Source organism: Metabacillus halosaccharovorans, assembly GCF_002019635.1.
GTDB lineage: Bacteria > Bacillota > Bacilli > Bacillales > Bacillaceae > Metabacillus > Metabacillus halosaccharovorans.
In genome coordinates, this window is the sequence record NZ_KV917371.1 from 2,390,042 (window position 1) to 2,593,106 (window position 203,065).

The 203,065-nt window shown below is 37.9% G+C and carries 192 protein-coding genes, 9 tRNA genes, 12 rRNA genes, 1 other RNA gene, 1 pseudogene, 1 riboswitch and 3 other annotated features (1 of these 219 only partly in view); of the genes and pseudogenes, 194 read left to right on the plus strand and 21 right to left on the minus strand.

The window, feature by feature from the left end:
- The 13 genes from BK577_RS11425 to BK577_RS11485 form a co-directional block, all read left to right on the plus strand.
- Nucleotides 1–326, plus strand: partial view of a glycoside hydrolase family 127 protein gene (locus BK577_RS11425; protein WP_078432988.1) — the 3' portion only. 1,966 nt of this gene lie to the left of the window's left edge; the window shows 326 of its 2,292 coding nt (coding positions 1,967–2,292); its start codon lies beyond the left edge, outside the window; its stop codon occupies nucleotides 324–326.
- Between the two features lie 619 nt (nucleotides 327–945).
- Nucleotides 946–2,556 (plus strand): extracellular solute-binding protein, encoded by a 1,611-nt coding sequence (locus BK577_RS11430; protein WP_078432989.1) that lies wholly within the window; start codon nucleotides 946–948, stop codon nucleotides 2,554–2,556.
- A gap of 183 nt (nucleotides 2,557–2,739) precedes the next feature.
- Nucleotides 2,740–3,597, plus strand: coding sequence for an ABC transporter permease (locus BK577_RS11435; RefSeq protein WP_245823506.1), 858 nt, complete (start codon nucleotides 2,740–2,742; stop codon nucleotides 3,595–3,597).
- 41 nt (nucleotides 3,598–3,638) lie between these two features.
- Nucleotides 3,639–4,541, plus strand: a complete 903-nt coding sequence (locus tag BK577_RS11440; RefSeq protein WP_078432991.1) for a carbohydrate ABC transporter permease — start codon at nucleotides 3,639–3,641, stop codon at nucleotides 4,539–4,541.
- 57 nt (nucleotides 4,542–4,598) lie between these two features.
- The gene (locus tag BK577_RS11445) at nucleotides 4,599–5,240 is read left to right on the plus strand and encodes a YesL family protein (RefSeq protein ID WP_078432992.1); all 642 of its coding nucleotides are present in this window, start codon (nucleotides 4,599–4,601) and stop codon (nucleotides 5,238–5,240) included.
- A gap of 138 nt (nucleotides 5,241–5,378) precedes the next feature.
- Entirely contained in the window at nucleotides 5,379–7,259 is a 1,881-nt protein-coding gene (gene htpG / locus BK577_RS11450) for a molecular chaperone HtpG (protein ID WP_078432993.1), read from the plus strand.
- 331 nt (nucleotides 7,260–7,590) lie between these two features.
- Complete coding sequence (locus tag BK577_RS11455) at nucleotides 7,591–8,415, plus strand: creatininase family protein (RefSeq protein ID WP_078432994.1); 825 nt, start codon at nucleotides 7,591–7,593, stop codon at nucleotides 8,413–8,415.
- 26 nt (nucleotides 8,416–8,441) lie between these two features.
- Nucleotides 8,442–9,233: an ABC transporter ATP-binding protein gene (locus tag BK577_RS11460; RefSeq protein ID WP_078433550.1), complete on the plus strand. Its 792-nt coding sequence runs from the start codon at nucleotides 8,442–8,444 to the stop codon at nucleotides 9,231–9,233.
- 15 nt (nucleotides 9,234–9,248) lie between these two features.
- Entirely contained in the window at nucleotides 9,249–10,583 is a 1,335-nt protein-coding gene (locus tag BK577_RS11465; RefSeq protein ID WP_078432995.1) for an FAD-binding oxidoreductase, read from the plus strand.
- Between the two features lie 53 nt (nucleotides 10,584–10,636).
- Entirely contained in the window at nucleotides 10,637–11,443 is an 807-nt protein-coding gene (locus BK577_RS11470) for an ABC transporter permease (protein WP_245823507.1), read from the plus strand.
- Between the two features lie 24 nt (nucleotides 11,444–11,467).
- On the plus strand, nucleotides 11,468–12,490 hold the full coding sequence (locus BK577_RS11475) for an ABC transporter substrate-binding protein (RefSeq protein ID WP_078432997.1): 1,023 nt from the start codon (nucleotides 11,468–11,470) through the stop codon (nucleotides 12,488–12,490).
- A gap of 1 nt (nucleotide 12,491) precedes the next feature.
- Nucleotides 12,492–13,826: an amidohydrolase family protein gene (locus tag BK577_RS11480; protein WP_169908225.1), complete on the plus strand. Its 1,335-nt coding sequence runs from the start codon at nucleotides 12,492–12,494 to the stop codon at nucleotides 13,824–13,826.
- Nucleotides 13,816–15,078 (plus strand): amidohydrolase family protein, encoded by a 1,263-nt coding sequence (locus BK577_RS11485; RefSeq protein WP_078432999.1) that lies wholly within the window; start codon nucleotides 13,816–13,818, stop codon nucleotides 15,076–15,078. Before BK577_RS11480 ends, BK577_RS11485 begins: the two co-directional genes overlap by 11 nt.
- Nucleotides 15,079–15,172: 94 nt before the next feature.
- Here the strand turns inward: BK577_RS11485 and BK577_RS11490 are convergent, their stop codons facing one another.
- Complete coding sequence (locus tag BK577_RS11490; protein ID WP_139367300.1) at nucleotides 15,173–16,582, minus strand: aminotransferase-like domain-containing protein; 1,410 nt, start codon at nucleotides 16,580–16,582, stop codon at nucleotides 15,173–15,175.
- A 107-nt stretch (nucleotides 16,583–16,689) separates the two neighbouring features.
- On the opposite strand from BK577_RS11490, the gene BK577_RS11495 reads away from it, so the two are divergent.
- Nucleotides 16,690–17,610: a DMT family transporter gene (locus tag BK577_RS11495; protein WP_078433001.1), complete on the plus strand. Its 921-nt coding sequence runs from the start codon at nucleotides 16,690–16,692 to the stop codon at nucleotides 17,608–17,610.
- Nucleotides 17,611–17,666: 56 nt separating this feature from the next.
- Here the strand turns inward: BK577_RS11495 and BK577_RS11500 are convergent, their stop codons facing one another.
- Nucleotides 17,667–18,233: a cysteine hydrolase family protein gene (locus tag BK577_RS11500; protein WP_078433002.1), complete on the minus strand. Its 567-nt coding sequence runs from the start codon at nucleotides 18,231–18,233 to the stop codon at nucleotides 17,667–17,669.
- 115 nt (nucleotides 18,234–18,348) lie between these two features.
- Nucleotides 18,349–19,098 (minus strand): YqcI/YcgG family protein, encoded by a 750-nt coding sequence (locus BK577_RS11505; RefSeq protein ID WP_078433003.1) that lies wholly within the window; start codon nucleotides 19,096–19,098, stop codon nucleotides 18,349–18,351.
- Nucleotides 19,099–19,254: 156 nt separating this feature from the next.
- Here BK577_RS11505 and BK577_RS11510 point away from each other — a divergent pair, with 156 nt between their 5' ends.
- From BK577_RS11510 to BK577_RS11550, 9 genes are all read left to right on the plus strand, one after another.
- Nucleotides 19,255–20,274 carry an STAS domain-containing protein gene (locus BK577_RS11510; protein ID WP_139367301.1) on the plus strand — a complete coding sequence of 340 codons (1,020 nt, stop codon included), beginning with the start codon at nucleotides 19,255–19,257 and terminating at the stop codon, nucleotides 20,272–20,274.
- 162 nt (nucleotides 20,275–20,436) lie between these two features.
- Entirely contained in the window at nucleotides 20,437–22,494 is a 2,058-nt protein-coding gene (locus BK577_RS11515) for a bifunctional diguanylate cyclase/phosphodiesterase (protein WP_078433004.1), read from the plus strand.
- Between the two features lie 237 nt (nucleotides 22,495–22,731).
- Nucleotides 22,732–24,465: an ABC transporter ATP-binding protein gene (locus tag BK577_RS11520; RefSeq protein ID WP_078433005.1), complete on the plus strand. Its 1,734-nt coding sequence runs from the start codon at nucleotides 22,732–22,734 to the stop codon at nucleotides 24,463–24,465.
- 86 nt (nucleotides 24,466–24,551) lie between these two features.
- Complete coding sequence (locus BK577_RS11525) at nucleotides 24,552–25,214, plus strand: hypothetical protein (protein WP_078433006.1); 663 nt, start codon at nucleotides 24,552–24,554, stop codon at nucleotides 25,212–25,214.
- An 86-nt stretch (nucleotides 25,215–25,300) separates the two neighbouring features.
- Nucleotides 25,301–26,401: a hypothetical protein gene (locus tag BK577_RS11530; protein WP_078433007.1), complete on the plus strand. Its 1,101-nt coding sequence runs from the start codon at nucleotides 25,301–25,303 to the stop codon at nucleotides 26,399–26,401.
- Complete coding sequence (locus BK577_RS11535) at nucleotides 26,398–26,823, plus strand: ASCH domain-containing protein (RefSeq protein WP_078433008.1); 426 nt, start codon at nucleotides 26,398–26,400, stop codon at nucleotides 26,821–26,823. The genes BK577_RS11530 and BK577_RS11535 overlap by 4 nt, the downstream gene beginning before the upstream one ends.
- 224 nt (nucleotides 26,824–27,047) lie before the next feature.
- Nucleotides 27,048–28,337, plus strand: a complete 1,290-nt coding sequence (locus BK577_RS11540) for a Gfo/Idh/MocA family protein (RefSeq protein WP_078433009.1) — start codon at nucleotides 27,048–27,050, stop codon at nucleotides 28,335–28,337.
- A gap of 191 nt (nucleotides 28,338–28,528) precedes the next feature.
- Nucleotides 28,529–29,833, plus strand: a complete 1,305-nt coding sequence (locus BK577_RS11545) for an ABC transporter substrate-binding protein (protein WP_139367302.1) — start codon at nucleotides 28,529–28,531, stop codon at nucleotides 29,831–29,833.
- Between the two features lie 157 nt (nucleotides 29,834–29,990).
- Entirely contained in the window at nucleotides 29,991–31,232 is a 1,242-nt protein-coding gene (locus BK577_RS11550; RefSeq protein ID WP_078433010.1) for a dicarboxylate/amino acid:cation symporter, read from the plus strand.
- 291 nt (nucleotides 31,233–31,523) lie between these two features.
- Here BK577_RS11550 and BK577_RS11555 read toward each other — a convergent pair whose 3' ends face one another.
- Nucleotides 31,524–31,724 (minus strand): cold-shock protein, encoded by a 201-nt coding sequence (locus BK577_RS11555; protein WP_026562009.1) that lies wholly within the window; start codon nucleotides 31,722–31,724, stop codon nucleotides 31,524–31,526.
- Nucleotides 31,725–32,024: 300 nt separating this feature from the next.
- Here BK577_RS11555 and BK577_RS11560 point away from each other — a divergent pair.
- From BK577_RS11560 to BK577_RS11570, 3 genes and pseudogenes are all read left to right on the plus strand, one after another.
- Nucleotides 32,025–32,410: pseudogene (locus tag BK577_RS11560) on the plus strand (PH domain-containing protein).
- A 569-nt stretch (nucleotides 32,411–32,979) separates the two neighbouring features.
- Nucleotides 32,980–34,167: a DUF4062 domain-containing protein gene (locus tag BK577_RS11565; protein ID WP_169908227.1), complete on the plus strand. Its 1,188-nt coding sequence runs from the start codon at nucleotides 32,980–32,982 to the stop codon at nucleotides 34,165–34,167.
- Complete coding sequence (locus BK577_RS11570) at nucleotides 34,151–34,348, plus strand: hypothetical protein (protein WP_078433012.1); 198 nt, start codon at nucleotides 34,151–34,153, stop codon at nucleotides 34,346–34,348. Before BK577_RS11565 ends, BK577_RS11570 begins: the two co-directional genes overlap by 17 nt.
- Nucleotides 34,349–34,746: 398 nt before the next feature.
- Here the strand turns inward: BK577_RS11570 and BK577_RS11575 are convergent.
- Nucleotides 34,747–34,819: transfer RNA gene (locus tag BK577_RS11575), tRNA-Ala, on the minus strand.
- A gap of 99 nt (nucleotides 34,820–34,918) precedes the next feature.
- Nucleotides 34,919–35,284: a DUF2188 domain-containing protein gene (locus BK577_RS11580; RefSeq protein WP_078433553.1), complete on the minus strand. Its 366-nt coding sequence runs from the start codon at nucleotides 35,282–35,284 to the stop codon at nucleotides 34,919–34,921.
- A gap of 170 nt (nucleotides 35,285–35,454) precedes the next feature.
- Here BK577_RS11580 and BK577_RS11585 point away from each other — a divergent pair, with 170 nt between their 5' ends.
- The 3 genes from BK577_RS11585 (at nucleotide 35,455) to BK577_RS11595 (ending at nucleotide 39,974) form a co-directional block, all read left to right on the plus strand.
- A complete protein-coding gene (locus BK577_RS11585) occupies nucleotides 35,455–37,182 on the plus strand; it encodes an ABC transporter ATP-binding protein (protein ID WP_078433013.1) in 1,728 nt (575 codons plus the stop codon).
- Nucleotides 37,179–39,029 carry an ABC transporter ATP-binding protein gene (locus tag BK577_RS11590; protein WP_078433014.1) on the plus strand — a complete coding sequence of 617 codons (1,851 nt, stop codon included), beginning with the start codon at nucleotides 37,179–37,181 and terminating at the stop codon, nucleotides 39,027–39,029. The genes BK577_RS11585 and BK577_RS11590 overlap by 4 nt, the downstream gene beginning before the upstream one ends.
- Before the next feature lie 66 nt (nucleotides 39,030–39,095).
- Complete coding sequence (locus tag BK577_RS11595) at nucleotides 39,096–39,974, plus strand: SMP-30/gluconolactonase/LRE family protein (protein WP_078433015.1); 879 nt, start codon at nucleotides 39,096–39,098, stop codon at nucleotides 39,972–39,974.
- Between the two features lie 40 nt (nucleotides 39,975–40,014).
- Here the strand turns inward: BK577_RS11595 and BK577_RS11600 are convergent, their stop codons facing one another.
- Nucleotides 40,015–41,400, minus strand: a complete 1,386-nt coding sequence (locus tag BK577_RS11600) for a protoporphyrinogen oxidase (RefSeq protein ID WP_078433016.1) — start codon at nucleotides 41,398–41,400, stop codon at nucleotides 40,015–40,017.
- Between the two features lie 219 nt (nucleotides 41,401–41,619).
- Between BK577_RS11600 and BK577_RS11605 the strand changes: the two genes are divergently transcribed.
- Both BK577_RS11605 and BK577_RS11610 read left to right on the plus strand, forming a co-directional pair.
- Complete coding sequence (locus BK577_RS11605) at nucleotides 41,620–42,405, plus strand: hypothetical protein (RefSeq protein ID WP_078433017.1); 786 nt, start codon at nucleotides 41,620–41,622, stop codon at nucleotides 42,403–42,405.
- 134 nt (nucleotides 42,406–42,539) lie between these two features.
- On the plus strand, nucleotides 42,540–43,451 hold the full coding sequence (locus BK577_RS11610; RefSeq protein ID WP_078433018.1) for a DMT family transporter: 912 nt from the start codon (nucleotides 42,540–42,542) through the stop codon (nucleotides 43,449–43,451).
- 13 nt (nucleotides 43,452–43,464) lie between these two features.
- Here BK577_RS11610 and BK577_RS11615 read toward each other — a convergent pair whose 3' ends face one another.
- The 3 genes from BK577_RS11615 to thiT all read right to left on the minus strand — a co-directional run bounded on the left by BK577_RS11615 (nucleotide 43,465) and on the right by thiT (nucleotide 45,612).
- Entirely contained in the window at nucleotides 43,465–44,583 is a 1,119-nt protein-coding gene (locus BK577_RS11615) for a hypothetical protein (RefSeq protein ID WP_078433019.1), read from the minus strand.
- 132 nt (nucleotides 44,584–44,715) lie between these two features.
- Nucleotides 44,716–44,901, minus strand: a complete 186-nt coding sequence (locus BK577_RS11620; protein ID WP_078433020.1) for a hypothetical protein — start codon at nucleotides 44,899–44,901, stop codon at nucleotides 44,716–44,718.
- A 141-nt stretch (nucleotides 44,902–45,042) separates the two neighbouring features.
- Nucleotides 45,043–45,612, minus strand: coding sequence for an energy-coupled thiamine transporter ThiT (gene thiT, locus BK577_RS11625; RefSeq protein ID WP_078433021.1), 570 nt, complete (start codon nucleotides 45,610–45,612; stop codon nucleotides 45,043–45,045).
- A gap of 108 nt (nucleotides 45,613–45,720) precedes the next feature.
- A riboswitch (TPP riboswitch) is annotated at nucleotides 45,721–45,826 on the minus strand.
- Nucleotides 45,827–45,974: 148 nt separating this feature from the next.
- Here thiT and BK577_RS11630 point away from each other — a divergent pair.
- From BK577_RS11630 to rrf (BK577_RS11645), 4 genes are all read left to right on the plus strand, one after another.
- Nucleotides 45,975–46,610, plus strand: coding sequence for a hypothetical protein (locus tag BK577_RS11630; RefSeq protein ID WP_078433022.1), 636 nt, complete (start codon nucleotides 45,975–45,977; stop codon nucleotides 46,608–46,610).
- A gap of 409 nt (nucleotides 46,611–47,019) precedes the next feature.
- Nucleotides 47,020–48,570: ribosomal RNA gene (locus BK577_RS11635) — 16S ribosomal RNA — on the plus strand.
- Between the two features lie 226 nt (nucleotides 48,571–48,796).
- A 23S ribosomal RNA gene (locus BK577_RS11640) occupies nucleotides 48,797–51,726 on the plus strand.
- Between the two features lie 79 nt (nucleotides 51,727–51,805).
- Nucleotides 51,806–51,921 (plus strand): 5S ribosomal RNA (gene rrf, locus BK577_RS11645).
- Together the 16S, 23S and 5S rRNA genes form the textbook arrangement of a ribosomal RNA operon.
- A gap of 243 nt (nucleotides 51,922–52,164) precedes the next feature.
- Here rrf (BK577_RS11645) and BK577_RS11650 read toward each other — a convergent pair.
- Nucleotides 52,165–53,121 carry a YaaC family protein gene (locus BK577_RS11650; protein ID WP_169908229.1) on the minus strand — a complete coding sequence of 319 codons (957 nt, stop codon included), beginning with the start codon at nucleotides 53,119–53,121 and terminating at the stop codon, nucleotides 52,165–52,167.
- 121 nt (nucleotides 53,122–53,242) lie between these two features.
- Between BK577_RS11650 and guaB the strand changes: the two genes are divergently transcribed.
- From guaB to BK577_RS11680, 6 genes are all read left to right on the plus strand, one after another.
- The gene (guaB, locus tag BK577_RS11655; protein WP_078433024.1) at nucleotides 53,243–54,706 is read left to right on the plus strand and encodes an IMP dehydrogenase; all 1,464 of its coding nucleotides are present in this window, start codon (nucleotides 53,243–53,245) and stop codon (nucleotides 54,704–54,706) included.
- Nucleotides 54,707–54,904: 198 nt separating this feature from the next.
- Nucleotides 54,905–56,230, plus strand: a complete 1,326-nt coding sequence (locus tag BK577_RS11660; protein WP_078433025.1) for a D-alanyl-D-alanine carboxypeptidase family protein — start codon at nucleotides 54,905–54,907, stop codon at nucleotides 56,228–56,230.
- 291 nt (nucleotides 56,231–56,521) lie between these two features.
- Complete coding sequence (gene pdxS / locus BK577_RS11665) at nucleotides 56,522–57,409, plus strand: pyridoxal 5'-phosphate synthase lyase subunit PdxS (protein WP_026562781.1); 888 nt, start codon at nucleotides 56,522–56,524, stop codon at nucleotides 57,407–57,409.
- A gap of 77 nt (nucleotides 57,410–57,486) precedes the next feature.
- Entirely contained in the window at nucleotides 57,487–58,062 is a 576-nt protein-coding gene (gene pdxT / locus BK577_RS11670) for a pyridoxal 5'-phosphate synthase glutaminase subunit PdxT (protein WP_078433026.1), read from the plus strand.
- Between the two features lie 64 nt (nucleotides 58,063–58,126).
- Nucleotides 58,127–58,345, plus strand: a binding site (T-box leader).
- Nucleotides 58,346–58,419: 74 nt separating this feature from the next.
- Nucleotides 58,420–59,703 carry a serine--tRNA ligase gene (gene serS, locus BK577_RS11675; RefSeq protein WP_078433027.1) on the plus strand — a complete coding sequence of 428 codons (1,284 nt, stop codon included), beginning with the start codon at nucleotides 58,420–58,422 and terminating at the stop codon, nucleotides 59,701–59,703.
- Nucleotides 59,704–59,846: 143 nt separating this feature from the next.
- Nucleotides 59,847–59,939 (plus strand) — tRNA-Ser (locus tag BK577_RS11680).
- Nucleotides 59,940–60,152: 213 nt separating this feature from the next.
- Here BK577_RS11680 and BK577_RS11685 read toward each other — a convergent pair.
- The 4 genes from BK577_RS11685 to BK577_RS11700 form a co-directional block, all read right to left on the minus strand.
- Nucleotides 60,153–60,821: a deoxynucleoside kinase gene (locus BK577_RS11685; protein ID WP_078433028.1), complete on the minus strand. Its 669-nt coding sequence runs from the start codon at nucleotides 60,819–60,821 to the stop codon at nucleotides 60,153–60,155.
- Entirely contained in the window at nucleotides 60,799–61,455 is a 657-nt protein-coding gene (locus tag BK577_RS11690) for a deoxynucleoside kinase (protein ID WP_078433029.1), read from the minus strand. The genes BK577_RS11685 and BK577_RS11690 overlap by 23 nt, the downstream gene beginning before the upstream one ends.
- A gap of 169 nt (nucleotides 61,456–61,624) precedes the next feature.
- A complete protein-coding gene (locus tag BK577_RS11695) occupies nucleotides 61,625–62,914 on the minus strand; it encodes a glycoside hydrolase family 18 protein (RefSeq protein WP_078433030.1) in 1,290 nt (429 codons plus the stop codon).
- A 63-nt stretch (nucleotides 62,915–62,977) separates the two neighbouring features.
- The gene (locus BK577_RS11700) at nucleotides 62,978–63,514 is read right to left on the minus strand and encodes a cysteine hydrolase family protein (protein WP_078433031.1); all 537 of its coding nucleotides are present in this window, start codon (nucleotides 63,512–63,514) and stop codon (nucleotides 62,978–62,980) included.
- A 94-nt stretch (nucleotides 63,515–63,608) separates the two neighbouring features.
- On the opposite strand from BK577_RS11700, the gene tadA reads away from it, so the two are divergent.
- The 21 genes from tadA to rsmI all read left to right on the plus strand — a co-directional run bounded on the left by tadA (nucleotide 63,609) and on the right by rsmI (nucleotide 81,577).
- Nucleotides 63,609–64,073, plus strand: coding sequence for a tRNA adenosine(34) deaminase TadA (gene tadA, locus BK577_RS11705; RefSeq protein ID WP_281252575.1), 465 nt, complete (start codon nucleotides 63,609–63,611; stop codon nucleotides 64,071–64,073).
- Between the two features lie 109 nt (nucleotides 64,074–64,182).
- Nucleotides 64,183–64,446: signal recognition particle sRNA large type (gene ffs / locus BK577_RS11710), an RNA gene on the plus strand.
- A gap of 332 nt (nucleotides 64,447–64,778) precedes the next feature.
- On the plus strand, nucleotides 64,779–66,470 hold the full coding sequence (gene dnaX / locus BK577_RS11715; RefSeq protein WP_078433032.1) for a DNA polymerase III subunit gamma/tau: 1,692 nt from the start codon (nucleotides 64,779–64,781) through the stop codon (nucleotides 66,468–66,470).
- Nucleotides 66,471–66,490: 20 nt separating this feature from the next.
- A complete protein-coding gene (locus BK577_RS11720; protein WP_078433555.1) occupies nucleotides 66,491–66,814 on the plus strand; it encodes a YbaB/EbfC family nucleoid-associated protein in 324 nt (107 codons plus the stop codon).
- A gap of 10 nt (nucleotides 66,815–66,824) precedes the next feature.
- On the plus strand, nucleotides 66,825–67,421 hold the full coding sequence (gene recR, locus BK577_RS11725; protein WP_078433033.1) for a recombination protein RecR: 597 nt from the start codon (nucleotides 66,825–66,827) through the stop codon (nucleotides 67,419–67,421).
- 13 nt (nucleotides 67,422–67,434) lie between these two features.
- Entirely contained in the window at nucleotides 67,435–67,656 is a 222-nt protein-coding gene (locus BK577_RS11730; RefSeq protein WP_078433034.1) for a YaaL family protein, read from the plus strand.
- Nucleotides 67,657–67,731: 75 nt separating this feature from the next.
- Complete coding sequence (locus BK577_RS11735) at nucleotides 67,732–67,998, plus strand: pro-sigmaK processing inhibitor BofA family protein (protein WP_078433035.1); 267 nt, start codon at nucleotides 67,732–67,734, stop codon at nucleotides 67,996–67,998.
- Nucleotides 67,999–68,316: 318 nt separating this feature from the next.
- A 16S ribosomal RNA gene (locus BK577_RS11740) occupies nucleotides 68,317–69,866 on the plus strand.
- A gap of 226 nt (nucleotides 69,867–70,092) precedes the next feature.
- Nucleotides 70,093–73,022, plus strand: a 23S ribosomal RNA gene (locus BK577_RS11745).
- Between the two features lie 78 nt (nucleotides 73,023–73,100).
- Nucleotides 73,101–73,216 (plus strand): 5S ribosomal RNA (gene rrf / locus BK577_RS11750).
- A gap of 712 nt (nucleotides 73,217–73,928) precedes the next feature.
- The gene (locus tag BK577_RS11755; protein ID WP_404810018.1) at nucleotides 73,929–74,141 is read left to right on the plus strand and encodes a sigma factor G inhibitor Gin; all 213 of its coding nucleotides are present in this window, start codon (nucleotides 73,929–73,931) and stop codon (nucleotides 74,139–74,141) included.
- A gap of 144 nt (nucleotides 74,142–74,285) precedes the next feature.
- Nucleotides 74,286–75,722 (plus strand): aminotransferase class I/II-fold pyridoxal phosphate-dependent enzyme, encoded by a 1,437-nt coding sequence (locus tag BK577_RS11760; RefSeq protein ID WP_078433556.1) that lies wholly within the window; start codon nucleotides 74,286–74,288, stop codon nucleotides 75,720–75,722.
- A gap of 6 nt (nucleotides 75,723–75,728) precedes the next feature.
- The gene (gene tmk / locus BK577_RS11765) at nucleotides 75,729–76,358 is read left to right on the plus strand and encodes a dTMP kinase (RefSeq protein ID WP_078433037.1); all 630 of its coding nucleotides are present in this window, start codon (nucleotides 75,729–75,731) and stop codon (nucleotides 76,356–76,358) included.
- 149 nt (nucleotides 76,359–76,507) lie between these two features.
- Complete coding sequence (locus tag BK577_RS11770) at nucleotides 76,508–76,837, plus strand: cyclic-di-AMP receptor (RefSeq protein ID WP_026562442.1); 330 nt, start codon at nucleotides 76,508–76,510, stop codon at nucleotides 76,835–76,837.
- A gap of 38 nt (nucleotides 76,838–76,875) precedes the next feature.
- Nucleotides 76,876–77,316, plus strand: a complete 441-nt coding sequence (locus BK577_RS11775; RefSeq protein WP_078433038.1) for a YaaR family protein — start codon at nucleotides 76,876–76,878, stop codon at nucleotides 77,314–77,316.
- 12 nt (nucleotides 77,317–77,328) lie between these two features.
- Entirely contained in the window at nucleotides 77,329–78,321 is a 993-nt protein-coding gene (gene holB / locus BK577_RS11780; protein ID WP_078433039.1) for a DNA polymerase III subunit delta', read from the plus strand.
- A gap of 2 nt (nucleotides 78,322–78,323) precedes the next feature.
- Nucleotides 78,324–79,151: a competence/sporulation regulator complex protein RicT gene (ricT, locus tag BK577_RS11785; RefSeq protein WP_078433040.1), complete on the plus strand. Its 828-nt coding sequence runs from the start codon at nucleotides 78,324–78,326 to the stop codon at nucleotides 79,149–79,151.
- 13 nt (nucleotides 79,152–79,164) lie between these two features.
- Nucleotides 79,165–79,536, plus strand: coding sequence for a DNA replication initiation control protein YabA (gene yabA / locus BK577_RS11790; protein WP_078433041.1), 372 nt, complete (start codon nucleotides 79,165–79,167; stop codon nucleotides 79,534–79,536).
- A 108-nt stretch (nucleotides 79,537–79,644) separates the two neighbouring features.
- Nucleotides 79,645–80,397 carry a tRNA1(Val) (adenine(37)-N6)-methyltransferase gene (locus BK577_RS11795; RefSeq protein WP_078433042.1) on the plus strand — a complete coding sequence of 251 codons (753 nt, stop codon included), beginning with the start codon at nucleotides 79,645–79,647 and terminating at the stop codon, nucleotides 80,395–80,397.
- A 36-nt stretch (nucleotides 80,398–80,433) separates the two neighbouring features.
- Nucleotides 80,434–80,691, plus strand: a complete 258-nt coding sequence (locus BK577_RS11800; protein WP_078433043.1) for a GIY-YIG nuclease family protein — start codon at nucleotides 80,434–80,436, stop codon at nucleotides 80,689–80,691.
- 7 nt (nucleotides 80,692–80,698) lie between these two features.
- Entirely contained in the window at nucleotides 80,699–81,577 is an 879-nt protein-coding gene (gene rsmI / locus BK577_RS11805) for a 16S rRNA (cytidine(1402)-2'-O)-methyltransferase (protein WP_078433044.1), read from the plus strand.
- A gap of 36 nt (nucleotides 81,578–81,613) precedes the next feature.
- On the opposite strand, the gene BK577_RS11810 is transcribed toward rsmI, so the two are convergent.
- On the minus strand, nucleotides 81,614–81,895 hold the full coding sequence (locus BK577_RS11810) for a transition state genes transcriptional regulator AbrB (protein WP_026562434.1): 282 nt from the start codon (nucleotides 81,893–81,895) through the stop codon (nucleotides 81,614–81,616).
- Between the two features lie 616 nt (nucleotides 81,896–82,511).
- On the opposite strand from BK577_RS11810, the gene metG reads away from it, so the two are divergent.
- The 119 genes from metG (at nucleotide 82,512) to asnA (ending at nucleotide 190,717) form a co-directional block, all read left to right on the plus strand.
- Nucleotides 82,512–84,500 carry a methionine--tRNA ligase gene (metG, locus tag BK577_RS11815; RefSeq protein WP_078433045.1) on the plus strand — a complete coding sequence of 663 codons (1,989 nt, stop codon included), beginning with the start codon at nucleotides 82,512–82,514 and terminating at the stop codon, nucleotides 84,498–84,500.
- Between the two features lie 207 nt (nucleotides 84,501–84,707).
- A complete protein-coding gene (locus BK577_RS11820) occupies nucleotides 84,708–85,478 on the plus strand; it encodes a TatD family hydrolase (protein ID WP_078433046.1) in 771 nt (256 codons plus the stop codon).
- 241 nt (nucleotides 85,479–85,719) lie between these two features.
- On the plus strand, nucleotides 85,720–86,913 hold the full coding sequence (locus tag BK577_RS26610) for a ubiquitin-like domain-containing protein (protein ID WP_078433047.1): 1,194 nt from the start codon (nucleotides 85,720–85,722) through the stop codon (nucleotides 86,911–86,913).
- Nucleotides 86,914–87,105: 192 nt separating this feature from the next.
- Nucleotides 87,106–87,663, plus strand: a complete 558-nt coding sequence (rnmV, locus tag BK577_RS11830) for a ribonuclease M5 (protein WP_078433048.1) — start codon at nucleotides 87,106–87,108, stop codon at nucleotides 87,661–87,663.
- Nucleotides 87,663–88,544: a 16S rRNA (adenine(1518)-N(6)/adenine(1519)-N(6))-dimethyltransferase RsmA gene (gene rsmA / locus BK577_RS11835; protein ID WP_078433049.1), complete on the plus strand. Its 882-nt coding sequence runs from the start codon at nucleotides 87,663–87,665 to the stop codon at nucleotides 88,542–88,544. Before rnmV ends, rsmA begins: the two co-directional genes overlap by 1 nt.
- 292 nt (nucleotides 88,545–88,836) lie before the next feature.
- Complete coding sequence (yabG, locus tag BK577_RS11840) at nucleotides 88,837–89,718, plus strand: sporulation peptidase YabG (RefSeq protein WP_078433050.1); 882 nt, start codon at nucleotides 88,837–88,839, stop codon at nucleotides 89,716–89,718.
- Nucleotides 89,719–90,135: 417 nt separating this feature from the next.
- Nucleotides 90,136–90,405 (plus strand): biofilm formation stimulator Veg, encoded by a 270-nt coding sequence (gene veg, locus BK577_RS11845; protein WP_026562427.1) that lies wholly within the window; start codon nucleotides 90,136–90,138, stop codon nucleotides 90,403–90,405.
- Between the two features lie 141 nt (nucleotides 90,406–90,546).
- Complete coding sequence (locus BK577_RS11850) at nucleotides 90,547–90,729, plus strand: small, acid-soluble spore protein, alpha/beta type (protein ID WP_078433051.1); 183 nt, start codon at nucleotides 90,547–90,549, stop codon at nucleotides 90,727–90,729.
- 332 nt (nucleotides 90,730–91,061) lie between these two features.
- Nucleotides 91,062–91,931, plus strand: coding sequence for a 4-(cytidine 5'-diphospho)-2-C-methyl-D-erythritol kinase (ispE, locus tag BK577_RS11855; protein WP_078433052.1), 870 nt, complete (start codon nucleotides 91,062–91,064; stop codon nucleotides 91,929–91,931).
- A 59-nt stretch (nucleotides 91,932–91,990) separates the two neighbouring features.
- Nucleotides 91,991–92,851 (plus strand): pur operon repressor, encoded by an 861-nt coding sequence (purR, locus tag BK577_RS11860; protein WP_078433053.1) that lies wholly within the window; start codon nucleotides 91,991–91,993, stop codon nucleotides 92,849–92,851.
- Nucleotides 92,838–93,212 (plus strand): 2-iminobutanoate/2-iminopropanoate deaminase, encoded by a 375-nt coding sequence (ridA, locus tag BK577_RS11865; RefSeq protein ID WP_078433054.1) that lies wholly within the window; start codon nucleotides 92,838–92,840, stop codon nucleotides 93,210–93,212. The genes purR and ridA overlap by 14 nt, the downstream gene beginning before the upstream one ends.
- Before the next feature lie 182 nt (nucleotides 93,213–93,394).
- Nucleotides 93,395–93,685 carry a septation regulator SpoVG gene (gene spoVG / locus BK577_RS11870; RefSeq protein ID WP_078433055.1) on the plus strand — a complete coding sequence of 97 codons (291 nt, stop codon included), beginning with the start codon at nucleotides 93,395–93,397 and terminating at the stop codon, nucleotides 93,683–93,685.
- A 359-nt stretch (nucleotides 93,686–94,044) separates the two neighbouring features.
- Nucleotides 94,045–95,421, plus strand: a complete 1,377-nt coding sequence (gene glmU, locus BK577_RS11875; RefSeq protein ID WP_078433056.1) for a bifunctional UDP-N-acetylglucosamine diphosphorylase/glucosamine-1-phosphate N-acetyltransferase GlmU — start codon at nucleotides 94,045–94,047, stop codon at nucleotides 95,419–95,421.
- An 18-nt stretch (nucleotides 95,422–95,439) separates the two neighbouring features.
- The gene (locus tag BK577_RS11880; protein WP_078433057.1) at nucleotides 95,440–96,393 is read left to right on the plus strand and encodes a ribose-phosphate diphosphokinase; all 954 of its coding nucleotides are present in this window, start codon (nucleotides 95,440–95,442) and stop codon (nucleotides 96,391–96,393) included.
- Nucleotides 96,394–96,562: 169 nt separating this feature from the next.
- A complete protein-coding gene (locus tag BK577_RS11885; RefSeq protein WP_078433058.1) occupies nucleotides 96,563–97,189 on the plus strand; it encodes a 50S ribosomal protein L25/general stress protein Ctc in 627 nt (208 codons plus the stop codon).
- Between the two features lie 209 nt (nucleotides 97,190–97,398).
- Nucleotides 97,399–97,956: an aminoacyl-tRNA hydrolase gene (gene pth, locus BK577_RS11890; protein ID WP_078433557.1), complete on the plus strand. Its 558-nt coding sequence runs from the start codon at nucleotides 97,399–97,401 to the stop codon at nucleotides 97,954–97,956.
- 92 nt (nucleotides 97,957–98,048) lie between these two features.
- A complete protein-coding gene (gene fin, locus BK577_RS11895) occupies nucleotides 98,049–98,279 on the plus strand; it encodes an anti-sigma-F factor Fin (RefSeq protein WP_026562417.1) in 231 nt (76 codons plus the stop codon).
- A gap of 149 nt (nucleotides 98,280–98,428) precedes the next feature.
- A complete protein-coding gene (gene mfd, locus BK577_RS11900; protein WP_078433059.1) occupies nucleotides 98,429–101,959 on the plus strand; it encodes a transcription-repair coupling factor in 3,531 nt (1,176 codons plus the stop codon).
- Between the two features lie 232 nt (nucleotides 101,960–102,191).
- Complete coding sequence (gene spoVT, locus BK577_RS11905) at nucleotides 102,192–102,728, plus strand: stage V sporulation protein T (RefSeq protein ID WP_078433060.1); 537 nt, start codon at nucleotides 102,192–102,194, stop codon at nucleotides 102,726–102,728.
- A gap of 129 nt (nucleotides 102,729–102,857) precedes the next feature.
- The gene (locus BK577_RS11910) at nucleotides 102,858–104,426 is read left to right on the plus strand and encodes a putative polysaccharide biosynthesis protein (RefSeq protein ID WP_169908231.1); all 1,569 of its coding nucleotides are present in this window, start codon (nucleotides 102,858–102,860) and stop codon (nucleotides 104,424–104,426) included.
- 15 nt (nucleotides 104,427–104,441) lie between these two features.
- Entirely contained in the window at nucleotides 104,442–105,908 is a 1,467-nt protein-coding gene (yabN, locus tag BK577_RS11915) for a bifunctional methyltransferase/pyrophosphohydrolase YabN (RefSeq protein ID WP_078433062.1), read from the plus strand.
- Between the two features lie 10 nt (nucleotides 105,909–105,918).
- Complete coding sequence (locus BK577_RS11920) at nucleotides 105,919–106,188, plus strand: RNA-binding S4 domain-containing protein (RefSeq protein ID WP_078433063.1); 270 nt, start codon at nucleotides 105,919–105,921, stop codon at nucleotides 106,186–106,188.
- A 129-nt stretch (nucleotides 106,189–106,317) separates the two neighbouring features.
- The gene (gene yabP / locus BK577_RS11925; RefSeq protein ID WP_078433064.1) at nucleotides 106,318–106,629 is read left to right on the plus strand and encodes a sporulation protein YabP; all 312 of its coding nucleotides are present in this window, start codon (nucleotides 106,318–106,320) and stop codon (nucleotides 106,627–106,629) included.
- Entirely contained in the window at nucleotides 106,626–107,261 is a 636-nt protein-coding gene (yabQ, locus tag BK577_RS11930) for a spore cortex biosynthesis protein YabQ (RefSeq protein WP_078433065.1), read from the plus strand. Before yabP ends, yabQ begins: the two co-directional genes overlap by 4 nt.
- An 11-nt stretch (nucleotides 107,262–107,272) precedes the next feature.
- Nucleotides 107,273–107,641, plus strand: coding sequence for an FtsB family cell division protein (locus BK577_RS11935; RefSeq protein ID WP_026562658.1), 369 nt, complete (start codon nucleotides 107,273–107,275; stop codon nucleotides 107,639–107,641).
- Between the two features lie 87 nt (nucleotides 107,642–107,728).
- Nucleotides 107,729–108,169, plus strand: coding sequence for a S1 domain-containing RNA-binding protein (locus BK577_RS11940; RefSeq protein ID WP_026562659.1), 441 nt, complete (start codon nucleotides 107,729–107,731; stop codon nucleotides 108,167–108,169).
- 286 nt (nucleotides 108,170–108,455) lie between these two features.
- Nucleotides 108,456–108,532, plus strand: a tRNA-Met gene (locus tag BK577_RS11945).
- A 21-nt stretch (nucleotides 108,533–108,553) separates the two neighbouring features.
- A tRNA-Glu gene (locus tag BK577_RS11950) sits at nucleotides 108,554–108,625 on the plus strand.
- A 447-nt stretch (nucleotides 108,626–109,072) separates the two neighbouring features.
- The gene (gene spoIIE, locus BK577_RS11955; RefSeq protein WP_078433066.1) at nucleotides 109,073–111,547 is read left to right on the plus strand and encodes a stage II sporulation protein E; all 2,475 of its coding nucleotides are present in this window, start codon (nucleotides 109,073–109,075) and stop codon (nucleotides 111,545–111,547) included.
- Nucleotides 111,548–111,640: 93 nt separating this feature from the next.
- Nucleotides 111,641–112,405 carry a VWA domain-containing protein gene (locus tag BK577_RS11960; protein WP_342743291.1) on the plus strand — a complete coding sequence of 255 codons (765 nt, stop codon included), beginning with the start codon at nucleotides 111,641–111,643 and terminating at the stop codon, nucleotides 112,403–112,405.
- A complete protein-coding gene (locus BK577_RS11965; protein ID WP_245823465.1) occupies nucleotides 112,389–113,399 on the plus strand; it encodes a protein kinase domain-containing protein in 1,011 nt (336 codons plus the stop codon). Before BK577_RS11960 ends, BK577_RS11965 begins: the two co-directional genes overlap by 17 nt.
- A gap of 140 nt (nucleotides 113,400–113,539) precedes the next feature.
- The gene (tilS, locus tag BK577_RS11970; RefSeq protein ID WP_078433069.1) at nucleotides 113,540–114,922 is read left to right on the plus strand and encodes a tRNA lysidine(34) synthetase TilS; all 1,383 of its coding nucleotides are present in this window, start codon (nucleotides 113,540–113,542) and stop codon (nucleotides 114,920–114,922) included.
- Nucleotides 114,923–114,941: 19 nt separating this feature from the next.
- Nucleotides 114,942–115,481 carry a hypoxanthine phosphoribosyltransferase gene (gene hpt, locus BK577_RS11975; protein ID WP_026562664.1) on the plus strand — a complete coding sequence of 180 codons (540 nt, stop codon included), beginning with the start codon at nucleotides 114,942–114,944 and terminating at the stop codon, nucleotides 115,479–115,481.
- An 83-nt stretch (nucleotides 115,482–115,564) separates the two neighbouring features.
- Nucleotides 115,565–117,496, plus strand: coding sequence for an ATP-dependent zinc metalloprotease FtsH (ftsH, locus tag BK577_RS11980; RefSeq protein WP_078433070.1), 1,932 nt, complete (start codon nucleotides 115,565–115,567; stop codon nucleotides 117,494–117,496).
- A 165-nt stretch (nucleotides 117,497–117,661) separates the two neighbouring features.
- Entirely contained in the window at nucleotides 117,662–118,432 is a 771-nt protein-coding gene (locus tag BK577_RS11985; RefSeq protein WP_078433071.1) for a type III pantothenate kinase, read from the plus strand.
- Nucleotides 118,433–118,476: 44 nt separating this feature from the next.
- On the plus strand, nucleotides 118,477–119,358 hold the full coding sequence (gene hslO, locus BK577_RS11990; RefSeq protein WP_078433072.1) for an Hsp33 family molecular chaperone HslO: 882 nt from the start codon (nucleotides 118,477–118,479) through the stop codon (nucleotides 119,356–119,358).
- Between the two features lie 36 nt (nucleotides 119,359–119,394).
- Nucleotides 119,395–120,291: a peptidyl-prolyl cis-trans isomerase gene (locus BK577_RS11995; RefSeq protein WP_078433073.1), complete on the plus strand. Its 897-nt coding sequence runs from the start codon at nucleotides 119,395–119,397 to the stop codon at nucleotides 120,289–120,291.
- 103 nt (nucleotides 120,292–120,394) lie between these two features.
- Nucleotides 120,395–121,318 (plus strand): cysteine synthase A, encoded by a 924-nt coding sequence (gene cysK / locus BK577_RS12000; protein WP_026562669.1) that lies wholly within the window; start codon nucleotides 120,395–120,397, stop codon nucleotides 121,316–121,318.
- A gap of 202 nt (nucleotides 121,319–121,520) precedes the next feature.
- The gene (locus tag BK577_RS12005) at nucleotides 121,521–122,933 is read left to right on the plus strand and encodes an anthranilate synthase component I family protein (protein ID WP_078433074.1); all 1,413 of its coding nucleotides are present in this window, start codon (nucleotides 121,521–121,523) and stop codon (nucleotides 122,931–122,933) included.
- Nucleotides 122,934–122,943: 10 nt separating this feature from the next.
- Entirely contained in the window at nucleotides 122,944–123,528 is a 585-nt protein-coding gene (pabA, locus tag BK577_RS12010) for an aminodeoxychorismate/anthranilate synthase component II (protein ID WP_078433075.1), read from the plus strand.
- Nucleotides 123,529–123,533: 5 nt separating this feature from the next.
- Nucleotides 123,534–124,442: an aminodeoxychorismate lyase gene (gene pabC, locus BK577_RS12015; RefSeq protein WP_078433076.1), complete on the plus strand. Its 909-nt coding sequence runs from the start codon at nucleotides 123,534–123,536 to the stop codon at nucleotides 124,440–124,442.
- Complete coding sequence (gene folP, locus BK577_RS12020) at nucleotides 124,408–125,262, plus strand: dihydropteroate synthase (RefSeq protein WP_078433077.1); 855 nt, start codon at nucleotides 124,408–124,410, stop codon at nucleotides 125,260–125,262. Before pabC ends, folP begins: the two co-directional genes overlap by 35 nt.
- The gene (gene folB, locus BK577_RS12025; protein WP_078433558.1) at nucleotides 125,255–125,617 is read left to right on the plus strand and encodes a dihydroneopterin aldolase; all 363 of its coding nucleotides are present in this window, start codon (nucleotides 125,255–125,257) and stop codon (nucleotides 125,615–125,617) included. Before folP ends, folB begins: the two co-directional genes overlap by 8 nt.
- The gene (gene folK / locus BK577_RS12030; protein ID WP_078433078.1) at nucleotides 125,614–126,141 is read left to right on the plus strand and encodes a 2-amino-4-hydroxy-6-hydroxymethyldihydropteridine diphosphokinase; all 528 of its coding nucleotides are present in this window, start codon (nucleotides 125,614–125,616) and stop codon (nucleotides 126,139–126,141) included. The genes folB and folK overlap by 4 nt, the downstream gene beginning before the upstream one ends.
- On the plus strand, nucleotides 126,093–126,308 hold the full coding sequence (locus BK577_RS12035) for a helix-turn-helix domain-containing protein (protein WP_026562675.1): 216 nt from the start codon (nucleotides 126,093–126,095) through the stop codon (nucleotides 126,306–126,308). The genes folK and BK577_RS12035 overlap by 49 nt, the downstream gene beginning before the upstream one ends.
- Before the next feature lie 14 nt (nucleotides 126,309–126,322).
- Nucleotides 126,323–127,324, plus strand: a complete 1,002-nt coding sequence (gene dusB, locus BK577_RS12040; protein ID WP_078433079.1) for a tRNA dihydrouridine synthase DusB — start codon at nucleotides 126,323–126,325, stop codon at nucleotides 127,322–127,324.
- A 74-nt stretch (nucleotides 127,325–127,398) separates the two neighbouring features.
- Nucleotides 127,399–128,898, plus strand: a complete 1,500-nt coding sequence (gene lysS, locus BK577_RS12045; protein ID WP_169908233.1) for a lysine--tRNA ligase — start codon at nucleotides 127,399–127,401, stop codon at nucleotides 128,896–128,898.
- Nucleotides 128,899–129,190: 292 nt separating this feature from the next.
- A 16S ribosomal RNA gene (locus tag BK577_RS12050) occupies nucleotides 129,191–130,740 on the plus strand.
- A 226-nt stretch (nucleotides 130,741–130,966) separates the two neighbouring features.
- Nucleotides 130,967–133,896, plus strand: a 23S ribosomal RNA gene (locus BK577_RS12055).
- A gap of 219 nt (nucleotides 133,897–134,115) precedes the next feature.
- A 5S ribosomal RNA gene (gene rrf, locus BK577_RS12060) occupies nucleotides 134,116–134,231 on the plus strand.
- A gap of 659 nt (nucleotides 134,232–134,890) precedes the next feature.
- Nucleotides 134,891–135,589, plus strand: coding sequence for an MgtC/SapB family protein (locus BK577_RS12065; protein WP_078433080.1), 699 nt, complete (start codon nucleotides 134,891–134,893; stop codon nucleotides 135,587–135,589).
- A gap of 125 nt (nucleotides 135,590–135,714) precedes the next feature.
- A complete protein-coding gene (locus BK577_RS12070) occupies nucleotides 135,715–136,176 on the plus strand; it encodes a CtsR family transcriptional regulator (protein ID WP_078433081.1) in 462 nt (153 codons plus the stop codon).
- A 15-nt stretch (nucleotides 136,177–136,191) separates the two neighbouring features.
- Complete coding sequence (gene mcsA / locus BK577_RS12075) at nucleotides 136,192–136,743, plus strand: protein-arginine kinase activator protein McsA (RefSeq protein ID WP_078433082.1); 552 nt, start codon at nucleotides 136,192–136,194, stop codon at nucleotides 136,741–136,743.
- A gap of 2 nt (nucleotides 136,744–136,745) precedes the next feature.
- The gene (gene mcsB / locus BK577_RS12080) at nucleotides 136,746–137,843 is read left to right on the plus strand and encodes a protein-arginine kinase McsB (protein ID WP_078433083.1); all 1,098 of its coding nucleotides are present in this window, start codon (nucleotides 136,746–136,748) and stop codon (nucleotides 137,841–137,843) included.
- Complete coding sequence (clpC, locus tag BK577_RS12085; RefSeq protein ID WP_026561193.1) at nucleotides 137,840–140,287, plus strand: ATP-dependent protease ATP-binding subunit ClpC; 2,448 nt, start codon at nucleotides 137,840–137,842, stop codon at nucleotides 140,285–140,287. The genes mcsB and clpC overlap by 4 nt, the downstream gene beginning before the upstream one ends.
- 191 nt (nucleotides 140,288–140,478) lie before the next feature.
- Complete coding sequence (radA, locus tag BK577_RS12090) at nucleotides 140,479–141,855, plus strand: DNA repair protein RadA (RefSeq protein WP_026561194.1); 1,377 nt, start codon at nucleotides 140,479–140,481, stop codon at nucleotides 141,853–141,855.
- Complete coding sequence (gene disA / locus BK577_RS12095; protein ID WP_078433084.1) at nucleotides 141,856–142,935, plus strand: DNA integrity scanning diadenylate cyclase DisA; 1,080 nt, start codon at nucleotides 141,856–141,858, stop codon at nucleotides 142,933–142,935.
- 189 nt (nucleotides 142,936–143,124) lie between these two features.
- A complete protein-coding gene (locus BK577_RS12100) occupies nucleotides 143,125–144,222 on the plus strand; it encodes a PIN/TRAM domain-containing protein (protein ID WP_078433085.1) in 1,098 nt (365 codons plus the stop codon).
- Between the two features lie 174 nt (nucleotides 144,223–144,396).
- Nucleotides 144,397–145,086, plus strand: a complete 690-nt coding sequence (ispD, locus tag BK577_RS12105) for a 2-C-methyl-D-erythritol 4-phosphate cytidylyltransferase (RefSeq protein ID WP_078433086.1) — start codon at nucleotides 144,397–144,399, stop codon at nucleotides 145,084–145,086.
- Nucleotides 145,083–145,562, plus strand: a complete 480-nt coding sequence (ispF, locus tag BK577_RS12110) for a 2-C-methyl-D-erythritol 2,4-cyclodiphosphate synthase (protein WP_078433087.1) — start codon at nucleotides 145,083–145,085, stop codon at nucleotides 145,560–145,562. The genes ispD and ispF overlap by 4 nt, the downstream gene beginning before the upstream one ends.
- A 124-nt stretch (nucleotides 145,563–145,686) precedes the next feature.
- Nucleotides 145,687–147,144, plus strand: coding sequence for a glutamate--tRNA ligase (gene gltX, locus BK577_RS12115; protein ID WP_078433088.1), 1,458 nt, complete (start codon nucleotides 145,687–145,689; stop codon nucleotides 147,142–147,144).
- A gap of 38 nt (nucleotides 147,145–147,182) precedes the next feature.
- Nucleotides 147,183–147,422 (plus strand) — a binding site (T-box leader).
- An 83-nt stretch (nucleotides 147,423–147,505) separates the two neighbouring features.
- Nucleotides 147,506–148,192, plus strand: a complete 687-nt coding sequence (cysE, locus tag BK577_RS12120) for a serine O-acetyltransferase (RefSeq protein WP_169908268.1) — start codon at nucleotides 147,506–147,508, stop codon at nucleotides 148,190–148,192.
- Entirely contained in the window at nucleotides 148,143–149,540 is a 1,398-nt protein-coding gene (cysS, locus tag BK577_RS12125; RefSeq protein ID WP_078433089.1) for a cysteine--tRNA ligase, read from the plus strand. Before cysE ends, cysS begins: the two co-directional genes overlap by 50 nt.
- A gap of 116 nt (nucleotides 149,541–149,656) precedes the next feature.
- Nucleotides 149,657–150,082 (plus strand): Mini-ribonuclease 3, encoded by a 426-nt coding sequence (locus BK577_RS12130; RefSeq protein WP_078433090.1) that lies wholly within the window; start codon nucleotides 149,657–149,659, stop codon nucleotides 150,080–150,082.
- Entirely contained in the window at nucleotides 150,079–150,822 is a 744-nt protein-coding gene (gene rlmB, locus BK577_RS12135) for a 23S rRNA (guanosine(2251)-2'-O)-methyltransferase RlmB (RefSeq protein ID WP_078433091.1), read from the plus strand. Before BK577_RS12130 ends, rlmB begins: the two co-directional genes overlap by 4 nt.
- A 6-nt stretch (nucleotides 150,823–150,828) precedes the next feature.
- Nucleotides 150,829–151,338 (plus strand): NYN domain-containing protein, encoded by a 510-nt coding sequence (locus BK577_RS12140; RefSeq protein WP_078433092.1) that lies wholly within the window; start codon nucleotides 150,829–150,831, stop codon nucleotides 151,336–151,338.
- A gap of 194 nt (nucleotides 151,339–151,532) precedes the next feature.
- Complete coding sequence (gene sigH, locus BK577_RS12145; RefSeq protein ID WP_026561204.1) at nucleotides 151,533–152,189, plus strand: RNA polymerase sporulation sigma factor SigH; 657 nt, start codon at nucleotides 151,533–151,535, stop codon at nucleotides 152,187–152,189.
- A gap of 90 nt (nucleotides 152,190–152,279) precedes the next feature.
- On the plus strand, nucleotides 152,280–152,429 hold the full coding sequence (gene rpmG / locus BK577_RS12150) for a 50S ribosomal protein L33 (protein WP_078433093.1): 150 nt from the start codon (nucleotides 152,280–152,282) through the stop codon (nucleotides 152,427–152,429).
- A 53-nt stretch (nucleotides 152,430–152,482) separates the two neighbouring features.
- Nucleotides 152,483–152,665, plus strand: a complete 183-nt coding sequence (gene secE, locus BK577_RS12155) for a preprotein translocase subunit SecE (protein ID WP_026561205.1) — start codon at nucleotides 152,483–152,485, stop codon at nucleotides 152,663–152,665.
- 196 nt (nucleotides 152,666–152,861) lie between these two features.
- On the plus strand, nucleotides 152,862–153,395 hold the full coding sequence (gene nusG, locus BK577_RS12160; protein WP_026561206.1) for a transcription termination/antitermination protein NusG: 534 nt from the start codon (nucleotides 152,862–152,864) through the stop codon (nucleotides 153,393–153,395).
- Between the two features lie 230 nt (nucleotides 153,396–153,625).
- Nucleotides 153,626–154,051, plus strand: coding sequence for a 50S ribosomal protein L11 (gene rplK, locus BK577_RS12165; RefSeq protein ID WP_026561207.1), 426 nt, complete (start codon nucleotides 153,626–153,628; stop codon nucleotides 154,049–154,051).
- Nucleotides 154,052–154,162: 111 nt separating this feature from the next.
- Complete coding sequence (gene rplA, locus BK577_RS12170; protein WP_026561208.1) at nucleotides 154,163–154,861, plus strand: 50S ribosomal protein L1; 699 nt, start codon at nucleotides 154,163–154,165, stop codon at nucleotides 154,859–154,861.
- Nucleotides 154,862–154,909: 48 nt separating this feature from the next.
- Nucleotides 154,910–155,049: a sequence feature (ribosomal protein L10 leader region), on the plus strand.
- A 45-nt stretch (nucleotides 155,050–155,094) separates the two neighbouring features.
- Entirely contained in the window at nucleotides 155,095–155,595 is a 501-nt protein-coding gene (rplJ, locus tag BK577_RS12175; protein ID WP_078433095.1) for a 50S ribosomal protein L10, read from the plus strand.
- A 66-nt stretch (nucleotides 155,596–155,661) separates the two neighbouring features.
- Entirely contained in the window at nucleotides 155,662–156,021 is a 360-nt protein-coding gene (gene rplL / locus BK577_RS12180; protein ID WP_078433096.1) for a 50S ribosomal protein L7/L12, read from the plus strand.
- Nucleotides 156,022–156,140: 119 nt separating this feature from the next.
- Entirely contained in the window at nucleotides 156,141–156,743 is a 603-nt protein-coding gene (locus BK577_RS12185; RefSeq protein ID WP_078433097.1) for a class I SAM-dependent methyltransferase, read from the plus strand.
- Between the two features lie 355 nt (nucleotides 156,744–157,098).
- Nucleotides 157,099–160,677 (plus strand): DNA-directed RNA polymerase subunit beta, encoded by a 3,579-nt coding sequence (gene rpoB, locus BK577_RS12190; protein ID WP_078433098.1) that lies wholly within the window; start codon nucleotides 157,099–157,101, stop codon nucleotides 160,675–160,677.
- A gap of 175 nt (nucleotides 160,678–160,852) precedes the next feature.
- The gene (rpoC, locus tag BK577_RS12195) at nucleotides 160,853–164,452 is read left to right on the plus strand and encodes a DNA-directed RNA polymerase subunit beta' (RefSeq protein ID WP_078433099.1); all 3,600 of its coding nucleotides are present in this window, start codon (nucleotides 160,853–160,855) and stop codon (nucleotides 164,450–164,452) included.
- Nucleotides 164,453–164,635: 183 nt separating this feature from the next.
- Complete coding sequence (locus BK577_RS12200) at nucleotides 164,636–164,884, plus strand: 50S ribosomal protein L7ae-like protein (RefSeq protein WP_078433100.1); 249 nt, start codon at nucleotides 164,636–164,638, stop codon at nucleotides 164,882–164,884.
- Between the two features lie 101 nt (nucleotides 164,885–164,985).
- On the plus strand, nucleotides 164,986–165,408 hold the full coding sequence (gene rpsL, locus BK577_RS12205) for a 30S ribosomal protein S12 (protein ID WP_026561215.1): 423 nt from the start codon (nucleotides 164,986–164,988) through the stop codon (nucleotides 165,406–165,408).
- A 43-nt stretch (nucleotides 165,409–165,451) separates the two neighbouring features.
- Entirely contained in the window at nucleotides 165,452–165,922 is a 471-nt protein-coding gene (gene rpsG, locus BK577_RS12210; RefSeq protein WP_026561216.1) for a 30S ribosomal protein S7, read from the plus strand.
- A 52-nt stretch (nucleotides 165,923–165,974) separates the two neighbouring features.
- Nucleotides 165,975–168,053, plus strand: a complete 2,079-nt coding sequence (fusA, locus tag BK577_RS12215; RefSeq protein WP_078433101.1) for an elongation factor G — start codon at nucleotides 165,975–165,977, stop codon at nucleotides 168,051–168,053.
- A 117-nt stretch (nucleotides 168,054–168,170) separates the two neighbouring features.
- Nucleotides 168,171–169,361 (plus strand): elongation factor Tu, encoded by a 1,191-nt coding sequence (tuf, locus tag BK577_RS12220; RefSeq protein WP_026561218.1) that lies wholly within the window; start codon nucleotides 168,171–168,173, stop codon nucleotides 169,359–169,361.
- Nucleotides 169,362–169,880: 519 nt separating this feature from the next.
- A complete protein-coding gene (rpsJ, locus tag BK577_RS12225; RefSeq protein WP_026561219.1) occupies nucleotides 169,881–170,189 on the plus strand; it encodes a 30S ribosomal protein S10 in 309 nt (102 codons plus the stop codon).
- Between the two features lie 42 nt (nucleotides 170,190–170,231).
- Complete coding sequence (gene rplC / locus BK577_RS12230) at nucleotides 170,232–170,861, plus strand: 50S ribosomal protein L3 (RefSeq protein WP_078433102.1); 630 nt, start codon at nucleotides 170,232–170,234, stop codon at nucleotides 170,859–170,861.
- A 27-nt stretch (nucleotides 170,862–170,888) separates the two neighbouring features.
- Nucleotides 170,889–171,512 carry a 50S ribosomal protein L4 gene (rplD, locus tag BK577_RS12235; protein ID WP_078433103.1) on the plus strand — a complete coding sequence of 208 codons (624 nt, stop codon included), beginning with the start codon at nucleotides 170,889–170,891 and terminating at the stop codon, nucleotides 171,510–171,512.
- Entirely contained in the window at nucleotides 171,512–171,799 is a 288-nt protein-coding gene (gene rplW, locus BK577_RS12240; RefSeq protein WP_026561222.1) for a 50S ribosomal protein L23, read from the plus strand. Before rplD ends, rplW begins: the two co-directional genes overlap by 1 nt.
- 27 nt (nucleotides 171,800–171,826) lie before the next feature.
- On the plus strand, nucleotides 171,827–172,657 hold the full coding sequence (gene rplB, locus BK577_RS12245) for a 50S ribosomal protein L2 (protein WP_026561223.1): 831 nt from the start codon (nucleotides 171,827–171,829) through the stop codon (nucleotides 172,655–172,657).
- A 57-nt stretch (nucleotides 172,658–172,714) separates the two neighbouring features.
- Nucleotides 172,715–172,993 carry a 30S ribosomal protein S19 gene (gene rpsS, locus BK577_RS12250; RefSeq protein ID WP_026561224.1) on the plus strand — a complete coding sequence of 93 codons (279 nt, stop codon included), beginning with the start codon at nucleotides 172,715–172,717 and terminating at the stop codon, nucleotides 172,991–172,993.
- Nucleotides 172,994–173,010: 17 nt separating this feature from the next.
- Nucleotides 173,011–173,355, plus strand: coding sequence for a 50S ribosomal protein L22 (rplV, locus tag BK577_RS12255; RefSeq protein ID WP_072581456.1), 345 nt, complete (start codon nucleotides 173,011–173,013; stop codon nucleotides 173,353–173,355).
- A gap of 3 nt (nucleotides 173,356–173,358) precedes the next feature.
- A complete protein-coding gene (gene rpsC / locus BK577_RS12260) occupies nucleotides 173,359–174,015 on the plus strand; it encodes a 30S ribosomal protein S3 (RefSeq protein ID WP_078433104.1) in 657 nt (218 codons plus the stop codon).
- Nucleotides 174,016–174,017: 2 nt separating this feature from the next.
- On the plus strand, nucleotides 174,018–174,452 hold the full coding sequence (rplP, locus tag BK577_RS12265; RefSeq protein WP_026561227.1) for a 50S ribosomal protein L16: 435 nt from the start codon (nucleotides 174,018–174,020) through the stop codon (nucleotides 174,450–174,452).
- Entirely contained in the window at nucleotides 174,442–174,645 is a 204-nt protein-coding gene (gene rpmC / locus BK577_RS12270; protein ID WP_078433105.1) for a 50S ribosomal protein L29, read from the plus strand. The genes rplP and rpmC overlap by 11 nt, the downstream gene beginning before the upstream one ends.
- 20 nt (nucleotides 174,646–174,665) lie before the next feature.
- Nucleotides 174,666–174,929: a 30S ribosomal protein S17 gene (rpsQ, locus tag BK577_RS12275; RefSeq protein ID WP_026561229.1), complete on the plus strand. Its 264-nt coding sequence runs from the start codon at nucleotides 174,666–174,668 to the stop codon at nucleotides 174,927–174,929.
- A 39-nt stretch (nucleotides 174,930–174,968) separates the two neighbouring features.
- Nucleotides 174,969–175,337, plus strand: coding sequence for a 50S ribosomal protein L14 (gene rplN / locus BK577_RS12280; protein ID WP_026561230.1), 369 nt, complete (start codon nucleotides 174,969–174,971; stop codon nucleotides 175,335–175,337).
- Nucleotides 175,338–175,374: 37 nt separating this feature from the next.
- On the plus strand, nucleotides 175,375–175,686 hold the full coding sequence (rplX, locus tag BK577_RS12285) for a 50S ribosomal protein L24 (RefSeq protein WP_078433106.1): 312 nt from the start codon (nucleotides 175,375–175,377) through the stop codon (nucleotides 175,684–175,686).
- A gap of 24 nt (nucleotides 175,687–175,710) precedes the next feature.
- Nucleotides 175,711–176,250, plus strand: a complete 540-nt coding sequence (gene rplE, locus BK577_RS12290) for a 50S ribosomal protein L5 (protein ID WP_078433107.1) — start codon at nucleotides 175,711–175,713, stop codon at nucleotides 176,248–176,250.
- A 24-nt stretch (nucleotides 176,251–176,274) separates the two neighbouring features.
- Nucleotides 176,275–176,460 (plus strand): type Z 30S ribosomal protein S14, encoded by a 186-nt coding sequence (locus BK577_RS12295; RefSeq protein ID WP_069716795.1) that lies wholly within the window; start codon nucleotides 176,275–176,277, stop codon nucleotides 176,458–176,460.
- Nucleotides 176,461–176,491: 31 nt separating this feature from the next.
- Nucleotides 176,492–176,890 (plus strand): 30S ribosomal protein S8, encoded by a 399-nt coding sequence (gene rpsH / locus BK577_RS12300; protein ID WP_026561233.1) that lies wholly within the window; start codon nucleotides 176,492–176,494, stop codon nucleotides 176,888–176,890.
- Nucleotides 176,891–176,920: 30 nt separating this feature from the next.
- On the plus strand, nucleotides 176,921–177,460 hold the full coding sequence (gene rplF, locus BK577_RS12305) for a 50S ribosomal protein L6 (RefSeq protein WP_078433108.1): 540 nt from the start codon (nucleotides 176,921–176,923) through the stop codon (nucleotides 177,458–177,460).
- Nucleotides 177,461–177,493: 33 nt separating this feature from the next.
- A complete protein-coding gene (gene rplR / locus BK577_RS12310; RefSeq protein WP_026561235.1) occupies nucleotides 177,494–177,856 on the plus strand; it encodes a 50S ribosomal protein L18 in 363 nt (120 codons plus the stop codon).
- A 23-nt stretch (nucleotides 177,857–177,879) separates the two neighbouring features.
- Nucleotides 177,880–178,380, plus strand: a complete 501-nt coding sequence (rpsE, locus tag BK577_RS12315) for a 30S ribosomal protein S5 (protein ID WP_078433109.1) — start codon at nucleotides 177,880–177,882, stop codon at nucleotides 178,378–178,380.
- Between the two features lie 12 nt (nucleotides 178,381–178,392).
- Nucleotides 178,393–178,575 carry a 50S ribosomal protein L30 gene (rpmD, locus tag BK577_RS12320; RefSeq protein WP_026561237.1) on the plus strand — a complete coding sequence of 61 codons (183 nt, stop codon included), beginning with the start codon at nucleotides 178,393–178,395 and terminating at the stop codon, nucleotides 178,573–178,575.
- Between the two features lie 31 nt (nucleotides 178,576–178,606).
- Entirely contained in the window at nucleotides 178,607–179,047 is a 441-nt protein-coding gene (gene rplO, locus BK577_RS12325; RefSeq protein ID WP_078433110.1) for a 50S ribosomal protein L15, read from the plus strand.
- Nucleotides 179,047–180,339, plus strand: a complete 1,293-nt coding sequence (gene secY, locus BK577_RS12330) for a preprotein translocase subunit SecY (RefSeq protein WP_078433111.1) — start codon at nucleotides 179,047–179,049, stop codon at nucleotides 180,337–180,339. The genes rplO and secY overlap by 1 nt, the downstream gene beginning before the upstream one ends.
- 58 nt (nucleotides 180,340–180,397) lie before the next feature.
- On the plus strand, nucleotides 180,398–181,051 hold the full coding sequence (locus tag BK577_RS12335; protein WP_078433112.1) for an adenylate kinase: 654 nt from the start codon (nucleotides 180,398–180,400) through the stop codon (nucleotides 181,049–181,051).
- Entirely contained in the window at nucleotides 181,048–181,794 is a 747-nt protein-coding gene (gene map / locus BK577_RS12340) for a type I methionyl aminopeptidase (protein WP_078433113.1), read from the plus strand. Before BK577_RS12335 ends, map begins: the two co-directional genes overlap by 4 nt.
- Before the next feature lie 288 nt (nucleotides 181,795–182,082).
- The gene (gene infA, locus BK577_RS12345; protein WP_003348578.1) at nucleotides 182,083–182,301 is read left to right on the plus strand and encodes a translation initiation factor IF-1; all 219 of its coding nucleotides are present in this window, start codon (nucleotides 182,083–182,085) and stop codon (nucleotides 182,299–182,301) included.
- Nucleotides 182,302–182,337: 36 nt separating this feature from the next.
- Nucleotides 182,338–182,451, plus strand: coding sequence for a 50S ribosomal protein L36 (gene rpmJ / locus BK577_RS12350; RefSeq protein ID WP_003156543.1), 114 nt, complete (start codon nucleotides 182,338–182,340; stop codon nucleotides 182,449–182,451).
- Between the two features lie 22 nt (nucleotides 182,452–182,473).
- Nucleotides 182,474–182,839 carry a 30S ribosomal protein S13 gene (rpsM, locus tag BK577_RS12355; protein ID WP_026561242.1) on the plus strand — a complete coding sequence of 122 codons (366 nt, stop codon included), beginning with the start codon at nucleotides 182,474–182,476 and terminating at the stop codon, nucleotides 182,837–182,839.
- Between the two features lie 22 nt (nucleotides 182,840–182,861).
- Nucleotides 182,862–183,251: a 30S ribosomal protein S11 gene (gene rpsK, locus BK577_RS12360; protein ID WP_078433114.1), complete on the plus strand. Its 390-nt coding sequence runs from the start codon at nucleotides 182,862–182,864 to the stop codon at nucleotides 183,249–183,251.
- 180 nt (nucleotides 183,252–183,431) lie between these two features.
- Nucleotides 183,432–184,376 (plus strand): DNA-directed RNA polymerase subunit alpha, encoded by a 945-nt coding sequence (locus tag BK577_RS12365; protein WP_026561244.1) that lies wholly within the window; start codon nucleotides 183,432–183,434, stop codon nucleotides 184,374–184,376.
- A gap of 110 nt (nucleotides 184,377–184,486) precedes the next feature.
- Nucleotides 184,487–184,882 (plus strand): 50S ribosomal protein L17, encoded by a 396-nt coding sequence (rplQ, locus tag BK577_RS12370; protein WP_026561245.1) that lies wholly within the window; start codon nucleotides 184,487–184,489, stop codon nucleotides 184,880–184,882.
- Nucleotides 184,883–185,255: 373 nt separating this feature from the next.
- Nucleotides 185,256–186,095: an energy-coupling factor ABC transporter ATP-binding protein gene (locus tag BK577_RS12375; protein WP_078433115.1), complete on the plus strand. Its 840-nt coding sequence runs from the start codon at nucleotides 185,256–185,258 to the stop codon at nucleotides 186,093–186,095.
- Nucleotides 186,071–186,937 (plus strand): energy-coupling factor ABC transporter ATP-binding protein, encoded by an 867-nt coding sequence (locus tag BK577_RS12380; RefSeq protein ID WP_078433116.1) that lies wholly within the window; start codon nucleotides 186,071–186,073, stop codon nucleotides 186,935–186,937. Before BK577_RS12375 ends, BK577_RS12380 begins: the two co-directional genes overlap by 25 nt.
- Nucleotides 186,934–187,731, plus strand: coding sequence for an energy-coupling factor transporter transmembrane component T family protein (locus BK577_RS12385; RefSeq protein ID WP_078433117.1), 798 nt, complete (start codon nucleotides 186,934–186,936; stop codon nucleotides 187,729–187,731). Before BK577_RS12380 ends, BK577_RS12385 begins: the two co-directional genes overlap by 4 nt.
- A 10-nt stretch (nucleotides 187,732–187,741) precedes the next feature.
- Nucleotides 187,742–188,482 carry a tRNA pseudouridine(38-40) synthase TruA gene (gene truA, locus BK577_RS12390; RefSeq protein ID WP_078433118.1) on the plus strand — a complete coding sequence of 247 codons (741 nt, stop codon included), beginning with the start codon at nucleotides 187,742–187,744 and terminating at the stop codon, nucleotides 188,480–188,482.
- A gap of 153 nt (nucleotides 188,483–188,635) precedes the next feature.
- Nucleotides 188,636–189,073: a 50S ribosomal protein L13 gene (gene rplM / locus BK577_RS12395; RefSeq protein WP_078433119.1), complete on the plus strand. Its 438-nt coding sequence runs from the start codon at nucleotides 188,636–188,638 to the stop codon at nucleotides 189,071–189,073.
- Between the two features lie 21 nt (nucleotides 189,074–189,094).
- On the plus strand, nucleotides 189,095–189,487 hold the full coding sequence (gene rpsI, locus BK577_RS12400; protein WP_078433120.1) for a 30S ribosomal protein S9: 393 nt from the start codon (nucleotides 189,095–189,097) through the stop codon (nucleotides 189,485–189,487).
- A 216-nt stretch (nucleotides 189,488–189,703) separates the two neighbouring features.
- Nucleotides 189,704–190,717 (plus strand): aspartate--ammonia ligase, encoded by a 1,014-nt coding sequence (gene asnA, locus BK577_RS12405; RefSeq protein ID WP_078433121.1) that lies wholly within the window; start codon nucleotides 189,704–189,706, stop codon nucleotides 190,715–190,717.
- Nucleotides 190,718–190,770: 53 nt separating this feature from the next.
- Here the strand turns inward: asnA and BK577_RS12410 are convergent, their stop codons facing one another.
- From BK577_RS12410 to BK577_RS12420, 3 genes are all read right to left on the minus strand, one after another.
- Nucleotides 190,771–191,073 carry a hypothetical protein gene (locus tag BK577_RS12410; RefSeq protein ID WP_078433122.1) on the minus strand — a complete coding sequence of 101 codons (303 nt, stop codon included), beginning with the start codon at nucleotides 191,071–191,073 and terminating at the stop codon, nucleotides 190,771–190,773.
- 50 nt (nucleotides 191,074–191,123) lie between these two features.
- Nucleotides 191,124–191,426, minus strand: a complete 303-nt coding sequence (locus tag BK577_RS12415; protein ID WP_078433123.1) for a DUF5634 family protein — start codon at nucleotides 191,424–191,426, stop codon at nucleotides 191,124–191,126.
- A gap of 85 nt (nucleotides 191,427–191,511) precedes the next feature.
- Nucleotides 191,512–191,850, minus strand: coding sequence for a hypothetical protein (locus BK577_RS12420; RefSeq protein ID WP_078433124.1), 339 nt, complete (start codon nucleotides 191,848–191,850; stop codon nucleotides 191,512–191,514).
- A 214-nt stretch (nucleotides 191,851–192,064) separates the two neighbouring features.
- On the opposite strand from BK577_RS12420, the gene BK577_RS12425 reads away from it, so the two are divergent.
- The 3 genes from BK577_RS12425 (at nucleotide 192,065) to BK577_RS12435 (ending at nucleotide 194,439) form a co-directional block, all read left to right on the plus strand.
- The gene (locus tag BK577_RS12425) at nucleotides 192,065–192,502 is read left to right on the plus strand and encodes a DUF2521 family protein (RefSeq protein WP_078433125.1); all 438 of its coding nucleotides are present in this window, start codon (nucleotides 192,065–192,067) and stop codon (nucleotides 192,500–192,502) included.
- A gap of 83 nt (nucleotides 192,503–192,585) precedes the next feature.
- On the plus strand, nucleotides 192,586–193,299 hold the full coding sequence (gene cwlD / locus BK577_RS12430; RefSeq protein ID WP_078433126.1) for an N-acetylmuramoyl-L-alanine amidase CwlD: 714 nt from the start codon (nucleotides 192,586–192,588) through the stop codon (nucleotides 193,297–193,299).
- 78 nt (nucleotides 193,300–193,377) lie between these two features.
- Nucleotides 193,378–194,439 (plus strand): Mrp/NBP35 family ATP-binding protein, encoded by a 1,062-nt coding sequence (locus BK577_RS12435; RefSeq protein ID WP_078433127.1) that lies wholly within the window; start codon nucleotides 193,378–193,380, stop codon nucleotides 194,437–194,439.
- Nucleotides 194,440–194,482: 43 nt separating this feature from the next.
- Here the strand turns inward: BK577_RS12435 and gerD are convergent, their stop codons facing one another.
- A complete protein-coding gene (gene gerD, locus BK577_RS12440) occupies nucleotides 194,483–195,115 on the minus strand; it encodes a spore germination lipoprotein GerD (protein ID WP_078433128.1) in 633 nt (210 codons plus the stop codon).
- Nucleotides 195,116–195,262: 147 nt separating this feature from the next.
- On the opposite strand from gerD, the gene BK577_RS12445 reads away from it, so the two are divergent.
- The gene (locus BK577_RS12445) at nucleotides 195,263–195,868 is read left to right on the plus strand and encodes a KinB-signaling pathway activation protein (RefSeq protein ID WP_078433560.1); all 606 of its coding nucleotides are present in this window, start codon (nucleotides 195,263–195,265) and stop codon (nucleotides 195,866–195,868) included.
- 97 nt (nucleotides 195,869–195,965) lie between these two features.
- Here BK577_RS12445 and pdaB read toward each other — a convergent pair whose 3' ends face one another.
- The gene (gene pdaB / locus BK577_RS12450) at nucleotides 195,966–196,730 is read right to left on the minus strand and encodes a polysaccharide deacetylase family sporulation protein PdaB (protein WP_078433129.1); all 765 of its coding nucleotides are present in this window, start codon (nucleotides 196,728–196,730) and stop codon (nucleotides 195,966–195,968) included.
- Between the two features lie 109 nt (nucleotides 196,731–196,839).
- Between pdaB and BK577_RS12455 the strand changes: the two genes are divergently transcribed.
- The 9 genes from BK577_RS12455 to BK577_RS12495 all read left to right on the plus strand — a co-directional run bounded on the left by BK577_RS12455 (nucleotide 196,840) and on the right by BK577_RS12495 (nucleotide 203,018).
- The gene (locus BK577_RS12455) at nucleotides 196,840–197,019 is read left to right on the plus strand and encodes a hypothetical protein (RefSeq protein ID WP_078433130.1); all 180 of its coding nucleotides are present in this window, start codon (nucleotides 196,840–196,842) and stop codon (nucleotides 197,017–197,019) included.
- Between the two features lie 252 nt (nucleotides 197,020–197,271).
- Nucleotides 197,272–198,822, plus strand: a 16S ribosomal RNA gene (locus BK577_RS12460).
- A gap of 358 nt (nucleotides 198,823–199,180) precedes the next feature.
- Nucleotides 199,181–202,110: ribosomal RNA gene (locus BK577_RS12465) — 23S ribosomal RNA — on the plus strand.
- A 255-nt stretch (nucleotides 202,111–202,365) separates the two neighbouring features.
- A 5S ribosomal RNA gene (gene rrf / locus BK577_RS12470) occupies nucleotides 202,366–202,481 on the plus strand.
- A gap of 84 nt (nucleotides 202,482–202,565) precedes the next feature.
- Nucleotides 202,566–202,641 (plus strand) — tRNA-Val (locus BK577_RS12475).
- Between the two features lie 23 nt (nucleotides 202,642–202,664).
- Nucleotides 202,665–202,740 (plus strand) — tRNA-Thr (locus tag BK577_RS12480).
- Nucleotides 202,741–202,759: 19 nt separating this feature from the next.
- A tRNA-Lys gene (locus BK577_RS12485) sits at nucleotides 202,760–202,835 on the plus strand.
- Nucleotides 202,836–202,847: 12 nt separating this feature from the next.
- Nucleotides 202,848–202,933, plus strand: a tRNA-Leu gene (locus BK577_RS12490).
- Nucleotides 202,934–202,943: 10 nt separating this feature from the next.
- A tRNA-Gly gene (locus BK577_RS12495) sits at nucleotides 202,944–203,018 on the plus strand.
- Nucleotides 203,019–203,065: the final 47 nt, after the last annotated feature.

The window sequence follows — 203,065 nt, forward strand, 5'->3', positions numbered from 1 at the left end:
TTTTTAGTTATGAAATGAAGGTTTCAACCGATACACAAATGTACTTATTCGTGACTTATAATGGTGATGATACAGACCGGCATATGGATGGAAAGATGTACGTGCGCGAATTTGATATTTTCATAGATGGTACAGCGATTGCTCACCAAGTTCTTAAAAAGAATAAACCAGGAGCATTGTTTTCCGTTTGCTACGAGATTCCGATGTCGTTCACGGAAGGAAAAGAAAAAGTAGAGGTGAAATTCGCATCGGAAGAAGGCAAAATTGCAGGGGGTGTATATGAGATAAGAATTGTGAATACGAATACTATTTTCCAAGAGAATTAGAGCTGATTGCTGTTGAAAAGAAGACTAATCGACATAGTCTTCTTTTTGATTTTTTACGGATCTAATAGAGCACTTTTCCAAATAAATCGACCACTTTTCCTATTAATTCAACCACTACCCAAGATTATTCAATCACTCACTCGATTTTTTCAACCACACCCATTTTCCACACCTCAATTTAGAACACTTTTCCAAATAAATCGACCACTTTTCCTATTAATTCAACCACTAGCCAAGATTATTCAATCACTTACTCAATATTTTTCAACCACACCCATTTTCCACATCTCAATTTAGAGCACTTTTTCAAATAAATCGACCACTTTTTCTATTAATTCAACCACTAGCCAAGATTATTCAATCACTTACTCAATTTTTTCAACCACACCCATTTTCCAAGCTCAAAATAGAGCAACACTCCAATTAATTCATTTTATAAATTCCAAAGAAAAGATATGTTTTCTGAGGAATTGTGAATTCTCATCAATTCATAAATCTTTCATAATGAAATCAATAAGGCAGCTAGCTATAAAAAAAGAAATGGATTTATGCTCACGAACAGAATTGTAAGGGGTTGCATAAGATCTGTTTCGAAATAAAAAACAAAGGGGATACTAGGATGAAAAAAATGACGGTCTTTCTTTTAGTTATTTTTTTATGTTTAACATCGGTGTTAGTAGGTTGTAGTAATGCTGAAAAAGTGGAACAAACAGAAGATGGTAGAGTAGTCCTTACTGCACTAATTACGAAACATGCATTAACACAGGAATTATCGAAAATGAAATGGCTGCAGGAAGCAGAAGAAAGAGCAGGTGTTGAAATTAAGTGGGAGGAAGTATCAGCTGATTGGTCTCAAAAAAAGGGGGCCATGCTGGCAGCAGGTGATATACCTGATTTAATCGTTGGTCCAAACGCTATTACTGATGCAGAATTTGCTAAATTTAATGGTTTGTTTGAAGATTTAACTCCATTGATTGAAGAGCATGCCCCGAACGTTCAAACGATGTTTGAAGAAAAACCTGAATTAAAAGCACTATCAACACAAAGAGAAGGTGAAATATTCGGTCTGCCAAAATATCAAAGGTTTTGGCCGGAAACAGCAACTAGACAATTTATTAACAAGCAATGGTTAGAAAATCTTGGCTTGGAAATGCCAACAAACTGGGATGAACTTTATGAAGTGTTAGTCGCATTTAAAGAGAAAGACGCAAATGGAAATGGTGATCCAAAAGATGAAATTCCTATGGACTTTTCGCCAACTGGGACAACTGGTTTTGGGTATTTTCAACCAACAGTTCTATTAGGTAGTATGGGGATCACAATAGGAGATGGAAGTGGAACAGGGATATTTGTGGAAGATGGAGAAGTGAAAAACTTCCTGGTTGATGAACGGTATAAAGAGCTTGTGTCGTTTCTGAATAAATGCTGGGAAGCAGGCTTAATCAATAAAGAAGTATTTACTCAAGACTATACAAAATACCAGTCAGTTGCACGTGGAGATGGAGACACAGCAAAGGTAGGTTATACATTTGGGTGGGAAGTAACTGACAGATTCGGTATTACACTTGCCCCACAATATGAATCAATGGCACCCTTAAAAGTTTCAACTGACTCAACAGAAGAGCTTTCCTGGAGTTATGATTATAACAACTTAAACTACGGTGTTAATCTTATTCAAATGTCGTCTCAAAGTAAAAACAAAGAAGCAGCGATGAAATTTATAAATGAATTATATGATCCGAAAGTTAGTATGCAGGTGTTATTTGGTTCCCTTGGAACAAACATTTCGGACAATGGTGATGGATCTTACTCTGTTCTGCCTCCTGAAGATAAAGAAATGGATCCTGGAACTTGGAAATGGACAACAACCTGGGCTGATAATGGACCAATGTATATTTCAGACTCGTTAGAGCTAACACTTGGAAGCGATATGCAATCAGTAGGAAAGCAAACAGAGCCATTACAACAAGTCTTTGAATCTTTAGATAAAGAGAAAGACGTTTTCCCTGGAACCTTTATTAAATACAGTGATGAAGACAACAATACATTAAGTCTGGCAAACACAGAAATTATGAATTTGGCAATGGCTAAATATTCTGAATGGATCACAAAAGGCGGTATTGATTCACAGTGGGATAATTATGTAAAAGAACTAGATAAGATTGGGATCAATAAAAACACTGAGATTATCCAAGGCTACTATGATGAATACATGAGCAATATGGAGTAACGATTACCTAAGGAGGCAGGGCTGCAACGTTTTTTGAGTCAGCCCGTTCTTCCTCAGTAAAGGAGAATGTATATGGCCTTTATAAGCACAAGAACAGCTAAAACTACCAGTGCACCTAATATAAAACTGGAAAAGAAGCCTACCGTTTTTAATACATTTAAACGTGACTATCAATTATGGATCATGATCCTGCCGGCAATTATCATTGTGTTTGTCTTTAACTATATCCCGATGTACGGAATTCAGCTGGCCTTTCGAGAGTTTGATTTTACAAAAGGACTGACCGGGGGAGATTGGGTAGGCTTAAAGTACTTTACTCAATTTATTGAAAGCCATATGTTTACAGATTTATTAAGAAATACAGTTGTTTTAAGCTTAACAACCATTATTGTAGGCTTTCCTGCTCCGATTATTTTGGCTTTGCTCATTAACCAGATTAAATGGAAAAGAGGGAAAAAGGTTCTCCAAACAACCGTATATTTGCCTCACTTTATTTCCATTGTGGTACTTGTCGGATTATTAAATGTCTTATTGTCTCCTAATACAGGAATCGTTGGACATATCATGAATGCATTTGGATTTCATGATGTAAATCTATTAGCTTCTACCAATACATTTGTTCCTGTATATGTGTTATCTGATGTTTGGCAACATGTTGGGTGGAATAGCATCATTTATTTAGCGGCATTATCCAGTGTAGATCCGCAGTTATATGATTCAGCGAAAATGGATGGAGCAAATCGCTGGCAAATAATTAGAAATGTTGAAATACCAGCGATTATCCCAACAATTATTATTCTATTGATATTAAATATGGGTTCCATTATCAGTACGGGCTTTGAAAAAATCTTTTTAATGCAAAATCCATTAAACCTGCCAGTTTCTGAGGTCATTGAAACATATGTCTATAAAATTGGGATTATCTCAAATCAATTTAGCTACGCAGCAGCCATTGGGTTGTTTAATACATTAATTAATTTTGCCTTACTGTTAACGATGAATTATATAGCAAAAAGATTCTCGAATATTAGCTTATGGTAATGCTTTCAAGATAGAGTCCTATTATGGAGGGAGGAGCTGCTATGGCACTACTCACAAAAAAGGGAAAAAATATAAATGACATAATCTTTGATCTGTGTATCTATGTGATATGTGCGATTGTTTTTTTAATCATTGCCTATCCGCTTTATTTTGTTGTAATCGCTTCTGTGAGTGATTCAACTCTTGTTTCTACAGGGAAAGTACTGTTATTTCCAAAAGGGTTTAGTCTATTTGGATATCAAGAAATTTTTCAGGATTCAAGGATATGGGTTGGTTACAAAAATACAATGATTTACTCTCTTTTAGGTACATTTGTTAATTTGTTGCTAACACTGCCAGCTGCCTATGTATTATCGAGAAAAGAATTTCGGGCAAGACGAATTTTAATGTTCTTCTTTGTCTTTACAATGTTTTTTAATGGAGGGTTAATCCCGACATACTTATTAATGAAAGATTTACAGTTAATAGACACAATGTGGGTGTTTATTATTCCTTTCTCAGTCAATGTTTTTAATTTAATTATCACCAGAACGTTTTTTGAGACAAGTATACCCAACGAATTGTTTGAAGCCGCATCAATTGATGGGTGTAATCACTTTACATTTTTTCTTAAAGTTGTATTACCTCTCTCGAAAGCGGTTGTATCTGTTATTGGACTTTATTACTTAGTGTGGCATTGGAATGATTTTTTTACAGGTTTAATTTATATAAGAGACTATAATCTGCAGCCACTGCAAATTGTATTGAGAGATATTCTGCTTTCTAATCAGGTGTTTGCAGAAGGAGCTGGAAGTGGTGGTGCATCTGGTGGATACGCTCAAAGATATGCGGATCAAATAAAGTATGGAGTTATTATTATTTCAACCCTTCCGATCTTAATTGTCTATCCATTTATTCAAAAGTATTTTGAAAAAGGAGTGATGATTGGATCAGTAAAGGGATAAAAAAGAGAAAAAAGCTATTGATAATCTATCGATAGCTTTTTATATGGAGGGCAGGAGATGAAAGTATTAGGAAATAAGTATCTTCAATTAGGAGAATGGTGTTTGCATTTGTTTCTATTAAACTGTTTGTGGTTTATGTTTTCACTAATTGGCGGTTTTTTCTTAGGGGTTTTTCCTGCAACTGTGGCCCTTTTTGCAGTTCTAAGGAAATTAACGATGGAACCCGAAGTAGAAGTGAGGATCTTTCACCTCTTCTGGACAACATATAAATCAGAGTTTATTAAAGGAAATTTACTCGGTTATGTTTGGGCGGTTATAGGGGGAGCGATTTTAATTGATGTGAGAGTTTTGCATCAGGTTGAGACAACTTTTATTCATCAGGCTTTAACCATTGCGCTCTATTTACTCCTTGTTCTATACGTGTTCATCACATTCTATCTATTTCCTATTTTTGTGCACTATAATTTAAGATTTCTAGAGTATTATAAGTATGCCTTTGTTCTTGTAATAGGAAGACCAATCAAATCAATCCTCTTATTTGCTTCAATGTTACTTATCTATTTTTTATTTTCGCTTATTCCGGGGCTAATACCTGTCTTTGGAGTTAGCTTTATCGGGTTTGTCATGATGAAGATGACATCTTCGTCATTGATGAAAAACAACCATTCTCATATCGAAGAGGTAGAATCCTTTAGCTAGTACAAAAATTTGCCCTATTCCTTTCATGTTATTGACAGAAAAAGTATGATATGATATTAAAATGTATATATGTTAGCACTCTGGTGTTTAGAGTGCTAATTGTTGTGAATACATAAAACTTTGGAAGGAGAGGTTAAATTGACGAAAAAACAATTTAAAGCAGAATCCAAACGACTTTTAGAAATGATGATTAACTCTATTTACTCTCAACGTGAGGTATTTTTAAGGGAGTTGATTTCAAATGCCAGTGATGCGATCGATAAAATTTATTACAAAGCATTAACTGATGATTCACTAACTTTTAATAAAGATAGCTATTATATTAAAATTTCAGCTAATAAAGAAAATCGCACATTAACGATTACTGATACTGGAATCGGTATGACGAAAGATGAACTGGAAAATAATTTGGGTGTTATTGCAAAAAGCGGCTCTTTAGCATTTAAAAAGGAAAACGAATCAAAGGATGGCCACGATATTATCGGACAATTCGGGGTTGGTTTTTATGCTGCTTTTATGGTAGCCGATGTTGTTACAGTGATTAGTAAAGCACTTGGAAGTGATGAAGCGTATAAATGGGAATCTGAAGGTGCAGAAGGTTATACTATTGAACCGTGTGAAAAAGAGACTGTCGGCACAGAGATTATTCTAAAAATCAAAGAAAATGCTGAAGAAGAAAGCTATGATGAATTTTTAGAAGAATATACATTAAAAACGATTATTAAAAAATACTCTGACTTTATTCGTTATCCAATCAAGATGGATGTATCAGGACAACGTCCAAAAGAGGGAGCAGAAGATGAATTAGAAGAGTACATGGAAGAGCAAGTTATTAATAGTATGGTGCCGATCTGGAGAAAAAATAAGAGTGAATTAACGGATGAAGACTATGAGTCATTCTATCATGAAAAGCACTACGGGTTTGACAAGCCAATTAAACATATTCATATTAACGTTGATGGGACAGTCCGTTATAATGCGATTCTTTATATTCCTGGTCAAACACCTTTTGACTTTTATTCAAAGGAATATGAAAAAGGGCTTGAGCTTTATTCAAATGGTGTCCTAATTATGAATAAATGTGCAGAGCTTTTACCGGATTACTTCAGCTTTGTGAAAGGTATGGTAGACTCTGAGGATCTATCTCTAAATATTTCAAGGGAAATTTTGCAACAGGATCGCCAAGTCAAGTTTATTGCGAAAAACCTAAGTAAAAAAATTAAAAATGAATTAAAAAGCCTCATGAAAAATGATCGTGAAAAATATGAGGAATTTTATAAATCCTTTGGTAGACAGCTGAAATTTGGAGTATATAATGACTTTGGAAGTAACAAAGAAATTCTTCAGGACTTATTGATGTTCTACTCTTCAAAAGAGAAAAAGCTTGTTTCACTTGATGACTATGTATCAAGAATGCCTGAGGACCAAAAATATATTTATTATGCTACAGGTGAATCAATCGAGAGAATTGAAAAACTTCCTCAAACAGAGATGGTGTCTGAAAAAGGCTATGAAATTCTTTACTTTACAGAGGATATTGATGAATTCGCGATCAAAATGCTTATGACCTATAATGAGAAAGAATTCAAATCTGTTTCAAGCGGTGACTTGGGAATTGAATCAGAAGAAGATCAAAAGCAAACAGAAACGGAACAAACTGAAAATAAAGATCTCTTTGATTTAATGAAAGAAGTATTAGCAGGAAAAGTATCCGATGTAAAGCTTTCAAAACGATTAAAATCTCATCCGGTATGCTTATCAACTGTTGGTGAAGTAACAATTGAGATGGAAAAGGTTCTAAGTGCAATGCCTGATAATCAAAATGTAAAGGCTGAGAAAGTGTTGGAAATTAACAGCAATCACGAAGTATTCCAATCTTTGAAAAACGCCTTTGATCAGGATAAAGAAAAAGTGAAATTATATACGAACCTTCTATATAATCAAGCCCTTTTAATTGAAGGCTTACCAATTCAGGACCCAGTTGAATTTACAAATGATATGTGTAAAGTGATGGTGTAAAAAACAACAGCCTCTTTCTTCGAGAAAGAGGCTGTTGTTTTTGTTCTGCATTCAATTTATGAATAAATATCGTTGTTCAATGTAATATAATCTAACAATAAGTCTGAATTTTTAGTTAATTTAAACAAAAGGATTTCTTCTTTTTAATAGATACGTCAATGATTATTAGAAAATTTTATATTAGAATGGGGACAGATGTTACATTTGTTAACGTTTAATAGGTCGATTTTTAGAATTTTCGATAAATGCATTAAAATATTTGTTAGAAAATATAACAATAAGTCAAAAAAGATTTCCCGTATTGAAAATCCTAATTGAAAGGTTGATGGCGATGCTGAATGAAAGGTATAAGGGGATTGCATTTGAAAAGAGGTTTCTCCCTCGTTTAACAACAGAGGAAGTGAAAGAATTGAGTAAGGAAGATGCATTGATCATATTACCTATTGGAGCAATTGAACAGCATGGCCCACATTTACCCATTTACACGGATACATTGATTGGAGAAGGGTTGTTAAATCAGGCATTTGAATTGCTGAATGAGGAAGATAATATCTGGGTATTGCCACCTTTGCCTTATGGAAAGAGTACGGAGCACCTAGGTATGCCTGGTACGATGACATTATCTGCTGCTACCTTACAAGCTGTTGTCACAGATATAGCTAAAAGTGTTCATGCAAGTGGATTTAAAAGACTTCTCTTATTTAATACACACGGCGGAAATCATGATTTATTAAATATGATCTCTAGAGAAATTAGAATTGAGACAGGAATGATGGTGTTCCGATTAAATCCAGGGTCATCGAAAACAAATGACCTCATCACTGAGCGTGAACAAAAATTTGGCATTCATGGGGGAGATGTGGAGACTTCTATGGTCCTGGACTTTAAAAATAACTGGGTTCATCCTGATAAATCTCCTACTGAGTTTGTAACATTGCCAGAGAATACAAAGCATCTTTATTTAAAAGGAACCAGCTATTTTGCTTGGGTGATCAATGATATCTCTACTACTGGAGTTGCAGGAGATGCAACACAAGCTACGATAGAGAAAGGGATGGAGATTAATCAATATGTTTCTGAATCAATTGCTGAAGCATTAAGAGAAATGCGTAACTTTGATATTGATATGTTAACAAATAAAATGGTGAAACAGTAGAGGAGGCGATGGTGTTGAAGCAGGAAATGCCTACATTAACAAAACCAGAGGAACATAATAGAAAACGTCCGGTTGTTTTTATGGAAAATGTGAGCAAAATATACCCAAATGGAAAAACAGCTGTTCAAAACGTTAGCTTAGAGATTGAGGAAGGGGAATTTATATCATTTGTTGGTCCTTCTGGTTGTGGAAAATCTACAATATTTAATATGATTTCCGGGATTATTGAGCATTCTGTAGGAAAACTGGAGATCCTTGGGACAACACCAACATTAGCAAGACAACAAAGTACAGATGTGTCATTTGTTTTTCAAGAGCCTACTCTTTTACCATGGCGCTCTGTATTAGATAATGTCATGCTTCCTTTAGAATTTAGAAATGTAACAAAGCAGGAAAAGCTTGAGAAAGCTCACCACGTCCTTAAAATGGTTGGATTATCAGAATATACAAAGGCGCTACCTCGAGAACTTTCGGGTGGAATGAAAATGCGTGTTTCAATTGCAAGGGCGCTTGTTTCAAAGCCGAAATTATTATTAATGGACGAACCATTCGGGGCCCTGGATGAGATTACAAGGCAAAACTTACAATCAGAACTCCTAAGAATTTGGGAGACCGAAAAGATGACAGTCTTATTTATTACTCATAATGTGTTTGAAGCCGTATATTTATCAACAAAAATTGCGGTTATGACGCCTAGTCCTGGAAAAGTTGAATCGGTTGTAGAGGTGCCCCTCCCATTTCCGCGGAATGAAGACTTTAGAACATCACATCAATTTAGTGATATTGCAGCAAAAGTATCACAAGACTTAAAGTTTTAAAAGGAGGGAAAACGTATGTGGATTAAACAGTTAATGGAGTTATTAGGAGAAGAAAAGGTATTAATCTCAGAAGCTGTTAAAGAACGATTATCAAAAGACTATTATTGGTATTCCCCAGTACTCTATCAACAATTAAAAGAAAAACGAGCAGATTGTGCCGTCCAGCCTGAATCAATTCATGAAGTAAGAAAGATTGTTGCCTTTGCCGTGAAGAATCGTGTTCCTATTACAGTAAGGGGAGCTGGAACTGGTAATTACGGTCAGGCCATACCATTGGAGGGGGGAATTGTTTTAGATGTAACAAAGCTTGATCATATCATAGAGATAAGAGAAGCAACTGCACATGTTCAAGCAGGAGTGAAGCTTGGTGTATTAGAAAAAAACCTGCGACAACAAGGAAAGGAACTAAGAATCTACCCTAGTACCTATATGAAAGCGACAGTAGGAGGATTTTTATGTGGAGGTTCAGGAGGTATTGGGTCTATTAGATGGGGTAATTTATGGGATGGTAATATACAATCTATTACTGTTATGACAATTGAAGTAGAGCCTCAACTACTAACAGTAAGTGGCGAGGAAATGGAGACATATATCCATAACTACGGAACAACAGGCATTGTTGTAGAGGCGACTTTATTTATTGAACCGAAAACAGATTGGGCTCAGTATATTGTTTCATTTGATGAATTTCAAAAGGCTGTTGAGTTTAGTGATGCCCTTGCACATAATGAAGCGATTATTAAACGATTAGTGTCAGTTTGTGAATGGCCAATTCCGTCACATTTCCCAGGTTTAAAGAAATTCCTTCAAGATGGGAAATCGATCGTTATGTTGGAAATTGCTGAAGGGGCAGAAGAGAAATTAGAGCAGATTGCTAAAGAATATCATGGAGAAATAACGTTTAAAATACCTGTTGAAAACTATCAAAAAGGGTTGAAACTTTCCGATTTCACTTGGAACCATGCCACATTATGGGCACATAAACATGGTGAGAATATCACCTACTTGCAAGCTAGGTTTGATAAGAATAGGATATTTGAACAAATGAATGCTATTCGTATGAAGTATGGCTTTGAAGTACAATTTCATTTTGAATTTATTAAAATTAAGGGTGAGATTACTCCTGCCTCTCTTCCGGTTCTCATTTATCAATCAGAGGATAGATTAAATGAAATTATAAACTACTTCGAAAGTGTAGGGGTTCAAATTAATAATCCCCATACTTATCTGCTGGGATTTGGAGGATATAATTTAAGAATGAAGGAAATAGAAAATATGAAGAAGAAAAATGATCCTTTCAATTTATTGAATCCCGGAAAAATTCCAAGTAATAAAGAAATAGTTCAATAGAAAAGGAGGTTTTTTTCATGGAACATACTCAACTAGAGGTTTCTAGTGTACCGATGAAGAAAGGTAAGGATAAAAAACTGAATATTCCGAATAATATTATACCTCCAGTCGTTGTATTTGTTTTATTTCTCTCTTTTTGGCAATTTGGAGCACAAATCCTTCAAATTCCTAACTATTTATTACCAAAGCCAACCGATATCGTTCAAGCTGCAGTGAATAATTGGGAAAACCTAAGTACAGCTGTCATAACGACGATTACAGAAGCTGTTGTTGGATTTGTGTTTAGTGTAATAGGTGGTGTTTTAGGAGCTATTATTATGGCGAGTTCTAAGTTATTGGAGAAAAGCTTATATCCTTATGCCATTCTATTACAAACTATTCCTATTGTGGCGATTGCTCCGATTATTGTCATTTGGTTTGGTTCAGGTATGAATGCGATCGTTATTATAGCATTTACGATTGGATTTTTTCCAATGCTATCTAATACATTAATTGGCCTGAATTCTACTAACAGCGGAATGATACACTTGCTCAAACTCTATCAAGCTTCTAAATGGCAAATAATGTGGAAGGTTCGTATACCAGCGGCATTACCTTATATAATGGCCGGGTTGAAGATATCTTGTACATTAGCGGTTATTGGGGCAATTGTTGGAGAATATATCGCCGGTATTGGAGGCGGTGCTGGTGGAATCGGTTATGCAATCACTGTTGCATCCTCCAGGTTAGAGACAGCCTATCTCTTTGCCTGTGGAATTTCAGCTGCCATCTTGGGTATCGTCTTTTTCCTCATTGTGAACTTGATTTCAAAGCTGTTACTAGGGTCTTGGCATGAATCAGAAATGAAAAAACAAAACTAAATCGATTATGCAGGGGGTTATACGATGAAAAGTAAAGTAATGGCTAAGTTTGGTGTGTTGATTAGTATTTTGTCTCTATTACTTCTAGCAGCCTGTGGCAGCACAGAATCTTCTAGTTCTAGTACTAATTCTGATGGTGAAGAGAAAGCGGGTGAAACTAAAGAATTGGGTGAGGCAAAACTCGTAACAAATTGGTTTGCCCAACCTGAGCATGGAGGAAACTACGCTGCATTACAGCAAGGTTTTTATAAGGAAGAAGGATTGGAGATGACGATAGAGCCTGGTGGTCCCCAAGTTTCAGCTACCCAAATTGTTGCATCTGGTGAAGCTCAATTTGGATATACTCAAGCGGAAGATCTATTAATTGCTCGTGATAAAGGAATCCCTCTTGTAGCAATCGGGGCTATCTTTCAAAAAAGCCCTCAAGTATTAATTACTCATGAAGGAACCGTGGCTGATTTTGGAGATCTTGATGGTAAAACGGTTTATACAGCTCCGGGAAGCGGATATTGGGAATATATCAAATCCGCATATGATCTCACTGAAGTAAAGGAAATGTCATATACTGGTTCTCTAGCAACTTTTATTGAAGATGAGAATGCTGTTACACAAGGTTATGTAACATCTGAGCCATATTCATTAGATGAGCAAGGAGTTAATAATGATTATCTTTTTATTCATGATTCAGGATTTGAAACGTATGCAAACATTATTTTTACTACAGAAAAAGTAATAAAAGAAAACCCGGAGCTTGTGCAAGCGTTTATGGATGCAACTGTTAAGGGGTGGGAATTCTATCGAGATAACTGGACAGATGTGAATCCATATATTAAGGAAGCGAACCCTGAATTAACATTAGAAAAAATGGAATATGGAGCGAAAGCAGAGGAAGAACTAATCTTTGGCGGAGACGCTGAAGAGCATGGATTTGGATATATGTCAGAAGAGCGTTGGAGCATGCTTCAGGAGGAGTTGTTAAAATTAGGTATTATAAAAAATGAAGATGATGTTTCAAAAGCCTTTACAACGGAATTCCTGGAGCAATAACATGAGAGATAACCAAGAAGAAGTACACCTGTATAATGTACGTTTACCACAGGATTCAATAGGTCAATTATTTTCTATAACGATTAAAAATGGTGTATATGAAACAATTCAAAAGCAAACTGATTCAGCTATGCTACATGGTGCAAAAATATCGAAATTAAGCATAAGTGATTTAACTGAACAAAATGTTATTGATGTTGAAGGAAGATATCTTCTTCCTTCTTTTATTGATATCCACACACATCTGGATAAGGCATTTTCATTAACTTCTGTACCTAATAGGTCAGGCACCCTGCAGGAGGCGATAAGAAATTATAGTGAAAAGGCAGTATCTTTTTCAGAACATGAGATAAAAGAGAGAGTAAGAAAGGCTGCGCTTCAATCTTTATCTTATGGAACGACTCATATTAGAACCCATGTGAATTTTGAATTGGATATTAATGAGAATTTAGCACTTAGTCACTTACAGGCTGTTTTAGAGGTGAGGGAAGAGTTGCGTTCAAATATGTCAATACAAGTTGTTCCTATGTTTTCTTATTTATCTTCCCGTTCTAAAAAGCAGATTGAAGTGATTGAAGAAGCGGTATCCTATGGGGTGGATGGAATTGGTGGAGCACCACATTTATCCCCAACTTCAAAGGAAGACATTGATTTCATCTTTCAATTGGCAGAGAAGTTCGGTAAATTAATTGACCTGCATGTTGATGAACAGGATGATCCTACTATATGTACGATCGAACATATCATACAAAAAACAAAGGAATACAATTATCAAGGAAAAGTGGTTGCAGGTCATCTATGTTCATTATCAGCAATGGATGAAAAACGAGCTGCAACTATAATAGAAGAGATGGCTGGTACTAAAATAGGAGCTGTTACATTACCGGGGGCAAATATGTATCTGCAAGGAAGAGATGACAGAGGTATTATACGTAGAGGCATTACGAGAGTAAAGGAATTCCTAAACAGTGGGGTTGAAATCGCAACTGCCTCAGACAATGTAAATGATCCATTTCATCCTTTTGGAAGATGTGATTTACTACAAATTGGGCTATTAACAGCCTATACTGCTCATTTAGGAAGTGAAAGTGAACTTCAGCATTTGATCAAAATGATGACGGAGACCCCTGCAGGATTTTATGGACTGAAAAATCATCGGGTGGAAGAAAAGGTGAATGCGAGCTTTGTGCTTTTAGAAGGTAGAGACATTTATCAATTATTTGCAAATCTTTCTCCATCTCGTTTTGTTTATCATAAGGGAAGATGGGTGAGCGGAACAACATCAGTTATGTCAGAAAAAGCTGTTGGTGTTGGAGGGAGAGAAGATGGTATATGAAACTGTAATTAAGAATGTAAGATTACTAGAACAAAGTTCACTGTTTCATATTGGTATTATAAATGGAAAGATTGCAAGAATGACAGAGGATGTCATTCATGGAGAAATAGAGTGGGAGGCAGGTGGAGGAATTGCTCTCCCGCCGTTTGTTGAAATGCATACCCATTTAGATACTGTGCTAACATCAGGAAAAGATTTGAAAAATCTTTCAGGAACATTGATGGAAGGGATCGAGCTTTGGCAGGAGCGTAAAGCTAAGCTGACTTATGAGGATGTGCTTGAACGAGCAGAAAAAGCGATTAAACTACTAATTCAACATGGGATTCTTTATGTGCGTGCAGCGGTTGATATATCTGATCCTGAATTAACAGCTCTAAAAGCAATCATTTCACTTCGAGCAAAATTGCAGCATATAATTGATATCCAGATAATTGCCTTTCCACAAGAAGGAATTATTTCATCCCCTAAGAATAAAGATCGTTTGGTTGAAGCTGTTCATCTAGGAGCAGATGCGGTTAGTGCTGTCCCTCATCTTGAACATACCCGTGAAAATGGTATTAAGTCAATACAAGAGTGTTTTACAATTGCGGAACATCATGGTTCATTTGTCCACATTTTTTCAGATGAAGTGGATGATGAGCACTCACGGTTTTTAGAAGTCATAGCAGATTTGGCGATAAGTAAAGGAATGGGAGAAAGAGTGACAGTAAGCCATGCAAATGCACTGGCTTACTATTCTGACAGCTATGCAGCAAAAGTAATTTCACTTGTGAAAAAAGCAGGTATTACGGTTGTATCATGTCCTCTAATAAATTGTACGATGCAGGGACGTTTCGATTCATATCCTAAGGGAAGAGGAATTACGAGAATAAAAGAATTAAATGAAGTGGATGTGAATGTATGTATTGCCCACGATGATATACAAACACCTTTTTATCCATTCGGTAACGGAAATATTCTACAAGCAGCACATATGGGAGCACATTTAGCTCATATGTCAGGTGAGACTGAAAGAGTTGACATAATCAATATGATTACGAAAAATGGAGCAAAAGCATTTGGAATAAAGGATCACTATGGGATTGAAGTTGGTAATAGGGCAAACATAATTATACTCCCGGTTGATAACGTCGTTGATATGCTGAGTAAACAGCCTGCTTGTCGCTATGTGATTCGAGATGGCCAAATAATTGTGGAAACAAAACCGTCTGAACCAGCTTGGTATAAGGATTCTCTAATTTCTTTGACATGATAATATTACGTCGTCTAAAAAGAGGCCTTTTCTGTTTAAAAGGCCTCTTTTTTTGATGAGGTTACCTTTTTCGCTTTTAGTTACTTATTTAACTTCATTTCGTTATATCCACTAATCTTCTAATCCCTTCTCGAATCTGTTTTTCATTTACATAGGAATAACTCAACCGGACAAATGATGTTGACTCTTCCAAGGGATCAAAAACCATACCAGGTACAAAGGATATACCATCTTCAATTGCCTTTGTATACAATTCCTGCGTGGAAACTCCATTAGGCAGTTCAATCCATAAATTTAATCCACCCTCTGGGCTTTGCCATTTCCAATTCGTTGCGGCCAACTCTTCTTCCATGATTTCCTTGCGAATTTGTAAAGCTATTCTTAACTTTTCTAAATGTTGTTGTAGTCGCAATGATGAAAAATAGTGCAGAAAAATTTTCTGGTTTAAAAGTGGTGAACCGTTATCTGTTAGAGATTTAGATGATAATAAAGATTTCATTGTAGCCTGAGATTGACAAATGATTGATGCAACCCGCAACCCGGGAGAGATATATTTACAAAAGCTTCGAACATAAATGACGATGCCAGCTGTATCGTAGGTATATATTGGTAGTGGGGGAGGTTGATCAAAGTAAGTATCATAGTATGCATCATCTTCAACAAGTAGGCATTTATATTTTTCAGCTAAATCTACCAGTTGTTTTCGTTGCTCTGGAGGAATTGTTATACCAGTTGGATTATGAAAGGTAGGATTCAGATAAAAGAGGCGAGGCTTAAAAAGTTTCATCTGCCTTTCAACCTGATCTAAATCATAGCCATTCTGAGCAATATCAATCGTAGCTATATTTGCCCCTCGAGCTTTGAATACATCAATTGCTGCACTATAGCTTGGTCTTTCAAGTAAAACTGTGTCTCTAGGTTTAACAAAAGCTTCAGAGATTAAGTGAATTGCTTGCTGAGAACCAGATGTAATTAATAAATCATCCTTATGAAGAGGAGTTTTATATTGCTTTCCAAAGTAAAGAGACAATAATTCTCTAAGTTCCGCGTCACCGTGTACAGTTGAATATGTTGCTAGTACTTTAGGGTGTAAATCAAATACTTTTTTTACATAGTCTGATAGAAATTGATTTGGTAATAAGTTGGGATCAATAAGTGCTTGAGAAAAATTATATTCTACTTGATGCTGATGAATATCAGACAAGTGATTTTTTTGATTATAGGCTGAAATAATTGGTAGATCGGTATTATTAGGATCAACCGACTGTTCTGAGCTAACGAAATATCCTGATTTATCTTTTACATACACTTTGTTATGTTGTTTCAGTAGCTGATATGCCCTTAAGACGGTTAGGCGATGAACATTCAGCTGATCTGCTAAGCTCCTAACAGAAGGGAGTTTATCATCCTTTTTCCATTCTTTACGTTCAATGTGGTTTAAGACATATTCATATACTTGTTTAAATAAATAATCCTGTTTATCCTTTGTTTTTTTCACATTCATTCCCTCCCTCATATTAAGATTTTACCATTTTATATCCCTATCTGTTCTATTCAAAATAAACTGTTCTATTCCTCCTCTATTAAGATGAAGCAGAGGAGGAGAATGAAATGATCTTTATTAATTTCTGTTTTATGTGCTTCATATTTGGAACAACTTTTTTAGCAATTAAGATTGGCATTGATTCAGGTTTAACACCGTTTTTTTCAGGAGGAGTCCGGTTTTTTCTGGCTGGTTTTCTCATCTTTAGTTTTATGTCTGTGAGAAATAAACACTTATTTCAATTATTATTTCGAAAAGAACTGTTTTTCTCAGGTGTTGGTTTGACTTTTGGGACTTTTTCTACATTATATTGGGCTGAGCAATATGTAACCTCCGGAATTGCAGCGGTTTTATCAGCTACAGGGCCAATGATGATTATTTTTATTCAAAGTTTTCTGTTAAGACAAAAAGCAACAATACATTCCGTGTTCGGGTGTGCTATAGGGATCATAGGGGTATTATTGCTTGTGCAAGAAACCCTCTCAATGGATATGAGCACTTTTTGGCTAGCTGGTTGTGTGGCTATTTTAATTGGAGAAGTTTTTTATGCTGCAGGTACAATTTATACAAGAAAAGTGACGGAAATATATAAAGAAGCTTCGCCAATTGCGTTAAATGCTGTCCAAATGATGTATGGAGGGTTTCTTTTACTTGTAGTAGCAAGTTTTACAGAGGATATTCAAATTAGTGCATTTTTTCAACCAGAATCTGCTGGATCTCTTATCTATTTAATTATTGCAGGATCAATGATAGGACATAGCTTATACTATTGGCTCGTTTCAAAAACAAACCCGGTATTTCCATCAACATGGCTTTATATATCGCCGATCATTGCATTGGCTCTAGGGGTTTTATTATATGGAGAATATTTTACAATTTTCACTGGATTAGGAGCTGTAACGATTATCTTTGGTATTATTTTGATCAACTATCAGACTTTACGTAACATTTTTTCAGCGAGGAGATCTTTGATAAGAAATCATATGTAGCATTGTATATAGTCCGCTCACTCATTAAGTGATCGGACTATTTTTTACATTTTATTTTAGCTAAGTTGCGTGATCACTTCATCTGTATTTAAAATCGTTGCAAATTCTTTATGTAACGCAGCAAGCTCAAATTGATGAATATCGTCAGGAGTATGACGTTTCCCAGTGTGGTCTGTTATTTCAAATGCTGCAGTGGCATCAGAGACAAGGAATGTTTGGAACCCCAGGTTGCTGCTCATTCTTGTTGTCGTTGAGACACAATGCTGTGTGGATAATCCTGTAATAACAACAGATTTGATTTGATTGCTTTTTAAATAGCTTTCTAATTGTGTTCCTATAAAAGCACTATTTACATTCTTTTGCATAATCACTTCACCTGGAAGTGGACTTACAATGTCCATAAAATCTGTTTGGTTAGCATTTTTATAATAAAGTGGAGATTGTGGATCAAGTGATAAATGCTGTGAATAAATGATTGTCCAGTCTCGTTTCCTCCATTCAGTTAATAAAGTTTGAATATTGTTTTCTGCTTGTAAATTATTTCGCTTCCCCCAATAGGGATCATTAAACCCCTTTTGAACATCTAAGACCAATAATGCAGGTTGTGAAAATAATTGACTCAATTTTATTGCCTTCCTTTCAGCTACTAATTAAGAGTAGTTTGGGTCTAAATAAATCATTTCATCCTGGAAAAATAAAAACTTCCCACTTAATGATAAGATTGGGAAGTTCAACTTTTTATCGATATTTTTTGACCTCATTTATTAACTTATGGAAAGGGCATTTAGTTAAAGTCGAGTCATCATCATGCAGAAAATATTGCTTCCATTCAAAATTGTCCGAATTCCCATAGGTATTTAGATCAGTATGGACGGAAATGGAGTCGTATTTACTTAATCGTTTCCGGATGTTTTCTTTTATTTTCTTTGAGTAAGACGGGGAAGAATTAAATAATTCAAGCACCCATCTGGGAGTGATTGCAAGCATAAAATATGGAAACGACCTGCTCGATCTATTTTTATGAGCCGGACTGGCGCAATACATAAAATATTGTTCTCCATGGAAACAAAACTCCCAAGCAGGTTGAGTTGGATCAGAAGGGATGTGATTTGGCCATTCAACTGAATCTAACTCAGTTAACTTGTTAAGCTGCTTCCAAAATAGCTGTTCGAACTTTTCTACATTATAGGTGTCAGATAAGTTAGGTGGGGTGTCGAAAAAGACAATGAGTGATGTGTATCTTCCAAGCTCTTTGGAATTCAAAGTATATGATGAAAGCAATTCTGCCAGTTCATGAGAAGAGGAATCTTCTCTGGGATCTCCTACAAATGCATAACGTAAATGATTTAAGGAAAATCCTTGTGTAGCAGGAATGCAAGGAAACGGCATATCTTTATCCATCATTTTTATTTCGAACTTTTCTAAGGCATCTCTTTTCCAAAAAGGTAATTTATCTCTGTTTATTAAGTCCCTTTTCAGGAGTTCCATCTTTTTTACCTCCTATCACAGTACACATTATTCATGTGGGTTGGGATAGGTGAATGTCTTTAACTGTTCCTTTAGATCTTCCTTCTATTGGAATTTCTTTATTATGCATACTATAATACATATATGGTAAATGTGATGGAAAAAGGTGGTTTAAAAGTGACTAACGATAGCCAAACAATAATAGATGGATTCAAATTTAACTGGGAAATTAAAAAAGGGGTTTTTCAATTTGAGGGGCAGGAAGCTGTTCTATTTTGGATTTCAACTGCCATGAAATCCTTTTTTGATACAATTGAAGAAATTTCAGGTGAAGAGGCCTCAAACTTGGTGTTTGAGACTGCCGGATTTCGGCAGGGGTTAGTAGTTGGAGAATATTTTGAAAAAATGAAGGATTTAAGTGTTGAAGATGCTGCTAAAGCTATTACCACTACATATGCCTCTGCGGGTTGGGGAAAAATTGAAATTAAAGAACTTAATTACCAAACAAAAACATTGTCTGCTTATTTAAAAGATACATGGGAACATAAAATCAATGTTGCACAAGGGAAAGACAAGGGAGGAAGCTTTCTTCCAGCTCATTTTGCAGGTATTTTTACAGGCTTATTTGGAACGAATATATGGTATGAAACGACCCAACATCAATTGGACGGGAATGAGTTTAGTATCATTGAATATTTTCCTTCTGAAATAAATATTTCTTCTAATATTCATGAGCTTGCTAGAAAAAAAGAATCTGAGCAAATTAAGTATTTGGAGAGGTTGGTAGAAGAAAAAACCGGAGAGTTGCAGGGATTGGTAAAGAAGCTTTCATCTCCGATAATTCCTGTCCTGGAAGGAATCGTTGTTGTTCCTATGATAGGAACGTATGAGTTGGACCGTGCAGAAGATCTTATCATCAATACATTGAACAACCTGCCTGCACACAAAGCGAATTATCTCATTCTTGATCTAACAGGACTTGACCAAGAGATTAGTGACCATACAGCAAGTTTAATAGAAAAAATTGGTGCTGCTTCTTCATTAATTGGAACAAAGACAATTCTGGTCGGGATTACAACTGAATTAAGCATTGCTATCTCACGATCAACGATTAATTTTTCTCAATTTGAATGTTTTCAATCGTTACAGCATGGTATTCATTTTGCCTTAAGTCAAATGGGGAGAAAAATAATCTGAATAGCAGATATGGAGAGCGGAATTTCTTTAACTATCAGAAGTATGGGATTTATGGATGATAGGATAAGAAAGCCGTTCTTTTTTCTTTCATTAAGCTAAATGAATCAAAAAAACAACCGATATAAAGACTAGTACTTTATCTTACAATAAGAGGTTTTAAAAATGTTTATTCTACCAAATTCAGACACCATGATCATCCTTGAAGGAGAATATTCACCTTGGATTGTTTTACTATCAGTCGTCATTGCCTGTTTGGCTTCTTACACAGCACTTTCTTTAAATGAAAGGATTCAACAAAACAGTTTTTTTAGTCGTAATTTCTGGTTAACATTAGCTTCCATTGCAATGGGGATGGGAATTTGGTCCATGCATTTTATTGGAATGAGTGCTTTTATGCTTCCTGTATCAATGGATTACGATATCATTCAAACCATTATTTCTGTATTTCCTGCTGTACTAGCATCATACCTTGCCTTTTATTTTTCTAATCAAAAAAATAAAACTCAGTTATCTTACGTAATCGCAGGGATTACGATGGGGCTCGGGATAGCGTCCATGCATTATATTGGTATGTCAGCAATGAAAATGGACGCGAAATTTGTGTACAAGCCATGGATCTTCCTCACATCTGTTGTGATTGCGATCATCGTTTCATATGTAGCACTTTATATCTTTTCGACGATGAGAAGGTTTACTAGAAACATGGCTGTGAAAATGATCACTTCTATTATTATGGGGCTTGCTGTTGCAAGTATGCATTATACAGGGATGTCAGCTGTTGTTTTTTATAGTGAAACACCTTTAATTGAACATGCAAACCATGCTCATTCAATGAATCTTCCTCTTCTTATTCTATTTATTACTGTAGGAATTAGTATTTTTCTAGCCTTATCTGGATTATCAAGTATTCTTGATCGATATGTTGACTACCGGTTAAATTATTACGATGCTTTAACTTTACTCCCAAATAGAAGACAGTTTGAAAAAAAGCTTGAAATGTCATTTACCTATGGAAGCTTAGCTATTATTCACTTAGATAGAATAGAAAAATGGAATAGTGGATATGGTTATGCATTCGGAGACAAAATTATTAAAGAAGTTGGGCAAAGGATCATTCAACACATACCAGAGATGGCTGAAGCTTATAGAATTGAGGGAAACCGCTTTGCTCTACTGATTACAGGTTATCATCACTATGAACAGTTTAGGGAAAGTTTAGCCAAAATAATGAATGAGTTAATGCAACCCATTGAAATTTCAGATCACAAGTTTATCATTGACATGGTCTGTGCACTTTCAACCGGTAATCGCGAAAAAGAGACAAAGCAGCTTTTTTTAAATGCAACGGCTGTCCTGCAGCATTCATCGATTGAATACAAACATGAAGTCATTGAATATGATCCGAATATTCACATTTTTTCATTTGAAAGAAGTATTATTCAGGATATTGATAAAGCAATGGATAATCATGAATTGTTCATTGTTTATCAGCCTAAAATAGGTTCGAACAAGGCGATTATTGGAGCGGAGGCTTTGTTGCGATGGAATCATCCTACACAAGGGTTTATCTCACCCGCTGTTTTTATCCCGGCATTAGAGGAGAACGGGAAGATTACTGATGTAACAGATTGGATCATTGAACAGGTTTGTCATGAAATGGGAAATTGGATTGTGAATCATTATCCATTTAATGCAGTATCCATCAATATCCCCGGTCAATATATTACATCCCCTCGTTTAATGGACGTATTAAAGAACTCTGTTTCTAAATATAAAATCGACAGTCATTTTCTAGAGTTGGAGATTACTGAAACAAGTGTGATTAACAATATAGAAAATGCCATTAGTTCAATAGGGGAATTCCGGAAATACGGTTTTAGAGTAGCACTTGATGATTTTGGGACGGGTCTATCTTCGTTGTCGTATTTAAAAAGACTTCCCATCACAACAGTAAAAATTGATAAGTCATTTGTTGATGGAGTACCAGAATCTGAAAAAGATTCGGCCATCATTAAAGCGATTATTGTCCTTTGTCATTCATTAAATATGGATGTCATCATTGAAGGTGTTGAAACAGAAGCCCAAGTGAATTTTCTCTCACAAATGCCTGAAAAACCGGGTATACAAGGGTATTATTATTCTCCGCCATTAAAGCGTGAGGATTTGGCAAAATGGGTGCAACATTTTCAAGAACAACAAGAAACTATGTCACAAAAATAAATGAATGGTGAGGAAAATGTTTTGGGCTGTCCCTAAGTATTTTCCTCTTTTTTTTTACTACTTTTAGTTCAGGAAATCGTTTACAATATAAATACAAAAATCTAAGGAGGAGTTATGATGAAAAAAAATTTATCACAAGGTAGCCATGCATATAAGGGGGTAACTTTGTCTTAATAATTATGCAGTCACACCCTTATATGTGTTTTTAGGAAAAAACACAGTAAAAAGGGGTATATGATGCAATTTCCGATAAAAAAATTTCTTTCCTATTATAAACCATACTTAAGGTTGTTTTTACTTGTTTTAGGATGTGCTTTTACAGTTTCAGCAGTTTCATTAATCTTTCCGCTGCTTGTTCGCTATATCACAAAAGATGTTCTCGAAGGGGACTTGTCCATTGCTCTTAATGAAGTATTTTGGATTGGGGGACTGATGCTTGTTCTCGTCGTGATTCAAAATGCAGGGAACTTTTTTGTTGATTATAAAGGGCATGAAATAGGTGCGCGTATGGAAAGTGATCTTCGTGCAGAGTTATTTGAACACATACAAAAGATGCCATTCCGGTTTTTCGACCAAGAAAAGACAGGTCAACTAATGACTAGAATAACAAATGACCTGTTGCTTCTTTCTGAATTATATCACCATGGACCTGAAGATTATATTAAATACTTAGTTCGTTTTATCGGGGCGTTTGTGATCTTGTTTTTTATTAATGCACCACTAACAATGGCGGTATTTGCCTTTTTACCTTTCCTGGGTGCATTTGCTTTGTTTTTTAATAAAAAATTGAACAGTGCTTTAGGTAATAACAAACAGCGGATTGCTGATATTAACACACAGGTGGAAGATAGCCTCTCAGGAATTCGGGTAGTAAAGTCCTTTGCTAACGAAAGAATTGAAACAGAAAAATTCTCTAAAGCAAATCAACGTTTCCTTGAAAGTCGAAAAAACACCTACAAAGCAGAAGCCTATTTCTTTAATGGTATGGAAACCTTTATTCAGCTTATTACCATTACGGTCATAGTTTTAGGTAGTGCCAGCATAGTGAAGGATTCATTGGATTTAGCAGATTTAATCACATTTTTGCTCTATATCACATTTATGATTGAACCAATTCAGAAATTAACTCATATGAGTATGCAGTTTCAAGAGGGAATTACAGGCTTTCAACGATTTATGGAAATGATGAATATCGAACCGTCTATTAAAAACAGACCTAATTCAATTAAGCTGGCAAACCTCGAAGGGGAAATTGAGTTTAAAGAAGTTTCTTTTTGCTATGGTGATCATGATCACAATGTGTTTGTTCATTTGTCTTTTACCATACAAAAAGGAGAATATATAGCATTAGTTGGACCATCAGGAGCAGGAAAAACGACTTTATGTTCTCTCATTCCCCGCTTTTATGATGTATCCGGTGGAGCTGTATTAATAGATGGAATTAACGTTCGTGATATTGATATACAGTCACTTAGAAGTAATATAGGAATTGTTCAGCAGGATGTCTATCTTTTTTCAGGAACTGTTTTAGAAAATATACGATACGGAAATGTACATGCAAGTGATGAAGAAGTTGTGATGGCTGCTAAACGTGCAAATGCTCATGATTTTATTATGAGCTTACCTAAAGGATATCATTCGGAGATCGGACAGCGAGGTGTAAAGCTTTCTGGTGGACAAAAGCAGCGGCTCAGTATTGCGCGTGTTTTTCTAAAGGATGCACCAATTCTCATTTTTGATGAAGCAACAAGTGCACTAGACAATGAAAGTGAAAGCATCGTGAAGGAATCATTAGAAGCATTTGCAAAGAACCGAACAACCATTGTCATTGCTCATCGTCTGTCTACAATTCGTTATGCAAAGCGAATTATTGTATTAACAGAAGAGGGGATTGCCGAACAAGGCTCACATGATGAATTACTAGAGAAAAACGGTGTGTATTCACACTTGTATTCTAAGCAGTTTAATTGAAAAGAGGAAAAGAGTTTATGCTATTCTCCACTAAGGGGAATAGCATTTTTAGTGGTAATTTTAAGCAAGTTAAAGGTGGGAATTATATGAAAACGAACACGCTAAATATCGTAAACGGACAGGTTATGTATAACTTTTTTCAAGAAAAAAGTTTCTTGAAGGATGAAACCATTGTTTCTTTTAATGAAGCGATGTGCTATGGAATGACTTCATCCTCGATTTTCTCAACTGAGTTTCTTGAAACGCGTTCAAAGGTTCATAATGTTTCACTTGATCAATATAAAAACATTACGTTGAAAGCGATACAACCACTATTAAGTAAAAAATTCAATTCATTGACATTATGGTTTGATGATGACATGTTTTGCCAAATAAACATTCTAACGATTCTTGCCTGGTTAGATCAAATTGATTATCAGAATACGGTGACCCTTGTCTTGGTTGATGATGAGTTTAAGCCTATTGAAAAACAAACCCTTCATCCAAAAGGGTATAAGGAAATTTACCATCAAGTGCTTATTGAAAAACAAACTCCAGGTAATATTCTTCCTCACTCTTTACAAAGAGGAATTCAGTTATATTTGCAATACCATAACCCTGACAGTGAACTTCTGAGGTATATTCATGAGCATCGGGATTTACCTGAAGAGGAACTAGTAGTATTCCTTCTAAATAATTTCAAAGAGTATGGTATAGGTGACACACAATATATCGAGCTAATTAGAGCGAAAAGAAGTGCTGAAAACTAGAAGCGTCTTGGATTTTCGCTGGAATAGAATAACCTAATAGAGGAATTCACAAAATAAAAGAAATACAATTTGAGGCGGGAATCTGAATGAATTTTGTGATGCAAAAACCGATCAAGCTTTTTGATCAAATTGATAAGTATAATGGTATCCACAATATTTTAGGGATTGGAGATCCCCATGTAGTTAAAATTCAAAATCAGTGGTGGATGTTCGTTGGCGGCTTTCAAACAAATTTTAAAAATAATATTTTTACTGCTACACTTCCTGTTGGAGAACCATTAAGTAGCAATAACTGGAGTATCACAACTTATGAAGATAAAGAAAATAAGGCAAAACCGCTTTGTGAAAACTCCAAAAAAGGAAGCTGGGATTATTATGGTTTTCACACTCCATGCTATGTTAGCGGAACAGGCCAAAATGGAACAGTAGTTGAGAGAGTTTATTATACTGGAAGAGCTTCTAATAAAGTGGTAGATAATCAAGCACCTTATTCCATCGGCATGATAGAAAAAACAGTTGACGGCTGGAATCGCTATCACAGTCCGATTTTAAGGGGAACAAAAGATTCTCCTAATGTCCTGGAACCTAAAATTAGATATATAGAGGGAAAGTGGAGAGCCTGGTATGTAACAACAAAGCAAGAGACTGGAAAAAACGGATACCCAAACTATACGATGATGTATGCTGAGAGTGATGACGGTATAAACAACTGGTCTAATCCAATACCATTGTTTTTGGGAAATGAGAATTTTTATGATGCTTCAATACATAAATCCAACACATATGGTTATGAAATGGCTGTCTGTAGAAGCACAAATCTATATGGGCGTTCTCCATTCCCAATGCAAGGAATGTGGTTATTAACAGGACATAAACCTAATGGTGATCGGGCTAATTGGTCTAAAAATCCTCTGTTAATTCTTGATGCTAAAGAAGGTGAGGATTGGTACAAAAATGGAATCGGAAGCCCGTGTGGTCATTACGGGGAATCAGCAGATGATCAAAATACGTTATATATGTTTTTCACAGGTTTACATTGCGAACGGAATTGGCTTCAACATGCAAAGAATAGTATAAAAAAGAAAAAGCTACCTCCGTTTCCTTCCCCGTTTTACTTTGCAATTGGAAAGGTGGAATTGACCAAAATATCAGAAGGAAAAACGAAGGGAGGCGACTATTTTTTATGAAAGTCTTATCCATGATCCAGCCATGGGCAAGTCTCTTTGCCTTGCGAGAAGCTCAATACGAAACGAGGACTTGGAAAACGAATTACAGAGGCCCTCTTGCAATCCATACTAGCAAAAAAGTAGATAAGAAAGCCTGTCTTGATCCTTTAGTACAATCATTGCTTCAGAAACACGGTTTAACTGCTGAAACTCTGCCAAGTGGAATGATTATTGCGAAGTGTAATCTGGAAAACTGTTATAAAATATTGGAAGATAATGAAACATGGGCTGTTTTAGAAGATGGAAGAATCGTTAATGAGACTGACTATTTCCTTGGTGACTATAGAGTAGGTGGCTATGCGTGGGAAGTAACGGGGATGCAAATGCTTGATCAGTTTATTGTGGCGAAGGGTAGACTTGGATTGTGGGAATTAAAACTTTAGCTGAAGAGAGCGCAATGGCAAGCTATTGTATACAATCTGAAAACATCATCATTAAATGAAAAATAGTCTGATTTTTAAAGACTTTTATCTGAAAAGTGTAAGGAAACACCCCTTCCCTACCCCTTATAATGAAAAATATATCATAAAAGTCTTCTAAACTTACTTAAAAAAGAGAGCGGTTTCATTCGGCGTTGGGATGTTATGACTTTTAAGGGGGAATTAGTTTGAAAAGGTTTGCGGTGTGTGGTGTTAGTAATCGGGCGATTGATATGTTTATTAAGCCTATATTTAAAACATTCTCTGAGACTTGTAGCTTGGTAGGGATGCTGGAATTTGATGACAAGCGATTTGATGTATGTCGAAATTTAGTTCCAGAAACAGTGAACGTCCCGACCTTTCATAATGGAGAATTTGAACGGATGATTACAGAAACACGACCAGATGTAATTATCGTAGCAAGCAGAGATGACACGCATGTAGAGTATATTGTAAAAGCTTTGGAACACGACTTAGATGTTGTTACTGAGAAACCAATGGCAACAACAGCAGCAGATTGCCGAAAAATTATTGATGCAGAAGAAAAAAGTAAAGGAACCGTTACTGTTACCTTTAATTATAGATACAATCCATATCATACGAAAATAAAAGAGATGATATTAGAAGGAAAGCTAGGGAAGATAACGTCAGTTGATTTAAACTGGTACATTGACACATACCATGGTTCAAGTTATTTTCAACGGTGGAATCGTCAAAGAGAACTTTCAGGCGGTCTTTCCATTCATAAAAGCTCACACCACTTTGATCTAGTCAATTGGTGGTTGGACCAAAAGCCTGTAGAAGTCTTTTCATTTGGCGCCAGAAATTATTATGGTGAAGAAAGTCCATTTAATCCAAAGCAGGAAGATGGACGGTTTTGTATTACTTGTGATGTAAGTCCAAATTGCTCTTATTACATGAGATGGAATACAAGAAGCAACAGTGCCAGTGTACAGGATGACCATATAAGCTCTGATATGAAGCGGAAAAATGCATACACAAATTATCGAACAGACCAGTGCATTTTTGATTCATCAATCGAGATTGAAGATACGTATACAGCAACCGTTAAATATGACCAAGGAGCTTTGCTTAGTTATTCAATTAACTTCTCCTTACCGTATGAAGGATATAGACTTGCAATCAATGGAACAAAAGGCAGAATTGAAACAATGGAATACCACGCGCCATCAAGGGTGCCATTTCCAACACCAACACAGGTAATTGATTATTATCCGCTTTTTGGCTCAAAGGAAACGATTCATGTTGTAGAACGTGCAGGTGGACATGGTGGAGGAGACCCAATCATGCAAGAAGACATCTTTTTAGGAGTTGACCCATTCCGCCCTTACAAGATTTTATCAGGTAGTGAGGATGGTGCATATGCCGTTACGACAGGCGAAGCAGTTTGGAAGTCAGTCAAACAAAAGCGGTCAATAAAGGTAGAAGATTTATTAGCTTATCAATCAATGACATAATGTTATAACGCAAAACTCCCTAAGGATTAGAGATTATGGTAAAAATCTTAGCGAACTTTAGAGGAGTTTTTTCTTTTTCAATAAAATGTAAGCATTTTACAATGGGGTTTTGAGGAGGTGATGAAGAGATAAAATAGTAATGAGCAGTCGGATGAGCTAAACGTTTAGAAACAAACAAGGGGGATGAAAAGGTGAAAAAGGGTTTGATGCTGTTTTTGGCGATTTTCATGGTGCTCTCTATGGCAGCTTGTAGTGGAAGTAGTATGACGAGTGAAGAGGAATCAGATTCAAAAAATAGTAAAAATGAAGTAATTACATTGCGCATGGCTTGGTGGGGATCTGAACCAAGGCATGATTACACATTAAAAATGATTGAATTATATGAGGAACAAAATCCAAACGTGAAAATCCAGCCTGAATATGCTAGCTGGGATGATTATTGGAAAAAATTAGCACCTCAAGCATCCGCAAACCAGCTTCCAGATATTATACAAATGGATCTTTCTTATATTACACAGTACTCTAACAACAATCAATTAGCAGATATAAAACCATTCTTCGGAAAAGAAATTGACACAACAGACCTCAGTCAGGATTTTCTTGATGGTGGTAAAATAGGTGAAAACTATTACGGGCTTAACGGTGGAGTTAACGCACTTGCTTTCCAATATGACCCTGAACTACTCAAGAAAATTGGTGCAGACAAAATCTCAGAAGACTGGACTTGGGAAGACTATCAAGATATGGCCCAAAAAGCAGCTGACGCCGGTTTATTTTTTGAAAATGGACCTGGAACTGCTCCTGATGTTTCTTTCAATTATTATTTAAGAACGAATGGAAAGAGACTTTATAGTGAAGACGGCACAACATTGGGATATGAGGATGACAAACTATTTGTAGACTTCTTTTCAATGTATGCTGATTTAGTAAAAGAAAAAGCCATTCAATCACCTGATGCAAGTGCACAAGTGAAAGGACTAGAAGATGATCCTGTTGTAAAACAACAATCGATCGGCCTTATCCAATGGTCCAATCAATTTATCGGTATTCAAGAAGCAGCAAACCGTCCACTTGAAATGGTTGGCTTGCCAGGACCAAATGCAGATCAAGGACTGTTCCTTAAACCAGGCTTATTTTGGTCTGTTGCCAATAGCTCAAAAAATAAAAAGGAAGCAGCAAAATTTATTAATTTCTTAACTAATGATATTGAAGCAAATAAATTAATGCTTGGTGACAGAGGTGTTCCTGGATCTCCAAAAGTTCAGGAAGCATTATTGCCATTGTTATCACCTGCACAAAAGCAAGTATTCAACTATGTAGCTTGGGCTGGAGAACATAGTTCCCCGTATAATGGACCAGATCCGACCAAAGCAGCAGAAGTAATCAATCTATTAAAAAACACAGCTGATCAAATAGCATATGGGGTTCTAAAGCCGGAAGAAGCCGCAAAACAATTCAGGCAACAAGCGGAGAGTATATTGGCACAAGGTAAATAACTATTATTATACGGATAGAGCTGATCATTATTGATCAGCTATTTTTTATGTCGTGTTTTATACAATTTTGAAGGGTTAATATAATCTTAAAAAATAGGTTTTTATCATGATAAATTAGGGAAATAAAACATAAATTTTAGAAAGTGAGGTGGTTAGCTTGAGGCTGGCAACAAAAATAATTATAGGTTTAATCGTAGGTGCCGTTTTAGGTCTGGTTTTAAACATTGTATCTCCTGATATTTTTAAAGTCCTTGATACCTATTTATTTACTCCGCTAGGACAAATATTTTTAAATTTAATTAATATGCTCGTTGTACCTATTGTCTTTTTTTCCATTACACTTGGTGTTGCAGGTTTAGGTGATCCTAAAAAGCTTGGAAGAATTGGCTTTAAAACGATATCTTTCTTTTTAGTGACAACAGCAATTGCGATCATTATTGGTTTATTCCTTGCTATGATTATTCAACCTGGTCATGTAGGAAACTTTAATACAGAAGGAATTACATTTGAAGCAGAAAAAGCACCATCAACTGGAGAAACATTACTGAACATCATCCCATCTAATCCAATTCAAGCATTTGCTGAAGGCAATATGCTCCAAATTATTGCGTTTTCCATCTTTGTTGGATTTGGTCTTGCAATGTTAGGAAAGAAAGCAGAAGCTTTGCATACAGTAGTGGAGCAGGGAAATAACCTCATGATGTATTTGGTGAATATTGTTATGAAGTTTGCGCCATACGGAACATTCGGTTTAATTGCAACAGCTGTAGGAAGTCAAGGTCTATCAGCAATTAAAGCAATGGGATTATATATGATTGTCGTCGTTTTAGCCCTTCTTATCCATTCCATCGTCACATATGGTTCAGCTGTTTTCCTCTTAGCAAAATATAATCCATTTATATTCTTTAAAAAGTTTTCTCCTGCCATGAGTGTTGCCTTTAGTACTTCCAGTAGTAACGCAACATTACCAGTCTCAATGGACACAGCACAAAAAGAGTTGAACATTCCTAAGTCAATAAGCAGTTTTGTTCAACCCCTTGGAGCTACCATAAACATGGATGGAACAGCCATTATGCAGGGAGTAGCAACCATTTTTATTGCACAGGTTTATGATGTGAATTTAACAATGATCGAGTTAGTAACGGTTGTATTAACGGCTGTGCTGGCAAGTATCGGTACAGCTGGAGTTCCTGGTGTAGGTTTAATTTTATTGGCGATGGTATTTAGTTCTGTAGGATTACCTGTTGCTGGTATTGGGTTAATATTAGGAATTGACCGTTTGTTAGATATGGCTCGTACGGCAGTTAATATTACCGGGGATGCGGCATGTGCTTTGGTTGTGTCTGAGACTGAGAAGAAGTATAAGGGTATAAGGGAAGGTAACAGTAAAGGGATTTAGAGAGTGTTGTGATAGGGCAGGGCTGTATGATCATTTTTGACTAAAGCCGAATTATAAGTATCAACAAAGATATTCCTATATCTTCAAATATCAGGATGCATGATCATCTAGATTAAAATAAATTATAATTATTTTTAATAGTATTAGGTATTCTACATGTAGTGTGTTATGCTTTAGCTAACCATTTAATACCTTTTTACATTGTTTTGTCCTCACCCCATTCAGTAATGAATGGGGTTTTTTACTTTTTATGCAAATAAAAAAGGACTCCCATAATGGAGCCCTCAGTAATTACGCTTTATTAACGTTAGTTGCTTGAAGACCGCGTTGACCTTGCTCGGTGTCAAATGTCACTTTTTGGCCTTCTTCTAAAGATTTAAATCCTTCGCCTTGGATAGCTGAGAAATGTACGAATACATCATCTCCACCTTCAACTTCGATGAAACCGAAACCTTTATCTGCGTTAAACCATTTTACTGTACCTTGTTGCATAATTGTTGCCTCCTGTGTGGATCCATTCCACAATTTATTACTATAGTTGTTCAATTAGATATCAAAGGCGAAAAGTTTAAATACTTCTTTTCCTTACAGACCGAACAAAAATAATTCTACTTCATCATAACAGATAATATTTGGAAAAGCAAATAGGTTAAGAAAAAGAAGTGTTCTATAAAAGCTACTTTTTAAAAATGGGATTTAGACTTCTTTCATCAAACTAGACTAGTACCAACTCAGGAATAGGAGTTTTATTTTAAATTTTAATTCTAATGACATAAATTTTTGGAGGTTTATATGGGGATTTTAGATGGTTTAATGGGGAATGTGTCAGAGGTTGATATTACTTGAAAAAGAATTAGAAATAGTCATAATTGATAATGAAAAAAGTTGAAAAAATTTTATAAATTAATCAGAGATTTAATTGTTTTCACTATACCAGTTTAATTTTAATCGATAAGCAAGGTGTAACAGGTAAAAAAGTGGAATATCATTCTATCCCTTATAAAAGCATTACACATTTTAGTGTAGAGACTGCCGGAAGCTTTAATTTAGATGCGGAATTGAAGATTTGGATATCCAGTACAGCTAATCCGGTTTCGAAACAATTTAAAAAAGACAAAAGTATATACGATGTACAAAGAGCATTAGCAACGTATGTAGCAAAAATATATATGATTTAGGAGTTTGGGAGGGATATCCAAGCTTCTTTTTTTAGGTTTGTTCAATTGTTACCGTTTTGTTTCGAGTAAAGTAAAAAGCCACTTCTAATTACTTGGAAATGGCTTGAATCAAGTGGAGCATAGGGGGCTCGAACCCTTGACATCTAGAGCGAGGACTAGAAGTAATCCTACATCTGCCGCGCGTACCATTATACGAGGTTGATAAAATCGCATATGACAACGTACTAGTTAAATGGAATGAGCGAGAGGCTTTAAACTGTTAACCAATAGTCGAGGGCGAGAAGATTTCGGTAATAACACTGAAGCTAAATTAAGAGCATTTCAAGATAATCCTAACTTATAATAAGATGGAACGCTCAATGCGGTGTAAATCGCACGTTGGGTGTGGAGTAGGGGAAAAGATGGAGATTACATCAAAGTCTTACCTATTGCTATTAAAGGATAGGCAGGGTAGTTTAAATCCATTTTCTATAACATAATTAATTGGATTTAAAATCCTTTTTATTAAGGGAATTTTTCTCTCACGATGTTTATTTATGTGCTATATTTCTAGTGAGGAGGGGAAATTTATGCCAAATCCAGCTCGGATATTTATCAGTTCTGCATATGATAACAAGCTCATTCCATTACGCAGTGATTTAAAAAAGGAACTAGAAGAAGCAGGGCATAATCCATTATTATTTGAAGATAATTTTTACCCATGGCAAACAGATTTCATGAAAACATGCCTACAAAAGGTTATGGAATCTGATATCTTTATTTTACTCTTAAATGAAAATGTAGGGACTTATTGGGAAACAGATAAATGTACTCCTACATACCAAGAGTTTAGAACAGCAATAAAAGAAGGTAAATATGTTATTGCTTTCCTTGATTCCACTGTAAAGCAAATTTATGAGGAACATATTCGTCTGGATCTTGATAGGAGATATAAAGAATATAGAAAAGATAAATATCGAAATCCTGATTATACAATTGATATAGTTAATCAGGTTATTAGTGAAGACTTAGGAAGAGCCCAACGTGATAAGATTAAATCAATTCATCCGTTTACCTGGGCCTTCATATATGATGTACAAGCTGCACGGATATGGACTGAAGAGCTTGTATTAGCACAGGCCCCTGAAGCCTATAAGAAAATAAAAGGATACCTAAGTGATCGATTGGGTGAAGGAATAAAACTTGTACCAATGAAGGAAGATATTCATGATAATGCAATTGCTGCTCAAGATTTTACTATTTATCAAGAATACACTTTAAACCTTCTTTCATATCTGCATATGGGAAAAATAACGGATTGGGGAAAATTCTTAGTCACTGCTATGGAACCATTAGTGGGGGATTACATTTATCAGCGGCCTGGAACAATGTTAGCTGAGGAGATAGGCAAATTCGAAAAATGCAACGCATTGACAGTATATAAAAAGGATGATGAAAAAGTAAGAATTTGTGGTTATGCCGGTGCTACATCTCCTACTCCTGAATATGATTTAATAAATGACGACTCATATGTAGTTTCAGCACTCACTGGAGATACAAGTGTTATTGGATATTCTGAGGATAAGAATGTATTGTATTATGCTATTACTTCAAATGATTATGTACTATGCTTCCACTATCCTTTGGATCAAACATGGAGTAACACTAAGGTAGAAGCCTTTAAAAATGAAATTGAATATGCTATAATTAATACAACACTATACACAGACTTCTTAGCTGATTTAATAGGAGGGATACAATATGACGACTGGAAATAACAGTATGCATTATAATAACGAAAACGTAATTCTCGTAGCCTCTGAACCATCAGGACTAAGACGTAGACGTACACGTGATAGAATGAAGCATGTGAAAAGTTCTAGCCAAGCTGTATTAAAAACCTTAAATGAAATTAATGACACATATACAAGAAAACCAGCAGGTTCTAGCAGACCATAAAGTGAAGAGTTCCTATAAAATAGGGAGCTCTTTTTTAATTATTATATTACGTTATAATTATTTGTTCCATTTAGATAGTGGTCATTAAAAGTGATTAGAAGTAATGAGAGCCAGAATATGATATTGACCACATCGGATATAGCACGCTTATCTTGAACAAGGATTGGCGCCCTTTTTATGTAAGTACCAGGTTATGAAAAATTATACAACTAAATTTTATGTGTTTTGAATTGTGACTGACACTAATTAGATAATGCCACTTTTTTAAGGAGATTGGAGGGGGGAATTTAGGTTGGTAAAATTGAGTTTGCCAACTGTTTGCCAACCACAGGGTGAAATAGACTTTATACAAATTGAAAACATAAGAAAAACCCTCGGTTATCAAGGGTTTGTGATAATGGAGCATAGGGGGCTCGAACCCCTGACCTCTACGCTGCCAGCGTAGCGCTCTCCCAGCTGAGCTAATGCCCCGTAAAAATGAATATAGCAGTATTGTACACGCCTTCAGGCAAATTGACAAGAAAAAAATAGCGGATTTGTTTAACAAAACCGCTATTTTCTCTGAAGCTTTCAACTTACTCTCTCAATCGTTCCATCTTTTTTATGAACAATAAGTCTAGCATTATTCTTTTTTACGAGTTTATTTCCTTTTACCAATGCTTCATTTTTTGTATGAAACACCTCGGTTACTCTTTTGGAGTTTTCTTTCTTTATTGCCCATTCACCACTATGAGGGACTAAGTGATAGGTTACGTCATTTCCTGATGTATCTATAGAGTTTGTCACTTCTTTTGCTTTAGAAATAGCAATGCTAATTGCTCTTCCTTCTTCATAGCCTTCTTCTAATAGAGCGTTAGCAATTTCAATTGCTTTTGTTCTAGTTGATTCAGTTAGATTTTTCATAGAGGGAGGATAATCACTTTTGTTCCATGGCATTAAAACCACACCTTTCTCCTTATTAGTAAAAATCAACCATACTAGTCTATTACCACTTAATGAGAGTTTTAAACTAGAAAGCCTTTGATCAAATCTAATATTTCATTAGGTTAACTATAAGACCTATATTATAATGGTCATAGTATAAAAATGTGCAATGAGGTGACCGAATGGTAGAAATGATGAAATATTTAAAGCCTTACAGAAAGCAGCTTTTTCTTGTTCTTTTGTTTTCGTTAATTGCGATACTTTTTGAGCTTTATTTGCCAACTTTGATGGCTGAGATTGTAGACGTAGGAATCGTTAACTCTGATGTATCGTTTATTCTGCAAACAGGGGGATGGATGTTAGTTTGCTCTCTTGTGGCGATTATTTTAATGGTGGGAGTAAGTTATTTTGCTTCAAAGGTATCACTTGGGTTTGGGCGTGATATGAGAAGACATTTATTTGTTCATATTGAGCATTTCTCTCTTGAGGAATATGAAAAGTTTGGTTCTGCATCACTTATTACGAGAACAACAAATGATGTGAAGGTTGTTCAGGATGTGATTAATATGATGCAGAGAATGATGACTAGGGCACCTTTAATGTTAGTTGGTGGAGTCATTTTGGCGGTGTCTCGTGATCGTACATTATCACTTGTATTTCTGGTTGCTTTGCCCATCTTGGCGCTTGTTATTTTTATCGTAGCCCGAAAAGCGATTCCGTTATTTTCGGCTATGCAAAAGAAAACAGATCGTTTAACACTGATTTTAAGGGAAGCGCTAACAGGAGTTCGTGTTGTTCGGGCTTTTAACCGTGTTGAACATGAAAGAACACGATTTAATCAAGCGAATGAGGATTTTCGAGATACTGGAATTAAAGTCGGTAAGCTAATGGCGTTTATGTTTCCGATTATGTTGATCATCATGAACTTTACAAATATTGCGATTGTTTGGTTTGGCGCAATCCGGATTGATCAAGGAGAAATGCAGGTAGGGAATTTACTGGCATTTATTCAATATGCAGCCATGATTTTAATGTCGCTTATAATGTTATCCATGGCCTTTATTATGATTCCGCGTGCACAAGTTTCTGCTAAACGTTTAAGTGAAGTTTTACAGGCGAAACCGATGATCACAGATCCTGTCCAAGAAATGTTACCTGAACAAAATCATGGGAGGGTTGAATTTAAAGATGTGACGTTTCGTTATGAAGGGGCGGAAAAGCCTGTTCTTAAAAAAATCTCTTTTACTGCGATGCCAGGCGAAACCACAGCTATCATAGGAAGTACCGGTTCGGGCAAAACAACAGTTCTTCAGTTAATTCCCCGTTTTTATGATGTGGAAAGTGGAGAGATTTTAATTGACGGGCAGGATATAAAAAACATAAAGCAAAGTACTCTTCGAAGCAAAATTGGTTATGTTCCTCAGAAAGCAACATTATTTAGTGGAACCATTTTTGAAAATATTGCATTTGGAAAAGAAGATACAACCGAAGAGGAAATCTATACAGCATTAAAAACAGCACAAGCACTTGATTTTGTAGAAAAGAGAGAAAAAGGGATACATAGTACTCTTGAACAAGCGGGTGTAAACCTTTCGGGTGGACAAAAGCAAAGATTATCAATCGCACGTTCGCTTGTCAGAAAACCACAAATTTATTTGTTTGACGATAGCTTCTCAGCCTTAGATTATAAAACAGATCGTATCCTAAGAGATGCCTTAAAATCTGAAACAGCTGAAGCGACTTTGATCATTGTTGCTCAGCGTGTGAATACGGTAAAAGATGCTGAAAAAATTATCGTGTTAAATGAAGGAGAAGTTGCAGGTATTGGGACACATGCAGAATTGCTGGAAAACAATAAAATTTATCAAGAAATTGTTGCTTCTCAACAGAATGGGGAGGTGAGTGCATGAGTGAGAAAAACCAACGCGGCGGACATCCTATGAGAGGCGGTCGTCCCCATGGACATGGAATGATGGCAGTTGAAAAGCCAAAGGACTTTAAGAAAACATTTAAAAGACTGCTAGGTTACTTAAAAACTTGGAAAAACCGCCTGATTGTTGTCACGATTGCAGCGATTTTTTCAACACTGTTTAATGTTATTAGTCCAAAGCTTTTAGGTGACGCAACTTCATCTATATTTGATAGCTTTAGCACGGGAACATCTGTTGATTTTGAATATATTGCAAGAATTTTGTTGCTTCTTATTTGTTTATACTTATTTTCATCTTTGTTTTCGTATTTACAGCAATATGTTATGGCGTCCATTTCACAGAGAACGGTTGCTCAATTGAGGAAGGAAGTAAATGAGAAATTATCCCGGCTCCCTCTTAAGTATTTTGATCAACATTCACATGGTGACTTATTAAGTAGAGCTGTAAATGATATTGACAATATCAATAACTCATTACAACAAGCACTCACACAAGTGATTAACTCTGTTATCTCCATTCTCGGGATTATCATCATGATGCTTGTTATAAGCCCAGTGCTGACTTTAGTTGTATTAGTGAAAATTCCTTTAAGTTTATTTGTGGCAGGTTTTATAACGAAATTTTCCCAAAAACATTTCGTTAAACAACAAGAGGAGCTTGGGAATATAAATGGACATATAGAAGAAATGTTCACTGGACATCAAGTTATAAAAGCATTTGGTCGTGAGGAGAAGTCGATAGAAACATTCGATAAAATTAATGATCAACTTTATGACTCAAGCTGGAGAGCTCAATTTATTTCTGGTCTCATGATGCCGTTAATGGGGTTTGTCGGAAACCTAGGATTTATAATTGTCGCAATATCTGGTGGATTACTCGTATTAAATGGAAGCATCCGTGTTGGTGATGTTCAAGCATTTATTCAATACACTCAGCAAATTTCACACCCCTTGGCACAGGTAGCAGGGATTGCCAATATGATACAGGTTGCGATTGCTTCCGCTGAGCGCGTGTTTATTTTATTAGATGAAGAAGAGGAGAAAGAAGAAAAAGATGCTTCAATTCAAGTATCTTCACTTCGGGGACATATAGAGTTCGACCATATTCAATTCGGATATGATAAAAGCCATCCAATCATTCATGATGTAAGTCTGGAAGTAAATGAAGGCCAGACAGTCGCAATTGTTGGGCCAACAGGGGCGGGAAAAACGACAATTGTCAATTTATTAATGCGATTTTATGAGTTGGATAAAGGATCAATAAAGGTTGATGGTGTTAGTTTATCAGATATGAGCAGGGAGCAGGTTCGAAGTATGTTTGCAATGGTTTTACAGGATACATGGCTATTTAATGGCACAATACGTGAAAATATTGCTTATGGAAATAAGGATGCAACAGATCAAGAAATTGAAGATGCAGCAAAAAATGCCTATGCAGATGATTTCATTCGTACTCTTCCTGACGGCTATGACACTATGCTTGGTGAGGATGCGACAAATTTTTCTCAAGGACAACGTCAGCTTCTTACAATAGCTCGAGCAATTATCGCTAACCCAAAAATTCTTATACTTGATGAAGCAACAAGCAGTGTTGATACAAGAACAGAAATGAACATTCAGAAAGCGATGAACAATCTATTAAACGGTAGAACCAGTTTTGTTATTGCGCACCGTTTGTCTACGATTCGGGATGCAGATCTCATTCTAGTTATGAATCAAGGTAATATTATTGAAAAAGGAACTCATGAAGAGCTTTTAGCTGCAGGAGGCTTTTATTCGGACTTATATGAAAGTCAATTCAGCCAAGCCGAGTCAGTTTCTTCATAAGAAAGAAGGATTCTCGTTATTTTTATGGAATGATGAGGAAAGGCAATGTAAGGGGGAGAAAGAAATATGGCGTATCAAGCAGAACTAGTTATTGACGAAAAGGCAACTTTAGGAGAAGGGCCCCATTGGGACGGACATGTTCTATATTGGGTTGATATTATTAGTAAAAAGCTACATCGTTACAATCCTGAAAACCATCATAATGAGACTTTTCAGTTAGAACATTATATCGGTGCAGTCATACCGGCAGAAGATGGCCGATTGGTAGTAGGTCTTCAAAATGGTATCCATCTTTTTGATTTAGAAACGAACGAATTGACCTTAATTGATGATCCGGAAAAGGATTTACCACATAATCGGTTTAATGATGGAAAGTGTGATCCTACTGGACGTTTGTATATAGGAACAATGGATGTTAGTGCTAAAAAAGGTATGGGCTCGTTATATCGCGTAGATCTTAAAGGACAATTGAAAAAGATCATTTCACCTGTCACCATTTCAAATGGTTTGGCATGGAGTCCTGATCAAAAATATATGTACTACATTGATACTCCTACAGGTGAAGTATCAACCTATAGTTATGATCAACAAACAGGAGATATCGTTTATAAAGAAACAGCCGTGCAAATCCCAAATGGAATGGGTTCCCCGGATGGAATGACAATTGATCAGGAAGGAATGATATGGGTTGCGCATTGGGGAGGTTCCAGGGTGACGCGATGGAACCCCCATAGTGGAAAACAATTAGATGAAGTGCATGTTCCAGCATCAAATGTTACATCATGTACATTTGGAGGAAAGGATTTAGATGAGTTGTATATTACAACAGCTAGGCAAGGCTTAACTGAAGAAGAGTTAGCTTTAAATCCTCAAGCTGGTGGACTTTTTAAAGTGAAAACAAAAGAAAAAGGCATGGTAGGTCAAGTTTACAGAGGCTCCATATAAGAAAAAGCAGTGTGATCGATAGTGATTACACTGCTTTTTCTTATAAAAAATCGACAATTTTTTCTGCTGTCTGTTTTCCGTTCTTGATACATGCTCCAATACCTACTCCAAAATAAGAGGCACCAGCGATAAAAAGGTTTGGGAACGTTTCACTCATTTTTTTACTAAGTGAGGTCACTGCAAGATTATGCTCAAGATGGTAGTTAGGCATTAAATTGTCCCAGTTTGTTACTTCAACAGTGATCGGTTGAGCGGTAATGCCAAGGCTTTTTTCGATATCAGTTAACGCTGTTTGGATCATTTCCTGCTCACTCATATTCTTTAATGTTTCATAGAAAGAATTTGAGCTCTTATAAAATAGGCGAACAAGGAGTTTTCTCTTTGAGGACGTATGTGTCCATTTCCTGCTAGTCCATGTACAAGCATCACAATGAAGATCACTATTTTCTGTTACGATAAAACCGGTGCCGTTGGCAGGAAGTTTATCATCTGGAATATCGAAGCCAAGATAAACACTAGTAAGTGACGAGTTCTTTAATTTATCAAATTCATGATCGAGATCATGATCGTTTAATATTTTCTGTGCTACATCATGAGGTGTTGCTAAAACAACAAAATCCGCTGAGATTGTATCATGATTATCCAATGTAACTTCATATTTGTTTTCAATATGCTTTATGTTGTTTGACTTTACTCCTGTGAGGATGTCTACATCTGTTAATTGTTTTTCAAGCGAATCAATAATAGCCGAAAGTCCACCTTTAAAAGAAACAAATTTCTTATTACTGGATGATTGGAATTTTGCTTTGTTTTTAGACATTCCACGGATAATACTACCGTACTGATTTTTATACTCTAGTAGATAGGGAAGGGTAGAAGCCATGGTAAGTTTATTAAGTTTACCGGAATAAACACCCGAAAGAACTGGTGATATTTGATTTTCCACGATTTCCTTTCCTAAAAAAGCCTCAAGAAATTCTCCGACGGAATCCTCACTTGTGAAATGTTTGTTTTTTGTGACAAAGTCCTTTAATGCCACCATTTTTCCTTTCGGAGAGATTAAAGTACTGCTGAATAATGATTTTATGCTAGTAGGAATTCCAAAAACGGAATCAGCAGGAATTGGCTTTAGTTCATTTTTTGTATAGATATAGGAAATACCTGTTTCATTGTATACAATTTCTTCTTCCATTTGTAACTCTTTAATTATTGGCATAACACCTTCGTTTCGTGCAACAATCGAGTCCGCACCCGTTTCCATTATAAAATCATCATGGTGTACGGATCGAATTTTTCCACCTAATTGCTTGCTTTGCTCAACAAGAATGAGTTGTAAGTCCAGTTTTTGTTCATTTTTATATTTTTGTAAATAATACATGGCAGTAAGACCTGTAATGCCGCCACCTATAACGAGAACCGTTTTCACTAATTTCACTCCTAATGACTAGCTAACAATTATCTAGTCGTAAACATGTTATCTATTTCACATTATATATGTTATACCCAAGTGTACACACCATTTTAGGTAATGTCGAAAAAATGAAACATATTTTTAACAATTATTTTAAGAATATTGGAGACTATAAATGGAGAAGGTCACGTTTGGAAATAAATAGTATGTGAAAATTTCAGGAGGTAGTGAAAAATGAATAGGAAATTGGGTATATTGGTGTCAGTCAGTGTTTTAACGTTAAGTTTAATAGGAGTTAATCATGCGTTCGCAGAAAATAGTATTAAAGATGAACCCACACTTATGGATATAGGTCTTAATAAGGAAGAGTTTCATCATAAAAGACATCAAATGAATCCGGAAATCATTAAAAAGCGTGCGGAAGAATTAGGGATTGAAACAGAAGGAAAAGATACAGAGGTTTTAGCTCGTGAAGTTCATGAGGCGAAAATTTTAGAAAAAGCAAAAGAGCTGGGAATTAAAACAGAAGGAAAAAAGATTGAAGAAATTGCAAAGGAAATTAGAGAATTACATATTTTAAACAAAGCAAAAGAATTAGGGATTAAAACAGATGGAAAAGAAATGAAAGAAATCGCAGAGGAAATTCGAGAAACTCTCATTATGAATAAGGCAAAAGAACACAATATTGATACATCGGGTAAATCATTAGATGACGTAAGTAGAGAAATATTTGAAGTCAGTGTTATGAATGCTGCAAAAGAATTAGGAATTAATACAGATGGTAAGGAATTAAAAGAAATTGCCCGCGAAGTTATCGATAAAAAGACCCTGCAAACTGCTGAAAAGCTGGGGATTGATGTGAAAAATAAATCAACCCAGGAAATTTTAGAGGATATTTTCGTTAATTACAAAGAAGAAGCCAAAAAACAAAAGCTATTTCCTTTTGATGATGAAAATCGGGATTTACACTTTATGAGACATCAAGAAAGGCATCACAAAGGAGACCATTCACATAAATAAATGGAAGAGGATGACTTTATCATATAGTCATCCTCTTCTGAATTTTTGCTTTTACAAAAACTTTCATGCTGCAACCATATCTTTCGTGTTAAAATGTTGAAAGCTTTTTATAGTGAAAGATTGGAGGAAAACAAGTGGAATCATCACCACGATTTCTACCTTATGCTGCTTTAATTGTTGGGGTTATTGCTGTTTCTACATCAGCCATTTTTGTAAAGTTAGCAACTGCTCCAGCTCCTGTTATTGCTTTTTATCGGCTGTTGTTTTCAACTGTTCTTATTGCGCCGATCTTCTTCTTAAGACATTTCTCTGAAATGAAAAATCTCTCAAAAAAAGACTGGATCTATTCAACAATCGCAGGCGTATTATTATCCTTTCATTTTATCTTATGGTTTGAATCGTTAAATTACACATCTGTGGCTAGTTCAGTTGTATTAGTAACCCTTCAGCCTTTGTTTGCATTTATCGGTACTTTTTTGTTTTTTAAAGAAAAAGTGTCCATTGTGGCCATTATTAGCGGGTTGATCGCTATAACTGGAAGTGTGATAATCAGCTGGGGAGATTTTAAAATAAGCGGTATAGCATTAATCGGTGACTTATTGGCATTAGCAGCATGTGCGATGATTACGGCATATCTTTTATTTGGGCAAGGAATACGAAAGCGTCATTCTTTAACATTGTACACGTTTATTGTATATGGAATAAGCTCAATAACCCTATTATGCTATTGTCTTTTATTGCAATATCCATTAGGACCTTATCCAAAGGAAGATTGGATGTATTTTCTGTTATTAGCAGTTGTTGCAACTCTATTAGGTCATTCGCTATTTAATTGGTCTTTAAAGTGGGTAAGTACGAATACCATCTCAGTCATGATTCTCTTTGAACCGGTAGGATCTATTATTCTTGCATATTATATACTAGGAGAAAAAATGATTCTTCCGCAGGTTATTGGAGGAATGATCATTATGATAGGCATCATTTTCTATGTGTTTGAGAGGAAAATATTAAAGGTGATGCAAAAAGAAATAAAGCCTACCAATTAGTGAATTGGAGGCTTTATTCCGTATAGGATTGTTTTGCTTCTTTGACATACAGTTCTTGTAACTCATCAATTGTTATCCCGGTTGCTTTCAAAAATCCCTTATTAAAATCATTTTCCTTTGCTGTTTCTATAACAATTGTTTTGATCATAGATTCTCCATATTGATCAACAAGATATTTAATTCCATAATAACTCTGTAAATAAACATCATACTTCTCTAATCGATACTTTTCCCAATCTTGGTGGCTATCAAGATTTACAAATTCAACCTCTTGAAAAGGATAATATCTATGGGCTACATTATACATTCCGACGTATTCTGCAACACCCTCATGAAACCATAAAGGAATTCTATATACATAGAGGCCTTGTTGTTTAATAAATGCTTGTAAACGATAATGTGTATATTCATGTAGAAGTGTACTTTGAAAATAAAAAGATTGAGGCATCTGATCAGCGAGGATGTTTGATTTGTCTGTAATGGCGATACCTATTATGTTGTTTGGATCATCAAAATATCCCATTGTTTCAATTAATGAAGTCTTTTCATATAATTCTTGAGTTGAGGAATGAAGGATTAAATCAATTTGATTATCTTTCACCTCTCCGAAAATCGTTGTTGTAAGTTTATCAGCTTTATCAAGTGAATCTTCAATTATAGGAATTAATTCGATCTCTTCCGGATCATGATAAATATCTACATGACCATATGTAGACGTTAATTTATCTTCCTTCATCTCTCGATAATCAGCCAGTGTGACAGTTTTCTTTTGAAAAGGAATCATATATAATTGGTATTTTTCTTCAATTGTCAGGTTTTCTCCAAGTTCTGTTGCGATCATTAGATTGATGGATAAAAAATAGATAGATAAAAAAGTTGTGCTAATGGTTAGTAAAATAAACGGTAGAATACCACTTCTTTTGTTAATAAATATAAAATCTTTCTTAGGGCAAAGAATTAAATAAAGACAAAAACAAAAAAATAAAAAGGAAACCAGCGTCATGATAATGCTATAAGATGTAGAAATTTTTATGTTGAAAAATAAATGGATACATACAGAAATGACAAAAAGCACACAAAAAACAAGTAAAAAATAGATGAAATTCTTTAAGACCCAGATAAATGTTTTCAATGTGACCTCCAAGATAGGTGATCTTTTATATTCTTTATACATATGAACAAGGTCCTAAAAAAATGACGGTGATTAAGCATGAAAAGAGGATGGTTCATAGGGTTCCGAACCCTATGAACCATCCTCTATAAATTATTGTAAGTAAAAAATTGAACATAGATAAGCAAATACAAAACCCAAGGGGAAGCTAATAATTAAAGACAAACCGTGAACAGGTCCTTCTTCATTACTAATTCGAATAGCTTCCTTATATCCATAGGAAAAGTGAAATAAAGATAGAAATAAAGTTAGTAGAATAATAGCAAGGGATATACTCATCTTTTGTCCTCCGTTATATACAATCTAGTCTTTCTATTAATACATGCCGGAGAACGATTGAATATGATAACTTTTTAAAAAGATATAAGGGATAGATTAAATAGACAAACAAAAACCTTGGTCAATGACCAAGGTAATGAACTATTTTATATTTACCAATCGTGGAGCTGTTAGTAATAATAAACTAGCAACAATGGCTGAAACTATTATTGTAGGGATCATATAGGAAGCATTGTATCCGATCGAATAGATTAAAACAGGTGTTCCTTCTGGTGCGAAAGAAGCAAAAAAGAAAACTCCTGCAATGATATGTGCAGCTGCTCTAAGTATGCCGCCTAAAATGGTTCCCAGTGTTATAAATAAAATGGCCACTTTTCGATTTTTATTAGTTAAGGCATTTTGTATAGCTTTATAGAATACACCACTTGCTCCTACTAAAGTGAAAGCTAAATAATAATCGAGGAAACCTTGAACAGGGTGAACGATATATGGGTTAATAATTGCTTGTAATAAACCTAAAATAAGTCCAGTTAATAATCCGCCTTTTAATCCCCAGCGATATGCCATAATAAATACTGGTATCATGCCTAATGAAATAGATCCACCTTGTGGTAATTTCCCGATAACCCCTGATAATAAATCCAATAAAAATGCTAAAGCCCCTAACATGGCAACTTCGATTAAAAATACTAAACGCTGATTTCTTTGCAATCTTATTCCCTCACTTTTTTATTAAACCAAAGGGAACCTTTCATTTCTGTGAATAAAATAAAAAAAGCAATGATTGGAATGATCATAAGTAGTCCAAACATTACATTTATAGATGATCATCCACATCCCTACACTAGTATTAACTAACAGGTTCAAAGGGTTAGAATGATCGAAGTCATTCAATCTCAGCTAAAAGGCTCCCCCTGTGGTTTAAACGTATTATTTATTTTAGACATAACTATACACCATCATTAACTAATCAACAACTAAAAAATAGAATTAGAGAGAATCTGAATGTTTTATTGTAATTAACCAACAGGGCAGTACATATAATTCACCAGAATTGTCCACGAGGTGAATATATGGGAATAAAAAATATTTTTCAATTCAAACAACCTGCTTTTAGTGGGAATTTGAATGTTCAGCAAAAAGAAAAGAAGTATGGGGGAATAATTCAGCAATTACAACTTGTTGATTTTTGGGATAACTTAGATCCGCATGAAAGGTCTTTTATCCGTAATTGTACAAAGTGGTCATTTGGTGGAAGTATAAAAGGGGAAGATATAGATCATCCGAATAGTATTGCAACAACCAAGAGAGACGATTGTCGTTTCCTTTTAGGGAATGCTGCCTGGGCTTTTGATTCCAAAGAATATTATTTAGCAGAATCATTACTTATTGAAGTGATCCATCGCTCGAAATGTCTTTTTACTCTTCATCGAGCTTATCAAAAGTTAATACATATATATGAAGTATCAGCAGAAGAAAATAAGTGTCACCTACAAAAGTGGAAAAGTTACTGTGAGGAACATATAAAATTAGCTCCTGCATTATTTGTCGAATCGAATAAAAAAGAAGAAACGCCTCCACAAATAAGATCGTTCTATATATTGAAGAATATTTTGCTTGATGTAAATGATGTTGAGGGATATAAAGCAATTGTATTGTTAGAACAACAATATAATAATGGCAACTTTATTGTTGAAGGAATTCATTAAAAATATAGATAATCCTGCTTTAGGGATACAGATCGTTTTCTGTATCCTTTTTTGGTACAATTATAGAATCAACTATATGGTCAGCAGACTAAATTAGATGTTTACTATCAATTTTTATTAAAAAATAAATAAAAATGAAAAAAGTACTTGCTGTAATAAAAATATCGTGATATATTATTAAACGTCGCTGCTGCGGTAGTGATGAGCAAGAAAACAAACAGAAAAAACAACAACCGAAAAAAAGTTGACAAGCTGTTTGTAAGATGTTATATTAATAAAGTCGCTTCCGAAGAGAACGACAAACGAAATGATCTTTGAAAACTAAACAAAACCAAGCGTGCCAACGTTAATTTCGATTAACAAAAACGTACTATATAGTACAAAACTTTTATGAGCTATATCAAACACTTTATTGGAGAGTTTGATCCTGGCTCAGGACGAACGCTGGCGGCGTGCCTAATACATGCAAGTCGAGCGAATCTGAGGGAGCTTGCTCCCAAAGATTAGCGGCGGACGGGTGAGTAACACGTGGGTAACCTGCCTGTAAGATTGGGATAACTCCGGGAAACCGGAGCTAATACCGGATAACATTTTGAACCGCATGGTTCAAAATTGAAAGACGGCCTTTGGCTGTCACTTACAGATGGACCCGCGGCGCATTAGCTAGTTGGTGAGGTAACGGCTCACCAAGGCAACGATGCGTAGCCGACCTGAGAGGGTGATCGGCCACACTGGGACTGAGACACGGCCCAGACTCCTACGGGAGGCAGCAGTAGGGAATCTTCCGCAATGGACGAAAGTCTGACGGAGCAACGCCGCGTGAACGATGAAGGCCTTCGGGTCGTAAAGTTCTGTTGTTAGGGAAGAACAAGTACCAGAGTAACTGCTGGTACCTTGACGGTACCTAACCAGAAAGCCACGGCTAACTACGTGCCAGCAGCCGCGGTAATACGTAGGTGGCAAGCGTTGTCCGGAATTATTGGGCGTAAAGCGCGCGCAGGCGGTTTCTTAAGTCTGATGTGAAAGCCCACGGCTCAACCGTGGAGGGTCATTGGAAACTGGGGAACTTGAGTGCAGAAGAGGAGAGTGGAATTCCACGTGTAGCGGTGAAATGCGTAGAGATGTGGAGGAACACCAGTGGCGAAGGCGACTCTCTGGTCTGTAACTGACGCTGAGGCGCGAAAGCGTGGGGAGCGAACAGGATTAGATACCCTGGTAGTCCACGCCGTAAACGATGAGTGCTAAGTGTTAGAGGGTTTCCGCCCTTTAGTGCTGCAGCAAACGCATTAAGCACTCCGCCTGGGGAGTACGGTCGCAAGACTGAAACTCAAAGGAATTGACGGGGGCCCGCACAAGCGGTGGAGCATGTGGTTTAATTCGAAGCAACGCGAAGAACCTTACCAGGTCTTGACATCCTTCGCTACTTCTAGAGATAGAAGGTTCCCCTTCGGGGGACGAAGTGACAGGTGGTGCATGGTTGTCGTCAGCTCGTGTCGTGAGATGTTGGGTTAAGTCCCGCAACGAGCGCAACCCTTGATCTTAGTTGCCAGCATTCAGTTGGGCACTCTAAGGTGACTGCCGGTGACAAACCGGAGGAAGGTGGGGATGACGTCAAATCATCATGCCCCTTATGACCTGGGCTACACACGTGCTACAATGGATGGTACAAAGGGCTGCAAGACTGCGAAGTCAAGCCAATCCCATAAAACCATTCTCAGTTCGGATTGCAGGCTGCAACTCGCCTGCATGAAGCCGGAATCGCTAGTAATCGCGGATCAGCATGCCGCGGTGAATACGTTCCCGGGCCTTGTACACACCGCCCGTCACACCACGAGAGTTTGTAACACCCGAAGTCGGTGGGGTAACCGTAAGGAGCCAGCCGCCTAAGGTGGGACAGATGATTGGGGTGAAGTCGTAACAAGGTAGCCGTATCGGAAGGTGCGGCTGGATCACCTCCTTTCTAAGGATATGAGGCATGCTTGGTATTTTGTTTAGTTTTGAGAGATCATACGATCTTTCAATAAGTAAGAAAACACATAGGAGTGAAAATGCATTCAGCATTTGATGATCCTGTGCTTTATGTTCCTTGAAAACTAGATAACGAAAACAATTCAAGTAATTCACTGAGTTTAAACGCTTAGTTTAGTGATTCTCTTAATAATGTAAGTGACATCTTTGATGTCAAAGGTTAAGTTGTTAAGGGCGCACGGTGGATGCCTTGGCACTAGGAGCCGATGAAGGACGGTACTAACACCGATATGCTTCGGGGAGCTGTAAGTAAGCTTTGATCCGGAGATTTCCGAATGGGGAAACCCACTGCTCGTAATGGAGTAGTATTTTTACCTGAATACATAGGGTAATAAAGGCAGACCCGGGGAACTGAAACATCTAAGTACCCGGAGGAAGAGAAAGCAAACGCGATTTCCTGAGTAGCGGCGAGCGAAACGGAATTAGCCCAAACCAAGAGGCTTGCCTCTTGGGGTTGTAGGACACTCTATACGGAGTTACAAAGGAACGGAGTAAATGAAGAGGTCTGGAAAGGCCCGTCAAAGAAGGTAACAACCCTGTAGTTGAAACTTCGTTCCCTCCAGAGTGGATCCTGAGTACGGCGGGACACGTGAAATCCCGTCGGAAGCAGGGAGGACCATCTCCCAAGGCTAAATACTCCCTAGTGACCGATAGTGAACCAGTACCGTGAGGGAAAGGTGAAAAGCACCCCGGAAGGGGAGTGAAAGAGATCCTGAAACCGTGTGCCTACAAGTAGTCAAAGCCCGTTAATGGGTAATGGCGTGCCTTTTGTAGAATGAACCGGCGAGTTACGATCCCGTGCAAGGTTAAGTTGATAAGACGGAGCCGCAGCGAAAGCGAGTCTGAATAGGGCGAATGAGTACGTGGTCGTAGACCCGAAACCAGGTGATCTACCCATGTCCAGGGTGAAGTTCAGGTAACACTGAATGGAGGCCCGAACCCACGCACGTTGAAAAGTGCGGGGATGAGGTGTGGGTAGCGGAGAAATTCCAATCGAACTTGGAGATAGCTGGTTCTCTCCGAAATAGCTTTAGGGCTAGCCTTGAAATGAGAGTCTTGGAGGTAGAGCACTGATTGGACTAGGGGCCCCCATCGGGTTACCGAATTCAGTCAAACTCCGAATGCCAAAGACTTATGTTCAGGAGTCAGACTGCGAGTGATAAGATCCGTAGTCAAGAGGGAAACAGCCCAGACCACCAGCTAAGGTCCCAAAGTATACGTTAAGTGGAAAAGGATGTGGAGTTGCTTAGACAACCAGGATGTTGGCTTAGAAGCAGCCACCATTTAAAGAGTGCGTAATAGCTCACTGGTCGAGTGACTCTGCGCCGAAAATGTACCGGGGCTAAACGTATCACCGAAGCTGTGGATTGTTCTTTTAGAACAATGGTAGGAGAGCGTTCTAAGGGCTGAGAAGCGAGACCGGAAGGACTCGTGGAGCGCTTAGAAGTGAGAATGCCGGTATGAGTAGCGAAAGAGGGGTGAGAATCCCCTCCACCGAATGCCTAAGGTTTCCTGAGGAAGGCTCGTCCGCTCAGGGTTAGTCGGGACCTAAGCCGAGGCCGAAAGGCGTAGGCGATGGCCAACAGGTTGAAATTCCTGTACCACCTCCTCACCATTTGAGCAATGGGGGGACGCAGAAGGATAGGGTAAGCGCGCTGTTGGATATGCGCGTCCAAGCAGTTAGGCTGACAATGAGGCAAATCCCATTGTCACATAAGCTGAGCTGTGATGGCGAGGGAACTATAGTACCGAAGTTCCTGATTCCACACTGCCAAGAAAAGCCTCTAGCGAGGTGAGAGGTGCCCGTACCGCAAACCGACACAGGTAGGCGAGGAGAGAATCCTAAGGTGAGCGAGAGAACTCTCGTTAAGGAACTCGGCAAAATGACCCCGTAACTTCGGGAGAAGGGGTGCTTTTTAGGGTGAATAGCCCGGAAAAGCCGCAGTGAATAGGCCCAGGCGACTGTTTAGCAAAAACACAGGTCTCTGCGAAGCCGCAAGGCGAAGTATAGGGGCTGACGCCTGCCCGGTGCTGGAAGGTTAAGGGGAGAGGTTAGCGCAAGCGAAGCTTTGAACCGAAGCCCCAGTAAACGGCGGCCGTAACTATAACGGTCCTAAGGTAGCGAAATTCCTTGTCGGGTAAGTTCCGACCCGCACGAAAGGCGTAACGATCTGGGCACTGTCTCAACGAGAGACTCGGTGAAATTATAGTACCTGTGAAGATGCAGGTTACCCGCGACAGGACGGAAAGACCCCGTGGAGCTTTACTGTAGCCTGATATTGAATTTTGGTACAGCTTGTACAGGATAGGTAGGAGCCTGAGAAGCCGGAGCGCTAGCTTCGGTGGAGGCGTCGGTGGGATACTACCCTGGCTGTATTGAAATTCTAACCCACAGCCCTGATCGGGCTGGGAGACAGTGTCAGGTGGGCAGTTTGACTGGGGCGGTCGCCTCCTAAAATGTAACGGAGGCGCCCAAAGGTTCCCTCAGAATGGTTGGAAATCATTCGTAGAGTGTAAAGGCACAAGGGAGCTTGACTGCGAGACCTACAAGTCGAGCAGGGACGAAAGTCGGGCTTAGTGATCCGGTGGTTCCGCATGGAAGGGCCATCGCTCAACGGATAAAAGCTACCCCGGGGATAACAGGCTTATCTCCCCCAAGAGTCCACATCGACGGGGAGGTTTGGCACCTCGATGTCGGCTCATCGCATCCTGGGGCTGTAGTCGGTCCCAAGGGTTGGGCTGTTCGCCCATTAAAGCGGTACGCGAGCTGGGTTCAGAACGTCGTGAGACAGTTCGGTCCCTATCCGTCGTGGGCGTAGGAAATTTGAGAGGAGCTGTCCTTAGTACGAGAGGACCGGGATGGACGCACCGCTGGTGTACCAGTTGTCTTGCCAAAGGCATAGCTGGGTAGCTATGTGCGGAAGGGATAAGTGCTGAAAGCATCTAAGCATGAAGCCCCCCTCAAGATGAGATTTCCCATCACATTAGTGAGTAAGATCCCTGAAAGATGATCAGGTTGATAGGTCAGAGGTGGAAGCGCGGTGACGTGTGGAGCTGACTGATACTAATCGATCGAGGACTTAACCTAACAATAAGCGAATGCTTAGTGAATTGAATTGTGAATCGTTATCTAGTTTTGAAGGAATATTCATTCAAACTTTATATTATTTGGTGATGATGGCGAAGAGGTCACACCCGTTCCCATGCCGAACACGGAAGTTAAGCTCTTCAGCGCCGATGGTAGTTGGGGGTTTCCCCCTGTGAGAGTAGGACGTTGCCAAGTAAAAAGAGGAAGAAAAGATCAGTAGAGATACTGGTCTTTTTTTGTTTGAATTAAATGATTGTAGAAAAACCGAAGGTTTCACGTAAAGAGGTAGGAACAAAATACAGAATAAAACGATTGCTAAAAAACCGAAGGCTTTTCTCTAAAGATGTAGAGATAAAGTATAAAGCCACCGGCAAGGGAGTAACAAATACAGAGAAAGAGAAGCTATCCTTAGGTTAGCTCCTCCATTTAAATATAAACTCATAACCATTCTTCTAAGAACGCTAAAATAAAGTAAGGAATCTTCCTTTTGGCAATCTCCATGTAACGAAGAATAATTGGATAGTCATCATTTGATAGACCTAATAGAAGCTCATACCACCACTCTGTTTCATAACGTGAGATCATGCTTAAATTATATAACAATAAGTAGTGAACTAAGAGTTCCGGAAGATTTATAAAAGAGCCACGATTGCTTGGTAAATAAAAGGCATTCTCCTCAATATGAAATGCACATGGCGAACAATTGAAGGTATGGTTAATGTATTTGGTTTGTAATAAGATTTGTTCACTAGTCACATTATTAACAGGTTCAAAGTTATATTTCTCAATGAAATGTTCAGAAAGTCTTTCAGCTGACATGTGATAATGTTGGGCAGTTGCATCTGTTAAAATTATTTGGTGTTGATCAGTTGTATCAACTTTCACATAATTCTTTTTTGTTTGGTGAAAAGAGAAAGCGGTGTCCATCTCAGGAATTTGGTTTAGAAGTAATTCCATAGAGTATTTTTCTGCCTCGAGGTGATCATGTATATGGAAAAGTTCTTTTGCAACATGGCTGAACAAACCGTTTCGTTGAACTTTAATTTCATCTTTTAAAAATTGATATTGTTGTTTCTTCCGTTTTCTACTTGTGGCCCCATGTGCCAAGACAGATGAGGTTGAAGGATAAAAGGGATCTTTTATTAATAAGCATGCTTTTAGGAGCTGTGATATCCCATAAAAGAGCAAAATAGGCTGAATGGCATGTGGTGATTGGTTTGCCTGCAAAAAGAAATTTTCACCATGTTTAAGAAAGTAAATAAATCGGTAACAATTATCATAGGACAATCCACTTGAGTTTTCTATTGAATGATTTTGATAACACTTTTCTAATTTCTTTTGAATCGTTTGCGTTGAATAATAAGATAGTAAGCGTTCCCAATATAAGGCTGACATGAATTGTACACTCCAATTATTTAATTCAAAATATTTAAACTCTTTACTCCTTTCTTGACAGTCTGAAAACATGTTGATAATCTACTAATAATATTTTGCCGAAAAGAGGGGGATTTTACTAATGTGGGAACAAAAATTTTCTAAAGAAGGCTTAACTTTTGATGATGTTCTATTAGTACCAGCAAAATCTGAGGTATTACCAAGAGATGTGGATTTAAGTGTACAGCTTACATCAAGTTTAAAACTTAATATTCCAATTATCAGTGCTGGTATGGATACTGTAACAGAAGCTGAATTAGCTATTGCAATTGCAAGACAAGGTGGAATTGGTGTTATTCATAAGAATATGTCAATTGAGCAGCAAGCAGAGCAAGTGGATAAAGTAAAAAGATCTGAAAGAGGAGTTATTACAGATCCATTTTACTTAACTCCAGATCATCAAGTTTTTGACGCAGAGCACTTAATGGGTAAATATAGAATTTCTGGTGTTCCAATTGTAAACAACCCCGAAGAAGAAAAGTTAGTAGGTATTATCACAAACCGTGATATGAGATTTATTCAAGATTATTCAATAAAAATCAGTGATGTTATGACGAAGGAAAACCTTGTAACAGCAGCTGTTGGAACGACACTTAAAGAAGCTGAAAGCATTTTACAAAAGCATAAAATTGAAAAACTTCCGTTAGTCGATAATGAGGGAATCTTAAAAGGACTTATTACAATCAAAGACATTGAGAAAGTAATTGAATTTCCAAACTCAGCTAAAGATTCACACGGACGTCTTGTTGTTGCTGCTGCAGTTGGTGTGACAGCTGATACAATGGTTCGTGTTCAGAAGCTTGTTGAAGCTAATGTAGATGCAATTGTAGTAGATACAGCACATGGTCATTCAAAAGGTGTTCTTGAAACAGTAAAGACTATCCGTAAGGAATATCCAAGCTTAAATATCATTGCAGGGAATGTAGCAACTGCTGATGCAACGAAAGATTTAATCGAAGCAGGTGCAAATGTTGTTAAAGTAGGAATTGGACCTGGATCTATTTGTACAACTCGTGTTGTTGCGGGAGTCGGTGTACCACAAATAACTGCAGTATATGACTGTGCTACAGAAGCAAGAAAACATGGAGTATCCATTATTGCAGATGGAGGTATTAAGTATTCCGGTGATATGGTAAAAGCGTTGGCTGCAGGTGGCCATGCTGTCATGTTAGGAAGTTTACTTGCTGGTACTTCTGAAAGTCCAGGCGCAACAGAAATCTTCCAAGGTAGACGATTTAAGGTGTATCGTGGAATGGGATCTGTAGCTGCAATGGAAAAAGGAAGCAAAGATCGTTATTTCCAGGAAGACAATAAAAAGTTCGTTCCTGAAGGAATTGAAGGAAGAACTCCATATAAAGGGCCGATAGCAGATACAATTTATCAATTAGTTGGTGGAATTCGTTCTGGGATGGGATATTGTGGAACAAAGAATCTCGAAGAACTTCGAGAAAATTCACAATTTATCCGCATGACTGGAGCAGGCTTAAAAGAGAGTCATCCACATGATGTTCAAATTACGAAAGAAGCCCCAAATTACTCGTTATAATAAGTCTTTTGAATTAAATCTTATTCAAATATGACAGATCTATAACATTTGACAGAGTCTATGACTCTGTCTATTTTTTTTGTCCTTTCTATGATAAAATCAATTTTGTTGTTTCTTTAAGAAAGTAAAATTCAAGTGGAGTTTTTATATAGATAATAAAATGTGGAGGTAGTATACAAAGTGAGAATAAAGAAAATAATGGCAATCCTATTTGCTATAACTTTTATTGTTTCATCCATTTTTCCTTTTACGTCTGCTAAAGCTGCAGAGCCAATTACAATTAATGCAGGGGCAGCAATTATAATTGAGGAATCAACTGGAACTGTTTTATATGGAAAAAATATCGATGAAAAGCTACCTATTGCCAGTATGGCAAAGGTGATGACAGAATACTTAGTACTAGAGGCTGTTAAAGAAGGGAAAATCAGCTGGGATCAAACATATAAACCAAGTGAATATGTTTATAAGATCTCACAAAATAGAAGTCTTTCAAATGTTCCTTTAAGATTGGATGGCAGCTACAATGTAAAAGAATTATATGAGGCAATGGCCATTTACTCTGCTAACGGTGCGGCAATTGCTTTGTCAGAAATAATTGCAGGATCAGAAAAGGCTTTTGTCAAAATGATGAATGATAAAGCGAAAGAACTAGGATTAACAAATTATGAATTTGTTAATGCGACAGGATTGGAAAATAAGGATTTAGCTGGTATGCATCCTGAAGGAACAGATGTGAATGCAGAAAGTAAATTATCAGCAAGAGATATGGCCTTACTTTCACAAAGGTTAATTCAAGATTATCCAGAGGTTTTAGAGACAGCAAGTATTCCTAGAAAAACCTTTAGGGAAGGCACAGATGATGCAACTGAAATGCCAAACTGGAACTGGATGCTTCCAGAGTTAGTTTTTGGCTATGAAGGTGTAGACGGTCTTAAAACAGGATCAACCTCTTCTGCGGGATCTTGTTTTACTGCTACTGCAACTAAAAATGGTATGCGTGTTATTTCAGTTGTGATGGATGCACAAGGAAATGGCGGAGACGTGAAGGATTCACGCTTTCCTGAAACAGAGAAAATGTTGGACTATGCATTCAATAACTTCTCAGTAAAAGAAGTTTTTCCAGCTAATTATCAAATTGATAAACAATCAACAATTCCTGTTGTAAAAGGAAAAGAAGATACAGTATCCATTCATACAAAAGATGCAGTAACACTAGTTGTGAAAAAGGGTGAAGAGGATGCCTATAAACCAGCATTTGAAATTGACCAAGATCAATTGTCAAAAGCAGGAGAATTGACGGCACCAGTTAAAAAAGATCATGTAGTCGGGAAAATGACGATAAAATATGAGGGGGAAGGTCAAGCACTAACAAATATCAAAAGTGACACACTCTCTCAAGTAGATCTTGTTACAAAAGAAACAGTCGAGAAGGCTAACTGGTTTGTTCTCTCTATGAGAGGCATTGGAGGCTTCTTTGGCGGTTTATGGGGCACGGTATCAGACACAGTAAAAGGCTGGTTTTAATCATTTATGAAAAGACTCTCTTTATAGGGAGTCTTTTTTATAAACATCTATTTATTGTAAGCTCATTAAAAATGGTGAAAAAAGATATTCGATTTTTAAAATCTGAGTTATAATTGAAAATTATTATATAAGAAATGATAGAATAGTAAAACATATAGGAATTGTTTTACTAATTACATGAATTTTGATAGGATTTTTTTAGAACTTAGGATAAAATATAGCGTAGATGAATTTTTCTCAATCTAAAACAAATCCTATATAGTAGGACATTACATAAGGGGGACAACCACAATGAGTAATACAACAGGTACTGATCGCGTAAAACGTGGAATGGCAGAAATGCAAAAAGGCGGCGTCATCATGGACGTTGTAAATGCAGAGCAAGCTAAAATCGCAGAGGAAGCAGGCGCAGTTGCTGTAATGGCACTTGAGAGAGTTCCTGCTGATATTCGTGCTGCTGGCGGTGTAGCGAGAATGGCAGATCCAACAATCGTTGAGGAAGTAATGAATGCTGTATCAATTCCAGTTATGGCAAAAGCACGTATCGGACATATTGTAGAGGCACGCGTGTTAGAGGCAATGGGTGTTGACTATATTGATGAAAGTGAAGTTTTAACTCCTGCAGATGAAGAGTATCACTTATTAAAAAGTGACTTCACAGTACCATTCGTTTGTGGTTGCCGTGATCTAGGTGAAGCAACTCGTCGTATTGCAGAGGGTGCGTCGATGCTTCGTACAAAAGGTGAGCCAGGAACAGGAAACATTGTTGAGGCTGTTCGCCATATGCGTAAAGTAAATGCACAAATTCGTAAGGTTGCAGCTATGAGCGAAGATGAGTTAATGACAGAAGCGAAAAATTTAGGCGCTCCTTTTGAACTTCTTCTTCAAATTAAAAAAGAAGGAAAATTACCGGTTGTTAACTTCGCTGCTGGTGGTGTAGCAACTCCTGCTGATGCTGCGTTAATGATGCAGCTTGGTGCTGATGGAGTATTTGTTGGATCTGGTATCTTCAAATCAGAAAACCCAGCTAAGTTTGCACGTTCTATAGTTGAAGCAACAACTCATTATCAAGATTACGAACTAATTGCGAAACTTTCTAAAGGACTTGGATCTGCAATGCAAGGAGTCGAAATTTCAAGTCTTTTACCAGAGCAAAGAATGCAAGAGCGTGGTTGGTAATATAAAGTAAGACTTCCATAAGGTGGAGGGCTTCATTCCTACTGGTGGTTAGCGAAACTTATCGAGGAGTTTTTAACATGTTGAAAATCGGTGTATTAGGATTACAAGGTGCTGTACGGGAGCATATCCGCTCAATAGAAGCATGTGAGGCTGAGGGAATCGTTGTAAAAACGGTTGATCAGCTTACAGACCTTGATGGCTTAATCATTCCTGGTGGCGAGAGCACAACAATGCGCCGCCTCATAGATAAATATCATTTTATGGGGCCTTTAAAAGAATTTGCTGCATCAGGTAAACCTATGTTTGGTACATGTGCAGGATTAATTCTTTTGGCTAAGAATCTCGTGGGATATGATCAATCTCACTTAGGACTATTAGACGTTACTGTAGAACGCAATTCATTTGGACGACAAAAGGATAGCTTTGAGGCAGAATTAATGATTACCGGTGTTGGAGAGGACTTTGTAGGAGTCTTTATCCGTGCTCCTCATATTGTTGAGGTTGGGGAAGATGTTGAGATCCTATCGAAGCACAACGGCCGAATTGTTGCAGCTCGCCAAGGACAATTTCTTGGCTGCTCATTCCATCCTGAGTTAACTAATGATCATCGAATGACTCAATTATTTATCAATATGGTAAAAGAGTCTAAATAAGTTGTATAAAAAACTTGCGACTACTGTAAACTTATAGTAAATTAATTTATACTTAATCAAATAAGCAAACGTGATGACAGGAATTAGTAGCATGATGTTCTATCTATAGAGAGCCGGTGGCTGGTGAAAACCGGTGATAGATGCTTGTGAATCCATCCTTGAATGAATAACTGAACTAACAAACGTTAAAGTAGGCTATTCCGGCTATGACCGTTATTCATTAAGTGAAGAATACGAGGTATTCTTAACTAGGGTGGCAACGCGGGTAACTCTCGTCCCTTTTTGGGACGGGGGTTTTTTTGTTGCTTAAATTTCTTTGATTGCGAGTGTATATTTAAAAAAGGAGTGGAAATATTTATGTTGGATAGTAAATTTCTTCGGACCAATCTTGAGGAAGTAAAAGAAAAGTTATCTAAACGTGGTGAAGACCTAACTGATTTTGGGAAATTTGAAGAGCTTGATAAAACGAGAAGAGAGCTTATCACTTCTACAGAAGAATTAAAAAGCAAAAGAAATGATGTTTCTGCACAAGTTGCTCAATTAAAAAGGGAAAAGCAGGATGCTGACCATTTAATTAAAGAAATGAAAGAAGTAGGAGAGAAAATTAAAGGATATGATGAGCAATTACGTAAAGTAGAGGCTGAACTTGATAACCTTTTACTATCTATTCCAAATATTCCTCATGAAAGTGTTCCAGTTGGGGATACAGAGGATGATAATGTTGAGATTAGAAAGTGGGGAGAACAACCACACTTTGAATTTGAGCCAAAGCCACACTGGGACATTGCAGATGGTTTGCAAATTCTGGACTTTGAACGTGCAGCAAAAGTTACAGGAAGTCGTTTTGTTTTTTACCGTGGGCTGGGTGCACGTTTAGAAAGAGCACTATTTAACTTTATGTTAGATCTTCATGTTGACGAGCATGGTTATACAGAAATTATACCGCCTTTCATCGTGAATCGTGATAGTATGACAGGAACAGGTCAGTTGCCTAAATTTGAAGAAGATGCATTTAAGATCGCAGGAGAAGATTACTTCTTAATTCCAACTGCTGAAGTACCTGTTACAAATATGCACCGTGAGGAAATACTCAATGTTGAACAACTTCCTATTAGTTATGCTGCATTTAGTGCAAATTTTCGTTCTGAAGCTGGATCTGCAGGAAGAGATACAAGAGGATTAATACGTCAACATCAATTTAATAAAGTAGAGCTAGTTCGCTTTGTTAAACCAGAGGATTCTTATGAGGAGCTTGAGAAGCTGACTGGACATGCTGAAAAAGTGCTTCAACTATTAGGACTTCCATATCGGGTAATGAGCATGTGCACAGCAGATTTAGGTTTTACAGCAGCTAAAAAATATGACCTTGAAGTTTGGATCCCAAGCTATGGAACATACCGTGAAATTTCTTCTTGCAGTAATTTCGAGGCGTTCCAGGCACGCCGAGCAAATATTCGATTTAGAAGAGATCAAAAAGCAAAGGTGGAGCATGTTCACACATTAAATGGATCAGGATTAGCTATTGGACGAACAGTTGCTGCCATCTTGGAAAATTACCAACAGGAAGATGGATCTGTCATTATTCCAGAGGTGCTTAGACCTTATATGGGTAATAAAGAAAGAATTAGTATAGTTGACTAAAAATATATAAAGGGGGGATTTAATTGCCCCCTTACATGGATATAATAGTATGTGAAGTATTTAATTTCATAACAACTAAAAAAAGTTTTAATAAAATGTTGACAAGCATATGAATTATATGATAAATTATATCTTGTCAATACGGAGGAATACCCAAGTCCGGCTGAAGGGATCGGTCTTGAAAACCGACAGGGGTGTCAAAGCCCGCAGGGGTTCGAATCCCCTTTCCTCCTCCATAATTTTAAAATTTAATCTCATATTCAGCGCATAAAATATGGGAGATTGATGTAAAATCGTTACTGGACTGTAACGATTTTTTTTATACCTTCAGAAAGTATAAGAAGACCAAAGAATTCGAATTTTAGGATTAGCAATAACCAGGTTTTCCAATACTTATAAAAAAGAAAAAGAGGATGACATAAAGGAACGTAATCCTTTATGTCATCCTCTTATTTTTTTAGAAATTTCGTCTGTTCAATAAAATAGCCAATTCTCTCTATAATAGGTTCAATAGATTTTTCATTTTTCATAATATCATAATCATTAATATTGATACGTAGTACAGGACAGGCATTAAAATTATTTATCCAATTTTCATATCTTTGGTGCATTTCAGTCCAATACTCAACAGGTGTTTGCTGTTCCATTGGACGTCCGCGAAGTTTTATTCTCGATAAAATATCATCCAAGCTTCCTTCTAAATAAATGAGAAGATCTGGATGTGGAAAATAAGGAGTCATGACCATAGCATCAAAAAGGTTTTTATAGGTTTCATAGTCAACCTCAGACATTGTACCTTTTTCATAATGCATTTTTGCAAATATCCCCGTATCTTCATAAATTGAACGATCCTGAATAAATCCTCCACCATATTCAAAAATCTTTTTTTGCTCTTTAAAACGTTCTGCTAAAAAATAAATTTGTAAATGAAAGCTCCATCTTTCAAAATCAGCATAGAATTTATCAAGATAGGGATTTGAATCTACCTTTTCAAAAGATGTTTTGAAATTCAATTCCTGTGCAAGAGCGTTTGTCATTGTAGATTTTCCAACACCTACAGTACCAGCTATCGTAATGACAGCGTTGTGAGGAATTTTATATTTTTCGCGTAAATTCATCTGTCGTTGCTCCTTTTTGCAAGTACTGATCTAATGTTTTGAATATATATGTTAAGTCTTGTTTATTTTGAACGAAGTCCAATGTATCACCGTTAAAACGGATAACTGGAATTGAAGGATTTTCTTTTTCCCACTGTAACATAGCAATTTCATAGTCCTCTGATAGCTGCTGTAGATAATGGGGATCAATTTTTTGCTCTATTTCACGGCCTCTTTTTTCTATTCGGCCTAATAGTGTATCAAGACTAGCAGTCAGATAAATGATTATGTTAGGTTTTGGCATGCCTTCTGTTAAGATATCATAGATTTTCAAATACTTATCATATTGTTCATGCCTTAATGTACGTTTGGCAAAAATAAGATTCTTATAGATATGATAGTCAGATACAACTGGTTTATCTGCTTGTAGATACTCTTTATTGATGTCTTCTAACTGTTTATATCGATTGCAAAGAAAAAACATTTCCGTTTGAAAGCTCCATTCTTCAATATCTGTATAGAACTTTCCTAGAAAGGGATTTTCTTCAACAATTTCTTTTAATAAGTAGAATTGATAATACTCAGCAATTGCCTTAGCTAATGATGTTTTACCAACACCAATGGGCCCCTCTACAGTAATAAAGGGTATATTCATTATGGGTCCTCCTTTGAAACGAAACACCTAAACTTAAAAATCGACAAATTTCATTTTACCATGCAACTCTCTATTTGAGTAATGATTTATAAGATTGTTTACATTTTCTAATTTTTAATCTCAAAATAAAAACAGGCACCCATTTTATTAATGAGTGCCTGTTAGTGTGTTATTCTTTTTTTTCTATTTGAAAATTATCAGCTAGTAATAACCAATTTTGAGGAAATGAAAGGCCAAGTTTCCAATAGCTAATTCCGCGTAGATCCAATTCTTTAATAAGGTCAAATTTTGCTTGAATTGATCTTGCATCTTCAAACCAGACCTCATGCTCTTTTCCGTTTGTATCTGTGTAATTAAAATGAGGTGCCTGTGCTTCTTGATCATAAAGAATTGGCACGTTATTTGTACTTGCAAGCTGAATAGCCTGCTGAGGACTAACTGCCTTCGCATATTGTCCTCCAGGAACAAAAGGTAAGGTCCAATCATACCCATATAAATTTTGTCCCATCATAATTTTACGACTTGGCATTTCTGTAATGGCATACTCCAAAACTTCCCTCACTGGGCCTATAGGTGAAACAGCCATTGGTGGACCCCCACTATATCCCCATTCATATGTCATAATAACAACAAAATCTACAATCTGTCCGTGTGCTTTATAATCATGTGCTTCATACCAACGGCCTTTTTGTGTAGCACTCGTTTTAGGTGCCAGTGCTGTAGAGAGAAGCCAACCTTCCTGACTGAAACGGGCCTTTGCTTTTCGTAAAAATTGGTTGTATGCTTCACGATCTTGAGGTCTTAAAAACTCCATATCAAAATGGATATCACGGAAGCCATATTTTTTGGCAGTTGTGACAATGTTATTTAAAAGTTTATTTTGTATTTCTGTATTTGTTAAAATAATTCTGCCTAGTTCATCACTAAATTGGTCGTTTTCTAAATTCGTAATCGCCATCATCAACGTAACATTATTTTGTCGGGCGATTTGAGGGAAATTATTTAGAAGTGGTTCTTTAAGAGTTCCATCCCGCTGAATTTGGAAACTAAATGGCCCTAAATAGGTTAAGTAAGGAGCTGCATCTCTTGCTGCTTGCTCAAGATTAGCTGTAACACTTGTGCCTCTTGGTTCAATATAAGCATTAGATTCTACCGATCTCTTTTCACCCTCAGGAATATAGAGTCTTACCCCTATTGAGAGAGGTTGATTCAAGGGAATATTATTAATTCTAGCTAATTCTGATGCGGGAAGCCCAAATCTTTGGGCAATTGAATATAAACTATCACCAGATTGTACCCAATAAAACCTTCCCTTAATAGGAATCACAATCCCCTGGCCAATAACTAAATTATTTGGGTTTTGAATTTCATTTGTGCGAATAATTTCCTCTGCAGTTGTACTGTAAGCCTGTGCAATACCAAACAAGCTTTGTCCTTGTTGGACAATATGTATTTGCATGTTTGTCCTCCTCAAAATACAATTTTGTACATCATATGATGAGAGGGCTTGATGCATGTTAAATTAATTTTCTCTATGAATAATCGTAGCTTTGAGGGTGTTTTCCATCATACTTAAGGCAAATTCATTATCTTTTTTAGAATTAGATGCAATACAGTCAGCTGGGATTGTTATACCGAATTCTCTCATATAAGCATCATTTGCTGTAAAAAGTACACATATGTTTCCTGCTATTCCAGTAATCACAAGTTCCTTTACGTTAAGGCTATATAATAATGTGTTCAGTGCGGTTCCATAAAAAGCAGAGTGTTTTGGTTTAATTAAAAAATAATCATCATCGTTTGGAAACAAACGGTGAATAATTTTTTCACTTAATGGATTACTACATTTTTGAGCGATTTTTTCAAAGTTAGCCTGCCATAAGTTATAATGGTCATTAACATAGATAATAGGGCATTTATTCTCTTTCATTTTATTTTTTAGCGAGAGAATATTGTGGGAGATTGTTTCAGTTTGTTCCGCTAAGATAGGGCCATGATTGAAATTGAAGTCATTAATCATGTCTATAATAAGTAATGCTTGTTTAGGTTTTTGCTGCATAACAATCATTTCTCCTTTTTATAACAATTTAGGCTGACTTTTCCTACTTTTAATATGTACAATTGTACCATTTCTACGAGGAGGATATATAGAATTGAATGACCAGTATTATATGAAATTAGCCTTAGATGAAGCAGAAAAGGCTAAGGAGATAGGCGAAGTTCCAATTGGAGCAGTTATTGTATTAAATAATACCGTTATTTCATCAGCTCATAATTTAAGAGAAAGGGAACAGCGGTCAATTGCCCATGCGGAAATTTTAGCAATAGATAAAGCTTGTAAAGAGATAGGTTCCTGGAGGTTAGAAAATGCAACTTTGTATGTCACCTTAGAGCCGTGTCCAATGTGTGCAGGGGCAATAGTATTGTCGAGAATCGGAAGAGTTGTGTATGGAGCCTCAGATCCTAAAGGAGGTTGTGCAGGTACATTGATGAATCTTTTACAAGAAGAAAGGTTTAACCATCAGGTTGATCTAACAAAGGGAATTGAGGAGCAGGCATGTAGTGAGTTGTTAAGCTCGTTTTTTAGAGACTTAAGAAAACGTAAAAAACACAAATAACAAACCTTACAAAAACTTACATCTACTAGAAGTTGCAATTTATATGATTACGATATATACTTATACATGCGTCGATAAAACGATGCAACTTAATATGGTATCAATTTTGCCGTGCTAAGCGGGGAGGTAGCGGTGCCCTGTACTCGCAATCCGCTCTAGCGAGGCCGAATCCCTTCTAGAGGTTAGCTCACTGTAGGGCTGCCTTAAGTAAGTGGTGTTGACGCTTGGGTCCTGCGCAATGGGAATCCATGAACCATGTCAGGTCCGGAAGGAAGCAGCATTAAGTGGAAGCTCTCATGTGCCGCAGGGTTGCCTGAGCCGAGCTAACTGCTTAAGTAACGCCTATGGTGGCTAATCGACGGAAGGTGCACGGCAGTTAATATTTTAAATGAAACTCACTCTTTTTGGGTGAGTTTTTTGTTTACCATCGAAAAGTAAAGTGCTTTTATAAGTTTTGTTAGGAGTTAGTGAGAAGCTACGATTATTTAAAAGGTAAGCAAATATAAAAAGTTTGTACTTAGTTTTAGTGTCTAGCTCCAGGCGCCATCGGCTCTAGGGTCTAGTCAAATAGGAATTGAAGGCAAAGAACGCCTTCTATTCCTATTCGCCTTATGCTTGTCGCCTTGCGCTTTTCTTAGAAACAACTTTGTAAATATGCCGATGGTTGTTATAATAAAGATGATGAAATAGAAGGGAGACGTTTTTGTGGGTTATCAAGCATTATATCGTGTTTTTCGACCACAGATATTTCATGATGTGGTTGGCCAAGAACATATAACAAAAACCTTACAAAATGCCCTGTTACAAAATAAGTTTTCACATGCTTATCTTTTTTCCGGACCACGTGGGACAGGGAAAACAAGTGCAGCTAAGATCTTTGCAAAAGCAGTCAATTGTGAAAGAGCACCAGTAGCTGAACCTTGTAATGAGTGTGCTGCTTGTAAAGGTATTACAAACGGTTCCATTTCAGATGTGATTGAAATTGATGCAGCATCTAACAATGGTGTCGATGAAATAAGAGATATTAGAGATAAAGTAAAATATGCTCCATCTGCTGTTCAATATAAAGTATATATTGTTGATGAAGTTCATATGTTATCCATTGGGGCTTTTAATGCTTTGTTAAAAACTCTTGAAGAGCCACCAAAGCATGTCATTTTTATACTAGCTACTACTGAACCTCATAAAATTCCTTTAACAATAATCTCTCGCTGTCAACGATTCGATTTCCGAAGAATAACAGCTGCTTCGATTGTAGGGAGAATGAAAGAGATCATACATAACCAACAGGTAAATGTAGAAGAGGATGCACTGGACGTCATTGCAAGAGCTGCTGATGGTGGTATGCGTGATGCATTGAGTTTACTGGATCAAGCAATTTCATATAGTGATGATCAAGTAACATTAAATGAAGCATTGCTTATAACAGGGTCTGTATCACAAGAGATTATTGGGAAAATGGCTGAAGCCATACATCAAAAAGATGTGACGGTTGCCCTGCAGGCATTGGACCAATTAATGTATCAAGGAAAAGACCCGAGCAGATTTATTGAAGACTTTATTTTTTATTATCGTGATATGCTTTTATACCAGACAGCACCAACACTAGAGGATGTCTTAGAGCGGGTGTCGGTAGATGAACAGTTTATCCATCTATCAAAAGAAATACCTTCTGCTGAAATATATGAGATTATTGAGTTGTTAAGCAAGAGTCAACAGGAAATGAAATGGACTAATCATCCCCGTATCTTTCTTGAGGTTGCCTTGGTAAAGCTTTGTCAACAAACAACTAATAAATCTCAATATGATCAAGAGGAATACCAGTCATTACTAGAAAAAATAACCAGTCTACAATCAGAGGTAAATCGACTTAAGCAGCAAGGAATTGCGGCTCCTCAACAAGGGAATTCAGGTTCAAAAGAGCCGAAGCAGAGGTCAATGAAAAGCGGCTATAAAACACCCGAAGGAAGAATACAGGAAATTTTAAAGACTGCAACCAGAAAAGATTTGGAAGTCATTAAAGGGAGATGGGCAGAGCTATTAGAAATGCTTCGACGCCAGAATAAAGTATCTCATGCAGCACTTTTAAATGATAGCGAGCCGGTAGCAGCTTCAGAGAATGCTTTTGTATTAAAATTTAAGTTTGAAATTCATTGTAAAATGGTAGCGGAAAATAACAACAATGTACGCACCAATTTAGAAGTAATACTGCAAGAGATTGTCGGTAAAAGCATGGAAATGGTTGGCGTTCCTGAGCATGATTGGGTTAAAATAAGAAAAGAATTTCTAAAAGATCAAAAAGATGAAGATCAAACTCAGCAAAATGGTGAAGAAGATCCCCTTATTGCTGAAGCAAGAAAATTAGTGGGAAATGAACTAATTGAAATAAAAGATTGATTTGGAGGAATGATGATATGATGCGTGGCGGTATGGGAAATATGCAAAAAATGATGAAACAAATGCAAAAAATGCAAAAGGATATGGCGAAAGCACAAGAGGAACTAGTTGAAAAAACTGTAGAAGGTACAGCTGGCGGCGGCATGGTAACAGTTGTAGTAAATGGACAAAAAGAAGTGCTTGAAGTAAATATCAAAGAGGAAGTTGTAGATCCGGAAGATATCGAAATGCTTCAAGACTTAGTATTAGCTGCAACGAATGATGCGTTGAAAAAGATGGATGACCTTACAAATGAGACAATGGGTCAGTTCACAAAAGGAATGAACTTACCAGGAATGTTCTAGGAGGATTATCATGCATTATCCTGAACCAATATCAAAGCTAATTGATAGCTTTATGAAGTTGCCAGGAATCGGTCCGAAAACGGCCGTTCGACTGGCTTTTTTTGTCCTAAACATGAAAGAAGATGTTGTGCTTGATTTTGCAAAAGCACTAGTGAATGCAAAAAGAAATCTTACCTATTGTTCTGTTTGTGGACATATAACCGATCAAGATCCTTGCTACATCTGTGAAGATGAACGACGGGATAAAAGTGTTGTATGTGTGGTGCAAGATCCCAAAGATGTTATAGCCATGGAAAAAATGAAGGAATATAACGGCTTATATCATGTACTGCATGGATCTATATCGCCCATGGAGGGAATAGGACCAGAGGATATAAAAATTCCTGAACTTTTGAAAAGATTGCAGGATGATGTAATACAAGAGGTCATTCTCGCTACAAACCCTAATATTGAAGGGGAAGCTACAGCAATGTATATTTCAAGGCTTTTAAAACCATCTGGTATTAAACTAACGAGGATTGCTCATGGTTTACCAGTGGGTGGAGATCTGGAATATGCTGATGAGGTTACTTTATCAAAAGCGTTAGAAGGAAGAAGAGAATTATAGAGGAGGATGTTTCATGCTTTTTCGCCGGAAAGGCTGGTTAAGGAATCAATATGATCAACAACTAATACAAAACTTGCTTATGATGAAAAAAGAGTGGAATCGGCAAAAACAGTTAGTTGATAAAAGTGTTGAACCTTCTCCTGAGGTACTCTATGATTTGAAAATTGCAGAAGCAAAATATTTCTTTCTACTCAAAGAAGCAAAACAACGAAATATTAAAATAGGAAAAATATAAAAGTAGATAGCTTGTTCTAATTTAACACTCTCCTCATATCCTATTATTAAACAGGGATAAAAGGGGAGTGTTTTTGTGGATCCTATTTTAGTTTTTTCTGTAATAGGCGGAGTCATTTTAATTTTGTTATTTGTAGGAGCTCCTATTCGACCATTACAATGGCTTGGGCGACTTTCGATAAAGATAATAATCGGAGCACTGCTATTATTTTTTGTTAATGCTTTTGGTACAAGCATAGATTTACATATCCCAATTAACTTAATTACTTCAAGTGTATCAGGGATATTAGGGATACCGGGATTGGCAGCATTAGTTATTATAAAAATGTTTATTGTAAGTTAAAATACATGTAGGCAAGGAAATCAGAAGAGAAGGAGACACACGCTTTTCTTTCTGGTTTTTTTATTGATAATTTTTATTGACATGTTTTTTGAGAGATGATATATTATTATTCGTCTTCCAAAAAGGACAAACAAATAAAAAAACTTCAAAAAAGTTGTTGACTTAAAAATGATAATCATGTTATTATATTAAAGTCGCTTCTTGATGAAGTGATAAAAAGTTCTTTGAAAACTAAACAAAACCAAGCGTGCCAACGTTAATTTCGATTAACAAAAACGTACTATATAGTACAAACTTTTATGAGCTATATCAAACACTTTATTGGAGAGTTTGATCCTGGCTCAGGACGAACGCTGGCGGCGTGCCTAATACATGCAAGTCGAGCGAATCTTTGGGAGCTTGCTCCCAAAGATTAGCGGCGGACGGGTGAGTAACACGTGGGTAACCTGCCTGTAAGATTGGGATAACTCCGGGAAACCGGAGCTAATACCGGATAACATTTTGAACCGCATGGTTCAAAATTGAAAGATGGTTTCGGCTATCACTTACAGATGGACCCGCGGCGCATTAGCTAGTTGGTGAGGTAACGGCTCACCAAGGCAACGATGCGTAGCCGACCTGAGAGGGTGATCGGCCACACTGGGACTGAGACACGGCCCAGACTCCTACGGGAGGCAGCAGTAGGGAATCTTCCGCAATGGACGAAAGTCTGACGGAGCAACGCCGCGTGAACGATGAAGGCCTTCGGGTCGTAAAGTTCTGTTGTTAGGGAAGAACAAGTACCAGAGTAACTGCTGGTACCTTGACGGTACCTAACCAGAAAGCCACGGCTAACTACGTGCCAGCAGCCGCGGTAATACGTAGGTGGCAAGCGTTGTCCGGAATTATTGGGCGTAAAGCGCGCGCAGGCGGTTTCTTAAGTCTGATGTGAAAGCCCACGGCTCAACCGTGGAGGGTCATTGGAAACTGGGGAACTTGAGTGCAGAAGAGGAGAGTGGAATTCCACGTGTAGCGGTGAAATGCGTAGAGATGTGGAGGAACACCAGTGGCGAAGGCGACTCTCTGGTCTGTAACTGACGCTGAGGCGCGAAAGCGTGGGGAGCGAACAGGATTAGATACCCTGGTAGTCCACGCCGTAAACGATGAGTGCTAAGTGTTAGAGGGTTTCCGCCCTTTAGTGCTGCAGCAAACGCATTAAGCACTCCGCCTGGGGAGTACGGTCGCAAGACTGAAACTCAAAGGAATTGACGGGGGCCCGCACAAGCGGTGGAGCATGTGGTTTAATTCGAAGCAACGCGAAGAACCTTACCAGGTCTTGACATCCTTCGCTACTTCTAGAGATAGAAGGTTCCCCTTCGGGGGACGAAGTGACAGGTGGTGCATGGTTGTCGTCAGCTCGTGTCGTGAGATGTTGGGTTAAGTCCCGCAACGAGCGCAACCCTTGATCTTAGTTGCCAGCATTCAGTTGGGCACTCTAAGGTGACTGCCGGTGACAAACCGGAGGAAGGTGGGGATGACGTCAAATCATCATGCCCCTTATGACCTGGGCTACACACGTGCTACAATGGATGGTACAAAGGGCTGCAAGACTGCGAAGTCAAGCCAATCCCATAAAACCATTCTCAGTTCGGATTGCAGGCTGCAACTCGCCTGCATGAAGCCGGAATCGCTAGTAATCGCGGATCAGCATGCCGCGGTGAATACGTTCCCGGGCCTTGTACACACCGCCCGTCACACCACGAGAGTTTGTAACACCCGAAGTCGGTGGGGTAACCGTAAGGAGCCAGCCGCCTAAGGTGGGACAGATGATTGGGGTGAAGTCGTAACAAGGTAGCCGTATCGGAAGGTGCGGCTGGATCACCTCCTTTCTAAGGATATGAGGCATGCTTGGTATTTTGTTTAGTTTTGAGAGATCATACGATCTTTCAATAAGTAAGAAAACACATAGGAGTGAAAATGCATTCAGCATTTGATGATCCTGTGCTTTATGTTCCTTGAAAACTAGATAACGAAAACAATTCAAGTAATTCACTGAGTTTAAACGCTTAGTTTAGTGATTCTCTTAATAATGTAAGTGACATCTTTGATGTCAAAGGTTAAGTTGTTAAGGGCGCACGGTGGATGCCTTGGCACTAGGAGCCGATGAAGGACGGTACTAACACCGATATGCTTCGGGGAGCTGTAAGTAAGCTTTGATCCGGAGATTTCCGAATGGGGAAACCCACTGCTCGTAATGGAGTAGTATTTTTACCTGAATACATAGGGTAATAAAGGCAGACCCGGGGAACTGAAACATCTAAGTACCCGGAGGAAGAGAAAGCAAACGCGATTTCCTGAGTAGCGGCGAGCGAAACGGAATTAGCCCAAACCAAGAGGCTTGCCTCTTGGGGTTGTAGGACACTCTATACGGAGTTACAAAGGAACGGAGTAAATGAAGAGGTCTGGAAAGGCCCGTCAAAGAAGGTAACAACCCTGTAGTTGAAACTTCGTTCCCTCCAGAGTGGATCCTGAGTACGGCGGGACACGTGAAATCCCGTCGGAAGCAGGGAGGACCATCTCCCAAGGCTAAATACTCCCTAGTGACCGATAGTGAACCAGTACCGTGAGGGAAAGGTGAAAAGCACCCCGGAAGGGGAGTGAAAGAGATCCTGAAACCGTGTGCCTACAAGTAGTCAAAGCCCGTTAATGGGTAATGGCGTGCCTTTTGTAGAATGAACCGGCGAGTTACGATCCCGTGCAAGGTTAAGTTGATAAGACGGAGCCGCAGCGAAAGCGAGTCTGAATAGGGCGAATGAGTACGTGGTCGTAGACCCGAAACCAGGTGATCTACCCATGTCCAGGGTGAAGTTCAGGTAACACTGAATGGAGGCCCGAACCCACGCACGTTGAAAAGTGCGGGGATGAGGTGTGGGTAGCGGAGAAATTCCAATCGAACTTGGAGATAGCTGGTTCTCTCCGAAATAGCTTTAGGGCTAGCCTTGAAATGAGAGTCTTGGAGGTAGAGCACTGATTGGACTAGGGGCCCCCATCGGGTTACCGAATTCAGTCAAACTCCGAATGCCAAAGACTTATGTTCAGGAGTCAGACTGCGAGTGATAAGATCCGTAGTCAAGAGGGAAACAGCCCAGACCACCAGCTAAGGTCCCAAAGTATACGTTAAGTGGAAAAGGATGTGGAGTTGCTTAGACAACCAGGATGTTGGCTTAGAAGCAGCCACCATTTAAAGAGTGCGTAATAGCTCACTGGTCGAGTGACTCTGCGCCGAAAATGTACCGGGGCTAAACGTATCACCGAAGCTGTGGATTGTTCTTTTAGAACAATGGTAGGAGAGCGTTCTAAGGGCTGAGAAGCGAGACCGGAAGGACTCGTGGAGCGCTTAGAAGTGAGAATGCCGGTATGAGTAGCGAAAGAGGGGTGAGAATCCCCTCCACCGAATGCCTAAGGTTTCCTGAGGAAGGCTCGTCCGCTCAGGGTTAGTCGGGACCTAAGCCGAGGCCGAAAGGCGTAGGCGATGGCCAACAGGTTGAAATTCCTGTACCACCTCCTCACCATTTGAGCAATGGGGGGACGCAGAAGGATAGGGTAAGCGCGCTGTTGGATATGCGCGTCCAAGCAGTTAGGCTGACAATGAGGCAAATCCCATTGTCACATAAGCTGAGCTGTGATGGCGAGGGAACTATAGTACCGAAGTTCCTGATTCCACACTGCCAAGAAAAGCCTCTAGCGAGGTGAGAGGTGCCCGTACCGCAAACCGACACAGGTAGGCGAGGAGAGAATCCTAAGGTGAGCGAGAGAACTCTCGTTAAGGAACTCGGCAAAATGACCCCGTAACTTCGGGAGAAGGGGTGCTTTTTAGGGTGAATAGCCCGGAAAAGCCGCAGTGAATAGGCCCAGGCGACTGTTTAGCAAAAACACAGGTCTCTGCGAAGCCGCAAGGCGAAGTATAGGGGCTGACGCCTGCCCGGTGCTGGAAGGTTAAGGGGAGAGGTTAGCGCAAGCGAAGCTTTGAACCGAAGCCCCAGTAAACGGCGGCCGTAACTATAACGGTCCTAAGGTAGCGAAATTCCTTGTCGGGTAAGTTCCGACCCGCACGAAAGGCGTAACGATCTGGGCACTGTCTCAACGAGAGACTCGGTGAAATTATAGTACCTGTGAAGATGCAGGTTACCCGCGACAGGACGGAAAGACCCCGTGGAGCTTTACTGTAGCCTGATATTGAATTTTGGTACAGCTTGTACAGGATAGGTAGGAGCCTGAGAAGCCGGAGCGCTAGCTTCGGTGGAGGCGTCGGTGGGATACTACCCTGGCTGTATTGAAATTCTAACCCACAGCCCTGATCGGGCTGGGAGACAGTGTCAGGTGGGCAGTTTGACTGGGGCGGTCGCCTCCTAAAATGTAACGGAGGCGCCCAAAGGTTCCCTCAGAATGGTTGGAAATCATTCGTAGAGTGTAAAGGCACAAGGGAGCTTGACTGCGAGACCTACAAGTCGAGCAGGGACGAAAGTCGGGCTTAGTGATCCGGTGGTTCCGCATGGAAGGGCCATCGCTCAACGGATAAAAGCTACCCCGGGGATAACAGGCTTATCTCCCCCAAGAGTCCACATCGACGGGGAGGTTTGGCACCTCGATGTCGGCTCATCGCATCCTGGGGCTGTAGTCGGTCCCAAGGGTTGGGCTGTTCGCCCATTAAAGCGGTACGCGAGCTGGGTTCAGAACGTCGTGAGACAGTTCGGTCCCTATCCGTCGTGGGCGTAGGAAATTTGAGAGGAGCTGTCCTTAGTACGAGAGGACCGGGATGGACGCACCGCTGGTGTACCAGTTGTCTTGCCAAAGGCATAGCTGGGTAGCTATGTGCGGAAGGGATAAGTGCTGAAAGCATCTAAGCATGAAGCCCCCCTCAAGATGAGATTTCCCATCACATTAGTGAGTAAGATCCCTGAAAGATGATCAGGTTGATAGGTCAGAGGTGGAAGCGCGGTGACGTGTGGAGCTGACTGATACTAATCGATCGAGGACTTAACCTAATAAAAGTGTAAGCTTAGTGAAGTGAATTGTGAATCGTTATCTAGTTTTGAAGGAATATACCTTCAAACTTTATATTATTTGGTGATGATGGCGAAGAGGTCACACCCGTTCCCATGCCGAACACGGAAGTTAAGCTCTTCAGCGCCGATGGTAGTTGGGGGTTTCCCCCTGTGAGAGTAGGACGTTGCCAAGTAAAAAGAGGAAAAAAGATCAGTAGAGATACTGGTCTTTTTTGTTAGTATAAAACGATTGCCAAAAAACCGATGGTTTTTCTGTAGAGTTGTAGAGACAAAGTATAACTACTAGCCTGAGGCTTGGGAGAAGCAAGAAGATCAAGGAAGCGCAGAGAGAGAAGACCGGAATGTGCGCAGTTGGCACATGAGGATCTGAACGAACAAGCTGACGCGGAGATTCGCCGCTTATCGCAAGCCGATATTCGAACACGGAAGTTAGGCTCTCAGCGCCGATGGTAGTTGGGGGTTTCCCCCTGTGAGAGTAGGACGTTGCCAAGTAAAAAGAGGAAGAAAAGATCAGTAGAGATACTGGTCTTTTTTTGTTTGAATAAAACGTTTGCCAAAAAACCGAAGGTTTTTCCGTAGAGTTGTAGAGACAAAGTATAACTACTAGCCTGAGGCTTGAGAGAAGCATATCAAGGAACTTCTACTAAGAGCGCCATGTCCTCTGTGGCAACGTAGAAGTCAGCACATCCTGTTCAAGTAAGGAAACGCAGATAAGAGAGAAGACCGAGTGTGTGTAGTTGGTACATGAGGATATAAACGTTGTCACTTACTAATAAAAAACAGGCACATATTAAACTAAAAGACATATTTTAATTTAAATCGTTTTGCTTAAATTCAAAATTGTGTATACAATAATACTTTTTGGTAAAAATAAAAAGTATGGAGGTGGAGATTTTGAATTCAAATAGTTTACAAAAGTCTCTTGGGGAAACATGTATTGTATGTGATGAAGAGAAGGAGTTAGGAATTCATCTTTATACAAGTTTTATTTGCAGAGACTGTGAAAAAGAAATGACTAACACACCAACGTCTGATCCTAAATATCAATATTATTTAGATAAGTTAAGAAGGGTAAAAAACTCACCACTTTATTCATAAAATTCTGAGGCTGATTGGAAAATCAGTCTTTTTTATTGTTTCTTACATCTCTATTGGTTGTGCTATATGACGAATCTGATATACTCAGGGAAGTTAGATATTGTTATAATAGATTTTATCTATAAAAAGGACGTTGATTTTATAATGGAGACGCCTCTTTACACTGCTCTATTAAACCATGCTAATGTGAAACCAACATCTTTACATGTACCTGGTCATAAAAATGGAGCAGTTTTTTTACAAGAAGCAAACCATCTGTATAAAGATATCTTACAAATAGATGTGACTGAATTAACAGGACTGGATGATTTACATCATCCACAGGATGTTATTCTAAATGCACAACAGCTTACTTCAGAATTATATCAGGTAAAAAGTTCGTACTTTTTAGTGAATGGTTCAACTGTGGGAAATCTGGCAATGATTTTAGCAAGCTGCCAAGTAGATGATGTAGTACTTGTTCAACGAAATTCCCATAAGTCAATTATGAATGGTTTACAACTTGCAGGGGTTAGGCCTGTTTTCCTGGATTCTAAAGTGGATGAAAAGCTCATAGTTCCTAGTTATGTTGAATTTGAAAGAATAAAAGAAGCCATAAGGCTCTATCCAAATGCAAAAGTTCTTATATTAACCAATCCTAATTATTACGGCATTGCCATAGATTTAACGGAGATTGTTACATATGCACATGACCATGGAATTCCTGTGCTTGTTGATGAAGCACATGGTGCACATTTTATTATTGGAGATAGGTTTCCTTTATCTGCTGTTGAGATTGGGGCGGATATAGTTATCCACTCAGCGCATAAGACACTTCCCGCTATGACAATGGGGTCATTTTTGCACTTTAATAGTGACTTAATAGACAAGGAAATGGTAGAGAGCTATCTTTCGATGTTGCAGAGTAGCAGTCCTTCCTATCCGATTATGGCTTCACTTGATTTAGCACGTGCATATTTAAGCAAGATAATGGAAGAGAATTTGCAAGTTGACATAATAGAATCGGTACAAAAGATCAAACAACAAATAGGTGCGATAAAAGGACTGGAGATTATTGAGTCACATGATCGACTTGTTAAAGGTGATCCATTAAAATTAACAATAAGATCAACAAATGGTTTATCAGGATATGAGTTGCAGGAAGTTCTTGAAAGACATAATGTTTTTATAGAATTAGCCAATCCTGAACATTGCTTATGTATATTACCACTTGGTGAGATGAATCAGATTATTAATAAAATAAAAAAAATCAATCCAGATCATCTAAAATCTGAAAAACCAAGATTGGCTACTAAGAAGTTAAAAAGACAAGAAGTAAAAGGAATACAACCGTTAGAAGTATCTTACTTTTTTCTCAAAAAGTGCAAAAAGGTACTAGTTGAATTAGATGATGCCGTTGGTCATTATTCAGCGGAAGCTATTATTCCATATCCTCCAGGTATTCCTCTAATTATGGTTGGTGAGAAAATAACCAAAGAGTTGGTGGAGAAGATTAGACGAATGATAGAATTAGGAGTAAACATCCAAGGAGATTATCATATTAAAAAAGGAAAAATAAACATATACATTAGTAAAGGGTGAACTTTTTTGAAGGGGAAGTTTATAACGTTTGAAGGGCCGGAGGGAGCAGGTAAGACCTCTGTATTGGAATTATTAATGACAGAACTAAGTGGAACTGAGATGGAGATGATTTTCACCCGAGAACCTGGTGGCATTCATATATCAGAGAAAATCCGTGAAGTCATTTTGAACAAAGAGCATACTGAGATGGATTCGCGAACAGAGGCATTATTATATGCAGCAGCGAGAAGACAACATTTAGTAGAAAGAGTTGTGCCTGCAATTGAAAGTGGAAAAATTGTGTTGTGTGACCGTTTTATTGATAGTTCTTTAGCCTATCAAGGATATGCCAGAGGGCTGGGAATAGAAGAAGTATTATCAATAAATGAGTTTGCAATTAACGGATTAATGCCAGATCTTACATTTTACTTTAAAATAGATCCAAAGGTAGGTTTACAAAGGATTTCTAAAAGTTCAGAGCGAGAGAAAAACCGTCTTGATTTAGAAGAATTATCATTTCATCAAAAGGTTCAGGAGGGTTATGAAAAAGTCATCGACATGTTTCCTGAAAGAATTGTTGTCATTGATGCTGAAAAATCACTTGAGGAAGTTGTCGCTGAAGTGAAGAACAAATTAAAAAAGGTAATTTCTTTTTAGCAGGTAAGAAAGTTTTAAATTTGTACTTAGTGTAGGTGTCTAGCTCCAGGCACCTTGCGCCTTTCTAAGATAACATAAAATAAAAATTACCATTAATCGTGCAATGATTCACTTAAATGAACATGTTACAATAAAAGGAGGCTTCTCTAATGAAGTTAATTATTGTGGTTGTACAAGATCAAGATAGTAACAAGCTATTGAATGCCCTTACTGAGCATAATTTCCGTGTTACTAAATTATCAAGTTCAGGCGGGTTTCTTAAATCAGGGAATACAACCTTTATGATAGGTACAGAAGATATACGAGTAGATAAGGCGTTACAAATTATAAAAGATAATTGTAAATCCAGAGATCAACTAGTTGCTCCTGTATCACCAATGGGAGGAAATGCGGATTCCTTTATCCCATATCCTGTTGAAGTAGAAGTAGGCGGTGCAACTGTATTTGTTCTTCCTGTCGAACAGTTTCATCAATTTTAGTAAAATATCTAAATGGCTATATGCCATGGAGGTAAAGGATGAAGATAAGTCAAGATATTAGATCAACTATGGACAAGAGGGGACCTGAGCAAAAAGTTTCCCAAACATCCAGCAAAGGTTTCCATGATTTAATTGTTAAACAAGGAAGTAAGCTTCAAAATGAACAGCTAAATAAATTATTAGTCGACATAGATAGTGCTGGACGAAGATTGGCAAAATCTCGAAATTTCAGTGACCTTTCAAAATACAAGCTTTTAGTAAAAAAGTTTATCCACGAAGCTGTTGAGTATGGCATGAATATGAAACAATCCAGAAGCTGGGATTATAACGGAAATAGCCGTTCATTGAAAATAATTGAGCAGGTGGATGAATCACTAGTTCAATTAGCAGACGAGATATTAAGCAAGGAAGATTCGACAATAGATATTCTTGCAAAAATAGGCGAGGTTAAGGGATTACTTATTAACCTATATACGTAGAGAGTGATGAGTATGACGAAAAGTTTAAGTGAATTTAGTTCATATCAGCCAAGGGTTATCAAACTATTAACAAATAGTATACGAAAGGACCGACTGGCACACGCATATCTTTTTGAGGGGAAAAAAGGTACTGGTAAAAGAGAAGTAGGAGTTCTTTTAGCGAAAAGTTTTTTTTGTGAAAATCTCCAAAACTATGAGCCGTGCGACAATTGTAGAAATTGTAAAAGAATAGAGTCGGGCAATCATCCTGATGTACATGTTGTTGAACCTGATGGCCTTTCAATTAAAAAGGGTCAAATTCAGGCACTCCAAGAAGAATTTTCAAAGTCCGGAGTAGAATCGAACAAAAAACTTTATATGATTGTTCATGCAGATAAGATGACAGTGAATGCTGCAAATAGTTTACTTAAGTTTTTAGAAGAACCTAACGCCAACACAATTGCCATTCTCATAACAGAACAGTATCATAAAATATTGAATACAATATTATCAAGATGTCAATTGTTATCTTTTCAGCCATTGCAACCAAAAGCCATTGAACAGACGTTGACAGATTCAGGGATAGCACCACATATTGCTTCTTTAGTGGCACAACTAACCAATGACACGGAAGCGGCTTTTAATCTGTCAAAAGATGATTGGTTTGCGCAGGCTAGATTGAAAGTGATAAAATTATATGAAGTCCTCACCACTCGAAAAGGACAGGCACCTCTGTATATACACACAGAGTGGATGAATTATTTTAATGATAAGGAAAAGCAAGAAACAGGGTTAGACTTATTATTATATATATATAAAGATGTCTTATCTGTTCAATTAGGAAATGATGAACAAGTGATATATCAGGACATCATTCAGCAAATTAAACAGCATGCCCTTCAAATAACTCAAAGAAGTGTGACTGAGAAGGTAACTTCTATATTAGAAGCTAAGAAACGGCTTCATGCCAATGTAAATCCACAATTATTAATGGAACAATTGGTTTTAACATTGCAGGAGGGATAAGTTTGTATAATGTTGTAGGAGTTCGCTTTAAAAAAGCGGGCAAAATATATTATTTCGACCCTAATGGTCTTCAAATAGAGGATGATGATTTTGTCATTGTGGAAACAATAAGAGGGGTTGAATATGGCAAAGTCGTCTTAAACAATAAAAAAGTAGAGGAAAACGATGTTGTTTTACCTCTCAAAAAAGTCATTCGTCTAGCTGATGAAAAAGATCGGTTAATGGTTCAGGAAAACCAAGAGGCTGCGTCTGAGGCATACCATGTTTGTCAGAAAAAGGTTTCAGAGCATGGTCTCGATATGAAGCTGGTAGATGTTGAGTATACATTTGATCGAAATAAAGTGATCTTTTATTTTACAGCAGATGGACGTGTTGATTTTAGGGAGCTTGTAAAAGATTTGGCTTCAATTTTTAAAACAAGAATAGAGCTACGTCAAATTGGTGTCCGTGATGAGGCGAAAATGCTAGGTGGTATTGGTCCATGTGGTCGTATGTTATGCTGCTCCACATTCCTTGGAGACTTTGAACCTGTATCAATCAAAATGGCAAAAGATCAAAACTTGTCATTAAATCCAACAAAAATTTCCGGTTTATGTGGAAGATTAATGTGCTGTCTCAAGTATGAGAATGATGAGTATGAATCTGCAAAGGAACAATTGCCTGATTTAGGAGAGATGATTGGTACTCCAAGTGGTTTAGGAAAAGTAGTTGGGTTAAATATATTAGAGAAAATTCTACAGGTAAACCTTGTGGAACAAGAACGCGTGGTTGAATACACTTGGGATGAATTGCAGAAAGAAGGCGTAGTTCCAATGCAATCCACAGATTGATGGGGTGGAACAAGTGGATAAAAAGGAAATATTTGAATCTGTCAGCAGTATGGAGGAACAAATAGGATCTTTATATACACAATTAGGCGAGCTTAAGCAACATTTAGGAGAACTCATTGAAGAAAATCATCATTTACAAATTGAAAATGAGAACCTACGCCGACGATTAGATTCAACAATGACTGGTACGAAAACAAAAGCAAAAAAGACAAAAGCAACGGATAAGGAGCAAAAGAAGCAAAGTCAGCAGGTTGATATAGGAGAAGGCTATGACAACTTAGCGAGACTTTATCAAGAAGGCTTCCATATTTGCAACTTACATTATGGAAGTATTCGTAAAGATGGTGATTGTTTATTTTGCTTATCATTCCTAAATAAGAAATAATAGAGCTGACTCATACTGGTCTTGTCCAAAAGATGAAACCAAATGCTATGTGTCAGTCTTTTTTTGCTATTGAATGCTTTTGCGAAGAGATTAAAGGAGAAAAGAACAATGGTTAAGTTAATAGGAGATGAGAGATTAGATTATTTACTTGCTGAGAATTTAAGGATAATTCAAAGCCCGTCCGTTTTTTCTTTTTCATTAGATGCTGTGTTATTATCAAGATTTGCTTATATGCCTATTCAAAAAGGAAATATAATTGATTTATGTACAGGAAACGGTATTGTTCCACTTATCCTAAGCACAAGAACAAAGGGAAATATTACCGGTGTGGAAATTCAAGAAAGGCTCTATGATATGGCAGATAGAAGTGTCCATTATAACCAGCTGGAACAACAAATAAAGTTGATCCACGCAGATCTGAAAAGCATGCCTCAGGAGCTCGGGCTTGGGAAATTTGATGTGGTTACTTGTAATCCTCCTTATTTCAAAACGCCAAAGAAGGACAAACAAAATCTCAATGAACATTTGGCAATTGCTAGACATGAAATCTTATGTACATTAGAGGATGTCATTAAAGTAAGCAGCCAGCTCGTAAAACAAGGTGGAAAAGTTGCAATTGTTCATAGACCAGGAAGATTAGTAGATCTTGTTGAACTCATGAGAAGATACGGTATTGAACCAAAAAGATTGCAATTTGTCTATCCAAAGCAAGGCAAGGAAGCGAACACAGTCTTAATAGAAGGTATTAAGGGTGGGCAAGCCGATCTGAAACTGTTGCCACCTATTTTTGTTTATGATGAAAACCACGAGTATACACCAGTTATAAAAGAAATTTTATATGGAAAAGAAGAAGATAAGTAAAAAGAAAAGGCAACACTACGGGTAGGGGTCATATAGATGGTACAAAATGAAGTACACTATTTTTATGTGTTAGAATGTAGTGATGGAAGTTATTATGCAGGTTATACAGTAAATCTTGAGAGACGTATACACAATCATAACACTGGTAAAGGTGCGAAATATACGAGAGGCAGAACTCCAGTGAAACTCCTATACTCAGAAAAGTTTGAATCGAAAAGTGAAGCATTAAAAATGGAAATTAAATTCAAAAAGTTTTCTAAGAAAAGGAAACAATCATATATAGAAGGTAGGTGAAGGGAATATGCTACATACACAAAAAAGCTTTATTCATGATGAAATGAAAATGGGAGATTTATTTTTAGTTCCAACACCAATCGGTAACTTGGAGGATATGACTTTTCGGGCTATTAAGGTGTTAAGGGAAGTAGATCTTATCGCTGCAGAGGATACACGTCAGTCAAAGAAGTTATGTAACCACTTTGAAATTGATACTCCCATCTTTAGCTATCATGAACATAATAAAGAAAGCAGTGGACATAGGATTATTGAGTATTTACAGGAAAATAAGAGTGTTGCATTAATTAGTGACGCAGGTATGCCAACAATTTCTGATCCCGGTAGTGAACTAGTACAACAAGTTTTAGAATCAGGTGCCAAGGTAATTCCACTACCAGGTGCTAATGCAGCATTAACAGCACTCATTGCTTCCGGTATTACACCACAACCGTTTTATTTTTTTGGATTTTTAGATCGCCAAAAGAAAGAGAAAAAAAATCAATTATCTTCATTAAGTAGTCGTAACGAAACATTTATTTTATATGAGTCACCACATCGTCTAAAGGAAACACTACATGTAATGCTTGAGTGTTTAGGAAATAGAACGATTTGTTTATCGCGAGAATTAACGAAGAAGTTTGAGGAATTCATAAGAGGTAACATTGAAGAGGTCATATCTTGGTCTGAAAACAATGAAATACGTGGAGAATTTTGTATCATTGTTGAAGGTTCAAAAGAAGAAATCACTGATGAGAAAGATAGTTGGTGGAATGCACTATCTGCAAAAGAACATGTTGAGCACTACATACGCGAAGGATTAAATTCCAAAGAGGCTATTAAAAAAGTAGCACTTGAGCGAAATGTTCAAAAAAGAGACGTTTATCAGGCATATCATATAGAATAATATAAAAAAGGGATCAGATCTGATCCCTTTTTTATATTACTTATTTACTAATTGATTTTGAATTTCAGATAAGATTTGCTCTGCACCTTCACGGCTTAAAACTAATTTACCATTTGCTAACGCCAAGTTATCATCAGAAACTTCCCCAGTGATTTGGCAAGTCATATTTGGCTTGTATTTTTTCAAAATAATTTTATCATCATCAACGTAAATTTCCAATGCATCCTTTTCAGCAATACCTAAAGTACGGCGTAATTCAATAGGAATAACTACACGGCCTAATTCATCAACTTTACGTACAATTCCAGTAGATTTCATAATTTGGTAATCTCCTCTCACCTTTATATATATTTATGTTTTTTTACTATACTTCGTCAATATTCGACAAAAACTGATTTGCTTTTTAAGCATATCAGTGTTTCCAATAAACGTCAATCATTTTTACTATATTTCCATGTAAAAAAATAGGTGCTATATAGAACCCTTAGTATAAGTGGGTTTTTTCTATTATTTACCCACAAATTATGTATAATAAACCTAAAATTGGAAATTGGATATACGGATATATTATTATTTTTGTTAATTATTAGTGGTGTTCGTTCGACATCTATATTTGAAAATTCGACAAAAATCTAAATGATCTTGTCGAATCAGAGAAATGTTAAAACTTTAGGTATATATTCTTGATATTAGAGGCTAAGATGGTATCATTAAGAGTATGAAAAAGTCTGAGATGGTTAGGTTAGTAAGGGCTACTTATTGATCCCAAATCTTAAGATACATAATAGTACCGGAAGTACCTTTGGGGCTAGGGTATTTGAATAGCATTAAGGATACATGGTTTCTTATCGCTCTCGTCCTTTGGGCGAGGGCTTTTTTTGATGACTTGCAGGGTACTTATTTTAATAACTAGTTAGCACAAGGAGGTTATACAATGGAAAATAAAGAAAAGACATTTTATATTACAACTCCAATCTATTATCCGAGTGGAAAGTTACATATCGGACATGCCTATACGACCGTAGCAGGTGATGCAATGGCTCGTTATAAACGTATGCGCGGGTTTGATGTCATGTACTTAACAGGTACAGATGAACATGGACAAAAGATCCAAAGAAAAGCTGAAGAAAGTAACATTACTCCACAGCAATATGTTGATGGAATTGTATCCGGAATAAAAGATCTTTGGGGAAAAATGGATATATCTTACGATGACTTTATCCGAACCACAGAAGATCGACATAAGATAGTAGTAGAAAAAATCTTTGCTCAGCTTGTTGAACAAGGTGATATCTATTTAGATGAATATGAAGGTTGGTATTCAGTACCAGATGAAACCTTCTACACGGAACTTCAGCTCGTTGATCCAATTAAAGAAAATGGCAAAATCGTCGGGGGTAAAAGTCCTGACAGCGGTCATCCGGTTGAATTAGTAAAAGAAGAATCATATTTCTTTAAAATGAGTAAATATGCAGATCGGTTGTTAGCGTTCTATGAAGAAAATCCAGAATTCATTCAACCAGAATCAAGAAAAAATGAAATGATAAATAATTTTATTAAACCTGGATTAGAAGATTTGGCTGTATCGCGAACAACTTTTGATTGGGGAATAAAAGTACCTGGAGATCCAAAACATGTTATCTATGTTTGGATTGATGCACTTTCAAATTATATTACGGCACTCGGGTATGGAACAGAACAAGACGATAAATATAAAAAATACTGGCCTGCAAATGTTCATATTGTAGGGAAGGAAATTGTCCGTTTTCATACAATCTACTGGCCTATTATGTTAATGGCATTGGATTTACCACTTCCTAAGAAGGTATTTGCTCATGGTTGGCTTTTAATGAAAGATGGTAAGATGTCAAAATCTAAGGGGAATGTAGTGGATCCAGTTACATTGATTGATAAATATGGCTTAGATGCTCTTAGATATTATTTATTAAGAGAAGTACCTTTTGGTTCTGACGGAGTCTTTACTCCTGAAGGATTTATTGATCGTGTTAACTATGATTTAGCAAATGACTTAGGTAACCTGCTCAACCGAACTGTAGCTATGATTGATAAGTATTTTGAAGGGAAAACACCTGCTTATAATGGAAGTCAAACAGAATTTGATGATCAACTTGTAAAGACTTCACAGGAAACGATTAAGAAATATGAAGAGGCAATGGAAAATATGGAATTCTCAATTGCACTTTCATCCCTATGGCAGTTTGTTAGCAGAACAAATAAATACATTGATGAAACGCAACCATGGGTCCTAGCAAAAAATGAAGAAGACAATGATAAATTGGCTTCAGTAATGGTCCATTTAGCTGAATCACTACGAATCACTGCAGTTTTATTGAAACCATTTTTAACAGAAACACCAAATAAAATCTTTGACCAACTAGGTATTCATACTGAAGCTTTAAAGAATTGGGATAGCCTTTTGGCATTTGGCCAGATTGACCAAACAAATGTAAACAAACAGTCACCTATCTTTCCACGATTAGAAGTGGAGGAAGAAGTAAAGTATATCAAAGAACAAATGAAAGGCTCTGCTCCGGTTGTAGAAGCTGAGAAAAAAGATGCAAATATTGCTCCTCAAGAAGAGGAAATTACAATTGATGATTTTATGAAATTAGACCTTCGGGTAGCGGAAGTTCTCCAAGTTGAACCAGTAAAAAAGGCAGATCGTTTGTTAAAAATCCAGTTGGACTTAGGGTATGAGAAAAGGCAGGTTGTTTCTGGAATTGCCAAACATTATAAACCAGAGGAACTAATAGGAAAAAAAGTTATCTGTGTTGCTAATCTAAAACCTGTGAAGCTTCGTGGCGAATTATCTCAAGGAATGATTTTAGCTGGATCACAAGGTGATTTACTTTCAGTCGCAACAGTTTTTGCTGACCTTCCAAACGGTTCAAAAGTAAAATAACTACCCTTTGTGAGCGTCTTATATTTAATGAGACGCTCACTTTTATTATTAGAAGTTTGGAAACCTTATTACATGTAGATATTAGAACAGTTAACTGTCATTAGAATAAGTTGATGAAAGCTGCCGAAAAACAAATGTTTCACGTGTAACATTTTGTAAAACATGATACGGATTTGTCGAAACAAGCTGAGGAAAGGAAGTAGAAAAATGCTATTTGATACACATGCTCATTTAAATGCTATTCAATATGATGAGGACTTGGAAGAAGTCATTGAAAGAGCCCGATTGGAAAAAGTTACACATATTGTTGTGGTAGGTTTTGATAAAGAAACGATTACAAGAGCAATGGAACTTACAGAAAAATATGACATGATATATGCAGCAGTAGGGTGGCACCCTGTTGACGCAGTAGATATGACAGATGAGGATTTACTGTGGATTAAGGATTTGGCTTCACATCCAAAAGTAGTTGCTATAGGTGAGATGGGACTAGATTATTACTGGGATAAGTCACCGAAGGAAGTACAAAAAGAAGTATTTCGTAAACAAATTCAATTAGCTAAAGAGGTAAAGCTTCCGATCATCATTCATAATCGTGATGCAACAGAAGATGTGGTGGAAATTTTACGAGAGGAAGGAGCTAGTGAAGTAGGAGGCATTATGCATTGTTTCACCGGGAGTTTAGAGGTAGCAAAGCAGTGTATGGACATGAACTTCTATATTTCATTTGGTGGTCCTGTAACCTTTAAAAATGCAAAAAAACCGAAGGAAGTTGCTAAAGAAATTCCAATCGAGCGATTACTCATTGAAACAGATTGTCCTTATTTAACACCACACCCATTTAGAGGAAAGCGTAATGAGCCAAGTTATGTAAAGTATGTAGCAGAACAAATTGCTGAGCTAAGAGAGATGGATTTTGAGGAAATTGCTCAAAAAACATCCGACAATGCCATGAAGATATTCGGCATAACTCGATAACGAAAGTTGTCGAGTTATGCAGGAGCTTGTCCACTTTTTGAGAAAATCATTCAGTTCTACATGTCTAAACTTCCTCATAGTATAACTTTGTCGATAACTCTTACTTCACTTTTCCTGACTTATTAAGCATAATTATGAGTACGTTGGAAAAATGAGACAACGCCCAAAGGGTTGACAAGACGAAAGATACTCTATATAATCCACGAGGAAGAAGGAGGCGGTTTTCATTTTTAGTGAAAATTTGAAAAAGCTGTTTTCCGAAAAGGTAATAAAGAACAAATTTGTCCTTTCTGCTACTAGTTTAATAGTTTTAGGATCAGGGTCTGCGTACGGTACATATGAGTTAACGAAGGAATCTGTCTCATTGACCATCAACGGTAAAGAAGAAATAGTCCGTACACATGCAAACACTGTCAACGATTTACTTAAAGAATATGAAATAGATATAAGACAAGAAGATGAACTATCACACGATACTAAAAATAAAATTAAAGATGATATGAAAATCACCTATAAAGCAGCAAAACCAATTAAAGTTGCAATGGGTGATGAACGAAGGACAATTTGGACAACAGCGGATACAGTTAAAGAACTGATACAACAAGAGGATATTGATGTCACTGAGCATGATCGAATAGAACCAGCTTTAGATACAGTAATTAAGAACGATTTGTCACTAACAATTGATAAAGCATTTCAAATTACACTAAATGTTGGCGAAGAGGAAAAGCAACATGTTTGGACTACTTCGACTACTGTCGCTGACTTTTTAAAGAATCAAGATGTTCAATTAAATGAATTGGATAAAGTTAAACCCGCTCTAACAGATGAATTAACTGAAAAGAGTAATGTTACAGTAACCAGAATAGAAAAAGTCACCGATGTAGTGGAAGAACCGATCGCCTTTAATGTTGTGGAAAAGAAGGATGACAACATTGAGAAGGGCGTACAAAAAGTTATCAACTCAGGAAAAGAAGGTAAACAAGAAAAGCATTATGAAGTAACAATTGAAAACGGCCAGGAAGTAACGAGAAAACTATTGAAAACTGAAACAGTTCAAAAAAGTGAGGATCGTGTAGTTGCTCTAGGGACTAAGGTTGTTCAAACGAGTACAACTGTTGCTTCTCGAGGAAATGATTCTGTTTCAAAAGAGTTTTATGTAAATTCAACGGCTTATACTGCAAATTGCAATGGTTGTTCCGGAACCACTGCAACAGGAGTGAATTTAAAAGCAAATCCAAATGCAAAGGTTATTGCTGTTGACCCTAGTGTCATTCCTTTGGGTACCAAAGTATATGTCGAGGGCTATGGATATGCAGTTGCTGCTGATACTGGTTCCGCTATTAAAGGGAACAAAATCGATGTGTTTTTATCATCAAAATCAGCTGCCTATCGATGGGGTTCGAAAAGAGTAAAAATTAAAATTTTAGAATAGATTTGACAGAGGATTAATTTCCTCTGTTTTTTATTTTTCCTTTAAATAATTTCTTATGAGGCTGCTTATAAAACAAGGCTATTCCAACCCACACTTTTGTTCTTTTTAAAAGGAATGTATACTGTTTATATCTCTTCATTACATAAGACGTAATTACATAGGGAAAAGTTTCAACTTTTTTTGGAGGAAATAATGAAAATAAAAGAAATTATCGTTGTAGAAGGAAAAGACGATACTACAGCTATAAAGAGAGCTGTTGATGCAGATACAATTGAAACAAATGGCTCTTCAATAGGAGATAGTGTTATTGAACAAATTAAATTGGCTCAACAAACACGTGGAGTCATTATATTTACTGATCCGGATTTTCCAGGTGAAAAAATCCGAAAGACCATTTCAGAACTAGTGCCTGGATGTAAGCATGCTTTTTTGCCCAAAGATGAAGCAAGGCCTAAACGAGGTAGAGGAATAGGAGTAGAGCATGCTTCGAATGATGCCATCCGAAAAGCTCTTCATGCAGTTAAGGAAGAAATGAAGGAATTTTCAAGTGAGATTAGTTTTGACGACTTACTTGATGCAGGTTTAATAGGTGGCAGTAAGGCGAAGGATAGACGTGAAAAATTAGGATTACTTTTGAAAATAGGTTATACAAATGGAAAGCAATTACACAAAAGGTTACAAATGTTTCAAATCTCAAGAGGCGATTATTTAAATGCTATAAACAAAATCCTGCAGGAGGAAAATAAGTGATGACGAAGGATATAGCAACACCCATTCGAACAAAGGCTATTTTAGAAAAGTACGGCTTTTCATTTAAAAAAAGCTTAGGTCAAAACTTCTTGATTGAGCCAAATGTTCTTTCTAGGATTGTTGACCATGCAGAAGTAACAGATAAAACAGGCGTTATAGAAATTGGTCCGGGTATTGGTGCTCTAACTGAACAGTTAGCCAGAAGAGCAAAGCGTGTGCTTGCTTTTGAAATTGATCAAAGGCTGCTTCCTATTCTTAACGAGACATTAGAGCCGTATAAAAATGTAACAGTTATTCATCAAGATGTTCTGGAAGCAAATCTAAATCAGGCAATTGAAGATTCCTTTCACGATTGTGAGGAAATCATGGTTGTGGCTAATTTACCGTACTATGTTACTACACCTATTATTATGAAGCTATTAGAAGAAAAACTGCCATTAAAAGGTATTGTTGTCATGCTTCAAAAGGAAGTTGCTGATCGAATATCAGCTGTTCCGTCCACAAAAGAATATGGTTCACTCTCAATTGCTGTGCAATATTATACAGAAGCCAAGACGGTCATGACTGTACCAAAGACAGTTTTTGTGCCTCAACCGAATGTAGACTCAGCAATCATTCGATTATTAGTTAGAGATAAACCAATTGTTGAAATTGAAGATGAAGGCTTTTTCTTTCAAATTGTACGTGCGAGCTTTGCGCAAAGGAGAAAAACATTATTAAACAATCTTGTACATTATCTGCCAAATGGAAAAGAGCAGAAAGGGAAAATAGAAGAGGCGCTTCTTGAAATTGGAATCGATGGTAAAAGAAGGGGAGAGTCATTATCGATTGAAGAATTTGCTAAGCTCAGTGATCATTTAGTTAAAATTGTAAGCAGATGATAATAAGATCAGGGGTGTCCCGTAAAAGGAACACCCCTGTTTTTTTGTTTTACTATTAGAATGTATATAAATTTTATGGATGGTCGTATAAGAAAAATTAAGGCTTTCGCCATTACGACTTGGCGACAAGCCAAGTTTTCTAATTTTTTTCAGCATATCACCAATTTTAAAAACCTACATAGGCTAGAAAAGGATCATTTTTAATCCTTGATCCAGCTAAAAGGAGAAGGGCCTGACGTTGTGAGCTAACTTGATAAGACAACAGGTGAATCATTCATTGGAGTGGTATAGGATGCAAGTGAAAATTGGAGATGTTGTTGCGAGAAAATCATATAATCAAGACTTATTATTTCGTGTTATAGACGTAAAAACAACTGCTACTGGAGAGCAGGTGGCAATTTTATATGGAGATGAAGTAAGACTAATTGCAGATGCAGGGTGCAATGATTTAGTTATCGTTGATGAGGCTGAAAAAAATACGAGAAAACAAAAAGAAAAAGAGAGAATTGATCAGTCTTATTATTTATTTCGGCAGGATTATCAGTTGCTAAGAGAAAAACAAGAATATTATGCTACTTCCAGCTACAGTCATAATGAGGAGTTTTTCCATATCCCGGGGAGGGTCCTTCATGTTGATGGTGATCCACTTTATTTACAAAAATGTCTCTCCTTGTATGAAAAAATTGGAGTACCTGTAAATGGTGTTCATGTAAATGAAAAGGAAATGCCTGAAAAAATTACTGACCTCCTAACAAAATATCGACCAGATATATTAGTTGTTACAGGACATGATGCTTATTCAAAGCATAAAGGTAGTATCGATGATATTAATGCTTATAGGCATTCCAAGCACTTTGTTCAAACAGTTCGGCAGGCACGTAATAAAGTTCCACACCTTGACCAGCTTGTCATCTTTGCCGGGGCGTGTCAGTCACATTTTGAATCACTTATACGTGCAGGTGCTAATTTTGCAAGTTCCCCATCTAGAGTTAATATTCATGCACTAGATCCGGTTTATATCGTTGCAAAGGTCAGCTTTACACCTTTTGTTGAAAGGATTAATGTATGGGATGTTTTAAGGAACACTCTCACTCGAGAAAAGGGGCTAGGCGGTGTCGAAACACGAGGAGTACTTAGAACTGGTATGCCTTACAGAAAACCATCAAGTCCATGATTCCTGGCCGCTTACGTTTTCAATATGTAAGTGGCTATTTTTTGTTGATTAGTCTTATGTTAGATGAAAGGAAAGAGGGAAATTTATCTTCTGTTTTCGACTAAATCTCAAAAAAGAATGGCTAATTCCTTTTAACACATAGATAGAAAATATTCATCATTTTAACAAATTTAATTCGTTTTTTCCTCTCTAAACTTATGCATTGTAGGAAAAAAATGAACATTCATATCAATAAGATGAAAAAACATTCATTTTTGTTACATAAAAGTTAGGATGTTTGTTCAAACTATAGGTGACAAATGAGAATTTTGTTGAAAATATTTTATTGACAGTAGTGAAAAGATACTGTTATAATTTAAATTTTATTTGACTTACATAGGCGAAAGGTTGTATAATAATCTTAGTGAGGTGGATGCAATGGGAAAAACTCTAACGGATATTAAAAAATCCTTGGATGGTAATCTTGGCAGACGACTAACTCTTAAAGCTAATGGTGGTCGTAGAAAAACGATAGAACGCTGTGGTGTACTAGCAGAAACCTATCCATCTGTCTTTGTTATTGAACTTGATCAAGATGAAAATTCGTTTGAACGTGTATCTTACAGCTATGCCGATGTTTTGACTGAAACAGTACAACTTACATTTTTTGAAGATACAACAGGTTCTTTTGCAGTTAGCGGACAGTAGACAGCATATGTTTACTGTTTTTTTTTGCTTAAGATTCGTATCATACATATCTAGATGTTTATATTCAAATACTATAAAAGCCGCAGTACTTTTTCTATTTGGAAACTTTAGCTTATCCTTTGAAGGGAAGTGTGTTTGCAGATGGCGAGACGTCGTGGAATAATGTCTGAAAGCTTTAAATATGAATTAGCAAAAGACCTGGGGTTTTACGATATCGTGAAGGAAGAAGGCTGGGGAGCAATCCGCTCACGTGATGCCGGGAATATGGTTAAGCGTGCAATTGAATTAGCTGAAGTACAGCTTTCGAAACAACAGAATAAGTAACTTAGATTGGCGGCATAGGGTTTGGTTAATAAAACATTCATTTGGTTTGAATGGTTTTGTAACCGGCCCTTTTTTTACGATATAGATTATATGATGTCGAAGGATTTGTAATTTTCTTTACTATTTATTCTCTGTAAGAATAAAAAACCACTAATATGATAAGAAATGAACAGAGGTACTTGTATTTGTATCATATATCTAATGGTCATCGTCTTCTATCCATTCCGAGAATCTGGTTATAAAACAATGGAAATGTCGAAAAAAGCAATACGATACCTGCTTTTGTGGTACAATGTTGATACAATTTTAGTTCGTTCAAGTAGGTGACAAAGATGCGTGTTTTAGAGAAGGCACCAGCCAAGATAAATTTATCGTTAGATGTTCTCCGCAAGCGACAAGATGGTTTTCATGAAGTAAGAATGATCATGACAACTATTGATCTTGCGGATCGTGTTGAATTAGTAGATATTTCCCCAAATGAAATCCGGATAGTCTCACATAATCGTTTTGTTCCAGACGATCAGCGGAATTTAGCTTATCAAGCAGCAAAGTTATTAAAGGACCGTTTTAATATTGAAAGAGGTGTATCCATTTCAATTACAAAAACAATACCGGTTGCTGCAGGATTAGCGGGTGGAAGCAGTGATGCGGCAGCGACATTAAGAGGACTTAATAAGTTATGGAAACTTGGTTTGACTCTTGATGACTTAGCAAAACTCGGTGCAGAGATTGGGTCAGATGTATCCTTTTGTGTATATGGAGGAACAGCACTGGCAACTGGTCGTGGTGAAATGATTCAGCAAATTGATCCGCCACCACATTGCTGGGTAGTGCTTGCAAAACCAACGATCGGGGTTTCAACAGCAGATGTATATCGAAACTTAAATCTGCAAACGGTTCAACATCCTGATGTAGATGGAATGGTTAGTGCCTTACATAATAATCATTATGAAAAAATCTGTTCCTTAATGGGAAATGTTCTAGAGGATGTTACATTGCGTATGCATCCAGAGGTAGCAAATATAAAAGAACAAATGAAAAGGTTTGGTGCTGATGCTGTATTGATGAGTGGAAGCGGACCAACAGTATTTGGGTTGGTACAGTATGAGTCACGTTTACCACGTGTATATAATGGTTTAAGAGGCTTTTGTGATCAGGTATTTGCTGTAAGGATGCTTGGAGAGCGAAACATCCTTGATTAAATACGGATATTAAGTTATATTTACAATAATAATATTCGGATTTTGGGGGTTACCAGTTCATGAAATTTCGTCGTAGTGGTCGACTTGTTGATATGACAAACTACATGCTTCATCATCCACACTCTTTAGTACCATTAACATTTTTTTCTGAGAAATACCAATCTGCTAAATCATCAATTAGTGAAGACTTAACGATTATTAAAGAAACGTTTGAACAGCAAGGAATCGGGACATTATTAACTGTGCCAGGTGCTGCAGGTGGAGTGAAATTTATCCCTAAGGTGGAAGCAAATGAGGCGAAGCAATTCATTGCTGAACTATGTGAGCTTATTGCAAAACCGGAAAGATTGCTTCCCGGAGGTTATTTATATTTAACTGACCTTCTAGGTACCCCATCTATCGTTAATAAAATTGGTCGTCTTTTTGCGACAGTTTTTAGTAACCGGAAAATTGATGTAGTCATGACGGTGGCAACGAAGGGGATACCATTGGCATATGCCGTAGCAGCACAGCTTGATGTACCTGTTGTTATTGTTAGAAAAGACAGTAAAGTAACAGAAGGTTCAACCGTAAGTATAAACTATGTTTCGGGATCATCAAAGAGAATACAAACGATGTTGCTTGCTAAACGCAGCTTAAAAGAAGGATCAAATGTGCTCATTATTGATGACTTCATGAAAGCTGGGGGTACAATTAACGGCATGATTAGCCTCTTGGAAGAGTTTAAAGCAACAGTAGCGGGCATAGGTGTTCTAGTAGAAACAGAGGGTGTTGAAGAAAGATTAGTTGATCAATATGTATCACTGGTAAAATTAGCTGACGTGGATGTTCGTGAACGAAATATTCACGTAACAGAAGGCACTTACTTTCAGATTGTAAATACTAAAGAGATTGGAGAGGAACTTTATGAAGATCGTTAGTACAAGTCAAGCACCTGCTGCAATTGGACCGTATTCACAAGGAATTATTGTAAATAATTTGTTTTATAGTTCCGGTCAAATTCCTTTAACTGCTGAAGGGGAAATGATTTCAGGAGAAATTGAAGCGCAAACACACCAAGTGTTTAAAAATTTAAAAGCTGTATTAGAAGAAGCAGGTGCATCTTTAGAAAGTGTTGTAAAAGCAACTGTGTTTCTTCAAGACATGAATCATTTTGCCTCTTTTAATGAGGTATATGGACAATATTTCTCAACTCATAAGCCTGCACGTTCATGTGTGGAAGTGGCAAGATTGCCAAAGGATGCTTTAGTTGAAATTGAGGTTATTGCATTAGTTAAATAATATGAAAAGTCAATCACTCTGATGTGGTTGACTTTTTTTGTAGCTGAAAATCAAAAAAATAGAATATTTGTCAATTATTTTGCCTAAAATTAAAAAAATTTTCAAATTAAGGGAGGAATAACAGAAGTAACGTTGAATTTAGTAACTAAAGTTTTTCATATGGGGAAAAGGTGGTGAACAGAATGGAAGTTACAGACGTAAGATTACGCCGCGTAAATACCGAAGGACGTATGAGAGCAATTGCATCTATTACGTTAGATCATGAGTTTGTAGTTCATGATATCCGCGTTATTGATGGTAATAACGGTCTCTTTGTTGCGATGCCAAGTAAGCGCACTCCTGATGGTGAATTTAGAGATATTGCACACCCTATCAATTCCAGTACACGCGGAAAAATTCAAGATGCTGTACTGACTGAATATCATCGTTTAGGTGAATTAGAAGTTGAATTTGAAGAAGCAGGTGCTTCATAAAATAACAAAGGAACTTTGTACAACTGTACAAGGTTCTTTTTTTTGTTTTAGGAAATAATAAGATTCTAAGATTCGGTCCTTATGTAGGAAGAAGATTCGACAACTTTTTTAAGATCTCAAACAAGATTTAATGATTTTTCCAGTAAGTTCAATTGAAAGATGAAACTTGTGATAAAATTAGAAATATCATGTACTTTTGTTTGTTGTCTTGAAATACGACTTATTTTAAGATATATTTTTTTATGGATAAAAAGGTACTGTTTTATGGTGAATAAGAAAGAAAAAACTATGCTCCCGCATTAGGAATTGGCGAAGAGTGAAGTTTTTCTATTGATTATAGCTTATTGGAGGCTTATTAAATGGATAATCGTTATGCAGTTATTCTGGCTGCTGGACAAGGGACAAGAATGAAATCCTCACTATATAAAGTGTTACATCCTGTTTGTGGGAAACCAATGGTTCAGCATGTACTTGATCAAGTAACACAATTAACATTGTCGAAAGTTGTCACAATTGTTGGCCATGGGGCGGAAAAGGTAAAGTCTGAGCTTGGTGATCGAACAGAGTATGCATTACAAAGTGAACAATTAGGGACGGCGCATGCAGTAATGCAGGCTGCACCATTTCTTGAAGATGAAGAGGGTACAACAATTGTTATCTGTGGTGACACTCCCTTAATTCCGGCTGAAACAATGTCTGCTTTGTTAGCCCATCATCAAGAAACAAATGCAAAGGCAACGATTCTTACAGCAAATGCTGAAGATCCGACTGGATATGGCCGTATTGTCCGTAACCAAGAGGGAACAGTAGAAAAAAACGTTGAACATAAGGATGCATCAGAAGACGAACGAAAGATTACGGAAATTAACACTGGTACATATTGTTTTGACAATAAAGAATTGTTCAAGGCATTAAAAAATGTTTCTAATGATAATGTTCAAGGAGAATATTATTTACCAGATGTAATTGAGATTCTGAAAAAAGAGGGGAAAGTCATTTCAGCGTATCAAACAGCATCTTTTGAAGAAACATTAGGAGTAAATGATCGAATTGCATTATCACAAGCGGAAAAACTAATGAAACAACGTATTAATAAAGAGCATATGAGAAATGGTGTTACAATTATAGATCCGGATAATACGTATATTTCTGTTGATGCCAAGATAGGCCGCGATACAACGATTTATCCAGGAACTATGATCATTGGTGAAACTGTGATTGGTGAAGAATGTGTTATTGGACCAAATACAGAAATTAAAAACTGTAATATTGGTACTAAAACAACGATCAGACAATCTGTCGCACATGATAGCGAAATCGGCAGTGAAGTACAAATAGGCCCATTTGCACATATTCGTCCTTCTTCTCATATTTCCGATGAGGTGAAGATTGGAAATTTTGTTGAAATTAAGAAATCATCAATGGGCAAAGGCAGTAAGGCCTCTCACCTAAGTTATATTGGGGATGCAGAGGTTGGATCTGATGTAAACCTTGGATGTGGTTCCATTACAGTTAATTATGATGGGAAAAATAAATTCTTAACAAAAATAGAAGATGGTGCTTTCATAGGCTGTAATTCAAACTTAATTGCGCCCGTTACAGTTGGAAAAGGTGCATATGTAGCAGCAGGATCTACTGTAACGAATGATGTACCAGAAAAAGCATTAACAGTTGCACGTGCTCGACAAGTAAATAAAGAGAATTATGTCGACCGTTTAAATCATAAAAATTCCTAATGGAGGTTTACACTTTACATGTCTAATCGCTATGGAGATTCAAATTTAAAAATATTTACACTAAATTCCAACCCTGCATTGGCAAAGGAAATCGCTGATATTGTTGGCGTTGAATTAGGGAAGAGTTCTGTAACACGCTTTAGTGATGGAGAAATTCAAATAAACATTGAAGAAAGTATTCGTGGCTGTGATGTGTATATTATCCAATCTACTAGTAACCCTGTGAATGAGCATATCATGGAACTACTAATTATGATTGATGCTTTAAAGCGTGCATCAGCAAAAACAATAAATATTGTTATTCCTTACTACGGCTATGCTAGACAAGATAGAAAAGCGAGAGCAAGGGAGCCTATAACAGCAAAGCTTGTTGCAAACTTACTAGAAACAGCCGGCTCAACGCGCGTTATTACATTGGATCTTCATGCACCGCAGATACAGGGATTCTTTGATATCCCGATCGACCATTTAATGGGAGTACCGATCTTAGGTGAGTATTTCTTAGGGAAAAAATTAGATGATATCGTTATTGTTTCTCCTGATCATGGGGGTGTAACAAGAGCGCGTAAATTAGCAGATAAATTAAAAGCTCCTATCGCGATTATTGATAAAAGACGTCCAAGACCAAATGTGGCAGAGGTTATGAATATTGTTGGTCATATTGAAGGTAAAACAGCGATTTTAATAGATGATATTATTGATACAGCTGGGACAATTACATTAGCTGCAAATGCTTTAGAAGAGAATGGGGCAAAGGAAGTATATGCTTGCTGTACACACCCTGTTCTATCAGGACCGGCAATCGATCGTATTGCTAATTCAAAAATCAAAGAATTAGTCATAACAAATTCAATTCAACTCCCGGAAGAAAAACGAATTGATAAGCTAGTAGAACTATCAGTTGCTCCACTTATTGGTGAAGCGATCATTCGAGTACATGAAAAACAATCAGTAAGCTTACTTTTTGATTAATTTTTAATCTCTCTTATTAAAAAAACCTACCGTACCTTATCTAAGAGATATATTAGGTGCTGGATAGGTTTTTTTCGTATCTTTCACTTTATTCTCTTAAAAATGTTTATACCTTTCTCGTTATGGGCAAACAATATATATGAACGAATATCGTTAGGAAGGTGTAAATATGACAACTTTACAAGCAATGAAAAGAACAGAGTTTACTAATTCGGCAAAAAGAAAAGTTCGTGAGTCTGGCAAAATTCCAGCTATTATTTATGGCAAAGCTAAAGAAAGCCAACCAGTAGCATTAGATAGCATAGAATTAATTAAGACCCTTAGAGATGAAGGAAAGAATACCGTTCTCCATTTGGATGTTGATGGTTCATCACATGCTGTTATGTTGTATGATATGCAGACAGATCCACTAAAGAATGAAATTATTCATGCTGACTTTCATATTGTGGACATGCAGGCGGATGTTCAAGTTGAAGTACCGGTTCATCTAACTGGTGAAGCACAGGGTGTTAAAGACGGTGGCGTATTACAACAATCATTACATGAAGTAACGATTACGGCAAAGCCGGGTAATATTCCTCAATCAATAGATGTAGACATTACAAACTTAGGTGTGAATGAGACTCTTTACATTAAAGATCTCTCGACAAGTCCAAACTATCAATTTACTCAGGATGAGGAGCAGGTAGTGGCCTCTATACTTCCGCCACAACAGGAAGAAGAAATTGATAGCGGAGAAGAACAAGAACCGGGACAACCTGAAAATGAAGAAGGTCGGGAGAATAGCGAAAAATAAAATAATTAAAATAGAACAAAACTAGTGTCAGTTCTTCATGAGCCAAATATGGAGTAATCTTATCCATATTTTAAGGAAATGAAGGCTGACACTTTACTTTTATGGTAAGAATTTATATGCTAAATAAGATATAATAGTAAAAAAGGCAATAATATTAATTCTTTTTATGATTCTTAATAGATGATCTTGTTTGGAGGCGAAGGGTGTTTATGAAGCTCGTCATTGGGTTGGGAAACCCTGGGAGGCAATATGAAAATACCAGGCACAATGTGGGGTTTAAAGTAATTGACAAGCTATCAGAGGAGTTAGCCATTCCTCTTGATCGGCAGAAATTTAACGGGATATATGGTATAGGTCATATTTCCGGAGAGAAAGTCATATTATTAAAACCACTTACATACATGAATTTATCAGGTGAATGTATTCGCCCTTTAATGGATTTCTATGATATAAGTACAGAAGAAATCGTTGTCATATACGATGATTTAGATCTTCCTACTGGTAAAATTCGTTTAAGATCTAAAGGCAGTGCCGGTGGACATAATGGTATTAAATCAATGATTCTTCACTTAGGAACACAGGAATTTAATCGAATACGAGTTGGAATAGACCGCCCAATTAATGGGATGAAGATTACAGACTATGTGCTAGGCACATTTACTCAAGAAGATATGGAAGGTATAAACGAAGCAATAAATTACAGTGCGAAGGCTTGTGAAGACTGGATTCAGAAGAATTTCGTACAAGTGATGAATGAATATAATTAAATCCAATGTGCTTGCCTTCATTTTCCGTATGTATAGTCCCTCGTAAAAAGGACCATACTAAACGTAAAACATTCCTTTTTAGGAGGATAATGATGGCTTTGCATTATTATTGTAGACACTGTGGTGTAAAGGTAGGAAGCCTTGATAATATCTCTGCTTCAAGTGAGCAGCTTGGATTTCATCATTTAACACATGATGAACGCCAGGAGATGATCACATATGAGCAAAGTGGTGATATGCACATAAAGACGATTTGTGAAGACTGTCAGGATGCATTACATAGAAACCCTGATTTACACCAAGTGGAACACTTCATTCAGTAAGAGCTTTGGGTGACCCCCAAAGCGTTTTTCTGTTTACCTCTCCACTAATGGATAGAAACATAATCGAACACTATAAGTAGTACCGATAACCAATGACATTACTTATATTTAGCAAAATGAAAAATGGAATATTGAGAGGGGGGCTGAGCTTGAAAAGTTTACAGCAGTTTTTTTATGAAAATGATGATTTTAAAACAATTGTTTCCGGGATTGAAGAAGGACTAAAAGAACAACTTGTCGCAGGTCTTTCCGGTTCAGCTAGGACAGTTTTTACAGCTTCACTCTATCATGAGTTAAATAAATCGATCTTGATTGTGACACATAATTTGTTTCAAGCTCAAAAGGTTTATGAAGATTTACTAAACTTGATTAAAGATAATGTGTATCTTTATCCTGTTAATGATTTGATAGCATCTGAAGTGGCAGTAGCAAGTCCCGAGCTAAAAGCACAACGAATTGAAGTATTAAATCAATTGTCTGAAGGAAAAAGCTCGATAGTCGTGGCTCCCGTTGCAGGGATAAGAAGAATACTGCCGCCAAAAACACTTTGGAAACAGAAACAATATAAGTTGTCTCTAGGACAAGATATAGACTTGGATGAATACATTCAACAATTTATCTCATTAGGCTATGAGAGAGTTGATATGGTTAGTGCTCCGGGAGAATTTAGTGTTCGTGGAGGAATTATAGATATCTATCCCCTTACAGAGGACAATGCGATAAGAATTGAGTTATTTGATACTGAAATTGATTCTATCAGATCGTTTAATATAGAAGACCAAAGATCGATAAAGATGTTAAAAAATGTTGTGATTGGTCCAGCTGTAGAGATGATTATAACAGATGAGTCAAGAGAGAATTGTATTCGGAGAGTAGAAGAAGGTTTAGCGAAAAGTCTCAAAAAGATGAAGAATGAACAGCAAAAGGAATTGTTGGTTGAAAATATTCAATACGATTTAGAGCGTTTACGCAACAATCAGCTAAATCAAGATATGTTTAAGTTTTCATCACTCTTCTATGATCAGCCTGCTAGTTTACTAGATTATTTTTCGAAAGACTCTATGGTTGTTCTTGATGAAATAAGTAGAATTCATGAGACATATGACCAGTTAGAACGTGAAGAAGCCGAGTGGTTTACAGGCCTGCTTGAAGAAGGAAAGGTATTTCAAGATGTGAAAATGTCACACTCTTATATGGATGTTATGTCAAAAAGCAAACATCCGTCTATTTATCTTTCCTTATTTTTAAGACATGTGCCACATACTAGTCCTCAAAACATACTAAATTTATCTTGTAAACAAATGCAAAGTTTCCATGGCCAAATGAATGTGCTGAAAAATGAATTAGAACGTTGGCAAAAAGCACAGTATGCGGTTGCATTTCTAGGTGTTAATGAGGAAAGGACAAAAAAGCTTCAGGATGTATTGGAAGACTATGAGATTGAGGCGAAGATTTTAGGGCAAGATGAATTTTTACACATTGGCAAAATTTCCATTGTTGAAGGGGATTTACAAACAGGGTTTGAACTCCCAATGCAAAGATTAGCCGTTATTACAGAAGAAGAGCTTTTTAAGAAAAGGGCTAAAAAGCAAGTCAGAAGACAAAAGCTTTCAAATGCAGAACGGATTAAGAGCTACTCTGAACTGGAAATTGGCGACTATGTTGTTCATGTTAATCATGGTATTGGAAAATACCTTGGAATTGAAACACTTGAAATTAATGGAATTCATAAGGACTACCTAAATATTCGCTATCAAGGTAGTGACCAGTTATATGTTCCTGTTGATCAAATTGATCAAGTTCAAAAATACGTAGGGTCTGAAGGTAAAGAGCCAAAAATTTATAAGCTTGGTGGGAATGACTGGCGTAGAGTGAAGAAAAAGGTTGAATCTTCTGTACAAGATATTGCAGATGATTTGATCAAACTGTATGCCGAGCGGGAAGCAAGTGAAGGTTATGCCTTTTCACCAGATGGAGAAATGCAGAAAGAATTTGAACTGGCATTTCCTTATCAAGAAACAGATGACCAAATTCGCTCTATCATAGAAATTAAAAAAGATATGGAACGACTTCGTCCGATGGACCGCTTATTATGTGGAGATGTTGGATATGGAAAAACAGAGGTTGCAATTCGAGCAGCCTTTAAGGCAATTGCCGATGGAAAACAAGTAGCATTGCTCGTTCCGACAACAATTTTAGCTCAACAACATTATGAAACGGTCCGGGAACGTTTCCAGGAATATCCTATTAATGTTGGCCTTTTAAGTCGTTTTAGAACGAGAAAAGAAATTACTGAGACAACAAAAGGATTAAGTAATGGCAGCGTAGATATGGTGATAGGAACTCATCGTCTGCTTTCAAAAGATATTAAATATAAGGACTTAGGATTACTTATTATTGATGAAGAGCAGCGATTTGGTGTAACACATAAAGAAAAAATAAAGCAACTAAAAGCAAATGTTGATGTGCTAACCTTAACAGCAACTCCAATTCCTAGAACATTGCATATGTCCATGCTCGGAGTGAGAGATTTATCAGTTATTGAAACGCCACCTGAGAATCGTTTTCCTGTTCAAACATATGTTGTTGAATACAACGGGGCATTAGTAAGAGAATCAATTGAGAGAGAATTGGCACGTGGAGGCCAAGTATTTTTCCTATATAACCGTGTTGAAGATATAGATCGTAAAGCAGAAGAAATTTCGATGCTTGTTCCTGATGCAAGGGTTACCTTTGCACATGGGAAAATGACTGAAAATGAACTCGAATCTGTTATGATAAGCTTTCTTGAAGGAGAATTTGATGTGCTTGTAAGCACGACAATCATTGAAACTGGTGTGGATATTCCTAATGTTAATACATTAATTGTGAATGATGCAGATAAAATGGGACTATCGCAGCTTTACCAGCTTCGTGGAAGGGTTGGACGATCTAATCGTGTTGCATATGCATATTTTACTTACCGAAAAGATAAAGTCCTAACAGAAGTTGCTGAAAAGCGTCTACAGGCAATTAAGGAGTTCACTGAGCTTGGTTCAGGTTTCAAAATTGCAATGAGGGATCTTTCAATTAGAGGAGCCGGGAATCTATTAGGTGCTCAACAGCATGGATTCATTGATTCTGTTGGTTTTGATTTATACTCTCAAATGCTGAAAGAAGCAATAGAGGAAAGACAAGTAGATAAGCCAAAACAAAAAGCTATTGATGTAGAGATTGATCTTCAGGTTGATGCTTATCTTCCACAGACATATATTACGGATGGGCGTCAAAAAATTGATATGTACAAACGTTTTAGATCAATAACAGAATTAATCGAATTGGAAGAATTACAGGAAGAAATGATCGACCGCTTCGGAGAATATCCTGTAGAAGTTGAGTACCTATTCCATATTGCAAAAATTAAGGTTTTTGCTATTCAAGAACGAGTTGAACTTATCAAGCAAGATAAAGAAACAATTATGATGCTTATAGAAGATGAGGCAAGTAACCAAATTGATGGACAAAAGCTGTTTGATTTAAGCAATAAATATCCTCGCATTGTCGGTTTAGGAATGGAAGGCAGCAGATTAAAATTAACTGTCAATACAAAAGGTCTTGAAGTTGAAAAATGGTTGTCGATCATTACAGAACTTTTAAATGGTCTTTCACAAGTGAAAAAAGAAGAAATCTCAGCAAAATAAGTTTAAAAAAAGAGTTTATAGGCGATTATTATTAGTTGCTTTTCACTTTCTCCTAAAAAATCCGGTTCAGGATGTATATTACACGATTGGTGAAGGATACTAATTTCAACAAATGATGATTGTTACATAAAAGAAGCTCCTGTCATAAACAGTTCTTATTTTTATACTTACAGCAGGATATTAACAACAATCATCAATTTCCTATCATCCGATGAAAGTGAGGCAACATAAGATGAAAGCAACTGGTATTGTTCGTCGCATTGATGATTTAGGTCGTGTAGTTATTCCAAAGGAAATACGCAGAACCTTACGAATCCGTGAAGGAGATCCTTTAGAAATATTTGTGGATCGCGATGGAGAAGTCATTCTAAAGAAATACTCACCAATTAGTGAGCTAAGCGATTTTTCTAAAGAATATGCTGATGCCTTATACGATAGTTTGGGACATCCTGTTTTAATCTGTGATAGAGACAATTTCATAGCTGTGTCTGGAGGATCAAAAAAGGAATACTTAAACAAGAACATTAGTGACATTGTCGAGCAGGTTATGGAGGAAAGAAATTCAGTTTTAAAAACTGATGCAGGAGACATTCAAATTGTTGAAGGTTTAAGCGAAGATATTAAGTCATATACAATTGGGCCAATTGTTGCTAATGGAGATCCAATTGGAGCTGTTATCATCCTTTCTAAAGAGCAGTCAATTGGAGAGGTTGAACACAAGGCAGTGGAAACAGCTGCAGGGTTTTTAGCTCGTCAAATGGAGCAATAAGAAAAAAGGTAGCGGATTTTCGCTACCTTTTTTATGTACTTGAAAATTAAGTGCGTGAGGTCTGATCAAGGCGCTTGCGCTTTTGATATATGCTATAATCCTCATAGAGGATGTTTGAGAGGGGATAGAATGAACATCGAAAAAGATCATATGAATATTGCCTTGCGTGGTGTTTTCATCCTGACAATTGCAGGGTTAGTAACAAAAATATTAAGTGCAGCTTACCGTGTTCCTTATCAAAATATTGTAGGGGATATTGGCTTTTATATTTATCAGCAGGTTTACCCATTTTATGGGATGAGTGTGGTGTTAGCAACTTCCGGTTTTCCTGTTATGATATCAAAGGTAATGAGTGATTTAGGCCACGGAAAATCGGAGCAGGATCGTTCAAAAATAATGTCCATTGCTATGATATATTTAACGATCTTTGGGGTGGCATTGTCTTTTCTTCTATACATATATTCACACCCTATCTCAATCATAATGGGAGATGCAAAATTAGCACCTCTTATTGAAATCTCTTCTTTCTCATTCTTGTTGGTTCCTTTTGTTTCCTTACTAAGGGGTTATTTTCAATATGAGCAGAATATGCAACCAACAGCTGTATCTCAAGTGGTAGAACAGGGATTTCGAGTTTCTTTTATTTTAATAAGCTCTTATTTTTTCATTCATCTAGGGTATGACCTCTATACAGCAGGTTGGGGTGCATTGGTATCATCTGTAATAGGAAGTATAGCGGGATTTTCCATTCTCCTTTTCTTATGGAGACGAAACAAAAAGGAAAGAAGATTACATTGGAATCTATCAGCATCAATTCAAGCTAGAGAAATTGTATTAACGTTACTTAAATATAGTTTTAGCTTTGGGATTACTAGCTTGTTGCTTATTCTCATTCAGTTAGTCGATGCCATGCATTTATATGCTTTACTTCTTCATAATGGTATAGATGAGGAGATGGCAAAAGTAGCAAAGGGAGTATATGACAGAGGGCAACCGTTAATACAATTAGGTACAGTGGTAGCAACGTCCTTCGCACTATCACTTGTTCCAGCTATTGCTCAAGCAAAAATGCAGCAAAATGAGGATTTTATAAAGGAAAAGTTGCAGATTTCCTTGAAATTATGTTTAGTTATTGGTGCCGGTGCTGCGGGAGGATTAATAGCCTTAATAGATCCTATTAACATGATGCTTTTTAAAGATATTTCAGGCTCAAAAGTACTTATGATTTTAAGCGGATCTATTTTATTTACATCCATATGTCTAACAATGTTTGCTGTTTTACAAGGATTAGGATACACATTTGTACCTTCAATAGCGGTTGTAATCGGCGTGTCCTTTAAATATCTAGGAAATATCATGTTAATTTCCAAGTATGATGTGACAGGAGCTGCGATATCAAGTCTTGTAGCATATTTTGTTGTTGCTTTGGTCATGATGGTATTCATTAAAGTGAAAGGTTTTTCTTTTCCATACATAAGAACAAGTGGTCAAATAGGAATGGCAATTATTATTATGGTCATTACTCTTAAACTAGGGTTGGCATATGTTGGACCTGAAACTCGTGCACACTCAATGATCATTTCACTAATTGGAGTATTCATTGGTGGAATTGTTTATATCGTTTTAATTTTAAAAATGAAAGTATTCTCCCATTCAGAGATTCAATATATTCCTGTAATAAAGAAACTTTTTAAATAGAAATGAGGTACATAGATGACAAAAACAATTACAATTGTAGGGCTTGGTGCAGGAGATCTGAATCAGCTGCCATATGGTGTGTATCGATTATTAACTCAATCGGAACATCTATTTTTACGAACAAAGGAACACCCTGTTATATCTGAGTTAGGGGATCAATTACATTTTGAGTCCTTTGATACCATTTATGAACAGCATGATGATTTTGATCACGTGTATACAGCTATTGTGGATACGCTTCTTACAAAAGCAAATGAAATGAATATCATCTATGCTGTGCCTGGTCATCCACTTGTTGCTGAAAAAACAGTTCAGCTTCTTTTAAAAGAAGGAAGAAAAAAAGGATATACAATTAAGATAGAAGGTGGACAAAGCTTTCTGGATTCCACTTTTCAAGCATTAGAAATAGATCCGGTTGAAGGATTTCAGCTTGTTGATGCATTTGATTTAAGAAAAGAGATGCTGCAGTTGAAGGGACATGTGATCATCACTCAAGTTTATGATCAAATGATAGCTTCAGAGGTAAAGCTCACACTAATGGAGCAACTACCTGATCATTATAAAATTAAAATAGTCACAGCTGCAGGCAGTAGTCTACAGGAATTGAGAGAAATTGAGCTTTACGAACTAGATCGTGAAACAACTATCAATAATTTAACAAGTGTTTATATACCACCTGTTACGGACGATACAATTCTTTACCATCAATTTTCTTCCTTCCGTCATATTATTGCGGAATTAAGAGGACCGAACGGATGTCCATGGGATAAAGAACAAACACATCAATCGTTGAAAAAATATCTTATAGAAGAATGCTATGAATTATTAGAGGCGATTGATAAGGATGATATTGATCATATCATTGAAGAACTGGGAGATGTGTTATTACAGGTTGTTCTACATGCCCAAATTGGCGAGGATGAAGGTATGTTCTCCATTGATGATGTGATTAAAGGTGTAGCTGAGAAAATGGTTCGTCGTCATCCCCATGTTTTTGGTCAACAATCTGTTACTGATTCAGATGAGGTCCTGGCTAATTGGGAGGAAATAAAGAAGAAAGAGAAGGGGACAAGAGAAGAGCAATCAATACTGGATGCTGTTGCATCTTCTCTTCCGGCACTATCTAAAGCATTTCATTTGCAAAAGAAGGCAGCAAAGGTCGGCTTTGATTGGCCCTCAGTGGAAGGTGCCTGGGATAAGGTAAAAGAGGAATTAAAAGAATTTGAAGATGAAATTGCTGTGAATAAAGATCATTCGCTCATCATGAAAGAGTTTGGTGACCTTTTATTTGCTTTTGTAAATGTGGGAAGACATTATAAGATTGAACCAGAAGAAGCTCTATCTTCAACAAATGTGAAGTTTTATGATCGATTTGGGTATATAGAAAAGATGGCAATTGAGCATAATCGACAACTTCAAAACATGTCTTTAGAAGAGATGGATCATTATTGGGATGAAGCAAAGAAATTAGATAAAGAATGAGGGATAGAAGATGAGGTTAGATAAATTCTTAAAGGTATCAAGATTAATTAAACGAAGAACACTAGCTAAGGAAGTAGCAGATCAAGGGAGAATTTCCATAAACGGGTCGCCGGGTAAAGCCAGTTCCAATGTAAAAATTGGTGATGAGTTGATGATCCGTTTTGGACAAAAGCTGGTAACTGTTGTCATTGAAGACTTAAAGGAAACAACAAGAAAAGAAGAAGCGACAAACCTTTATCGAGTGGTGAAGGAAGAGAAGGTTGAGCAAGATTCTTTTTAAGTGGTTGCTTTCATACCTGCCGTAGTCTGATCAAGGCGCTTCCGCAATTGTATATAGCTTGTTCTAAACCGAATTGAAGGATCATACACATGTAAAGGAAAATCCTTTATTAGAATTCGGAGGTAGAATATGAGCCAATACTATGAGAATCATGCATCTGGAAATAAAGGTACGATTCAAGAGCATGATGTGATCATGCGAGGCAGAAAGTTGATAGAGATCACCGGCGTAAAACAGGTTGAAAGCTTTGATAGTGAGGAATTCTTATTGGATACGGTTATGGGGGCTTTAGCAATTCGTGGCCAAAACCTTCAAATGAAAAACTTAGATGTTGATAAAGGAATCGTATCGATAAAAGGCAGTAGAATATTTGATCTAATCTACTTGGATGAACAGCAATCGGAGAAAGCTAAAGGACTCTTTAGCAAGTTATTTAAATGAGTTTAACAACACAGTTTTACACTATGCTTGCGATGGTAGGAATGGGTAGTTGGATAGGTGTAGCTCTTGACACATATGGTCGCTTTTTGAAGCGGCCATTGAGAGCTAGGTGGGTTGTTTTTATCAATGACTTTATGTTTTGGGTTGTTCAAGGCCTAATATTATTTTATCTTTTGTTACTTGTAAATGAAGGTGAACTAAGGATATATATCTTCCTTGCCTTACTCTGTGGGTATGCTGCATACCAGGGGCTCCTTAAACAACTCTATTTGAAGCTTCTGGAATATTTCATTCAGACAAGCATCCGATTATATAATATTATCAAGAAGATCGGACAGGTTTTGCTTGTTCAGCCTATACGAGCATTGATACAACTTATCATCGTGATTATACTTGGAATTGTCAAAGTTATATGGAATTTATTAAAATGGGCTTTTCAATTTGTATATTCTTTGGTTAAAATTTTACTAGCCCCTGTAAAATGGGTAGGAAGGCTTTTATGGAGACTGGTTCCACTGCAGATAAGGCAATTTATTACAAGAATTCTTTACAAATTAGCAGGATATCTAAATAAAATCAAGAATACATTTAATAAGCTAAAATTGTGGTGGCAACGTTTAACAAAGGAGTAAGGAGGAGAAAAATGAGTCTCGAAAGATCGAAGAAAATTACGGAACTACAATCACAATATGCAATGGAGCAAGAGAGACAACAGCAAATTTCCAAAAGGCGTAAAAGAGGCTTATTTCGGCGGCTATTACTACTAGGAATATTAGTCATCGTCACTTCTTCTGTTATAGTGACCACTTTATTTAGTCAATCTTCAGCCATAAATGAAAAAAACGAGCAAAAAGAAAAGTTGGAAGAAGAATTAGCCAGCTTGGAAAAAGAAGAAAATTTATTAAGAGAAGAAATTGTAAAACTTAATGATGATGAGTATATTGCAAAGATTGCCAGACGAGACTATTTCTTATCTGATGATAATGAGATCATCTTTAACATAAAAGAGTAGCCTTGTTGACACTGGATTTTTTATTTATGTATAATATAATAAAGGTTCGAATGATTTTTTATCTGTTTAAGGAGGAGCATTATTTTTATGTCGATTGAAGTTGGCAGCAAGTTACAGGGTAAAGTGACGGGCATTACTAATTTTGGAGCGTTTGTGGAGTTACCAGGCGGATCCACAGGTCTCGTTCATATTAGTGAAGTAGCCGATAATTATGTGAAGGATATTAATGATCACTTAAAAGTCGGAGATGAAGTTACTGTTAAGGTTATTAATGTTGAAAATGATGGTAAAATTGGTTTGTCTATTAAAAAGGCCATTGACCGTCCAGAGCGTCCTCAACGTCCGGAACGCCCAAGAAATTCAGACCGCCCGAGATCAAGAGGAAATGATTTCCGAAATAATAGTAATAACAAAGAGAACTTTGAACAAAAAATGAATCGTTTCTTAAAAGATAGTGAAGATCGTCTAGCTTCATTAAAACGTAATACCGAATCAAAACGTGGTGGTCGTGGGGCTAGAAGAGGATAGCTTGCTGCTTTCATATACATTTTGTGAGTAAGGAAAACATGATTGATATGTTTTCCTTTTTTATATGTTTTATTTTAAAATTTATATTGACGGAAGCTTAAATCGATTGTATTATATATCTTGTGCTTTTAAACAGAGTATAAATTTTTATACTATGGCGGTGTAGCTCAGCTGGCTAGAGCGAGCCGTAAACATCCTGATTTTTCTTCCATGTAGGCTTGTGAGGAATGTGTCTGGAAGAGACATGACGAACATGCTTTTAAACAAGGAGCGTTTTTATAACTATGGCGGTGTAGCTCAGCTGGCTAGAGCGTACGGTTCATACCCGTGAGGTCGTGGGTTCGATTCCCTCCGCCGCTACCATAGAAAAAAGTAAGGAAATAAGGCCCGTTGGTCAAGCGGTTAAGACACCGCCCTTTCACGGCGGTAACACGGGTTCGAATCCCGTACGGGTCATCAATGAAGAAACTAGTTGCGTTCTGCAGCTAGTTTTTTGTTATGTAAAAAACTTATTTCGGTCATAATTAATACGAATTCGACCACGATTGAAATAAATTCAACCACATTCTTTAAGAATTCAACCAAAATCTCCAATAATTCAACCATCATGCCAAGAGATTCAACTAACCTCCGTATAAAGAACTTAATAAAAGATAGATTTTACCCTACCCAATTAATGCTCATACTATTCCAATTTTCTTTTGACTATTCTTGACTCGACATTACAGGTTTCACACAAATTTGACGAAAGACTTGCTGAAAAAAATACTATTCATTTAGATATTTGTCGCTTTTTTCAAAAACAGTCGAACAGTTCTTTAGATACTCTACCTTCTTTTGACAAATTCCTGTCATAAGCTTAGCTATAATTACAAGCAACATGAATAAGTGGGGGAATGAAAAATGGAAAAAGTAGAAAGAAGGTTAATGGAACCAATATCGGAATTGGGGATGGAAAAAACCCAACAGGTGGTTAATCGATTCTTCCATCGAATTTCATCTAGAATCCAGCTTTTCCTCTTACACAAAGGAATTATTTATGGATTGATCGGTTTTTTATTAGGACGGGCTATTATTCTTTCGGAAGTATTGCCATTTGCTCTACCGTTTTTTGGAGCAGTTCTACTAATGAAAAGGGACAAGGCCTTGTTAGCAGGATTATCGCTTATTGCTGGAGGATTAACGATTTCCTTTCAGGTTGCTTTAGTAATTACAATTTCAATTATCGGTTTTCTGATTTTAAATCGACTTGTTTCTTCTTTATTTAAGGATCAATTAAAAGTCCTTCCTTTTGTTATTTTTGGAACGGTAGCGATAACTAGACTAGCTTACTCCTTTTCAATAAAAACAGAGTTAATGTTATATGACTATATGATGGCAGGCGTAGAGTCTGGACTTTCATTTATTTTGACATTAATTTTTCTGCAAAGTATTCCATTGATATCGGCACGTAAATATAAACAATCGTTAAAAGTTGAAGAGATTATATGTATTATGATTCTCCTTGCTTCAGTTATGACAGGACTTGTCGGGGTATCTTTCCAAAATCTTCAGGCAGAGCATATTTTCTCACGATATATTGTTCTCTTGTTTGCATTTATCGGTGGATCAAGTATTGGTTGTACGGTTGGGGTTGTGACAGGCTTAATTCTCAGTCTGGCAAACGTCGGAAATTTATATCATATGAGTTTATTAGCTTTCTCAGGATTACTGGGAGGACTTTTACGTGAAGGACAAAAGTTTGGAACGGCCATTGGACTATTAGTTGGATCAGTATTGATATCTTTATATGGACAAGGTTCAGCTGATTTGATGACAACATTACTAGAATCAATGATTGCTATCCTGCTGTTTTTACTAACACCTAAGGTAGTTACAGCGAGATTAGCTAAGCATATACCTGGGACAAATGAGCATGCCCAGGAACAACAGCAGTATGTCAGAAAAATTCGTGATGTTACAGCTCATAGGGTAGAGCAATTTTCTCAAGTTTTCCATGCGTTATCAGAAAGCTTTGCCACGTTTTATGATAAGGATGAACAAGATGATAGTGAAGAACGTGAGACTGATTTATTCTTAAGCAGTATTACAGAAAGCACCTGTCAGCATTGTTTTAAAAAAGAGAAGTGTTGGGTTGAGAACTTTGATAAAACCTATGATTTAATGCAGAGCATTATGCATGAGAATAAACAAAATACGTATAAATCCAACATGAAATTAAAGAAGGAATTTGATAGGCATTGTTCAAAGGCAAATAAAGTAGAGGAGACAATTGAACAGGAGATTAATTATTTCCAAGCAAACCAAAAGTTAAAGAAAGAGGTGCAAGAAAGCAGGCGATTAGTTGCTGAACAATTATTAGGTGTTTCAAATGTAATGGGAGACCTCTCGAAGGAAATTAAAAGAGAAAGGGAAAATCATTTTGTACAAGAAGAACAAATTTTAGATGCGTTACAAAACTTCGGTATTGAGATTGTCAATGTTGATATTTTTAGTCTGGAACAAGGAAATGTAGATATTGAAATGAGTATTCCGTTCTGTAATGGACATGGAGAATGTGAAAAAATTATTGCTCCAATGCTTTCAGATATTTTGGAAGAATCCATTATTGTTAAAAAAGAAGAATGTGCAAATTATCCAAATGGGTACTGTCATGTTTCATTTGGTTCAGCGAAAAAATACCGAATTGAAACAGGTGTTGCACATGCAGCTAAAGGAGGAGGACTAGTATCCGGGGATAGTTATTCCATGATTGATTTAGGTGTAGGTAAATTTGCTGTCGCGATAAGTGATGGAATGGGAAATGGAGTAAGAGCCCATTTTGAAAGCAATGAAACCATTAAGCTTCTACAAAAAATCCTACAATCAGGTATTGAAGAGAAGGTTGCAATTAAAACAATTAATTCAATCTTGTCTCTAAGAACAACAGATGAAATCTTTTCGACTCTTGATCTAGCAATCGTTGATTTGCAAGATGGAAGTAGTAAATTCTTAAAGATTGGTTCTACCCCAAGCTTTGTAAAGAGAGGAGATAAAATTATAAAGATTCAAGCAAGTAATTTACCTATGGGAATCATTGATGAATTTGATGTTGATGTGGTAGGTGAAAAACTAAAGGCCGGAGATCTGCTTATAATGATGAGCGATGGGATTTTTGAAGGACCAAAGCATGTAGAAAACCATGATTTATGGATGAAAAGAAAAATAAGTGAAATGAAAACAACTGATCCACAGGAAATTGCAGACCTCATCATGGAAGAAGTGATTAGAACGAGATCTGGAAAGATAGAAGATGATATGACAGTTGTGGTATCAGCCATTGAGCATAATACACCAAAATGGGCAAGTATTCCTGTTTCATCGAAGAAAATAGGATAAGAAGTATAAAATAAAACCCTCCTGGCGAGTATGATAATAGTATTTTTTATGTATATGTCGGTGTAGCAATGGACAAGGGGAAAATTCAGGAGACTGCAACATCTCTCTAGGAGGGTAAGTATGGAAAAGGGTCATTTAAAACAAATCTTATTAATTACAGATGGTTGTTCAAATCATGGGGAAGATCCGATTGCGATGGCGGCTCTAGCACAAGAGCAGGGTATTACTGTTAACGTAATTGGTGTATTAGAAGAAAATGTAATAGATCAGGAATCTCTTCAAGAGGTAGAAGGAATTGCTATGTCAGGTGGAGGTGTGCATCAAATTGTCTATGCTCACCAACTTTCACAAACAGTTCAACATGTGACAAGAAAGGCAATGACACAAACTCTCCAGGGTGTAGTAAATAAAGAACTTCAACAAATTTTAGGTAAACATACATCGATGGAAGAATTACCTCCAGAAAAAAGAGGAGAAGTAATGGAAGTAGTAGATGAACTGGGTGAAACAACAAGCCTTGAGATTCTTATTTTAGTTGATACAAGTGCCAGTATGAAGCCGAAACTTCCAACAGTGAAGGAAGCCCTGCTGGATCTATCTATTAGTTTAAATTCAAGGATAGGGGATAATCGTTTTTCAGTTTCAGTATTTCCTGGGAAAAAAGATGACGTTGAAAGGGTACTTGATTGGACTCCTAGGCTTGAATCTTTATCATCCATCTTTCCTAAATTATCAACCGGAGGTATTACACCAACTGGTCCTGCGATTAGAGAAGCTATACAGCAATTTAAGAAAAAACGTTCCCTTAGAAATTTATTAAGAAATGAAGAAGAGTACTACGATGAATCAAGTATGTAATCTTGCCCCTGGTTCAATTATTACAGGCAAATGGAACCAGGAGCGTTATACAATCATTAAGGCCTTAGGACAAGGTGCAACAGGTAATGTATATTTGGCAGATAGTAGAAGAGGGAACGTAGCAATCAAGCTTAGCGAAAACAACATGTCAATTACATCTGAGGTAAATGTACTTAAACATTTCTCCAAGGTCCAAGGTACTTTACTTGGGCCTTCTTTACTTGATGTGGACGATTGGATTCATAACTCTCAAAAGTTAGTTTCGTTTTATGTAATGGAATATGTACAAGGTAATAACTTCCTTGAGTTTACTGAGCAAAGAGGGATAGAATGGGCAGGTGTACTAACTCTTCAGCTTTTAACTAATTTAGAAAAACTTCATCAAGAGGGATGGGTATTTGGGGACTTAAAACCGGAAAATTTAATTGTTTCAGGTCCTCCGCCGAGAATTAGGTGTATAGATGTTGGTGGAACAACACAACAGGGTAGGTCTATAAAAGAATTTACGGAGTTTTTTGACCGCGGTTATTGGGGAATGGGAAATCGAAAGGCAGAGCCAACATATGATTTGTTTTCAGTTGCGATGATTATGATGAATGCTGCCTATCCAAAACGTTTTAAAAAAGTCAATGATCGTGATGGGAAAGGTCAGCTAACCGAAAAAATACGGCAACACTCTTTTTTAGTTAAATATCAGGATGTTTTAGATAAGGCGTTGATGGGGAAATACAATAGTGCCGGGGAAATGAAAGCTGATTTTATCCAGTTGCTTTCTGTGAAAGCGAGTAAAAGGAGTACCTCTTCAAACACTTATAAGTCAAAAGTTCCAAAGCAGAGTTCTCCTAAATCAAGTCATCCGAAAACACATACACAGCAGACAAGACAGCAAGTGAAAAGGAAGAAAAAGAAAGCCAATTATTTTTTTGAAACAATCGTGATTTTAATAGGAGTCTGTGTAATTTATTCCTTATATGTTTATCATGTTCTCTTATAATATCTAGATGTTGTTAATTTTCAGGTGAAAATATGTTGAATATGTGAACTGGACCTTCTTTTTTGTTTTTTTAGATAGAATAATGGTAGGATTAATATATGAAAATTAATTGAGGAATATCGTATAAAGAGGGGAAAAAGGTGGAAAATTTAGATATCCTGATTCGACAACAGCAACTAATAAAAAAGGGATCAACGATCGTTGTTGGTGTTTCAGGAGGACCTGATTCTTTAGCATTACTCGATATGTTTTACAAACATAGGGAGAAATTGGATTTAACGGTAGTGGCTGCGCATGTTGACCATATGTTTAGAGGTGAACAATCCCAGGCAGAAATGGAATTTGTTATAGCATTCTGTAATGAGCGTGGAATTAACTGTGAAACACATCAAATTGATGTTAGATCTTATGCAAAAAAGAATCAGTTGAGCTCACAAGTAGCAGCTAGAGAATGCAGATATCGGTTTTTTAAAGAGATTATGGATAAGTATCATTCACCATACTTGGCATTAGGTCACCATGGTGATGATCAGGTTGAAACCATCCTCATGAGAATGGTTAGAGGTAATACTGGTGAAGCTTTAGCTGGTATTAAACGGGTAAGACCATTTCATAATGGACACATCATTAGACCTTTACTAGAATTCTCCAAGCAACAAATCCTTGATTATTGCAATAAGAATAACTTAATGCCCAGATTCGATCCCAGCAATGAAAGTACAGATTACACAAGAAATAGATTTAGAAAATATGTGCTTCCTTTTCTAAAACAGGAAAATCCGCTAGTACATGAAAAATTTCAGTATTTTAGTGAAACCTTACTGGAGGATGAAACGTATTTACATGCATTAACTGAAAAAAACATGAATACAGTAATCAAAAGGAAAGAAAAATTCGTTGTGGAAATGGATATCATAGGCTTTCTAAGCCTACCTTTGCCTTTACAAAGAAGAGGGATTAAACTAATATTAAACTATCTATATGAAAATATTCCATCTTCCCTTTCTTCAATACATATCGAGAGCGTACAATCATTGCTCTCACAGGAACATCCTTCAGGGTCACTAGATTATCCAAACGGTCTTAAAGTGATAAAATCCTATCAGACATGTTTGTTTACTTTTGAACATGATGAAGGTAGAGAATACTGTCATGTACTTGAAATTCCCTCTGTGGTTAAACTTCCAAATGGGTATAGTATATCTTGTCATGTAACTCAGGAGATTCCAATAGCAAAAAAGGGAAACGATATTTTTCTGCTGAGTGAAAGAGATTTAACTGAGCCTTTAATTGTTCGTACGAGAAAACAGGGAGATAAAATTAAATTGAAAGGCATGAACGGCAGGAAAAAAGTCAAAGATATATTTATTGATGAAAAAATTCCATTACATAGCCGAAATTCTTGGCCGATCGTAGAAGATGGGAAAGGGAATATCCTTTGGATTCCAGGCCTCAAAAAATCGAATTTAGAAGCCGGGAATGACGATGGGGATAGATGTATTGTATTAGAATTTAGAAGCTAATCTTCTAGGGGGCGCACAAATGAGACAAGATATTCAAGAAATTTTAGTTACAACTGAGCAAATCCAAGAAAAAGTAAAAGAGCTAGGAAAAGTCTTAACAGAGGAATATAAAGACAGTTTCCCACTTGCAATTGGTGTTTTAAAAGGTGCAATGCCTTTTATGGGTGATCTTTTAAAAAACATTGATACATACTTGGAAATGGATTTTATGGATGTTTCAAGTTATGGTACATCCACAGTATCTTCCGGTGAAGTAAAGATTATTAAGGATTTGGATACTTCAGTAGAAGGAAGAGATATCCTTATTATCGAGGATATCATTGATAGTGGTTTGACATTAAGTTATTTAGTTAAACTATTCCGCTATCGTAAGGCGAAATCGATTAAAATTGTTACGTTACTTGATAAGCCAACAGGTAGAAAAGCCGATATTAATGCAGATTATGTAGGATTTGAAGTGCCAGATGCATTTGTTGTTGGTTATGGATTGGATTATATTGAAAAATATCGAAACCTTCCATATATCGGTGTGTTAAAGCCTGAGATTTATCAGAAATAATCAGTATTCTAATTTGTTGTATTACCATGATTTTCTATGATACTATTTAAAATAGTTGTGTTTACTGTGGGAGGAGGTAAGGAATGAATCGGATCTTCCGTAATACCATATTTTATTTACTTATATTTTTAGTCATCATTGGAGTTGTTAGCTTTTTTACAGGTGCTAATCCTAAAACAGAGCAAATAACGTATAATGAGTTCATTTCAGACTTGAATGGTGGAAATGTCACAGAAATGACCGTACAGCCGGTTCGAGGTGTATTTGAAGTTAGAGGTAAAATGAAAGGTTATGATGAAGACGAAACCTTTTTAACATATATACCAACTGAACAGGGGCTTGATCGCGTTGACAAGGCTGCTGATGCAAACAATGTTCAGAAATTGAACATAGCACCGGCAGAAGAAACAAGTGGATGGGTAACATTTTTCACATCCATCATTCCATTCGTCATTATCTTTATCCTTTTCTTCTTCTTATTGAACCAAGCTCAGGGCGGTGGCGGCCGTGTTATGAACTTCGGGAAAAGTAAAGCTAAGCTTTACAGTGAGGAAAAGAAAAAAGTTAAATTTAAGGATGTAGCGGGTGCAGATGAAGAGAAACAAGAACTTATAGAGGTTGTTGAATTCTTAAAAGACCCTCGAAAATTCGCGGAGTTAGGTGCAAGAATTCCCAAAGGTGTTCTTTTAAATGGACCTCCGGGAACAGGTAAAACATTACTTGCAAGAGCTGTTGCCGGTGAAGCTGGAGTACCTTTCTTCTCCATCAGCGGATCTGATTTCGTAGAAATGTTTGTCGGTGTCGGGGCTTCTCGTGTTCGTGATTTATTCGAGAATGCGAAAAAGAACGCACCATGTATTATTTTCATTGATGAAATTGATGCTGTAGGACGTCAACGTGGAGCTGGTTTAGGTGGCGGCCATGATGAACGTGAGCAAACATTGAACCAATTGCTTGTTGAAATGGATGGTTTTGGAGCGAATGAAGGAATTATCATTATTGCTGCAACAAATAGACCTGATATTTTAGATCCTGCATTACTTCGTCCGGGAAGATTTGACCGTCAAATTACAGTTGATCGCCCAGACGTAAATGGTCGTGAGGCGGTACTTAAAGTACATGCCCGCAATAAACCACTGGATGAATCTGTTGACTTAAAAGCAATTGCTGCCCGTACACCTGGTTTCTCCGGTGCAGATTTGGAAAACTTATTAAATGAAGCAGCTCTAGTAGCCGCTAGACAAGATAAGAAGAAAATCGATAATACGGACCTAGATGAGGCAACAGATCGCGTTATCGCCGGACCATCGAAGAAGAGTCGTGTTATCTCTAAGAAGGAACGAAATATTGTTGCTTATCATGAAGCGGGACACACAATTATTGGTGTTGTTTTAGATGAAGCGGATATGGTTCACAAGGTAACAATCGTCCCTCGTGGTCAAGCTGGTGGATATGCTGTTATGCTTCCAAAAGAAGATCGTTACTTCATGACTAAACCTGAATTACTGGATAAAATAACAGGACTGCTTGGCGGCCGTGTTGCTGAAGAAATTATCTTCGGTGAAGTAAGTACAGGTGCTCATAATGACTTCCAAAGAGCAACAAATATCGCCAGAAAAATGGTAACTGAATATGGAATGAGTGAAAAGCTTGGACCATTACAATTTGGCCAATCACAAGGTGGTCAAGTGTTCTTAGGAAGAGATCTTCATAATGAACAAAACTACAGTGATGCTATCGCTCATGAAATTGATATGGAAATCCAACGTTTCATTAAGGAATCATATGAAAGAGCGCGTCAAATTCTAACAGAAAACCGCGAAAAGCTAGAGCTTGTTGCTCAAACATTGTTAGAAGTGGAAACACTTGATGCGGCTCAAATTTCAAGCCTTGTTGAAACAGGAAAACTCCCTGATCGTCCTGTTGTTGTAAATAACGACAAAGAAGAGAAATCAGAGGATATAAAAGTCAACATTAATACAAAAAAAGAAGAGGATAACTCTTCTGATAAATAACTTTTCTAGCCTAAAGATCGGTGACATCTGTCATCGGTCTTTTATTCGTATAAGCACATAATAAAGCTTTTCTTTTGCAAGTGACTTACGAATATGGAAGTCAAGGTACTTTGTGATAAAATAATACGGTATTGAAAAATAGAACAAGACAAAGTGGTGATTCATATGATTTTAGTATTGGACGTTGGAAATACAAATACCGTCTTAGGGGTATATGGTCAAGATACATTAAAACATCATTGGAGAATTGAGACTAGCCGTAATAAGACTGAAGATGAATTTGGCATGCTTATTAAAAATCTTTTTGAACATGAGCGCATATCTTTTCAAGACATTGAGGGGATTATTATTTCATCTGTTGTCCCTCCTATTATGTTTGCACTCGAAAGAATGTGCAGTAAATATTTCGATATAAAGCCGTTAGTCGTAGGACCTGGAATAAAAACAGGACTCAATATTAAGTATGAAAACCCGAGAGAAGTTGGAGCAGACCGGATTGTAAATGCAGTTGCAGGTATACAAGACTATGGTAGCCCACTTATCATTGTGGATTTTGGCACAGCAACTACATATTGTTATATAGATGAACATAAGCAATATATGGGGGGAGCTATTGCCCCGGGAATAAATATTTCTACGGAAGCACTTTATTCACGGGCAGCAAAATTGCCAAGAATAGAAATTACACGCCCTGATCACATTATTGGAAAAAATACAGTTAGTGCAATGCAGTCAGGGATATTATATGGATATGTAGGACAAGTAGAGGGTATTGTTAAGCGAATGAAGGAACAATCTAAGGAGGTGCCGAAAGTTATTGCAACCGGCGGCCTTGCAACACTTATTGCCAGAGAATCAGATTGTATTGATATTGTAGATCCTTTCTTAACACTGCGAGGCCTGCAACTAATCTATAAACGTAATGTGAATGAGTGAACGAAAAGTAATTACAGCACTTTGCTGAAAGGGAGTAAATATTTATGACAGATTATTTAATTAAAGCCATTGCATTTAATAACCAGGTAAGAGCCTATGCTGCAAGAACAACCGAGACCATTTCCGAAGCACAAAAAAGACATCAAACTTGGCCAACCGCTTCAGCTGCATTGGGCAGATCCATGACTGCAGGAGTTATGCTTGGTTCAATGTTAAAGGGTGATGCAAAACTGACAATTAAGGTTGAAGGCGGCGGCCCAATTGGCGTCATTATTGTTGATAGTAATTCTAAAGGAGAAGTAAGAGGTTATGTAACAAACCCTCAAACTCATTTTGATCTTAATGAAAAGGGAAAACTAGATGTGGCTAGAGCTGTGGGGACTCAAGGGAATTTAACGATTGTAAAAGACCTTGGGTTAAAAGACCATTTTTCTGGACAAGTACCGATTGTATCAGGTGAATTAGGAGAAGATTTTACATATTATTTAGTTACTTCAGAGCAAGTTCCATCTTCTGTAGGGGTAGGTGTTCTTGTAAACCCTGATAATACGATCTTAGCCTCAGGCGGTTTTATTATTCAATTACTTCCTGGTACGGATGATGACACCATCACAGAAATTGAAAAGAGACTTGGAGAGGTTGAGCCAATCTCAAAATTAATCCAAAGAGGATTAACGCCTGAAGAAATACTTGAAGAAGTACTCGGCAAAGGAAATGTCAAAGTACTAGAAAAACAACCTGTTGCATTTAAGTGCCAATGTTCAAAGGAACGAATTGAAAATGCTATTGTTAGTTTAGGTGCTGATGAAATACAAGCAATGATTGATGAAGATGGACAAGCGGAGGCACAATGTCATTTTTGTAATGAAGTATACCATTTAACAAAAGAGGACTTGGAAGAATTGAAAAGGGAAGCAAGTAAGTAAAGAAATAAAGATACAGACATACTGGGAGTTGAGAAATTGAGCGGTAAAGTGTTATGGAGTATTATTTTTGGCCTGGTGATCATTAATTGCTTAACAATAGGCTACTTTGTGTCAGGAAAAACCGAAGCAATACCGGTGACTGGTAATGAAGTAACCGATGAAACAATTGCCACAATCGGGGATACAACGATAACCAGAGAGCAATGGATGGCTGAGCTGGAAAGCCGTTATGGAAAAGATACATTAAGAGAGTTAATTAATGTACAGGTAGTGGAAGAGTTAGCTGAAAAATATAATATTACTGTCTCTGAAGAGGTTATCGATAGAGAGCTTGCTGTTTATAAATCGATGTATAACTCATTAGATGAAGAACAATTTGGTAATGAGGAAAACTGGGAAAAACAAATTCGCTACAGTATCTTATTAGAAGAACTTTTAACACGTGATGTTTCTGTATCTGATAAAGATATCCAAAAGTTCTATGAGGATAATAAGGATTTATACGATATTGATGAATCTTATCATTTATCACATATCGTCGTAAAAACAGAGGAAGAAGCTAAAGTTATTATAAAAGAATTAGAGGGTGGTTCAAGCTTCGAGGCACTTGCTTTAGAGGCTTCCATTGATGAGTTCACAGCTAATTCCGGCGGGGATTTAGGATTTATCTCAACAAATGATACGTATGTTCCAAAGTCATATCTTGAAATAGTTCCAAAATTAAAGGAAGGAGATTGGAGTGAACCTGTCGAAGTAGATACAGGGTATGCAATTCTTCTCTTACATGAAAAGATGAAGGGACAAACGTTTAGTTTTGATGATGTAAAAGAGCAAATCCGCAGACAAATTGCTTTAGAGCAAATGGAAGGCACAGTGTCCGTTGATCCATTATGGGATGAAATTGGTGTTACTTGGTTTTATGATGAAGAATAAGGAAAAATAGTACAAATAGCACAAAAGGTTTTGACAATTTAGAATTAAATTGCTATATTACTTATAAATCCAATAAATTTACTCGGGATAGGGGAGAGATAGTATGGCACGCGTTGCAAATTCAATTCATGAATTAATCGGTGAAACACCTATTGTAAAATTAAACAGACTTGTTGATGATAATAGTGCAGATGTATATTTAAAATTAGAATTTATGAATCCGGGTAGCAGTGTAAAAGATCGTATCGGTCTTGCTATGATTGAAGCTGCAGAGAAAAAAGGTGACTTAAAACCGGGCGATACAATCATTGAGCCTACTAGTGGTAATACAGGAATTGGTTTAGCGATGGTTGCTGCTGCAAAGGGTTTTAAAGCCATTTTAGTAATGCCTGACACAATGAGTATGGAACGTAGAAACTTACTTCGTGCATATGGTGCTGAACTAGTATTAACACCTGGTTCCGAAGGTATGGGAGGAGCTATCCGTAAAGCGGAAGAGCTTTCAAAAGAACATGGCTACTTTATGCCTCAGCAATTTAAGAATGAAGCTAACCCCGAAGTACACCGTTTAACAACAGGTAAAGAAATTGTTGAACAAATGGGTGATCAACTTGATGCATTTATAGCAGGTATCGGTACGGGTGGAACGATTACTGGAGCAGGGTCAGTTCTAAAAGAAAACTATCCTTCAATTAAAATTTATGCTGTAGAGCCAACAGATTCACCAGTTCTTTCCGGTGGGAAGCCAGGTCCACATAAAATTCAAGGTATCGGTGCAGGATTTGTTCCTGATATCCTAAACACAAATGTGTATGATGAAGTCATCACTGTGAAAAATGATGAAGCATTCGAAACTGCTAGAAAGGCTGCCAGTCAAGAAGGTATTCTAGGCGGTATCTCATCAGGTGCAGCAATTTTTGCAGCATTACAAGTTGCAAAAGAACTTGGTAAAGGGAAAAAGGTATTAGCTGTACTACCAAGTAATGGTGAGCGTTACCTAAGTACTCCTTTATATCAATTTGATTAATAACATAAGCAGAGTAAAGAGGTTGACTATAGTCAACCTCTTTTTCAATACAGCAGTTTTAGGCTGTAATTTTATATTATTGGTGAGACTGCTGTATACTAATTAGTAAATAAACATTCTTTACAAAAAAGATAAAATTTTATGATTTCTTGATTATAATTATGTAAAATGGTAAGTAAGAGTTTAAAGGAGCGAATAAATCATGCAGCAAAGAAGGACCTCGTTAAGTGTACAATTTGACTATACACTCGACTTTTTTAGCCAGTATCAATACCTTTCAAAAGATGAAGATAAACATGCATTTTTAGAGAGTGGGCGAGGAGGCAGATATAGTATTGCGGGTGTTAAGCCATTTGCAACAGTCAAGGGGAAAGGTGAACAGCTGGTTATCACAAAAGATAATGAAATGACTGTTTTGGAAGGAAAACCCCTTGATCTATTTAAAGATTGGTTTAAGCAATATTATACAAGCTCAGATCCGGATCTACCTGATTTTCAAGGTGGGGCTATTGGCTTTATTAGTTATGACTGTGTACGACATTTTGAAACACTACCTGAAATTGCTATTGATGATTTAGAAACTCCTGATTTATATTTTTTATTATTTGATGATATTGCAATTTATGACCATCATACATCAAAATTATGGTTAATTACCCATTATTATCAAGAAGGTCAAATTCAAAAAGCTCATGAAAAATTAAAACAAATGAAGGAAAAGTGGACATCGGTACAGAAGGTAGCAATCAAAAACGACTTGAAGCAGGTTAAAACCTCTGATCCCATTATCTTTACAGAAGATGCCTTTAAAAGAGCAGTAGAATCAATAAAGGATTATATTGGACAAGGTGATGTTTTTCAGGTCAATTTATCTTTAAGGCAGCATTTTCAATTAGAAAATCATCCGCTTAAGATTTATGAAGCATTACGAAAAGTAAATCCTTCACCATATATGGCTTACCTGCAATTTCCTGATCTGCAAATTGTGAGCGGCTCACCTGAATTACTTGTAAAAAAGAAAGAAAACCTCGTAAGTACACGCCCTATTGCCGGAACACGTTCTAGAGGTAAAAATGAACAAGAAGATATAAGGCTGGCAAACGAGCTTATTCATAATGAGAAGGAAAGAGCTGAGCATGTTATGCTCGTAGATCTAGAAAGAAATGACTTGGGGCGTGTGTGTGAATACGGTTCTGTTCATGTTAATGAATTTATGGTGATTGAAAAGTATTCACATGTTATGCATATTGTCTCTAATGTACAAGGAACAATGAAAAAAGGTGCAAATTATGCAGATATTATCAAAGCGACTTTCCCAGGTGGTACAATAACAGGAGCTCCTAAAGTTCGAACGATGGAAATTATCGAAGAACTTGAGCCGACCAGAAGAGGGATTTATACGGGTTCAATAGGCTGGATTGGCTATGATGAAGATATGGAATTAAATATCGTTATTCGTACGATGGTAGCGAAAGACGGATATGGATATGTTCAATCTGGAGCAGGGATTGTAATTGATTCTAATCCGGATTATGAATATAAAGAAGCTTTAAAGAAAGCAAAGGCTTTAGTTAAAGCGATAGAGTTGAGCAAAGAAGAGAAAATATTAGGCTGAGGTGAGTATAGTGATTTTAATGATTGATAATTATGATTCATTTACGTTTAATTTAGTACAGTATTTAGGTGAGCTTGGTGAGGAATTAGTTGTTAAAAGGAACGATGAGATTACCATTTCGGAAATTGAAGAGTTAAACCCACAATTTTTAATGATTTCTCCAGGGCCGTGCAGCCCAAATGAAGCAGGAATAAGCATGGCAGCTATTGAACATTTCGCTGGCAAAATGCCAATTTTTGGTGTTTGCCTTGGACATCAATCGATTGCTCAAGTTTTTGGTGGAGATGTTGTTCGTGCTGATCGATTAATGCATGGTAAAACATCTGAAATGCATCATAACGGAGAAACTATTTTTAAGGGAATGGAAAATCCTTTTACAGCTACTCGTTATCATTCTTTAATTGTGAAGAATGAGACATTACCTGATTGCCTTGAAGTAACAGCATGGACTGAGGAAAATGAAATCATGGCTATTCGACATAAAACTTTACCGATAGAGGGTGTTCAATTCCATCCGGAATCGATCATGACATCGTTTGGGAAAGACTTATTAAAGAACTTTATTACTCAATACAAACCTGTAGAAAAGAGTTAAACAAAGTGTATATCTATCATAATTCAAAGTTTATAAAAGATTCTGAAGCCACGATTTCTCCATTTGATCATGGCTTTCTTTATGGTTTAGGTGTATTTGAGACGTTCCGGGTATATAAAGGTTTTCCGTTTTTATTACATGATCATCTTGACCGTCTTCAAGTTGCAATAGATGAGATAGGAATATCTTATAAAATAAACCGACAAGAGATTTTTGAAATTATTCAAGAGTTGATCGCACTTAATAATTGTGAATCGGAGGATGTTACGGTTCGTTTAAATATTTCTGCCGGTGATGGGGAAGTAGGACAACTACTCCAAGCTTATGATCACCCAACGATTCTTTGTTTTTTAAGAAAGGCTCCTTCGGCGAAAGTGATTGAAAAGAAGGCAATCATCCTAAAATTAAGGAGAAATACTCCAGAAGGAAATTACCGCCTTAAATCTCATCATTATTTGAATAATATTCTAGGGAAAAGGGAGCTTATTCAGACCCCTGATCTAGATGGAATTTTTTTAACTGAGCACGGCTTTGTTGCAGAGGGGATTGTCTCAAATATTTTTTGGGGAGATGAGAATGGAGTATATACACCATCTCTTGAAACAGGAATTCTCAATGGAATTACGAGGAAATTTGTCATTAGATGTTTAGAGACACTTCAAATACCTGTAATAGAGGGTTTTTTTGAAAAAGAACAAATGTTCGATTCTCGAGAAGTGATCATGACAAACTCATCACAAGAGCTTATAGCTATAAGAGATATTGACGGAAGTGAATTTGACGGCGAAAATGGAATAATTATTCAAAAGTTATATGATTTATATAAGAGCAATAAGACGAAACTATTAAGTATAGACGAGTTGCAAAGGGTTGAAAAAGATGAAACAAGTGACAATGACAAATCAGCAAATTAAATGTGGGAAATATATACTTAACATTCAGGATAAGACAATGATCATGGGCATTTTAAACATAACCCCTGATTCTTTTTCGGATGGCGGCCGTTATATTGATATAGAAAAAGCTGTAGAACATGCAAAAGAGATGATCAAACAAGGTGCAGATATTATTGATATTGGCGGAGAATCGACAAGACCAGGATCAACACTTGTTTCGGCTGAGGAAGAAATTAAACGTGTTATCCCCGTCATAAAAAGATTGTCTAAAGAGATTGAAGTACCTATTTCCATCGATACATATAAAGCGGAAGTAGCCAAGCAAGCCATTGAGGCCGGGGCTACAATTATAAATGATATATGGGGAGCAAAAGCGGATCAAGATATGGCGAAAGTCGCTGCTGCCTATAGTGTACCGATTATTCTTATGCATAATCGTGACAATCAAAACTATAATCAGTTAATTCCAGACATGATTGCAGATTTGAAGGAATCCGTTACAATAGTTAAAAATGCCGGAGTTAAGGACGAAAATATTATCCTGGACCCTGGTATTGGTTTTGCTAAAACGATGGATGACAACTTAGTTGTTATGAGGAATTTAGAAGCACTTGTACAATTAGGCTATCCTTTATTGTTAGCAACTTCCCGTAAAAGGTTTATAGGACATGTTCTTGATTTACCGCCAACAGAACGGATGGAAGGTACAGGTGCCACTGTATGTCTTGGAATACAAAAAGGTTGTCATATGGTTAGGGTCCATGATGTGTTAGAAATATCTAGAATGGCTAAGATGATGGATGCAATGCTTGGAAAGGGCGGGGAGCAAAATCGATAAGATTTATGTAAGTGGTATGGAGTTTTACGGGTACCACGGTGTGTTTAAAGAAGAAAATAAACTTGGACAACGATTTAGAGTTGATTTAGTGGTAGAATTAGATTTGAAGAAAGCCGGAGAAACTGACTCTTTAGAATATAGTGTAAACTATGCTTCATTATATAAAGCTTGCCAGGTTATTGTTGAAGGTCAGCCGTTGAAGCTTGTTGAGTCCCTTGCAGAACAAATTGCAGATAAAATCTTACTTGATTTTCCTTTAATATCCTATTGTACTGTAAAGGTTATTAAGCCGGATCCTCCTATTCCAGGACACTATAAAGAAGTTGCGGTGGAAATTAGAAGGGGAAGATCATGAAAAATCATGCCTATATAGCTCTTGGGTCGAATATAGGAGACCGAGAGCAATATCTCATAGACGCCATAAAGAAGATTCATAATTACCCAAATATTAAAGTGGTAAATATATCCTCTATTTATGAAACGGATCCAGTTGGTTATACAGATCAAGATGTATTTTTAAATATGGTAATTTCCATTAATACTGATCTAACAGCATTTCAACTACTATCAGTTTTACAGGAAACTGAAAAGCAGTTAAATCGCAAACGAGAAATCAGGTGGGGACCGCGAACTTTAGACCTTGACATTTTGTTATTTAATTATGAAAATATTGAAGCAGAACAATTAATTGTTCCTCATCCTCGGATGCATGAACGAGCTTTTGTTCTTATTCCATTATTTGAGTTAAATCAACATGTAAGAATACCTAGTAAAGATGAGCCAATCTCGACTATCATAGATCAATTACACGATAAAGAAGGAGTACGAATATGGAAGCAGAAAAATGGGGTAGACGTATTCGCGCTTTTAGAAAGTTAAAAGGATATACCCAAGAAAGCTTTGCGAAAGATCTTGGTGTTTCTGTTTCTGTATTAGGAGAAATAGAAAGAGGCAATCGTGAACCCAGCAAAGAGTTTTTAGAGGATGTGGCTAAATCTCTTAATGTAACAATTGAAGAGCTAAGTCCAAATGATGTTGATAGATAGGAGGTTAGAAAAAATTGTTTAAAATTGGCGATATTGAATTAAAGAACTGTGTTGTTCTGGCACCAATGGCTGGAGTTTGTAACTCAGCATTTCGTTTAACAGTAAAAGAATTTGGTGCAGGTTTAGTATGTGCGGAAATGGTCAGTGATAAAGCCATCCTATTAAATAATGCAAGAACAATGGGAATGCTTTATATAGATGAACGTGAAAAACCACTAAGCTTGCAAATTTTTGGTGGAGAAAAAGAAACGCTAGTTGAAGCAGCTAAATTTGTTGATAAAAATACAACGGCTGATATCATTGATATTAACATGGGATGTCCTGTTCCAAAGATAACTAAATGTGATGCGGGTGCCAAGTGGTTATTAGATCCCAACAAGATCTATGATATGGTAGCATCTGTAGTTGAAGCGGTTGATAAACCTGTTACAGTTAAAATGCGTATGGGATGGGATGATGAGCATATTTTTGCTGTCCAAAATGCGCAGGCTATTGAACGTGCAGGAGCTAAAGCAGTTGCTCTTCATGGCCGTACAAGAGTACAAATGTATGAAGGAACGGCTAATTGGGATATCATTAAAGAAGTGAAAGAATCAGTTAATATCCCTGTAATAGGCAACGGTGATGTGACAACACCTCAAGATGCGAAGCGCATGCTTGATGAAACAGGTGTTGATGGTGTCATGATTGGACGTGCAGCTTTAGGTAATCCATGGATGATCTATCGAACCGTAAAATATTTAGAAACCGGTGAGTTAATGGATGAGCCGGGAGTACGTGAAAAAATGGAAGTTTGTAAGCTTCATTTAGATCGTTTAATCGCGCTAAAAAATGAAAAAATCGCTGTGCGTGAAATGAGAAAGCATGCAGCTTGGTATCTAAAGGGTATTCGAGGAAATGCCAAAGTCCGCAACGATATTAATTTGATGAATACTAGAGATGAATTTGTTACACTTTTGGATGAATTTGTTTTAGAAATGGAAGCAAAAGAAAAAAGTGCTAGTCAAGCAGGCTAATTCTATGGTTTTTATACTGCCGGTAAATCTGGCAGTTTTCTGCTTTTTTTAATTAGGAAGAAGGAGTGTTATAGATGAGTCAGGAAGAAATGAATCAAGAAGAATTAAGTGATCAACTTAAAGTCCGAAGAGAGAAATTACATAACTTAAGAGAAAAAGGGTTAGACCCATTTGGTAAACGTTTTGAGCGAACACATCAAACAGAAGATATTATTGCAGAGTACAGTGAGTTTGAGAAGGAAGAACTAGAAGAAAAAGAAGTCTCTATTACAATTGCAGGTAGAATTATGACGAAGCGTGGAAAAGGGAAAGCGGGCTTTGCTCATATTCAAGACTTAACTGGTCAAATTCAGATTTATGTTCGTAAAGATGATATTGGTGAAGAAGCTTATGAAATCTTTAATACAGCTGACCTTGGAGATATCATCGGTGTTACGGGTGTTATTTTCAAAACAAAAGTGGGTGAGCTGTCAATAAAAGTTAAGTCATTTGAATTATTAACAAAATCCCTACGTCCACTCCCTGATAAGTTTCATGGTTTAAAAGATATCGAACAACGCTATCGTCAGAGATATGTTGATTTGATTATGAGCCCTGACAGTAAGAAAACTTTTATTACAAGAAGTAAAATTATACAAGCTATGCGACGTTATTTAGATGATCACGGGTACTTGGAAGTAGAGACACCTACAATGCATTCAATCCCAGGTGGAGCTTCTGCACGTCCATTTATTACACACCATAATGCTCTTGATATGCCATTGTATATGCGTATTGCTATTGAGCTCCATTTAAAACGACTCATTGTCGGTGGATTAGAAAAAGTTTATGAAATAGGCCGTGTATTTAGAAATGAGGGTGTTTCAACACGACACAACCCTGAATTTACAATGATTGAGCTTTATGAAGCATATGCTGATTATCAAGATATTATGACATTAACTGAAAATGTCATTGCACATATTGCAAAAGAAGTATTAGGAAGTACAACGGTTCAGTATGGGGAGTATGAGGTTAACCTTGAACCTCAATGGACAAGACTTCATATGGTAGATGCTATTAAAGAACATACTGGTGCAGACTTTTGGAAAGAGATGTCTGTTGAAGAAGCGCGTGAATTAGCGAAACAGCATAATGTTGAAATTAATGAACATATGCAGTATGGTCATATTATTAATGAGTTCTTTGAACAAAAAGTTGAAGAAAAGTTAATTCAACCAACTTTTATTTACGGTCACCCGGTAGAAATTTCTCCATTAGCTAAGAAAAATGACGAGGATTCTCGCTTTACGGATCGTTTTGAGTTGTTTATCGTGGCGCGTGAACACGCTAATGCATTCACTGAGCTAAATGATCCAATTGATCAAAAAGAACGTTTTGAGGCTCAGTTGAAAGAGCGTGAGCAAGGAAATGATGAAGCACATATGATGGACGAAGACTTTATAGAAGCATTGGAATACGGAATGCCTCCAACAGGTGGATTAGGCATCGGTATTGATCGTTTAGTTATGTTATTAACTAATTCTCCATCAATAAGAGATGTATTGTTATTCCCGCAAATGAGACATCGTTAATAATAGACTCCTGCGTTTGCAGGAGTTTTAATTTTTTTTGAAAAAAGTTCTTGATTTAATTATTAGGTGATGGTATATTTGAATACGTTGCTGCGAAACATGCAGTTAACTAAATGAAACAAAACAAAAAAGTTGTTGACAAACAACTTGGGGTTTTGTTACAATATAAAAGTTGTGTTAAATAAAAATGATCTTTGAAAACTAAACAAAACCAAGCGTGCCAACGTTAATTTCGATTAACAAAAACGTACTATATAATAGTACAAAACTTTTATGAGCTATATCAAACACTTTATTGGAGAGTTTGATCCTGGCTCAGGACGAACGCTGGCGGCGTGCCTAATACATGCAAGTCGAGCGAATCTGAGGGAGCTTGCTCCCAAAGATTAGCGGCGGACGGGTGAGTAACACGTGGGTAACCTGCCTGTAAGATTGGGATAACTCCGGGAAACCGGAGCTAATACCGGATAACATTTTGAACCGCATGGTTCAAAATTGAAAGATGGTTTTGGCTGTCACTTACAGATGGACCCGCGGCGCATTAGCTAGTTGGTGAGGTAACGGCTCACCAAGGCAACGATGCGTAGCCGACCTGAGAGGGTGATCGGCCACACTGGGACTGAGACACGGCCCAGACTCCTACGGGAGGCAGCAGTAGGGAATCTTCCGCAATGGACGAAAGTCTGACGGAGCAACGCCGCGTGAACGATGAAGGCCTTCGGGTCGTAAAGTTCTGTTGTTAGGGAAGAACAAGTACCAGAGTAACTGCTGGTACCTTGACGGTACCTAACCAGAAAGCCACGGCTAACTACGTGCCAGCAGCCGCGGTAATACGTAGGTGGCAAGCGTTGTCCGGAATTATTGGGCGTAAAGCGCGCGCAGGCGGTTTCTTAAGTCTGATGTGAAAGCCCACGGCTCAACCGTGGAGGGTCATTGGAAACTGGGGAACTTGAGTGCAGAAGAGGAGAGTGGAATTCCACGTGTAGCGGTGAAATGCGTAGAGATGTGGAGGAACACCAGTGGCGAAGGCGACTCTCTGGTCTGTAACTGACGCTGAGGCGCGAAAGCGTGGGGAGCGAACAGGATTAGATACCCTGGTAGTCCACGCCGTAAACGATGAGTGCTAAGTGTTAGAGGGTTTCCGCCCTTTAGTGCTGCAGCAAACGCATTAAGCACTCCGCCTGGGGAGTACGGTCGCAAGACTGAAACTCAAAGGAATTGACGGGGGCCCGCACAAGCGGTGGAGCATGTGGTTTAATTCGAAGCAACGCGAAGAACCTTACCAGGTCTTGACATCCTTCGCTACTTCTAGAGATAGAAGGTTCCCCTTCGGGGGACGAAGTGACAGGTGGTGCATGGTTGTCGTCAGCTCGTGTCGTGAGATGTTGGGTTAAGTCCCGCAACGAGCGCAACCCTTGATCTTAGTTGCCAGCATTCAGTTGGGCACTCTAAGGTGACTGCCGGTGACAAACCGGAGGAAGGTGGGGATGACGTCAAATCATCATGCCCCTTATGACCTGGGCTACACACGTGCTACAATGGATGGTACAAAGGGCTGCAAGACTGCGAAGTCAAGCCAATCCCATAAAACCATTCTCAGTTCGGATTGCAGGCTGCAACTCGCCTGCATGAAGCCGGAATCGCTAGTAATCGCGGATCAGCATGCCGCGGTGAATACGTTCCCGGGCCTTGTACACACCGCCCGTCACACCACGAGAGTTTGTAACACCCGAAGTCGGTGGGGTAACCGTAAGGAGCCAGCCGCCTAAGGTGGGACAGATGATTGGGGTGAAGTCGTAACAAGGTAGCCGTATCGGAAGGTGCGGCTGGATCACCTCCTTTCTAAGGATATGAGGCATGCTTGGTATTTTGTTTAGTTTTGAGAGATCATACGATCTTTCAATAAGTAAGAAAACACATAGGAGTGAAAATGCATTCAGCATTTGATGATCCTGTGCTTTATGTTCCTTGAAAACTAGATAACGAAAACAATTCAAGTAATTCACTGAGTTTAAACGCTTAGTTTAGTGATTCTCTTAATAATGTAAGTGACATCTTTGATGTCAAAGGTTAAGTTGTTAAGGGCGCACGGTGGATGCCTTGGCACTAGGAGCCGATGAAGGACGGTACTAACACCGATATGCTTCGGGGAGCTGTAAGTAAGCTTTGATCCGGAGATTTCCGAATGGGGAAACCCACTGCTCGTAATGGAGTAGTATTTTTACCTGAATACATAGGGTAATAAAGGCAGACCCGGGGAACTGAAACATCTAAGTACCCGGAGGAAGAGAAAGCAAACGCGATTTCCTGAGTAGCGGCGAGCGAAACGGAATTAGCCCAAACCAAGAGGCTTGCCTCTTGGGGTTGTAGGACACTCTATACGGAGTTACAAAGGAACGGAGTAAATGAAGAGGTCTGGAAAGGCCCGTCAAAGAAGGTAACAACCCTGTAGTTGAAACTTCGTTCCCTCCAGAGTGGATCCTGAGTACGGCGGGACACGTGAAATCCCGTCGGAAGCAGGGAGGACCATCTCCCAAGGCTAAATACTCCCTAGTGACCGATAGTGAACCAGTACCGTGAGGGAAAGGTGAAAAGCACCCCGGAAGGGGAGTGAAAGAGATCCTGAAACCGTGTGCCTACAAGTAGTCAAAGCCCGTTAATGGGTAATGGCGTGCCTTTTGTAGAATGAACCGGCGAGTTACGATCCCGTGCAAGGTTAAGTTGATAAGACGGAGCCGCAGCGAAAGCGAGTCTGAATAGGGCGAATGAGTACGTGGTCGTAGACCCGAAACCAGGTGATCTACCCATGTCCAGGGTGAAGTTCAGGTAACACTGAATGGAGGCCCGAACCCACGCACGTTGAAAAGTGCGGGGATGAGGTGTGGGTAGCGGAGAAATTCCAATCGAACTTGGAGATAGCTGGTTCTCTCCGAAATAGCTTTAGGGCTAGCCTTGAAATGAGAGTCTTGGAGGTAGAGCACTGATTGGACTAGGGGCCCCCATCGGGTTACCGAATTCAGTCAAACTCCGAATGCCAAAGACTTATGTTCAGGAGTCAGACTGCGAGTGATAAGATCCGTAGTCAAGAGGGAAACAGCCCAGACCACCAGCTAAGGTCCCAAAGTATACGTTAAGTGGAAAAGGATGTGGAGTTGCTTAGACAACCAGGATGTTGGCTTAGAAGCAGCCACCATTTAAAGAGTGCGTAATAGCTCACTGGTCGAGTGACTCTGCGCCGAAAATGTACCGGGGCTAAACGTATCACCGAAGCTGTGGATTGTTCTTTTAGAACAATGGTAGGAGAGCGTTCTAAGGGCTGAGAAGCGAGACCGGAAGGACTCGTGGAGCGCTTAGAAGTGAGAATGCCGGTATGAGTAGCGAAAGAGGGGTGAGAATCCCCTCCACCGAATGCCTAAGGTTTCCTGAGGAAGGCTCGTCCGCTCAGGGTTAGTCGGGACCTAAGCCGAGGCCGAAAGGCGTAGGCGATGGCCAACAGGTTGAAATTCCTGTACCACCTCCTCACCATTTGAGCAATGGGGGGACGCAGAAGGATAGGGTAAGCGCGCTGTTGGATATGCGCGTCCAAGCAGTTAGGCTGACAATGAGGCAAATCCCATTGTCACATAAGCTGAGCTGTGATGGCGAGGGAACTATAGTACCGAAGTTCCTGATTCCACACTGCCAAGAAAAGCCTCTAGCGAGGTGAGAGGTGCCCGTACCGCAAACCGACACAGGTAGGCGAGGAGAGAATCCTAAGGTGAGCGAGAGAACTCTCGTTAAGGAACTCGGCAAAATGACCCCGTAACTTCGGGAGAAGGGGTGCTTTTTAGGGTGAATAGCCCGGAAAAGCCGCAGTGAATAGGCCCAGGCGACTGTTTAGCAAAAACACAGGTCTCTGCGAAGCCGCAAGGCGAAGTATAGGGGCTGACGCCTGCCCGGTGCTGGAAGGTTAAGGGGAGAGGTTAGCGCAAGCGAAGCTTTGAACCGAAGCCCCAGTAAACGGCGGCCGTAACTATAACGGTCCTAAGGTAGCGAAATTCCTTGTCGGGTAAGTTCCGACCCGCACGAAAGGCGTAACGATCTGGGCACTGTCTCAACGAGAGACTCGGTGAAATTATAGTACCTGTGAAGATGCAGGTTACCCGCGACAGGACGGAAAGACCCCGTGGAGCTTTACTGTAGCCTGATATTGAATTTTGGTACAGCTTGTACAGGATAGGTAGGAGCCTGAGAAGCCGGAGCGCTAGCTTCGGTGGAGGCGTCGGTGGGATACTACCCTGGCTGTATTGAAATTCTAACCCACAGCCCTGATCGGGCTGGGAGACAGTGTCAGGTGGGCAGTTTGACTGGGGCGGTCGCCTCCTAAAATGTAACGGAGGCGCCCAAAGGTTCCCTCAGAATGGTTGGAAATCATTCGTAGAGTGTAAAGGCACAAGGGAGCTTGACTGCGAGACCTACAAGTCGAGCAGGGACGAAAGTCGGGCTTAGTGATCCGGTGGTTCCGCATGGAAGGGCCATCGCTCAACGGATAAAAGCTACCCCGGGGATAACAGGCTTATCTCCCCCAAGAGTCCACATCGACGGGGAGGTTTGGCACCTCGATGTCGGCTCATCGCATCCTGGGGCTGTAGTCGGTCCCAAGGGTTGGGCTGTTCGCCCATTAAAGCGGTACGCGAGCTGGGTTCAGAACGTCGTGAGACAGTTCGGTCCCTATCCGTCGTGGGCGTAGGAAATTTGAGAGGAGCTGTCCTTAGTACGAGAGGACCGGGATGGACGCACCGCTGGTGTACCAGTTGTCTTGCCAAAGGCATAGCTGGGTAGCTATGTGCGGAAGGGATAAGTGCTGAAAGCATCTAAGCATGAAGCCCCCCTCAAGATGAGATTTCCCATCACATTAGTGAGTAAGATCCCTGAAAGATGATCAGGTTGATAGGTCAGAGGTGGAAGCGCGGTGACGTGTGGAGCTGACTGATACTAATCGATCGAGGACTTAACCTAACAATAAGCGAATGCTTAGTGAATTGAATTGTGAATCGTTATCTAGTTTTGAAGGAATATGTATTCTTTCAATCTAATTTCATAGTAAGTGGGTTTCGAGAAACGAACAGTTCAAGGAATCGATTGAGGAGACACCGGAGCGTACTTCAGTACGTGAGGATGTTGACGAATGAGATGACGCAGAAATGTGAAGTTTATCGGAAGCCGTAAACTATATTATTTGGTGATGATGGCGAAGAGGTCACACCCGTTCCCATGCCGAACACGGAAGTTAAGCTCTTCAGCGCCGACGGTAGTTGGGGGTTTCCCCCGGGGAGAGTAGGACGTTGCCAAGTAAAGAGAGGAAGAAAAGATCAGTAGAGATACTGGTCTTTTTTTGTATTTAATAAAACAATTGCCAAAACCGGAGGTTTTTCGTAAAGATGTAGAGACAAGGTATAATTACTAGCCTGAGGATTGGGAGAAGCATATATCAAGGAACTTCTACTAGAGCTACACGTCCTGTGGCAACGTAGAAGTCAGCACATCCTGTGCAAGTAAGGAAACGCAGAGAGAGATGACCGGAGTGAGCGTTCTTAGCACATGAGGTCTGAACGAACAAGCTGACGCGGAGATTAGCCGCTTATCGCAAGCCGATATTCGAACACGGAAGTTAAGCTCTCAGCGCCGATGGTAGTTGGGGGTTCCCCCCTGTGAGAGTAGGACGTTGCCAAATAGAAGAGGAAGAAAAGATCAGTAGAGAGCTGGTCTTTTTTTTGTTAATAAAACAATAGCCAAAAAGTTGAAGGTTCTTCTGGAAATAACATTACACTTGTCCTTGCTATCTCAAAATATAAAAATCCTTATTTGAAAAGGGAATATTTAAATGTAATTCATAAATGCTCCATTCAGAAATAAAAAATAAAATAAAAAAATTTTCAATAAAAGTGTTTGATGTTATACAACCGCGTATATATATAATAAAATATGTTTTAACTAACTGGGAGAAATGCATATGGAGTTGTGGGGATATATTGATCAAGATACATATATTATGTTTTTCCGTATCTTTATTGCTGCAATCTTATGTGGAATTATAGGGTTAGAGCGTGAATTTAAGAGTCACCCTGCTGGTTTCAGAACTCATTTATTAGTGGGGATTGGTTCATGCTTAATGATGATTTTATCGCTTTATGGATTTGAAGATTATCTAAAAAATCATGATAATAGTCAGTTTGATCCTGCTAGAATACCTTCATATGTTATAAGCGGTATTGGATTTCTTGGTGGAGGAACCATATTAGTTAAAGGAGCTACTGTAAGAGGTCTAACTACTGCGGCTTCTATTTGGATTGTTGCAGGTTTAGGGTTGATTATTGGCTCTGGTATGTATATTTTAGCTGCGTTCACAACGATTATTGTTTTAATGTGTTTAATTTTCTTAAATAAACTTGAAGAATATATGAGCGCGAAAAAGACGCGCAGGAAAATGAAAGTCGTTGTTAATTCAAATCGATCTACTGTGGATGAAGTTATTGAAAAGTTAATATCGCATAAAATAAAAACAAATAAAGTTGTCATGACTTCTTGTAAAAAAGATAGAGATGGTACAGTTACCTTTTATTATCAATTTGATATAGATGTTGACGCTACCCAAAATGGTATTCTTGAGAAGGTTCTTATTGATATAAATGAAGTGGAAAAAATATATTAAAAAGGTTTTACAAGCCTCAAATTTGGCAATATTTAAAATGAAACAGAAGAGTTGAAAAATTTTTCTGTTCGTTTTATAGTTAGATTAAAGTCAAATATAGTCAAAGTCAGTGAGGGGGAGGTTGAGTGAGAAATATTTCAGACATTATTGAACAGTACTTAAAGAGTGTGCTGAACAGTAGTGGAAAAGAAATTGTTGAAATAAAGCGCAGTGAAATTGCAGATCGATTTCAATGTGTGCCTTCACAGATAAACTATGTTATTAATACAAGATTTACAATTGAAAGAGGTTACGTGGTTGAAAGTAAACGCGGTGGTGGGGGATATATCCGGATTATTAAAGTTCGTGCTGATAATCAAGCCCATTTGCTGGAACAGATTTTACGTTTAATTAACCAAAGGCTATCACAGGCTGCTGCTGAAGATATTATCGGTAGATTAGTTACCGAAGAAGTTATTTCTTCTCGTGAAGCAAAACTTATGTTAAGTGTTATTGATCGTTCTGTTTTATATATTGAACTTCCCCATCGGGATGAATTAAGGGCAAGAATGGTTAAAGCCATGTTAACTTCATTGAAATATAAGTGAAAGTAGGGGAGACGGATGATTTGCCAGGAATGTAACGAAAGGCCGGCAACGTTTCACTTTACAAAAGTGATCAATGGTGAAAAAACAGAAGTTCATATTTGTGAACATTGTGCAAAAGAAAATAGTGATCTTTTTATGTTTAATACAAATACAGGTTTTTCACTGAATAATTTATTAACAGGCCTACTCAATATGGACCACGGTATTGCGAAGTCGGAAGAGCAAAATGCTTTTAAAACAGAAGAACTCCCACAATGTGACCGTTGTAAGATGACGTTTCACCAATTTAAAAAAGTAGGAAGATTTGGCTGCTCTAACTGTTATTCTACATTTAAACATTATATAACTCCAATTCTTAAAAGGGTTCATGGTGGAAATACACATCATACCGGGAAAATACCTAAAAGAATTGGGGGCGATCTTCATGTTAGGAAAGAGATTGAAGAATTGAAAAGTCAAATCCATACCTACATTGTTCAAGAAGAGTTTGAACAGGCGGCTAAAGCCAGAGATCAAATTAGGTTACTTGAAAAGAAATTAAGCAGCTCCAATGAGGAGGGATCATAAGTATGTCACTCCAAAACTTTATGAATAATGCAATGAGTGCCTGGATGAGTCAAGAAGGTCCTGATTCAGATATTGTGTTAAGCAGTCGTATTCGTTTAGCTCGAAATATTGAAAAGTATAAATTCCCAACACTTTCTACTAATGAAGAGTTACAAGATGTTCTAAATTTCTTTGAACACACATATGCAAATAAAACATTCCAAAATATTGGTCATTTGGAACTTCTAAAAATGAATGAGCTGCAACCAATTCAAAAGAGGGTGTTAGTAGAGAAGCATTTAATTAGTCCTAATCTTGCTGATCATTCCATCTCTGGAGGTTGTTTACTTTCGGAAAATGAAGAAGTAAGTATTATGCTGAATGAAGAAGATCATATTCGTATTCAGTGTTTATTTCCGGGGTTTCAGCTTGGAGAGGCATTGAGTATGGCCAATCAATTGGATGACTGGATTGAAGAAGAAGTGAATTATGCGTTTGATGAACAAAGAGGTTATTTAACGAGTTGCCCTACAAATGTAGGTACAGGTCTAAGAGCCTCAGTCATGATGCATCTGCCTGCTCTTGTCCTAACGCAAAAAATCAATCGCATTATTCCGGCAATTAATCAATTAGGATTAGTTGTTAGAGGAATTTATGGTGAAGGTAGCGAAGCTATAGGGAATCTCTTTCAAATCTCAAATCAAATTACACTTGGTAAATCTGAAAAAGATATTGTAGAGGATTTAATTAGTGTTGTTCAACAATTGATTGACCAAGAGAGATCAACCCGTGAAGCCCTTTATCAGTCCTCTCATACCCAACTTGAGGATCGGGTATACCGTTCTTTTGGAACCTTAGCATACAGCCGGATTATTGAATCAAATGAAACGGCAAAATGTTTGTCTGATGTTCGACTTGGAATTGATTTGGGTATTATTAAAGACATATCCAGAACAATCCTAAACGAACTTATGATTTTAACTCAACCAGGATTTTTACAGCAGTATTTTGGTGGACCATTACGTCCTAATGAAAGAGATATTCGACGGGCAGCACTCATTAGAGAGCGTCTAAATCTAGAAATGGATCGTAATAAACGGATGGAGGATGATGAATCATGATGTTTGGAAGATTTACAGAGCGCGCTCAAAAGGTATTAGCATTAGCACAAGAAGAAGCAGTTCGTTTAGGACATAATAATATTGGAACAGAGCATATTCTATTAGGTCTTGTAAGTGAAGGAGAAGGAATTGCTGCTAAAGCTTTGTTAGCATTAGGACTAGGGCCTGATAAAATTCAAAAAGAAGTAGAAGGCTTAATCGGAAGAGGTCAAGATGCATCACAAACAATCCATTATACACCAAGAGCAAAAAAGGTCATTGAGCTATCAATGGATGAAGCGAGAAAGCTGGGGCACTCATATGTTGGTACAGAACATATTCTTCTTGGTCTTATCCGTGAAGGAGAAGGAGTAGCAGCAAGAGTACTTAATAATTTAGGAGTAAGTTTAAATAAAGCGAGACAACAGGTTCTTCAATTACTAGGAAGTAATGAATCCTCAGCAAATCATCAAGGCGGAGGCATTACAAATGCCAATACACCAACTTTGGATAGTTTGGCCCGGGATTTAACAGCTATTGCTAGAGAAGGCAGCTTAGATCCGGTAATTGGAAGAAGCAAAGAAATCCAACGTGTGATTGAAGTGTTAAGTAGACGTACTAAGAATAACCCGGTATTAATTGGTGAGCCTGGAGTAGGTAAGACTGCCATCGCTGAAGGCTTAGCCCAACAGATTGTACAAAATGAAGTTCCTGAGATTTTAAGAGATAAACGTGTAATGACTTTAGATATGGGAACAGTTGTTGCCGGTACAAAATACCGAGGTGAGTTTGAAGATCGTCTTAAAAAGGTAATGGATGAAATCCGCCAAGCAGGAAACATTATCCTTTTCATTGATGAATTACACACATTAATTGGTGCTGGTGGAGCAGAAGGAGCAATAGATGCTTCGAATATCTTAAAACCTTCATTAGCAAGGGGTGAGTTGCAATGTATTGGTGCAACAACGCTTGATGAATATAGAAAATATATTGAAAAGGATGCAGCGTTAGAGCGTAGATTCCAACCAATACAAGTAGATGAACCGACTGTTGACGAAAGCGTTCAGATCTTAAAAGGATTACGTGACCGTTATGAGGCGCATCACAGAGTATCGATTACTGATGAGGCAATTGATGCAGCAGTAAAATTATCAGATCGTTACATTTCAGACCGTTTTCTACCAGATAAAGCAATTGATTTAATTGACGAAGCAGGATCAAAAGTACGCTTGCGTTCTTTTACAACACCTCCAAATCTAAAAGAACTGGAGTTAAAACTTGAAGAAATTCGCAAGGAAAAAGATGCATCTGTTCAAAGTCAGGAATTTGAAAAAGCAGCATCTTTACGCGATACAGAACAACGTCTACGCGAACAATTAGAGGAAACGAAGAAGACATGGAAAGAAAAGCAAGGCCAGGAAAATACTGAAGTAACGGTAGAAGATATCGCAATGGTTGTTTCTAGCTGGACCGGTGTTCCTGTTTCCAAATTAGCTCAAACAGAAACCGATAAACTTCTTAACATGGAAAGTCTACTGCATTCTAGAGTTGTTGGTCAGGAAGAAGCTGTTGTGGCTGTTGCAAAAGCGGTTCGACGTGCTCGTGCAGGATTAAAGGATCCTAAGCGTCCGATTGGTTCTTTCATTTTCCTAGGGCCTACAGGTGTCGGAAAAACCGAGCTTGCAAGAGCATTAGCTGAATCTATCTTTGGTGATGAGGATGCTATGATCCGTATAGATATGTCAGAATATATGGAGAAACATTCTACTTCCCGTTTAGTTGGTTCACCTCCAGGATATGTTGGGTATGATGAAGGTGGTCAATTAACAGAGAAAGTAAGAAGAAAACCTTATTCAGTTGTTCTTTTAGATGAAATTGAAAAGGCACATCCTGATGTATTTAATATCTTGCTTCAAGTGTTGGAAGATGGACGATTAACAGATTCAAAAGGACGTACAGTGGACTTTAGAAATACGATCTTAATTATGACATCCAATGTTGGAGCAAGTGAGTTAAAACGAAATAAATATGTTGGATTTAATGTGCAGGATGAAACACAAAATTACAAAGATATGAAGGATAAAGTTATGAATGAATTGAAACGTGCATTCAGACCGGAATTCATTAACCGTATCGATGAAATTATCGTGTTCCATTCTTTAGAGAAGAAACATTTAAAAGAAATCGTTTCGTTAATGTCAGACCAATTAACCAAACGACTAAAAGAACAAGATTTATCACTTGAGCTAACAGAGTCTGCTAAAGAGAAAATTGCTGATGAAGGTATTGATTTAGAATATGGAGCAAGACCATTACGTCGTTCTATACAGAAAAATGTTGAAGACCGTCTTTCTGAGGAACTATTAAAAGGAACAATTAATAAAGGTCAGAAAATTATTTTAGATGTTGAAAATGGCGAATTTGTTGTCAAAACCGATGAGAAAGAAGAAGTAAAGGCAAATTAACATATGAAAAAAGTTGAGGCACACTTTCTGTTGTGTGCCTCACTTTCTTTTTAGTTGAAAATCAAATCCACTTACATATTCCAACACATGTTAAAATTTTAAAATGAACATTTATCCCCAAACGATTTGTTTGTATTTACTATCATAATTTGCTCGTCTACTTGCTAATCTAATAAGAGAGGAATATTTGAATGGCGAAATCAAAGGTGAAATTTATTTGTCAATCCTGTGGTTATGAATCACCAAAATGGATGGGAAAATGCCCAGGCTGCGGTGAATGGAATAAGATGACAGAAGAAGTACTAAAGTCTGCATCTCCTCGTAGGGCAGTGTTTGCTCATTCTAACCAAACTGTACAAAAACCCTCCCCCATAACAACAATTGAAACAACCCAAGAACCAAGAATATTTACAAATTTAAAAGAATTTAACCGTGTATTAGGCAGTGGTATTGTGAAAGGATCTCTAGTGCTAATTGGTGGGGACCCTGGAATTGGAAAATCGACATTGTTATTACAAGTATCTTCCCAGTTGGCAGATAACGGGAATGATGTTTTATATATTTCTGGCGAGGAATCGGTAAAGCAAACAAAATTAAGAGCGGATCGTTTAGGAGTAAAGTCAAATAAATTACTAGTCTTATCAGAAACAGATCTAAGCTTTATTTCAAAAGCTATCGAGGATACGAATCCATCCTTTGTTGTAGTAGACTCTATACAAACTGTCTACCATAGTGAAATAAGTTCTGCACCAGGTAGTGTATCACAGGTAAGGGAATCAACTGCAGAATTAATGAGGATTGCCAAAACAAAAGGTATTGCGATTTTTATTGTGGGCCATGTTACAAAAGAGGGATCAATAGCAGGGCCAAGATTACTTGAACATATGGTTGATACTGTGTTGTATTTTGAGGGAGAAAGACACCACACATATAGGATTCTTCGCGCAGTGAAAAACCGCTTTGGGTCTACAAATGAAATGGGTATTTTTGAAATGAAGGAAGCTGGTTTAGAAGAAGTTCTAAATCCTTCTGAAATATTTCTTGAGGAGCGCTCAAAAGGTGCAGCAGGTTCAACCGTAGTTGCATCTATGGAAGGTACACGCTCTGTTTTAGTTGAAATACAGGCACTTATATCTCCAACGAGCTTTGGAAATCCACGAAGAATGGCCACAGGTATAGATCATAATCGGGTACCATTGTTAATGGCTGTTTTAGAAAAACGAGTAGGTCTTTTATTGCAAAATCAAGATGCTTATCTAAAAGTAGCCGGCGGTGTAAAACTAGATGAACCTGCGATTGATTTAGCTGTTGCTGTAAGTATCGCATCAAGCTTTAAAGATGCACCACCAAAACCGACAGACGTAATTATTGGTGAAGTAGGATTAACTGGTGAAGTTCGAAGAGTATCAAGAATTGAACAGAGAGTAATCGAGGCAGCTAAGCTCGGATTTAAGAGAGCAATTATTCCAGAAGCAAATATTGGAGGATGGAATCCACCGGAAGACATTGAAATAATTGGGGTTAAAAATGTAGCGGAGGCTCTCCAGAAAACTTTAGGAGGATCGTAAATGACAGACATAGAGAGTAAGTCGGGTGAAAAGACATTAAACGAAATTCTGCAGTTTGTTGCACCGGGGACACCTATAAGAGAGGGAATTGAAAATGTCCTTCGCGCAAAAACAGGTGGTTTAATTGTCGTTGGTCATAATGAAAAGGTAAAAAAGGTTATTGATGGCGGCTTTGCAATAGGGTGTGCTTTTTCATCGGCTCATTTATATGAACTAGCAAAAATGGACGGAGCAATTATTTTGAGTGATTCCGGTAACAAAATTATGTATGCAAATGCACAACTGGTCCCCGACTCTTCAATTTATTCTTCGGAAACAGGAATGAGGCACAGAACCGCAGAGCGTGTGGCGAAACAGACTGGTAATTTAGTAATTGCGATCTCTCAAAGAAGAAATGTCATTACGTTGTATCATGGAGAGCTTAGATATGCACTGCGTGAAATTGGTGTTATTTTAACAAAGGCTAACCAGGCTATTCAAACATTGGAAAAATATAAAATAGTCCTTGATCAATCCATTTTAACATTAGGTGCTTTAGAGCTCGAAGAACTCGTTACTTTTAAAGAAGTATTACAAGTGCTTCACCGTTTTGAGATGGTCTTGAGAATTAAAGATGAAATTATTGACTATGTGAATGAGTTGGGAGCAGAGGGGCATTTGATTAGACTGCAGTTAGCAGAACTTCTTACAGGTGTAGAGGAGGAAGCAGCACTGTTAATTAAAGATTATGCCCAAGACAAATCAGTTGATCCTTACCCTATTATCCAACAGCTTCAAGATCTATCCAGCTTTGAGCTTTTAGAAGATGCAGTTCTTTTCAAATTACTTGGTTATTCTTCTTTTACGAATGTAGATAGTCCAGTTATTTCAAGAGGTTATCGTATTTTAAACAAAATTCCGCGACTACCCACGATAATTATTGAAAATTTAGTGACAACATATAAAAATTTGAAACTTATTATGGGCGCATCCGTAGAACAGTTAGATGAAGTGGAAGGGATAGGTGAGGTAAGGGCAAAGAAAATCAAAGAAGGTTTAAAAAGATTACAAGATCAGCTTCTCATTGATCGTCATATATAAGAAGATTTCATGAAACTTTTCATATTTTTGTTTTAATTACTGAAAAATAGGGTATATTAAAATTGTTTTTATTGTGTGGATTTGGTTCAACATTACAAGCTTGTATCAATCTATTTACAAATTAAGATAACTATTTCACAAGCTTCAGAATTAGGATAAAGTAGTAATAACTCAGAGGGAGGTGAAGGTATGTTAATTAAACGCATAATCCAATTGCTTTTTCTAAGTATCGGTGGAATGCTGGGAATTCTTTTTATACCGGAACTACTTGAATTAATGAATATGCAGGACATACCTTTTATTAACACGCCTTATACATTGGCAGTAATAGGTGCAATTATATTTTTTATCGTAACGTTTTGGTTAGTTGATTATGTTGTAAATTGGATTAAAGTATTAGAAGAGGCTGTTGTTAAGGCTCCTGTAACAGATGTACTATTTGGTAGTTTAGGATTAATCTTTGGTCTTATAGTTGCTTTTCTTATTGTTATTCCTTTAAAAGATATCCAATACCAGGTATTTAACACCATCATTCCAATCTTTTTAACGCTATTATTAGGATATTTAGGGTTCCAGGTCGGTTTCAAGAAAAGAGACGAACTTATTAATTTATTCTCTGCTCCAAATCGTATTGGAAAGAAAAAAGGCGGGCCTGACGAAGAAGTAGAAAATGAGGATAAAAAGTTAAAAATTTTGGACACAAGTGTCATCATTGATGGAAGAATCGCTGATATTTGTCAAACAGGGTTTTTGGAAGGAACGATTGTTATTCCTCAATTTGTATTAGAGGAGCTCCAGCATATTGCCGATTCATCTGATGTATTAAAGAGAAATCGCGGTAGAAGAGGACTGGATATCCTGAATAGAATTCAAAAAGAACTTTCAATAAATGTAGAGATTTATGAAGGTGATTTTGAAGAAATTCAAGAGGTAGACAGTAAATTGGTTAAATTGGCTAAGCTTACATCGGGTGTTGTCGTAACCAATGATTTTAATTTAAATAAAGTATGTGAACTTCAAAAAGTTGCTGTATTAAATATTAATGATTTAGCAAATGCTGTTAAGCCGGTTGTATTGCCTGGAGAGGAAATGAATGTTCAGGTTATTAAAGATGGCAAGGAACACAATCAAGGGATTGCTTATCTAGATGATGGAACGATGATCGTTGTTGAGGAAGGCCGAAATTATATTGGCAAACATATTGATGTATTAGTAACAAGTGTTCTTCAGACGTCAGCTGGAAGAATGATCTTTGCCAAGCCAAAGCTTTTAGAAAAAGCACTGTAATTATATAAAAGTGGGGTCAGGTTCCAGGCAAAAGGAACCTGGCCCTTTGTTTTATATATTTTATTATTCTATTAGAAAGTATAAAATGGAATGGGGACAGATAAAGATATTAGAGTTCCGAAAACCACAAATGTTCCATTAACGTAAAATTTAATTCGTTTAAGGAGTAACTTTATGAACTATCAAGTAATCATACCTGCTGCAGGACAAGGGAAGCGTATGAAAGCAGGGAAAAACAAACAATTTATCGAGTTGAATGAAACACCTATCATTATTCATACATTAAAAGTATTTGAAGAACATACCCAATGTTCAGGTATTATCTTGGTTATTAATGAATCGGAAAAAGCTGATTTTCAATATCTTATTGAAAAGTTTCGAATACAAAAGGTTCATCAATTTGTCCTAGGTGGTACTGAAAGGCAGTATAGTGTTTATAATGGGTTAAAGGCAGTGAAAGATGATGAACTTGTACTTGTTCATGATGGTGCAAGACCATTTGTTACTCAAAAGAGAATTGAGAATTTAGTGGAAAAGGCAGTTGATACAGGAGCAGCCATTCTTGCTGTCCCTGTAAAGGACACCATTAAAAAAGTCGAAGAAGGAATTGTCTCTGAAACTGTTGAAAGATCAACTCTATGGTCTGTACAAACACCACAGGCCTTTCAAATAAAATTGCTTTTAGAGGCACATGATAAAGCAAGAAATGAAGGATATCTAGGTACAGATGATGCAAGTTTGTTAGAAAGAGTGGGACGACCTGTATCAATTGTAACAGGGGATTATACGAATATAAAAATCACAACACCAGAAGACCTCTATATTGCAGAGGCTATCTTAAAGAGAAATGGGGAGAAAAAATGATAAGAGTAGGACAAGGATTTGATGTGCACCAATTGGTGGAAGGGCGTTCTCTAATTATTGGCGGTATTGAAATCCCTTATGAACAAGGACTATTAGGTCATTCAGATGCTGACGTTTTATTACATACAGTTGCAGATGCCTGTTTAGGTGCGATTGCAGAAGGAGATATAGGAAAACATTTTCCGGATACAGATCCGGATTTTAAAGATGCTGATTCAGCTAAATTGTTAGCTCATGTTTGGGACCTGGTGAAAAGTCGAGGGTACGAATTAGGAAATATTGATTGTACGATTATCGCACAAAAACCAAAGATGGCTCCATATATTGATCAAATGAGAACACGTATTGCGGAACTCTTGGAAGCAGATATTTCACAGGTAAATGTTAAAGCAACAACAACAGAGAAGTTGGGTTTCACTGGCAGACAAGAGGGAATTGCCTCACAAGCAACAGTGTTAATACAGAAGCGCTCGTAAATAGTTTAATTATTTTTGTGTCTTATCATCTTTGGTGATAAAATGAATTCTGATTATACTATGATGTGAACGATAAGGTTTTTTACATATAGGATTTTACTGAGAAATAACGGAGGTAGAAAAAATGACAAATGAAGTTAGAGTACGTTATGCCCCAAGCCCAACGGGACATTTACATATTGGTAACGCAAGAACAGCATTATTTAATTATTTATTTGCAAAAAATCAAGGCGGTAAGTTCATTATCCGAATTGAAGATACAGATAAGAAACGAAATATCGCTGGTGGAGAGGAAAGCCAGCTTAAGTACTTGAGATGGCTTGGAATTGATTGGGATGAAAGTGTTGATGTTGGTGGAGAGTACGGTCCATATCGCCAATCAGAAAGAAATGATATTTATAAAAAATATTATGAAGAGCTTCTAGAAAAAGGATTGGCTTATAAATGCTATTGCACGGAAGAAGAATTAGAAAAAGAGCGTGAAGAACAAATTTCACGTGGTGAAACGCCTATGTATTCCGGTAAGCATGCAAACTTAACGGTTGAAGAGCAAAAGGAATTGGAAGCAAAAGGCTTAAAGGCAAGTATACGTTTTAGAGTCCCGGCTAATAAAGAATACCGATTCTTTGATATGGTCAAAGGAGACATTTCTTTTGAATCTGAAGGCATGGGTGATTTTGTTATTGTCAAGAAAGATGGTACACCAACTTATAACTTTGCTGTTGCTGTTGATGACCATCTTATGAAAATCTCCCATGTTCTTAGAGGAGAAGATCATATTTCAAATACTCCAAAGCAAATGATGATTTATGAAGCTTTTGGATGGGAAATCCCTATTTTTGGTCATATGACATTAATTGTGAATGAAAGCCGTAAGAAGTTAAGTAAGCGTGATGAATCAATTATTCAGTTCATTGAGCAGTATGAAGAACTGGGCTATTTGCCAGATGCGTTATTTAATTTTATTTCTTTACTTGGATGGTCACCAGTAGGAGAAGAAGAAGTATTTACGAAGAATCAGCTTATTGAAATATTTGATGCAACTCGTTTGTCAAAATCACCGGCTGTATTTGATACACAAAAATTAGCATGGATGAATAATCAATATATTAAACAACTTGAGGTAGAAAAACTTATTCCACTTGCATTACCGCATTTAGTGAAGGCAGGTAAAGTTCCTGAAGATATGGGCAATGAAGAAAAGGAAAGAACAAACCAGTTAATTGCTTTGTATCAAGATCAACTAAACTACGGTGCAGAAATAATTCAATTAACTGAACTATTCTTCAAAGAAGACATTAGCTATGATGAAGAAGCTAAACAAGTTCTTGAAGGGGAACAAGTTCCTGAAGTGCTAAAAGCTTTTCAGCATGAAATTAAGCATGCAGATGATTTTACAGCTGAAACAATTAAAGGTTTAATTAAGGCTGTACAAAAAACATCAGGTCAGAAAGGCAAAAATTTGTTTATGCCAATTCGTGTTGCAACAACAGGGCAAACACATGGACCTGATTTGCCAAAATCTATCGCAGTATTAGGAAAAGATACTGTCCTAACAAGAATAAAAAATATTATTAGTTAACATTTAGATAAAAATGTAATATAGTAGGGTTAACTATATTTAAAGCGTTGATAAGGAGAGTAGAGTTTTATTTCCTTCTTAGAGAGAACCCTCAGAGGCTGGAAGGGGTTTAAGAGAAATAATTCTTGAAATGCACCTTTGAGTCTTTTACTAAACGTCTTTTAAAGCGACTAGTAAGTAAAAGCGTGTCGCTCTACGTTACAGAGCTAAAGTTGAGGTGAGAGGAAATACGTCTTTTACCTAAACAGAGTGGAACCGCGCATCAAAGCGTCTCTGTCATTGTACAGAGGCGCTTTTTTATATTTTAAAAAGGTAAATCCGTTAAACAAGTTGGGGATTGGGGGTAAAATCAGTGTTAAAAATGATGAAGGAAGACGTTGATATTGTTTTCGAGCAAGATCCTGCAGCAAGAAGTTATTTTGAAGTTATCTTAACTTATTCAGGGCTACATGCCATTTGGAGTCATCGTATTGCACATGCATTGTATAAAAGGAAGCTCTTCTTCTTAGCGAGAGCTGTCTCTCAAATAAGTAGATTTTTCACAGGAGTAGAAATTCATCCTGCAGCAAGAATTGGACGTCGTTTCTTTATCGACCATGGAATGGGAGTTGTTATCGGTGAAACATGTGAAATAGGAGATAATGTTACTGTTTTTCAGGGAGTTACCTTAGGTGGGACCGGCAAGGAAAAGGGAAAGCGGCATCCAACCATTAAAGATCATGCCTTAATAGCAACGGGAGCAAAAGTGTTAGGGTCTATTACTGTCGGGGCATACTCTAAAATAGGAGCAGGTTCTGTTGTACTAAAAGATGTTCCCGATCATTCAACTGTTGTAGGTATACCTGGAAAAGTAGTGATTCAGAATGGAAGAAGAGTAGGTCAGGATTTGAACCATTGTGATCTTCCAGATCCAGTAGCAGACCGATTTAAAGAACTTGAAACGGAATTGGCTAATTTGAGATATGAAGTACAACAATTTAAGAAAGGAACGAGTGAACATGACAATAAAGTTGTACAATACGCTAACGAGACAAAAAGAAACATTTGAGCCCCTTGAAGCAGGGAAAGTGAAAATGTATGTTTGCGGTCCGACTGTCTATAACTATATTCATATAGGAAACGCTAGACCGGCGATTGTATATGATACCGTTAGAAGATATTTAGAGTACCGGGGATATGAAGTAACGTTTATTTCAAACTTTACAGATGTTGATGATAAATTAATAAAAGCAGCAAATGAGCTTGGAGAAGATGTGCCAACAATAGCAGACCGATTTATTGATGCTTATTACGAAGATGTTTCTGCCCTTGGATGCAAACGTGCTACGATTCATCCACGTGTGACAGAAAACATTGATATTATTATTGACTTTATTCAAGCGTTAATTGATAAAGGATATGCATATGAAGCGGGTGGAGATGTTTATTATAAAACCCGTGAATTCAAGGAGTATGGTAAGCTTTCTCATCAATCAATTGAGGAGTTGCGTCTTGGAAATCGAATTGAGGTTGGCGATAAAAAACAAGATGCATTGGATTTTGTACTATGGAAAGCTGCAAAAGAAGGAGAAATTTCCTGGGAAAGTCCTTGGGGACATGGAAGACCTGGTTGGCATATTGAGTGCTCTGCTATGGCGAAGAAATATTTGGGAGATACTATAGACATTCATGCTGGTGGTCAGGATCTAACATTTCCACACCATGAGAACGAAATAGCTCAGTCGGAAGCAGTAACGGGAAAACTATTTTCAAAGTACTGGATGCATAACGGCTACATTAATATCAATAACGAAAAGATGTCTAAATCACTGGGTAACTTTGTATTAGTCCACGATATCATTAAGGAAATTGATCCACAGATTGTTCGATTCTTTATGCTATCTGTACACTACAGACACCCAATTAATTTTTCTCAAGAGTTACTTGAAAGCACAGAAAATGCTTTTGGAAGATTAACAACATCTTATGGTAATCTTAAACATCGCAAAAACAGCAGCAATAATCTAACAGAGAATGACCAAGAGTGGCTTGATAAAATCAACTCCTATAAAGAACAATTTATTAAAGAAATGGATGATGATTTTAATACAGCAAATGCGATTTCGGTTTTATTCGATCTATCCAAACAAGCTAACTATTACATGCAGGAACTAAATACATCAGAAGAAGTTATCCAAGCTTTTCTTGATCAATTAGACATGCTCGGAAATGTTTTAGGTGTAACATTTAGTTCAACTGACTTGCTGGATGAAGAAATTGAACTAATGATTGAACAGCGCATTCAAGCCAGAAAAGATCGTAATTTTGCATTAGCAGATGAAATACGTGATAAATTAAAAGATTTAAACATCATATTAGAGGACACTCCTCAAGGAACAAGATGGAAGCGTAATTGATTACACGATGAAATATTAGGGAATAAAGATATTAGCAAGGAAGTGGCAGAGTGATCGTTCTGATCAAGGCGCTTGCGCTTTTGTTTACTCTGCCATTTTAAGAAAAGAGGACCAACATGTTTTTAGATGTTAAGACAATTAAAGACTCTAAGCATTTAAATAGCTTGGCTTTGGCGTATATTGGAGATGCTGTTTTTGAAATTTATGTGAGGCATTATCTCTTATCAAAAGGAACGATTCGCCCAAACCAGCTGCATAATCAAGCGAAAAGGTTTGTGTCGGCAAAGGCACAGGCAAGCGTTTTGCACCATTTCTATTCCCAGGAAATTTTCTCTGAAGAGGAACAAGGTGTTTTAAGACGTGGAAGAAATGCAAAATCGGGGACAATTCCTAAAAATACTAATGTTCAAACATATCGATACAGTACTTCTTTTGAAGCACTTATCGGATACTTATATTTAGAAAAAAAACATGAACGTCTTGAGGAATTGATTCAGCAATCCTTTGAATTTGTTGATGGTGAAAAGGAGGGGTTATCATGAGTGAAGATTTCATTATAGGTCGGAACCCTGTTATTGAAGTGCTAAAATCCTCACGGGATATTAATAAGATTTGGGTGGCTGAAAACTCATTAAAAGGACAAGCGCAGCAAATTACAAAGCTGGCGAAAGAAAGAGGAATCACGATTAATTTTGTTCCAAAAAAGAAAATTGATCAAATGGTAGAAGGAAATCATCAGGGTGTTATTGCACAAGTTGCTGCTTATGAATATGTTCATGTTGATGATATATTGAATGTAGCAGAACAGCGGGGAGAATTACCGTTTCTATTGCTCTTAGATGAAATAGAAGATCCTCATAACTTAGGGTCTATTATGAGAACAGCAGATGCTGTTGGTGCACATGGGATTGTCATTCCCAAGCGTAGAGCAGTCGGACTCACAGCAACAGTTGCGAAATCATCAACAGGGGCAATCGAACATATACCTGTAGCAAGAGTAACCAATATGGCAAGAACGATCGATGAGTTAAAGGAAAAGGGATTATGGATTGTAGGGACAGATGCGAAAGGTGCAGATGATTATCGAAACCTTGATGGTAAGATGTCCTTAGCTCTGATAATTGGGAGTGAAGGTAAAGGGATTGGCCGGTTAATCAAGGAGAAATGCGACTTTCTTATCAAAATGCCGATGGTTGGCCATGTTACTTCACTGAATGCATCTGTTGCAGCCAGTCTTTTAATGTATGAGGTATACAGAAAGCGATTCCCTTTAGGGGAGTAGTCTAAAATGGATATCCTTTTAGTGGATGGATATAACATTATTGGTGCTTGGCCATACTTACAAAAGCTTAAGAAAGATGGTTTGGCAGAAGCACGGGATCTTTTAATTGAAAAAATGGCTGAATACCAGGCATATACGGGTTTTAGGGTGATTATCGTTTTTGATGCCCATATGGTAAAAGGAATTGAGAAAAAACAAAAAAATTACCGTGTAGAGGTAATTTTTACGCGCGAAAATGAAACCGCGGATGAAAGAATAGAAAAGCTCGCTATTTCATTAAGCAATATAAAAACACAGGTTCATGTGGCAACTTCGGATTTCACTGAACAATGGGCGATATTCGGACAGGGAGCATTGAGGAAATCTGCCAGGGAACTTTTAAATGAAATGAATTCAATTGAAAATAGAATTCAACATAAAGTGAAGAAAATTGAGCAAAAGCGGCCTGCATCAAAAATCGCCATTCCGGAAGATGTAATGGAAAAACTGGAGAAGTGGCGTAGGGGTGATGTATAGGAGAAAATAAAATGATAAACTTTATTTTTTGGACACGCTAAACGCAAGATGTATAAGTCTATATCAGTATATGATGTTGCAAGTCAGTCTGTTGTGTCAGCTTCATGAGATGCTTGTACTTTCGAACTTGGTTGACGCTTACAAAATGAATACTGTATACTATTGTTATCTTGCGTGCGGTCGGGGGGATCGGCTTGAATTCACCAATCAACAAAGATAATGTCAGCAGGGAAGAATTAGATTTATTGGAAGATGAAAAATTGGTTGAACTTGTTCACGATGGGGACAGTGAGGCACTCGACTTCTTGATTACAAAGTACCGTAACTTTGTTCGGGCGAAGGCAAGATCATATTTTCTTATTGGCGCGGATCGTGAGGATATTATCCAGGAAGGGATGATTGGTTTATACAAAGCAATCCGGGACTTCAAGGAGGACAAGCTTACTTCATTTAAAGCATTTGCCGAGTTATGCATTACAAGGCAAATTATTACCGCAATCAAAACGGCAACTCGCCAAAAACACATTCCACTAAATTCCTATGTATCATTGGACAAGCCTATATATGATGAAGAATCCGATCGGACACTTATGGATGTTATTACCGGTGCTAAGGTAATGGATCCTGAAGAACTCATTATTAACCAAGAAGAGTTTGATGACATTGAGGTGAAAATGGGAGAATTATTAAGTGATCTCGAGCGCAAAGTTTTGGCTCTTTACTTGGATGGCAGATCATATCATGAAATTTCTGAAGAATTGAATCGTCATGTGAAATCAATTGATAATGCGCTGCAACGAGTAAAAAGAAAGCTGGAGCGCTATTTAGAATTAAGAGAGATTAGTTTATAACGAGTAGATAGGTCGATTTTATCGTTTATTGACGAAAAAAATTTACTATGATACAGTTTTAAAGAATATAAAGTTGCGGTAGGTGACGACATGCGAAAAAAGATCATTATGGCATGCACATCTTGTGGAAGTCGAAATTATACTACAATGAAAAACACAACTAGTTCAAACGACCGATTAGACGTCAAAAAGTTTTGCAAAGTATGTAATTCGCATACAAACCACCGTGAAACAAAATAGCCCTTATTTTATTTCTTACACGAAGTTTCCCTATTATTCCTGGAGGTAGCTCAATGCAACGTTTAATTAGTTTTTTCCGAGATGTTACTCGTGAAATGAAAAAGGTTAGTTGGCCTAAAGGTAAAGAGCTAACAAAGTATACAATTACGGTTGTTTCAACTGTGACGTTTGTTGCAGTGTTCTTTGCGGTTATTGACCTAGGTATTTCTTCTTTAATTCGTTTGTTTTTTGAATAACAAATGGAAAATCGTGCTATAATAGAAAATATTAATCTTTGTCTGCAAAACCCGTTAAACGGGTTTTTTCATTGTATAAAAAAGTAATAACATTTGTTTAACTTTGACCAAGGCGCTAGCGCTTTTGGACTAAACAAGAGTGAAATAGATTATTTTAACCTATTGTGGGGAGGGAAGGACAAGTTGTCCTGATGCTATGGAAAAGAATTGGTATGTAGTGCACACTTATTCAGGCTATGAAAATAAAGTGAAAGCAAATCTTGAAAAGCGTGTAGAATCGATGGGTATGGAAGATAAAATTTTCCGTGTTGTTGTGCCTGAAGAGGAAGAAACAGATTTTAAGGACGGTAAGAAAAAAGTTGTAAAGAAAAAAGTATTCCCTGGTTATGTGTTAGTTGAAATTGTTATGACTGACGACTCCTGGTATGTCGTTAGAAACACACCGGGTGTAACAGGATTTGTTGGTTCTGCCGGTCATGGTTCAAAACCAACACCACTATTACCTGATGAAGTAAGTTTTATTTTAAAACGCATGGGTATGGATGAGCGTCGAGTGGAATTTGATTTTGAGTTAAAGGAAACAGTTAAAGTAACAGAAGGGCCGTTTGCTAACTTTACAGGATCAATTGAAGAAATTGACCATGACAAGAATAAACTAAAAGTTCTTGTTAATATGTTTGGCCGTGAAACACCGGTAGAATTAGATTTTGCGCAGGTTGATAAATTATAATCTGAAAAAACTTGAAATCATTTACGAAAAGTGGTAATATTTCATAGGTCAGTATGTCTCAAAGGTTTGGGATATAATTTTGATCAGAAATAATCATTTCTGTATGTATAAGGGTAGGTAAACTCAATGTGAGTTGCCCTAATTTTACCATTTAATTGAGATTGAATGGTTAGATGAGTGGGAGGGTTTTAACCCATTTACCACATCACGGACTTAAGGAGGTGTGTCTCGTGGCTAAAAAAGTAATTAAAATTGTAAAATTGCAAATTCCTGCAGCGAAAGCTAATCCAGCACCACCAGTTGGTCCTGCATTAGGTCAAGCTGGTGTTAATATCATGGGATTCTGTAAAGAGTTTAACGCTCGTACAGCTGATCAAGCTGGTTTAATCATTCCAGTTGAAATCACGGTATTCGAGGACCGTTCATTTACATTTATTACGAAAACTCCACCTGCTGCTGTATTACTTAAGAAAGCAGCTGGAATTGAGTCTGGTTCTGGTGAGCCAAACCGTAATAAAGTAGCGACTGTTAAACGTGACAAAGTACGTGAAATCGCTGAAACAAAAATGCCTGATTTAAACGCAGCAAGCGTTGAATCAGCAATGCGTATGGTTGAAGGTACTGCACGTAGTATGGGTATCGTTATCGAAGACTAATAATGATTTAGTCTGGTATGTTTTAGGGGGTTGCGAGTTTGCTTAAAAACAAGTTCGCAACCTTTATTCGTGGGAGGTTATTCCGCTAAAACCACTAAGGAGGAAATAAAAATGGCTAAAAAAGGTAAGAAGTTTTTAGAAGCTGCTAAACTTGTAGACCGTGCTAAATTTTACCCGGTACAAGAAGCAGTTGAACTAGTGAAAAAGACTAGTGTGGCAAAATTTGATGCGACTGTAGAAGTTGCTTTCCGTTTAGGAGTAGACCCTAAGAAAGCAGACCAACAAATCCGTGGAGCAGTAGTACTTCCAAATGGTACTGGTAAAACTCAACGTGTGTTAGTTTTTGCTAAAGGTGAAAAAGCGAAAGAAGCTGAAGCGGCTGGTGCTGATTATGTAGGAGATGCAGATTACATCAACAAAATCCAACAAGGTTGGTTTGAATTTGACGTAATCGTAGCTACACCTGACATGATGGGTGAAGTTGGTAAATTAGGTCGTGTATTAGGACCAAAAGGTTTAATGCCAAACCCTAAAACTGGTACAGTTACATTTGATGTAACAAAAGCTGTTAATGAAATCAAAGCTGGTAAAGTTGAATACCGTCTTGATAAAGCTGGTATCATCCACGTACCTATCGGAAAAGTTTCATTTGAAGATAGCAAACTTGTTGAGAACTTCACAACAGTTTATGAAACTTTACTAAAAGCTAAGCCATCTGCAGCTAAAGGTACTTACATGAAGAGCGTAAATGCTACTTCTACTATGGGACCTGGTGTGAAAGTAGATTCTTCAAGCTTCGCTGTAAAATAATAACTATTGACTTCATAAAGAAGTTTATATATAATTATCAATGTTGTTTAAACGAATATCGCTATACCGTAGACAGTAGGTGCAATTAGCTTAAATATCCTACCGAGGTGTATTTACGAATAAAGCATGTTTTGCTTATTGTATATACAAAACCTCCATGTCTATCGTGGAGGTTTTTCAATGACCAACACCGAACGGTACTAGTGTTACATGAATCTACAGGAGGTGTAACAATGAGCGCAATTATCGAACAAAAGAAACAGATCGTAGATGAGATTTCTACTAAGTTCCGTGATAGTAAGTCTACAATCGTTGTAGATTACCGTGGACTAACTGTTAGTGAAGTAACTGAATTACGTAAGCAATTACGTGAAGCGGGAATTGACTTCAAAGTTTACAAAAACACAATGACTCGCCGTGCTGTTGAGCAAGCTGAGATTACTGGTCTTAACGATGTGTTAACTGGACCTAATGCTATTGCTTTCAGTAATGACGACGTTGTTGCTCCAGCAAAAATCATTAACGATTTTGCTAAAAAGCACGAAGCTCTTGAAATTAAAGCTGGTGTTATCGAAGGTAATGTCGCATCTGTTGAAGAAGTGAAAGCTCTTGCTGAACTTCCATCACGCGAAGGCTTACTTTCTATGTTGCTTAGCGTTCTTCAAGCTCCTATTCGTAACTTTGCTCTTGCTACTAAAGCAGTTGCAGATCAAAAAGAAGAACAAGGTGCTTAATCTGAACGAAGTTGCATGTGCATGACAATAAAAACTATTAATTGAAAAATCAAGGAGGAAATTATAATGACTCAAGAACAAATCATTGAAGCAGTTAAAAATATGACTGTTTTAGAATTAAACGACTTAGTTAAAGCAATCGAAGAAGAGTTTGGTGTAACTGCTGCAGCTCCTGTAGCTGTTGCTGCTGCTGGTGGCGAAGCTGCTGCAGAACAAACTGAATTTGACGTAGTACTTGCAAGTGCTGGCGGACAAAAAATCAAAGTTATCAAAGTTGTACGTGAAGCTACTGGCTTAGGCTTAAAAGAAGCTAAAGAATTAGTAGACAACGCTCCAAAAGCTCTTAAAGAAGGCGTTTCTAAAGAAGAAGCTGAAGAATTAAAAGCTAAACTTGAAGAAGTTGGAGCTTCTGTAGAAGTTAAGTAATTAATATAAATATATAGAAAGCTCGCCATCATAGGCGGGCTTTTTATATATCGTAAAAAAAGTTGTATAAAATGACGTTATTATGTAAATCCTATACTTCTGAAAGAGGAGGAACTTGTATGAGTGATCATTATTATTCAGAAAAGCCTACTGTACAAAGTGAACGAAAGACTTGGTCGTTTTTGTTAAAAGGTCACCTCTTTACATTTCAAAGTGATCGTGGGGTGTTTTCAAAAAATGAAGTGGATTTTGGTTCCCGTCTTTTAATAGAAGCGTTTGACCTCCCTGAAATTGAAGGGGATTTTTTAGATGTTGGATGCGGGTATGGACCGATTGGTCTCTCGATTGCGAAATATTTTAACAGACATGTAGATATGATAGATATTAATGATCGTGCTGTAGAATTAGCTAAAGATAATGCGAAATTAAACAAGGTTGAGAATGTGAAAATCCTCCAAAGTAACCTATTTGAAAACATACAGGATGATCAAGTATATGCAGCTATTTTGACAAATCCGCCCATACGTGCCGGAAAAAAAGTTGTTCATCAGATTTTTGAAAGAAGTTATGATCATTTATCTGATGGTGGAGAGCTTTGGGTTGTAATCCAGAAGAAACAGGGAGCGCCTTCTACAATTGATAAACTAAATGAGATGTTTTCAGAAGTTGATGTTGTTGAGAAGAAAAAAGGCTATTATATCATTAAAGCTAAAAAATGTTGACTCCAAATTTCTGTTGTGTTAGTATTATAAAATGCCAATATATAATTTCCATAACTATCTATTTTTTGAGAAAAAAGATGTTTAAAAGATAGCTTTTTGGAGATACTTATAAAATCAAAAGTACGTTTAAATTGTGGTTTTCTTACTAGAAACCCTTTTTATTTTTTGTTTTTTCCTTGCGTCTGTACTAGAATTTCCTATGTTTTTATTTCAGATATTTTATTGGTAGTATATTAAGATATTATGTTTAAAGAGAATGATCTTATGTGAGTTCTCTTATTCGTCTGTCTAAAAAAAAGGTATACATAATGGTACGACGCAAAACCTATTACGCTTGATTTGAGGGGTGAATGAGTTGACAGGTCAACTAGTTCAGTATGGACGACACCGCCAACGCAGAAGTTATGCACGCATTAGTGAAGTGTTAGAATTACCAAATCTTATTGAGATTCAAACCTCTTCCTATCAGTGGTTTCTTGATGAGGGCTTGAGAGAAATGTTCCAGGATATTTCTCCTATTGAGGATTTCACTGGTAACCTCTCGCTAGAGTTTATTGATTATAGCTTGGGAGATCCTAAGTATCCTGTAGAGGAATCAAAAGAACGCGATGTTACCTACTCAGCGCCATTACGTGTGAAGGTGCGTTTGATTAACAAGGAAACTGGTGAAGTAAAAGATCAGGATGTCTTTATGGGAGATTTTCCTCTCATGACAGAAACAGGTACATTTGTGATTAATGGAGCAGAGCGCGTTATCGTGTCTCAATTGGTCCGTTCACCAAGTGTTTATTACAGTGGTAAAGTAGATAAAAATGGTAAAAAAGGCTTTACTGCGACTGTTATCCCAAACCGTGGAGCATGGTTAGAATACGAAACAGATGCGAAAGATGTTGTTTATGTACGTATTGATCGTACTCGTAAATTACCAGTGACTGTCTTGTTACGTGCTCTTGGGTTTGGCTCTGATCAAGAAATCACCGATTTACTAGGTGAAAATGAGTACTTACGTAATACTCTTGATAAGGATAATACGGAAAGTACAGAGAAGGCTCTGCTTGAAATCTATGAGCGTCTTCGCCCTGGTGAGCCACCAACTGTGGATAATGCCAAGAGTTTATTAGATTCGAGATTTTTTGATCCAAAGCGCTATGATCTAGCGAATGTTGGTCGCTATAAAATTAATAAAAAGCTTCACATTAAGAATCGTCTTTTCAACCAAAGATTAGCTGAAACGCTTGTAGACCCTGAAACAGGTGAGATTATTGCAGAAAAAGGCGCAATGATTGACAGAAGAACGCTTGATCGTATTCTTCCAAACCTGGAGAGTGGTGTAGGGTTTAAAAAAGAACAGCCATCAGGCGGCGTTGTTGAAGAAGAAGTAACGATTCAATCTATCAAGATTTATGCGCCAAATGACCCGGATGGTGAAAAGGTCATTAATGTATTAGGTAATGCTTATGTAGAAGAGGCAGTTAAAAACATTACTGTTGCTGATATTTTAGCTTCTATCAGCTACTTCTTTAACCTATTACATGGTGTAGGTGATACAGATGATATCGACCATCTAGGAAATCGCCGATTACGTTCTGTTGGTGAGTTATTACAAAACCAATTCAGAATTGGTTTATCAAGAATGGAACGTGTAGTTCGTGAGAGAATGTCTATTCAGGATACGAACACAATCACGCCACAACAATTAATTAATATTCGCCCGGTTATTGCGTCTATTAAGGAATTCTTTGGTAGCTCTCAATTATCTCAGTTCATGGATCAAACAAATCCTTTAGCTGAGTTAACTCATAAACGTCGTTTATCAGCACTTGGACCGGGTGGTTTAACTCGTGAACGTGCAGGTTTCGAAGTTCGTGACGTTCACTACTCTCACTATGGTCGTATGTGTCCAATTGAGACACCTGAGGGTCCGAACATCGGATTAATCAACTCACTTTCTTCATATGCAAAAGTTAATCGTTTCGGTTTCATTGAAACTCCGTACCGTAGAGTTGACCCTGAAACAGGAAAAGTAACATCAAGAATCGATTACTTAACAGCTGATGAAGAAGATAACTATGTTGTTGCCCAAGCAAACGCAAGATTAGCTGAAGATGGATCATTTATCGATGATGATATCGTTGCGCGTTTCCGTGGGGAGAATACGGTTGTTTATAAAGATCGTATCGACTACATGGATGTTTCTCCTAAGCAGGTCGTTTCTGCTGCAACAGCTTGTATTCCATTCTTAGAAAATGATGACTCAAACCGTGCATTAATGGGTGCGAACATGCAACGTCAAGCTGTACCATTAATGAATCCTGAAGCTCCAATCGTTGGAACAGGTATGGAATATGTTTCTGGTAAAGATTCAGGAGCAGCTGTTATCTGTAAATATCCTGGTATTGTAGAGCGTGTGGAAGCAAAAAATGTATGGGTTCGTCGTTATGAAGAAGTAGATGGTCAAAAGGTAAAAGGTAATTTAGATAAATATAGCATGTTGAAATTTATCCGTTCGAACCAAGGTACTTGTTACAACCAACGCCCGATCGTTAGTGAAGGTGATGAAGTTGTAAAAGGTGAAATCCTTGCGGATGGACCGTCTATGGAAAAAGGTGAACTTGCATTAGGAAGAAACGTAATGGTTGCCTTCATGACATGGGATGGTTATAACTATGAGGATGCTATCATCATGAGTGAAAGACTTGTGAAAGATGATGTATATACTTCTATACACATTGAAGAATATGAGTCTGAGTCTCGTGATACAAAACTAGGACCTGAAGAAATTACACGTGATATCCCGAACGTGGGGGAAGATGCTCTAAGAAACTTAGATGAGCGTGGAATTATTCGGATCGGTGCAGAAGTAAAAGACGGAGATCTACTAGTAGGGAAAGTTACTCCTAAAGGTGTAACTGAACTAACAGCAGAAGAAAGACTTTTACATGCAATCTTCGGAGAAAAAGCTCGTGAAGTACGTGATACTTCATTACGTGTACCACATGGTGGAGAGGGAATCATCTTAGATGTTAAAGTATTTAACCGTGAAGATGGTGATGAATTACCACCAGGTGTTAATCAATTAGTCCGTGTATATATTGTCCAAAAGCGTAAGATCTCTGAAGGAGATAAGATGGCGGGACGACATGGTAACAAAGGGGTTATCTCACGTATTCTTCCTGAAGAAGATATGCCGTATTTACCAGACGGAACACCAGTGGATATCATGTTAAATCCATTAGGGGTACCTTCTCGTATGAATATCGGTCAGGTATTAGAGTTGCATTTAGGTATGGCTGCTCGTAGATTAGGCATCCATGTTGCATCACCAGTATTTGATGGTGCTCGTGAGGAAGATGTATGGTCAACATTAGAAGAAGCTGGGATGGCACGAGATGCAAAAACAGTTCTTTATGATGGACGTACAGGTGAACCATTCGATAACCGTGTATCTGTAGGGATCATGTACATGATCAAACTTGCACACATGGTTGATGACAAGTTACATGCCCGTTCAACTGGACCATACTCATTAGTTACACAACAACCATTAGGTGGTAAAGCACAGTTTGGTGGTCAGCGTTTCGGTGAGATGGAGGTATGGGCACTTGAAGCATACGGTGCTGCATATACTTTACAAGAGATCTTAACTGTGAAATCGGATGATGTTGTTGGTCGTGTGAAAACATATGAAGCGATCGTAAAAGGTGAGAATGTACCAGAACCGGGTGTTCCTGAGTCATTTAAAGTATTAATTAAAGAACTTCAAAGCTTAGGTATGGATGTTAAAATGCTCTCAAGTGATGAGCAGGAAATTGAAATGAGAGACCTTGATGATGATGAAGATACACAGCAAGCAGAAGGTCTTTCCGTTAATGAAACAGTAGAACCTGAGCCGGAAGTTGAAGAATTGGAAAAAGATACTGTAGCGAAAGAATAATTTTGTGAAAGTTGCCTAACATGATGTGATAAACGGACGGGGAGAATTCATCTCTCCGTTCATAAAATTTCACCTCTAGGTACATACAATTTTCCGTTTGTGATAGATCTTAAAAATTCAATAAATAGCACTTAAATTAGGGTATAACCTGAAGACGAAAAGGGAGGTAGGCCCCTTGATAGATGTAAATAATTTTGAATATATGAGCATCGGCTTGGCTTCACCTGACAAGATTCGCTCTTGGTCCTTTGGTGAAGTTAAGAAACCAGAAACAATCAATTACCGTACATTGAAGCCAGAGAAGGATGGTCTATTTTGTGAACGCATATTTGGACCAACAAAAGACTGGGAATGTCATTGTGGTAAATATAAAAGAGTTCGTTACAAAGGTGTAGTTTGTGATCGCTGTGGTGTAGAAGTAACTCGCGCAAAAGTTCGTCGTGAAAGAATGGGACACATTGAGCTTGCTGCTCCTGTATCTCACATCTGGTATTTTAAAGGTATTCCTAGCCGTATGGGATTAGTATTAGATATGTCTCCACGTGCGCTTGAGGAAGTCATTTATTTTGCTTCTTACGTGACAACTGACACAGGGGATACTCCACTAGAGAAAAAACAACTTCTGTCTGAAAAAGAATATAGAGCTTACCGTGAAAAGTACGGTAACACTTTCCAAGCAGCAATGGGTGCTGAGGCTATTAAAAAACTTTTATCAGATATTGACCTTGATAAGGAAGTTGATTCATTAAAAGAAGAACTAAAAACAGCACAAGGGCAACGGAGAACACGTGCAATTAAGCGATTGGAAGTTCTTGAAGCTTTCCGTAACTCCGGTAATGATCCATCTTGGATGATCCTTGATGTGCTACCTGTTATCCCACCTGAACTACGTCCAATGGTACAGCTTGATGGCGGACGTTTTGCAACATCCGACCTAAACGATCTATATAGACGTGTTATTAACCGAAATAACCGTTTGAAACGATTATTAGATCTTGGCGCACCTAGCATTATTGTTCAAAATGAAAAACGTATGCTTCAGGAAGCAGTAGACGCGTTGATTGATAATGGTCGCCGTGGCCGTCCTGTAACAGGACCGGGGAATCGTCCGTTAAAATCACTTTCACATATGCTTAAAGGAAAACAAGGGCGTTTCCGTCAAAACTTATTAGGAAAACGTGTTGACTATTCAGGACGTTCGGTTATCGTCGTTGGTCCTAACCTAAAAATGTACCAATGCGGATTACCAAAAGAGATGGCTCTTGAGCTTTTCAAGCCGTTTGTTATGAAAGAGCTAGTAGAAAAAGGATTAGCTCATAACATAAAGAGTGCAAAACGAAAAATCGAGAGAGTACAACCGGAAGTATGGGATGTATTAGAATCAGTTATTAAAGAACATCCAGTATTACTTAACCGTGCCCCTACTCTTCATAGATTAGGAATTCAAGCATTTGAGCCTACACTAGTAGAAGGCCGTGCAATTCGTCTTCACCCTCTTGTATGTACAGCATATAATGCTGACTTTGATGGTGACCAAATGGCAGTTCACGTTCCGCTTTCTGCAGAAGCTCAAGCTGAAGCACGTATTCTGATGCTAGCTGCACAAAACATCCTTAATCCTAAGGACGGAAAACCGGTAGTTACACCTTCTCAGGATATGGTACTAGGTAACTATTACTTAACTCTAGAGCGTGCGGGTGCAATTGGTGAAGGAATGATCTTTAAAGATACAGATGAAGCATTGCTTGCTTATCAAAACGGATATGTACATTTACATACACGTGTTGCTGTTCAGGCATCTTCATTAAACAAACAAGCGTTTACTGAAGAACAAAATAAAATGCTTCTTGTCACAACTGTTGGTAAGTTGATTTTTAATGAAATCTTACCTGAATCATTCCCTTACATGAATGAGCCAACTAAGCAAAATATCGAGGAAAAAACTCCTGAAAAGTATTTTATCGATCCTACAGTGAATGTGAAAGAGCATGTCTCAACTCTTGAGGAAATATCTCCATTCAAAAAGGGTATCCTCGGTAAGATTATTGCTGAAATCTTTAAGAAATTCCATATTACTGAGACATCTAAAATGCTTGATCGCATGAAAAATCTCGGTTTTAGATATTCTACAAAAGCAGGTATTACCGTTGGTGTATCTGATATCATAGTTCTAAAAGAAAAACAAGAAATCATTAGTGAAGCACAGACAAAGGTTGATAATGTATTAAAACAGTTCCGAAGAGGTTTAATTACTGAAGACGAACGATATGAACGTGTTATCTCCATTTGGAGTGCGGCTAAAGATAATATCCAAGGCAAGCTGATGGCATCTCTTAATAAGCGAAACCCAATCTTCATGATGAGTGATTCAGGTGCCCGTGGTAACGCATCTAACTTTACTCAGCTAGCTGGTATGCGTGGTCTTATGGCCAACCCGGCTGGACGAATTATTGAGTTACCAATTAAGTCGAGTTTCCGTGAAGGATTAACCGTATTAGAGTACTTCATCTCAACACACGGTGCCCGTAAAGGTCTTGCAGATACAGCCCTTAAAACAGCTGACTCAGGTTACTTAACTCGTCGACTTGTTGATGTTGCGCAAGATGTTATCATACGTGATGATGATTGCGGAACAGATCGTGGTATCTTGGCTGAGGCAATTAGAGAAGGTACTGAAATTATCGAGAAGTTAGACGAACGTCTAATTGGACGTTATTGCCGTAAGGTTGTAAAGCATCCTGAAACAGGTGCTGTTCTTGTAGACGAAAATGAGTTAATCACTGAGGATATTGCAGTTGAAATTATCAACGCTGGCATTGATAAGGTTTGGATCCGTTCTGCATTTACATGTAACACCAGACATGGTGTATGTAAAAAATGTTACGGAAGAAACCTTGCAACTGGTAGTGAAGTAGAAGTTGGGGAAGCAGTAGGTATTATCGCTGCTCAATCTATTGGTGAGCCTGGTACGCAGTTAACAATGCGTACATTCCATACAGGTGGGGTTGCCGGAGATGATATCACCCAAGGTTTACCTCGTATTCAGGAGTTATTTGAAGCTAGAAACCCTAAAGGTCAAGCGATTATTTCTGAAATTAGTGGTGTTGTAGCTGAAATCAATGAAGTACGTGATAAACAACAAGAGATTGTAATCCAGGGTGAAGTAGAATCCCGTTCTTATACAGCTCCGTATAATGCAAGACTTAAGGTTACTCAAGGTGATAAAATCGAGAGTGGTCAAGTCTTAACAGAAGGTTCCATTGATCCTAAAGAACTATTAAAAGTGAAGGATTTACAAGCAGTTCAACAGTATCTATTACGTGAAGTTCAAAAAGTATACCGTATGCAAGGGGTAGAAATTGGTGATAAACACGTAGAGGTAATGGTACGACAAATGCTTCGTAAAGTCCGTGTTATGGATGCAGGTGATACAGACGTATTACCAGGTACTTTATTGGATGTTCATCAGTTTACTGATGCAAATAAACAAGTACTGTTAGATGGTAAACGCCCTGCAACAGGACGCCCTGTATTACTTGGTATTACAAAAGCATCTCTAGAAACAGATTCCTTCTTATCTGCAGCATCATTCCAAGAAACAACTCGTGTTCTTACAGATGCAGCAATTAAAGGAAAACGCGATGAATTACTCGGTCTTAAAGAAAATGTTATCATTGGTAAACTTGTTCCTGCGGGTACTGGTATGCCGAGATATCGTCAAGCAGAGCCAATTGCAAAGGTTGAACAAACTGAGGAAGTCGTATCTGTTGATTAAGATATAAAATCTCTACTGTAGCTCATTGAGGGAATTTCCCTCAATGAGTGATTAACTAATTAGATAGAACATGTAGAAAAAGGTAATAAAGTTTTTTTAATGCGTGTTGACATCTATCATGTTCAATGTTACTATATTCAAGGTGCTCAATCTTAAACCTGTTGCTTTGGAGGATATTTGATTATGTCTTATGATAAAGTATCACAGGCAAATGAAATCATTGTTGGTACTAAGCAATCAGTTAAAGCTCTCTTAAACAATGATGTTAAGGAAATAGTCATTGCTGAGGATGCTGATGATCGGGTTGTACAAAAAGTCGTTCAAACAGCAGAACAAAAGCAAGTGCCCTTAATTAAAGTTGAATCTATGAAAAAGCTTGGGAAAGCTTGTGGAATAGAAGTTGGAGCTGCAGCTGTAGCTATAATCCGGTGAAAAAGTTGTTTTTGCAAGGTTAATATTGCAGAAACTTTGTTTTTGCCTAAATATGAACCACCTGGATGTGTGGTATTAATGATGAAGGGAGGAAAACTAAAATGCCTACTATTAATCAATTAGTGCGTAAAGGTCGCGTAAGCAAAATTGAGAAATCAAAATCACCTGCATTAAACAAAGGTTACAACAGCTTCAAAAAAGAGCAAACAAATGTATCTTCACCTCAAAAACGTGGTGTATGTACTCGTGTAGGTACGATGACGCCGAAGAAACCAAACTCAGCGCTTCGTAAATATGCTCGTGTTCGTTTAACAAACGGAATTGAAGTTACAGCATACATTCCTGGTATTGGCCACAACCTACAAGAGCACAGTGTTGTTCTTATCCGTGGTGGACGTGTAAAAGATTTACCGGGGGTACGTTATCACATCGTTCGTGGTGCGTTAGATACTGCTGGTGTTGATGGTCGTATGCAAGGCCGTTCTAAATACGGTACAAAACGTCCAAAAGCAGCTAAAAAATAATAATCAATTAAAATAAAAACCAAAAATGAAAGGAGGACATAACATGCCACGTAAAGGTCCTGTAACAAAAAGAGACGTATTACCAGATCCACTTTACAATTCAAAGCTTGTTACACGTTTAGTAAACAGAATTATGATCGACGGAAAAAGAGGTAAAGCACAATCTGTACTTTACAATGCTTTCGATCTAATTAAAGAACGTTCAGGTAACGATGCAATGGAAGTGTTTGAACAAGCACTTAAAAACATCATGCCTGTTCTTGAAGTTAAAGCACGTCGTGTAGGTGGTGCTAACTACCAAGTACCTGTAGAGGTACGTCCAGACCGTCGTACTACTTTAGGTTTACGCTGGTTAGTAAACTACGCTCGTCTTCGCGGAGAAAAAACGATGGAAGAGCGTTTAGCTAACGAAATTCTTGATGCTGCTAACAACACAGGTGCAGCAGTTAAGAAACGTGAAGATACTCACAAAATGGCTGAAGCAAACAAAGCATTTGCTCACTATCGTTGGTAATCAATACACTCTAAATACACTAAATTTCCTATAAGGAAGGAGAAATTACCCAATGGCAAGAGAGTTCTCCTTAGCAAATACACGTAATATTGGGATCATGGCTCACATTGATGCTGGTAAAACAACAACAACTGAGCGTGTACTTTATTACACTGGTCGTATTCATAAAATTGGTGAAACTCATGAAGGTGCATCCCAGATGGACTGGATGGAGCAAGAACAAGAACGTGGAATCACGATCACATCTGCTGCAACAACTGCACAGTGGAAAGGCCACCGTGTAAACATCATCGATACTCCAGGACACGTAGACTTCACAGTAGAGGTTGAACGTTCCCTGCGTGTACTTGATGGTGCTGTAGCAGTACTTGATGCTCAATCAGGTGTTGAGCCTCAAACAGAAACAGTTTGGCGTCAAGCTACAACTTATGGAGTACCACGTGTTGTGTTCGTTAATAAAATGGACAAAATCGGTGCGGACTTCCTATATTCTGTAAAAACAATACATGAACGCCTTCAAGCGAATGCTCACCCAATCCAATTACCAATTGGTGCGGAAGACCAATTCGAAGGTATCATTGACTTAGTTGAAATGAATGCTACGTTCTATGGTAATGATTTAGGAACTGATATCCAAGTTGGAGAAATTCCTGAAGAATACCAAGACCAAGCAAATGAATACCGCGAAAGTTTAGTAGAAGCAGTAGCTGAACTTGATGAAGAGTTAATGGAAAGATACCTTGGTGGAGAAGAAATCACTAACGAAGAGCTAAAAGCAGCAATTCGTAAAGGTACTGTTAACGTTGATTTCTATCCAGTTATCTGTGGATCTGCTTTCAAAAACAAAGGTGTTCAAAAAATGCTGGATGCTGTAATTGACTATCTTCCATCTCCGTTAGATGTACCAGCGATTAAAGGTACTCTTCCTGATACTGATGAAGAAGTTACACGTGAATCTAGCGATGAGGGTCCATTTGCTGCATTAGCATTTAAAGTAATGACAGACCCTTATGTTGGTAAACTTACATTCTTCCGTGTTTACTCTGGTACATTAAGTTCTGGATCATACATCCAAAACTCTACTAAAGGTAAGCGTGAGCGTGTAGGTCGTATCCTTCAAATGCATGCAAACAGCCGTGAGGAAATCTCTCAAGTTTATTCTGGAGACATCGCAGCTGCTGTAGGTTTGAAAGATACAACAACTGGTGATACTCTATGCGATGACAAAAACCTTGTTATCCTTGAGTCGATGGAATTCCCAGAACCAGTTATTCAACTATCTGTTGAGCCAAAATCTAAAGCAGACCAAGATAAAATGACAACTGCTTTACAAAAACTTCAAGAGGAAGATCCAACATTCAGAGCTCATACTGATCCAGAAACTGGTCAAACAATTATTGCAGGTATGGGTGAGCTTCACTTAGATATTCTAGTAGATCGTATGAAACGTGAATTCAAAGTAGAAGCAAACGTTGGTGCTCCGCAGGTTGCATATCGTGAAACATTCCGCCAAGGTGCAAGAGTTGAAGGTAAATTCGCTCGTCAATCTGGTGGTCGTGGACAATTTGGACACGTGTGGATCGAATTTGAACCGAACGAAGAAGGTAAAGGTTTTGAGTTCGAAAACAAAATCGTTGGTGGGGTAGTGCCACGTGAGTACGTACCTGCTGTTCAAGCTGGTCTTGAAGATGCAATGCAAAACGGTGTATTAGCTGGATATCCATTAGTTGATGTTAAAGCTGCATTAGTTGATGGTTCTTACCATGATGTTGACTCAAGTGAAATGGCGTTTAAAGTTGCTGCTTCATTAGCACTTAAAAACGCTATATCAAAATGTAGCCCTGTAATTCTAGAGCCTGTTATGAAAGTTGAAGTAGTAGTGCCTGAAGAATACATGGGTGATATCATGGGCCAAGTTACAGCTCGTCGTGGACGTGTTGAAGGTATGGAAGCTCGTGGGAATGCACAAGTTGTACGTGCAATGATTCCACTTTCTGAAATGTTTGGTTATGCTACAGCATTACGTTCAAGTACTCAAGGTCGTGGTGTTTTCACTATGCACTTTGATCACTATGAAGAAGTACCAAAATCAGTTTCAGAAGAAATTATCAAAAAAAATAAAGGTGAGTAATTGATTTTTACCCCTTTTATGAAGTATAACTACTTATGTGAGAACAGAAAGTGAGAATCTCGCTTTCTGTTACATATATTATCCTAAAAAATACAATCTCTAAGGAGGATTTTTAGAATGGCTAAAGAAAAATTCGACCGTTCCAAAACGCATGCTAATATCGGTACTATCGGACACGTTGACCATGGTAAAACAACTTTAACAGCTGCAATCACAACTGTACTAGCTAAACGTAGTGGTAAAGGTGCTGCTATGGCTTATGATATGATCGACGCTGCTCCAGAAGAGCGTGAGCGTGGAATCACAATCTCAACTGCACACGTTGAGTATGAAACTGAAACTCGTCACTATGCACACGTTGACTGCCCAGGACATGCTGACTATGTTAAAAACATGATCACTGGTGCAGCACAAATGGATGGCGGTATCTTAGTAGTATCTGCTGCTGATGGCCCAATGCCACAAACTCGTGAGCACATTCTTTTATCTCGTCAAGTAGGTGTACCTTACCTTGTTGTATTCTTAAACAAATGTGACATGGTTGATGACGAAGAATTATTAGAATTAGTTGAAATGGAAGTTCGTGACTTACTTTCTGAGTACGATTTCCCTGGCGATGACGTACCAGTAGTTAAAGGTTCTGCTCTTAAAGCTCTTGAAGGAGAAGCTGAGTGGGAAGAAAAAATCGTTGAGCTTATGAACGCTGTTGATGAGTATATCCCAACTCCAACTCGTGACACTGACAAACCATTCATGATGCCAGTTGAGGATGTTTTCTCAATCACTGGTCGTGGAACTGTTGCTACAGGTCGTGTTGAGCGTGGACAAGTTAAAGTTGGTGACGTAATCGACATCATCGGTTTAACTGAAGAGCCAAAATCAACTACTGTAACAGGTGTTGAAATGTTCCGTAAACTTCTTGATTATGCTGAAGCTGGCGATAACATTGGTGCATTACTTCGTGGTGTTGCACGTGATGACATCCAACGTGGACAAGTACTTGCTAAACCAGGTACAATCACTCCACACACAAAATTCAAAGCTGAAGTTTACGTTTTATCAAAAGAAGAAGGTGGACGTCACACTCCATTCTTCACTAACTACCGTCCTCAGTTCTACTTCCGTACAACTGATGTAACTGGTATCTGCCAACTTCCTGAAGGCGTAGAAATGGTTATGCCTGGAGATAACGTTGAAATGACTGTTGAACTTATCGCTCCAATCGCGATTGAAGAAGGTACTAAATTCTCAATCCGTGAAGGTGGACGTACTGTAGGCGCAGGCGTTGTTGCAACTATCCAAGAATAATTTGATAAAGTAAAGAAATAGACGAGCGATCTTGCTCGTCTTTTTTGTTTTGTTTTTTCTTCTATATATAAGTTTAATTTGCAGCTGCACAAATAAATCTTATATATAAATTAAAATCATATGAATATGAATATGAATTGTTTAGCCGATAGATCCTTTTTCTACTATTAAAATAATCTACCTTAATAAATACAAAAATTGAAGAAATAAATAGTTAACATTAAATTGATCAGGCTCATTTATATCTAAAGGAAAAAGTTACAGATTAAACCATTATTGATGTTCTTGATATTCGTAAATAATCTATGTATAATATGAAAAGTGCGTAAGAGTAATAGATATTTTAAAATTTATTCTTGCATCTATTATAGGTTTTATGTATAATAGACAATGTTGGTCTTTGACTGCGATGAAGCAGGAGGTTGCCGATACACACGGCCGCTTTGCCATGGCGTGTGTAGGGAAAATTCTTGCGGAGAAAATGTCTATTTTAAAAGTAGGCGAAAAGGAGGGAAAATAATGGCAAAACAAAAGATTCGTATTCGTTTAAAAGCATATGATCATAGAATTCTTGATCAATCTGCAGAGAAAATTGTTGAAACTGCAAAACGTTCTGGTGCAAATGTATCTGGTCCGATTCCACTACCAACTGAAAGATCAGTGTACACGATCCTACGTGCGGTTCATAAATACAAAGATTCTCGTGAGCAATTCGAAATGCGTACGCATAAGCGTTTAATTGATATCATCAGCCCAACACCACAAACTGTTGATGCTTTAATGCGTCTAGACTTACCGTCTGGTGTTGACATTGAAATCAAATTATAATTCTTAAAATAAATAAGAAAAGACTATTAGGAGGTGTGACTCATGACCAAAGGAATCTTAGGAAGAAAAATTGGTATGACGCAAGTATTTGCAGAAAACGGTGATCTAATTCCGGTAACTGTTATCGAAGCTGCTCCAAACGTTGTTCTTCAAAAGAAAACTGTTGAAACTGATGGGTATAACGCAGTTCAATTAGGTTTTGAAGACAAACGTGAAAAGTTATCGAACAAACCAGAAAAAGGCCACGTTGCGAAAGCTAATACTGCACCTAAGCGCTTCGTTAAAGAACTTCGTGAAGCAAGCTTAGAGCAAATCGAAGTTGGTCAAGAAGTCAAAGTTGATATTTTCACAGCAGGTGAAACTGTAGATGTAACAGGAATTTCTAAAGGGAAAGGTTTCCAAGGTTCTATTAAACGCCACGGACAATCTCGTGGACCTATGTCCCACGGTTCTCGTTACCATCGTCGCCCAGGTTCTATGGGGCCTGTAGCACCTAACCGTGTATTTAAAAACAAATTATTACCTGGCCGTATGGGTGGAGAACGCATTACAGTTCAAAACTTAGAGATTGTTAAAGTAGATGCAGAACGCAACCTACTATTAATCAAAGGTAACGTTCCAGGACCTAAAAAAGCCCTAATCACTGTGAAAAGCGCAGTTAAATCTAAATAATTTCACTAGGAAAGGAGGAATTGGGTAATGCCGAAAGTAGCATTATTAAACCAAACTGGATCAAATGTTGGAGAAATCGAACTAAATGATTCTGTCTTTGGTATTGAACCTAATCAGCATGTATTATTTGAAGCGGTTATCATGCAAAGAGCTTCCTTACGTCAAGGAACTCACAAAGTAAAAAATCGTTCTGAAGTAGCAGGCGGAGGTCGTAAACCTTGGCGCCAAAAGGGTACTGGTCGTGCTCGTCAAGGATCTATCCGTTCTCCACAATGGCGCGGCGGTGGTATCGTATTCGGACCAACTCCACGTTCATATGCATATAAATTACCTAAAAAAGTACGCCGTTTAGCTATCAAATCAGCTTTATCATCTAAAGTAGTTGACAACAGTATCGTTGTATTAGAAGACTTAGCTCTTAACGCTCCTAAAACAAAAGAAATGGCATCAGTATTAAAAGGTCTTTCTGTTGAGAAAAAAGCGTTAATCGTTACAGCTGACAACAACGAAAATGTTGCATTATCAGCACGTAATATCCCTGGAGTAACTGTAGTTACTGCAAATGGTGTTAACGTACTTGATGTACTAAACCATGATAAATTGATTATGACGAAAGCAGCGGTGCAAAAAGTAGAGGAGGTGCTTGCATAATGAAAGATCCTCGTGATATTATTAAGCGCCCCGTAATCACTGAACGTTCAACTGATTTAATGTCAGAGAAAAAATACACGTTTGAAGTTGATGTTAAGGCTAATAAAACTGAAGTTAAAGATGCGATCGAATCAATCTTTGGTGTAAAAGTTGAAAAAGTAAACATCATGAATTATAAAGGTAAATTCAAACGCGTTGGTCGTTACAGCGGCTTAACTAACCGTCGTCGTAAAGCGATCATTAAGCTTACAACTGATAGCAAAGAAATCGAATTATTCGAAGTATAATTTTAATAGAAAAGGAGGGATATCGATATGGCGATTAAAAAATATAAACCAACCTCAAACGGTCGTCGTGGTATGACAGTATCTGATTTTGCTGAAATTACGACAGACCAACCGGAAAAGTCGTTACTTGCTCCACTTCACAGAAAAGGTGGACGTAATAACCAAGGTAAATTAACAGTTCGTCACCAAGGGGGCGGACACAAGCGCCAATATCGTGTGATCGATTTTAAACGCGACAAAGATGGTATACCAGGACGCGTTGCTACAATCGAATACGATCCAAATCGTTCTGCAAACATCGCACTTATCAACTATGTTGATGGTGAAAAAAGATACATCCTTGCACCTAAAAACCTTCAAGTAGGTTTAGAAGTTATGTCTGGTCCTGAAGCGGATATTAAAGTAGGGAATGCACTTCCATTACAAAACATCCCAGTAGGTACTGTAGTACACAACATCGAATTAAAACCTGGTAAAGGCGGACAATTAGTTCGTTCAGCAGGTACATCTGCTCAAGTATTAGGTAAAGAAGGTAAATATGTACTTGTACGTTTAAACTCTGGTGAAGTTCGTATGATTCTTGCTACTTGCCGCGCAACTGTAGGTCAAGTTGGTAACGAGCAACATGAACTTATCAACATTGGTAAAGCAGGTCGTTCTCGTTGGTTAGGTAAACGCCCAACTGTTCGTGGATCTGTAATGAACCCTAACGATCACCCACACGGTGGTGGTGAAGGACGCGCTCCTATCGGACGTAAATCACCAATGTCTCCATGGGGTAAACCAACTCTTGGAGCTAAAACTCGTAAGAAGAAAAACAAATCAGATAAGTTTATCGTGCGTCGTCGTAAAAAATAACGTGATTGAACTACGGTTCATTCGAACCGTAGCACGATCGCGAAGGGAGGTACAATCATGGGCCGTAGCTTAAAAAAAGGACCATTCGTTGATGATCATTTAATGAACAAAGTTGAAAAGTTAAATGAAACTGAGAAAAAGCAAGTTATTAAAACTTGGTCTCGTCGTTCTACAATTTTCCCACAATTCATTGGTCACACTATCGCTGTTTATGATGGACGTAAACATGTTCCTGTATATGTAACTGAAGACATGGTAGGTCATAAACTAGGTGAATTCGCACCTACTCGTACTTACAAAGGTCATGCTAGTGATGACAAAAAAACAAGACGTTAATGAGAGGAGGCATTTAAATGCAACAATCTAAAGCTGTCGCAAGAACAGTTCGTATTGCTCCTCGTAAAGCTCGTTTAGTTCTAGATCTTATTCGAGGTAAGCAAGTAGGTGAAGCAGTGGCGATTTTAAATCACACACCAAAGGCTGCTTCTCCAATCATAGAGAAAGTATTAAAATCAGCAGTGGCAAACGCTGAGCATAACTATGAAATGGACATTAATAGCTTAGTTGTATCTGAAGCTTATGCAAACGAAGGTCCAACTCTTAAACGTTTCCGTCCACGCGCTATGGGTCGTGCAAGTGCTATTAACAAGCGCACAAGCCACATCACAATCATCTTAACAGAAAAGAAGGAGGGATAATCCGTGGGTCAAAAGGTAAATCCAGTCGGTCTTCGTATTGGAGTTATTCGTGATTGGGAGTCAAAATGGTTCGCTGGAAAAGACTACTCAACTCTTTTACATGAAGATATCAAAATTCGTGAATATGTTACTAAACGTCTTAGTGATGCATCTGTTTCTAAAATCGAAATCGAGCGTGCGGCTAACCGTGTAAATATTACAATCCACACTGCTAAACCTGGAATGGTAATCGGTAAAGGTGGTACGGAAGTTGAAGCTCTACGTAAAGCTCTTAACCAATTAACTGGTAAACGAGTTCACATCAACATTTTAGAAATCAAAAAAGCTGATTTAGATGCTAAATTAGTTGCTGAAAATATTGCACGTCAATTGGAAAACCGTATTTCTTTCCGTCGTGCTCAAAAACAAACAATTCAACGTGCTATGCGTGCTGGTGCACAAGGTATCAAAACTCAAGTTTCTGGTCGTCTAGGCGGAGCAGATATTGCACGTGCTGAGCATTATAGCGAAGGAACAGTTCCACTACACACACTTCGTGCTGATATCGATTATGGAACAGCTGAAGCTGATACAACTTACGGTAAATTAGGCGTAAAAGTTTGGATCTATCGTGGAGAGGTTCTTCCTACTAAGAAGAAAAAAGAGGAAGGAGGAAATTAATTATGTTATTGCCAAAACGCGTAAAATATCGTAGAGAGCACCGTGGGAAAATGCGCGGTCGTGCTAAAGGCGGTACTGAAGTACATTTCGGTGAGTTCGGAATTCAAGCTCTAGAAGCTTCTTGGATTACAAACCGCCAAATCGAGGCAGCTCGTATCGCGATGACTCGTTACATGAAACGTGGCGGAAAAGTTTGGATTAAAATCTTCCCTTCTAAGCCTTATACAGCTAAACCTTTAGAGGTTCGTATGGGATCTGGTAAAGGTGCTCCAGAAGGTTGGGTAGCAGTTGTAAAACCAGGTAAAGTAATGTTTGAAATCTCAGGTGTATCTGAAGAAGTAGCACGTGAAGCATTACGTTTAGCTTCTCATAAATTACCGATCAAAACGAAGTTCGTAAAACGTGAAGAAATTGGTGGTGAATCAAATGAAAGCTAATGATATTCGTGACCTAACCACTGCTGAAATTGAACAAAAAGTAAAATCTCTTAAAGAAGAGTTATTTAACCTTCGCTTTCAATTAGCGACAGGACAATTAGAAAATACTGCTCGCATCCGTGAAGTTCGTAAATCGATCGCTCGTATGAAAACTGTTATCCGTGAAAGAGAGCTCGCTGCTAATAATCGTTAATAAGAGAGGAGGTTTACAGAATGAGTGAACGTAACCAACGTAAAGTGTATACTGGTCGTGTTGTTTCTGACAAAATGGATAAAACTATCACAGTACTTGTTGAAACATACAAAACACATCCACTATACGGTAAACGTGTAAAATACTCTAAGAAATTAAAAGCTCATGATGAAAACAACCAAGCTAAAACAGGTGACATCGTAAAGATTATGGAAACTCGTCCATTATCAGCTACAAAACGTTTCCGTTTAGTAGAAGTTGTACAAGAAGCTATCATTATTTAATATTGTTCGGATAGTTAATTCCGAAGGGAGGTAACATAAGTGATCCAACAAGAATCTCGTTTAAAAGTTGCTGACAACTCTGGTGCTCGTGAAGTATTAACAATCAAAGTATTAGGTGGTTCTGGTCGTAAAACTGCTAATATCGGTGATGTAATTGTTTGTACGGTAAAACAAGCAACACCAGGTGGCGTTGTCAAAAAAGGTGATGTTGTTAAAGCTGTAATCGTTCGTACGAAGAGTGGTGCTCGTCGTTCAGATGGTTCTTACATCAAATTTGACGAAAATGCATGTGTTATCATTCGTGATGACAAAGGCCCTCGTGGTACTCGTATTTTCGGACCAGTTGCTCGTGAACTACGCGAAAACAACTTCATGAAAATCGTTTCTTTAGCTCCAGAAGTTCTATAATAAATTTCGATTGCCTTACTAAGGAGGTGCAACGAGGATGCATGTTAAAAAAGGTGATAAAGTAATGGTTATCTCTGGTAAGGATAAAGGTAAACAAGGTGTTGTTCTTGCTTCTTATCCTAAAAAAGACCGTGTACTTGTAGAAGGTATTAATATCGTGAAAAAACACGCTAAGCCATCTCAAGCTAACCCACAAGGTGGAATCTTAAACCAAGAGGCACCTATCCATGTATCAAATGTTATGCCACTTGATCCTAAATCTGGTGAACCGACTCGTGTTGGTTTTAAAGTGGTAGACGGTAAAAAGGTACGTGTAGCAAAAAAATCTGGTGAAACTTTAGATAAATAGTAAATCAGGAAGGGAGGTATATAGATGAACCGCCTTAAAGAAAAGTATCAAAGTGAAATCACTCCTTCATTAATGAAGAAGTTCTCATACAAATCAGTAATGCAAGCTCCAAAATTAGAGAAAATCGTTATCAACATGGGTGTTGGTGATGCAGTTTCAAACTCAAAAGCTTTAGATGTAGCTGTTGAAGAGCTAACTCAACTCACTGGTCAAAAACCAGTTGTAACGAAAGCAAAAAAATCAATCGCGGGCTTCCGTCTTCGTGAAGGTATGCCAATCGGTGCAAAAGTTACACTTCGCGGTGAGCGTATGTACCAATTCTTAGATAAATTAATCTCTGTTTCATTACCACGTGTACGTGACTTCCGTGGGGTATCAAAGAAATCTTTTGATGGTCGTGGAAACTACACTCTGGGTGTGAAAGAGCAATTAATCTTCCCTGAGATTGATTATGATAAAGTAAACAAAGTTCGCGGTATGGATATCGTTATTGTAACTACTGCGAATACTGATGAAGAAGCACGCGAACTATTAACACAGTTCGGTATGCCGTTCCAAAAATAATCGCTAGTAAAGGGAGGCGAAATTGTGGCTAAAAAATCGATGATTGCTAAGCAAAAACGCGAGCAAAAGTTTAAAGTACAAGAGTACACTCGCTGCGAACGTTGCGGACGTCCACACTCAGTACTACGCAAATTTAAGCTTTGCCGTATTTGTTTCCGTGAACTTGCTTATAAAGGTCAAATTCCAGGCGTGAAAAAAGCTAGCTGGTAAAACCGTAAAACGGGAAGGAGGTTATTTAGTAATGGTTATGACAGATCCTATTGCAGATATGCTTACTCGCATTCGTAATGCGAATATGGTACGTCACGAAAAACTTGAGTTTCCTGCATCTACAATCAAGAAGGAAATTGCAGAAATTCTTAAACGTGAAGGTTTCGTACGTGATGTTGAATATGTAGAAGATAACAAACAAGGTATCATTCGTATTTTCTTAAAATACGGTGCAAACAATGAGCGTGTAATCACTGGTCTTAAAAGAATCAGCAAACCAGGTTTACGTGTATATGCTAAAACTGGAGAAGTACCACGTGTACTTAACGGATTAGGTATTGCGATTGTTTCAACTTCTCAAGGTGTTTTGACTGACAAAGAGGCTCGTGCAAAACAAACTGGTGGAGAAGTATTAGCATACGTTTGGTAAAAAGTTTAAAAAAGAATGGAGGTGTAATGAATGTCTCGTATTGGTAAGAAAATACTTGAAATCCCTGCTGGTGTTACGATTAACATCGCTGAGGATAATACTGTAACGGTTAAAGGACCTAAAGGTGAATTAACTCGTACATTCAGCCCTGATATGAAAATCGTTATTGAAGATAATGTATTAACAGTTGCTCGCCCTTCAGATGTAAAGGAGCACCGTGCATTACACGGTACTACTCGTAGTCTATTAGGTAACATGGTTGAAGGTGTTTCTAAAGGATTTGAAAGAGGTTTAGAACTTATCGGTGTCGGTTACCGTGCTACAAAATCAGGTAACAAATTAGTCCTAAACGTAGGTTACTCTCACCCTGTTGAAATCACACCTGAATCCGGTATTGAAATTGAAGTACCATCACAAACAAAAGTTCTTGTAAAAGGAACTGATAAAGAGCGTGTTGGTGCTATTGCAGCTAACATTCGTGACGTTCGTCCACCAGAGCCTTATAAAGGTAAAGGTATCCGCTATGAAGGCGAACATGTGCGTCGTAAAGAAGGTAAAACTGCGAAGTAATATCGCCTAGATGATAAGAAAGGAGTGACCTAAATGATTACTAAAGCTGATAAAAATGTTGTACGTAAAAAAAGACATGCTCGTGTTCGTGCTAAATTAGAAGGCACTGCAGTTCGTCCTCGTCTAAACGTATATCGTTCTAACCAACACATTTATGCTCAAGTAATTGATGATTCAAATTCTGTTACTTTAGTAAGTGCATCTACTTTAGATAAAGATCTTAATTTAGATTCTAAAAGCAATGTTGATGCTGCTCAAAAGGTTGGAGAATTAGTAGCTAAACGTGCTATCGAAAAAGGCGTTAAAACTGTTGTATTTGATCGCGGGGGTTATTTATACCATGGTCGTGTTAAAGCTCTAGCTGAAGCTGCTCGCGAGGCTGGACTTGAATTTTAATCGCAAAAGGAGGGACATAAAGAATGCGTCGTATTGATCCAAACAAATTAGAGCTTGAAGAACGCGTAGTTACGGTAAACCGCGTTGCTAAAGTTGTTAAAGGTGGTCGTCGTTTCCGCTTTGCAGCACTTGTTGTTGTAGGTGATAAAAACGGTCATGTAGGTTTCGGTACTGGTAAAGCTCAAGAGGTACCAGAAGCGATTCGTAAAGCAATTGAGGATGCTAAGAAAAACTTAATCGAGGTACCTATGGTAGGTACAACGATTCCTCACCAAATTATCGGACAGTTTGGTGCTGGTAACATCCTTTTAAAACCTGCATCTGAAGGTACTGGAGTTATCGCAGGAGGACCTGTTCGTGCGGTACTTGAGTTAGCTGGTGTAGCTGATATTCTTTCAAAATCTTTAGGTTCAAACACTCCAATCAACATGATTCGTGCAACAATCTCTGGATTAAATGAACTTAAGAGTGCCGAAGAAGTTGCGAAGTTACGTGGAAAAACGGTAGAAGAACTGTTAGGATAAGGAGGGAAAACAATGGCGAATAAGTTAGAAATTACCCTCACTCGCAGTGTGATTGGTCGTCCTGAAGACCAACGTATTACTGTTAAAACACTTGGTCTTAAAAAGTTACATCAAACTGTAGTCCAAGAAGATAATCCTGCGATTCGCGGTATGATTAATAAAGTTGCTCACTTAGTTACAGTTAAAGAACAATAATAGAAATATAAATAAATAAGGAGGTGTCCCGATGAAACTTCATGAGTTGAAACCAGCAGAAGGTTCACGTAAAACACGTAATCGTGTTGGTCGTGGTATCGGTTCTGGTAACGGTAAAACAGCTGGTAAAGGTCATAAAGGACAAAATGCTCGTTCTGGTGGTGGAGTTCGTCCAGGATTCGAAGGTGGTCAAACTCCTTTGTTCCAACGCTTACCTAAACGTGGATTTACGAACATTAACCGCAAGGACTTTGCAATTGTTAACCTTGATGTCCTAAATCGTTTTGAAGATGGCACAGAGGTTACTCCAGAATTCTTACTTGAAACAGGTGTTCTAAGTAATGTTAAGTCTGGTGTTAAAATCCTTGGTAACGGTCAGTTAGAGAAAAAACTTACTGTAAAAGCTAACAAGTTCTCTGCTTCTGCTAAAGAAGCAATTGAATCTGCTGGCGGTACAGCTGAGGTGATCTAATGTTTAAAACAATCTCCAATTTTATGCGCGTGGGTGATATTAGAAGTAAGATCATATTCACCCTTTTAATGTTAGTTGTATTTCGTATTGGAACGTTCATTCCTGTGCCAAATGTTAATGCTGATGTGTTAAGAGCTCAGGATGAACTAAATGTATTCGGAATTCTTAATACCTTCGGTGGTGGTGCACTTTTTAATTTCTCTATTCTCGCAATGGGAATTATGCCGTACATCACAGCTTCGATCATCGTTCAACTTTTACAGATGGATGTTGTACCGAAGTTTACTGAATGGTCTAAACAAGGTGATGTTGGGCGACGTAAGCTTGCTCAATTTACAAGATACTTTACGATAATATTAGGTTTCATCCAGGCGTTAGGTATGTCCTATGGATTTAACACCCAGTCAGGTGGGATGTTAATTGAAAATCCAGGTATAGGAACATACTTATTAATTGCGATTGTCTTAACTGCTGGTACAGCATTCTTGATGTGGTTAGGAGAACAAATCACCTCTAAGGGTGTTGGTAATGGGATTTCCATTATCATTTTTGCTGGGATTGCAGCTGGAATTCCCTCAACTGTTAACCAAATTTATGCACAACAATTTGAAGATGCAGGTGACCAATTATTTATTAAAATAGTGACGGTTGCCATTCTATTATTAGCAATTTTAGCTGTTGTGGTTGGAGTTATCTTTATCCAACAAGCACTTCGTAAAATACCAATTCAATATGCAAAAGGATCCAGTAATAAAAATATGGGTGGAGGACATACAACTCACCTGCCTTTAAAAGTGAATCCTGCCGGTGTAATCCCTGTTATCTTTGCAGTGTCTTTTATTATTACACCACCAACAATTGCAGCATTCTTTGGTCCAAACGATGTCACAGATTGGATTCAGAAAACCTTTGACTACACTCAGCCTATAGGTATGATTATCTACATCGCTTTAATACTTGCTTTCACATACTTTTATACATTTGTTCAAGTTAACCCTGAGCAAATGGCTGAAAACTTGAAGAAACAAGGCGGTTATATTCCTGGAATCCGTCCGGGAAAAAGCACGCAGGAATATGTTACAAAGGTATTATATCGTTTAACTTTTGTTGGTTCTCTTTTCTTAGCAGCTATAGCTGTTCTTCCTGTTTTCTTTATAAAATTTGCTGACCTGCCTCAATCCGCTCAGATTGGTGGAACAAGTTTACTTATCGTTGTCGGCGTTGCCTTAGAGACGATGAAGCAGCTTGAAAGTCAGTTAGTGAAACGTCATTATAAGGGCTTTATTAAATAATGAGGATATGGGAAATCCTTCCCATTCCCTCTAAATAGAGACTGAGGGGGGAATACAAATGAATCTAGTATTGATGGGTCTTCCAGGTGCTGGTAAAGGTACTCAAGCTGAACGTATTGTAGAAAAATACAATATCCCTCATATCTCGACAGGAGATATGTTCAGAGCTGCTATGAAAGAAGAAACAGAACTAGGTCTTCAAGCAAAATCTTTTATCGACAAGGGTGAATTAGTACCAGATGAAGTAACAATTGGTATTGTTCGCGAGAGATTAGGCAAGAATGATTGCCAAAAAGGTTTTTTGTTAGACGGTTTTCCTAGAACAGTAGCTCAGGCAGATGCGCTTGAGGGAATTCTATCAGAGCTTAACAAACAGATTGATTACGTTATTAACATTGAAGTGAACAAAGATATCTTAATGGAACGTTTAACTGGTCGTCGAATCTGTAAACAGTGTGGCGCAACTTACCATTTAGTATTTAACCCGCCTGCTAATGAAGGCAAGTGTGATAAATGTGGTGGAGAGCTCTATCAACGTGCAGATGATAACGAAGAAACGGTTGCAAATCGTTTGGAAGTTAACCTCCAACAAACTCAACCTCTATTAGACTTCTATAACGAAAAAGGTTATTTACGAAACATAGATGGTGAGCAGGATATTGACATGGTATTTAATGATGTTGATCAGCTGGTTGGAGGACTAGGTGCATGATCATTTGTAAGACTCAGCGTGAACTTGATATTATGCGAGAAGCCGGCCGCATTGTGGCTTTAACTCATAAAGAGTTAAAAAAACATGTTAAACCTGGTATTACTACAAAAGAATTGGATGCAATTGCCGAAAAGTTTATTCGTGCAAATGATGCAATTCCTTCTTTTAAAGGGTATAATGGTTTCCGCGGAAGTATATGTGCTTCAGTAAATGAAGAACTTGTTCACGGGATACCGGGTGACCGCGTATTAAATGAAGGGGATATCATTAGTATCGACATTGGTGCGAAATATAATGGATATCATGGTGATTCTGCTTGGACATACGCTGTTGGCAAAATTTCCGATGAAGCCCAAAAACTGTTAGATGTAACAGAACAATCTCTATTTAATGGCTTGGAGGAAGCAAAAGCTGGAGTTCGATTGTCCAATATCTCTCATGCAATTCAGACTTTTGTCGAACAACACGGTTTTTCGGTTGTTAGAGAATATGTTGGTCATGGAGTAGGGCAGGAATTACATGAAGATCCACAAATTCCACATTATGGTCCACCTAATAAAGGACCAAGATTAAAGCCAGGTATGGTATTAGCGATCGAACCTATGGTTAATGCAGGTACCCGATATGTTAAAACGTTGGCAGATGATTGGACTGTTGTTACAGTAGACGGTAAGTATTGTGCCCATTTCGAGCATACAATTGCCATTACTGAAGATGGCTTTGAGATTCTGACAATAGAGTAAATGAAGGTGACATTGCTTATTTTAGATCGGGATTTCCATTCCTGGTGTGTATGTGCTTGTCTAGCACCGACTGGATGAGCTATAATATATGCGCCAATTGAAAAGGAATTCGTTTTTTTGACGGAGAAAAGCGAAAGTTTCTCTCTCTGATTGAAGGGATGTTCATCATCAAGAATTACTAATTAGCGTATCTCCAGAAGTTCAGACAGTATAATGGAAACATGTCGTATGACAAATGGAAGTTTGTCGATGAGCAAGTTACTGATTTGAAGAAGGGAGAACAGTTCAATGGCAAAAGACGATGTAATTGAAGTTGAAGGAACTGTTGTTGAAACATTACCAAATGCAATGTTTAAGGTAGAACTAGAGAACGGTCATACGGTTTTAGCGCATGTATCCGGAAAGATTCGCATGCATTTCATTCGTATTTTACCAGGAGACAAAGTTACGGTAGAATTATCTCCATATGATTTAACTCGTGGCAGAATTACGTACCGTTTTAAATAATTTAGCACTCCGTACTACTAAGGAGGTATTAAAATCATGAAGGTCAGACCATCTGTTAAACCGATTTGTGAAAAATGTAAAGTCATTCGCAGAAAAGGCAAAGTCATGGTTATTTGTGAGAATCCTAAACATAAGCAAAAACAAGGTTAATCTATAAGGAGGTGCAAGCATAATGGCTCGTATTGCAGGTGTTGATATTCCTCGCGACAAACGTGTTGTGATTTCTTTAACATATATTTTTGGGATCGGACGCTCTACTGCTCAGAAAGTTTTAGCTGAAGCTGGTGTTTCTGAAGATACACGTGTACGTGATTTAACGGAAGAAGAATTAGGGAAAATCCGTGATGTAATCGATAAGTTAAAGGTTGAGGGTGACCTTCGTCGTGAAGTTTCACTTAATATTAAACGTCTAATCGAAATCGGTTCATTCCGTGGTATCCGTCACCGTCGTGGCTTACCAGTCCGCGGTCAAAACACGAAAAACAATGCTCGTACACGTAAAGGACCACGTCGTACTGTAGCAAACAAGAAGAAATAAGGTAAAAGGAGGTTAACCAATAATGGCACGTAAAACGAATACTCGTAAACGTCGTGTGAAAAAGAATATTGAAAGTGGAATTGCTCATATCCGTTCAACATTCAATAACACGATCGTGACAATTACTGACACTCATGGTAATGCAATTTCATGGTCAAGTGCTGGTGCGTTAGGTTTTAGAGGTTCTCGTAAATCTACTCCTTTCGCTGCACAAATGGCTGCGGAAACTGCTGCAAAAGCATCACAGGATCATGGATTAAAAACTCTAGAAGTTACTGTTAAAGGACCGGGTGCAGGACGTGAAGCTGCAATCCGTTCACTACAAGCTGCAGGTCTTGAAGTAACTGCAATTAGAGACGTAACTCCTGTTCCACATAATGGATGCCGTCCACCAAAACGTCGTCGTGTGTAAATTTTCTGTATAGATTTTGTATCCCTGTCAATAATGGGTTATGATACAGTATATAAGTTCTAGCAGAATTCACTCTGTTGTTGTGCACATTCGGGAACTTTTGAATGGGGAATTTCGGTTAGACGCTAGTTTAATGATTTGTCTAGCCGGGGTTTCGACGTTTTGAAGGAGGGTTTATAGATGATAGAAATTGAAAAACCAAAAATCGAAACGGTTGAAATCAGCGATGATGCCAAGTATGGTAAATTCGTCGTCGAGCCACTTGAGCGTGGATATGGTACAACTTTGGGTAACTCCTTACGTCGTATCCTTTTATCCTCACTCCCTGGTGCCGCTGTAACATCGATCCAAATAGATGGCGTACTTCATGAGTTTTCAACGATCGAAGGTGTTGTTGAAGATGTTACTTCGATTATCTTAAACATTAAAAAGCTTGCTCTTAAAATCTATTCAGATGAAGAAAAGACGCTAGAAATTGATGTTCAAGGCGAAGGTAGTGTTACTGCATCAGATATTACTCATGATAGTGATGTAGAAATTCTGAATCCAGATCTTCATATCGCTACTCTTGCTTCAGATGCAAGCTTCAGAATGAGGCTTACAGCTAAGCGTGGACGTGGTTACACTCCAGCTGATTCAAATAAAAGAGAGGACCAACCTATTGGTGTTATTCCGATCGATTCGATCTTTACGCCGGTTTCACGTGTTTCCTACCAAGTAGAAAAAACTCGTGTTGGTCAAGTTGCTAACTATGATAAGCTGACTCTTGATGTTTGGACAGATGGAAGTACTGGCCCTAAAGAGGCGATTGCTCTTGGTTCAAAGATCCTAACTGAACACTTAAATATTTTTGTGGGGCTTACTGATGAAGCTCAGAATGCAGAAATTATGGTGGAAAAAGAAGAGGATCAGAAAGAAAAAGTTCTAGAGATGACGATTGAAGAATTAGATCTATCTGTTCGTTCTTACAACTGTTTAAAACGTGCCGGTATTAATACCGTACAAGAGCTTGCTCATAAAACAGAAGAAGACATGATGAAAGTTCGTAATCTTGGTCGTAAATCTTTAGAAGAAGTTAAGGCGAAATTAGAAGAACTAGGTTTAGGTCTTCGAAAAGACGACTGATGACTAGTTTGTAATAAACTAGCGTTTTCGTATGCTATCATTAGAGAATAGCTTTCAGCCTATAAATCCATGAAATAACATTCATTATTTAATGAAGGAGGGGACATCTCATGTCATACAGAAAATTAGGCCGTACTAGTGCGGGTCGTAAAGCTATGCTTCGTGACCTAACTACTGATCTAATCATCAGTGAGCGTATCGAAACTACTGAAGCTCGTGCGAAAGAATTACGTTCAACTGTTGAAAAGATGATTACACTAGGTAAGCGCGGTGACCTTCATGCACGTCGTTTGGCTGCATCATATGTACGTAACGAAGTTGCTGAGGTTGTATCTGTTACAACTGAAGAAGGTAAAACTAAGGATAAACCTAAATATGCTTTAGAAAAACTTTTCAGTGATATCGCTCCACGTTACGAAGACCGTCAAGGTGGTTACACTCGTATTATGAAACTTGGACCTCGTCGCGGAGACGGTGCTCCAATGGTCATCATTGAATTAGTTTAATATATTTATCACAAGGGCGTGACAGTTTCATAACTGGATCAATGCCCTTTTTTTATATGATCATATAGATTGAAATTCTTATATTAGAGTCAGATCATGGAGATTGTGCTTTAGTTATAGTTTCGGAATTTATAAAAATTCAAACTGTGGCTAAGCGCACGACATCCAGCTCCGAAGCACAGGATGTGAAAGTGCAGTCAGTGCGACAGGACGTCGCGTGTTTTGACTGCCAGTGCCTAGCCCCTCTAGGGTCTAGTCCACAAATGAATTGAAGACAAAGAACGTCTTCTATTCATCTGCACCTTATTTGCCCTAGGCTGTTCAAGGCGCTTGCGCTTTAGTTATTAGCAAGAAAGATTAGGAGAGACGAGAAATGAGAGAGACAATCATCAGTGTGGAAAACATTACTTTTCATTATGATCAAACAGCTCCTCCTGCATTAGATGATGTTTCTATACAAGTTAAAAAGGGAGAATGGCTTGCGATCGTTGGACATAATGGTTCAGGTAAATCTACATTAGCAAGAATTTTAAATGGACTTTATCTACCTGACACTGGAAAAATCCAAGTGTGTGGAATTGAATTAACGCAAGATACTGTGTGGGATGTTCGTAAACACGTAGGAATGGTCTTTCAGAATCCGGATAACCAATTTGTTGGAACTACTGTAAAAGATGATGTAGCATTCGGTTTAGAGAATAATGGTGTTAAAAGAGATGAAATGGTAAATAAAATTGAATGGGCGACAAAAAAGGTAAGAATGGATCAGTTTCTAGAACATGAGCCACATCACCTTTCAGGAGGGCAAAAGCAACGTGTAGCAATAGCTAGTGTAATCGCTGTTCAGCCTGATATTATTATCCTGGATGAAGCTACATCAATGTTAGATCCTATCGGTAGAGGAGAAGTTATCCAAACAGTTCGTGAGCTGAAAGAACAAAGTGACTTGACTGTTATCTCGATTACCCATGATTTAGAAGAGGCCTCAAAGGCTGATAGAATAATTGTCATGAATGGTGGAAAAAAATTCACAGAAGGTACTCCTGATGAAATTTTCCAATTAGATGATCAGTTGGTGAAAATTGGTTTGGATTTACCATTCCCACTACAATTAAGCAAACGACTAAGAGAAGCCGGTATTCCTATCAAGGATCATCATTTAACTGAAGAAGGGTTGGTGGAAGAGCTATGGACATTACATTTAAAAATGTAGAGCACCGATATCAGGCTCGGACACCGTTTGAAAAATTAGCGTTATATGATGTGAATTTATCCGTTAAAAAGGAGTCTTATGTATCTATTATTGGGCACACTGGTTCTGGTAAGTCAACAATACTTCAACATTTAAATGGATTGTTAAAGCCAACAGAAGGATCTATTCAAATTGGAGACCACGTTATTGAGGCAGGTAAAAAACAAAAGAATTTAAAAGAAGTGAGAAGACTAGTAGGAATTGTCTTTCAATTTCCGGAGCATCAACTGTTTGAAGAAACGGTTGAGAAGGATATTGCGTTTGGACCGATGAACTTTGGTGTTAATGAGAAGGATGCATATGAAAGAGCAAGGAAGTCTTTACAACTTGTTGGTTTACCAGAATCAATACTTCAGAAATCACCGTTTGACTTAAGTGGTGGCCAAATGAGAAGAGTAGCCATTGCAGGTGTTTTAGCAATGGGTCCTGAAGTGCTTGTATTGGATGAACCAACAGCAGGATTGGATCCTAAAGGTCGAAAAGAAATGATGGATTTATTTTATCGTCTCAAAGAAGAGAGAAATCTTACAATTATCCTTGTCACTCATAGTATGGAGGATGCTGCAAAATATGCTGATGAAATGATAGTCATGCATAAAGGCACGATTGCTATGCGAGGTACCCCTAGAGAAATCTTTAGCCAAGGTGAAAAGGTAACTTCTTACGGATTGGATTTGCCTGAAACTGTTAAATTTCAACAAAAACTAAAGGATAAAGGGTTGGCTTTTGAGGAAATCCCACTTACTCTAGATGAGGCTGTTATGCAAATAAAAGCTCTTATGAAAGAGGAGGATCATCTATGATGAATAGTATGATAATCGGGAAATATGTACCAGGTGATTCTCCTGTTCATAGAATGGATCCCAGAGCGAAGTTATTAATGATATTCGCTTTTGTCTTTATCGTTTTTTTAGCTAATAATTTATTCACGTATATCCTTTTAGGTATTTACACATTAATGATCATACTTATGACAAAGTTACCTATTCAATTTTTAATTAGAGGGCTAAAGCCTGTTTTGTGGGTTATTCTCTTTACTTTCCTTTTACATCTGTTTGTAACGAAGGAAGGGAATGTTTTGCTTGATCTGGGTTTTTTGAAAATATATGAAGAGGGATTGATCCAGGGAATTTATATATCTCTTCGTTTCTTTTATCTTATATTAATTACCACGATCTTAACGTTAACCACAACACCTATTGAAATTACGGATGGGATGGAGAGCCTATTAGGACCTCTGAAAAAAGTTAGATTACCTGTACATGAGCTTGCTTTAATGATGTCCATCTCGTTAAGATTTATCCCAACCTTAATGGAAGAAACAGATAAAATCTTAAAAGCACAAATGGCTAGAGGCGTAGACTTCACTGGAGGCCCTATAAAGGATCGATTTAAGGCCATAGTACCATTGCTTGTTCCTCTCTTTATCAGTGCGTTTAAGCGTGCAGAAGAGCTAGCTACAGCTATGGAGGCACGGGGCTACAGAGGGGGAGAAGGCAGGACAAAGCTTAGACAATTACACTGGGGTATAAAAGACACATTATTTCTTATTTTATTAGTCGTGTTAGGGCTGGCTTTACTATATTTGCGTACGTAGGAGAAAAAGAATGAGGGTTAAATGTATTGTTTCTTATGATGGTACACACTTTAGCGGCTATCAAGTTCAACCGAATAAAAGGACAGTACAAAGTGAAATAGAGGCTGTTCTTACGAAGCTTCATAAAGGCCAATCAGTGAAAGTACATGCTTCTGGTAGGACTGATGCAAATGTACATGCACTAGGACAGGTTATTCACTTTGATACAACATTAACAATTCCTCCTGAAAAGTGGCCGTATGCCCTGAATAGTCTATTACCAATTGATATTGTCATTTTGGAAGCTGAGTATGTTGCAGATCACTTTCATTCGCGATTTAATGCTAGAAAAAAGGAATATCGTTATAAAATCTCAACACAAAAATTACCCAATGTATTTAAAAGAGATTATACCTACCATTTTCCTTATGCTTTAGATATAGAATCAATCAAAAAGGCTTGTCATCACCTCTGTGGTACACATGATTTCACTAGTTTTTGTGTTGCGAAAACTGAGGTAGAGGACAAGGTTAGAACGATCTACTCAATAGATTTAATTGAAGAGGGAACAGACCTTACTTTTTGTTTTACAGGGAATGGTTTCCTCTATAATATGGTGCGAATATTAACGGGAACTTTATTAGAAGTAGGCCAAGGTAAAAAAACACCTGATCAAATCCCTTTTATACTTGAAGGGAAGGATCGATCCCTAAGTGGTAAAACAGCACCGGGTCATGGATTATATTTATGGAAAGTTTATTATGACAACTAAACCAGGTGTAACATTCTCTTGACATTAGGTTCTATACGGTATATCATATCTAATGGTATGTATTTCAACCCCACGAATAAGCCCCGGAAACTTATCGTGTTATGAAATAGAATAGGAACCATCTTTATTTTAATCATTAGGAGGAAAACACATATGCGTACAACGTTTATGGCAAACGCTGCAAATATCGAACGTAAATGGTACGTAGTAGATGCTGAAGGCAAAACTTTAGGTCGCCTTGCAAGTGAAGTTGCATCTATTCTACGTGGTAAGCACAAACCAACTTACACACCACACGTTGACACTGGAGATCATGTAATTCTAATCAACGCTGAGAAAATCGAATTAACTGGTAAAAAATTAACTGATAAAATTTATTACCGTCATAGCCAATTCCCTGGCGGATTAAAATCAAGAACTGCATTAGAAATGCGCACGAACTATCCTGAGAAAATGCTTGAATTAGCAATCAAAGGTATGCTTCCAAAAGGTTCTTTAGGTCGTCAAATGGCTAAAAAATTACATGTATATGCTGGTAGCGAACATCCACACCAAGCACAACAACCAGAAGTTTACGAACTTCGCGGATAATTATAAGAGGAGGTTATTAATTTGGCACAGGTTCAATATTACGGTACAGGCCGTCGTAAAAGCTCAGTAGCACGTGTACGTTTAGTACCAGGCGAAGGTCGTATTGTTGTAAATAGTCGTGATATTAAAGAATATATCCCATCAGCAGCACTAATTGAAGATATTAAACAACCATTAAACTTAACTGAAACTGCAGGTAGCTATGATGTACTTGTTAATGTTTCAGGTGGTGGATATGCAGGTCAAGCAGGCGCTATCCGTCATGGTATCTCTCGTGCTTTATTAGAAGCAGATCCAGAATACCGTGCATCACTTAAGCGCGCTGGTCTATTAACTCGTGACGCTCGTATGAAAGAACGTAAAAAATACGGTCTTAAAGGCGCTCGTCGTGCACCTCAGTTCTCAAAACGTTAATTTTGCGTTACAAAAGGCTCTCAAGCAATTTGCTTGGGGCCTTTTTTATATATTAAGAATTGTCTCCATCAGTTAATCTTACAGTAACTTCATAGAGCTACAATTGAGTTTTTAAAAAAACAAATTAGGCTAATATTTAGTTTACTTTAATGGGTGACGTTCATACTTTAAATTAGTCAAGATCCTAGACATTGTAACTGGAGGCTTCTAACTAAAATGAGTAAAACGTTTATTTCCCTAAAAGATTATAAAAAGATACTGAATCTAATTGAAACGGAAAAGGCTATAAAAAAGTTAAAAAATTATTTTGAGATGTATTTATCAGAATCGCTAAATTTAATTATGATTTCAGCTCCGCTAGTGGTAGTAGAAGGCCGTGGAATAAATGATAATTTAAATGGCGTAGAGCGGATTGTATCTTTCGATGCAGCAGATGTTGGAAAAAGTAGGATAGAAATTGTCCAATCATTGGCCAAGTGGAAAAGAGTTGCGATTGGACGATATGGCTTCAAGGTAGGTGAGGGTCTATATACAAATATGAATGCAATAAGAAGAGATGAACGGTTGGATCATCTGCATTCCTTGTATGTAGATCAATGGGATTGGGAGAAGGCAATTAGCCAGGAGGAACGCAATGAGGAAATGCTAAAACAAGAAGTAAACAAAATTTACCGTGCCATTAAACAAACAGAACTTTATATGTATGAACAATATTCGGAACTTCAACCAACGCTTCCTAACGAAATTGTATTTATTACTACACAGGAGCTCGAACACCATTACCCTCATCTATCACCAAAAGAAAGAGAAAATGAAATTGCTAAAGAACAAGGTGCTGTATTTATTATGGGAATTGGAGGAACTCTGCCATCTGGTGAAAAGCATGATGGACGATCTCCAGATTATGATGACTGGACATTAAATGGGGATATCATCCTTTGGAATCCTATATTAAAGTGTGCATTTGAGGTATCATCAATGGGTATTAGAGTTGATCGAAAAGCACTTTTGAAACAATTAAGAGCTTCAAATTGTGAAGAACGTAAAACACTTGAATATCATCAAGCGATTCTGAATGATAAACTTCCTTTTACAATTGGTGGAGGAATCGGACAGTCACGGTTGTGTATGTTCCTTTTAAAAAAGGCACATATTGGGGAGGTTCAAGCATCGGTATGGAGTGAAGAAATAATCAAAGAATGTATAGAAAGAAATATATCTTTGCTATGAATAAAAGTTGATATTTTAGTATGTAAAAAAGACATCAGGAAGAGATGTCCTTTTTAATTTTTTCTACCACTATTTGCTTCATTATACGGTTCCTCTGTTTCTTTGCTTTTTTCATCGTGAGTTGGATGTGCTCCAGGATCCTGTCTAGGTAAGTCTTCATGGAAATTGCGATCTTCATACACAAAATTGCTATAGAATTGTTGTCCATGTTTCCATGGAGTTTCCTTATTCTTTACAGGTTCTGTTTTTCCCTCAGGTGATCCGAAAGGACCTTCCGGATACTCCTCTGCAGTTAAAAAGGTTCTTTGTGTCTCAACGTTTGAAAAATCAGTATAAAATTCATCTTTGTTTCTCAAGATTAATTACTCCTTTTAAGTAGTGTGTCATCATCTTAATTTGTCCAATTCTAAAGTGAACGCAAAGCTTCATCCAATCCTTCATACCCATTCATATCTTTTGAGTTAGGCTCATCTGTTTCAACTGTCCATTCATTATTAGCAGCTGACAGCTGACCACTTTCATTTTTTAAGTATGGGGTATGTACCATAAAGGTTTTTCCATCTTTTCTTATTGTATACCCCATATGATATTGATCCTTTTGTCCTTGCTCTTCAAAAACACCGATATCTTCAATATCATATTTACTTATTAATGGTTGAAAAGCCTTTTGAAGATCATTTATTACTTCATCACGATTACTAAATTTCATTTTTTATAACGTCCTTTCCATTGTTTATTCTTAATATGCCTATCAAGTTGCTTTTTCATCATAAAAAGAAAGAAAAAGCATCTCGTTAAATATCAATCAAATTTTTCCTCATTGTTCCTGAAAAACTCGCAGCCTTTTTTGTTTCTTCTAATATGTGATCGAGCGAAAGATTTTGTTTTAAAGCTAAGTATTGTTTTATTTGTTCAAAGGCTACCTTCATTTGGTGCCAGCCTGGAGTAATTCCAACTATGATGAGTTTTGCTTGATCATTTATAAATTCATTATGTGGTGAGTAATACATTGATAATTCATTTTCACTTGCAATTGAAAATGCATCTGTTAATAAATCTTGTTTTGTCAATGGTTTTGTTATATCAAGTGATTGTATAGCAGGTAAAAAAGTTTGAAGTTTTGTTTCTATCATCAATATCCGCTCCTAAAAATAATGTGTGTTTAATTTTTATTCTAAAGGTGCTTTTTATTATGTTTCATTTTTTGGAAAGTGATTTTTCATTTCTTGGGAAATGTTTTTATTTCTCAACTAGACCAACCCTTCCTTATCTAGATGAAATTGGAAGACATTTAACGAATGATAAAAAAGGTCTGATAAACAATAGATAGAAAGGGAGGTATTGACATTGACTGAGATCATTTCTTTAAAGCAAAAGAGACATCAAAAAGAATTAAAATATGAAAGAAAGATGCTCAAAGAATTAAATTTAACAGAAATTAAGGCCAAAATTGATCATTGTTTTAGAAGCTTTGAAGGAAAGTTTAAAAAGACGATAATCGAAGACGGATGTATTGACTTTGCGATAGAAGCATTTTTGTTAGGTGCAAAATATAGTCGCTTTGGTTATTATGGAGAATCGATGCAGTCTGCAAATAAACGCTGTCAGTTTGAAGAAAAAAGGTTAATTGATGATTTTTTTGACTATTTAATGAATTGGGGAAAAATTAAAGAAGGCGAATTGTCCATTGAAGAACTTTTTATAGCGTGTGAGTATTTTATCCATTCATGGTGGGAACAGGGCTATACAAAGGGTGAGAAACGATATAAATTGAGACTTCATTAAAGTATTGAAAACCCATGGAACTTTATCATATTCCTTCCGGTTGTCCCATATATTTAACCTGAGGACGAGCAGGAGGGAATGAGATGAAGAAGAAAATAAAATGGGTGGCTTTTATAAGTGGCTTTATTGTGTTATTAATTTTATTTCAATGGCAATTTACGAACAATAATTCATGGGATTCTTGGAACTTACCATTAACAGGGAAAGTTATATACATCGATCCAGGTCATGGAGGCCCGGATGGTGGGGCTGTTGGTAATAATTCTTTAGAAAAGGATATCTCATTAAGTATTTCGTTAATCATAAGAGATTATCTTCAAGAGCAAGGGGCACTTGTGTTACTAACTCGAGAAGAGGATGTAGATCTTGCAGATGAGGATACAAAAGGATACAGCAGACGAAAAGGAGAAGATTTAAAAAAGCGGGTGAATATCATTAATGAGTCTGAGGCTGATTTATTCTTAAGTATCCACCTTAATGCTATTCCTTCATCAAGATGGAGTGGGGCACAAACGTTCTATAGCGGGAGATATATTGAAAATGAACATGTTGCAAAATTTATTCAAGATGAGCTAAGAAGAAATCTTGAGAATACAACCAGAGTTGCAAAACCTATAGATGGTGTTTACCTGCTTAAAAATGTTGAAAAGCCAGGCGCTTTAGTTGAAGTTGGCTTTTTGTCTAATCCAAATGAAGAAGAGCTGCTTTCTACAAAGGTATATCAAGAGAAGGTTGCTGCATCCATCTATAATGGAGTTTTAAGATATTTTTCAAATGAGAAAAATCCACCTGAGTGAAGTAATTACTGATATTCTATCTTCAAGTTAAGATATGGTATACTAATGGAAACGAATTCATGATAAGGGTGGAATAGTATGCTACAAGAAGAAGCACTACGCACAGTAATTGGACAACTCAAAGATCCTTTCTTACATATATCATTAGAAGAGTTACATGCTATAGAAGAAATTAAAATTAAGCAAGAGAAAAAACATGTTAGTTTAAGAATAAGTATCTCAAAAATAAATACACCAGAACAACTACAGTTACAACAGCATATCGTTTCATTAGTAAAAGAAGAAGGTGCTGAATCAGTGGGCCTCCGCTTTCAGGAGCTGCCGCAGGAGACAATTGCATCCTATCAAGATACAAACGAAGGTGAATCAAATTCCTTATTATCACCTGGGAACAAAACAACGTTTGTTGCAATTGCCAGTGGAAAAGGTGGCGTTGGTAAATCAACAGTATCTGTAAATCTAGCTGTAGCTTTAGCACGCCTAGGTAAAAAAGTTGGTCTGATTGATGCAGATATATACGGATTTAGTGTGCCTGATATGATGGGGATCACGAAACGTCCAGAAGTAATAGGAGAAAAAATCATTCCAGTTGAACGTTTTGGCGTCAAAGTAATATCAATGGGGTTCTTTGTTGAAGATAATGCACCAGTCATTTGGAGAGGTCCAATGTTAGGGAAGATGTTAAATAACTTCTTTACCGAAGTCGAATGGGGAGACCTTGACTATCTACTTTTAGATTTACCTCCAGGAACGGGTGATGTTGCTTTAGATGTACACTCTATGCTGCCTGCTTGTAAAGAGATTATTGTCTCCACGCCACACCCAACAGCTGCTTTTGTAGCGGCAAGAGCTGGGGCTATGGCACTTCAAACAGACCATGAAATTATTGGAGTTGTAGAAAACATGGCATATTTTGAAAGTGCAAAAACCGGGGAGAAGGAATATGTATTTGGTCGAGGCGGCGGAGAAAAGCTAGCTGAAGAACTAAGAGTACCTTTACTAGGGAAAATTCCTTTGCAACAGCCTGATTGGAATGATGATGATTTTGCACCTTCTGTATATGCTGCAGATCATCCAATTGGAAGAATCTATACGGATATCGGACAGGAAGTAACAAAGTTATTATCTGTAAAAGCATAAAAAGCGCCCAAGGCGCTTTTTATATTTTGCAAGGATGCAGGTGTTAACTTCCCCCACCTGCACCCTGTTCTTGACCGCCCCCACTGCCTTGTTCTTGTTCTTGGCCTTGTTGGCTGCCACCTGATTGTTGACCAGCTTCTTCTGCTGCTTTTAAAAGAGTCTCCTGGATTTTCACTTTGTAAAGTGGACTTGATAATGTCTCCATTACAATATCTTGTAAATGTTTTCTGAATTCCTGACTTTTTGCAGCCTCGAGCATACTTTTTTCCATTTCAGGGTCTTTCAACACATCTATTAGCATCTTTTGATACTCAGGATCAGTCATTAATCCTTTAATTACTTTTTCATGTTCATCTTTAATGCTTGTTGCGAAACTTTCGACAAACTTAGGATCCTCGAAAACCTTCTTCCAAAATTCTGCACCCTTATCTGAGGTCATCGTTGTTTCAATTGTTTCTTTGACGACATTTTGATCCATGATTAGGACTTGCTTCATTTCTTCGTCTTTCATTACTTCCTGTAATGCTTTTTTACCATCATCTGTTTTAAGTATATCGACAACCATTTTCTTTGTTTCTTCATAGTCCATTTGTGTTCCGGATTCTTCCCTTGGAGCACAGGCGGATAATGCCAAAATACAAACAATGAGAGTCATGAGGAGCGAGCATCTCTTCATGGTAATCCTAGCTCCTTTCAATATTTACTTACTAGTTATATTTTGATTTAGAAAAGAGAATTTATACGAGGAAAATAGCATTCATATGGCTTTTTTTTAAAAGGATTGGTAAAATCAAAAAGGAGTAATGTGATGGAGGATGTAAACGTGAACAGTAGAAATTGGGTACGGTTGTTTTTAAGCACGCTGCTTGTTGGAGGATTAACAACAGGTGTAATTGGGTTTCTTCTTAAGTGGGCAGATTATAAAGATTTATTTTTGAACTTTGAAATCATTGAGATTCTCTCAGTTTTATTTTGGCTATTTGGTGTAGGACTTATATTTAGTGTTATTAGTCAGATGGGCTTTTTTGCTTACTTAACAGTTCATCGATTTGGACTTGGGATATTTAAGTCAGCTTCGCTATGGAATTTTGCTCAAATCATCCTTATCCTCTTCGTCCTATTTGATTTGGCCTATTTCCGCTTTCAATTATTCGCTAATGAAGGAGACACCTTTATTTCGTACATACTCTTGGCCCTTTATGTGCTTATAGTTGGATTGATTGTGGCATTTATTAAAAGAAAAGATACAAATAAAGGGGCATTTATTCCAGCTCTATTCTTTATGATTGTTGTCACAGTTATTGAATGGTTCCCTGCTCTGCGGGTTAATCAGGAAGACTGGTTATTGTTAATGCTGATTCCTTTGCAAGTATGTAATGCCTATCAATTAATCATGCTGCCAAGATTTACTCAGACAAAAAAGAGCTAGCGCTAATGCTGCTCTTTTTTACAGGTAAGGAAGTTTAAGTTTTAAGAGTTAGTTCCATATAGCATCGGCTGTCTATTGCTATCTGTCATATGCTATTTTATTTCACTTCAGAAGACTTTGTTTCAGCATTTGCAATAAGTTCATCGACTGTCACATTTTGAAGCCCTTTACTTCTAATTTCTTTAATAATTGTTGGTAATGCTTGAGCTGTTTGTTTTGCAGAGTCTGATGCATGTAGGAGAACGATGTCTCCACCTTTAATAGTAGATGTCGTATTTTTTATTATTTCTTCTACCCCGGGATTTTGCCAATCGTCAGAGTCTACGCTGTAATGAACAATAGTCAACCCTTGTTGGTCTGCAATCTTGAGTACATCTTTATTAAATCCTCCACTAGGTGGTCGGAGTAAAGTGATGTCCTTCATACCTAATTGTGTAAAAACTTCCTTGGCCAGTGCAAGGTCTTTTCTAACTTCGTTCGGTTCTAAATCTCGATAATCTTCATAATTGTATCCCATGCTTCCAATTTGATGACCATCTTCTTGGATCCGTTTTACAACATCCGGATGTCTTTCAGCCCAAGAAGCAGATAAAAAGAATGTAGCATTGTTTATGTTTTGCTTTTTTAATGTGTCCAAAACAGTTGCAGCTTTTGCATCTCCCCAACTAATATCAAAAGTTAATGCAATTTCTTTATTCTTCGTTTCTCCTCTATAGACTGCTTTCGGCCCCTCAGATGTTGAAAACACAGGATAGTTCAAAGTGTTCTCCACAAATAAGATACCTGCTGTAAAAAAAGCAGCTAGCATAATGAGTGCAAGTTGTTTAATTTTCTTCATATGAATGACATGAAATTGATTCATTACGATCCCCCTTAAAACAGCATACTCTTGAGACAAGTCTATGCTTGGACTTCAATTAAAATGATTAAAAACCCAAATGTTTAGAAAGAATGTAAGGGGAGGTTTAAAAATGATTTATTACTTGTTACATGAAAAAGAGAAAATTGAACTTGAAAGCATAATTAGTCGTGAGATTAGGGAAGCTCATGAACTTATAGGAACTATTGATAGTTCTAATTGGGTAAAAAGAAGAGCCCTTCAAGAAAGAATAAATGTTTTATTTAGTATCAAAAAAAAGTTTGAAAATTAGGTTGACCTTAGGAATTAAAGGTGATATATTATTAAACGTCGCTGCTGAGCGATCTAGAAAAACTTCTTTAAAAAAACAATAAAAAAGAAGTTGACACACGATTCACTAAGTGTTATATTGATAAAGTCGCTTCTGAGAGAACGACAAACAAATGATCTTTGAAAACTAAACAAAACCAAGCGTGCCAACGTTAATTTCGATTAACAAAAACGTACTATAAAGTACAAACTTTTATGAGCTATATCAAACACTTTATTGGAGAGTTTGATCCTGGCTCAGGACGAACGCTGGCGGCGTGCCTAATACATGCAAGTCGAGCGAATCTGAGGGAGCTTGCTCCCAAAGATTAGCGGCGGACGGGTGAGTAACACGTGGGTAACCTGCCTGTAAGATTGGGATAACTCCGGGAAACCGGAGCTAATACCGGATAACATTTTGAACCGCATGGTTCAAAATTGAAAGACGGCTTTTAGCTGTCACTTACAGATGGACCCGCGGCGCATTAGCTAGTTGGTGAGGTAACGGCTCACCAAGGCAACGATGCGTAGCCGACCTGAGAGGGTGATCGGCCACACTGGGACTGAGACACGGCCCAGACTCCTACGGGAGGCAGCAGTAGGGAATCTTCCGCAATGGACGAAAGTCTGACGGAGCAACGCCGCGTGAACGATGAAGGCCTTCGGGTCGTAAAGTTCTGTTGTTAGGGAAGAACAAGTACCAGAGTAACTGCTGGTACCTTGACGGTACCTAACCAGAAAGCCACGGCTAACTACGTGCCAGCAGCCGCGGTAATACGTAGGTGGCAAGCGTTGTCCGGAATTATTGGGCGTAAAGCGCGCGCAGGCGGTTTCTTAAGTCTGATGTGAAAGCCCACGGCTCAACCGTGGAGGGTCATTGGAAACTGGGGAACTTGAGTGCAGAAGAGGAGAGTGGAATTCCACGTGTAGCGGTGAAATGCGTAGAGATGTGGAGGAACACCAGTGGCGAAGGCGACTCTCTGGTCTGTAACTGACGCTGAGGCGCGAAAGCGTGGGGAGCGAACAGGATTAGATACCCTGGTAGTCCACGCCGTAAACGATGAGTGCTAAGTGTTAGAGGGTTTCCGCCCTTTAGTGCTGCAGCAAACGCATTAAGCACTCCGCCTGGGGAGTACGGTCGCAAGACTGAAACTCAAAGGAATTGACGGGGGCCCGCACAAGCGGTGGAGCATGTGGTTTAATTCGAAGCAACGCGAAGAACCTTACCAGGTCTTGACATCCTTCGCTACTTCTAGAGATAGAAGGTTCCCCTTCGGGGGACGAAGTGACAGGTGGTGCATGGTTGTCGTCAGCTCGTGTCGTGAGATGTTGGGTTAAGTCCCGCAACGAGCGCAACCCTTGATCTTAGTTGCCAGCATTCAGTTGGGCACTCTAAGGTGACTGCCGGTGACAAACCGGAGGAAGGTGGGGATGACGTCAAATCATCATGCCCCTTATGACCTGGGCTACACACGTGCTACAATGGATGGTACAAAGGGCTGCAAGACTGCGAAGTCAAGCCAATCCCATAAAACCATTCTCAGTTCGGATTGCAGGCTGCAACTCGCCTGCATGAAGCCGGAATCGCTAGTAATCGCGGATCAGCATGCCGCGGTGAATACGTTCCCGGGCCTTGTACACACCGCCCGTCACACCACGAGAGTTTGTAACACCCGAAGTCGGTGGGGTAACCGTAAGGAGCCAGCCGCCTAAGGTGGGACAGATGATTGGGGTGAAGTCGTAACAAGGTAGCCGTATCGGAAGGTGCGGCTGGATCACCTCCTTTCTAAGGATATGAGGCATGCTTGGTATTTTGTTTAGTTTTGAGAGATCATACGATCTTTCAATAAGTAAGAAAACACATAGGAGTGAAAATGCATTCAGCATTTGATGATCCTGTGCTTTATGTTCCTTGAAAACTAGATAACGAAAACAATTCAAGTAATTCACTGAGTTTAAACGCTTAGTTTAGTGATTCTCTTAATAATAGAACGGATATTCAGTAAGTACTGATATCCTAAGGCGAAGGAGAAGCAAAGAGTACGAGGCGGCGAGTGTTTGAGGAGCGGAGTGGACGTATTTTGTCCATGAGCACCGCAGAACGCGAAGCCAACGAAGTAATCTGCAGCTTATCGTTCGCCGAAGGTTAAGTTGTTAAGGGCGCACGGTGGATGCCTTGGCACTAGGAGCCGATGAAGGACGGTACTAACACCGATATGCTTCGGGGAGCTGTAAGTAAGCTTTGATCCGGAGATTTCCGAATGGGGAAACCCACTGCTCGTAATGGAGTAGTATTTTTACCTGAATACATAGGGTAATAAAGGCAGACCCGGGGAACTGAAACATCTAAGTACCCGGAGGAAGAGAAAGCAAACGCGATTTCCTGAGTAGCGGCGAGCGAAACGGAATTAGCCCAAACCAAGAGGCTTGCCTCTTGGGGTTGTAGGACACTCTATACGGAGTTACAAAGGAACGGAGTAAATGAAGAGGTCTGGAAAGGCCCGTCAAAGAAGGTAACAACCCTGTAGTTGAAACTTCGTTCCCTCCAGAGTGGATCCTGAGTACGGCGGGACACGTGAAATCCCGTCGGAAGCAGGGAGGACCATCTCCCAAGGCTAAATACTCCCTAGTGACCGATAGTGAACCAGTACCGTGAGGGAAAGGTGAAAAGCACCCCGGAAGGGGAGTGAAAGAGATCCTGAAACCGTGTGCCTACAAGTAGTCAAAGCCCGTTAATGGGTAATGGCGTGCCTTTTGTAGAATGAACCGGCGAGTTACGATCCCGTGCAAGGTTAAGTTGATAAGACGGAGCCGCAGCGAAAGCGAGTCTGAATAGGGCGAATGAGTACGTGGTCGTAGACCCGAAACCAGGTGATCTACCCATGTCCAGGGTGAAGTTCAGGTAACACTGAATGGAGGCCCGAACCCACGCACGTTGAAAAGTGCGGGGATGAGGTGTGGGTAGCGGAGAAATTCCAATCGAACTTGGAGATAGCTGGTTCTCTCCGAAATAGCTTTAGGGCTAGCCTTGAAATGAGAGTCTTGGAGGTAGAGCACTGATTGGACTAGGGGCCCCCATCGGGTTACCGAATTCAGTCAAACTCCGAATGCCAAAGACTTATGTTCAGGAGTCAGACTGCGAGTGATAAGATCCGTAGTCAAGAGGGAAACAGCCCAGACCACCAGCTAAGGTCCCAAAGTATACGTTAAGTGGAAAAGGATGTGGAGTTGCTTAGACAACCAGGATGTTGGCTTAGAAGCAGCCACCATTTAAAGAGTGCGTAATAGCTCACTGGTCGAGTGACTCTGCGCCGAAAATGTACCGGGGCTAAACGTATCACCGAAGCTGTGGATTGTTCTTTTAGAACAATGGTAGGAGAGCGTTCTAAGGGCTGAGAAGCGAGACCGGAAGGACTCGTGGAGCGCTTAGAAGTGAGAATGCCGGTATGAGTAGCGAAAGAGGGGTGAGAATCCCCTCCACCGAATGCCTAAGGTTTCCTGAGGAAGGCTCGTCCGCTCAGGGTTAGTCGGGACCTAAGCCGAGGCCGAAAGGCGTAGGCGATGGCCAACAGGTTGAAATTCCTGTACCACCTCCTCACCATTTGAGCAATGGGGGGACGCAGAAGGATAGGGTAAGCGCGCTGTTGGATATGCGCGTCCAAGCAGTTAGGCTGACAATGAGGCAAATCCCATTGTCACATAAGCTGAGCTGTGATGGCGAGGGAACTATAGTACCGAAGTTCCTGATTCCACACTGCCAAGAAAAGCCTCTAGCGAGGTGAGAGGTGCCCGTACCGCAAACCGACACAGGTAGGCGAGGAGAGAATCCTAAGGTGAGCGAGAGAACTCTCGTTAAGGAACTCGGCAAAATGACCCCGTAACTTCGGGAGAAGGGGTGCTTTTTAGGGTGAATAGCCCGGAAAAGCCGCAGTGAATAGGCCCAGGCGACTGTTTAGCAAAAACACAGGTCTCTGCGAAGCCGCAAGGCGAAGTATAGGGGCTGACGCCTGCCCGGTGCTGGAAGGTTAAGGGGAGAGGTTAGCGCAAGCGAAGCTTTGAACCGAAGCCCCAGTAAACGGCGGCCGTAACTATAACGGTCCTAAGGTAGCGAAATTCCTTGTCGGGTAAGTTCCGACCCGCACGAAAGGCGTAACGATCTGGGCACTGTCTCAACGAGAGACTCGGTGAAATTATAGTACCTGTGAAGATGCAGGTTACCCGCGACAGGACGGAAAGACCCCGTGGAGCTTTACTGTAGCCTGATATTGAATTTTGGTACAGCTTGTACAGGATAGGTAGGAGCCTGAGAAGCCGGAGCGCTAGCTTCGGTGGAGGCGTCGGTGGGATACTACCCTGGCTGTATTGAAATTCTAACCCACAGCCCTGATCGGGCTGGGAGACAGTGTCAGGTGGGCAGTTTGACTGGGGCGGTCGCCTCCTAAAATGTAACGGAGGCGCCCAAAGGTTCCCTCAGAATGGTTGGAAATCATTCGTAGAGTGTAAAGGCACAAGGGAGCTTGACTGCGAGACCTACAAGTCGAGCAGGGACGAAAGTCGGGCTTAGTGATCCGGTGGTTCCGCATGGAAGGGCCATCGCTCAACGGATAAAAGCTACCCCGGGGATAACAGGCTTATCTCCCCCAAGAGTCCACATCGACGGGGAGGTTTGGCACCTCGATGTCGGCTCATCGCATCCTGGGGCTGTAGTCGGTCCCAAGGGTTGGGCTGTTCGCCCATTAAAGCGGTACGCGAGCTGGGTTCAGAACGTCGTGAGACAGTTCGGTCCCTATCCGTCGTGGGCGTAGGAAATTTGAGAGGAGCTGTCCTTAGTACGAGAGGACCGGGATGGACGCACCGCTGGTGTACCAGTTGTCTTGCCAAAGGCATAGCTGGGTAGCTATGTGCGGAAGGGATAAGTGCTGAAAGCATCTAAGCATGAAGCCCCCCTCAAGATGAGATTTCCCATCACATTAGTGAGTAAGATCCCTGAAAGATGATCAGGTTGATAGGTCAGAGGTGGAAGCGCGGTGACGTGTGGAGCTGACTGATACTAATCGATCGAGGACTTAACCTAAATAGAAAAGCGGAAGAAGCCCGCTTAAATCCATAGGGAATTGGAGCGATCGAGATGAAGTCGTTCTTTGACTTCTTTGAGAGAGTGAAATTACCGTAGGATTTGGCTTCTGGAGCTGGACAAAGTAAGAGCATAAACTCAGTAGAGTGAATTGAATTGTGAATCGTTATCTAGTTTTGAAGGAATATTTAAAGTTTTTTAAAAAAAGACTTGAAAAATTCTTTCAAAATAGTATAATCATTCTTGTCGCAGTTATCTGGTGATGATGGCGAAGAGGTCACACCCGTTCCCATGCCGAACACGGAAGTTAAGCTCTTCAGCGCCGATGGTAGTTGGAGGTTTCCTCCTGTGAGAGTAGGACATTGCCAGGTTGTAATAGAATGTTATACAAAAGGAAGGCATGCTAAATTCGCGACGTCCTGTCGCAACGCATGCACTTGCACATCCTGTGCTTCGGAGGATTAGCTCAGCTGGGAGAGCACCTGCCTTACAAGCAGGGGGTCGGCGGTTCGATCCCGTCATCCTCCACCATAATATTTCAAACATAATACTAAGCCGGTGTAGCTCAACTGGTAGAGCAACTGACTTGTAATCAGTAGGTTGGGGGTTCAAGTCCTCTCGCCGGCACCACTCATTATTATTATTTAATGAGCCATTAGCTCAGTTGGTAGAGCATCTGACTTTTAATCAGAGGGTCGAAGGTTCGAGTCCTTCATGGCTCACCATTTACACACCGTGCGGGTGTGGCGGAATTGGCAGACGCGCTAGACTTAGGATCTAGTGTCCTTGTGACGTGGGGGTTCAAGTCCCTTCACCCGCACCATTAATATCAAGCGGAAGTAGTTCAGTGGTAGAACACCACCTTGCCAAGGTGGGGGTCGCGGGTTCGAATCCCGTCTTCCGCTCCAGTAAGTGCCGGGGTGGCGGAACTGGCAGACGCACAGGACTTAAAATC

What these genes read in the sequence shown, in the direction of transcription:
- pdxT (WP_078433026.1), top strand. Translation starts at nt 57,487, where the DNA reads ATGTTGAAAATCGGTGTATTAGGATTACAAGGTGCTGTACGGGAGCAT.
- ridA (WP_078433054.1), top strand. Translation starts at nt 92,838, where the DNA reads ATGAAGATCGTTAGTACAAGTCAAGCACCTGCTGCAATTGGACCGTAT.
- cysS (WP_078433089.1), top strand. Translation starts at nt 148,143, where the DNA reads ATGACAATAAAGTTGTACAATACGCTAACGAGACAAAAAGAAACATTT.
- yabN (WP_078433062.1), top strand. Translation starts at nt 104,442, where the DNA reads ATGACAAAAACAATTACAATTGTAGGGCTTGGTGCAGGAGATCTGAAT.
- BK577_RS11535 (WP_078433008.1), top strand. Translation starts at nt 26,398, where the DNA reads ATGAAAGTCTTATCCATGATCCAGCCATGGGCAAGTCTCTTTGCCTTG.
- fin (WP_026562417.1), top strand. Translation starts at nt 98,049, where the DNA reads ATGGCTTTGCATTATTATTGTAGACACTGTGGTGTAAAGGTAGGAAGC.
- BK577_RS11760 (WP_078433556.1), top strand. Translation starts at nt 74,286, where the DNA reads ATGGAGACGCCTCTTTACACTGCTCTATTAAACCATGCTAATGTGAAA.
- rpsK (WP_078433114.1), top strand. Translation starts at nt 182,862, where the DNA reads ATGGCACGTAAAACGAATACTCGTAAACGTCGTGTGAAAAAGAATATT.
- cysE (WP_169908268.1), top strand. Translation starts at nt 147,506, where the DNA reads ATGATGAAGGAAGACGTTGATATTGTTTTCGAGCAAGATCCTGCAGCA.
- rpsE (WP_078433109.1), top strand. Translation starts at nt 177,880, where the DNA reads ATGCGTCGTATTGATCCAAACAAATTAGAGCTTGAAGAACGCGTAGTT.
- asnA (WP_078433121.1), top strand. Translation starts at nt 189,704, where the DNA reads ATGAGTAAAACGTTTATTTCCCTAAAAGATTATAAAAAGATACTGAAT.
- truA (WP_078433118.1), top strand. Translation starts at nt 187,742, where the DNA reads ATGAGGGTTAAATGTATTGTTTCTTATGATGGTACACACTTTAGCGGC.
- BK577_RS11565 (WP_169908227.1), top strand. Translation starts at nt 32,980, where the DNA reads ATGCCAAATCCAGCTCGGATATTTATCAGTTCTGCATATGATAACAAG.
- yabP (WP_078433064.1), top strand. Translation starts at nt 106,318, where the DNA reads ATGAGCCAATACTATGAGAATCATGCATCTGGAAATAAAGGTACGATT.
- fusA (WP_078433101.1), top strand. Translation starts at nt 165,975, where the DNA reads ATGGCAAGAGAGTTCTCCTTAGCAAATACACGTAATATTGGGATCATG.
- BK577_RS11690 (WP_078433029.1), bottom strand. Translation starts at nt 61,455, where the DNA reads ATGAATATACCCTTTATTACTGTAGAGGGGCCCATTGGTGTTGGTAAA.
- yabQ (WP_078433065.1), top strand. Translation starts at nt 106,626, where the DNA reads ATGAGTTTAACAACACAGTTTTACACTATGCTTGCGATGGTAGGAATG.
- rplP (WP_026561227.1), top strand. Translation starts at nt 174,018, where the DNA reads ATGTTATTGCCAAAACGCGTAAAATATCGTAGAGAGCACCGTGGGAAA.
- BK577_RS12065 (WP_078433080.1), top strand. Translation starts at nt 134,891, where the DNA reads ATGGAGTTGTGGGGATATATTGATCAAGATACATATATTATGTTTTTC.
- rplL (WP_078433096.1), top strand. Translation starts at nt 155,662, where the DNA reads ATGACTCAAGAACAAATCATTGAAGCAGTTAAAAATATGACTGTTTTA.
- ispF (WP_078433087.1), top strand. Translation starts at nt 145,083, where the DNA reads ATGATAAGAGTAGGACAAGGATTTGATGTGCACCAATTGGTGGAAGGG.
- BK577_RS11650 (WP_169908229.1), bottom strand. Translation starts at nt 53,121, where the DNA reads ATGTCAGCCTTATATTGGGAACGCTTACTATCTTATTATTCAACGCAA.
- rplD (WP_078433103.1), top strand. Translation starts at nt 170,889, where the DNA reads ATGCCGAAAGTAGCATTATTAAACCAAACTGGATCAAATGTTGGAGAA.
- rplO (WP_078433110.1), top strand. Translation starts at nt 178,607, where the DNA reads ATGAAACTTCATGAGTTGAAACCAGCAGAAGGTTCACGTAAAACACGT.
- tuf (WP_026561218.1), top strand. Translation starts at nt 168,171, where the DNA reads ATGGCTAAAGAAAAATTCGACCGTTCCAAAACGCATGCTAATATCGGT.
- BK577_RS12420 (WP_078433124.1), bottom strand. Translation starts at nt 191,850, where the DNA reads ATGATAGAAACAAAACTTCAAACTTTTTTACCTGCTATACAATCACTT.
- BK577_RS11770 (WP_026562442.1), top strand. Translation starts at nt 76,508, where the DNA reads ATGAAGTTAATTATTGTGGTTGTACAAGATCAAGATAGTAACAAGCTA.
- holB (WP_078433039.1), top strand. Translation starts at nt 77,329, where the DNA reads ATGACGAAAAGTTTAAGTGAATTTAGTTCATATCAGCCAAGGGTTATC.
- BK577_RS11795 (WP_078433042.1), top strand. Translation starts at nt 79,645, where the DNA reads ATGGTTAAGTTAATAGGAGATGAGAGATTAGATTATTTACTTGCTGAG.
- BK577_RS12035 (WP_026562675.1), top strand. Translation starts at nt 126,093, where the DNA reads ATGGAAGCAGAAAAATGGGGTAGACGTATTCGCGCTTTTAGAAAGTTA.
- BK577_RS11465 (WP_078432995.1), top strand. Translation starts at nt 9,249, where the DNA reads ATGTGGATTAAACAGTTAATGGAGTTATTAGGAGAAGAAAAGGTATTA.
- rpsS (WP_026561224.1), top strand. Translation starts at nt 172,715, where the DNA reads ATGGGCCGTAGCTTAAAAAAAGGACCATTCGTTGATGATCATTTAATG.
- BK577_RS11885 (WP_078433058.1), top strand. Translation starts at nt 96,563, where the DNA reads ATGACAACTTTACAAGCAATGAAAAGAACAGAGTTTACTAATTCGGCA.
- purR (WP_078433053.1), top strand. Translation starts at nt 91,991, where the DNA reads ATGAAATTTCGTCGTAGTGGTCGACTTGTTGATATGACAAACTACATG.
- ispD (WP_078433086.1), top strand. Translation starts at nt 144,397, where the DNA reads ATGAACTATCAAGTAATCATACCTGCTGCAGGACAAGGGAAGCGTATG.
- BK577_RS11940 (WP_026562659.1), top strand. Translation starts at nt 107,729, where the DNA reads ATGTCGATTGAAGTTGGCAGCAAGTTACAGGGTAAAGTGACGGGCATT.
- BK577_RS12415 (WP_078433123.1), bottom strand. Translation starts at nt 191,426, where the DNA reads ATGAAATTTAGTAATCGTGATGAAGTAATAAATGATCTTCAAAAGGCT.
- cysK (WP_026562669.1), top strand. Translation starts at nt 120,395, where the DNA reads ATGGCACGCGTTGCAAATTCAATTCATGAATTAATCGGTGAAACACCT.
- BK577_RS11555 (WP_026562009.1), bottom strand. Translation starts at nt 31,724, where the DNA reads ATGCAACAAGGTACAGTAAAATGGTTTAACGCAGATAAAGGTTTCGGT.
- BK577_RS11820 (WP_078433046.1), top strand. Translation starts at nt 84,708, where the DNA reads ATGCTATTTGATACACATGCTCATTTAAATGCTATTCAATATGATGAG.
- BK577_RS11490 (WP_139367300.1), bottom strand. Translation starts at nt 16,582, where the DNA reads ATGAATGTGAAAAAAACAAAGGATAAACAGGATTATTTATTTAAACAA.
- rpsL (WP_026561215.1), top strand. Translation starts at nt 164,986, where the DNA reads ATGCCTACTATTAATCAATTAGTGCGTAAAGGTCGCGTAAGCAAAATT.
- rplE (WP_078433107.1), top strand. Translation starts at nt 175,711, where the DNA reads ATGAACCGCCTTAAAGAAAAGTATCAAAGTGAAATCACTCCTTCATTA.
- BK577_RS11495 (WP_078433001.1), top strand. Translation starts at nt 16,690, where the DNA reads ATGATCTTTATTAATTTCTGTTTTATGTGCTTCATATTTGGAACAACT.
- rpmJ (WP_003156543.1), top strand. Translation starts at nt 182,338, where the DNA reads ATGAAGGTCAGACCATCTGTTAAACCGATTTGTGAAAAATGTAAAGTC.
- BK577_RS12130 (WP_078433090.1), top strand. Translation starts at nt 149,657, where the DNA reads ATGTTTTTAGATGTTAAGACAATTAAAGACTCTAAGCATTTAAATAGC.
- rplM (WP_078433119.1), top strand. Translation starts at nt 188,636, where the DNA reads ATGCGTACAACGTTTATGGCAAACGCTGCAAATATCGAACGTAAATGG.
- BK577_RS11470 (WP_245823507.1), top strand. Translation starts at nt 10,637, where the DNA reads ATGAAGAAAGGTAAGGATAAAAAACTGAATATTCCGAATAATATTATA.
- BK577_RS11720 (WP_078433555.1), top strand. Translation starts at nt 66,491, where the DNA reads ATGCGTGGCGGTATGGGAAATATGCAAAAAATGATGAAACAAATGCAA.
- BK577_RS11620 (WP_078433020.1), bottom strand. Translation starts at nt 44,901, where the DNA reads ATGAGTATATCCCTTGCTATTATTCTACTAACTTTATTTCTATCTTTA.
- rplJ (WP_078433095.1), top strand. Translation starts at nt 155,095, where the DNA reads ATGAGCGCAATTATCGAACAAAAGAAACAGATCGTAGATGAGATTTCT.
- rplA (WP_026561208.1), top strand. Translation starts at nt 154,163, where the DNA reads ATGGCTAAAAAAGGTAAGAAGTTTTTAGAAGCTGCTAAACTTGTAGAC.
- rplV (WP_072581456.1), top strand. Translation starts at nt 173,011, where the DNA reads ATGCAACAATCTAAAGCTGTCGCAAGAACAGTTCGTATTGCTCCTCGT.
- spoVT (WP_078433060.1), top strand. Translation starts at nt 102,192, where the DNA reads ATGAAAGCAACTGGTATTGTTCGTCGCATTGATGATTTAGGTCGTGTA.
- rpsJ (WP_026561219.1), top strand. Translation starts at nt 169,881, where the DNA reads ATGGCAAAACAAAAGATTCGTATTCGTTTAAAAGCATATGATCATAGA.
- BK577_RS12140 (WP_078433092.1), top strand. Translation starts at nt 150,829, where the DNA reads ATGGATATCCTTTTAGTGGATGGATATAACATTATTGGTGCTTGGCCA.
- BK577_RS11935 (WP_026562658.1), top strand. Translation starts at nt 107,273, where the DNA reads ATGAGTCTCGAAAGATCGAAGAAAATTACGGAACTACAATCACAATAT.
- rpsQ (WP_026561229.1), top strand. Translation starts at nt 174,666, where the DNA reads ATGAGTGAACGTAACCAACGTAAAGTGTATACTGGTCGTGTTGTTTCT.
- mcsA (WP_078433082.1), top strand. Translation starts at nt 136,192, where the DNA reads ATGATTTGCCAGGAATGTAACGAAAGGCCGGCAACGTTTCACTTTACA.
- rplX (WP_078433106.1), top strand. Translation starts at nt 175,375, where the DNA reads ATGCATGTTAAAAAAGGTGATAAAGTAATGGTTATCTCTGGTAAGGAT.
- BK577_RS11775 (WP_078433038.1), top strand. Translation starts at nt 76,876, where the DNA reads ATGAAGATAAGTCAAGATATTAGATCAACTATGGACAAGAGGGGACCT.
- recR (WP_078433033.1), top strand. Translation starts at nt 66,825, where the DNA reads ATGCATTATCCTGAACCAATATCAAAGCTAATTGATAGCTTTATGAAG.
- gltX (WP_078433088.1), top strand. Translation starts at nt 145,687, where the DNA reads ATGACAAATGAAGTTAGAGTACGTTATGCCCCAAGCCCAACGGGACAT.
- ftsH (WP_078433070.1), top strand. Translation starts at nt 115,565, where the DNA reads ATGAATCGGATCTTCCGTAATACCATATTTTATTTACTTATATTTTTA.
- clpC (WP_026561193.1), top strand. Translation starts at nt 137,840, where the DNA reads ATGATGTTTGGAAGATTTACAGAGCGCGCTCAAAAGGTATTAGCATTA.
- secY (WP_078433111.1), top strand. Translation starts at nt 179,047, where the DNA reads ATGTTTAAAACAATCTCCAATTTTATGCGCGTGGGTGATATTAGAAGT.
- BK577_RS11985 (WP_078433071.1), top strand. Translation starts at nt 117,662, where the DNA reads ATGATTTTAGTATTGGACGTTGGAAATACAAATACCGTCTTAGGGGTA.
- BK577_RS11505 (WP_078433003.1), bottom strand. Translation starts at nt 19,098, where the DNA reads ATGGAACTCCTGAAAAGGGACTTAATAAACAGAGATAAATTACCTTTT.
- BK577_RS11700 (WP_078433031.1), bottom strand. Translation starts at nt 63,514, where the DNA reads ATGCAGCAAAAACCTAAACAAGCATTACTTATTATAGACATGATTAAT.
- yabG (WP_078433050.1), top strand. Translation starts at nt 88,837, where the DNA reads ATGCAAGTGAAAATTGGAGATGTTGTTGCGAGAAAATCATATAATCAA.
- rpmG (WP_078433093.1), top strand. Translation starts at nt 152,280, where the DNA reads ATGCGAAAAAAGATCATTATGGCATGCACATCTTGTGGAAGTCGAAAT.
- BK577_RS11520 (WP_078433005.1), top strand. Translation starts at nt 22,732, where the DNA reads ATGCAATTTCCGATAAAAAAATTTCTTTCCTATTATAAACCATACTTA.
- BK577_RS11585 (WP_078433013.1), top strand. Translation starts at nt 35,455, where the DNA reads ATGGTAGAAATGATGAAATATTTAAAGCCTTACAGAAAGCAGCTTTTT.
- BK577_RS12335 (WP_078433112.1), top strand. Translation starts at nt 180,398, where the DNA reads ATGAATCTAGTATTGATGGGTCTTCCAGGTGCTGGTAAAGGTACTCAA.
- rpsG (WP_026561216.1), top strand. Translation starts at nt 165,452, where the DNA reads ATGCCACGTAAAGGTCCTGTAACAAAAAGAGACGTATTACCAGATCCA.
- BK577_RS11880 (WP_078433057.1), top strand. Translation starts at nt 95,440, where the DNA reads ATGTCTAATCGCTATGGAGATTCAAATTTAAAAATATTTACACTAAAT.
- gerD (WP_078433128.1), bottom strand. Translation starts at nt 195,115, where the DNA reads ATGAAGAGATGCTCGCTCCTCATGACTCTCATTGTTTGTATTTTGGCA.
- rsmI (WP_078433044.1), top strand. Translation starts at nt 80,699, where the DNA reads ATGCTACATACACAAAAAAGCTTTATTCATGATGAAATGAAAATGGGA.
- infA (WP_003348578.1), top strand. Translation starts at nt 182,083, where the DNA reads ATGGCAAAAGACGATGTAATTGAAGTTGAAGGAACTGTTGTTGAAACA.
- BK577_RS11850 (WP_078433051.1), top strand. Translation starts at nt 90,547, where the DNA reads ATGGCGAGACGTCGTGGAATAATGTCTGAAAGCTTTAAATATGAATTA.
- BK577_RS11730 (WP_078433034.1), top strand. Translation starts at nt 67,435, where the DNA reads ATGCTTTTTCGCCGGAAAGGCTGGTTAAGGAATCAATATGATCAACAA.
- spoVG (WP_078433055.1), top strand. Translation starts at nt 93,395, where the DNA reads ATGGAAGTTACAGACGTAAGATTACGCCGCGTAAATACCGAAGGACGT.
- rplB (WP_026561223.1), top strand. Translation starts at nt 171,827, where the DNA reads ATGGCGATTAAAAAATATAAACCAACCTCAAACGGTCGTCGTGGTATG.
- BK577_RS11430 (WP_078432989.1), top strand. Translation starts at nt 946, where the DNA reads ATGAAAAAAATGACGGTCTTTCTTTTAGTTATTTTTTTATGTTTAACA.
- BK577_RS11475 (WP_078432997.1), top strand. Translation starts at nt 11,468, where the DNA reads ATGAAAAGTAAAGTAATGGCTAAGTTTGGTGTGTTGATTAGTATTTTG.
- rpsM (WP_026561242.1), top strand. Translation starts at nt 182,474, where the DNA reads ATGGCTCGTATTGCAGGTGTTGATATTCCTCGCGACAAACGTGTTGTG.
- rpsH (WP_026561233.1), top strand. Translation starts at nt 176,492, where the DNA reads ATGGTTATGACAGATCCTATTGCAGATATGCTTACTCGCATTCGTAAT.
- BK577_RS11685 (WP_078433028.1), bottom strand. Translation starts at nt 60,821, where the DNA reads ATGAATTTACGCGAAAAATATAAAATTCCTCACAACGCTGTCATTACG.
- BK577_RS11515 (WP_078433004.1), top strand. Translation starts at nt 20,437, where the DNA reads ATGTTTATTCTACCAAATTCAGACACCATGATCATCCTTGAAGGAGAA.
- BK577_RS11440 (WP_078432991.1), top strand. Translation starts at nt 3,639, where the DNA reads ATGGCACTACTCACAAAAAAGGGAAAAAATATAAATGACATAATCTTT.
- rplW (WP_026561222.1), top strand. Translation starts at nt 171,512, where the DNA reads ATGAAAGATCCTCGTGATATTATTAAGCGCCCCGTAATCACTGAACGT.
- BK577_RS12455 (WP_078433130.1), top strand. Translation starts at nt 196,840, where the DNA reads ATGATTTATTACTTGTTACATGAAAAAGAGAAAATTGAACTTGAAAGC.
- lysS (WP_169908233.1), top strand. Translation starts at nt 127,399, where the DNA reads ATGAGTCAGGAAGAAATGAATCAAGAAGAATTAAGTGATCAACTTAAA.
- BK577_RS11570 (WP_078433012.1), top strand. Translation starts at nt 34,151, where the DNA reads ATGACGACTGGAAATAACAGTATGCATTATAATAACGAAAACGTAATT.
- BK577_RS11445 (WP_078432992.1), top strand. Translation starts at nt 4,599, where the DNA reads ATGAAAGTATTAGGAAATAAGTATCTTCAATTAGGAGAATGGTGTTTG.
- BK577_RS11595 (WP_078433015.1), top strand. Translation starts at nt 39,096, where the DNA reads ATGGCGTATCAAGCAGAACTAGTTATTGACGAAAAGGCAACTTTAGGA.
- rplC (WP_078433102.1), top strand. Translation starts at nt 170,232, where the DNA reads ATGACCAAAGGAATCTTAGGAAGAAAAATTGGTATGACGCAAGTATTT.
- rplQ (WP_026561245.1), top strand. Translation starts at nt 184,487, where the DNA reads ATGTCATACAGAAAATTAGGCCGTACTAGTGCGGGTCGTAAAGCTATG.
- BK577_RS11435 (WP_245823506.1), top strand. Translation starts at nt 2,740, where the DNA reads ATGATCCTGCCGGCAATTATCATTGTGTTTGTCTTTAACTATATCCCG.
- BK577_RS11590 (WP_078433014.1), top strand. Translation starts at nt 37,179, where the DNA reads ATGAGTGAGAAAAACCAACGCGGCGGACATCCTATGAGAGGCGGTCGT.
- folK (WP_078433078.1), top strand. Translation starts at nt 125,614, where the DNA reads ATGAAAAATCATGCCTATATAGCTCTTGGGTCGAATATAGGAGACCGA.
- rplR (WP_026561235.1), top strand. Translation starts at nt 177,494, where the DNA reads ATGATTACTAAAGCTGATAAAAATGTTGTACGTAAAAAAAGACATGCT.
- ispE (WP_078433052.1), top strand. Translation starts at nt 91,062, where the DNA reads ATGCGTGTTTTAGAGAAGGCACCAGCCAAGATAAATTTATCGTTAGAT.
- guaB (WP_078433024.1), top strand. Translation starts at nt 53,243, where the DNA reads ATGTGGGAACAAAAATTTTCTAAAGAAGGCTTAACTTTTGATGATGTT.
- BK577_RS11485 (WP_078432999.1), top strand. Translation starts at nt 13,816, where the DNA reads ATGGTATATGAAACTGTAATTAAGAATGTAAGATTACTAGAACAAAGT.
- rlmB (WP_078433091.1), top strand. Translation starts at nt 150,079, where the DNA reads ATGAGTGAAGATTTCATTATAGGTCGGAACCCTGTTATTGAAGTGCTA.
- rplF (WP_078433108.1), top strand. Translation starts at nt 176,921, where the DNA reads ATGTCTCGTATTGGTAAGAAAATACTTGAAATCCCTGCTGGTGTTACG.
- BK577_RS12375 (WP_078433115.1), top strand. Translation starts at nt 185,256, where the DNA reads ATGAGAGAGACAATCATCAGTGTGGAAAACATTACTTTTCATTATGAT.
- BK577_RS12005 (WP_078433074.1), top strand. Translation starts at nt 121,521, where the DNA reads ATGCAGCAAAGAAGGACCTCGTTAAGTGTACAATTTGACTATACACTC.
- cwlD (WP_078433126.1), top strand. Translation starts at nt 192,586, where the DNA reads ATGAAGAAGAAAATAAAATGGGTGGCTTTTATAAGTGGCTTTATTGTG.
- nusG (WP_026561206.1), top strand. Translation starts at nt 152,862, where the DNA reads ATGGAAAAGAATTGGTATGTAGTGCACACTTATTCAGGCTATGAAAAT.
- pdxS (WP_026562781.1), top strand. Translation starts at nt 56,522, where the DNA reads ATGAGTAATACAACAGGTACTGATCGCGTAAAACGTGGAATGGCAGAA.
- rpmD (WP_026561237.1), top strand. Translation starts at nt 178,393, where the DNA reads ATGGCGAATAAGTTAGAAATTACCCTCACTCGCAGTGTGATTGGTCGT.
- BK577_RS11910 (WP_169908231.1), top strand. Translation starts at nt 102,858, where the DNA reads ATGAACATCGAAAAAGATCATATGAATATTGCCTTGCGTGGTGTTTTC.
- pth (WP_078433557.1), top strand. Translation starts at nt 97,399, where the DNA reads ATGAAGCTCGTCATTGGGTTGGGAAACCCTGGGAGGCAATATGAAAAT.
- BK577_RS11525 (WP_078433006.1), top strand. Translation starts at nt 24,552, where the DNA reads ATGAAAACGAACACGCTAAATATCGTAAACGGACAGGTTATGTATAAC.
- BK577_RS11580 (WP_078433553.1), bottom strand. Translation starts at nt 35,284, where the DNA reads ATGCCATGGAACAAAAGTGATTATCCTCCCTCTATGAAAAATCTAACT.
- map (WP_078433113.1), top strand. Translation starts at nt 181,048, where the DNA reads ATGATCATTTGTAAGACTCAGCGTGAACTTGATATTATGCGAGAAGCC.
- BK577_RS11530 (WP_078433007.1), top strand. Translation starts at nt 25,301, where the DNA reads ATGAATTTTGTGATGCAAAAACCGATCAAGCTTTTTGATCAAATTGAT.
- folP (WP_078433077.1), top strand. Translation starts at nt 124,408, where the DNA reads ATGAAACAAGTGACAATGACAAATCAGCAAATTAAATGTGGGAAATAT.
- spoIIE (WP_078433066.1), top strand. Translation starts at nt 109,073, where the DNA reads ATGGAAAAAGTAGAAAGAAGGTTAATGGAACCAATATCGGAATTGGGG.
- BK577_RS11695 (WP_078433030.1), bottom strand. Translation starts at nt 62,914, where the DNA reads ATGCAAATACATATTGTCCAACAAGGACAAAGCTTGTTTGGTATTGCA.
- BK577_RS12185 (WP_078433097.1), top strand. Translation starts at nt 156,141, where the DNA reads ATGAGTGATCATTATTATTCAGAAAAGCCTACTGTACAAAGTGAACGA.
- veg (WP_026562427.1), top strand. Translation starts at nt 90,136, where the DNA reads ATGGGAAAAACTCTAACGGATATTAAAAAATCCTTGGATGGTAATCTT.
- BK577_RS11460 (WP_078433550.1), top strand. Translation starts at nt 8,442, where the DNA reads ATGCCTACATTAACAAAACCAGAGGAACATAATAGAAAACGTCCGGTT.
- hpt (WP_026562664.1), top strand. Translation starts at nt 114,942, where the DNA reads ATGAGACAAGATATTCAAGAAATTTTAGTTACAACTGAGCAAATCCAA.
- BK577_RS12200 (WP_078433100.1), top strand. Translation starts at nt 164,636, where the DNA reads ATGTCTTATGATAAAGTATCACAGGCAAATGAAATCATTGTTGGTACT.
- pdaB (WP_078433129.1), bottom strand. Translation starts at nt 196,730, where the DNA reads ATGAATCAATTTCATGTCATTCATATGAAGAAAATTAAACAACTTGCA.
- BK577_RS12100 (WP_078433085.1), top strand. Translation starts at nt 143,125, where the DNA reads ATGTTAATTAAACGCATAATCCAATTGCTTTTTCTAAGTATCGGTGGA.
- BK577_RS12435 (WP_078433127.1), top strand. Translation starts at nt 193,378, where the DNA reads ATGCTACAAGAAGAAGCACTACGCACAGTAATTGGACAACTCAAAGAT.
- disA (WP_078433084.1), top strand. Translation starts at nt 141,856, where the DNA reads ATGACAGACATAGAGAGTAAGTCGGGTGAAAAGACATTAAACGAAATT.
- rnmV (WP_078433048.1), top strand. Translation starts at nt 87,106, where the DNA reads ATGAAAATAAAAGAAATTATCGTTGTAGAAGGAAAAGACGATACTACA.
- BK577_RS12365 (WP_026561244.1), top strand. Translation starts at nt 183,432, where the DNA reads ATGATAGAAATTGAAAAACCAAAAATCGAAACGGTTGAAATCAGCGAT.
- BK577_RS12385 (WP_078433117.1), top strand. Translation starts at nt 186,934, where the DNA reads ATGATGAATAGTATGATAATCGGGAAATATGTACCAGGTGATTCTCCT.
- serS (WP_078433027.1), top strand. Translation starts at nt 58,420, where the DNA reads ATGTTGGATAGTAAATTTCTTCGGACCAATCTTGAGGAAGTAAAAGAA.
- BK577_RS11480 (WP_169908225.1), top strand. Translation starts at nt 12,492, where the DNA reads ATGAGAGATAACCAAGAAGAAGTACACCTGTATAATGTACGTTTACCA.
- BK577_RS11965 (WP_245823465.1), top strand. Translation starts at nt 112,389, where the DNA reads ATGAATCAAGTATGTAATCTTGCCCCTGGTTCAATTATTACAGGCAAA.
- BK577_RS11455 (WP_078432994.1), top strand. Translation starts at nt 7,591, where the DNA reads ATGCTGAATGAAAGGTATAAGGGGATTGCATTTGAAAAGAGGTTTCTC.
- mcsB (WP_078433083.1), top strand. Translation starts at nt 136,746, where the DNA reads ATGTCACTCCAAAACTTTATGAATAATGCAATGAGTGCCTGGATGAGT.
- BK577_RS11660 (WP_078433025.1), top strand. Translation starts at nt 54,905, where the DNA reads ATGGCAATCCTATTTGCTATAACTTTTATTGTTTCATCCATTTTTCCT.
- BK577_RS11630 (WP_078433022.1), top strand. Translation starts at nt 45,975, where the DNA reads ATGGGAATAAAAAATATTTTTCAATTCAAACAACCTGCTTTTAGTGGG.
- BK577_RS11810 (WP_026562434.1), bottom strand. Translation starts at nt 81,895, where the DNA reads ATGAAATCTACTGGAATTGTACGTAAAGTTGATGAATTAGGCCGTGTA.
- BK577_RS12380 (WP_078433116.1), top strand. Translation starts at nt 186,071, where the DNA reads ATGGACATTACATTTAAAAATGTAGAGCACCGATATCAGGCTCGGACA.
- radA (WP_026561194.1), top strand. Translation starts at nt 140,479, where the DNA reads ATGGCGAAATCAAAGGTGAAATTTATTTGTCAATCCTGTGGTTATGAA.
- BK577_RS11605 (WP_078433017.1), top strand. Translation starts at nt 41,620, where the DNA reads ATGAATAGGAAATTGGGTATATTGGTGTCAGTCAGTGTTTTAACGTTA.
- rpmC (WP_078433105.1), top strand. Translation starts at nt 174,442, where the DNA reads ATGAAAGCTAATGATATTCGTGACCTAACCACTGCTGAAATTGAACAA.
- glmU (WP_078433056.1), top strand. Translation starts at nt 94,045, where the DNA reads ATGGATAATCGTTATGCAGTTATTCTGGCTGCTGGACAAGGGACAAGA.
- BK577_RS11920 (WP_078433063.1), top strand. Translation starts at nt 105,919, where the DNA reads ATGAGGTTAGATAAATTCTTAAAGGTATCAAGATTAATTAAACGAAGA.
- hslO (WP_078433072.1), top strand. Translation starts at nt 118,477, where the DNA reads ATGACAGATTATTTAATTAAAGCCATTGCATTTAATAACCAGGTAAGA.
- rsmA (WP_078433049.1), top strand. Translation starts at nt 87,663, where the DNA reads ATGACGAAGGATATAGCAACACCCATTCGAACAAAGGCTATTTTAGAA.
- metG (WP_078433045.1), top strand. Translation starts at nt 82,512, where the DNA reads ATGGAAAATAAAGAAAAGACATTTTATATTACAACTCCAATCTATTAT.
- secE (WP_026561205.1), top strand. Translation starts at nt 152,483, where the DNA reads ATGCAACGTTTAATTAGTTTTTTCCGAGATGTTACTCGTGAAATGAAA.
- BK577_RS11800 (WP_078433043.1), top strand. Translation starts at nt 80,434, where the DNA reads ATGGTACAAAATGAAGTACACTATTTTTATGTGTTAGAATGTAGTGAT.